This is a genomic window from Streptomyces sp. Root1304, from assembly GCF_001426405.1.
Taxonomy (GTDB): Bacteria; Actinomycetota; Actinomycetes; order Streptomycetales; family Streptomycetaceae; genus Streptomyces.
Genome location: NZ_LMEP01000023.1, coordinates 282,957 through 510,990, shown reverse-complemented (window position 1 = coordinate 510,990; position 228,034 = coordinate 282,957). Strand labels below are relative to the sequence as shown.

Annotated in this window: 188 protein-coding genes and 2 pseudogenes (2 of these 190 only partly in view); 80 read left to right on the top strand and 110 right to left on the bottom strand. The window is 72.8% G+C overall.

The annotated features are described in order from the left end of the window. From ASD33_RS24435 to ASD33_RS24425, 3 genes are all read left to right on the top strand, one after another. On the top strand, positions 1 to 3,611 hold the 3' portion of the coding sequence (locus ASD33_RS24435) for a DUF5682 family protein (protein WP_056564415.1). 175 nt of this gene lie to the left of the window's left edge; the window shows 3,611 of its 3,786 coding nt (coding positions 176-3,786); the start codon falls outside the window, past its left edge; the stop codon is at positions 3,609 to 3,611. Continuing rightward, positions 3,608 to 5,608 (top strand): hypothetical protein, encoded by a 2,001-nt coding sequence (locus ASD33_RS24430; RefSeq protein ID WP_056564412.1) that lies wholly within the window; start codon positions 3,608 to 3,610, stop codon positions 5,606 to 5,608. Before ASD33_RS24435 ends, ASD33_RS24430 begins: the two co-directional genes overlap by 4 nt. Positions 5,609 to 5,808: 200 nt before the next feature. Next, a complete protein-coding gene (locus ASD33_RS24425; RefSeq protein ID WP_056564410.1) occupies positions 5,809 to 6,435 on the top strand; it encodes a maleylpyruvate isomerase family mycothiol-dependent enzyme in 627 nt (208 codons plus the stop codon). Positions 6,436 to 6,573: 138 nt separating this feature from the next. Here the strand turns inward: ASD33_RS24425 and ASD33_RS24420 are convergent, their stop codons facing one another. Beyond that, the gene (locus ASD33_RS24420) at positions 6,574 to 7,434 is read right to left on the bottom strand and encodes an oxidoreductase (protein ID WP_056564407.1); all 861 of its coding nucleotides are present in this window, start codon (positions 7,432 to 7,434) and stop codon (positions 6,574 to 6,576) included. Positions 7,435 to 7,501: 67 nt separating this feature from the next. Here ASD33_RS24420 and ASD33_RS24415 point away from each other — a divergent pair, with 67 nt between their 5' ends. Beyond that, a complete protein-coding gene (locus tag ASD33_RS24415; RefSeq protein WP_056564629.1) occupies positions 7,502 to 8,155 on the top strand; it encodes a response regulator transcription factor in 654 nt (217 codons plus the stop codon). A gap of 29 nt (positions 8,156 to 8,184) precedes the next feature. On the opposite strand, the gene ASD33_RS24410 is transcribed toward ASD33_RS24415, so the two are convergent. The 3 genes from ASD33_RS24410 to ASD33_RS24400 all read right to left on the bottom strand — a co-directional run bounded on the left by ASD33_RS24410 (position 8,185) and on the right by ASD33_RS24400 (position 11,427). Further along, positions 8,185 to 8,616, bottom strand: coding sequence for a VOC family protein (locus ASD33_RS24410; protein WP_056564404.1), 432 nt, complete (start codon positions 8,614 to 8,616; stop codon positions 8,185 to 8,187). A gap of 106 nt (positions 8,617 to 8,722) precedes the next feature. Next, complete coding sequence (locus tag ASD33_RS24405; protein ID WP_056564401.1) at positions 8,723 to 10,018, bottom strand: MFS transporter; 1,296 nt, start codon at positions 10,016 to 10,018, stop codon at positions 8,723 to 8,725. Beyond that, complete coding sequence (locus tag ASD33_RS24400; protein ID WP_056564397.1) at positions 10,015 to 11,427, bottom strand: family 1 glycosylhydrolase; 1,413 nt, start codon at positions 11,425 to 11,427, stop codon at positions 10,015 to 10,017. The genes ASD33_RS24405 and ASD33_RS24400 overlap by 4 nt, the downstream gene beginning before the upstream one ends. Before the next feature lie 262 nt (positions 11,428 to 11,689). Here ASD33_RS24400 and ASD33_RS24395 point away from each other — a divergent pair, with 262 nt between their 5' ends. The 11 genes from ASD33_RS24395 to ASD33_RS24335 all read left to right on the top strand — a co-directional run bounded on the left by ASD33_RS24395 (position 11,690) and on the right by ASD33_RS24335 (position 27,360). Continuing rightward, a complete protein-coding gene (locus tag ASD33_RS24395) occupies positions 11,690 to 14,494 on the top strand; it encodes a hypothetical protein (RefSeq protein WP_056564394.1) in 2,805 nt (934 codons plus the stop codon). A 428-nt stretch (positions 14,495 to 14,922) separates the two neighbouring features. After that, positions 14,923 to 17,295 carry a hypothetical protein gene (locus ASD33_RS34495; RefSeq protein WP_079044982.1) on the top strand — a complete coding sequence of 791 codons (2,373 nt, stop codon included), beginning with the start codon at positions 14,923 to 14,925 and terminating at the stop codon, positions 17,293 to 17,295. Positions 17,296 to 18,567: 1,272 nt separating this feature from the next. Continuing rightward, on the top strand, positions 18,568 to 19,173 hold the full coding sequence (gene ectA, locus ASD33_RS24375; RefSeq protein WP_079044981.1) for a diaminobutyrate acetyltransferase: 606 nt from the start codon (positions 18,568 to 18,570) through the stop codon (positions 19,171 to 19,173). Positions 19,174 to 19,274: 101 nt separating this feature from the next. Then, positions 19,275 to 20,582 carry a diaminobutyrate--2-oxoglutarate transaminase gene (gene ectB, locus ASD33_RS24370; RefSeq protein WP_242427220.1) on the top strand — a complete coding sequence of 436 codons (1,308 nt, stop codon included), beginning with the start codon at positions 19,275 to 19,277 and terminating at the stop codon, positions 20,580 to 20,582. A gap of 143 nt (positions 20,583 to 20,725) precedes the next feature. Next, a complete protein-coding gene (locus tag ASD33_RS24365) occupies positions 20,726 to 21,133 on the top strand; it encodes an ectoine synthase (protein ID WP_056564388.1) in 408 nt (135 codons plus the stop codon). 80 nt (positions 21,134 to 21,213) lie between these two features. After that, complete coding sequence (thpD, locus tag ASD33_RS24360) at positions 21,214 to 22,113, top strand: ectoine hydroxylase (RefSeq protein ID WP_056564385.1); 900 nt, start codon at positions 21,214 to 21,216, stop codon at positions 22,111 to 22,113. Between the two features lie 41 nt (positions 22,114 to 22,154). Then, positions 22,155 to 23,090 carry an ectoine/hydroxyectoine ABC transporter substrate-binding protein EhuB gene (ehuB, locus tag ASD33_RS24355; RefSeq protein WP_056564381.1) on the top strand — a complete coding sequence of 312 codons (936 nt, stop codon included), beginning with the start codon at positions 22,155 to 22,157 and terminating at the stop codon, positions 23,088 to 23,090. A gap of 76 nt (positions 23,091 to 23,166) precedes the next feature. Further along, complete coding sequence (gene ehuC, locus ASD33_RS24350; RefSeq protein WP_056564622.1) at positions 23,167 to 23,820, top strand: ectoine/hydroxyectoine ABC transporter permease subunit EhuC; 654 nt, start codon at positions 23,167 to 23,169, stop codon at positions 23,818 to 23,820. Further along, positions 23,820 to 24,455, top strand: coding sequence for an ectoine/hydroxyectoine ABC transporter permease subunit EhuD (gene ehuD / locus ASD33_RS24345; protein WP_056564378.1), 636 nt, complete (start codon positions 23,820 to 23,822; stop codon positions 24,453 to 24,455). Before ehuC ends, ehuD begins: the two co-directional genes overlap by 1 nt. After that, a complete protein-coding gene (gene ehuA / locus ASD33_RS24340; RefSeq protein WP_079044980.1) occupies positions 24,445 to 25,305 on the top strand; it encodes an ectoine/hydroxyectoine ABC transporter ATP-binding protein EhuA in 861 nt (286 codons plus the stop codon). The genes ehuD and ehuA overlap by 11 nt, the downstream gene beginning before the upstream one ends. 582 nt (positions 25,306 to 25,887) lie before the next feature. After that, entirely contained in the window at positions 25,888 to 27,360 is a 1,473-nt protein-coding gene (locus ASD33_RS24335) for a SulP family inorganic anion transporter (RefSeq protein ID WP_242427248.1), read from the top strand. Between the two features lie 95 nt (positions 27,361 to 27,455). On the opposite strand, the gene ASD33_RS24330 is transcribed toward ASD33_RS24335, so the two are convergent. From ASD33_RS24330 to ASD33_RS24315, 3 genes are all read right to left on the bottom strand, one after another. Further along, positions 27,456 to 28,478, bottom strand: a complete 1,023-nt coding sequence (locus ASD33_RS24330; protein WP_056564371.1) for a DUF4073 domain-containing protein — start codon at positions 28,476 to 28,478, stop codon at positions 27,456 to 27,458. Between the two features lie 696 nt (positions 28,479 to 29,174). Then, entirely contained in the window at positions 29,175 to 30,395 is a 1,221-nt protein-coding gene (locus tag ASD33_RS24320; RefSeq protein ID WP_056564363.1) for a sensor histidine kinase, read from the bottom strand. Positions 30,396 to 30,475: 80 nt separating this feature from the next. After that, complete coding sequence (locus ASD33_RS24315) at positions 30,476 to 31,336, bottom strand: maleylpyruvate isomerase N-terminal domain-containing protein (protein WP_056564360.1); 861 nt, start codon at positions 31,334 to 31,336, stop codon at positions 30,476 to 30,478. A gap of 237 nt (positions 31,337 to 31,573) precedes the next feature. Between ASD33_RS24315 and ASD33_RS24310 the strand changes: the two genes are divergently transcribed. The 4 genes from ASD33_RS24310 to ASD33_RS24295 all read left to right on the top strand — a co-directional run bounded on the left by ASD33_RS24310 (position 31,574) and on the right by ASD33_RS24295 (position 35,128). Then, positions 31,574 to 31,852: a hypothetical protein gene (locus ASD33_RS24310; RefSeq protein ID WP_056564358.1), complete on the top strand. Its 279-nt coding sequence runs from the start codon at positions 31,574 to 31,576 to the stop codon at positions 31,850 to 31,852. Beyond that, on the top strand, positions 31,842 to 32,897 hold the full coding sequence (locus ASD33_RS24305; RefSeq protein WP_056564355.1) for a polyprenyl synthetase family protein: 1,056 nt from the start codon (positions 31,842 to 31,844) through the stop codon (positions 32,895 to 32,897). The genes ASD33_RS24310 and ASD33_RS24305 overlap by 11 nt, the downstream gene beginning before the upstream one ends. A 64-nt stretch (positions 32,898 to 32,961) precedes the next feature. Next, positions 32,962 to 34,125 carry an oxygenase MpaB family protein gene (locus ASD33_RS24300; RefSeq protein ID WP_056564351.1) on the top strand — a complete coding sequence of 388 codons (1,164 nt, stop codon included), beginning with the start codon at positions 32,962 to 32,964 and terminating at the stop codon, positions 34,123 to 34,125. A gap of 202 nt (positions 34,126 to 34,327) precedes the next feature. Further along, on the top strand, positions 34,328 to 35,128 hold the full coding sequence (locus ASD33_RS24295; protein ID WP_056564348.1) for a DUF2071 domain-containing protein: 801 nt from the start codon (positions 34,328 to 34,330) through the stop codon (positions 35,126 to 35,128). A gap of 24 nt (positions 35,129 to 35,152) precedes the next feature. On the opposite strand, the gene ASD33_RS24290 is transcribed toward ASD33_RS24295, so the two are convergent. The 18 genes from ASD33_RS24290 to ASD33_RS24205 all read right to left on the bottom strand — a co-directional run bounded on the left by ASD33_RS24290 (position 35,153) and on the right by ASD33_RS24205 (position 54,410). Then, entirely contained in the window at positions 35,153 to 36,010 is an 858-nt protein-coding gene (locus tag ASD33_RS24290) for an amidohydrolase family protein (RefSeq protein ID WP_199863586.1), read from the bottom strand. Beyond that, positions 36,007 to 36,318 carry an L-rhamnose mutarotase gene (locus ASD33_RS24285; protein ID WP_056564345.1) on the bottom strand — a complete coding sequence of 104 codons (312 nt, stop codon included), beginning with the start codon at positions 36,316 to 36,318 and terminating at the stop codon, positions 36,007 to 36,009. Before ASD33_RS24285 ends, ASD33_RS24290 begins: the two co-directional genes overlap by 4 nt. Beyond that, positions 36,315 to 37,097 (bottom strand): LUD domain-containing protein, encoded by a 783-nt coding sequence (locus ASD33_RS24280; protein ID WP_079044978.1) that lies wholly within the window; start codon positions 37,095 to 37,097, stop codon positions 36,315 to 36,317. The genes ASD33_RS24285 and ASD33_RS24280 overlap by 4 nt, the downstream gene beginning before the upstream one ends. After that, positions 37,094 to 38,551, bottom strand: coding sequence for a LutB/LldF family L-lactate oxidation iron-sulfur protein (locus ASD33_RS24275; RefSeq protein ID WP_056564342.1), 1,458 nt, complete (start codon positions 38,549 to 38,551; stop codon positions 37,094 to 37,096). The genes ASD33_RS24280 and ASD33_RS24275 overlap by 4 nt, the downstream gene beginning before the upstream one ends. A 79-nt stretch (positions 38,552 to 38,630) precedes the next feature. After that, positions 38,631 to 39,368, bottom strand: coding sequence for a (Fe-S)-binding protein (locus ASD33_RS24270; protein WP_056564340.1), 738 nt, complete (start codon positions 39,366 to 39,368; stop codon positions 38,631 to 38,633). A 7-nt stretch (positions 39,369 to 39,375) separates the two neighbouring features. After that, positions 39,376 to 40,419: an aldo/keto reductase gene (locus tag ASD33_RS24265; RefSeq protein ID WP_079044977.1), complete on the bottom strand. Its 1,044-nt coding sequence runs from the start codon at positions 40,417 to 40,419 to the stop codon at positions 39,376 to 39,378. Continuing rightward, positions 40,416 to 41,180: an SDR family oxidoreductase gene (locus ASD33_RS24260; protein ID WP_056564337.1), complete on the bottom strand. Its 765-nt coding sequence runs from the start codon at positions 41,178 to 41,180 to the stop codon at positions 40,416 to 40,418. The genes ASD33_RS24265 and ASD33_RS24260 overlap by 4 nt, the downstream gene beginning before the upstream one ends. Further along, the gene (locus ASD33_RS24255) at positions 41,177 to 42,535 is read right to left on the bottom strand and encodes an enolase C-terminal domain-like protein (protein ID WP_056564604.1); all 1,359 of its coding nucleotides are present in this window, start codon (positions 42,533 to 42,535) and stop codon (positions 41,177 to 41,179) included. The genes ASD33_RS24260 and ASD33_RS24255 overlap by 4 nt, the downstream gene beginning before the upstream one ends. Before the next feature lie 303 nt (positions 42,536 to 42,838). Continuing rightward, positions 42,839 to 43,510: a FadR/GntR family transcriptional regulator gene (locus tag ASD33_RS24250; RefSeq protein WP_056564334.1), complete on the bottom strand. Its 672-nt coding sequence runs from the start codon at positions 43,508 to 43,510 to the stop codon at positions 42,839 to 42,841. 106 nt (positions 43,511 to 43,616) lie between these two features. Continuing rightward, the gene (locus ASD33_RS24245; protein ID WP_107103810.1) at positions 43,617 to 44,528 is read right to left on the bottom strand and encodes a TIM barrel protein; all 912 of its coding nucleotides are present in this window, start codon (positions 44,526 to 44,528) and stop codon (positions 43,617 to 43,619) included. A 105-nt stretch (positions 44,529 to 44,633) separates the two neighbouring features. Then, positions 44,634 to 46,091, bottom strand: coding sequence for a polysaccharide lyase 6 family protein (locus tag ASD33_RS24240; RefSeq protein WP_056564331.1), 1,458 nt, complete (start codon positions 46,089 to 46,091; stop codon positions 44,634 to 44,636). A 50-nt stretch (positions 46,092 to 46,141) separates the two neighbouring features. After that, positions 46,142 to 47,506 carry an alpha-L-fucosidase gene (locus ASD33_RS24235; protein ID WP_079044976.1) on the bottom strand — a complete coding sequence of 455 codons (1,365 nt, stop codon included), beginning with the start codon at positions 47,504 to 47,506 and terminating at the stop codon, positions 46,142 to 46,144. A 44-nt stretch (positions 47,507 to 47,550) separates the two neighbouring features. Further along, on the bottom strand, positions 47,551 to 48,819 hold the full coding sequence (locus tag ASD33_RS24230) for an enolase C-terminal domain-like protein (RefSeq protein ID WP_079044975.1): 1,269 nt from the start codon (positions 48,817 to 48,819) through the stop codon (positions 47,551 to 47,553). Continuing rightward, positions 48,816 to 49,790 carry a 5-dehydro-4-deoxyglucarate dehydratase gene (locus tag ASD33_RS24225; RefSeq protein ID WP_242427221.1) on the bottom strand — a complete coding sequence of 325 codons (975 nt, stop codon included), beginning with the start codon at positions 49,788 to 49,790 and terminating at the stop codon, positions 48,816 to 48,818. Before ASD33_RS24225 ends, ASD33_RS24230 begins: the two co-directional genes overlap by 4 nt. Before the next feature lie 47 nt (positions 49,791 to 49,837). Continuing rightward, positions 49,838 to 50,704 carry a carbohydrate ABC transporter permease gene (locus ASD33_RS24220; protein ID WP_056564321.1) on the bottom strand — a complete coding sequence of 289 codons (867 nt, stop codon included), beginning with the start codon at positions 50,702 to 50,704 and terminating at the stop codon, positions 49,838 to 49,840. Beyond that, complete coding sequence (locus ASD33_RS24215) at positions 50,701 to 51,702, bottom strand: sugar ABC transporter permease (protein WP_056564318.1); 1,002 nt, start codon at positions 51,700 to 51,702, stop codon at positions 50,701 to 50,703. Before ASD33_RS24215 ends, ASD33_RS24220 begins: the two co-directional genes overlap by 4 nt. Beyond that, positions 51,699 to 53,024 (bottom strand): sugar ABC transporter substrate-binding protein, encoded by a 1,326-nt coding sequence (locus ASD33_RS24210; RefSeq protein ID WP_056564314.1) that lies wholly within the window; start codon positions 53,022 to 53,024, stop codon positions 51,699 to 51,701. Before ASD33_RS24210 ends, ASD33_RS24215 begins: the two co-directional genes overlap by 4 nt. Before the next feature lie 375 nt (positions 53,025 to 53,399). Beyond that, a complete protein-coding gene (locus ASD33_RS24205; RefSeq protein ID WP_056564311.1) occupies positions 53,400 to 54,410 on the bottom strand; it encodes a hydroxyacid dehydrogenase in 1,011 nt (336 codons plus the stop codon). 258 nt (positions 54,411 to 54,668) lie between these two features. On the opposite strand from ASD33_RS24205, the gene ASD33_RS24200 reads away from it, so the two are divergent. Both ASD33_RS24200 and ASD33_RS24195 read left to right on the top strand, forming a co-directional pair. Next, on the top strand, positions 54,669 to 55,577 hold the full coding sequence (locus ASD33_RS24200) for a fumarylacetoacetate hydrolase family protein (protein ID WP_056564308.1): 909 nt from the start codon (positions 54,669 to 54,671) through the stop codon (positions 55,575 to 55,577). A 12-nt stretch (positions 55,578 to 55,589) separates the two neighbouring features. After that, positions 55,590 to 56,222: an SGNH/GDSL hydrolase family protein gene (locus tag ASD33_RS24195; RefSeq protein ID WP_056564305.1), complete on the top strand. Its 633-nt coding sequence runs from the start codon at positions 55,590 to 55,592 to the stop codon at positions 56,220 to 56,222. Positions 56,223 to 56,449: 227 nt separating this feature from the next. On the opposite strand, the gene ASD33_RS24190 is transcribed toward ASD33_RS24195, so the two are convergent. Beyond that, positions 56,450 to 58,510 carry a DUF11 domain-containing protein gene (locus ASD33_RS24190; protein ID WP_056564302.1) on the bottom strand — a complete coding sequence of 687 codons (2,061 nt, stop codon included), beginning with the start codon at positions 58,508 to 58,510 and terminating at the stop codon, positions 56,450 to 56,452. A gap of 362 nt (positions 58,511 to 58,872) precedes the next feature. On the opposite strand from ASD33_RS24190, the gene thpR reads away from it, so the two are divergent. From thpR to bla, 3 genes are all read left to right on the top strand, one after another. After that, on the top strand, positions 58,873 to 59,490 hold the full coding sequence (thpR, locus tag ASD33_RS24185; protein WP_056564299.1) for an RNA 2',3'-cyclic phosphodiesterase: 618 nt from the start codon (positions 58,873 to 58,875) through the stop codon (positions 59,488 to 59,490). A gap of 106 nt (positions 59,491 to 59,596) precedes the next feature. Further along, entirely contained in the window at positions 59,597 to 60,151 is a 555-nt protein-coding gene (locus tag ASD33_RS24180; protein ID WP_056564298.1) for a hypothetical protein, read from the top strand. Positions 60,152 to 60,213: 62 nt separating this feature from the next. Further along, positions 60,214 to 61,146, top strand: coding sequence for a class A beta-lactamase (gene bla / locus ASD33_RS24175; protein WP_056564296.1), 933 nt, complete (start codon positions 60,214 to 60,216; stop codon positions 61,144 to 61,146). Positions 61,147 to 61,431: 285 nt separating this feature from the next. Here bla and ASD33_RS24170 read toward each other — a convergent pair whose 3' ends face one another. Genes ASD33_RS24170 through ASD33_RS24160 form a run of 3 tightly spaced genes read right to left on the bottom strand, consistent with a single transcriptional unit; the run spans position 61,432 to position 64,087 of the window. Next, positions 61,432 to 62,262 carry an ABC transporter permease gene (locus ASD33_RS24170; protein ID WP_056564293.1) on the bottom strand — a complete coding sequence of 277 codons (831 nt, stop codon included), beginning with the start codon at positions 62,260 to 62,262 and terminating at the stop codon, positions 61,432 to 61,434. Beyond that, positions 62,259 to 63,284, bottom strand: a complete 1,026-nt coding sequence (locus tag ASD33_RS24165) for an ABC transporter ATP-binding protein (RefSeq protein ID WP_079044974.1) — start codon at positions 63,282 to 63,284, stop codon at positions 62,259 to 62,261. Before ASD33_RS24165 ends, ASD33_RS24170 begins: the two co-directional genes overlap by 4 nt. Next, the gene (locus ASD33_RS24160; RefSeq protein WP_056564290.1) at positions 63,284 to 64,087 is read right to left on the bottom strand and encodes an ABC transporter permease; all 804 of its coding nucleotides are present in this window, start codon (positions 64,085 to 64,087) and stop codon (positions 63,284 to 63,286) included. The genes ASD33_RS24165 and ASD33_RS24160 overlap by 1 nt, the downstream gene beginning before the upstream one ends. A gap of 208 nt (positions 64,088 to 64,295) precedes the next feature. Between ASD33_RS24160 and ASD33_RS24155 the strand changes: the two genes are divergently transcribed. Further along, positions 64,296 to 65,177 (top strand): winged helix-turn-helix transcriptional regulator, encoded by an 882-nt coding sequence (locus ASD33_RS24155; protein ID WP_056564287.1) that lies wholly within the window; start codon positions 64,296 to 64,298, stop codon positions 65,175 to 65,177. Positions 65,178 to 65,241: 64 nt separating this feature from the next. Here ASD33_RS24155 and ASD33_RS24150 read toward each other — a convergent pair whose 3' ends face one another. From ASD33_RS24150 to ASD33_RS36520, 7 genes are all read right to left on the bottom strand, one after another. Further along, positions 65,242 to 66,375 (bottom strand): FAD-dependent monooxygenase, encoded by a 1,134-nt coding sequence (locus ASD33_RS24150; protein WP_056564284.1) that lies wholly within the window; start codon positions 66,373 to 66,375, stop codon positions 65,242 to 65,244. A 69-nt stretch (positions 66,376 to 66,444) separates the two neighbouring features. Continuing rightward, positions 66,445 to 67,011, bottom strand: coding sequence for an ATP/GTP-binding protein (locus tag ASD33_RS24145; protein ID WP_056564280.1), 567 nt, complete (start codon positions 67,009 to 67,011; stop codon positions 66,445 to 66,447). A gap of 6 nt (positions 67,012 to 67,017) precedes the next feature. Further along, the gene (locus ASD33_RS24140) at positions 67,018 to 67,434 is read right to left on the bottom strand and encodes a DUF742 domain-containing protein (RefSeq protein ID WP_242427222.1); all 417 of its coding nucleotides are present in this window, start codon (positions 67,432 to 67,434) and stop codon (positions 67,018 to 67,020) included. Then, positions 67,431 to 67,868, bottom strand: coding sequence for a roadblock/LC7 domain-containing protein (locus ASD33_RS24135; RefSeq protein WP_056564277.1), 438 nt, complete (start codon positions 67,866 to 67,868; stop codon positions 67,431 to 67,433). The genes ASD33_RS24140 and ASD33_RS24135 overlap by 4 nt, the downstream gene beginning before the upstream one ends. Next, a complete protein-coding gene (locus tag ASD33_RS24130; protein WP_063992012.1) occupies positions 67,865 to 70,813 on the bottom strand; it encodes a nitrate- and nitrite sensing domain-containing protein in 2,949 nt (982 codons plus the stop codon). Before ASD33_RS24130 ends, ASD33_RS24135 begins: the two co-directional genes overlap by 4 nt. Positions 70,814 to 71,336: 523 nt before the next feature. After that, positions 71,337 to 71,546: a hypothetical protein gene (locus ASD33_RS35565; protein ID WP_157870076.1), complete on the bottom strand. Its 210-nt coding sequence runs from the start codon at positions 71,544 to 71,546 to the stop codon at positions 71,337 to 71,339. Between the two features lie 72 nt (positions 71,547 to 71,618). Then, positions 71,619 to 71,921, bottom strand: a complete 303-nt coding sequence (locus ASD33_RS36520; protein ID WP_056564276.1) for a hypothetical protein — start codon at positions 71,919 to 71,921, stop codon at positions 71,619 to 71,621. Between the two features lie 67 nt (positions 71,922 to 71,988). Between ASD33_RS36520 and ASD33_RS24120 the strand changes: the two genes are divergently transcribed. Beyond that, complete coding sequence (locus ASD33_RS24120; protein WP_056564274.1) at positions 71,989 to 72,558, top strand: SUKH-4 family immunity protein; 570 nt, start codon at positions 71,989 to 71,991, stop codon at positions 72,556 to 72,558. A gap of 125 nt (positions 72,559 to 72,683) precedes the next feature. Here the strand turns inward: ASD33_RS24120 and ASD33_RS24115 are convergent, their stop codons facing one another. Together ASD33_RS24115 and ASD33_RS24110 are read right to left on the bottom strand one after the other, a co-directional pair. Further along, on the bottom strand, positions 72,684 to 72,908 hold the full coding sequence (locus tag ASD33_RS24115; protein WP_056564272.1) for a hypothetical protein: 225 nt from the start codon (positions 72,906 to 72,908) through the stop codon (positions 72,684 to 72,686). An 89-nt stretch (positions 72,909 to 72,997) separates the two neighbouring features. Next, positions 72,998 to 74,137: a PucR family transcriptional regulator gene (locus ASD33_RS24110; protein ID WP_056564270.1), complete on the bottom strand. Its 1,140-nt coding sequence runs from the start codon at positions 74,135 to 74,137 to the stop codon at positions 72,998 to 73,000. Positions 74,138 to 74,224: 87 nt separating this feature from the next. Here ASD33_RS24110 and ASD33_RS24105 point away from each other — a divergent pair, with 87 nt between their 5' ends. Then, positions 74,225 to 75,280, top strand: a complete 1,056-nt coding sequence (locus ASD33_RS24105; protein ID WP_079044973.1) for a ferredoxin reductase — start codon at positions 74,225 to 74,227, stop codon at positions 75,278 to 75,280. A gap of 7 nt (positions 75,281 to 75,287) precedes the next feature. Then, positions 75,288 to 76,409 carry an acyl-CoA desaturase gene (locus ASD33_RS24100; RefSeq protein WP_056564264.1) on the top strand — a complete coding sequence of 374 codons (1,122 nt, stop codon included), beginning with the start codon at positions 75,288 to 75,290 and terminating at the stop codon, positions 76,407 to 76,409. A 53-nt stretch (positions 76,410 to 76,462) separates the two neighbouring features. On the opposite strand, the gene ASD33_RS33690 is transcribed toward ASD33_RS24100, so the two are convergent. Further along, a complete protein-coding gene (locus ASD33_RS33690) occupies positions 76,463 to 77,203 on the bottom strand; it encodes an IS30 family transposase (RefSeq protein WP_242427247.1) in 741 nt (246 codons plus the stop codon). Between the two features lie 449 nt (positions 77,204 to 77,652). Here ASD33_RS33690 and ASD33_RS24090 point away from each other — a divergent pair, with 449 nt between their 5' ends. From ASD33_RS24090 to ASD33_RS24080, 3 genes and pseudogenes are all read left to right on the top strand, one after another. Then, positions 77,653 to 78,897 carry an MFS transporter gene (locus ASD33_RS24090; protein ID WP_056564258.1) on the top strand — a complete coding sequence of 415 codons (1,245 nt, stop codon included), beginning with the start codon at positions 77,653 to 77,655 and terminating at the stop codon, positions 78,895 to 78,897. Positions 78,898 to 78,979: 82 nt separating this feature from the next. Continuing rightward, complete coding sequence (locus ASD33_RS24085; RefSeq protein WP_056564255.1) at positions 78,980 to 79,402, top strand: heme-binding protein; 423 nt, start codon at positions 78,980 to 78,982, stop codon at positions 79,400 to 79,402. A gap of 201 nt (positions 79,403 to 79,603) precedes the next feature. Further along, positions 79,604 to 80,356: pseudogene (locus ASD33_RS24080) on the top strand (aldo/keto reductase); the annotation flags it as partial. 15 nt (positions 80,357 to 80,371) lie between these two features. Here ASD33_RS24080 and ASD33_RS24075 read toward each other — a convergent pair. The 3 genes from ASD33_RS24075 to ASD33_RS24065 form a co-directional block, all read right to left on the bottom strand. Then, positions 80,372 to 81,544, bottom strand: a complete 1,173-nt coding sequence (locus tag ASD33_RS24075) for an alpha-hydroxy-acid oxidizing protein (RefSeq protein WP_056564252.1) — start codon at positions 81,542 to 81,544, stop codon at positions 80,372 to 80,374. A 153-nt stretch (positions 81,545 to 81,697) separates the two neighbouring features. After that, positions 81,698 to 82,801, bottom strand: coding sequence for a hypothetical protein (locus ASD33_RS24070; protein ID WP_056564246.1), 1,104 nt, complete (start codon positions 82,799 to 82,801; stop codon positions 81,698 to 81,700). Positions 82,802 to 82,909: 108 nt separating this feature from the next. Then, the gene (locus tag ASD33_RS24065; RefSeq protein ID WP_056564243.1) at positions 82,910 to 83,677 is read right to left on the bottom strand and encodes an NPP1 family protein; all 768 of its coding nucleotides are present in this window, start codon (positions 83,675 to 83,677) and stop codon (positions 82,910 to 82,912) included. Between the two features lie 114 nt (positions 83,678 to 83,791). Here ASD33_RS24065 and mgt point away from each other — a divergent pair, with 114 nt between their 5' ends. Next, positions 83,792 to 84,994, top strand: a complete 1,203-nt coding sequence (mgt, locus tag ASD33_RS24060) for a macrolide-inactivating glycosyltransferase (RefSeq protein ID WP_056564241.1) — start codon at positions 83,792 to 83,794, stop codon at positions 84,992 to 84,994. A gap of 97 nt (positions 84,995 to 85,091) precedes the next feature. Then, entirely contained in the window at positions 85,092 to 85,490 is a 399-nt protein-coding gene (locus ASD33_RS24055) for a DUF4440 domain-containing protein (RefSeq protein WP_056564238.1), read from the top strand. A 55-nt stretch (positions 85,491 to 85,545) separates the two neighbouring features. On the opposite strand, the gene secD is transcribed toward ASD33_RS24055, so the two are convergent. Together secD and ASD33_RS35555 are read right to left on the bottom strand one after the other, a co-directional pair. Beyond that, positions 85,546 to 87,939 (bottom strand): protein translocase subunit SecD, encoded by a 2,394-nt coding sequence (gene secD, locus ASD33_RS24050; RefSeq protein ID WP_079044971.1) that lies wholly within the window; start codon positions 87,937 to 87,939, stop codon positions 85,546 to 85,548. Positions 87,940 to 88,092: 153 nt separating this feature from the next. After that, positions 88,093 to 88,581, bottom strand: a complete 489-nt coding sequence (locus ASD33_RS35555; protein WP_157870074.1) for a hypothetical protein — start codon at positions 88,579 to 88,581, stop codon at positions 88,093 to 88,095. Between the two features lie 205 nt (positions 88,582 to 88,786). On the opposite strand from ASD33_RS35555, the gene ASD33_RS24045 reads away from it, so the two are divergent. Next, positions 88,787 to 89,494, top strand: coding sequence for a lysophospholipid acyltransferase family protein (locus tag ASD33_RS24045; RefSeq protein WP_056564229.1), 708 nt, complete (start codon positions 88,787 to 88,789; stop codon positions 89,492 to 89,494). Between the two features lie 122 nt (positions 89,495 to 89,616). On the opposite strand, the gene ASD33_RS24040 is transcribed toward ASD33_RS24045, so the two are convergent. The 7 genes from ASD33_RS24040 to ASD33_RS24010 form a co-directional block, all read right to left on the bottom strand. Beyond that, positions 89,617 to 92,466, bottom strand: coding sequence for an FG-GAP-like repeat-containing protein (locus tag ASD33_RS24040; protein WP_242427241.1), 2,850 nt, complete (start codon positions 92,464 to 92,466; stop codon positions 89,617 to 89,619). 622 nt (positions 92,467 to 93,088) lie between these two features. Beyond that, positions 93,089 to 94,012 (bottom strand): glutaminase, encoded by a 924-nt coding sequence (locus ASD33_RS24035; protein ID WP_056564224.1) that lies wholly within the window; start codon positions 94,010 to 94,012, stop codon positions 93,089 to 93,091. After that, the gene (locus tag ASD33_RS24030) at positions 94,009 to 95,109 is read right to left on the bottom strand and encodes an enoyl-CoA hydratase/isomerase family protein (RefSeq protein WP_056564222.1); all 1,101 of its coding nucleotides are present in this window, start codon (positions 95,107 to 95,109) and stop codon (positions 94,009 to 94,011) included. The genes ASD33_RS24035 and ASD33_RS24030 overlap by 4 nt, the downstream gene beginning before the upstream one ends. 303 nt (positions 95,110 to 95,412) lie before the next feature. Continuing rightward, on the bottom strand, positions 95,413 to 96,096 hold the full coding sequence (locus ASD33_RS24025; protein ID WP_056564219.1) for a GNAT family protein: 684 nt from the start codon (positions 96,094 to 96,096) through the stop codon (positions 95,413 to 95,415). A gap of 286 nt (positions 96,097 to 96,382) precedes the next feature. Beyond that, positions 96,383 to 97,099 (bottom strand): ribonuclease H, encoded by a 717-nt coding sequence (locus tag ASD33_RS24020; RefSeq protein WP_056564215.1) that lies wholly within the window; start codon positions 97,097 to 97,099, stop codon positions 96,383 to 96,385. Positions 97,100 to 97,178: 79 nt separating this feature from the next. Then, complete coding sequence (locus ASD33_RS24015) at positions 97,179 to 98,096, bottom strand: AAA family ATPase (protein WP_079044969.1); 918 nt, start codon at positions 98,094 to 98,096, stop codon at positions 97,179 to 97,181. Positions 98,097 to 98,098: 2 nt separating this feature from the next. Further along, on the bottom strand, positions 98,099 to 99,304 hold the full coding sequence (locus tag ASD33_RS24010) for an RNA ligase (protein ID WP_056564212.1): 1,206 nt from the start codon (positions 99,302 to 99,304) through the stop codon (positions 98,099 to 98,101). 190 nt (positions 99,305 to 99,494) lie between these two features. On the opposite strand from ASD33_RS24010, the gene ASD33_RS24005 reads away from it, so the two are divergent. The 3 genes from ASD33_RS24005 to ASD33_RS23995 all read left to right on the top strand — a co-directional run bounded on the left by ASD33_RS24005 (position 99,495) and on the right by ASD33_RS23995 (position 101,930). Continuing rightward, positions 99,495 to 99,830, top strand: coding sequence for a hypothetical protein (locus tag ASD33_RS24005; protein ID WP_056564210.1), 336 nt, complete (start codon positions 99,495 to 99,497; stop codon positions 99,828 to 99,830). A gap of 153 nt (positions 99,831 to 99,983) precedes the next feature. Continuing rightward, positions 99,984 to 100,565: a dienelactone hydrolase family protein gene (locus ASD33_RS24000; RefSeq protein ID WP_056564207.1), complete on the top strand. Its 582-nt coding sequence runs from the start codon at positions 99,984 to 99,986 to the stop codon at positions 100,563 to 100,565. Between the two features lie 192 nt (positions 100,566 to 100,757). Beyond that, on the top strand, positions 100,758 to 101,930 hold the full coding sequence (locus tag ASD33_RS23995; protein ID WP_056564204.1) for a hypothetical protein: 1,173 nt from the start codon (positions 100,758 to 100,760) through the stop codon (positions 101,928 to 101,930). 75 nt (positions 101,931 to 102,005) lie between these two features. On the opposite strand, the gene ASD33_RS23990 is transcribed toward ASD33_RS23995, so the two are convergent. Continuing rightward, entirely contained in the window at positions 102,006 to 102,575 is a 570-nt protein-coding gene (locus ASD33_RS23990; protein ID WP_056564201.1) for an NADPH-dependent FMN reductase, read from the bottom strand. A gap of 182 nt (positions 102,576 to 102,757) precedes the next feature. Continuing rightward, a complete protein-coding gene (locus ASD33_RS23985) occupies positions 102,758 to 104,338 on the bottom strand; it encodes a TrkA C-terminal domain-containing protein (RefSeq protein WP_056564197.1) in 1,581 nt (526 codons plus the stop codon). A gap of 58 nt (positions 104,339 to 104,396) precedes the next feature. Between ASD33_RS23985 and ASD33_RS23980 the strand changes: the two genes are divergently transcribed. After that, positions 104,397 to 105,776 (top strand): FAD-dependent oxidoreductase, encoded by a 1,380-nt coding sequence (locus ASD33_RS23980; RefSeq protein ID WP_056564194.1) that lies wholly within the window; start codon positions 104,397 to 104,399, stop codon positions 105,774 to 105,776. 86 nt (positions 105,777 to 105,862) lie between these two features. Here the strand turns inward: ASD33_RS23980 and ASD33_RS23975 are convergent, their stop codons facing one another. Continuing rightward, a complete protein-coding gene (locus ASD33_RS23975) occupies positions 105,863 to 106,684 on the bottom strand; it encodes a L,D-transpeptidase family protein (protein ID WP_056564181.1) in 822 nt (273 codons plus the stop codon). 185 nt (positions 106,685 to 106,869) lie between these two features. On the opposite strand from ASD33_RS23975, the gene ASD33_RS23970 reads away from it, so the two are divergent. From ASD33_RS23970 to ASD33_RS23960, 3 genes are all read left to right on the top strand, one after another. Continuing rightward, positions 106,870 to 107,310 (top strand): GNAT family N-acetyltransferase, encoded by a 441-nt coding sequence (locus ASD33_RS23970; protein ID WP_056564179.1) that lies wholly within the window; start codon positions 106,870 to 106,872, stop codon positions 107,308 to 107,310. A 93-nt stretch (positions 107,311 to 107,403) separates the two neighbouring features. Next, entirely contained in the window at positions 107,404 to 108,483 is a 1,080-nt protein-coding gene (locus tag ASD33_RS23965) for a dihydrodipicolinate reductase (protein WP_056564175.1), read from the top strand. Next, positions 108,480 to 108,968 (top strand): carboxymuconolactone decarboxylase family protein, encoded by a 489-nt coding sequence (locus ASD33_RS23960; protein WP_056564174.1) that lies wholly within the window; start codon positions 108,480 to 108,482, stop codon positions 108,966 to 108,968. Before ASD33_RS23965 ends, ASD33_RS23960 begins: the two co-directional genes overlap by 4 nt. Before the next feature lie 80 nt (positions 108,969 to 109,048). Here ASD33_RS23960 and ASD33_RS23955 read toward each other — a convergent pair whose 3' ends face one another. The 3 genes from ASD33_RS23955 to ASD33_RS23945 all read right to left on the bottom strand — a co-directional run bounded on the left by ASD33_RS23955 (position 109,049) and on the right by ASD33_RS23945 (position 113,740). Next, positions 109,049 to 110,692, bottom strand: coding sequence for a GMC oxidoreductase (locus ASD33_RS23955; RefSeq protein WP_056564163.1), 1,644 nt, complete (start codon positions 110,690 to 110,692; stop codon positions 109,049 to 109,051). Positions 110,693 to 110,806: 114 nt separating this feature from the next. Further along, positions 110,807 to 112,240: an aspartate ammonia-lyase gene (locus ASD33_RS23950; RefSeq protein ID WP_056564160.1), complete on the bottom strand. Its 1,434-nt coding sequence runs from the start codon at positions 112,238 to 112,240 to the stop codon at positions 110,807 to 110,809. 399 nt (positions 112,241 to 112,639) lie between these two features. Then, the gene (locus ASD33_RS23945; protein WP_056564157.1) at positions 112,640 to 113,740 is read right to left on the bottom strand and encodes an asparaginase; all 1,101 of its coding nucleotides are present in this window, start codon (positions 113,738 to 113,740) and stop codon (positions 112,640 to 112,642) included. Positions 113,741 to 113,858: 118 nt separating this feature from the next. Between ASD33_RS23945 and ASD33_RS23940 the strand changes: the two genes are divergently transcribed. Both ASD33_RS23940 and ASD33_RS23935 read left to right on the top strand, forming a co-directional pair. After that, positions 113,859 to 114,323 (top strand): Lrp/AsnC family transcriptional regulator, encoded by a 465-nt coding sequence (locus ASD33_RS23940; protein WP_056564155.1) that lies wholly within the window; start codon positions 113,859 to 113,861, stop codon positions 114,321 to 114,323. 200 nt (positions 114,324 to 114,523) lie between these two features. Continuing rightward, the gene (locus tag ASD33_RS23935) at positions 114,524 to 115,330 is read left to right on the top strand and encodes an endonuclease (protein ID WP_056564153.1); all 807 of its coding nucleotides are present in this window, start codon (positions 114,524 to 114,526) and stop codon (positions 115,328 to 115,330) included. Between the two features lie 4 nt (positions 115,331 to 115,334). Here ASD33_RS23935 and ASD33_RS23930 read toward each other — a convergent pair whose 3' ends face one another. Next, a complete protein-coding gene (locus tag ASD33_RS23930) occupies positions 115,335 to 116,894 on the bottom strand; it encodes a SulP family inorganic anion transporter (protein WP_056564150.1) in 1,560 nt (519 codons plus the stop codon). 284 nt (positions 116,895 to 117,178) lie between these two features. Continuing rightward, a complete protein-coding gene (locus tag ASD33_RS23925) occupies positions 117,179 to 117,766 on the bottom strand; it encodes an HPP family protein (RefSeq protein ID WP_056564148.1) in 588 nt (195 codons plus the stop codon). A 348-nt stretch (positions 117,767 to 118,114) separates the two neighbouring features. Between ASD33_RS23925 and ASD33_RS23920 the strand changes: the two genes are divergently transcribed. The 4 genes from ASD33_RS23920 to ASD33_RS23905 all read left to right on the top strand — a co-directional run bounded on the left by ASD33_RS23920 (position 118,115) and on the right by ASD33_RS23905 (position 122,234). After that, positions 118,115 to 118,846, top strand: coding sequence for a flavodoxin family protein (locus ASD33_RS23920; RefSeq protein ID WP_056564146.1), 732 nt, complete (start codon positions 118,115 to 118,117; stop codon positions 118,844 to 118,846). Positions 118,847 to 119,065: 219 nt separating this feature from the next. Beyond that, a complete protein-coding gene (locus ASD33_RS23915) occupies positions 119,066 to 119,569 on the top strand; it encodes a GNAT family N-acetyltransferase (RefSeq protein WP_056564144.1) in 504 nt (167 codons plus the stop codon). Positions 119,570 to 119,977: 408 nt separating this feature from the next. After that, the gene (locus ASD33_RS23910; protein WP_079044968.1) at positions 119,978 to 121,387 is read left to right on the top strand and encodes a glutamate decarboxylase; all 1,410 of its coding nucleotides are present in this window, start codon (positions 119,978 to 119,980) and stop codon (positions 121,385 to 121,387) included. A gap of 202 nt (positions 121,388 to 121,589) precedes the next feature. After that, positions 121,590 to 122,234, top strand: a complete 645-nt coding sequence (locus ASD33_RS23905; RefSeq protein ID WP_056564137.1) for a GAP family protein — start codon at positions 121,590 to 121,592, stop codon at positions 122,232 to 122,234. 91 nt (positions 122,235 to 122,325) lie between these two features. Here the strand turns inward: ASD33_RS23905 and ASD33_RS23900 are convergent, their stop codons facing one another. Further along, positions 122,326 to 123,657, bottom strand: a complete 1,332-nt coding sequence (locus ASD33_RS23900) for a DUF1254 domain-containing protein (protein ID WP_056564133.1) — start codon at positions 123,655 to 123,657, stop codon at positions 122,326 to 122,328. 180 nt (positions 123,658 to 123,837) lie between these two features. Between ASD33_RS23900 and ASD33_RS23895 the strand changes: the two genes are divergently transcribed. Then, the gene (locus ASD33_RS23895; protein WP_056564130.1) at positions 123,838 to 125,112 is read left to right on the top strand and encodes a VWA domain-containing protein; all 1,275 of its coding nucleotides are present in this window, start codon (positions 123,838 to 123,840) and stop codon (positions 125,110 to 125,112) included. Next, on the top strand, positions 125,112 to 125,951 hold the full coding sequence (locus ASD33_RS23890; RefSeq protein ID WP_056564129.1) for a hypothetical protein: 840 nt from the start codon (positions 125,112 to 125,114) through the stop codon (positions 125,949 to 125,951). Before ASD33_RS23895 ends, ASD33_RS23890 begins: the two co-directional genes overlap by 1 nt. A gap of 149 nt (positions 125,952 to 126,100) precedes the next feature. On the opposite strand, the gene ASD33_RS23885 is transcribed toward ASD33_RS23890, so the two are convergent. Continuing rightward, a complete protein-coding gene (locus ASD33_RS23885) occupies positions 126,101 to 127,330 on the bottom strand; it encodes an MFS transporter (protein WP_056564127.1) in 1,230 nt (409 codons plus the stop codon). A 63-nt stretch (positions 127,331 to 127,393) separates the two neighbouring features. Here ASD33_RS23885 and ASD33_RS23880 point away from each other — a divergent pair, with 63 nt between their 5' ends. Continuing rightward, on the top strand, positions 127,394 to 127,768 hold the full coding sequence (locus ASD33_RS23880; protein ID WP_056564124.1) for a MerR family transcriptional regulator: 375 nt from the start codon (positions 127,394 to 127,396) through the stop codon (positions 127,766 to 127,768). Positions 127,769 to 127,904: 136 nt separating this feature from the next. Here ASD33_RS23880 and ASD33_RS23875 read toward each other — a convergent pair whose 3' ends face one another. Both ASD33_RS23875 and ASD33_RS23870 read right to left on the bottom strand, forming a co-directional pair. Then, positions 127,905 to 128,384, bottom strand: a complete 480-nt coding sequence (locus ASD33_RS23875; protein ID WP_056564121.1) for a (2Fe-2S)-binding protein — start codon at positions 128,382 to 128,384, stop codon at positions 127,905 to 127,907. Positions 128,385 to 128,399: 15 nt separating this feature from the next. Then, the gene (locus ASD33_RS23870; protein ID WP_242427226.1) at positions 128,400 to 130,829 is read right to left on the bottom strand and encodes a molybdopterin cofactor-binding domain-containing protein; all 2,430 of its coding nucleotides are present in this window, start codon (positions 130,827 to 130,829) and stop codon (positions 128,400 to 128,402) included. Between the two features lie 219 nt (positions 130,830 to 131,048). Here ASD33_RS23870 and ASD33_RS23865 point away from each other — a divergent pair, with 219 nt between their 5' ends. Further along, on the top strand, positions 131,049 to 131,702 hold the full coding sequence (locus tag ASD33_RS23865) for a class I SAM-dependent methyltransferase (RefSeq protein ID WP_056564118.1): 654 nt from the start codon (positions 131,049 to 131,051) through the stop codon (positions 131,700 to 131,702). 45 nt (positions 131,703 to 131,747) lie between these two features. On the opposite strand, the gene ASD33_RS35855 is transcribed toward ASD33_RS23865, so the two are convergent. Next, entirely contained in the window at positions 131,748 to 132,281 is a 534-nt protein-coding gene (locus ASD33_RS35855; RefSeq protein WP_063992013.1) for a hypothetical protein, read from the bottom strand. A 187-nt stretch (positions 132,282 to 132,468) separates the two neighbouring features. Between ASD33_RS35855 and ASD33_RS23855 the strand changes: the two genes are divergently transcribed. Further along, positions 132,469 to 133,248: a type 1 glutamine amidotransferase gene (locus tag ASD33_RS23855; protein ID WP_242427235.1), complete on the top strand. Its 780-nt coding sequence runs from the start codon at positions 132,469 to 132,471 to the stop codon at positions 133,246 to 133,248. A gap of 158 nt (positions 133,249 to 133,406) precedes the next feature. After that, positions 133,407 to 133,844, top strand: a complete 438-nt coding sequence (locus ASD33_RS23850; RefSeq protein ID WP_056564110.1) for an OsmC family protein — start codon at positions 133,407 to 133,409, stop codon at positions 133,842 to 133,844. Between the two features lie 33 nt (positions 133,845 to 133,877). Here ASD33_RS23850 and ASD33_RS23845 read toward each other — a convergent pair whose 3' ends face one another. The 3 genes from ASD33_RS23845 to ASD33_RS23835 form a co-directional block, all read right to left on the bottom strand. Continuing rightward, positions 133,878 to 134,570, bottom strand: coding sequence for a dimethylmenaquinone methyltransferase (locus ASD33_RS23845; RefSeq protein WP_056564108.1), 693 nt, complete (start codon positions 134,568 to 134,570; stop codon positions 133,878 to 133,880). A gap of 394 nt (positions 134,571 to 134,964) precedes the next feature. Then, entirely contained in the window at positions 134,965 to 136,407 is a 1,443-nt protein-coding gene (locus ASD33_RS23840) for a carboxylesterase family protein (protein ID WP_056564106.1), read from the bottom strand. 40 nt (positions 136,408 to 136,447) lie between these two features. Further along, positions 136,448 to 137,698, bottom strand: coding sequence for an MFS transporter (locus ASD33_RS23835; RefSeq protein WP_056564099.1), 1,251 nt, complete (start codon positions 137,696 to 137,698; stop codon positions 136,448 to 136,450). 136 nt (positions 137,699 to 137,834) lie between these two features. Here ASD33_RS23835 and ASD33_RS23830 point away from each other — a divergent pair, with 136 nt between their 5' ends. Next, on the top strand, positions 137,835 to 138,785 hold the full coding sequence (locus tag ASD33_RS23830) for a LysR family transcriptional regulator (RefSeq protein WP_056564097.1): 951 nt from the start codon (positions 137,835 to 137,837) through the stop codon (positions 138,783 to 138,785). A gap of 147 nt (positions 138,786 to 138,932) precedes the next feature. Beyond that, entirely contained in the window at positions 138,933 to 139,295 is a 363-nt protein-coding gene (locus tag ASD33_RS23825) for a hypothetical protein (RefSeq protein ID WP_056564094.1), read from the top strand. On the opposite strand, the gene ASD33_RS23820 is transcribed toward ASD33_RS23825, so the two are convergent. Then, complete coding sequence (locus ASD33_RS23820; RefSeq protein ID WP_056564587.1) at positions 139,286 to 139,633, bottom strand: DUF4440 domain-containing protein; 348 nt, start codon at positions 139,631 to 139,633, stop codon at positions 139,286 to 139,288. The genes ASD33_RS23825 and ASD33_RS23820 overlap by 10 nt on opposite strands. 218 nt (positions 139,634 to 139,851) lie before the next feature. Then, positions 139,852 to 140,223, bottom strand: coding sequence for a cupin domain-containing protein (locus tag ASD33_RS23815; RefSeq protein ID WP_056564584.1), 372 nt, complete (start codon positions 140,221 to 140,223; stop codon positions 139,852 to 139,854). A gap of 395 nt (positions 140,224 to 140,618) precedes the next feature. Between ASD33_RS23815 and ASD33_RS23810 the strand changes: the two genes are divergently transcribed. From ASD33_RS23810 to ASD33_RS23800, 3 genes and pseudogenes are all read left to right on the top strand, one after another. Beyond that, the gene (locus ASD33_RS23810; RefSeq protein WP_242427237.1) at positions 140,619 to 140,978 is read left to right on the top strand and encodes an SPW repeat protein; all 360 of its coding nucleotides are present in this window, start codon (positions 140,619 to 140,621) and stop codon (positions 140,976 to 140,978) included. 190 nt (positions 140,979 to 141,168) lie between these two features. Beyond that, the gene (locus ASD33_RS23805; protein ID WP_056564091.1) at positions 141,169 to 141,522 is read left to right on the top strand and encodes a DUF805 domain-containing protein; all 354 of its coding nucleotides are present in this window, start codon (positions 141,169 to 141,171) and stop codon (positions 141,520 to 141,522) included. Positions 141,523 to 141,774: 252 nt separating this feature from the next. Continuing rightward, a pseudogene (locus ASD33_RS23800) lies at positions 141,775 to 142,823 on the top strand (bifunctional GNAT family N-acetyltransferase/ATP-binding protein). On the opposite strand, the gene ASD33_RS23795 reads toward ASD33_RS23800, so the two are convergent. Further along, on the bottom strand, positions 142,801 to 143,736 hold the full coding sequence (locus tag ASD33_RS23795; RefSeq protein WP_056564089.1) for a carbohydrate kinase: 936 nt from the start codon (positions 143,734 to 143,736) through the stop codon (positions 142,801 to 142,803). The pseudogene ASD33_RS23800 and the gene ASD33_RS23795 overlap by 23 nt on opposite strands. Before the next feature lie 251 nt (positions 143,737 to 143,987). Continuing rightward, positions 143,988 to 144,584, bottom strand: a complete 597-nt coding sequence (locus tag ASD33_RS23790) for a GNAT family N-acetyltransferase (protein WP_079044998.1) — start codon at positions 144,582 to 144,584, stop codon at positions 143,988 to 143,990. A gap of 173 nt (positions 144,585 to 144,757) precedes the next feature. Between ASD33_RS23790 and ASD33_RS23785 the strand changes: the two genes are divergently transcribed. Next, positions 144,758 to 145,732: an SGNH/GDSL hydrolase family protein gene (locus ASD33_RS23785; RefSeq protein ID WP_056564086.1), complete on the top strand. Its 975-nt coding sequence runs from the start codon at positions 144,758 to 144,760 to the stop codon at positions 145,730 to 145,732. A 117-nt stretch (positions 145,733 to 145,849) separates the two neighbouring features. Next, positions 145,850 to 146,647, top strand: a complete 798-nt coding sequence (locus ASD33_RS23780; protein ID WP_199863581.1) for a HEAT repeat domain-containing protein — start codon at positions 145,850 to 145,852, stop codon at positions 146,645 to 146,647. A gap of 79 nt (positions 146,648 to 146,726) precedes the next feature. On the opposite strand, the gene ASD33_RS23775 is transcribed toward ASD33_RS23780, so the two are convergent. Together ASD33_RS23775 and ASD33_RS23770 are read right to left on the bottom strand one after the other, a co-directional pair. After that, a complete protein-coding gene (locus ASD33_RS23775) occupies positions 146,727 to 147,872 on the bottom strand; it encodes a hypothetical protein (RefSeq protein WP_157870073.1) in 1,146 nt (381 codons plus the stop codon). Between the two features lie 156 nt (positions 147,873 to 148,028). After that, complete coding sequence (locus ASD33_RS23770) at positions 148,029 to 149,126, bottom strand: hypothetical protein (protein ID WP_242427246.1); 1,098 nt, start codon at positions 149,124 to 149,126, stop codon at positions 148,029 to 148,031. Between the two features lie 560 nt (positions 149,127 to 149,686). On the opposite strand from ASD33_RS23770, the gene ASD33_RS23765 reads away from it, so the two are divergent. Beyond that, positions 149,687 to 151,165, top strand: coding sequence for a SpoIIE family protein phosphatase (locus ASD33_RS23765; RefSeq protein WP_056564081.1), 1,479 nt, complete (start codon positions 149,687 to 149,689; stop codon positions 151,163 to 151,165). A 104-nt stretch (positions 151,166 to 151,269) separates the two neighbouring features. On the opposite strand, the gene ASD33_RS23760 is transcribed toward ASD33_RS23765, so the two are convergent. Continuing rightward, positions 151,270 to 152,763 carry a hypothetical protein gene (locus tag ASD33_RS23760; protein WP_056564080.1) on the bottom strand — a complete coding sequence of 498 codons (1,494 nt, stop codon included), beginning with the start codon at positions 152,761 to 152,763 and terminating at the stop codon, positions 151,270 to 151,272. A 233-nt stretch (positions 152,764 to 152,996) separates the two neighbouring features. On the opposite strand from ASD33_RS23760, the gene ASD33_RS23755 reads away from it, so the two are divergent. The 3 genes from ASD33_RS23755 to ASD33_RS23745 all read left to right on the top strand — a co-directional run bounded on the left by ASD33_RS23755 (position 152,997) and on the right by ASD33_RS23745 (position 158,833). Continuing rightward, positions 152,997 to 154,124, top strand: a complete 1,128-nt coding sequence (locus ASD33_RS23755) for an aminoglycoside phosphotransferase family protein (RefSeq protein WP_056564078.1) — start codon at positions 152,997 to 152,999, stop codon at positions 154,122 to 154,124. 395 nt (positions 154,125 to 154,519) lie between these two features. Then, positions 154,520 to 156,472, top strand: a complete 1,953-nt coding sequence (locus ASD33_RS23750; RefSeq protein ID WP_056564073.1) for an N-acetylmuramoyl-L-alanine amidase — start codon at positions 154,520 to 154,522, stop codon at positions 156,470 to 156,472. 162 nt (positions 156,473 to 156,634) lie between these two features. Continuing rightward, a complete protein-coding gene (locus ASD33_RS23745) occupies positions 156,635 to 158,833 on the top strand; it encodes a terpene synthase family protein (RefSeq protein ID WP_056564072.1) in 2,199 nt (732 codons plus the stop codon). A gap of 82 nt (positions 158,834 to 158,915) precedes the next feature. On the opposite strand, the gene ASD33_RS23740 is transcribed toward ASD33_RS23745, so the two are convergent. The 7 genes from ASD33_RS23740 to ASD33_RS23710 form a co-directional block, all read right to left on the bottom strand. Beyond that, positions 158,916 to 159,281 carry an RNA-binding S4 domain-containing protein gene (locus ASD33_RS23740; protein ID WP_056564071.1) on the bottom strand — a complete coding sequence of 122 codons (366 nt, stop codon included), beginning with the start codon at positions 159,279 to 159,281 and terminating at the stop codon, positions 158,916 to 158,918. 17 nt (positions 159,282 to 159,298) lie between these two features. Further along, a complete protein-coding gene (locus ASD33_RS23735) occupies positions 159,299 to 159,799 on the bottom strand; it encodes a hypothetical protein (protein WP_024757478.1) in 501 nt (166 codons plus the stop codon). Between the two features lie 56 nt (positions 159,800 to 159,855). Beyond that, positions 159,856 to 162,630: an AAA family ATPase gene (locus ASD33_RS23730; RefSeq protein ID WP_242427245.1), complete on the bottom strand. Its 2,775-nt coding sequence runs from the start codon at positions 162,628 to 162,630 to the stop codon at positions 159,856 to 159,858. A gap of 493 nt (positions 162,631 to 163,123) precedes the next feature. Next, a complete protein-coding gene (locus tag ASD33_RS23725) occupies positions 163,124 to 164,290 on the bottom strand; it encodes a thiolase domain-containing protein (protein ID WP_056564070.1) in 1,167 nt (388 codons plus the stop codon). After that, complete coding sequence (locus ASD33_RS23720; RefSeq protein WP_056564069.1) at positions 164,283 to 165,341, bottom strand: thiolase domain-containing protein; 1,059 nt, start codon at positions 165,339 to 165,341, stop codon at positions 164,283 to 164,285. The genes ASD33_RS23725 and ASD33_RS23720 overlap by 8 nt, the downstream gene beginning before the upstream one ends. Then, a complete protein-coding gene (locus ASD33_RS23715; RefSeq protein WP_056564067.1) occupies positions 165,338 to 166,300 on the bottom strand; it encodes an OB-fold nucleic acid binding domain-containing protein in 963 nt (320 codons plus the stop codon). Before ASD33_RS23715 ends, ASD33_RS23720 begins: the two co-directional genes overlap by 4 nt. Positions 166,301 to 166,348: 48 nt before the next feature. Beyond that, entirely contained in the window at positions 166,349 to 167,149 is an 801-nt protein-coding gene (locus ASD33_RS23710; RefSeq protein WP_056564065.1) for a crotonase/enoyl-CoA hydratase family protein, read from the bottom strand. A gap of 184 nt (positions 167,150 to 167,333) precedes the next feature. On the opposite strand from ASD33_RS23710, the gene ASD33_RS23705 reads away from it, so the two are divergent. Then, complete coding sequence (locus ASD33_RS23705; RefSeq protein ID WP_056564060.1) at positions 167,334 to 168,974, top strand: acyl-CoA synthetase; 1,641 nt, start codon at positions 167,334 to 167,336, stop codon at positions 168,972 to 168,974. A gap of 19 nt (positions 168,975 to 168,993) precedes the next feature. On the opposite strand, the gene ASD33_RS23700 is transcribed toward ASD33_RS23705, so the two are convergent. After that, on the bottom strand, positions 168,994 to 170,523 hold the full coding sequence (locus ASD33_RS23700; RefSeq protein WP_056564058.1) for an alpha/beta hydrolase: 1,530 nt from the start codon (positions 170,521 to 170,523) through the stop codon (positions 168,994 to 168,996). 102 nt (positions 170,524 to 170,625) lie between these two features. Between ASD33_RS23700 and ASD33_RS23695 the strand changes: the two genes are divergently transcribed. Further along, positions 170,626 to 171,441 (top strand): pentapeptide repeat-containing protein, encoded by an 816-nt coding sequence (locus ASD33_RS23695; protein ID WP_347232303.1) that lies wholly within the window; start codon positions 170,626 to 170,628, stop codon positions 171,439 to 171,441. A gap of 77 nt (positions 171,442 to 171,518) precedes the next feature. On the opposite strand, the gene ASD33_RS23690 is transcribed toward ASD33_RS23695, so the two are convergent. Both ASD33_RS23690 and ASD33_RS23685 read right to left on the bottom strand, forming a co-directional pair. After that, a complete protein-coding gene (locus ASD33_RS23690) occupies positions 171,519 to 173,411 on the bottom strand; it encodes a serine/threonine-protein kinase (protein ID WP_056564046.1) in 1,893 nt (630 codons plus the stop codon). Between the two features lie 105 nt (positions 173,412 to 173,516). After that, entirely contained in the window at positions 173,517 to 174,293 is a 777-nt protein-coding gene (locus ASD33_RS23685) for a GNAT family N-acetyltransferase (RefSeq protein ID WP_056564043.1), read from the bottom strand. A gap of 191 nt (positions 174,294 to 174,484) precedes the next feature. Between ASD33_RS23685 and paaK the strand changes: the two genes are divergently transcribed. Then, positions 174,485 to 175,792, top strand: a complete 1,308-nt coding sequence (paaK, locus tag ASD33_RS23680; RefSeq protein ID WP_056564041.1) for a phenylacetate--CoA ligase PaaK — start codon at positions 174,485 to 174,487, stop codon at positions 175,790 to 175,792. A 239-nt stretch (positions 175,793 to 176,031) separates the two neighbouring features. On the opposite strand, the gene ASD33_RS36840 is transcribed toward paaK, so the two are convergent. Then, on the bottom strand, positions 176,032 to 178,305 hold the full coding sequence (locus ASD33_RS36840) for an LAETG motif-containing sortase-dependent surface protein (protein ID WP_277922099.1): 2,274 nt from the start codon (positions 178,303 to 178,305) through the stop codon (positions 176,032 to 176,034). Between the two features lie 254 nt (positions 178,306 to 178,559). Here ASD33_RS36840 and ASD33_RS23670 point away from each other — a divergent pair, with 254 nt between their 5' ends. Beyond that, complete coding sequence (locus tag ASD33_RS23670) at positions 178,560 to 179,189, top strand: hypothetical protein (protein WP_242427238.1); 630 nt, start codon at positions 178,560 to 178,562, stop codon at positions 179,187 to 179,189. Between the two features lie 7 nt (positions 179,190 to 179,196). On the opposite strand, the gene ASD33_RS23665 is transcribed toward ASD33_RS23670, so the two are convergent. After that, entirely contained in the window at positions 179,197 to 180,705 is a 1,509-nt protein-coding gene (locus ASD33_RS23665) for a fatty acyl-CoA synthetase (RefSeq protein ID WP_056564024.1), read from the bottom strand. 157 nt (positions 180,706 to 180,862) lie between these two features. On the opposite strand from ASD33_RS23665, the gene ASD33_RS23660 reads away from it, so the two are divergent. Then, positions 180,863 to 183,259, top strand: coding sequence for a penicillin acylase family protein (locus ASD33_RS23660; RefSeq protein ID WP_056564022.1), 2,397 nt, complete (start codon positions 180,863 to 180,865; stop codon positions 183,257 to 183,259). A gap of 108 nt (positions 183,260 to 183,367) precedes the next feature. Here the strand turns inward: ASD33_RS23660 and ASD33_RS23655 are convergent, their stop codons facing one another. After that, positions 183,368 to 184,465 carry an ionic transporter y4hA gene (locus ASD33_RS23655; RefSeq protein WP_056564567.1) on the bottom strand — a complete coding sequence of 366 codons (1,098 nt, stop codon included), beginning with the start codon at positions 184,463 to 184,465 and terminating at the stop codon, positions 183,368 to 183,370. A gap of 42 nt (positions 184,466 to 184,507) precedes the next feature. Next, a complete protein-coding gene (locus ASD33_RS23650) occupies positions 184,508 to 184,912 on the bottom strand; it encodes a MarR family winged helix-turn-helix transcriptional regulator (protein WP_056564564.1) in 405 nt (134 codons plus the stop codon). A 198-nt stretch (positions 184,913 to 185,110) separates the two neighbouring features. Between ASD33_RS23650 and ASD33_RS23645 the strand changes: the two genes are divergently transcribed. After that, the gene (locus ASD33_RS23645) at positions 185,111 to 186,115 is read left to right on the top strand and encodes a nitroreductase/quinone reductase family protein (RefSeq protein WP_347232304.1); all 1,005 of its coding nucleotides are present in this window, start codon (positions 185,111 to 185,113) and stop codon (positions 186,113 to 186,115) included. 52 nt (positions 186,116 to 186,167) lie between these two features. Here ASD33_RS23645 and ASD33_RS23640 read toward each other — a convergent pair whose 3' ends face one another. Together ASD33_RS23640 and ASD33_RS23635 are read right to left on the bottom strand one after the other, a co-directional pair. Next, the gene (locus tag ASD33_RS23640; protein WP_056564019.1) at positions 186,168 to 187,739 is read right to left on the bottom strand and encodes an acyl-CoA synthetase; all 1,572 of its coding nucleotides are present in this window, start codon (positions 187,737 to 187,739) and stop codon (positions 186,168 to 186,170) included. Beyond that, on the bottom strand, positions 187,736 to 188,848 hold the full coding sequence (locus ASD33_RS23635; protein WP_056564016.1) for a nitronate monooxygenase family protein: 1,113 nt from the start codon (positions 188,846 to 188,848) through the stop codon (positions 187,736 to 187,738). Before ASD33_RS23635 ends, ASD33_RS23640 begins: the two co-directional genes overlap by 4 nt. 133 nt (positions 188,849 to 188,981) lie before the next feature. Here ASD33_RS23635 and ASD33_RS23630 point away from each other — a divergent pair, with 133 nt between their 5' ends. Further along, complete coding sequence (locus tag ASD33_RS23630) at positions 188,982 to 190,682, top strand: serine hydrolase domain-containing protein (protein WP_056564012.1); 1,701 nt, start codon at positions 188,982 to 188,984, stop codon at positions 190,680 to 190,682. A gap of 101 nt (positions 190,683 to 190,783) precedes the next feature. Here the strand turns inward: ASD33_RS23630 and ASD33_RS23625 are convergent, their stop codons facing one another. Continuing rightward, complete coding sequence (locus tag ASD33_RS23625; RefSeq protein ID WP_056564009.1) at positions 190,784 to 191,734, bottom strand: YafY family protein; 951 nt, start codon at positions 191,732 to 191,734, stop codon at positions 190,784 to 190,786. Between the two features lie 92 nt (positions 191,735 to 191,826). Here ASD33_RS23625 and ASD33_RS23620 point away from each other — a divergent pair, with 92 nt between their 5' ends. Next, complete coding sequence (locus tag ASD33_RS23620; protein WP_056564006.1) at positions 191,827 to 192,816, top strand: NADP-dependent oxidoreductase; 990 nt, start codon at positions 191,827 to 191,829, stop codon at positions 192,814 to 192,816. Next, positions 192,813 to 193,925, top strand: a complete 1,113-nt coding sequence (locus ASD33_RS23615) for a winged helix DNA-binding domain-containing protein (RefSeq protein WP_056564003.1) — start codon at positions 192,813 to 192,815, stop codon at positions 193,923 to 193,925. Before ASD33_RS23620 ends, ASD33_RS23615 begins: the two co-directional genes overlap by 4 nt. Here the strand turns inward: ASD33_RS23615 and ASD33_RS23610 are convergent. The 15 genes from ASD33_RS23610 to ASD33_RS23540 all read right to left on the bottom strand — a co-directional run bounded on the left by ASD33_RS23610 (position 193,895) and on the right by ASD33_RS23540 (position 212,162). Then, positions 193,895 to 194,824, bottom strand: a complete 930-nt coding sequence (locus ASD33_RS23610; protein WP_056564000.1) for a LysR family transcriptional regulator — start codon at positions 194,822 to 194,824, stop codon at positions 193,895 to 193,897. The two genes, ASD33_RS23615 and ASD33_RS23610, sit on opposite strands and share 31 nt — an antisense overlap. A gap of 83 nt (positions 194,825 to 194,907) precedes the next feature. Continuing rightward, on the bottom strand, positions 194,908 to 196,107 hold the full coding sequence (locus tag ASD33_RS23605; RefSeq protein WP_056563997.1) for a glycine C-acetyltransferase: 1,200 nt from the start codon (positions 196,105 to 196,107) through the stop codon (positions 194,908 to 194,910). Between the two features lie 3 nt (positions 196,108 to 196,110). Further along, positions 196,111 to 197,145, bottom strand: coding sequence for an L-threonine 3-dehydrogenase (tdh, locus tag ASD33_RS23600; protein ID WP_056563995.1), 1,035 nt, complete (start codon positions 197,143 to 197,145; stop codon positions 196,111 to 196,113). Positions 197,146 to 197,442: 297 nt separating this feature from the next. Beyond that, positions 197,443 to 199,023, bottom strand: coding sequence for an NAD(P)/FAD-dependent oxidoreductase (locus ASD33_RS23595; RefSeq protein WP_056563992.1), 1,581 nt, complete (start codon positions 199,021 to 199,023; stop codon positions 197,443 to 197,445). A gap of 44 nt (positions 199,024 to 199,067) precedes the next feature. Continuing rightward, positions 199,068 to 201,386: a serine/threonine-protein kinase gene (locus ASD33_RS23590; protein WP_056563989.1), complete on the bottom strand. Its 2,319-nt coding sequence runs from the start codon at positions 201,384 to 201,386 to the stop codon at positions 199,068 to 199,070. A 27-nt stretch (positions 201,387 to 201,413) separates the two neighbouring features. Beyond that, entirely contained in the window at positions 201,414 to 202,283 is an 870-nt protein-coding gene (locus tag ASD33_RS23585; RefSeq protein ID WP_056563986.1) for an oxygenase MpaB family protein, read from the bottom strand. 176 nt (positions 202,284 to 202,459) lie between these two features. Next, on the bottom strand, positions 202,460 to 203,938 hold the full coding sequence (locus tag ASD33_RS23580; RefSeq protein WP_056563983.1) for a non-reducing end alpha-L-arabinofuranosidase family hydrolase: 1,479 nt from the start codon (positions 203,936 to 203,938) through the stop codon (positions 202,460 to 202,462). Then, positions 203,935 to 204,654 (bottom strand): cupin domain-containing protein, encoded by a 720-nt coding sequence (locus ASD33_RS23575; protein WP_056563980.1) that lies wholly within the window; start codon positions 204,652 to 204,654, stop codon positions 203,935 to 203,937. The genes ASD33_RS23580 and ASD33_RS23575 overlap by 4 nt, the downstream gene beginning before the upstream one ends. After that, positions 204,648 to 205,508 carry a PmoA family protein gene (locus ASD33_RS23570; RefSeq protein WP_056563977.1) on the bottom strand — a complete coding sequence of 287 codons (861 nt, stop codon included), beginning with the start codon at positions 205,506 to 205,508 and terminating at the stop codon, positions 204,648 to 204,650. The genes ASD33_RS23575 and ASD33_RS23570 overlap by 7 nt, the downstream gene beginning before the upstream one ends. Continuing rightward, positions 205,505 to 206,551, bottom strand: coding sequence for a Gfo/Idh/MocA family oxidoreductase (locus tag ASD33_RS23565; protein WP_056563973.1), 1,047 nt, complete (start codon positions 206,549 to 206,551; stop codon positions 205,505 to 205,507). Before ASD33_RS23565 ends, ASD33_RS23570 begins: the two co-directional genes overlap by 4 nt. Continuing rightward, on the bottom strand, positions 206,548 to 207,588 hold the full coding sequence (locus ASD33_RS23560; protein WP_056563970.1) for an endo-1,4-beta-xylanase: 1,041 nt from the start codon (positions 207,586 to 207,588) through the stop codon (positions 206,548 to 206,550). Before ASD33_RS23560 ends, ASD33_RS23565 begins: the two co-directional genes overlap by 4 nt. A gap of 26 nt (positions 207,589 to 207,614) precedes the next feature. Then, entirely contained in the window at positions 207,615 to 209,024 is a 1,410-nt protein-coding gene (locus ASD33_RS23555) for a glycoside hydrolase (RefSeq protein WP_056563966.1), read from the bottom strand. A gap of 36 nt (positions 209,025 to 209,060) precedes the next feature. After that, positions 209,061 to 209,891, bottom strand: a complete 831-nt coding sequence (locus ASD33_RS23550; protein ID WP_056563963.1) for a carbohydrate ABC transporter permease — start codon at positions 209,889 to 209,891, stop codon at positions 209,061 to 209,063. After that, a complete protein-coding gene (locus ASD33_RS23545; protein ID WP_242427239.1) occupies positions 209,888 to 210,865 on the bottom strand; it encodes a sugar ABC transporter permease in 978 nt (325 codons plus the stop codon). Before ASD33_RS23545 ends, ASD33_RS23550 begins: the two co-directional genes overlap by 4 nt. Before the next feature lie 4 nt (positions 210,866 to 210,869). Next, positions 210,870 to 212,162 carry an extracellular solute-binding protein gene (locus ASD33_RS23540; RefSeq protein ID WP_056563956.1) on the bottom strand — a complete coding sequence of 431 codons (1,293 nt, stop codon included), beginning with the start codon at positions 212,160 to 212,162 and terminating at the stop codon, positions 210,870 to 210,872. 220 nt (positions 212,163 to 212,382) lie between these two features. Here ASD33_RS23540 and ASD33_RS23535 point away from each other — a divergent pair, with 220 nt between their 5' ends. From ASD33_RS23535 to ASD33_RS23520, 4 genes are all read left to right on the top strand, one after another. Beyond that, positions 212,383 to 213,426 carry a LacI family DNA-binding transcriptional regulator gene (locus ASD33_RS23535; RefSeq protein WP_056563951.1) on the top strand — a complete coding sequence of 348 codons (1,044 nt, stop codon included), beginning with the start codon at positions 212,383 to 212,385 and terminating at the stop codon, positions 213,424 to 213,426. Then, positions 213,407 to 215,626, top strand: coding sequence for a glycoside hydrolase family 3 N-terminal domain-containing protein (locus ASD33_RS23530; protein ID WP_056563947.1), 2,220 nt, complete (start codon positions 213,407 to 213,409; stop codon positions 215,624 to 215,626). The genes ASD33_RS23535 and ASD33_RS23530 overlap by 20 nt, the downstream gene beginning before the upstream one ends. Beyond that, positions 215,623 to 217,095, top strand: a complete 1,473-nt coding sequence (locus ASD33_RS23525) for a glycoside hydrolase family 43 protein (RefSeq protein WP_056563943.1) — start codon at positions 215,623 to 215,625, stop codon at positions 217,093 to 217,095. Before ASD33_RS23530 ends, ASD33_RS23525 begins: the two co-directional genes overlap by 4 nt. A 288-nt stretch (positions 217,096 to 217,383) precedes the next feature. Next, complete coding sequence (locus ASD33_RS23520) at positions 217,384 to 218,823, top strand: endo-1,4-beta-xylanase (protein ID WP_056563940.1); 1,440 nt, start codon at positions 217,384 to 217,386, stop codon at positions 218,821 to 218,823. Positions 218,824 to 218,890: 67 nt separating this feature from the next. On the opposite strand, the gene araD is transcribed toward ASD33_RS23520, so the two are convergent. The 4 genes from araD to ASD33_RS23500 form a co-directional block, all read right to left on the bottom strand. After that, positions 218,891 to 219,604 (bottom strand): L-ribulose-5-phosphate 4-epimerase AraD, encoded by a 714-nt coding sequence (gene araD, locus ASD33_RS23515; protein ID WP_056563938.1) that lies wholly within the window; start codon positions 219,602 to 219,604, stop codon positions 218,891 to 218,893. 44 nt (positions 219,605 to 219,648) lie between these two features. Further along, complete coding sequence (gene araA, locus ASD33_RS23510; RefSeq protein ID WP_056563935.1) at positions 219,649 to 221,157, bottom strand: L-arabinose isomerase; 1,509 nt, start codon at positions 221,155 to 221,157, stop codon at positions 219,649 to 219,651. A gap of 79 nt (positions 221,158 to 221,236) precedes the next feature. Then, positions 221,237 to 222,916 carry a ribulokinase gene (gene araB, locus ASD33_RS23505; protein ID WP_242427236.1) on the bottom strand — a complete coding sequence of 560 codons (1,680 nt, stop codon included), beginning with the start codon at positions 222,914 to 222,916 and terminating at the stop codon, positions 221,237 to 221,239. A gap of 330 nt (positions 222,917 to 223,246) precedes the next feature. Further along, the gene (locus ASD33_RS23500) at positions 223,247 to 224,293 is read right to left on the bottom strand and encodes a LacI family DNA-binding transcriptional regulator (RefSeq protein ID WP_056563929.1); all 1,047 of its coding nucleotides are present in this window, start codon (positions 224,291 to 224,293) and stop codon (positions 223,247 to 223,249) included. Between the two features lie 222 nt (positions 224,294 to 224,515). Here ASD33_RS23500 and chvE point away from each other — a divergent pair, with 222 nt between their 5' ends. The 3 genes from chvE to mmsB all read left to right on the top strand — a co-directional run. Further along, positions 224,516 to 225,625, top strand: a complete 1,110-nt coding sequence (chvE, locus tag ASD33_RS23495) for a multiple monosaccharide ABC transporter substrate-binding protein (RefSeq protein WP_056563926.1) — start codon at positions 224,516 to 224,518, stop codon at positions 225,623 to 225,625. 65 nt (positions 225,626 to 225,690) lie between these two features. Continuing rightward, the gene (gene mmsA / locus ASD33_RS23490; RefSeq protein ID WP_056564563.1) at positions 225,691 to 227,259 is read left to right on the top strand and encodes a multiple monosaccharide ABC transporter ATP-binding protein; all 1,569 of its coding nucleotides are present in this window, start codon (positions 225,691 to 225,693) and stop codon (positions 227,257 to 227,259) included. After that, positions 227,256 to 228,034 carry the 5' portion of a multiple monosaccharide ABC transporter permease gene (gene mmsB, locus ASD33_RS23485; protein ID WP_056563923.1) on the top strand. The gene runs 466 nt beyond the window's last position, so the window shows 779 of its 1,245 coding nt (coding positions 1-779); the start codon lies at positions 227,256 to 227,258; the stop codon falls past the right edge of the window. The genes mmsA and mmsB overlap by 4 nt, the downstream gene beginning before the upstream one ends.

The window sequence follows — 228,034 nt, the reverse complement described above, 5'->3', positions numbered from 1 at the left end:
TGGAGCACCTGGCGGACCCCGAGACCGTCGCCCCGGTCGCCCTGGCCGGGGCGGGCGAGGGCGGACGCCTGTCGTTCTACCCCTTCGCGGACTTCTCCCCGGAGCTGGCGGCGGTGCGATGGGCGCGGGAGCGCGGGGCGGAGGTGGTGTGCTGCGACCTGCCGTTGGGCGATCCGGGCTGGTCACTGGAGGGCACGCCCGCGTCGGGTGGTCGTACGGGATCTGGTGACGACGGGGAATCCGTCGATGCCGCGGGTTTCGGCGGTGACGGGGAAACTGTCGATGTCACGGGTTCGGGTTCCGTTGATGCGGCCGGCAGCGGGGTGGGCGGCGCGGATGCCGAGGAGAGTGTCCGTCCCGACGGTTCGGAGTCGGGCGAGCGGGTGAGCCGCCGGTCCTTCGCGGCGGCGCTCGCGGCCGCCGGCACCGGCCGGGACGGTGAGGACATGTGGGACAGGGCCGTGGAGGTCCTCGCTCCCGGCTGCCCCGCCGAGGCCGTGCGCCGCGCGGCCCTGGGCGTGGGCTGGGCCCTGCGTACGGACTCCGAGGTGCCCGCCACCGATCTGGCGCGCGAGGCCCGGATGCGGCAGGTCGTCGCGGCGGCCTCGGCGGGCGGGCGCCGGGTCGCCGCCGTGGTCGGCGCGTTCCATGCCCCTGCGTTGACGGCCATCCCGGATGCGTACCCGGAGGTGGGTACGGATGAGGACGTGCGTACGGATACGGATGCCGAGCCCCGCACGGTCGCGAGGGCCCGCACCGCCCCCGGCATCGATGCCTCCACCGGCCCTGGCGCCGTCACCGCCGCGGTGACGTCCTTCGTCCCCTACTCGTTCGATCTGCTCGACTCCCGGTCCGGCTACCCCGCCGGCATCCGTGACCCGCTCTGGCAGCAGGCCGTACTCGGCGCCGCCGGTGACGCGGACCGCATCCGCGAGGCGGCCGCCGCCGCGGTGACGGGCGTGTGCCGGGAGATGCGGCGCGCCGGGCACACCGCCGGTACCGGTGAGGCCGCCGAGACGCTGCGGCTCGCCTGCGACCTGGCCACGCTGCGCGGACTGCCCGCACCGGGGCGCGGCGAACTGCTGGAGGCGGTCACCACCGTCCTCGGGCAGGGCGAACCCCTCGGTCGTGGGCGGGCACTGGCCCGGGCCCTGGAGGCCGTGTTCGTCGGCAGCACGCGCGGGCGGGTCACCCCGCGCGCGCCCCGTTCCGGCCTGGGCCCCTCGGTCGAGGACGAACTCGCCGGGCTGCGACTGCCCGGCGCGGGCGAGTCCGAGCCCCGCGAGGTACGCCTCGACCCGCTCCGGTCGCCCCTCGACGGCCGACGGGAGGTACTGCTGCAACGACTGCTGGTCATCGGTGCCTCGTACGGCGAACCCCTCACGGTGGCCGCCACCGGCGACGGCACCGCGCTCGGCACCAAGTGGCGACTGCGGTGGACGCCCTCCGTGTCGGCGCGCCTCGATCTCGCCGGCGTCCGCGGGGTGACCGCGGCGCAGGCCTCGGCCGGCGCGCTGGGCGAGACCGCGCGCCGTGAGGCGGCCGACGGTGGACCGACCCCGGCCCAGATCCTGACCGGGCTCACCGCCGCCGTGCGCTGCGACCTGCCCGACCTGGTCGACGCACGGCTGCACGAGGCCGGCGACGTGCTGCCCGACACCGCCGAGCTGCCCGAACTCCTCGAAGCGCTGGACCTCCTGGAGGGCATCCGGCGCGGACACCATCCCGGCACCACGCAGCACGCCCGTGCCATGGCCGACGCGCTCACGGGCGAGCTCCTCGACGCCGCCGTACGGTCGCTGCCCGGCCTTGCCGGGAGCGACAACGCGGCGGACGCACGGGCGCTGGTGGCACTGGCGGACCGGACGGCCGCCCGGCACCTGGGCCTCCGGCTCGACCGCGCGCTGGACGAACTCGCTTCGGGAGCGGCACCGTTGATGCAGGGCGCCGCCCTCGCCGTACGGGTCGTGCTCGATCTGGATCCGGCCGCGGGGCTCGGCGAGCGTGTCGCGGACTGGCTCGACGGCGCGACGGCTCCCGCCACACGCCGGGCACTCACGAAGCGCGTCGCGGGTCTGCTGACGGCCGCGGGCCCGCTGCTCCAGGCTTCTCCGGACGCGCTGACCCCGTTGCTCGACGGGGTCGAGGCCCTGGTCGACCAGGAGTTCCTGGACCGGCTCCCCGCCCTTCGGGGCGGATTCGACGCCCTGACGCCGGCCGCCCGGGACCGGCTGCTGGCGACCGTGACCGAGCGGCTCGGCGACCGGCTCGACCTGTCGCTCGACGCGCCGCCCGAGCTGCTCGCCCTGTGGGCCGCCGCCGACGCGGCCGGACTGGCCGCGCTGAAGAGCCTGGCGTCAGCCGTACCGGAGGTGTCCGAAGGGCCCCGTGCCGCTACGGACGCCGGTGACGCGGGGGACACCGCAGCCGCTGAGGCGCGTCGCACGGCGATCATCGAAGCGCAGAAGCCGGATGGGGCGTCCGAGCGGTTGCTCGGGCATGCCGACCGGTGGCGGCTCCTGTTGGGACGCCACAAGGAACGGCTCTCGGCGGACGCGCGCCGTTACGCCCATGCCCTGGACGAGCTGTACGGCGGCGGGCGGGGCGAGGGCGCCGACGACGTGGACGGCGGGGCGTCGGGGCAGGGCGGAGGGCAGGACGCCTCCTTCCCCACCGCCCGGGAGTGGTCGCAGGAACTCGAGGCCCTCTTCGGAGCCGACGTACGCGAAGAGGTCCTCGCCGAGGCGGCGGACGCGGGGCGCTCCGACGTCCTCACCCAGCTGGATCCGGCGGCGGTACGCCCGTCCGTCGAACTGCTGAGTTCCGTCCTGTCCCTGGCCGGCGGGATGCCCGAGGCGCAGCTCGCGCGGCTGCGGCCGCTGGTGAAAAGGCTCGTCGACGAACTCGCACGGGAACTGGCCACCCGTCTGCGCCCGGCGCTCTCCGGGCTGGCCACGCCGCGCCCGACGCGGCGGCCCGGCGGCCGGCTCGACCTCGCCCGTACCCTGCGCGCCAACCTCGCCCACGCGCGGCGCACCGGCGACGGCCGCGTCGTGGTCGTGCCCGAGCGCCCCGTCTTCAGCACACGGGCGAGCAAGGAGGCGGACTGGCGGCTGATCCTGGTGGTCGACGTCTCCGGGTCGATGGAGGCGTCGGTGATCTGGTCGGCGCTGACGGCCGCGGTGCTGGGCGGCGTACCGACGCTGTCGACGCACTTCCTGGCGTTCTCCACCCAGGTGGTGGACCTCACCGACCGGGTCGACGACCCCCTGTCCCTGCTGCTCGAGGTCCGGGTCGGTGGCGGGACGCACATCGCGGCGGGGCTCGCGCACGCCCGGTCGCTGATCACCGTTCCGAGCCGCACGCTCGTCGTCGTGGTCAGCGACTTCGAGGAAGGCCAACCGCTCTCCGGGCTGCTGGGCGAGGTGCGCGCCCTCGCCTCCTCCGGAGCGCACCTGTTGGGCTGCGCGGCGCTCGACGACGCCGGCACGCCCCGCTATTCGGTGCCGGTGGCACGTCAGCTCGTCGCCGCCGGAATGCCGGTGGCCGCCCTCAGTCCGCTCGCCCTCGCCCGCTGGGTGGGCGACCGCCTCCGTGGAGAAGCCCGTTGAGCACCGTTGTCCTGCCTCCCGTCGCCCCCGAGATCCTCGCCGAGGCCGTGGAACAGCTCAGCGCGAGGCTGCGCAAGAAACTCGACGCCGCGATCGCGAGCTGCGCGGCGAACATCGGCGCGGCGGCGGACGGTTCCGTGGACGTGCCCTTCGGCGAGGACGCGGTCGTCAGCCTGCGCCCGGGCCCGTCGGGAGCGATCGTCGAGGCCGGGCAGGCGGTCTGTACGTGTCTGCTGGCCCCACGGTGCCTGCACCGGGCGGCGGTCCTGGGGGCGGCGCCGATCGCGGACGCGGGGGTGCTGAGCGGGACGGGGGTTTCTGGCGAGCTGGACGTTTCTGCTGAGCTGGACGGTTCGAGTGAGGTTGACGGTTCGGGAGGGTCAGGCGAGTCCGGCAGGTCAGGAGAGTCCAGCGGGGTGGGTGACTCCAATGGGCCGGGCGCGGCGCGTGGGGCGGCCAAGCTGGGCGTGCCGTCGGGAGGAGACGGCTCGGGGGACTCGAAGGGCTCGGCGGGTTCGGGAGGCTCGGACGCCGGCCACGCCGTCGGTGCCACGACGCCGGACGAGCCGGCTCCCGCACTCACGGCCGCTCAGGTCCGGGCCGCGACCGCCCTGTGGCAGGCGGCGGCCGAGGCGCTCTCCGCAGGTGTCACCGCGGGCGGGGCGGTCGTCCAGGCCGAGGTGCTGTGCGCGGCCCACACCGTACGGCTGGCAGGGCTGCCGCGGGCCGAGGCCGCCGCTCTGCGCGTCGTACGGGGTCTGCGCGCCGCGCGGGACAGCAGTCAGGGCCAGCGGCTCGGGGACCTCACGGGCGCCTTCCGTGACCTTCTCACCGAGGCCGCGCTGCTCGCCTCCGGGTCGCCTGGTGCCGGAGCGACCGGCTCCGTGCGTCGTGCGTACGGGCACGGCGGGAACCTGCGGGTGTACGGCCTGTGCCGGGAGCCGGTGCTGTCCGCCACCGGGTACGGAGGTGTCGCGACCCATCTGATGGACCCCGACGGCGCCTGCTACACGGTGTCCGATGTCCGTCCGGGAGGCCTGGCGCGCGCCAAGGGGGCGGGGACCGCGTCCGTGGCGCTCGGCGGGGCGGTCCTCGACCACGGCGGGCTGGCGCGCGGGGGACTGCGGATCGTCGGCGCGACCGTGTCCCCGGACGGACGGCTCGGGGCGGGCCGGGGGGTGAGCGCGACGCCGCTGCGCGGGGTGGAGTGGTCCGATGAACCGGTCGCCGCGCTGTTCGCGCGCCCGGTGCACGAGGCGATGGCCGCCGCGCTCGACGACGGTCTCCCCGGGGACGGAGGGACCGCGCCGCCGCTGCTGGGCTGTGACGTGGTGGTGGTCGGCGCGGCCGGGGAGTATCTGATGGTCCGCGTCGCCGACGGCGGTCCGCTGCTGCGTCTGCTCCCCGCTCACCCCCATCCGGGGCTTCCGTTTGCCGCGAACCTGCGCAGGATCGCGGAGTACCCGGGGCTCGCGCTGCGTGTGCTGGGCCGCCCCGACCTGGAGCGGGCGGCGACGCTCCGGCCCCTGGCGGTCGGGCCTGTGCCAGGGGCCTCGCACACCCTGCGGCTGCCGGACGAGTGGCTCGGTCGGGCCGACCTGGGATACGACCGTCTCCAGGGCAGCCTCTTCCCGCCCGGGAAGACGGACGCCGCGTCGGCGGAACCGGTGACGGCAGGACTGGACCCACTGGCGGACGCGCCGTTGTGGCGGGTGCGACGCCTTCTGGAGACGGGCGTCGCGGGCGGGAGACGCGCCGTGGCGGAGGCCGGGCGCGGTGCGGAGACGGCCGCCTTCGTCGTACCGCTGCGTCGGGCGGGACTCGGCGGGGCGGCGCATCTGGCGGAGACCGTGATGGCGGAGGCGGACCGGCGGCCCCGCGATGCCTTCGGCCGGCTGACCGACGCCTCGGCTGCCGGGTACGCCCGCGCGTGGCTGGCCTCGGCGGTGCATCTCGCGGCGGCGGAGCGGTCGCTGGTGGCGGCTTCGTGGTCCTGACGGACGCCGTCCGCTCGGTGAGGGGTGCCGTACGGTTGTGGTGATCGTGTCGCCACCCCCTGTACGGCACCCTCGCGCGCGGCGGCTTCTCTCCTGGGGGTCATCGCCCCAGGACGACGCGGTGCTCCTACGGCGATGCGTTCCGGCCCTCTCCGGAGTCGTATCCGACAGACGCTGTGGACCACAGACAAGGAGAGGCCATGTCGGAGGACGATGTCTGGACGTGGGTGCACGCCGAACGGGCGGCGCTGATCGGGGACCTCGTGGACCTCGATGACGAGCAGTGGCAGAAGCCGTCGCTCTGTGACGGCTGGACCGTGCACGACGTGCTCGCGCACCTGGTCGACACCGCCCGTACGACGCGCCTCGGATTCGTGATCGGCCTCGCCCGTGCGCGGTTCGACTTCGACCGCCAGAACACGATCGGGGTGGAGCGTGAGCGGGGGGACACGCCGCAGGAGACCTTGGAACGGTTCCGCCGGGTGGCGTCGCGCAGGTCGACGCCTCCGGCGCCCCTCGACAGCCGTCTCGTCGAGGAGGTCGTTCACGGGGAGGACATCCGCCGGCCGCTGGGGCTGAGCCGCGCCTACCCGACGGAGGTCGTCGTCAGGTCGCTGAGGCTGCAGGCGCGGACGCCTGCGGCGTTCGGCGGGGCGAAGGAACTGGTGGCCCGTGCGCGGCTGACGGCGACGGACGCCGACCTGACGCTCGGCTCAGGTCCCGACGTACGAGGCCCCGCGCTCTCCCTGCTTCTGGCCGCCTCGGGGCGCCGGGTGGCACTGGAGGATCTGGAGGGGCCCGGTGTGGGCGGGCTGGCGGCGGGCTGACCCTGGGATCGGCACGGCCGGTCGCCCTGCTCGGCCCGGCTCGCCTCGGGAACGCGGCTCTGCTACCCGCGTACAGCTGGACGGACAGCGCGATGGGAATGGCCGGCGCGATCCCAACCCACGTCCCTCAGCGGGTGGTCACCCTCGAAGTTCAGCCAAGTCCTCGTCCTGCAGGTCGAGGTCGTTCGTCGCGAGGTTCTCTTCCAGGTGATCGAGAGATCCCGTGCCCGGAATCGCGAGCACCGAAGGCGACGTCGCCAGCAGCGCGGCGATCGAGACCTGCGCGGGCGTCGCGCCGAGGCGTGCGGCGACCTTGGCGAGGCGTTGGGCGCCGAACGGTCCGCTGTCGATTCCGCCGCCGAGCGGGAAGTATGGGACGTACGCGATGCCCGCTCCCTCGCATTCCGCCCGCAGAGCCGCGTCACGGCTGTGCCGGTTCTGCACTGCGGCGACGGGTGCGACGGCCCGGCCCTCGGCGAGTTGGGCGGAGTCGACGTTGCTGAGCCCCAGGTGCCGGATCAGCCCTTCCGCGCGGAGCTCGGCGAGGACGGCGAACCGTTCGGCGATCGACTCGTTCCCCGGGGCGGTCATCCCGCCGACCCGCAGGTAGACGAGGTCGAGCCGGTCGAGGCCCAGGGTGCGAAGGTCCGCTTCGACGAGGCCGCGCAGTTGATCAGCGGTCGCCTGTCCGCTCGGAACACCGTCCGGTCCGGGCAAGGGGCCCACTTTGGTGGCGATCACCAGGTCGTGGCGGTACGGGGTCAGGGCCGTACGGATCAGGTCGTTGGCCCATACGGCGTCCCTGCCGTAGAAGCCGGCCGTGTCGATGTGGTTCACGCCCAGCTCCACGGCCCGGCGGAGCACCGCGACGCCCGTGCCGGGATCGCGCGTCGGACCGGCGAAGGTACCCATGGCCAGGCGCATCGCGCCGAAGCCGAGCCGGTTGACGGTGAGGTCTCCGCCGAGGGAGAAGGTGTTGCTCGTCGTGTCGTTCGTCATGGGGCTCATGGTGTCCGTCGGCGCGAAGGCCGACGAGCCCGTGGCAGCTTGCTGTCAGACTGGCGGGATGCGGAACGAAGCGGTGTTCTCGGTGCGCGGAGACGCGGAGTTGACCGCGCGCGCAGGTCATCTCTTCACGTCCGCGCGGACGGAGTTCCTGTGCGCGGCGCGGGATCTGAGGACCTGGTCGCAACCGGAGTCCAGGGCCGCCGTCCGGCACCGGATGCACGCCGGCTTCACCGTGCGGAAACTGCTCAGCCCGGTGGCACTGGCCGACGAGGAGGCCCGTGCCCACCTGCGGCTGGTACGGAGCAAGGGCGCGCTCGTGAGGATCAGCCCTTCGCCGCTGCCGCACGAGACGATCATCATCGACCGGCGGGTGATGATCCTGGCCGGACAGGAGACTCCCACCGGCCGCGCGTACACGGTGACGACGTCGGAAAACCTGGTGGACGGCGTTCGCTCCCTGTTCCAGGCGGTCTGGGAGGCCGCCGTGGATCTCGAGACGTATCTGCACAGCGACGTCCCTCACCTCGATGCCGACGGCCGTGTGATCCTCAGGGCCCTCGGCTCGGGCCTCACCGACGCGTCGGCGGCCAAACGGCTCGGCGTCTCGCTGCGCACCTACCGGCGACGGGTGGCCGAACTGATGACCACACTCGAGGCGGACTCCCGCTTCCAGGCGGGCTTGAGGGCGGGAGAGCTGGGACTGCCGCGATGAGAGCCGGGGCGGGCGACTCATTCAGGTGATCAGGCGAGGCAGAACTCGTTGCCCTCGATGTCCTGCATCGTGATGCACGACTCGTTGACGTCGTCCGCGCGCTGCGTCAGCACGTGTTGCGCGCCGAGTGCCATCAGCCGTTCGCATTCGGCCTCGAGTGTGGCCAGGCGCTCGTCACCCACGAGTCCGGCGCCGGCCCGCACGCAGAGATGCATCCGGTTCTTGACGACCTTGCCTTCGGGAACTCGCTGGAAGAGCAGGCGCGGGGCCACACCCGAGGGATCCGTACACGCGAAGTAGATCTCGTCCTCGGGCGGCAGCGAGCGGTGGTACTCCCCCCACGTGGCGAAGCCCTCCGGCACCGCCGGTACGACGTACCCCAGCACCTCGCACCAGAAGTCGGCGAGGCGCGCGGGTTCCGCGCAGTCGAAGGTCACTTGGAACTGCTTGATCGTTGACATCGGCGCACAATAACAGGGGCTCTGTTCGTCTCCCCGGGTCGGTCGCGGAATTCGCCGGAGCCGGGCAGGACGGCCCGGCGCATCTCGTTCGGCGGCGATGCGTAGGTCAGAGGACCGAGCGGATGCGGCGTACCAGGACCGACCCCGCGAGCGCCAGGGCGCCCGCGAAGGCGTACAGGGCCGTGTAGCCGCCGAAGTGGGTGACGACCGGGGCGGCGATCACGGGGGCGAGGACCTGCGGCAGCGCGTTGGCGATGTTGATGACGCCCAGGTCCTTGCCCCGGTCCTCCGCCGTCGGCAGCACGTCCGTGAGCAGGGCGAAGTCCACGGCCGTGTACACGCCGAAGCCCAGGCCGAGCACGAGCGAGGCCACGACGGCGCCCGTCCAGGTCTGCCAGACCGCGAGCAGCAGGGTGGCCGCGGAGATGACGACTCCGGACCAGATGACGTAGGACTTCCGCCGGCCGCTGCGGTCCGACCTGATGCCGCTGATCACCACTGTGGAGAGCAGGGTGAGCGCGTTGAGCGCCGTGAGGATCAGCACGCCGTTGTCCGCGTCCCCGTCGTAACGCACGGCGTCGGTCAGGTAGTAGAGCAGGTACATCGTGCTGATGGAGTACGACAGGTTCATCAGGAACCGGGTGAGCCAGGCCCACCCGAAGTCGGGATGGCGGCGCGGGTCGATCCAGAAGCCGCCGAGGAACGTCCGCCATCGGAAGGCCGGCCGGGCGGCCGGGGCGAGCGGAGTGTCGCGCCGCATCACGACGTACGGAACCGCCGCGAGGACCGTGAAGACCGCGCAGGCCAGATAGCCGCCGACCACCCCGCCCGCGACCGTGGCCAGCGCCGTACCCACCAGGATGCCGACGACCTGGGAGACGCCGAGCCAGCCGCCCACCAGACCGCGCTGCCGCGCCGGCACCTGGTCGGGGACGGCGGCGGTGAGCGCGGCGAAGGCCGCGTTGAGCGCGAGCTGGACCAGACACCAGCCCGCGATCACGACCGCGACGCTCTGCGCCGCGGCGAGGACGAGCAGTCCCGCCGCACCGCCCACCACTCCGCCGACCACCCAGGGGATCCGCCGTCCCACGGACGCCGTCGTCCGGTCGGAGAGCGCGCCGAAGACGGGGTTGGCGACCATCGACACCGCCGCGCCGACTCCCGTCACCAGGGCCAGGGTGGACGCCTTGTGGTCGGGTGTGAGCTGCTCGGCCTGGCGGGCCAGGAGCAGCTGGAGCGGGCCGAACCAACCGACCCAGACCCCGAGGTTGGCGAGGGAGAGCGCGCCCACCCATCGCCCACCGGCCGGGGTGCCGGGCTCGGCGGCCGGGCCGACGGCGGTCCCCTCCGCCGCCGTACCCTTCGCCGCCGTCCCTTCCGCCGCCGTACCCTCGGTGGTCATCTGCCGCTCTTGATCAGGTCGCGGTACCAGGCGAACGACTCCTTGGGCGTCCGCGCCAGCGTCTCGTAGTCGACGTGTACGAGCCCGAAGCGCTGCCGGAACCCCTCCGCCCACTCGAAGTTGTCGAGGATCGACCAGATGAAGTAGCCGCGGACGTCGGTGCCCTCGGTCATCGCCTCGTGCAGCGCGCGGACATGGCCGTCGTGGTACGCGATCCGGCGGGCGTCGTCGATCCGGCCCGTCACGGGGTCCGGGCCGTCACCGTACGAGCAGCCGTTCTCGGTGATGTAGACGGGCGGCAGCCGGTCGCCGTACCGCTCCCGCATGGTGCCGAGGAGTTCGCGCAGCCCGTCCGGGACCACCGGCCAGCCGAAGTCGGTGAGTTCGCGTCCCTCGATCTGGCGGATGGCGAAGGGGAGGTCCGGCGGGATCTCGATGCCGCCGAAGGAGGAGCCGGCGGACGCCTCCTCCGCCGCTCCGGATTCGGCGGCCGAGGCGGCCGCGGCCGGTTGCGGGGCGCCGACGAGCATCGGGTTGTAGTAGTTGATCCCGTACCAGTCGAGGGGTTCCGAGATCGTCTTGAGGTCCTCCGCGACCGGGCCGGGCAGCAGCGAGTCGAGGCCCGCCGGGTAGGTGCCGGTCAGGATCGGGTCGGCGAAGAGGCGGTTCGTGAGCGTGTCGTACAGCTCGGCGGCCGCCCGGTCGTCGTCACTGTCGCCGGCGGCCCAGACGGGGCTGTGGGAAGCGGCGATGCCGATCTGGCGGGCGCCGGCGGCGCGCAGCGCCTGCACGCCCAGTCCATGGGCCAGGAGTTGGTGGTGGGCCACGGGCAGGGCGTCGAAGACCATGCGTCTGCCGGGTGCGTGCTCGCCGAGGCCGTAGCCGAGGAGGGTGACCTCGGCCGGTTCGTTGATGGTGATCCACATGGGGACGCGGTCGGCGAGCCGCTCCGCGACCACGGAGGCGTACGCCGCGAAGCGCTCGGCGGTGTCCCGGTCGAGCCAGCCGCCCTCCTTCTCCAGGGCGAGCGGGGTGTCCCAGTGGAAGAGCGTCGGCACCGGCGCGATCCCGGAGGCGCACAGTTCGTCGACGAGCCGGTCGTAGAAGTCCAGCCCCTTGTCGTTGACGCGGCCGTGTCCCTCGGGCAGGACGCGGGACCAGGAGACGGAGAACCGGTAGGCGCCGACGCCGAGTTCGGCCATCAGGGCGACGTCCTCGCGGTAGCGCCGGTAGTGGTCGGTGGCCACGTCCGCGCGCGAGCCGTCCTTGACGCGTCCCTCTTCTCCGGTGAAGGCGTCCCAGCTGGAGGGGCCCCGGCCGTCGGCCGTGAGCGAGCCCTCGATCTGGAAGGCGGAGGCGGAGACGCCCCAGAGGAATCCGGCCGGGAACTCGGGTACGGGCACTGTCATGAGGACTCGCTTCGATCGACGGCGTACGCGGTGCGGCGTACGAGGTGCTCCCGGCACTTTCGGGTCCCCGGGTCCGCCCTGTCAATGGAAAGTGAACACTTCTCATGTTTTGCCATCGCGTCGAGGACGCCACCCCGGTCCGCCCGGGTCCGCCTGGGCCTTCGCACCCCATGAGGCAACCCCCGCCGCCCGGTTGGCATCTCTCCCGTACGAGATCGATCCGACCGTGAGGAAGAACGCTTTGATACGTGTCATACGTGGCATGACCGCCACCACCGCCGGCTTACTCGCCCTGACCCTCGCGTCACCCGGGTCCGCGTACGCCCTGCCCGCCCCCGGCGAGTCGTCCGTCACCGCCCCCGGCGGGCGGTACGGAGAGCTGGAACTTCCCCCCGGCTGGCAGGTCGTCGGTGGCGGTAAGGGCCGGCAGTTGGTCTGGACGGCTCCCGCGCCCGTACCCATGGGCGATGCCCGGGTCGAGTTCCATGCGGGTGACCGGCTGCTCGGCGTTCCCGTGGCCCAGCCCGACGGCCGGTCCTTCCGGTTGCCCCTCGGGGACTTCCGGATCACCGAGGGGACTCTGCTGCGCGTCACTGCGGGCGGGCGCCGGCTCGATGCGCCCGGACCCGCTCGCTCCGCGGGCCTCCGCCCGCCCGCGCCCACCGCCGTGCCGGAGTCCCCGCTTCCCGTGAACCCGGTGGATCCCGGGACACCGGGGCGGTACCGCACCGTCAGCGGCTCCTACGACCTGGCATCCGTACGGCTGCCCGGGTTCCCCGAACCCGTCGAGATGCGCGCCACGGTGGTGGGACCGGCCGACGCGCCGGGCAAGCGGCCGGTGGCCCTCTTCCTGCACGGCCGTCACGGCACCTGCTACACCCCGGGCACCGAGGAGATGAACGGTTCCTGGCCCTGTACGGACGGCACCCGCGCGATACCCAGCCATGAGGGGTACCTGCGCGCCCAGCGGCTCCTGGCCTCTCAGGGTTACGTGACCGTGTCCGTCTCCGCGAACGGCATCAACGGTCAGGACTACCGTGCCGAGGACGGCGGCGCGCAGGCCCGTTCCTCCCTCGTACGACTGCACCTGGCCCGTTGGGCGGCCTGGTCCGCGAACAGGTCGACCGCTCCCGCCGCCGTACGCCGCACCTCCCCCGCCGACCTGTCGCGGGTGCTGCTCGTCGGCCATTCCCGAGGCGGCGAGGGAGTCAACCGGGCCGCCCTCGACAGCCTGAACCCGGCGCCCGCCGACCAGGACGGCTACCGGGGACCGGTCCGGTGGAAGATCCGCGGCACCGTCCTGATCGGTCCCACGATCTTCGGCAACAACCCGGCTCCCGACGTGCCCTCGCTGACCGTCCTGCCGGGCTGCGACGGCGACGTGTCCGACCTCCAGGGACAGAACTACGTCGACGGGACCCGGGGCGTCAGCCGGGGCGCCGCTCTGCACAGCGCCGTCTACGTGGTCGGCGCCAACCACAACTTCTTCAACAGCGAGTGGACCCCCGGCCAGGCCCAGGCACCGGCCAACGACGACTTCTGGTCCGAGGACGGCGTCGACCCGGTCTGCTCGCCCGGGACGCCGACCCGTCTGACGGCCACACAACAGCAGGCCGTCGGCGCCACGTACGTCGCCGCTGCCGCCCGGCTGTTCGTCGGCGGTGACGACCGGGTCCGTCCGCTCCTCGACGGCACGGGCCGCCGCGCGCCCTCCGCCGGCCCGGCCCGTGTCCTCGCGCACGCCGTCGGCGCGAACCGTACGCCGGCCTTCCTGCCCGGCCCCTCGGTGACCGTGTCGGGCGGCGGCAGGCTCTGCGCCCAGGTCGACCCCGACGCCGCCCGTGCCTGCCTGTCCCCGGAGGCGGGTGGCCTGTCGCCGCACTTCGCGTTCTGGGAGACCGCCTCCGAACCGGGCCGTGACGCCGTCGCGATGGAGTGGTCGAGGCCCGGGACGCCCGTCGCGGTGCGCTCGGCCCGGCCCGTCTCCCTGGCGGGTGCCGAGTCCCTGGCCCTGCGGCTGATCGTTCCGCCCGACAGCACGGGCACCGAACTGGACGTGAGCGTCACCGACGCGTCCGGGCGTCGCGCGCACCTGGGCCGTACCCGGATCGACGGGCTTCCCGGCACCGAGCGGACCGCCTCCTACTGGGCGCGCGAGGTACGGGTGCCGCTGTCCGCCGCGGTGCGCTCCCGCCTCGACCTGAAGCGGATCACGACGCTGGAACTGACCCCGCGCGGTGGTCCGGGCCGCGCGTGGCTGATGGACGCGTGGGGCTGGCGCCCCGGCACTCCCGCCGTACGCCCCGCCGCGCTCGCCCGCGTCGACATCGGCCGGCTCAGCGTCGCGGAGGGCGACTCCGGCGTCCGCACCTACCGGGTGCCGGTGCGCGTCTCCGGCCGGGGCAGCGGTCAGGTCCGGCTGTTCGTCCCCCGGCCGGACACGGGCGAGTTCACCTCCCGTGTCGTGACGGTGCGTCCCGGACGCCACGACATCGACATTCCGGTCGAGGTGCGCGGCAACACCCGTTACGGCTACGACGCCCTGCACGACGCCTTCGTCAAGGCCGTGCGCGGGACCGTGGTCGGCGCGCACCGGGGCGGGGTGACCGCGCTCAACGACGACGCCAGGCCGAAGGTGAGCCTCACGCCCGTCGCGGACGACGTGCCCGAGGGCTCCGCCCTCACCTGGCGGGTGACGCTGTCCGAACCCGCCGACGTCGACATCTCGGGCGCCGTCACCTTCCTGCCGCCGACCGCCGGTACGGGACCGTCGCCGGCGGAAGCGCCGGAACTGTCCACGGCGGACGTCGACCGGGCGTGGCTGCTCGACCATCTCGGCGAGGTTCCCGAACCGGCCGTACCGCTCTCGCAGATCGAGAACGGCGGCCTGTACCTCGGCGTCGACATCCCCGCCGGTGCCACGAGCGCGGAGGTGACCGTGCCGACGGTGAAGGACGGAGTCAGCGAACCGGTGGAGTCGCTGCGCGGGGTGCTCACCACGTACGACGGGGCCTGGGAGCCGGTGCCGGGCCCGGAGTTCGTGGGACGGGTACGGGACGAGCCGTGACGCGCGGGGGCGCGTGCGTGCGGGGTGCGGTACGGATGTCGTCGTGATGTACGTTCCCCGCATGCGCCTCCAGTGACGTGTATCCGTCCGTCGTGACGTACGTGCCGGACGGATACACCCGCCGCGAGTGCCCCCCGCGACCCGCCGAGGAGGCGGGCGGCAGGCCCCTTCAGGGGTCCGTCGCCCGCCTTCGCCGCTTCCCTCCTCCCCCACTCCCTCGCCGCGCGAAGCACTGCGGACGGGTGTACGGACGTTCCCCGTGGAGAGTGGTCCGGCGGGCGTCCGCGCCACCCGGCGTACCGCTCGCGCGTTGGGGTTGCCGTGACGCCGATTGCAGTGACGGTTCTGCACGCTGGGCCTGCGGCTTTTCCGCCGTACGGCGAGGCCTCCGAGGTGGCGTCCTCGAAGGAAGCGATGGCACCCAGGTCGTGAAGTACCCCCACGTATGGACGTGCGCCGACGGCTTCGACGACGGGCCCGGCACCCCGTCCGCCCGGGAGGCGGGCGGGCTGCTGGGCCGTGCCGGGGAACTCGCGGAACTGCGCACCGCCCTGTCCGACCAGCGCCAGGTGACCGTGACGGGTCCTGCCGGGGTCGGCAAGAGCCGGCTCGCCGCGGCCGTCGCGGCTCCCTTCGCCGGCGGTCCGTGGCAGGCCACGGTCCGGGTGCGCTGGCACGACGGCGTACCCGTCGCTCCGGGCGCCCTGGCCGCGCGGGTGGCCCGCGCGCTCACCGCCGCCGTCGGAGCGCCGCCGGGCGCGAAGCCCGCCGACGTCACCGTCGCCGCCTGCGCCGCGGCCGCGCACGGGCTCCTGTTGGTCCTGGACGACGTGGACCCCGTGCACGCCGAGTGCGCGGGCCTGGTGCAGCGGCTGCTCATGGCCGTGCCGGCGCTCCGGGTCCTGGTGACCGCGCGCCGCGCGCTCGGACTCGGCGCCGAACGGGTCGTACGGCTGGGGCCGTTGGCCGTCGACGCCTCCTCGGGTTCGTCGGAACCCGCACCTGCCGTCGAGCTCTTCCTCGCACGCGCGCGGGGCGGCCCGCCGGTGGCGGAGGGAGACATGCCGGACGTTCGGCGGGTGTGCCGCATCCTGGAAGGGGTCCCGCTGGCGATCGAGCTGGCGGCCGGACGGCTGGGCGACCGTACGGTACGGGAACTCGCCGACCGCCTGGAGACGGACCAGTGCTGGCTGGCCGGTCCGGGCCCGGTCCTCCGGCGGCACCGGTCCCTGCGGGCGTCCGTCGGCGCGGTGCACGCGCTGTGCGAACCCGCCGTGCGGAAGGTGTGGCACCGCGCCAGCGTGTTCGCGGGGTCGTTCACCGAGGCGGCGGCGGTGCACCTGTGCGCGGGGGGCGATATCGAGCCACAGCACGTGCCCTCCTGCCTCGCGCTGCTCAGCGCGACGGGGGTGCTCCAGGTGATCGGCGAGCCGGGAGCGGCACGCCGTCCGCGCTACCGCATGGTGCGTGCGGCGCGCGACTTCGGCGCCGAACGGCTGCGCGGGGCGGGCGAGTCGCAGCACGCGCTGGCCCGGCACGCGATCCACTTCCGGGGTGTCGCGGCGGTCGCCGAGACCCTGTGGCACACGGGGCTCCAGCGCCAGGCGGTGCAGATCGTCCTCGACGAGCACGACGACCTGATGGCCCTGGCCGAGGGGGCGCTCGCCGTCGCGGCCCGCGCACACCACCTGCCGCGCAGCGAGCATCCGTCCCGCGCCGAACGGGCGGCCGGTGCCGAGCACTCCCCCGGCGCCGAGCACCCGGACGGCGCCGGGGACACGGCCGGCGTCGTGGACACGGCGGACGCGGACACCGGTGCCGTGCACCCGGCCGATGCCGAGAACAGGACCGGCCCCGGCCGTCCGGCAGCCGGGGCCGAGCACGGAGCGGGCTTCGACCGCTCGCCCGGGTTCGAGCACCCGCCCGGCCGGGAGTTGTCGCCCGGGTGGGAGCCCTCACCCGGGTTCGACCGCTCACCCGATTCCGGCCACCCGGCCGATGTCGACCGTACGGCCGAGGCATGTCACGCGGGCTGCGCCGAGCGGGTCGAGGCGGCGGTGGAGACCGTCCTGCACCTCTGGTTCTGGTGGGCGGCGCACGAGCGCGGGCCGGAGGGCGGGCGGCTCCTGCTCGGCCTGCTCCCCCACCTCCCCACCGACAGCCCCCTGACGGCCCGTGGGCGATGGCTGGCGGCCTGGCTGGTCGCGGCGCACGACCCCCGGACGGCGCATCGGCTCCTCGACCTCGCCTGGCCGGCCGCCGTCATGGCCGGGGACGACGCGCTCGTCGGCCGTATCGCCCATGTCCACGGAACGCTCGCCTGGCGGCGGCGCGACCGGGAGGCCGCCTTCCAGCACTACCGGCTGGCCGCCGACACCGTTCCGGAGGAGGCCTACGGCGGGCCGCCGCCCGCCGTGAGCCTGGCGGCCCTGTCCGTCGTCCAGGCCCACGGGGCTCCCGACGACGCCGCGCGCACCGCCGACCGCGCGCTGGCCCGGCCGAGCGGCGGCGACGACCTCTGGGCGGCCGCCCTCGCCCAGTACGCGCGCGCCTTCGCCGACCACCGCGCGGGCCGCACGGGCCGCGCCTGGCACCGTACGCGGCGCGCGCTGGCGCGCCTCGACGACGAACCCGGTGCCGCTCCACAGGCCCACACGGCGCTCCGCCAGCTGCTCGACCACATCGAGAGCGCGACGGACACCTCCCGCGGCCCCTCGGACCGGCACCGGCCGTTCGTACCGGCCCCACGCACCGGAGCGCAGTCGGTGCGCACGGTCCAGGACGGCGCCGGCCGGTGGTGACGCGCTCCTCGTGACCCCCGCCGGAGGGACATCGGGAGGGCGGCACGGCGCAGCGACGCCCCACCCGGGTTCCACGCCGGCGGGGCGTCGGTCCCGAGCAGCAACGAGCAGCCAGCACGCGTGACTAAGGACCCCTCCACGGTAGGACCCGGGTCTGACATTGATACTCGTAGCGGGTTCCGGTGGTCGTGGCTCACGGTCCGGCTGACGTCCTGCTGGGCTGTCCTGCGACTGTTCCGCCCGGCCGCCGGGATCCGTTCTCCGTGGCTCCGGCCAGGTGGAACATGACCTGACAGGAGCTTGGCCAGAGGCCCCCTCAACGTCCCGTCTGCCCCCTGGACACCGCCGCCACCGACAACAACCCCGGCCTGCGCGCCGCGTTCGGCGTCGGCCCCGACACCGCGGCCCAGCGCTTGATCAACGCCGTCGGCAAGGCCGACCTCCTGCGCACGGAGACCTCCTTCGCAGCGCTCTGCGGCGTCGCAACTGTTCCCCGTTCTGAGGCAGCTGCCGATCTCAGCGCCGGGTCAGCGATGCTGACCGCCCTTCTTGAAGGACCGGGGTTGCCGGCGACCATGGGGGTGCAGCGGCCTGCGGCGACTGACGTGGACCACCAGGTGCGTGACGACGGTGGCCGGGACAAGGAGACGGGCGATCCATGACGTGCGCAGTGTGATGTCGACCAAGGACGTGGCCGTCTTCCAGCCGTGAGGGAGACCGAAGAGAAGGGCCGAGACGAGGAGCGAGAGCACCGCCGACGCCAGCACGGCAAAAGCCACCCGGCGCGCAAGCCCTTCCCACCACGCACTTGTGGCATCCCGATCCACCCTGCCCCCTCACCCATCGTGCGGGCATTGTCGCTCACGGCCCATGGCGGTCAACAGAACAGCGTCAAGCAACCAGCAGCACGGAAAGGCCGAGCCGGCGTACACAGCCGCTTGACGATCAAGAGGAGCGTCGATCGACCTCCGCGCAGCCGGTTTCCGCATGGTCGGAAGACCCGCCCCGAACCTCTACACCTGACCCCGCACGTGCCCCTCAAACCCGAAAAGCGGGACTGTCTCACATCGGGTGTGGAGACGAGCACCCCATCGACAATGCGTTACCCAGCCGTTATAAACACAAGATATTCGCCCCTTTGGGGTGATTTTCCTTGGTCTCGAAGGCTCATTGGCGCCGCCGAGCGTCATTGCGCACCTATCACGCGCACCACAGGCGCACAACCCCGTAGCCCCAGGAAGTTCCCCTCTTCTCTCGGTAGCTTCGGCGCACATGACCACCGCCCATGTGACCTCCCCGTTCGCCAGTCCCGACCACTCCGACGGATCCGACCGCGATTCCCGACGCGGCCCCGAAGCCGGGGGTGACCTCGGCGTCAGCGTCGACCGGGCGCGGGTGAGCGATGGGTCCGCGCTGTGGCGGATCGCCCGTGACTCGGGGGAACTGGACGTCAACTCGCCCTACAGCTACCTCCTGTGGTGCCGGGACTTCGCCGACACGACCGCCGTCGCCCGTGACGCCGAGGGGCGCCCGGTCGGCTTCGTCACCGGGTACCTGCGTCCCGACGCCCCCCGCACGCTCTTCGTGTGGCAGGTCGCCGTCGATGGTTCGCACCGCGGAACCGGGGTAGCCGGAGCACTGCTCGACGCCCTGGCCGCCCGTGTGGCGGCCGAGCGCGGGCTCGACCGGATGGAGGCGACCGTCACCCCGGGCAACGCGCCTTCCGACCGGATGTTCCGCTCGTACGCGCGCCGCCACGGCGCGACCGTGACCCAGGAGGTCCTGTTCCCGTCCACGGCCTTCCCCGGCGCTCCCGGCACCGACGGCACCGGACACGAACCCGAAGTGCTCTACCGCATCGGCCCCCTGACGTACTGACGCACCGGCGTCCTGCCGAACCGGCGCGCCGACGGCCGGACACGCCCCCGGCCGTCCCCCTTCCGAGCATTCACCCGCACCCGCACCGATCCTGGAGAGACGTGACCGCCCTCACCGACATCATCGCCGCCCCTTCCGTCTTCGAGACCGTCGAATCCGAGGTCCGCAGCTACTGCCGCGCCTGGCCCGTCGTCTTCGAGCGCGCGAGCGGGAGCCGGCTCTACGACGAGGACGGGCGTCCCTTCCTCGACTTCTTCGCCGGCGCGGGCTCCCTCAACTACGGCCACAACAACCCCGTCCTGAAGCGCGCGCTCCTCGACTACCTCGCGCGCGACGGCGTCACCCACGGCCTGGACATGTCGACGACCGCCAAACGGGACTTCCTCGAAGCGTTCCGTACGACGATCCTGGAGCCGCGCTCCCTGCCCTACAAGGTCATGTTCCCCGGCCCGACCGGCACCAACGCCGTCGAGGCCGCCCTGAAGCTCGCCCGCAAGGTCACCGGGCGCGAGACGGTCGTCTCGTTCACCAACGCCTTCCACGGCATGTCCCTCGGCTCGCTCGCCGTCACCGGCAACGCCGCCAAACGCGCCGGCGCGGGCGTCCCGCTCAACCACGCCACCCAGATGCCGTTCGACCACTACCTCGGCGGACGGATGCCGGACTTCCTCTGGTTCGAGCGGCTCCTGGGCGATCCCGGCTCCGGTCTCGACCACCCCGCCGCCGTCATCGTCGAGACGGTCCAGGGCGAGGGCGGCGTCAACGTCGCCCGGGTCGAGTGGCTGCGGCAGCTCGCCGACCTGTGCCGCCGCCGGGACATGCTGCTCATCGTGGACGACGTCCAGATGGGCTGCGGGCGCACGGGCGACTTCTTCTCCTTCGAGGAGGCGGGGATCGTGCCCGACATCGTCACCCTGTCGAAGTCGATCAGCGGTTACGGCCTTCCCATGGCCCTCTGCCTGTTCCGCCCCGAGCTGGACGTCTGGCAGCCGGGCGAGCACAACGGCACGTTCCGCGGCAACAACCCCGCCTTCGTGACCGCCACCGCGGCCCTGGAGACCTTCTGGGCCGACGGCGCCCTGCGCGAGCGCACCCTGAACCGAGCCGGACGCGTCGAGCACGCCCTCCTCGACCTCTGCGGCGAGGACGGCCGCACGGCGCTCCGGACCCGGGGCCGCGGCCTGGTCTGGGGCCTGGAGTTCGGCGACGGGGAGCGTGCCGAGGCCGTGTGCCGGCGCGCCTTCGAGCTCGGGCTGCTCCTGGAGACGTCGGGGCCGCACGGCGAGGTGGTCAAGCTGCTGCCGCCGCTCACGGCGACGGACGACGAACTCGACGAGGGCCTCGGCATCCTGGCCCGCTCCGTCCGGCACACCGCCGACCTCCGCACGTCCGGCCGCCACGCCGCCTGACCGTCACGCCGCCCGACCGCGCGGCCCGGCACCCCACGTCACGCCCGGCTCGCCATCGCCCGGCCCGGCCCCGCCGTATCGCGCCGGGCCCCGCCGCCCCTTCCCCCCACCTCACCCCACCCCCGACAGAAAGGCGATCCCCCGTGATCGTGCGTTCCTTCGACGAACTCGACGGCACCGAGCGGCATGTGAAGGCCGCCTCCGGCACCTGGGAGAGCAAGCGCATCGTCCTGGCCCGTGAGCGGGTCGGGTTCTCCCTGCACGAGACCGTGCTGTACGCGGGCACCCGTACCTCCATGTGGTACGCGAACCACGTCGAGGCCGTCGTCTGCACCGCCGGCGAGGCCGAGCTCACCGACCACGAGACGGGCCGCACGTACACGATCGTGCCCGGAACCATGTACCTGCTCGACGGGCACGAGCGGCACACCCTCGATGTCAAGCGGGACTTCCGCTGCCTCTGCGTCTTCAACCCGCCCGTCACCGGCCGCGAGGACCACGACGAGAACGGCGTCTACCCCCTGCTCACCGAGCCCGAGCCCACCGCCTGACCCCACCCCGACCCAACCCCGGCACCCCCGCGCCCCCACACCCGACGACCCCGCACGAGACAAGGAAGGCACCGCCTCTCATGACCTCCGCCCCCGCCCGTCCCGTCGACCTCTACCCGACCCGTGGCACCGAGGAGCAGCTGATCGGCCGCAAGGACCCCGTCGTGTGGTCCGCGCCCGGCACCGCCGGGCCCTTCTGGGCGCGGGAGCTGGAGGAGTACGAGCGCGACGGGTTCGTCACCGTCGACGAGCTCGTCACCCCGGAGGAGGTGGAGGCGCTGCGGGACGAGCTCGACCGGCTCGTCACGGACCCGGCGGTCCGACAGGACGAGCGGGCCGTCGTGGAGCCGAACTCGCGGGAGATCCGCTCCGTGTTCGAGGTGCACCGGATCAGCGAGGTGTTCGCCGGGCTCGCGGCGGACCCGCGCGTCGTCGGGCGCGCCCGCCAGATACTCGGTTCCGACGTGTACGTCCACCAGTCGCGCGTCAACGTCAAGCCGGGCTTCGGCGCCAGCGGCTTCTACTGGCACTCCGACTTCGAGACCTGGCACGCGGAGGACGGGCTGCCCCGGATGCGGACGGTCTCCGTGTCGATCGCCCTCACGCCGAACCACAGCACCAACGGCAGCCTGATGATCATGCCGGGTTCGCACCGGACGTTCCTGGGCTGCGCCGGTGAGACCCCGCGCGACAACTACAAGAAGTCGCTCCGCATGCAGGACGCGGGGACGCCGTCGCACGAGGCCCTCACGACGTTCGCCGACGCCTGCGGCATCCGCCAGTTCACCGGCCCGGCGGGCTCGGCGACCTGGTTCGACTGCAACGCCCTGCACGGTTCGGGCGACAACATCACCCCGTACCCGCGCAGCAATGTGTTCCTCGTGTTCAACAGCGTCGAGAACCAGCCGGAGCTGCCGTTCGCCGCGCCGGTGCGGCGGCCGTCGTTCATCGCCGCGCGGGACGTCGTCCCCGTCGGATGACCCCGCCGCCCATCGTCCGTACGACAAGGAAGGGGACGTCCATGTCCCATCAGGATGACGGCCGGGGCCGCTCGCCCCTCGACCGCCGCGGATTCCTCACCAGATCGGCGCTGCTCGGCGCGGCCGCCCTCACCCCGGCGTTCGTGACGGCCTGCAGCCGCACCGAGGCCGGCACGGGGGCTCCGAAGGGCGACGCGGACCTGCTGGCGAAGCTGCGGAAGCAGGGCTTCGTCCGGGTGGGGTTCGCCGGTGAGGCACCGTACGGCTTCCAGGACGGCGGCGATCTCGCGGGCGAGGCCCCGACGCTCCACCGGGAGATCTTCACGGCGCTGGGGGTCCGCGAACTGCGGCCCACGCTCACCGAGTTCGGCACGCTCATCCCGGGTCTCCTCGCGGACCGGTTCGACGTCGTGAGCGCGGGCATGGCGATCACGCCCGAGCGGTGCGCCAAGGTCCTGTTCTCCGAGCCGGAGTTCATCTCCCCGACCTCACTGATGGTCCGTCAGGGCAACCCGAAGGGACTGAGCGACTTCGCGTCCTGTGTGGCACGGGGCGCCACCGTGGGAGTGCTCACGGCGGCCGTGGAGGCCTCGTACGCCAAGGCGGCCGGTGTGTCGGACGGTTCGGTGAAGACGCTGGCCAAGCAGCAGGACGGTCTCGACGCGCTGCTCGCCGGCCGGATCGACGCCTTCGCGCTGACCGGCATCTCGCTGCGCTGGCTCGCCCGGACGAACCGGGGCGCGGCCGTGCAGGTGGGCACGCCGTTCGTGCCCGTGGTGAACGGGGTCAAGCAGTTCAGCGCGGGTGGCGCGGTGTTCCGGCAGGGGGCGGACGGGCTGCGGGACGCCTTCGACCGGGAGCTGGCGAAGATAACCGGCGACCCGGCCCGGTACGTACGGCTCGTCGGACGCTACGGGTTCACCGAGCGCGAGGTGCCGCCCCGCTCGCTGCGCACGGCCGATCTCTGTGCGGCCTGAGCACGTGACCGGGGCACCCTTGCCCGCCGGGCAGGCGGCCGGCACCACCGAGGCCGCTCCCGGGTTCCTCGCCGAGCTGGGGAGCGCCCTGCCCCGGCTCGGCGAGGGCCTGTTGGTCACGGTGGAGGCGACGGTCCTGGGGGCCGTGCTCGCCCTCGTCCTGGCCTACGCGCTGGGGCTCGCGGCCGGCTCCTCGCGCGCGCTCGTGCGCGGCGGGTCACGGCTGGTCGTCGAGTTCTTCCGGGGCACCTCACTGTACGTACAGCTGTTCTGGCTGTTCTTTGCGCTGCCCATGCTCGGCTTCCGGCTGGAGCCGCTGGCGTGCGGCGTCCTCGCGCTCGGGCTCAACTTCGGGGCGTACGGGGCGGAGGTGGTGAGGGGCGCCGTCGCGGCGGTCCCGGCCTCGCAGAGCGAGGCGGCCGTCGCGCTCGGCATGCGACCGGGACTGCGGCTGAGGCGGGTGGTGCTGCCGCAGGCGCAGGCGCTGATGGTCGCGCCGTTCAAGAACCTGCTGGTGCAGCTGCTGAAGGCGACGCCGCTGCTGTCGCTCGTCACCGTGCCCGATCTGACCTTCGAGATCGACCAGCTGCGGTCCGCGACCGGTGACACGGCGGCCGCGTATCTGCTGCTCCTCGCGGTCTACGGCGCCGTGGCCGCCGTACTGAGTCTGCTGATGAACGCCCTGGAGCGGTCGGCGAAGGCCCGTCTCGGGCAGGGAGGTGGTGCGTGATGTGGGACGGTGACGCGGCCCTGACCGCGCTTCCCGTCGTACTCAAGGGCTTCGGTGTGACCCTGGCCGCGACCGTCCTCGGATTCGTCGTCGCGGCCGTCCTCGGCCTGGTCCTCGCCGTCGTGGGGCGGGTGGCTCCCCGGTGGGTGGCGCTGCCGGTGGGCGGTGCGGCGGCGTTCGTCCGCTCGACGCCGCTGCTCGTGCAGTTGTTCGCGGCCTGGGTGCTGATCCCCGCGCTCGATCCGCTGGCGCTGGGCGTGCTCGTCCTGGGCGTGCACTACGCCACGTACCTCTCCGAGGTCTACCGGACCGGCATCGACGCGGTGCCGAAGGGGCAGTGGGAGGCGTGCACGGCGCTCTCGCTGCCGCGCCACCGGACGTGGCGGGCGGTCGTGCTGCCGCAGGCGGTGCGGAACGTCCTGCCGCCGCTCGGGAACTACGCCGTCTCCCTCTTCAAGGAGACTCCGCTGCTGTCCGTGATCACCGTGCACGAGATGGTCCACGAGGCGAACACCTTCGGCAGCACGCACTTCGCCTATCTGGAGAGCTTCACCCTGGCCGCCGCGGTGTTCCTGCTCGCGAGCTGGCCCACGTCCGTGCTCGTACGACGACTGGAGGCACGCCTTGCCCACTGAGCGGCTCTCGAAGACCCCGGAGCCACGGCCGGACCCGCCCGCCGTCGCCGCGGACACGGACACCGGCACGGCCGCGGTCGCCGACGCGGTCCGCTTCGAGCGGGTCACCAAGCGGTACGGGGACCACACCGTGCTCGACGGTCTCGACCTGTCCGTGGGGCGCGGCGAACGCGTGACGCTCATCGGGCCGAGCGGCTCGGGCAAGACGACGATCCTGCGGCTGCTCATGACGCTGGAGCGGGTCACCGAGGGCGTCATCCACGTCGACGGGCTGCCCTACTCCCACACGCCATCGGGTTCCGACGGCGGGAAGCCGGTGCCGGCGAGCGAGCGCGAGCTCGCGACGCGGCGGCGCCGGGTCGGCATGGTCTTCCAGCAGTTCAACCTGTTCCCCCACATGAACGTGCTGGAGAACGTGGTCGAGGCGCCCGTCCACGTGCTCGGCGAGAGTCGGGAGGCGGCGGAGGCCCACGCCCGCGACCTGCTCGGGCTCGTCGGCCTCGACGACAAGATCGACGCCCGGCCCACCCGGCTCTCCGGCGGCCAGCAGCAGCGGGTGGCCATCGCCCGCGCGCTCGCGATGCGGCCCGAGATCCTCCTGCTCGACGAGGTGACGTCCGCACTCGACCCGGAGCTGGTGGCGGAGGTCCTGGACGTGCTGCGGGGCATCGCGCGCGACACCGAGATCACCCTGCTCTGCGTGACGCACGAGATGGGCTTCGCGCGTGACGTGTCGGACCGGATCCTCATGTTCGACCAGGGCCGGATCATCGAGTCGGGCCCGGCGGCCCGCCTGCTCGACGCACCGGAACACGAACGGACGAGGTCGTTCCTGCGGTCGGTGAGGTGAGGACTCGTACCCGGTCCCGTACGGGGTGAGGTCCCGTACGAGGTGACGTCCCGTACGGGGTGAGATCTCGTACGGGGTGACCTCGAGTGACCGGCGTGCCCGGTCGTCCGCGGTCCGGCGTGCCCGGCAGGGGCATGCCGAGAAGCCGTTCCCGGCCGGGTCGGCGGCGGGCCCGACGGCGCCGAGTACTCGTGCTTCCGGCGGGACCCCCCACGCCGCCCACGAACGCGGTGCGCGCCCGCCCGGGTAGAGTCGACGGGCGGCGAGGCCGGCGGACCGCCTCCGCGCCGTTGCCGTGGCCGGGCCGACGACGCTCCTGGCGAAGCCCCGATCCCGCTGGAGAGAAGCGTGCGCGACCCCGTGCCCTCCGGCGACGCCGCCTGCCCGCCCTGAGCGTCCGCCCCCGGCCCTGAGGTCCCGCCCTCGGACCTGAAGCCCGGCCCGCACTCCCCTACGGCTCCTCCCCGCGTTCCCCTCCCGCATCTCCCTGCCTGCCGCACGGGGGTGTGCCCGAGCACGACAGGTTCCCACCCCTTGCCCTCCACCGTCTCCTCCCCCGCCGCCGAGCCGCGTCCCTCGCGTCTGCGGGTTCCCGGGCCCGACTGGCTGTCCGACCCCAAGGTCTGGCGCACCGAGGTGCTGGCCGGTCTGATCGTCGCCCTCGCGCTGATTCCCGAGGCGATCTCGTTCTCGATCATCGCCGGTGTCGACCCGGCGCTGGGTCTCTTCGCCTCCTTCACGATGGCGGTGACCATCTCCGTCGTCGGTGGCCGGCGGGCGATGATCTCCGCCGCGACCGGCGCCGTGGCCCTGGTCATCGCGCCGCTGAACCGTGAGCACGGGCTCGGGTACCTGATCGCCGCCGTCATCCTCGGGGGCGTCTTCCAGGTGGTGCTGGGGCTGCTGGGGGTCGCGAAGCTGGTGCGGTTCGTGCCCCGCTCGGTGATGGTCGGGTTCGTGAACTCGCTCGCGATCCTGGTCTTCATGACCCAGCTCCACGAGCTGGTGGACGTGCCGTGGGCCGTCTACCCGCTGCTCGCCGCCGCCCTGGCGCTGATGGTGTTCCTGCCGAAGGTGAGCACGCTCGTGCCCGCGCCGCTCGTCTCGATCGTGGCCCTCACCGCGCTCACCGTCGCCGCAGGGATCGCGGTCCCGACCGTCGGCGACAAGGGCGCCCTGCCGTCGTCCCTGCCGGTGCCCGGTCTGCCGGACGTGCCGTTCACGACGGCCACGCTGGCGACGATCGCGCCGTACGCCTTCGCGATGGCCCTGGTCGGGCTGATGGAGTCGCTGATGACCGCCAAGCTGGTGGACGACATCACCGACACGCCGTCCGACAAGAAGCGCGAGTCCATCGGCCAGGGCATCGCCAACATCGTCACCGGCTTCTTCGGCGGGATCGGCGGCTGCGCCATGATCGGCCAGACGATGATCAACGTGAAGGTCTCCGGCGCCCGCACCAGGCTCTCGACCTTCCTCGCCGGCGCGTTCCTGATGGTGCTGTGCATCGTGTTCGGTCCGGTCGTCTCCGACATCCCCATGGCCGTCCTGGTCGCCGTCATGATCATGGTGTCGATCGCGACGTTCGACTGGCACTCGATCGCCCCGAAGACGCTCCGCCGGATGCCCGCCGGCGAGATCGTCGTCATGGCCCTCACCGTCGTGGCCGTGATCGCCACCCACAACCTCGCCGTCGGCGTCGTGCTGGGCTCCCTGACCGCCGTGGTGATCTTCGCCCGGCGCGTCGCCCACCAGGCCGAGCTGACCGCCGTCGTCGACCCGGCCGGGACGACCGTGGTCTACCGGATCAGCGGCGAGCTGTTCTTCGCCTCGGCCGGGGAGCTGGTCGGTCGCTTCGACTACGCCACGGACGCCGACAGGATCGTCATCGACCTGTCGGCCGCGCACGTCTGGGACGCCTCGTCCGTCGCCGCCCTCGACATCGTCGAGAGCAAGTACGCCCAGCGCGGGAAGACCGTCGAGATCGTCGGGCTCAACGATCCGAGCGCCCGGCTGCACGGCAGGCTGAGCGGCGAACTCGCGGTCGGTCACTGACCGCCACCCCGTGTGCCGGGTGAACGGGCGCGACCGGCGGCCGGGCCTCGCGCCACCCCCAGCCGGGGCGGCGGTCGCCGGTCGCGCCCGGTGGGTCAGATCCTCGTCGCCAGCGGGACGGTGATCTGCTTCAGCCAGCTGCCGGCCGCGAAGTCGCGGGCCTTCACGACCACCCGGTCCTGGAAGACCTCGACCTGAAGGCCCTGGTTGAAGGTGCCCTCCACGGCGACCTCGCCACCCTTGCCGTCGTCCGTGTACCCGGTCTGCACGGCACCGGTGTTGATCACGGAGAAGCCGTCCAGGTTCGCCGTGCCGGGGACGACCCGGCGGACGTACCAGTCCGAAAGGGCGAGGTCCCAGTGGGTGTGCCCGCAGAAGAGGAACACGTCCCGGTGGCGGCCGAGGATGCCGAGGAGACGGTCCGCCTGGAGGTAGTCCCGGGAGTACAGCCGGTTGTGGCTGCCGGAGACGGTGTTCGGGAGCGGGTGGTGCGTCACGACCATGACCGGCCTGCGACGCCGCGCCCAGTACGCGAGGCGCTGTTCGAGCCAGGTGAGCTGGGCCTCGCTGAGCCACACCTCGTCCCAGAGCTTCGGGTCGTGGTAGTGCATGTACTTCTCGGTGCCGATGCTCAGCACCGGGATGCCGCCGAAGACGTGCTCGGCGTTCACCGCGTTGCGCCCGGCGAACCGGTAGAAGCTGCGGAACAGCGAGTCCTCTGTGGTGCCGTTGGGCCAGCTGTCCTGCGCGAGCGTCGACGGGTCGCGCCACTTGGGGACGTAGAACTCGTGGTTGCCGATCGCCCAGGCGACCGTCTTCGCGTGTCGGTGGCGGGCGAGTTCGGTCGCGACAGCCGCGCACTCGGCGTCGTAGCCGCGCGGCGTGATGTCGCCCGCGACGGCCAGGCCCGCACTCGTCGGGTTGGTCCGGTTCATGTCCTCCAGGGCCACCCCGAAGTCCCCGAGATCGCCCTGGATGTCACTGATGACGTTGAACGTGGCGAAGGGCCGCCGCCCGGGTTCCGCGTGCGTGGGGAGCGCCGCACCCGCCGGTGTCTGGGAGGCGGCGACCGCGCCCACCGCCCCGGTCGCGACGGTGAGCAGAGACCTGCGATCCACTGAGAGTTCCTTTCGGAGGGGCGGGGCCACCGGCGAGCACGCGCGTGGGCGCTCCCCCGCGCCCGAAACCCGCGCGCTCACGTCACGGGGCCCCGCGCTTCGATCTAGACCCGTTATGGATACGCAACTTTTCCGACCCGTTCCCCGCCCGGGGATGTCCACCGCATGAACGTGTTCCGACGGACGGGGTCCCGGAGGGAGCCGGGGCCCTGACGGGCAGTCGGCCGGCACCGGCAGGGACACCGGCCCCTACGTCGTCGCCGGCCGGACGAGCGCCGGAACCGGCTGGGGGGTGTACAAGGAGGTCACGGCCGTCGGGAACGTCGCGGGCGCCGCTGCCGGGGACCTGGTCGCCCGTGACTCCGCCGGTGTCCTCTGGCTGCACCTGGGCAAGGGCGACGGCGCCTTCGCTCCGCGCACGCGATTCGGGCCGGCTGGAACGCGTACACCCGGCTCGTCGGCATCGGCGACGCGGACCGCGACGGACGCCCCGACCTGATCGCGCAGGGCGCGGCCGGCACGTTCCTCCACAAGGGCACCGGGGACTGGAAGGCGCCGTTCGCCGCTCCCGTGCGACGCGACCCGGTGGGCGGCAACGCCCCGTACGACACCGTCGCCCGACCTGACGACCGTAGGGGCGGTACGCGGGGATCCCCGCGTACCGCCCCTGTGTCCTGTTCTCTCCCGCGCCCCCGCTCAGGCCTCCGGTGACGGGGACGGGGACGGGTGGAGCGGGATCGCGGCCGACAGCACCGTGCCTTCTCCCGGCGCGGATTCGATGGTGAGTTCGCCGCCGAGCCGGCCGGCACGGGTCCGGATGGCGGGGAGGCCGTGGCCTCGGGACGGGGCCGGCTCGCCGCGGTCCGGGGCGGCCGGGTCGAAGCCCCGGCCGTTGTCCGAGACGTCGAGGACGACCTGGTCGTCCAGGTAGGTCAGGGACAGGGCCGCGGTGGTGGCGCCGGAGTGTTCGCGGACGTTGGCGAGGGCGCCCTGGGCGATGCGAAGCAGGGCGGACTGGACGCGCTCGGGCAGCGGCGCGGCCGGAGTGCCGTCGACGTGGCAGTGGACGGTGAGCCGGTCGCCGGTCTCGCGTGCGGCGAGGGTGCGCAGGGCCTCGTCGAGGCCGCCGCCGTCGGCGAGGTCTGCGGGAGCGAGGTCGTGGACGAAGCGGCGGGCCTCGGTGAGGTTGTGCTCGGCGATCGACGTGGCGGTGAGCACATGGGTACGGGCCGTCGCGGGGTCCGCCTCCCAGACGCGGTCGGCGGCCTGGAGCAGCATCTGCTGGCTGGACAGGCCCTGGGCGAGGCTGTCGTGGATCTCCATGGAGAGGCGCTGGCGCTCTGCGAGGGTTCCCTCCCGGCGTTCGGTGGCGGCGAGTTCGCGCCGGGTGCGGATCAGGTCGTCGATCAGTTCGCGCTGCCGGCGGGTCTGGCGGTCCATCTGGACGAAGACGGCGATGGCGATGGCCGCGATGGCGGGCGGGGCGAGGAACACGTCGATGTCGAGCCGGCCGGCGAGCCGCAGGTGGGCGGTGACGGAGGCGGCGGTGACCAGCGCGATGAGGGCGATGGCGGCCGGCATGCGCAGGGTGCGCAGTCCGATGAAGAAGAGCGGGACGGAGCACCAGCCGAAGCTGGGCGCCAGGATCACCAGGGCGAGCCAGACGGCCACGATCGCGCCGAGCCAGACGTGGCGCCGGCGGCTCGGCCCCGGCCCCAGGAGCGGTTCGAGTACGTAGAGGAGGGCCAGGGCGGCGGCCAGCGAGACCACCCAGGGGGCGAGGTCCTCGCCCGTGTGGCGGACCAGGAAGCGGGTGAGGGCGGCGCCCAGGAGCAGGAGGAACGCCACGTACAGCAGGGCCCGGAGCCAGCCGTCGCCCTGTGTCGTGGTGTCCTCGGGATAGCCGCCGGTCCGCATGATGTCCTGCCTTCTACGTTCATGGGGTGAATGCACCGAACATCCCATGATGGCGTACGCGGCGGGGCACGGGGCCGGGGTCAGGGGTTGGCGACGAGCCGGCTCAGACGGGCGGCGAGCCACGGCTTCCGGCCGCCGGCCCGCATCTGGCCGCGCGCGACCGCCTTCCAGACCGGGATCCGCCCGAAGGAGACCAGCAGGAACGCGACGGGCGCCACCGTCAGCCGGCAGTCGTACGCGCGCGGCGGGGCGTCGCGGGTGACGGTGAGGGCGCCCTCGTCGACCACGACGGCCAGCCGGGGACCGCCCTTGACCACGAGGTCGAGGGCCAGGCTGACGCCCCGGGCCTCCTCCGCGTCCAGGGCCGGCGGCATCATCGTCGGCATCGACTGGCCGAGCACCAGGCTCGCTTCGTCCGGGGCGATGCGCCAGGGGCGGCGTGCGCCGCGCGCGATGTCGAGGCCGTGCACGAGGGTCTCACTGAGGATCAGGCCGGTGGCCGCCGCGAGGGTGAGCGTCGCCTCCGTCCCGAACCAGGGCGCGTCGACCGGGGTTTCGGGGGCGAGGCCCTCGGTGGCCCGCAGGAACTCCTCGCTCCGTTCGGCGAGGAAGGTTCCCGGCCGGGCGCGTTCGCCGTCGCCGAAGAGGCTGACGGACCGGGCGTTCATGGCCGCGATCCGTGCGGCGAACGGCCCTTCGCCGGACGGCAGGACGCCGTCCCAGTCCATGGATTCCTCGATGAATCCGGTGGAGTACGCGAAGTGGACGGCCGCCAGGTGCGCGGCGGTGTCCCCGACCGTCCAGTCCGGGACTCCCGAGGGCGCTTCCAGGTCCGGGGCCTCGCGCAGCAGGCGGACCAGCCTCGGGACCACGGCGCGCAGCGCGGCGCGGGTCCTCTCGTGCTCGGTGACGGGATCGAATCGCGTGCCCGTGCTGCCCATGCCACTCCCCCGCGTTGCGGACGGTCCGCGCCCCAAGTCGCGGACGGATGCAGCAGATTACCGTCCAGTAGCCCCGTGCGACAGGTCCGGCCGCCGGCCGTTCCGCCGGGAGGTCAGCGGCCGAGCGAAGATCACTCGTTCGTGAGTTCCTCCGTGGCGCGGGCCCGCGTGCCGCCACACTGCCGACGGCGGCGCGTGCCCTGCGCCGTTCCGACGCGCAGTGGGTGGGGAGACGGAATGACGCGGGAAGCGGGGCGCCGCGAGGGGCCCGGCGAGCAGGCGGTACTGCTCGCGGCGGGACTGGCGGACGTGGCGGTGAGCACCCTGGGTTCGGCCCTGGGGCTGGTGCGCGGTCTGGCCCGCCGTTCGGACACGGCGGAGATGGTGGCGGACGCCGAGCAGGACCTGATGGCGCGCGGCCGGCTGGTACGCGACCGCTACGCGGCCGTCCCGCCGGCCCACCTGGAGGTGCTGGCCCGGCACGTGCTCGCCACGCGGGTGCGCGATGGCGACTGAGCGGTGGGAGCCGGCCGCGTTCAAGGCGCGGGTCGACGAGGTGCTGCACCGGTTCGTCGCCGAGGAGGCCGACCTGCTCGCGGCGGTCGATCCGGCCCTGGGGCCGGTGGCCGAGCAGGTCGAGGCGGCGGTGGCGGTCGGCAAGCGGCTGCGGGCGGCGTTCTGCTACTGGGGCTGGCGCGCCGCGCGGCAGCCCGACAGCGAGGCCCTGCTGCGGGCGGCGGCCTCCATGGAGCTGGTGCACGCGGCGGCGGTCGTCCACGACGACCTCATCGACGACAGCCCGTTGCGGCACGGGAGGCCCACCGCGCACATGGCGCTCGGCGCCGCCGTACGGCATCATCCCCGGGCTCCCGACGCGGCCCGGTCGCTCGCCATGCTCGTCGGCGACCTGCTGATGTCGCTGGCCGGGCAGCTCTTCGCGACCAGTGGTCTGCCGGCCGCCTACCTCGGCCGGGCCCGCCCCCTGTGGGCGGCGCTGGCCCGCGATCTGATCGCCGGCGAGTGTCTGGAGATCCTGCACACCGGCGCCGCCCCGGACACGGCGGCCTCGCTGAAGGTCATCCGCTACAAGACCGCCAAGTACACCGTGGAACAGCCCCTGCTGATCGGCGGCGTGCTGGCCGGCGCGGGCGGCCGGCTGCGCGAGGGATTCAGCGCGTACGGGCTTCCGCTGGGCGAGGCCTTCCAGCTGCGGGACGACCTGCTCGGCCTGTTCGGCGACCCGCGGCACACCGGGAAGGCCAACGCCGACGACGTACGCGGTCACCGGCCGACCACTCTCCTCGCCGAGACCTGGCGCGTCGCCGGACCGGAGGAACGCGCGCGGTTGCGTGCCCTGCTGGGCCGGTCCGATCTCGACGAGGACGGTCTGGAGGCCGTACGGGAGGTGATGCGCCGGCTCGGCACGCCCGACCGGGTCGAGGCCATGATCGCCGCCCGCGTCGAGGAGGCGCTCGGCGCGCTGCACGAGCTGGACGTGCCCGTGCCGGCCGCCTCGGCACTGACGGGCCTGGCCCATTCGGCGGCGGTCCGCCTGTCCTGACCGGTCGCCCGTACCGCGCCCCGCCCCACCCGTCCCCCTTCGCCCCCGCCCAAGGAGTCCCGTCATGTCCCCCACCGAGGCGTCGATGAACGCCCTGCGGCAGAGCGGCGACGAACTCGCCGACGCCACCGTCGCCGCGCTGTTCGAACGCGGCGAGTCGGGCACCTTCAACACCCTGATGCGCTTCGTCTCCACCGCCGGCGCTCCGCTGCCGGAGGGGCTGCCCGAGGTCGCGAAGGAGTACCTGCGGGCCACCGAGGCCCCGCCGTCCTGGGTGGACTGGGACGAGATGGAGAAGGCGCGGCTGTTCTTCATAGACAACAACGTGCACATCGCCACCGCCCTGTCCTTCGCGTCCATGCCGGCCTGCTACCTCGTCCCGCACGTGGCGAAGCTGCTGTCGGCGACGCACGGGCTGAACTATCCGTCCACGCGGATGGCGGCGACCGGCCAGTTCACCGTCCAGCTGATGCAGCCCGACGCCTTCGAGGCCGGCAGCCGCTTCATCCCGGCCGCGCAGAAGGTGCGTCTGCTCCACGCCTCCATCCGTCACCATCTGATCCGCGCGAACCGCTGGGACCCGGAGACGGCGGGGGTGCCGATCTGCCAGGAGGACATGATCGGCGGGCAGATGTTCTTCTCGATGCTCGTCCTGGACAGCCTGCACCGGCTCGGCATCCACATGTCCGAGGAGGGCGCGGCGGCCTACTACTACGCGTGGCGGGTGGTCGGCGCCATGCTCGGCGTCGACCAGGAGGCCGTGCCCAAGTCCCTCGACGAGGCACGGGACTTCCTCGACCGGTACATGGTGCGGCACATGGGGCCGTCCCCGGAGGGCGTCCATCTGACCCGGCAGCTGATCGACCTCTACGAGGACATCGTGCCCGGCACCCTGTTCGACCCGGTGGTCCCCGCGCTGGTGCGCTACCTCGTCGGGGACACCTGCGCCGACTGGCTGGAGGTCGCCCGCACGCCCTGGGACACCGCCGTGAAGGCGGTGCCGCACCTCCTGGGCGTGCTGGAGACCATCGAGGACCGTTCGCCGCTGGGCGGCTGGGCCCTGGACCGGCTCGGCCATCTCACGACCCTCTTCGAGCTGTCCTCGCTCACGCGCGGGCGGGTCATGCACTACGCCGTCCCCGAGAACCTCAGGGAGGAATACGGCGTCGCGGGCGCGGCGCCCCGCACCCGCCGCTGGACCCCGCCGGCGGCGACGGTCTCCCCCTGACCCCTCGGCTCGACGACGACCGGGGCGGCGTGGTCCTCCCCGACGGCCCCGGTCGGGGCGGTCGGGGAGGACCTGGCCGGCCGGCGGGACGAGCCGCCGGTGTCGTCTCCCCGTCGTCCGGTCACGGCCGCCGCCGGTGTCGTCCGCCCGTCCGGTCACGGCCCGGGTGACATCGGCGTCGGCCGCACGGGATACTGCTGCGATGCCGCAGTCCCCGCGGGCCGTGCCGCCCGAGCCCGTGTCGGCCGATCCGCCGCACCGCACGGACCTCACCCTGCTCACCCAGTCCTGGCTGGACCTGGCGTTCCTCCACTGGCCCGTGGAGCCCACGGCGGTCGCCCCGCTCCTGCCCGCCGGTACCGTGCCGGACACCTTCGACGGGTTCACGTACGTGGGTCTCGTGGCCTTCCGCATGCACCGGGTGGGCTGGTTCCGGCTTCCCGGGGTGCCCTATCTGGGGTCGTTCCCGGAGACCAACGTCCGGCTGTACTCCGTCGACGCCCACGGGCGCCGGGGCGTCGTCTTCCGCTCCCTCGACGCGTCCCGGCTCCTCCCCGTGGCCGTCGGGCGCTGGGCGTTCCGCCTGCCCTACGTGTGGTCGCGGATGAGCGTCCGGCAGGACGGCCCGACCGTGACGTACACGAGCCGGCGGCGCTGGCCCGGCCCCCGGGGCGCGCACAGCGCGATCAGCGTGTCCGTCGGCGAGCGGGTCGAGGAGCCCACGGATCTCGAACACTTCCTGACCGCCCGCTGGGGCCTGCACAGCTCGTTCCTGGGGCGGTCGCTCTACCTTCCGAACACCCACCCCCGCTGGCCGCTGCACCGCGCCCGCCTCCTCGACTGCGACGAGTCGCTGCTCGCCGCGGCCGGTCTGGAGCGGCCGCTCGGGGCGCCGGTGAGCGTGCTGTACTCCCCGGGCGTCCCGGTCCGCTTCAGCGGTCCGCCCCGGGAGCCCCGGGCGTTCGTGCCGCGACAGCGGGACGGCGGCGTTCCCGGGCGGTGACGCGGACGTCCCGGACGGGGCGCGTCACCCCTCCAGCCGGTACGTCGCCACGGCCGTGCCGCCGAACACCGCCCGGCGCTCGGCGCTGCTCAGGGCGTCCGTGAGTTCCCCGGCGGTCGCGAGCGTCCGCCCGTAGGACGTCGCCAGGGTGCACACCGGCCAGTCCGAGCCGAACATCAGCCGGTGCGGGCCGAAGGCGTCGAGAAGGGTGTCGGCGTACGGGCGCAGGTCCGCCACCGTCCACGTGCGCGGGTCGGCCTCGGTGAGCAGGCCCGACAGCTTGCACACGGTGTTCGGCCGGGCGGCGAAGGCCCGCAGCCGGGCCGCCCAGGGTTCGAGTTCACCGCTCGCGATCGGCGGTTTCGCCGCGTGGTCGAGGACGAAGGTCAGTCCGGGCAGCTCCGTCGCCGCTCCGGTCGCGGCCGGAAGCTGGTGCGGGAGGATCACCAGGTCGTACGCGAGACCGGCGGCGGCCACCGCCCGGAGACCGCGCAGGACGTCGGGGCGCAGCAGCCACTCGGGGTCGGGTTCGGACTGGACCTGGTGGCGGATGCCCACCAGGTGCCGGCCGCCGGGCCCTTCCCGTAGCGCGGCCAGGGTGTCGGCGACGCCGGGTGCCGTGAGGTCCGTCCAGCCCACCACCCCGGCGACGAGGGCGCTGTCGCGGGCGACGAGGAGCATCTCGGGGGTCTCCTCGGCCGCGGTCACCGTCTGTACGAGCACGGTGGCCGTCACCCCCGAGGCAGCGGCCTCCGCCCTCAGGTCGCCCTCCGTGAAGGTGCGGCGCAGCGGGGCGAGCGCGGGCCCGGTGATCCAGTCCTGGTCTCGTACGGAGAGGTCCCAGAGGTGGTGGTGGGCGTCGACGAGCAGGGGGTCGTTCACAGCTGCCACACCACGGGCAGTCCTGCCCCCGCGCCTTCGTCGGAGTAGTCGTGCACGACGTCCAGCAGTTCGGCCATCCGCGCCTGCCAGGCGATGTTGACGGGCAGCTTCTCCAGCTGGGCGAGGAGCCGGGCGTAGTCCTCGCAGTCGATCAGGTGGAAGAGCTCCGTGCCGCTGCGCCAGATCGTCCAGGAGGCGCAGCCGGCCGCGCGGATCGCCTCGGTCAGCTCGGTGGGTACCTCGCGGTGGGCCTCCTCGTAGGCGGCGACGCGGTCCTCGCGGACGCGGGTGTGCAGGGCGATCCTCATCGGCGTGCTCCAGAGGTGTCGGGGAGGTCGAGGGTGTCGGGGGTCTCGGGGGTGACCAGGACGATGTCGAGGGTCCGGGGCCCGTGCACGCCTTCGACGCGGCTCAGTTCGATGTCGCTGGTGGCCGAGGGCCCGGAGACGAGGGTCAGGGGCCGTCGCGGGTCCAGGCGGGCGAGGGCCTCCGGCACGTCGGGGACGATCTGCTCCGGGCGGACCACGCAGAGGTGGTGGTCGGGGACCAGGGTCAGCGCCCTGCGGCCCTGGCCGGGGCCGGCGTCGAGGACGACCGTCCCCGTCTCGGCGATGGCGACGGCCACCGTGGTCAACGTGCAGTCGACGGCGTCGAGTTCTCGTACGGACAGGGGCGGGGCGTCCCTGACGAGGTCGACGTCGGTGCGGGTCAGAAACTCCGGCGGGAAGCCGTCGGGTACGACGACGCGCCGTACGCCCCGGCGTTCGAGGAGGTCGGCCACGGTCCGTGCCACGTCCGCCGGGGCACAGCGCACGACGGTGGCGCGGTAGTCGGAGACGCGTTCGGCGAAGTGGGCGACGATGTCGTCCGGCGGGGTGGTCCGGAGGTGGTCGCGCGGGACGGGGACGTCCGCGGGTGTCTCGTCGGCGGGAACGTCACGGAGGGCGGCCCGGACGCGGCCGAGGACGGCCGCGCGGGCGGTGTCCGTACGGCCGATGTCCGTACGCCGGGTGCCCGTACGCCCGGGACGGTCGTCCTCGGCGGGGTCGTTCGCGGATCGGCGGCGGTCCGTCGTGGGGTCGGTCATCGGCTCTCCCTGTTCTCGCGCCACCAGGCGCGGAAGGTCTGGCGTGCCGGTGGCGAGGTGTCCCTCGTCGCCGACCAGCGGCCGAGGAGACCGGGCAGGCGCCGGATGCGTCCGCCGCGGGCCGTCAGCCGCCCGCCGGCCGCGGCAGCGCGCTGGGCGATGCCGAGGAGCGTGGGCGAGTCGAGGACGGTCGACGCGGCGGCCATGGCCAGGGCCTCCGGTGTCGGCAGGGCGCGGCGCTCCCGTTCCGCCTCGACGACCCGCGCCCGCAGGTGGACCAGTACGTCCGGGATGTCGATCTTCACGGGGCAGGCGTCGTAGCAGGCGCCGCACAGGGTGGAGGCGAACGGCAGGGACGGGGCCTTCTCGACGCCCACGAGCTGCGGGGTGAGCACCGCGCCGATGGGCCCGGGGTACACGGAGCCGTAGGCGTGCCCGCCGGTGCGCTCGTACACGGGGCAGACGTTGAGGCAGGCCGAGCAGCGGATGCAGGCCAGGGTCTGTCGGCCGACGGTGTCCTTGAGGACGTCGGTGCGGCCGTTGTCGAGGAGGACGAGATGGAAGTCCTGGGGGCCGTCGCCCGGGGTCACGCCCGTCCACAGCGAGGTGTACGGGTTCATCCGCTCGCCCGTCGAGCTGCGGGGCAGCAGTTGGAGGAAGACCTCCAGGTCGGCGAAGCGCGGGACGACCTTCTCGATGCCCATGACCGTGATCAGCGTCCTGGGCAGGGTCAGGCACATGCGTCCGTTGCCCTCGGACTCGACGACGGCGACCGTGCCGGTGTCGGCGGCGGCGAAGTTCGCCCCCGAGATCGCCACCTCGGCCGTGAGGAACTTCTCCCGCAGGTGGAGTCTGGCCGCCTCGGCGAGCGCCTTGGGGTCGTCGTCGAGGTCCCGCGGCGCGGGTCTGCCCCACTCCCCCATGCGCGCCTTGAAGACCTCCCGGATCTCGGCGCGGTTGCGGTGGATAGCGGGGACGAGGATGTGCGAGGGCCGGTCCTCGCCGAGCTGCACGATGAGTTCGGCGAGGTCGGTCTCGTACGCCGTGATCCCGGCGGCTCCGAGTGCTTCGTTGAGGCCGATCTCCTGGGTGGCCATCGATTTGACCTTGACGACCTCGCGGGCGCCGGTGGCGGTCACCAGCCGGGCGACGATCTCGTTGGCCTCGGCGGCGTCGCCGGCCCAGTGGACGGTGCCGCCCGCGTCGGTGACGCTGCGTTCCAGCTGTTCGAGGTAGTGGTCGAGGTGGCGTGCGGTACGGCGTTTGATCGCGGCGCCGGCCTCGCGCAGCTCCTCCCAGTGCGGCACCTCGCCGGTCGCGTCGAGCCGCTTCGCGCGGATGGTCGTCGTGGCGTGCCGGAGGTTGTGGCGCAACCGGCCGTCCGCGAGGGCGGCGCGGGCCGCCTCGGGGAAGGCGGGGGTGCCGAGCCAGACCCGGCCGTCACCCTCGTCCACGCCGCCGTTCCTTCCCCGGTTCACCGCGCTCCCCCGTCCCGGCCCGCCGTGCTGTTCCGGCGCACGGCGCGCTTCCGGTTCACCGCGCCCCCTCGGTGGCCGCCAGGATCTCCGCCAGGTGCATGACGCGTACCCCGCTGTTCAGCCGGCCGAGGCCGCCGCCGATGTGCATCAGGCACGAGTTGTCGGCGGCGCACAGCACCTCGGCCCCGGTGCCCAGGACCCGGCTCATCTTGTCGGCGAGCATGGCGGTGGAGGTGTCGGCGTTCTTGAGGGCGAACGTTCCGCCGAAGCCGCAGCAGGAGTCCGCCCCGGGCAGTTCGACCAGGTCGATGCCCTTGACCGCGCGCAGGAGGCGCAGTGGCCGGTCCTCCAGTCGTACGCCGCGCAGCGAGTGACAGGTGGGGTGGTAGGTCACCCGGTGCGGGAACACGGCGCCCACGTCGGTCACGCCGAGCACGTCGACGAGGAACTCGGTCAGTTCGTGCACCGCGGGGACGACGGCGGCCACCGCGTCCCGCAGGGCGGGGCCGCCGAGCTGTGCGGCGAGCACGGGATGGTTGTGCCGGATCATCGCCGCGCAGGAGGCGGAGGGCGTCACGATCGCGTCGTATCCGGCGAAGACGCGGGCGAAGCGCTCCACCAGGGGGAGGGATTCGGGGCGGTATCCGGTGTTGAAGTGCATCTGCGCGCAGCAGGTCTGTTCCTGGGGGAACTCGACGGTGTGGCCGAGCCGTTCGAGGAGGGTCACCACCGCCCTGCCGGTGCCGGGGAACAGGGTGTCGTTGACGCAGGTCACGAAGAGCGCGATCCTCATCGGCGCCTCACCCCCGGACCGGGACGGGGGCCTCGGAGGGCAGGTGGCCCTCCCCGCGCAGCTCGTCCCAGAGCGCCGCCGGGATGTCCAGGGCCAGCAGGTCGGCGGCGTCGGAGGCCTCCGCCTCGCTGCGCAGCCCGAGGAGGACGCCCGCCACGGCGGGGTGGCCGAGCGGGAAGCGGGCGGCCACCGCCCTGAGGGGCACGCCGTGGCGTTCGCAGATCTCGCGCATGCGGACGGCTCGCCGCAGCAGGCCGTCCGGGGCCGTGGCGTAGTCGTACGTCGCCCCCGGGCGGGGGTCCGCGAGCAGGCCCGAGTTGAAGACCCCGCCGGCGACGACCGACACGCCGCGGCTGTGGGCGGCCGGGAGGAGTTCGGCCAGACCGCTCTGGTCGAGCAGGGTGTAGCGGCCGGCGAGGAGGACGACGTCGATGTCCGTCTCGGTGACGAAGCGGGTGGGTACCGCGGTCTGGTTCATGCCGACGCCGACGGCGCGGACGGTTCCCTCGGACCGCAGGCGTTCCAGGGCGGGGTAGGCCTCGTCCAGGGCCTGTGCGGCGTGGTCGTCGGGGTCGTGCAGGAGGACGGTGTCGACGCGGTCGAGTCCCAGCCGTTCGAGGCTCTCCTCCAGGCCGCGGCGGACGCCGTCCGCGCTGAAGTCCCACACCCTGCGGTAAGTGGCGGGCACCGCGAAGCCGTGCGCGAGGTCGTCGCCGGTGGCGTCGGGCGCGGGCACGAGGAAGCGGCCGACCTTGGTCGAGACGGTGTACGAGTCCCGGGGCCGCTCCCTGAGGAAGGCGCCGAGGCGGCGTTCGGACAGTCCGAGGCCGTAGTGGGGTGCCGTGTCGAACGACCGGACGCCCCGGTCCCAGGCGGCCGTCAGGGCGCGCGTCGCGTCCTCGTCGGAGACGGGCCGGTAGAGGTTGCCCAGGCCGGCCGCGCCGAAGGCCAGACGGGTCGTCCAGGCGGTGGACCGGCCGAGGGGGACGCGATCGGGTCGCTCGGCGCCGGTGGGACCGACGGGTTCGGTGTGCTGCGCGCGGGTGCTCATGTGGTGGCCTGCCGCAGCCGGAGTCCCGCCATGCCGCCGTCGACGGCGAGGGCGGTGCCCGTCACCGAGCCGGCGGCCGGGGAGGCGAGGTAGACGACCGCGGCGGCGACCTCCTCGGCGCTGACGAGCCGGCCGGTGGGCTGGCGGGCGCTGAGCGCCGCGCGTTCGGCGGCCGGGTCCTCGGCCGCGTCGAGGAGGCGGGCGACCCAGGGGGTGTCGACCGTGCCGGGGTTGACGCAGTTGACCCGGATGCGCTCCCTGACGTGGTCGGCGGCCATGGCGAGCGTCAGCGAGAGCACCGCGCCCTTGCTCGCGGAGTAGAGGGCGCGCTGCGGAAGGCCCGCGGTCGCCGCGATGGAGCAGATGTTGACGACGGCGGCGTGCTCCGAGCGGCGCAGATGGGGCAGGGCTGCCCGGGTCGTCCGGACGACGCCGAGGAGGTTGACGTCGAGGACGCCGTGCCACTGGTCGTCGGGGTTGTCCTCGACGGTTCCGGCCGCGCCGATGCCGGCGTTGTTGACGAGGATGTCGATGCCGCCGAGGGTGGCGGCGGCCGATGCGACGGCCGTACGCACGGAGGCGTCGTCGGCCACGTCGGCGCGGACGGCGGTGAGCGGGCCGGGGACCGCGTCCGGGTCGAGGTCGAGGACCGCGACGGCGGCGCCCTGGGAGTCCAGCAGGCGGGCGACGGCGAGTCCGATGCCGGAGGCACCGCCGGTGACGACGGCGCGCAGGCCGGCGAGCGGGGACGCGGCGCTCATGCCGTCACCTCCACGACGTCCGCGGCCACGACGTCCTCGACGGCGTCGCCCTCGGCCGCCGTCCGGCGTGCCAGGTCGGCGGCCCAGAAGGGGCCGTCGGGGAAGGCGAACGTGGCGAGCGACTCGGCCCGCATGTCCGCCGAGAAGCCCGGTGCCAGGGGTGCCGTGTAGTGCCCCTCGCGTACGACGGCCGGGTGGGTGAAGTGCTCGTGGAGGTGGTCGACGAACTCGATGACCCGGTCCTCGGTGGTCCCGCTGAGCGCCACGTAGTCGAACATCGCCAGGTGCTGGACGAGTTCGCACAGTCCGACGCCTCCGGCGTGCGGACAGACGGGGACGCCGAACTTGGCGGCGAGGAGCAGTATGGCGAGGTTCTCGTTCACCCCGCCGACCCGGGCCGCGTCCAGCTGGACGATGTCGACGGCGTCCGCCTGGAGGAGTTGCTTGAACACGATGCGGTTCTGCACGTGCTCCCCGGTGGCCACCTTGACGGGCGCGACGGCGGCCCGTACGCGCGCGTGCCCCAGGATGTCGTCGGGGCTGGTGGGCTCCTCGACCCAGTAGGGGTCGAACTCGGCGAGTGCCAGGGTCCAGTCGATCGCCTCGGCCACGTTCCACCGCTGGTTGGCGTCGACGGCGAGCCGTACGTCCGGGCCGACGGCCGCCCGTGCGGCACGGCAGCGGCGTACGTCGTCGGCGAGGTCCGCCCCCACCTTCAGCTTGATCTGGGTGAAGCCGGCGGCGACGGCCTCCTCGGCGAGGCGGGTCAGCTTCTCGTCCGAGTAGCCGAGCCAGCCGGGCGAGGTGGTGTACGCGGGGTAGCCCTGGGCGCGCAGCGTGCGCTCGCGTTCGGCGCGCCCTTCCTTGCCGCGCCGCAGCAGGTCGAGCGCCTCCTCGGGGGTGAGCGCGTCGGTGATGTACCGGAAGTCCACCTGCGAGACGAGCCATTCGGGTTCGGCGTCGGCGAGGAGCTGCCACAGCGGCTTCCGCTGCCTCTTGGCGGCCAGGTCCCACACCGCGTTCACGACGGCGCCGACGGCCATGTGCATGACGCCCTTCTCGGGGCCGAGCCAGCGGAGCTGGCTGTCACCGATCAGCGCGCGGCTGACCAGGCCCGGGTCGGCGCAGAGCTCCTCGACGGAGCGTCCGATGACGTGCGGGCGCAGTGCTTCGATCGCGGCGACCTGGACATCGTTGCCACGTCCGATGGTGAAGGTGAAGCCGTGCCCCTCGGGGCCTCCGGGCTCGTCCGTGCGCAGGACGAGGTAGGCCGCGGAGTAGTCGGGGTCCGGGTTCATCGCGTCGGACCCGTCGAGTTGGCGGGAGGTCGGGAAGCGGATGTCGTAGGTGTCCATCGCGATGACCCGCGTGATGTCAGTGGACAACGGGGTTCCTTTCACACCTGGGCTGCGCGCCCGGCGTTCGGCTTCGTCGTGGACGAGCGACGCGGGGCGGCCCCAACCATCAGCACAGATCGGGTGATTGGCCTGTCAGGCGAGAACGATACGGCGCTCGCGAGAGGTCAGGCAAGTAGACATCGGATGTTTCTTCGGTTCGGTGCGACTCTTCGGCACGACTCTTCAACACCAGGAACGACAAAGGGCGTTCGCCCCCCGAGGAGCGAACGCCCGAGTCTCCGCCGGTGCGCGCGGCCGGCCTCACAGCACGCTGTCGAGCCACCTGACCACGTTGGAGATGTGGATCGTCGCCCAGGCCTCCGCCGTGCGGGCGTCGCGTGCGGCGAGCGCGTCCAGGATCGCCCGGTGTTCCGAGATCGTCCTGGCCACGGCCGTCTCCTCGGTGATGCCGCGCCACAGCCGGGCCCGTACGGTCGCCCCGGAGATACTGTCGAGCAGCGAGCACAGCAGCGGGATCCCGGAGGCCGCGGCGATGCGCCGGTGGAACTCCAGGTCGCCGGCGACGAGTTCGTCCAGGCTGGGCGATTCCCCGAGCCCGTCGAGCAGTTCGCCCAGCTCCCGGATCTCGTCCTCGGCGATGCGGTCCGCCGCGAGGGCCGTCGCCGCCGGCTCCAGGATGCCCCGTACCTTCAGGGCCTGGAGCGCCTGGTCGTCCTGGTGGAAGTCCAGGACGAACGACACCGCTTCGAGCAGCAGGGGCGGCTCCAGGCTGGAGACGTACGTGCCGTCCCCCTGCCGTACGTCCAGGATGTTCAGCAGGGAGAGCGCCTTGACCGCCTCCCGCAGGGAGTTGCGGGAGAGGCCGAGACCGGCGGCGAGGTCGGCCTCCTTGGGCAGCCGGTCCCCCGGGCGCAGCGCACCGGAGACGATCATCTCTTTGATCTTCCCGATCGCCTCGTCGGTCACTGCCAAGGCTTTCCTCCTGTGCGCGGCAAAATACATCGGATGTGTCTGTCGGCCGCCACCCTACTCCAGGGTGGTTCGTCACCGACCGGGAGCGGCGGCACCGGGCCCTCGGTCACGTCGGGCGGCCTTGTCCGTACGCGTCGGCGGGTGCGTCCGTCCGTACGGCAGCCGGTGCGCCCGTCCGTAGGGCAGCCCGTGCCGCCGTGCGCCGTAGCGTCGCCGCCTCCCGGCCCAGGACGGCGGGATCGTCGTCCGGGACGAACTCGAGGAGTGCTTCCCCCGGCCGTGGCCGGCCGGCGAGCAGGGCGAAGGCCCGTGTCCAGAGCTCGTCGCGGACGGCCAGGGGAAGCCGGTGGTTGCCCGGCCACCAGGAGAAGACGTGGACGGCGCTCACGCGGTCGGCCAGCGCGGCCAGGCCCGCGAGCGCCTCGTCGTCGGGGGCGTTCAGGGGCGGCTGCCAGTAGGTGGTGACGTTCTCCACCGCGGCGGCCCGTGGGTCGCGCGGTTCCTCCAGCTCCTCCAGGAGCCGGAGCGTGGAGGCCGCCGAGTCGGTCAGGGTCCTGGTGTGGAATTCGAGGGCGAGTTCCAGGCCGTGGTCCCGTGCGTCCAGCGCGGCTGCCCGCAGCCCCTCGGTGACACGGGCGCGTTCCTCCTCGGTCACGTCGGCCGATCCGGCCCGCCCCGCCCAGACCCGGACGCGCGGTGCCCCGAGGGTCACCGCGGCGCGGGCGACCTCGGGGAACCCGGGCCGTTCGTCCGGGAGTCCGTGGAAGTACGAGCCATAGGAGCAGCACCCCACGCCGTGGCGTTCGCCGGCCTCGCGGGCCGCGCGGAGGGCCTCGGTGTCTCCCGGCGGCGCGTGGACGTCCGCGCCCCACTCGATCACCGTGAGACCCGCGTCCGCGGCACGGCGGACGACCTCCGCGGCGGGCAGCCGGCGGAAGGTGACGGAGCAGATGCCGAGCGGGGGCGCGGGATCGGCGGCGGGCTCGCACGGGAGGTGGTGCGGTGGGTCCTCGGGCACGTGCGGGCCTTCCGGTCGGGGGGAGGGACGGTCGGACGGGGTGAACAGGGGGGAAGGGTGGCCGGTACGCGCGCGCGTACCGGCCGTCCTGCGGCGCGGGACCGGTCAGGGTGCGTGCGGTCCCACGTCGGCCGGTGTCAGCGGCCGGTTCCTCGGCGGCGCGTTCGTGTACTCGTCGGCGCCGACGTCACGACGGCCGCCGCGCGGGTCGCCGTCGATGTCGTGGGTGACGGGCGCCGGGTACAGGGTGGCCGCCCCGATGGCCCGGCTCGTACGGGAGAGGCGGTGGACGCCGTCGGGACCCGCGACGAGCCGGGGGTCGGCGCGCACGAAGCCTCCGGCGGGGATGTTCCCGTCGCCCGCGGCCCCGAACAGGATGTTGCCCTGCCAGGTGAAGCGGACCGTGTTCGCCATCTCGACGAGGTTCCCGCTCCCGCCGACGAGGAGGTTGTCCGCGACGGTGACGTCACGAGGTTCGTGCGGGCGGTGGCTCTCGCCGGAGAGGCCGCCCGCGTTGTCGAGGAGCGTGTTGTGGGCGATGAGGATCCGGTCGGGCGCGTCGTTGCCCCGGCGGTCCGAGGCCGATTCGCCGGGGACGTGGTCGCGTTCCGAACCGCTGCCGATCACCATGGCGCGCCCGGAGAGGCCGGCGAGGTAGTTGTTGACGATGACGTGGTCGTTGCCGTAGATCCGCAGTCCCTCCTCGCCGCCCATCAGGTAGTTGCTGTCGACGAGGGTGCCGTTGCCGTGGCGCAGGACGATCCCGCCGAGGCTGTCGCGGATGGTGTTGTGCCGGATGACGTTGTCGGAGCTCTTCACGGAGATCGCCTCGGGATCGCCGTTCGCCCGCTCGAACAGGTTGTACTCGACGACCGCGTGCGCGCTGGAGAGGGCGCGGGGGCTGACGCCGAGGCGGATCGGTTCGCCGCCGTTGGAGCCGGCGAAGGTGTGGTCGGAGAAGTGGTTGCGGTGGATGTGGACGCGCTGGGCCATGGCCTCGGCGCCGTCGCCCTCGATGCCCAGGTAGATGCCGAGCGTGCTCTTGCCGTGGAAGTGGTTGCGGTCGACGACGGTGTCGTCGGCGCGCACCATGACCCAGTGCAGGCCCTCGATGTCGGCGAGCTGGAGGTCGTTGCGGGTCAGCCGGATGTGCGCACAGCTCGGCGGGAGGTCCAGGGTGGTGCTCTGGCGGAAGGAGAAACCGCTGAGGGTGATGTGGCTGGAGTTCTCGAGGACGAAGCTCCGCTCCCCGCGGAGCACGACGCCGCCCCGGGACGCGGCGAAGATCGTGACCGGCGCGCCGCGGGAGCCGTGCCTGTCCCGGACGGTGAGGGGCCGGTCGGCGGGGACGGTGTAGTCGCCGTCCGCGACGACGATGCGGGTTCCCGGTCCGGCGGCGTCGATCGCCTTCTGGAGCGCGTCGAGGGAGCGGACCTCGACGGCACGGCCCCGGTGGCGGGCGGGCGTGGCCGACGTGGTGTCCGCGTGCGCGGTGCCGGCGAGGGGCAGGGCGGCCGCGGCCGCCCCCACCGCGGTGCCGGTGAGGAACGTGCGTCGTTGCATGGTGCCTCCGTGATCGGTCGGAAGGGGCTACGGGTCCGTCGCGAGGAGCTCTACGAGGGGTCCGTGAGGAAGAGTTCGATGACCGGAACTGGGGTGTCGGGCCGCCGTACCGGGAGCTGGAGGGTGAGGGTGCCGGCCGGCTGCCCGCCCATCTGGGTATTCATCGCGGGGCGGTCCGGGGCCGGCGGGAGCCGCACGATCTCGGAGGCGTCGTTGAGGAGCTGGGCGTGGCGCACCCGGCCTTCGAGTCCGGGCAGGTGCAGGTGGCGCAGCGGCCAGGCGAAGAGGTGGACGTAGAGGCGGTCGCCGCGCTGGGTGTACCGGCAGTCGGCGGGCGGGGTGAACGCGGAGGGGCCGCAGCCGCGTACGGACCGTTCGTGCAGGTCCGTCCAGCGCCCGATCTCCTCCAGGGCTGCGGTGTCGCGGGGGTCGAGGTCGCCCCGGCCGGTGGGGCCGACGTTCAGGAGGAGGTTGCCGCCCTTGGAGACGCCGTCGACGAGCATCCGGACGAGCAGGTCGGGGCTCTTGTGGTCGAGGTTGTCGCGGTCGTAGCCCCAGCTCCCGTTGAGCGTCTGGCAGGCCTCCCAGAGCACCGGCCGGCCGTCGGCGGTCATCGGCCCGGACGGCTGGTACTGCTCGGGGGTGACGAAGTCCCCGGGGAGACCGGCGCGGTCGTTGACGAGGATGTGCGGCTGGAGTTCGCGGACCAGGGCGAGGAGCCGGGCGGAGTCCCAGTCGTCGGGGCCCTTGCCGCCCCACCACTCGGGGCGGCCCGCGTAGGAGAAGTCGAAGAAGAGGTAGTCGATCCGCCCGTAGTCGGTGAGGAGTTCGCGGACCTGGCCGTGCAGGTAGCGCTGGTAGTCGCGGATGTCGCGGTCGGCCGCCGCGGCCTTGAACTCCTCGTCGTCGCGCTGCGGGTGCGTGCCGTCGACGGGGAAGGAGGGGTGGTGCCAGTCGATCAGCGAGTGGTAGAAGCCGACCTTCAGGCCTTCGGCCCGGCACGCGTCGACGAACGGTCCGACGAGGTCGCGGCCGTGCGGGGTCCTCGTCACCTTGTATTCGGTGAGGGTGCTGTCCCAGAGGCAGAAGCCGTCGTGGTGCTTCGTGGTCAGCACGACGTACCGCATTCCGGCGGCCTTGGCCGTCCTGGCCCATCGGACGGGGTCGTAGCGGTCGGGCTCGAAGTGGTCGAAGTACACCTGGTACTGCTCGTCCGTCAGCCTCTCCCGGTTCTTCACCCACTCGTGGCGGGCGGCGAGGGAGTACAGGCCCCAGTGGACGAACATGCCGAAGCGGTCGTGGGTGAACCAGGTCGTGTCCGGCGCCGCGCCCCCGGCGGGCGCGGGCGCGAGTGGGGCTGCGCCTTCGGCTGTCGAGGGCGCGGTCGACGCGTCTTCGGCGCTGGTGGTGGTCATCGGGCATCGTTCCTGTGCGGTCGGAGGCGGGCGGGACGCGGGAGTCAGCGGGGTTCGTGGACGTCCTCGCGGAGCCGTACGGAGGGGGCCACGCGCGCGAGGTAGCCGGTGTCGTCCCGGCGGGTCAGCCCGCAGGCCAGGTACTGCTCGTGCAGCCGGGCGAGCGCCTCGCGGTCGAGTTCCACGCCGAGGCCGGGGGTCCGGGGGACGGTGACGGCGCCGTCGACGAACTGCCAGGGCACGGTGACGACGTCGTCCTCGGGCCGCTTCCAGGGCCAGTGGGTGTCGAGGTCGTGGCCGATGGCGGGGGTGGCGGCGGCCAGGTGGACCATCGCGGCCAGGCTGATGCCCAGGTGGGAGTTGGAGTGCATGGACATCTCGATGCCGAAGTTCCGGCAGCAGGTGGCCAGGTGCTGCGAGGCCTTGAGGCCGCCCCAGAAGTGGTGGTCGCCGAGCAGGACGCCGATCGCGTGGACCGGGACGGCCCGGGTCAGCTGCTCCCAGGTGACCACGCACATGTTGGTGGCGAGCGGCATCGGGGCGACGCGGGCGAGGTCGGCCATCGCGGGAATGCCCGCGACCGGGTCCTCCAGGTACTCCAGTACGCCCGCGAGTTCCTCGGCGACCCCGGCGGCGGTCTCCGGGTCCCAGCTCGCGTTGGGGTCGAGGCGCAGCGGATGGTCGGGAAACGCCTCGCGGAGCGCCCGGATCGCGGCGACCTCCTCCTCCGGGGGGAGGACGCCGCCCTTGAGCTTGAAGGAGCGGAAGCCGAACCGGTCCGCCATGGCGCGGGCCTGGGCCACCAGTCCCGGGGCGTCCAGGGCCGGCCCCCACCCGTCGGGTGCCTGCCCGGGGTGCGCGGCCCACTTCGCGAACAGGTAGCCGCAGAAGTCGATCCGGTCGCGGGTGGCTCCGCCGAGGAGGTCGGATACGGGCCGGCCCAGGTGCTTGCCCTGGAGGTCGTGGCAGGCGACCTCGAACGGTGAGGTGACGCTCGCGACGGTCTTGTCGGCGCCGCCTCCGCCGATGAGGCCGTGCGCGTCCTGGGCGACCCGGCCGCCGACGACCGCGCCGACCCGCCGGGACAGTTCGTTGAGGTCGAAGGGGTCGAGGCCGGTCAGTTCGTCGGCCGCGGCGCGGAGAAGGTCGAGGTGGGCGGCGTCGCCGTAGCTCTCGCCGAGCCCGTACGCGCCGGTGTCGGTCCGTACTTCGATCACGGCGCGGAGCGCGTACGGCTCGTGGACGCCGACGGCGTTGAGGAGCGGCGGGTCGACGAAGGCGACGGGGGTGACGACGACGGTGGTGATCTTCACGAGGCCACCGCCACGGATCCGGCGGAGGTGGCGGAGGCGGAGCCCGCGGGGCCGACCGTCCCGGCCGCCGCACGGCGTCCTTCGGCGAGCAGCTCGCGGAGCCGTTCGACGTCGTCCGGGGCGGCGTCCACCAGGGGCGCTCTGACGTGTCCGACATCCAGCGAGCGCAGTCGCGCTCCGGCCTTGACGAGGGCGACGGCGTAGCCCGGGACCTTGTCGCGGAGTTCGGTCAGCGGCAGGTAGAAGCGGGCGAGGAGGCGTTCGGTCGTGGCGGTGTCGCCTGCCGTCAGGGCCGTGTGGAAGGCGCGGGCGATGTCGGGGGCGAAGCAGAGGACGGCCGAGGAGTAGTCGCGGATGCCGATGGCCCGGCAGGCCGCGGCGCTCACCTCCGCGGTGGGGAGGCCGTTGAGGAAGGCGAACGACTCGGCCCGGGGGTGGCCGCTGGTGCGGACCGCGGTGACCATGCGGGCCATCATGTCCAGGTCGCCGTTGCCGTCCTTGATCCCGGCGATCCCGGGGACGGAGAGGAGCCGCAGGGCCGTGGACACGCCGAACCGGGCCAGGCCCCGGCGGTAGACGACGACGGGCAGCCCGCCGGCGCGGGCGACGGACTCGGCGTAGGCGAGGTAGCCGTCCTCGGTGCCGCCGACGAGGTACGGCGGGAGCAGCAGGATCCCCTCGGCGCCGGCGTCCGCGGCGGCGGAGGCCGCGGCCTTCGCGTTGCCGAGGCCGCCCCCGGCTCCGGCGTACACGGGTACCCGCCCGGCGACGACCTCGACGGCGTGCCGGACGACGCGGGTGTACTCGGGTCCGCTGAGCGAGGAGTACTCCCCCGTGCCGCAGGCGACGAAGACCGCGGCCGGTCCGTGGGCGAGCTGGTCCTCCAGGTGGTCGGCGAACACGGTCGTGTCCACCTCGTCGGCCGGGGTGAACGGCGTGAGCGGGAACGACATCAGGCCGGACGGCATCACGGCGGGTGGTCCTTTCGTGGGTGCGGCGGTACGGGAGGAGGCGTGGGTCAGCCCTTGAGGGCGCCGCTGGACAGACCGTGGACGAAGGAGCGCTGGAAGAAGAGGAAGACGATCACCGAGGGCAGCAGGGCGAGCAGGGACGCCGCCATGACCACGCCGGGGGTGACGAGGGGGTCGACCCGGAGGGTGCGCAGGGCCAGCGGGAGCGTGTACGAGGACGAGTCGGTGGCCACCAGGAGGGGCAGCAGGTACTGGTCCCAGATCATGGTGAAGCCGAAGACGCCGATGACGCCGAGCGCGGGCTTGCACATCGGGAGGATGATCTGCGCGAAGATCCGCAGGTCTCCGGCGCCGTCGATGCGTGCCGCCTCCTCCAGTTCCCGGGGCACCTCCTTCATGAACTCGGTCATGACGAGGATGGAGAACGCCCAGGCGCCGACGGGGACGATCATGCCGGCCAGGGTGCCGATCAGATTGAAGTGGACGACCGGCAGGTCGGCGAGGATCACGGACAGCGGGATGGCCAGGATCTCTTCCGGCAGCATCAGCGTGGCCAGGATCGCGACGAAGACCAGACTCATCCCGCGGAACCGCTTCCGGGCGAGGGCGTAGCCCGCCAGGACGGAGACGGCCACCTGGAGGAGGAGTCCGAACCCGACGACGAAGAACGAGTTGAGCAGGTACTTCAGGACTCCCTGGTCGAACGCGACCGTGAAGTTGTCCGTGGTGGGGTCGGAGGGGATGACGCTGAGCTGGGTCGGGTCCTTCACGTGGTTGAAGGCGCTGACCAGGAGGGCCAGGAGCGGGCCCGCGAAGAGCAGCAGGACCATGAGGTAGGTGACGGCCTTGAGGACGCGGCCGCCGACGCTCCGGCTCTCGGTGAGACCCAGCGCGGTCTCGGTCGGCGCGCTCATTCGTTACCCCTCCGTCGGAACAGGTGGACGCCGACCGTCAGGAGCAGCGTCGCGAGGAACAGCAGCACCGCTCCGGCGGCGCCGACGCCGAGCCGGTTCTGTTCGAGGCCCAGCTTGTAGATGACGGTCATGACGACCTCGGTCGAGCCGTCGGGTCCGCCGTTGGTGAGCAGGAAGACCTCGGTGAAGACGCGCAGGCCGCGGATGGCCGCCAGGATGAAGAGGATGGTGAGGACGGCCCGCAGGCCGGGGACCGTCACGTGGCGGATGCGCTGGAACCTCGACGCGCCGTCGACCTTGGCCGCCTCGTAGAGACCGCGGTCGACGCCGGCCAGTCCCGCGAGGAAGATCATCATGTCGTAGGGCGCGCCGCGCCAGATGCCGGTGACCATGATGGAAACCATCGAGCTGTCGGGGTCGTTGATGAATCCCGACGGGCCGAACCCCACCAGGCCGAGGAGGGAGTTGAGCATGCCGTCCTCGGTGGGGTGGTACATGATCCGCCAGAGTTCGGCGACGACCGCGATCGGCACGACGACCGGCAGGAAGGCCGCCGAGCGCACGAAGCCGAGCTTGCGGCCCTGTCCCTCCATGAGCAGGGCGAGGGTGAGGCCGAGCAGCATCGACCCGAGGGTCTGGCCGACCGCGAGGACGACGGTGTGCCAGGCGGCCTCGCGGAAACCGTCGGAGGTCAGGACGGTGGCGTAGTTCTCGCCGCCGACCCACCGGTTGCCCAGGTAGGGCTGGACGTCCTGGAACGACATGGCCAGCGCGCTGGCCATGGGGATGAACTTGAAGTACAGGAAGAGGATCAGGGCCGGGGCCAGGAAGAGCCACGGCGTCCACCACCGGCCGCCGCGGCGGCTGCGCACCCGGCGGGAGACGGGCCGCCCGCCGGGGGCCGCGGTCGCGGACCCCGACTCCGGCCGTCCGTCCGCCGGGGTGGTGGAGCCGGCCGCCGTCGTGGCGGCCGACTTCACCTGGTCGACGCTCGTCATCCGGCGATTCCCTGCTCCTGGAGGATGTCGGCGAGCTTCTTGTCGAGCTCGCGCAGCTTGGCGCCGGCGTCGAGGGAGCAGTCGGCCATCAGCGCGTTGACGGTCTCGGCGGTGACCTGTCGTACCGGGGTCCAGTTGGGGATGGACGGGGCGTAGCGCCCGGAGGTGCGGTAGACCTCGGCGTAGGTCTTCCAGCGCGGGTCGGGACGGACCTCGGTGACGTCCACCGTCTTGTTCACGGGGAGCTGGACGGTGGAGCCGTCCTCGCCCTGCATGCCGAGCTTCTGGCCCTCGGCGGAGATGGCGTATCCGGCGAAGGCGTCCTGTCCGGCCATGTTCTCCGAGCCGGCCATCAGGTAGACGGAGCCGCCCTCCGCGAGCACGGTGGCGTCCTTGGGTCCCTTGGGCATGGGGACGACCTCGTACTTGTCCTTGCCGAGCGACTTGTCGAAGCGGGGCATCAGGTACGGGCCGACGACGAACATGCCGGTCCTGCCCGCCTCGAAGGTCTCGTTCGTCGGCGGGGTGTCCATGGTGACGGCGCCGGGCTGGATCGCCTTGCTGTCGCAGCCGAGGGCGCGGAACCAGCTCACCGCCTCCATGGACTCCTTGCTGGTCATGGACGGCTTGTACTTCCCCTTGCCGCTCTCGGTGATGAAGTCACCGCCGGCGGCCCAGAGGAAGTTGGAGAAGTACCAGGAGGCGTAGCCGCGCTTGGTGGAGAGCGGGGCGGCGAGTCCGTAGGTGTCCTGCTTGCCGTTGCCGTCGGGGTCCCGGGTGGTGAAGGCCTTCGCCATCGCGGCGAGGTCGTCCCAGCTCTGCGGGGCCCCGAGCTTCAGCTTCTCGCGCCAGTCCTTGCGGATGAGGAGGGCTCCGGCCTGGGCGGAGTACGGGATGCCGTACTGCTTCCCGTCGACGCTCTTGCCGGAGTCGAGGCCCTGCTCGACGAGGTCCCCGCTGCTCTTGATCCTGGTCAGGTCGATCTCCCTGAGCAGCCCCTGGCTGTGCATGGAGCCGAGCTGGGTGACGTCGTTCATGACGATGTCGGGCAGGTTCCGCTGGGCGGCCCGCTGCTGGAGCTTTGTCTCGAAGTCGTCGAAGATCGCCGTGACCTTCACCTTGTGGCCGGTGGCCTTCTCGAATCCGGCCACGAGCCGCAGCGTGGCCTTCTCACCGGGACCGCCGGGGGTGGTCCTGGTCCACAGTTCCAGTTCCGCCTTGGAGTCCTGCTTGGCGTCCGTGCCGGCGGGGCCGGACGTACAGCTCGTGAGGGCCAACGCCGAGGCGAGAATACCCGCGCCGATCCATCGCGTTCTCTGCATCACCACTCCTGTTCGCCGCCCTCGGCAGCTGGCCTGTAAGCGCTTGCCGGGACGCTAACGCGCGGCCGATCGGGGGTCAATAGTCCGATGACTGAAAAGAGTTGAGGGTGCGGAATTCGTATCGCCCCGAAGGTCCGGAGGGGGACCTTCGGGGCGCCAATCACCCACTTGAGCAGTCATGGAGCGGGATCGAGGGTGAGGGCACCCCGCGACGGGGGCGGGACGACGGCAGGGCTACCGCCACTGAAGCGTGGATCAAAGATCCGATGTATGCCCGGGGCAGGAAGTCCCGGGCCTCGACATTCAAGCCAGCAGGGGATGAGAGCCCAGGTCGGGGCGTCTCCGCGTCCGTCACGCGGCCCTGCGCTCCGCCTCCTACGCCCTCGTCGCGGCCCGGGCCGGTTCCACGGCATGCCGCAGCGGTTCGCCGTTCACCAGTCGGCGCAGTTCGTCACGGACCAGCTCACCGAGTCGGGCACGCTCCCCGCCCATGGCGCCGGCGAGATGCGGCGTGAGGACGACGTTCGGCAGGGTGAAGAGCGCCGAGCCCAGGTCGGGCGGCTCGGGCCAGGTCACGTCGAGCACGGCGGTGAGGTCGGGGCGGTCCCAGAGGACCCCGATCACCTCCGGCTCGTTCAGGACGGCGCCGCGGGCCGTGTTGACGAGGGTGGCGCCCTCGGGGAGGAGGGACATCAGCCGCTTGCCGACGAGGCCTTCGGTCTCGGGGAGCAGCGGGGCGTGCACGCTCACGACGTCGCACGACGAGAACAGCTCCTCGACTCCGGTGAGCCGGACGCCCAGCGCGCCGGCGGCGGCCGGGTCGATCACGGGGTCGCAGGCCAGCACCTCGACGTCGAAGCGCCGCAGATGCTCCGCGACCAGCCGGCCGATCTCCCCCAGACCGAGGAGCCCCACCCGGGAGCCGTATCCGCCGGCGACCCGGGGATCGTGCGGGAACTTCCCGCGGGCCACCACCTCGCGGCCCAGCCGGTGGACCTGTTTCAGGCCCAGCAGGATCTGGGCCAGGCTGAACTCGGCGACCGGGACCGCGTTGGCCGCGGCCGCGGTGACGATGGGGACGCCCCGGGCCCAGAACTCCGGTGTGGTCAGATGGCGCACCGAGCCGGCGGCGACCATCACGGCCCTCAACCGTGGTGCACGGGAGAGGAGTTCCGCGTCGAGGACCGGCGCGCCCCAGCCGGTGAGCAGCACGTCGACCTCCTCCAGTACGCCGGGATCGCGGCGGAGGGCGTCACGGGTGAGGGCGGGGGTGCGGAGGTTCACCAGGTTCCCGATGTCCTCCAGGACCGACGCCGGGTAGACATCGGCCCTGCGCCCTTCTTCCATGACCAGTAGGGCGTTGAGCATCCTCGTCGTGTCTGCCATCGGCTCGGCCTCCTGGGGCGTGGCGGTCTGGACGCCGGCCGGCCGCTCCCCGGGGCGGAAGCGCCGCGAGGCGCGGCGACGCGGTACGGAAGCGGGTGCCGGGAGCGGCCGTCGGCGCGCCACACGATACATCGGATGATACCTCGGGGCGATGGGTGGCCCGCTCCCCCGCCATCAACTTCCTCTGGACAAAACGCCAGTTGGTTGGTTGCATTCCCGGGTCGATACATCCGATGTATAACGTGAAGGGTGGCTGGCATGCGCGTGCTGAGAGTCGGAGAGGCGGGGGCCGAGCGCCCCGCGGTCCTGAGCGGGTCCGGTGAACTCCTCGACGCGTCCGGCGTCCTCGACGACATCGACCACCGCTCCCTCGCCGACGGCGCCCTCGACCGCCTCGCCCGCGCGGTGGCCGCCGGGGAACTGCCCGTACTGGCCCCCGGGAAGCTGCCCGGCCCCGCGGCCGGGGAACTGTCGGCTCCGGGTGCCGGGGCCGACGGCATACGGATCGGGGCGCCGGTCGCGCGTCCGGGGAAGGTGGTGTGCATCGGCCTCAACTACCGGGACCACGCGGCGGAGACGGGCGCCGCGATCCCGGCCGAGCCGGTCGTGTTCATGAAGGACCCCTGGACGGTCTCGGGGCCGTACGACGACGTGCTGATCCCCCGCGGCAGCGTCAAGACCGACTACGAGGTCGAGCTCGCGGTGGTGATCGGCAGGACCGCGCGCTACCTCGAGACCGACGAGGAGGCCCTCGCCTGCGTCGCCGGGTACGCCGTCTCCCACGACGTCTCCGAGCGCGCCTTCCAGTTGGAGCGCGGCGGCCAGTGGGACAAGGGCAAGAGCTGCGAGACCTTCAACCCGCTCGGTCCGTGGCTCGTCACCCCCGACGAGGTTCCCGACCCGGGGAAGCTCGCCCTCGGGCTGTCGGTGAACGGGGTCGAGCGCCAGAACGGCACGACGGCCGACATGGTGTTCCCCGTCGCCGGGATCATCCGCTATCTGAGCCGGTTCATGGTGCTGTACCCCGGTGACGTCATCAACACCGGGACCCCGGCCGGGGTCGCCCTCGGGCGTCCCGAGCCGCGCCCGTACCTGCGTGACGGGGATTCCGTCGAGTGCGGGATCGACGGGCTCGGTACCATGCGGCACACCTTCCGACAGGCCTGAGAGGACACCGCCGTGCAGTTCACCCCGTCCGACCGGCTGCTGTTCGCCGGCGACTCCGTCACGGACACCGGGCGCGACCGCGAGGACCCCTCGTCCCTCGGCGACGGCTACGTACGGCTGGTCTCCGAGGCGCTTCACCCCTCCGTGACGGTCCTCAACCGAGGGGTCAACGGGAACCGCGTCCGGGACCTGGAGGCGCGTTGGGCCACCGACGTCCTCGCCCTCGATCCGACGGTGGTCACCGTGCTGATCGGCATCAACGACACCTGGCGCCGCTACGACCAGGGCCTTCCCAGCCCGGTCCCGGAGTTCGAGGCCGCCCTCGGTCGCGTCCTGGCCCTCGCCGAGGAGAAGTGCGCCGCCCGGCTCCTCGTGATGACGCCGTTCCTGCTCCCCGCCACCCCCGAGCAGGAGGCCTGGTTCGAGGACCTCGGTCCGCGCACCGACGCCGTCCTGCGGGCCGCCGCCTCCCGCGGGGCGACGGTGGTACGCACGGACCTGGCGCTGCGGCGGGCCGCAGAGGAGCACGGGGCGGCGGCCCTCGCCCCGGACGGCGTCCACCCGAGCCCGCTCGGCCACCGCGTGGTCGCGGAGGCATGGCTGACGGCGGCGGGTGCGGGGACCGGAGTGGGCTCGGGGGTCTGACGGGGCGCGGCTCGGACGTCGAGCCCGACCTCCCTCACCTCGCGACGACTTCTCTCCGAGGGTCAGCCCCCGCGCTCCGCGCTCTCCTTGCTCTGTTTGAGCCAGGCGTCCCAGTCGGCCGGCGGGTAGGTCACCTCAGGGGCGGCGAGCACCGTGTGGTCCACCACGCCCGCATCTCGACCGGGAGGTCCGAGCGTGACCGCCCCGAAGGGACGGTCACGGGGACGTCACGGGCAGCTGACGCGGATGTCGCCCGGGTCGGTGGTGCAGGTGTCCGTGCCCATGCCTCCGTTGGCGGTGTCATTGCCCGCGACGCCGTCGGTGGTGGTGAGCCGGTCGTTGCCGTAGGAGCCGGTCAGGAGGTCGTTCCCCGGACCGCCGTTGAGGGTGTCGTCACCGAAGCCGCCGTCCGTGTCGTCGTTCCCGTAACCGCCGTGGACGGTGTCGTTGCCGTAGCCCGCACGGACGGTGTCGTTGCCCCCGAGGCCACAGATCACGTCGTTGCCGAAGGTGCCGTTCAGGGTGTCCGGGCCGCTGGTGCCGATGAGCGTGCAGCCGCGTGCGTTGTTCACGGAAGTCGTCGCGGTGGCGGTGTTGTTCGAGGTCGTCGGGTCCTGCGGCGAGCCGGCGGCGGTGGCCCTGTCGGTGAGGGTTCCGACGGCCCGGGGCTCGGCCGTCACCGTGACCGTCGCGCTCGCGCCGACGGCCAGCGAGCCGAGGGAACAGGTGGCCGCCGTGGTGGTGGTCGTGCAACCGCCCTGCGAGGCGACGGCCGAGACGAGGGTCGCGCCGGTGCCCGAGAGCGTGTCCGTCAGGGTGACGCCGGTCGCGGGGGCCGTGGACGCGGCGGAGTTGGTGACCGTCACCGTGTAGGTGGCGCGGTCACCGATGCTCACCGCGGTCGTACCGGTCTTCGTCACCACCAGGTCCGCGAGCGGCGGGGGCGTGCCGTCGCCGCCCTGGTAGCGGGCCACGGCGAAGGCGAAGCCGGCCCCGTAACCCGCCGCGACGACCTTGCCGTCGGGCTGTACGAGCACGCCGCGGGCCTCGTCGAAGTCTCCGAAACCGGTCACGACGAAGCCGTCGCCGCCGAAGCCGGTGTCCACCGTGCCGTTGGGGTTGAGGCGGGCCAGGCCGAAGTCGTTCGCTTCGGAGCTGTTCGGGTCGTCCGCGCGTCCGGCGAGGACGATCTTGCCGTTCTGCTGGAGCGCCAGGGCGTACGCGGTGCCGCCGTCGCCGGGGGCGTTGACAGAGGTGCGGCCACCGGATCCGAAGCCGGCGTCGGGGGTGCCGTCGGCGTTGTAGCGGAGGGCGGCGAAGCCCGCGCCACCGGAACCCGCGGCGACGATCCTGCCGTCCGGCTGTACGGCCACGGCATTGCCGAACTCGGTGCCGCCGAAGTCCGCGGTGACCATGCCGTCGCCGCCGAACGTGGTGTCGAGGGTGCCGTCGGGGTTGTAGCGGGCGACGCCGATGTCGAAGGCCGTGTTGCCCACGTAGCCGACCGAGACGATCTTTCCGTCCGGCTGGAGGGCCGCGCCGCGCGCGATGCCGCCCGCGTCCTGGGGAGAGCCCGGGGTGAAGCCCGCGACGACCGCCCCGTCTCCGCCGAGGCTCGGGTCGAGGCTTCCGTCGGCGGTGAGGCGGACGAGCGCGAAGCCTCCACCGCCGCCCTTGCCCACGGCGACGATCCTGCCGTCGGGCTGCACGGCCACGTCGGCGCCGTCGGCGGAGCCGCCGAACTCCTCGACACGGACCAGGCCGCCGTCACCGAAGGCCGCGTCCGGGCTGCCGTCGGGGTTGTAGCGGGCCACGGAGAAGAAACAGCAGCCGCCGCCCTCCTCCGCCAGGACCTCGGTGGTGCCCGCCACGACGATCTTGCCGTCCGACGGCTGGACCGCGACCGCGTTGGCCGAGTGCGCGCCGCCGCCGAAATCGCTGGTCACGATGCCGTCGCCGCCGAAGGTGGGGTCGAGGGCGCCGTTGGTGCCGTAGCGCGCGAGCGCGAACCCGGCCTCGCTCGTCCCCACCACGACCAGTTTGCCGTCGGACTGCCGGGCGATGTCGTGGCCTTCCGCGTACCCGGTGATCGGGGTCGTCACCCGGCCGTCCGGGCCGAAGGTCGGATCGAGGTCACCGGGGGCGGCGAGTGCGGCACCGGGGAGGGCGACGACCAGTGCCGCGGCGAGCGCGACGGCCGCCCATGCGGTCCGGAGGGTACGGACCTTGCGGGCGGGGTGGCCGGGGCGGTGGCGCCGGTCCGCCGGTCTCAGCAGTACGTGGGGCATGCGTACGAACCTCCGATTGCGTGGGGGTACGGGGTGGCAGCGCACAGCTTCGTGGTGACGGGTGCGCCGCTCGTGTCGGCCGTGCCGGACTACGCCCACCGGACCCCGGGAACCACCCCCGCGAGGGAGCGTGCGGGGCGCGTTCCGACAGGCCGCTCGTCATACGGTCGGAGGCGGGGTGGCCGAAACAGTGCGACGGCCTACGGGTCCGCGCCGCGATGGCCCACCGGGCCGAGGCCGGGGCCGGTGTCCCGGGCGGCTGACCGGCCGGGACACCGCGTACCCTCACATCGGAACGGCCAGGGGCCCGCCTGGCGGCGACACGGCACGGGGTACGGGGTACGGGGTACGGGGAACGGATGATGACTCAGGTACACGGGCGGGCGACGGAGTCCGGCGGGGACGGCCGGGACCGGGCCGCCACCGTCCGCGTGTTCGTCGCCCTCGCCCCGCCCGACGAGGCCAAGGACGAACTGGCGCGGGAGCTGGGGCCGGCGTACGAGGCGTACCCCCGCATGCGGTGGAACCGGATCGAGGACTGGCACATCACGCTGGCGTTCCTCGGCGAGCTGCCGGCGGCGACCGTTCCGGCGCTCCGGGCGCCGCTCGCGGAGCTCGCGGCCTCGCACCGGCCGGTCGAGCTGGCGCTGCGGGGCGGCGGGCACTTCGACGAGCGGGTCCTGTGGAGCGGGATCGACGGGGACCTGGACGGGCTGCACCGGCTGGCCGCGGACGTCCGCGCGGTGGTCAGGGAGTGCGGTGTCCCCTTCGAGGACCGGCCGCTGCGGCCCCACCTGACCCTGGCGCGGGCGCGGCGCGACGATCCGTCCAGGGTGGTGACGGTCGCCGCCGACCTCGCCGGGTTCAGGGGCCGCGGCTGGCGGGCCGAGCGACTGCATCTGGTCGGCAGCGACTTCGGGCGCGGTCCGGGACCGATCCGGTACCGCGACATCGAGGCGTGGAGATTCGAAGGGCCCTGAAGCCCTCGGGTGGCGTCGATGAGGGGCGTCGACCGGACGTCGGTGGGGCCCGGCGGCCGGGAGCCTCCGGGAACGAGGGAACGACGGAACGGGAGGGTGAGTAATCGTGGCGGTACGCACACCGGTGGACGGCGAGGTGAGCATCTCGTACGGACAGATCTACGTCGTGAGCGGCAGCGGGGACATGCCGGACGACCTGGGCGTGGCCTTCGCCGGACAGACGTCCGGGCTCTGCGGGGCGGCCGTGCCCGGATTCCTCTGGCTGCTCACCGGGAGCAGCGACGGTCGCGTCGGCTTCACCGTCGAGGTGCACGATCACGCGCCGGCCCTGGACTCCCGGTGGGAGGAGGTCGTGGAGGTCTCCTACCGCCCGGTCTCGGCGCACACGGAACTCGTACAGTGGGCCTGGGAGGCCCGGTGGGGGCTGGACCTGGAGGAGACCGGATACCGGGTGCGCTACTGCGCCCTGGGCATGGACCCGCAGCACCCGGTCCCGGACCGCGAAGGGGCGGCGCGGGAGGAGAGGTACCTGCTTCAGCTGTGGCCCGCGCCGCCGGAGCCGGACCGCATCGTGCGGCAGTCGTCGCGACGGGCCGCGTACTGGCACGGGTTCGCCCGTGCGCTGCCCGCTCCGCCGTCGGCCGACGAGCCGGTCCGGTGAAACCGGGTGGGGGGTCCTTCGCGTGGTTGCCTGTGCAGTGATCGCTCTGGAAGGGAAACAGCTTGTCCACCTCGTCCAGCACAGGTTTCGGCTCGTCCCGTCGTACGGCTCTCGCTCTCGGAGCCGGTGCGGCCTTGTCCCTGGCTCTGCCCCTCGGCGGCTCCGCCTACGCCTCCGCCCCGGGAGGTGACGGCATCGGCGCCCGGCTGCGGGAGCTCGAACAACGGCACTCCGCGCGCCTCGGGGTGTACGCGCACGACGTCCGCACGGGCCGCACGATCGCGTACCGGGCCGGGGAGCGGTTCCCGATGTGCTCGGTCTTCAAGACGCTCGCCGTCGCGGCGGTGCTGCGCGACCTCGACCACGACGGTACGTTCCTGGCGCGGCGCATCCGGTACACGGCGGCCGAAGTCCGGCGGGCGGGCTGGTCCCCGGTGACCGGGGAGCCCGAGAACCTCGCCTGCGGGATGACGGTCTCCGAGCTCTGCGACGCCACGCTCAGGTTCAGCGACAACACCGCCGCCAACCTCCTGCTGCGCGAGCTGGGCGGTCCGACGGCCGTCACACGGTTCGCGCGCTCGGTCGGCGACCCCACGACCCGCCTCGACCGCTGGGAGCCCGAGCTGAACTCGGCCGAGCCGTGGCGGGAGACCGACACGACCACCCCTCGGGCCATCGGCCGGACCTACGGACGCCTCCTGCTCGGCGGCGCCCTCGCACCCCGGGACCGGGAACGCCTCACCGGCTGGATGCTCGGCAACACGACGAGCGTCGAGCGCTTCCGCAAGGGGCTCCCCGCCGACTGGGCGCTCGCCGACAAGACCGGCGGCGGGCGGTACGGCTCCAACAACGACGCCGGCGTCACCTGGCCGCCGGACGGCGGGCCGATCGTGCTGGCTGTGCTGACCACCCGGGACGCGGAGGACGCGGCTCCCGTCGACGCGCTCGTCGCCGAGACGGCCTCGGTGCTGGCCGCGGAGCTGCGGTCCCGGTAGCCCGGAAAGAGCGCGCGAATAAATGGGTTGAGCGTCGCTCCGGGCTTTCCTAGGCTGTGGTCACACGCTGAAAGGAGGTGATCCGAGAACATGGTTTCTTTTCGGATTCGTGAGGTGACTGCGGGCTAACGGCCTGCCGTCGCACTCTGTGCACCTCGGCAGGTCACCTGCCGAAAACCACGCAGTCACCCGACCCGTGGGCCGCCGGTAATCCGGCCGGCTCCCGTCCGAACTCGAGCGGACGGGACCAAGGCCCACGGGTCGTCCGCGTTCCCGGTCTGTGTCTCACGCCAGGCTCAGTGCGCCCGTCCTGCGGGCCCTGTTCTCACCGACGCGGAGGATCACCGAGGCCGCGGCCAGCAGGAGGGCGCTCAGGGCGCCGAGGCCGAGGAGGGTGGGGGCCAGTTCGGCCGCCGTGCGGTGTTCGAGGAGGGCCCCGCGGACCGCGAGCAGGCTGCCGGTGAGCGGGAAGACCGCGCCGACGACCTGGACGGCTGCCGGGAGCGCGAAGTGCGGGAGCCGGACACCCGACACGAACCACAGCGGCTCGTCGAGGATCGTGTACAGGAAGGCCGAGTCCCGGGAGAACACCAGCAGGCTGTTGAGGAACGCTCCCCACGCCACCGCCGGGACCAGCAGGGCCAGGAGGACGACGCCGTACATCCACCAGGCCGAGACCGAGAGCGTCCCGAAGCCGGTCAGGGCGGCGACGGTGAAGCAGGTGAGCAGCCAGGCGTTCTGCAGGAGTGCGCCGGCGCCGTTGGCGATCATCAGGGTGAGGCGCCCCGCCGGGGAGAGGAAGAGCAGCTCCAGGGTGCCCGTGGTCCGCTCGAAGGACAGGTGCCAGGCGCTCTGGACCAGCGAGAAGAAGAAGGCGTACGCGAGCGTGCCGGTGGCCAGGAAGGCGAGGAGCCGTTCGGGATCGGCGGCGAGCGGCCAGTTCTCGGCGGCCCGGGAGGCCGTGGCGACGGGGCGCAGGGTGTAGTAGGTGGTGGCCAGCTGGAGGACCGGCCAGACCAGCATCGAGAAGACGACGAGCGGCTGGCCGAAGAGCCGCCGGTGCTGCTTGAGCGATTCCGCGGCGAAGACCCGCAGGGCGTGGCGGAGGTGGTTCACCGGTGGTGGCCCCCGCTCCCGGTGAGCGCCGCGGTGCCGGCGGTGACCAGGCCCGCTTCCCCCGTCTCGGCCAGGCGGAGGATCGCGTCCTCCAGGCTGGCCTCGGCGATCTCCAGGCCGCCGATCGAGCCGCCCGCGCCGACGACCGCCGCCGTCAGGGGTCCGGCGATGTCGTCGGGGTGGCGCAGGGTGATGAGTTCGCTGCCGTCGGGGAGGGTCTCGCGGGTGGCGCCGAAGGCCTCGGCGACGGCCCCGGTGCGTTCGGTCGGGTCGGTCACGGTCAGCCGGACCGTGCGGTGGCTGCCGGTCGCGGCCTTCAGCTCGGCCGGGCTGCCCTGGGCGAGGTGGCGGCCGGCGGAGATCACGTACACATGGCGGCAGAGTTCCTCGACCTCGGCCAGGTAGTGGGAGGTGAGCAGGACTCCGGTGCCGTGGTGCGCGGCGAGGTCGGCGACGACGCGGCGCAGGTCGCGGGCGATCGGGGCGTCGAGGCCGAGGGTCGGTTCGTCGAGGAGGAGGTAGTCGGGGCGGTTGATCAGGCCGCGGGCGATGGCGAGTCGCTGGGTCATGCCGCGCGAGTACCGCTCGACCATGGTGTCGGCGGCGTCGGACAGGCCGACGAGGTCGAGGAGTTCGGCGGTCCTGCGGCGCAGTTCGGCCTTCGGGACGTCGTAGAGCTGGCCGAAGTACCAGAGGTTCTCGCGGCCGGTCATACGGGTGTAGACCATGCGTTCGCCGCCGGCGATGAGGTTGATGCGGCGGCGTACGGCGCGGGCGTCCGCGACGGCGTCGAGGCCGTCGACGCGCACGGTGCCGGCGCTGGGGCGCAGGAGGGTGGCGAGGATCTTGATGGTGGTGGTCTTGCCGGCGCCGTTGAGCCCGAGGAGGCCGGTGACACGGCCGCGCGGGATGTCCAGGTCGAGTCCGTCGACCGCGCGCTTGAGGGTGCGGGGGCCGAAGAGGCCCTTCTCGCGTACGGGGAAGTCCTTGCGGAGGCCGCGGACTTCGATCGCCGTGGTCATCAGTACGTCCTTTCGACGGCGCGGGCCTCGGCCCGCGGCAGGTACCTGAGGCCCAGGAGGAGGTAGAGGCAGGTGAGTACGGCGCAGACGGCGAGTCTCGGCAGGAGTTCGGGCAGGGACTGGCCGCCGGTGAAGCTGCCGTGCAGGACGTCCATCGCCGAGGTGGTGGGGAGCAGTTCGGCGAACCACGTGACCGGCTCCGGCAGGTAGTCGCGCGGGAAGGTGAAGCCGCCGACCAGGCCGAGCACGATGAAGACGGTGTTCTGCGAGATGTGGGCCTCGCCCGCCGCGATCATCAGTCCGCCGAGGCCGACGGAGAGCGCGAAGACCGCGCCGACGAGGGCGAGCGCGCCGAGCAGGGCGCCCGGCACGGAGGAGACGGGCACGCTGATGCCGAGGACGGTGACGACCAGGCCCAGGGCGAGGAACTCGACGAGGCTGCTGAGCACCGCGAAGGCCGTGAAGCCGAGCAGATAGGGCAGCCGGCCGGCGGGGGCGATGAGCAGGGCGCCGAGGGTGCCCTGCCGCTGCTCGGTGATGAGGGCCTTGGCGGACCAGAGGATGAGGCGGACGGCGAAGTGGAAGGCGGTCGTGCCGACGACGATGTAGGCGAGGTAGGCGGTGGTGCCGCTGCCGGCGGCGAAGTCCGCGCCGACCTCGCCGCCGCCGATGGCGTGGAAGCCGAAGAAGGCGAGCGCGATGGTGAGCGCGGCGGGCAGGACGGTGCCGACGGCGTACGTCCATGGATAGGCGCGGCGGGTCATCTGCCAGGTGCGCCAGGCGGTTGCCCGGGCTGTGGGCATGAAACGGTTCCTCCCCCGGATCGGTCGAACCACGGGTTCACGGCGGTTCCCGCCCCGGGTTCGAGCGAGTTCCCATCAGGAACTCACAATGAGTTTCTATCGGGAACTCACTCGATGGCGCAAGATGGACCCGTCACACCCGCCCCACCCGCGACCCGTACGACCCCCCGCACGGACACCGAACGAGACCGAACGAAGAGGACACGTCATGGCACGAGCCGTGCCCGACCGCGACGCCGCGTGCGCCGTCGCCCACGCCGCGGCCGTCGTCGGCGACTGGTGGAGCCTGCTGATCGTCCGCGAGACCGCACGGGGACGGCACCGCTTCGACGAGCTCCAGCGCGAGCTGGACATCTCCCGCAAGGTGCTCACCGAGCGGCTGAACCACCTCGTCGACAGCGGCGTGCTCGACAAGGTGCCGTACCAGGAGGGGCCGGTCCGCTTCGAGTACCGGCTCAGCGACGCCGGCCGCGCCCTGCTGCCCGTGCTGGTGTCGATGCAGGACTGGGCCGACCGCTGGCTGCTCGGTGACGGCTCGCTCACCGGTTCCGCGGACGAGCGGAGCGCAGAGGCCCACCGCGTCCACGAGCTGCCCGGCACCCGGCTGCCCCGCCTCGCCCTGCCCGCGCACACGGGCCCCGCGCTCGACCCGGTGGACGCCGGCGCGGGCGCCACGGTCCTGTTCTGCTACCCCGCGACCGCGCGGCCCGGCCCACTGCCGGACGACTGGAACGACATCCCCGGCACCGCGGGGTGCACCCTGGAGAACCGGCTGTTCCGGGAGGCGTACGAACGGTTCACGGCCGCGGGTGTCGCGGTGCGCGGCGTCAGCACGCAACGACCCGCCGAGCAAAGGGCGTTCGCCGAGGCGGAGGACATCCCCTTCCCGCTGCTCTCCGACATGGACAACGGGCTCTCGGCGGCGTTTCGGCTGCCGACCTTCCGCGCGGGCCAGGCCCTCCGGCTGAAGCGCGCGATCCTCGTCGTCGACCGCGAACGGACCGTACGGCACGTGCAGTTCCCGGTGACGGACATCCCGGCCGCCGTGGAGACGGCGTGGCGCGAGGGGTCCGCCACCGCCGCGGGCTGACGCCCGGGAGACACCCCACGAGGGTTCAGCGGGGCCGCGCCGGGGCCGAAACGCCTCGGTGTTCCTAGTAGGGCTTCGCCAGGACGTGCGCGGCGCCCGGGATGCCGACCTCCAGGAGCGCGTCCTCCTCGGCCGTGGTCGGCGCGCCCATCTCCTGCTTGAGGATCGCGCGCGACATCGCCTGCACCCACATCGCACGCGGACGGCGCCGGGCCTCCCAGGCCTCCAGCGCCGCCGGCACGGTGTCCGCCGCGTCCAGGGACTCCGCGAGCACGAGGGCGTCCTCGACGGCCATCGCCGCGCCCTGGGCGAGGTGCGGGGTGGACGCGTGGGCGGCGTCGCCCGCGAGGACCACCCGGCCCACGTGCCAGGGCTCCTCGACGGTCACCTGGGAGATGCGGGAGTAGACGACGGCCGAGGGGTCGGTGACCGCGGCGAGCGCCTCGCCGACCGGGCCGGAGAACATGGCGAGCCGCTTCGCGAGTTCCTCGTGCGCGTGCCCGGGGTCCGGGCGGAAGTCCTCGGCCTCGGCGAACACGGCGCCCAGGTACATGAGTTCGTCCGTGATCGGGGTGAGCAGGGCCTTGGCCTCCTGGCCGGCCGTGGCCATCACGACGCCCTGGACGTCGGGGTGGCGGGGCAGGGTGACCCGCCAGTTGGCGAAGCCGGTGTACTCGGGAGCGTAACGGTCGCCGTAGAGACGGGTGCGCAGCGGCGAGCCGATGCCGTCGAAGCCGACGACGAGGTCCCAGCGGCCGGTGGAGCCGTCGGAGAGCGTCACGGTGACGCCCGTGCCGTCGTCGTCGAGCTCGCTGATCGTCGCGGCGAACCGGACCGTGGCGCCGGCGGCGACGGCGGCGTCACCGAGGACCCTGGCGAGGGCGGGGCGCGGTATGCCGTTGCTCGCCGGAACGTCGTCCATGCGCGGCTGCGGGATGCGGGCGAGGGTGTTCCCCGCCGGGTCGGCGATCGTCAGGGTGTCCCAGGCGAAGCCCGCGTCGACACAGGCGTCGAGCACGCCGATCTCGCGCATGACGTGGAGGGCGTTCGACGGCTGGATGATGCCGACGCCGAGCGCGTCGAGTTCGTCGCGGAGTTCGACGACCTCCACGGTGTGGCCGCGCCGGGCGAGGGCGGTGGCGAGCGCGAGGCCGCCGATGCCTCCGCCGTGGATCAGGACGCGCAGGGGTGATGCCATCTCGGATGTCTCCAGAACGTGACGGTGAAGGGGAGGGTGCGGGGGACGGAGGGGCGGGGGCCGGGTCGGTCAGGCCGGCGCCGGGAGCCTCATCAGGTGGTCGACCAGGGCCAGGAGCACGTCCTTGTCGAAGGAGCGCTGCCGGACGTCGCCGATGAGGAGCGGGACGTGCGGGTCGAGGTCGAGCGCGGTCCTGATCTCCTCGGCCGAGCGGGTGTTGTGGCCGTCGAAGCAGTTGATGGCGACCACGAAGGGGATCGCCCGGCTCTCGAAGAAGTCGATGGACGCGAAGCTGGTGTCGAGGCGCCGGGTGTCGGCGATGACGACGCCGCCGAGGGCGCCGTTGACCAGGTCGTTCCACATGAACCAGAAGCGTTCCTGGCCGGGCGTGCCGAAGAGGTACACGACGAGTTCGTCGCTGACCGTGATGCGCCCGAAGTCCAGGGCGACGGTCGTCGTCTCCTTGGCTCCGACACCGGCCAGGTCGTCCACGCCGACGCTGGCGGTGGTGAGGTACTCCTCGGTGCGCAGCGGTGCGACCTCGCTGACCGCGCCGACCAGGGTGGTCTTGCCGACGCCGAATCCGCCGGCGACGAGGATCTTGACGGCGGCAGGGGCCGCCTGGGTGCTGATCATGGGGTTTCAGAGTCTCCGGAGTCCGTCACGGACGGCGGCCAGCAGGCCGCCGTCGGCGCCCCCCGCCGCCCGCGCCACGACGAGTGGCGCCCGAGCGGACAGCAGGCGCTGGCCGACGAGGTCGGCCAGCAGGATCTTGGTCACCGACACGGGAAGGTCGAGACCCGCCGCGACCTCCGCGACCGCGGCGGGCCGGCGGCAGAGTTCGAGGATCAGCCGGTGTTCCGGCTGGAGGCGCGCCGGGCGCAGCGGCCTGCCGCGCTCGTCGAGGGGCTGCTCCACCGTCGTGAGGACCGTGATGAGGGTGAAGTCGTCCCGCTCGGGGGCGGTCCGGCCGCGGGTGATGGTGTACGGGCGCACCATCGTGCCCGAGCCGTCCTCCTCGGCGTCATCGGCGTACTCGTACTCCCAGCCGGTGTTCACACGCCCTGCCCGGCCCCGGTGCCGAAGGCGTCGAACTCGGAGCGCACGGGGGTGCCGAGCTTCTGGCCGACCTGCTGGACGAGGTTGTGCATGGCGAGCGACATGACCTCGGCGTCCACCTCCTGCGAGGCGACGACGGCCAGGTGGGTGCCCTGCCCCGCCGAGATGATGAAGAGCCAGAGGTCGGCCAGCTCCACGATCACCTGGTGGACCACGCCGCCGTGGAAGAGCTGTCCGACACCACGGGCGAGGCTCTGCTGACCGGTACAGATCGCGGCGAGGCGCTCGGCGTCGGCCCGGTCGATGGTCCGCGAGTGGCTGACGACCAGGCCGTCGTCGGAGAGCAGGACGGCGTTGCGGGTCTCGGCCACGGAGTCCACCAGGCCGTCGAGCAGCCAGTCCAGGTCCTGGTGGGTGGCGGTTGTGCGAGTCATGACCGTTCTTCTTCTCTCGTGGTGTGGGTGGGTGCGGAGGGCTCGGGCGCGGATCCGGGTGCCGGGAGCTGACCCGTGTCCTGGTCCGTGGGCGTACGGGTGGCGCGCGACCGGCGCTGGAAGGCCCCGATCGTGGCGCTCGCGCGGCGCGGGACGGGCCTGAGCAGCGGGTCGTCCTGCCAGTTCAGGGGCGGTGCCGGGGTGGCCGCGGGAGCGGGGGTGGGAGCGATGCGGAGCTCGTCCACCAGGCTCGCCTGGCGCACCCGGCGCGGAAGCGGCGCCTCCTGGGCCGGCGGATGCTGCTCGGGTGCCCCGTAGGGGTGGTTCCCGGCGTACGTGGGGGGCGTGGGCGGCGCGTACACCGGCACGCCCTGTGAGCCGTACGGCGAGCCGGGCTGCGGGCCGGGCTGCGGGCCGGGCTGCGGGCCGTGCTGCTGGCCGAGCGGAGCACCCGGCTGGGCACCGAACTGCGCACCGGGCTGACCGGTGTGCGACGGGCCCTGCGGTACGGCCTGCGGCGAGGGTGCGGCGTGGCGCGGCGCGGGCCGCGACGACGGGAAGGGCTGCGGCACGGAAGGCTGCTCCGGGGACGGGTGGGACCGGGGCTGGGACTGGGCCTGGGGCGGGAACTGCGCCAGTGGCTGGTGCTGAACCTGGGACGCGGGCGGCGCCGGCGGCTGGACCTCGGCCTGGTTCCCGGCCTCGGCCGGCACCTGGCTCTGGTTCTGGTCCTGGGGCTGGGTCTGCCGGTAGGGCCTGTTCAGGGCCGTCACATCGGCCAGCGCCCGTCCCTGTACGCGGGTGGGGAGGGCGCCGTCCTCCGTGCCCACGGACTGCGTGGGCAGCAGCGGCGTGATCACGGGAGCGGGTTCGGGCGTGGGCCCGGGCGTGTTCATGGGCATCGGCTCGGGCACCGGCTGTCCGGGCAGCGGGGTGACGACCGCCCGGTGACCGGATGCCGGCACCGAGGCCTCGTCGGGGACGGCCACCGGGCCGACGCCGGCCGTGTGACCGGCTCCGGATCCGGTTTCCGCTCCGGGTCCCGTGACCACGTACTCCTGGGGCACCAGGACGACGACCCGGGTGCCCCCGTAGGCCGAGGTCCGGAACTCGATCCGCAGCCCGTACTGGTGCGCGAGCCGCGCGACGACGTGCAGTCCGAGCCGGATGTCGTCACCGTGGGCGAGCAGGTCCATCCGGGGCGGCCGGACCATCAGGTCGTTGGCCTCGGCCAGCTGCTCCGCGTCCATGCCCAGGCCGCGGTCCTCGACCTCGATGGCCAGTCCGTGGCTGACCTGCGCCACCCTGATCTCGACGGGGCTGGGCGGGCGGGAGAAGACGAGCGCGTTCTCGGCCAGTTCGGCGAGGACGTGCGCGACGGGTCCGACGGCACGCGCCGCGAGCCAGGGGCTGCCGTCGCGGTCCACCACGACACGGCGGTAGTCCTGCACCTCACCCTGGGCGGAGCGCAGCACGTCGAGCAGCGGGACCGGCTTGCGCCAGCGCCGGTGCGGTGCGCCGCCCGCGAGGATCACGAGGTTCTCCTCGTAGCGGCGCAGGCGCGCGGTGAGATGGTCGAGGTCGAAGAGGCCGTCGAGGATCTCGGGGTCCTCGTGCCGGCGCTCCAGCTCGTCCAGCTTCTTGAGCTGCTGCCCGATGAGCTGCTGGGTGCGGCGGGCGATGCGCTGGAGGAGCCGTTCGAAGCCGCGGTGCTGGTCGGCCTGCCGGACGGCGGCCTCGATGGCGCTGGTGCGGGCGAGGTTGAACGCCTCGCCGAGGCGGGTCAGTTCGTCGGACGCGCGGTCGCCCGCGTCCTGCCGGACGACCTGCGCCTCGGCCTCGATGTCGATGCGTTCGCCCCTGCCGAGCCGTTCGACGACGTCGGGCAGGGCCTTCTCCAGGGCTTCGGCCTGCTCCTGGAGCCGGCCGATGCGCAGGCGCAGGGTGCGGGTGAGGCGCCAGGTGGTCCAGATGACGGCGATGACGGCGAGCAGGCCGATGATCGTGGTGAGCGCCATCCGGGTGAGCAGCGAGACGACGCTGCCCTTGCCCTCCTCGACGACGAGGGCGGTGCGGTGCTGGAGGAGCTTCTCGATCTCGGGCGTGAGGGAGTCCATGGCGCCGCGCCAGCGCTGCGCCCCCGCGGGGAGGGCGACCGAGCCGTCCTCCGTCGGAGCTGTCGGGCGCAGGACGGTGTTCTCGATGTCCGTCTTGGTCTTCCACGCGGGGCTCTCGACGATCGCGCTCCACATGGCCTTCTCCTCGGCCGGGAGGAGGGGTACGACGTGGGTGGAGGACAGGAACGTCTGGCCGGAGACCGCCTGCCGGAACTCCATGAGTTCCTCGGGGCTCAGCTTCCGGTCGCGCCAGCCGCGGGCGAGGAGGGCGTCCGAGCGGGACACCATCTCCTTGACCCAGAAGAGGTCGACGAGGGGCTGCGAGAGGGTGGTGATGCGGCCGTTGTCGACCCGGCTGAGCGCGGCGAAGAGTTCGAGGTCGACGGCGATCAGGTCGGTGTAGTAGTCGTACACGGCCTTCTGCTGGTCGCCGTCGCCCCCGTCCACGAGGGAGCGCTGCACCGGCAGCTGTCCGATCGCCTCGCGTGCGGTGGCGACGGCGGCCAGGACCTCGGCGGGGGCGTCGCCCTCGCCGACGTCGGACAGCTCGCGGAACCGTTCGGCCGCCTCGTCGGTCCGTACCCGCTGCCTGGCCAGCGCGTCGGCGGCGCCGGGGGTGCGGGCGAGGACCTCGGCGCTGAGCCGCCGCTCCTCCTGGAGGCTGAAGTACACGAGGTTGGAGGGCTGGCCGGCCTTCTCGGCCAACAGTCCTTGGCCCGCCTGCCTTTGGAAGTCGAGGAAGGTCTGGCCGCTGGTGACGCCCCAGAGGGCGACCAGTGCGATGCCGGGGACGAAGGCGAGGATGAGCAGGGCGGTCCCCAGCGACATCGCTGATGTCGTACGGGTCCGCCGTGACGCGCGCGTGCGCAGGGCATGCTCCTTGGGGTGGAGCAGTCTGACGACTACTCAGGTACTCGGGTGCTCGTGCTCGAAGAGTCGGTGATCGGGCGTGGAGGCACTCGGCCGACGTCGATGTCCTGACAGATGCCACGCCCCAACGCGTGCATATTAATCACGCCTTGATTACACGTGGTCCCCGGGTCCACCACAAGCGATCACGAGTCGACCCACTTCGACGCATGTTCACTCGCCCGTCATGCGCTCGACGGCACAGTTCCCCCCACGTTCCGGCACGTCACACACGGTCCGCCCCGCGCGATCACAGTCGATCCCGCGCGATCACCGCCCATCGGGGGCACGGCCGCCACCTCATACCCATGCACTCACCCTCATCCCCACTCCACGGATTACCTGCGTTTGCACTTATGGCGCGCATGCAAGTGGCGGAGGCGGTGGCTGTCTGTACGGGGCGGGGACCTGCCGGGCCCCGCGGTGCTGGACAGGTGTCACGTCACCCGATGGCGAGCTTGTTCTTCCAGCCCACGCCGTCGCTGTTGCCGACGACCTCGACTCCGCTGCCCGTCATCTCCCCGCGGCTGCCGGCGTAGAAGCGCACCGCTCGGTCCACCCGCAGGGTCCAGATGTCGGGGATGCCGTCGCCGTTGGCGTCCGGGGTGCCGTTTGCCCAGACACAACCTTCTGCAACACGCTTTAGGGTCACCTCGACGAAGATCGATCCGGGTAGCACGGCCCTGTCCCGGGCAACAGAGATCGCACGCTACGCCAAACAGGACTACACCGGTTCCAACTTCGCCGCCGGTCGGTACATCGCCCCCAAGACCGGCAAAGAGATGATCCTCGTCGGCGACAGCGAAGGCCCCACTCCGAACGCACCCTCGGCTACCCACTGCTCAGGCATGGCAAGGAGGCAAACCTCGCCGCCGTCTGCACCGAGCGCAAGCCATGCCAGCTCTCCCTCAAGTGCGACCAGTGGATAGACCTCCACTTCAAATCGAAGAACCCTGACCTGGAAGTCACACACGCCAACACCTACGACCAGTCGGAGAAGAACCTCTACAAGCGCGACAAGGAGCATCGCGACTACATGTCAGACTTGGAGAAACGCCACAAATCCCAAGGCCACCCATAGGAAAGGCTGAACCGTGCTGATCGACGTCCAGGCCGGCCAGGTTCTGAGCACGTTCGGGCTCACCGGCGTCACCTACTTCCCCCGCCCCACCAGCAGCCACATGCACCCCGGCACAGCCCGGTTCCTGGCCACCGTGGGGCTGCCGTCGAGCAACCTGTTCTCCACCAAGCTCGACCTCGACTCCCCCGACCAGCTCGAGTGCCAGCCCTCCTTGAAGGCCGCCTTCGATGCCGACGGCGCCGTCCTCCCCGAGGGAGCCGAGCAGTGGGAGAGCCTCGGGGAGTTCCAATACGCCACCGTCGCCCTCGATCCCCAGACCGGCCAGATCTACTCGTTCGCCGAAGGCGAGGAGTTCTACGTCCCCATGCACCAGGACGTCTCCTCGCTCGTCCACACCCTCACCGTGGCCGAGGCCGGTCTCGCCGAACTCAAGAAGCTCCCCCGCAACGACGACCAAGCACGCGCCGAAGCAGTTGAGAATCTCCGCGAGAGCATCACCCAGGTCGACCAAACACCGTTTGCCAGCGAAGACGGCGAATGGAGCAGATTCTTCGAGGAGATCTCCCTCGGCATGTGGGGCTGACGCGCGCGCTGACAGACCGCTGCCCTTCCGGTGTGATCAGCACCAGAAGCTGCACGGGGCACAGGTGATCGGGAAAGGGGTGGTGACCGGAAATCGGTCACCACCCCTTCGACGTGCTCAGCCTGTCACCATGCGGTGGTCAGCTCCTTCGCGGTGCGGTGGTCGGCGGGGTCGGGGGCGAGGCACGCGGTGATGGCGTCTTCGAACTCGGAGAACGGCCACAGCCAGACGTCGCGCAGCGCTGTGATGGTGCCCTTGGCGATGACTGCCGGCTTCTCCAGCCGGTCGAGGCCGTCGTCGTAGGCGTCGGGGCGGTGGCCGGTCCGGCAACAGAACAGGGAGGCACCCAAGGCTCCAGATGTCAGCGGCGCGGCGGACATCGACGGCGACGGCGCGGGCGGTGCCGGTGAGCAGCAGGGCAATCTGGTCGACGTACGTGTCAGCTGACCCGAGAACCGAGCGCGATCGTCAGTTCAAGGACCCGGTGTGGCGATGCGAGATCCGGAAACAGCTCCCGCAGCTGCGTCATCCGGTATCGGACTGTCTGGGGATGGACGAACAACGCCGCCGCCACCTCGTCCCGCCTGCCTTGGTGCAGCAGCCACTCCCGCAGCGTCTCCTCCAGCCGCCGTGCGGTCGCGGCAGGCAAGGTCCGCAACGGTGCGAGGGCTCGGGCACGCAGGTCTGAGAACGCGTCCATATCGGCACTCAGCACCAGCTCGGGTAGGTGGTCCTCGGTGTCGCGGATATCGCTGGAGAGGGAGCGTGCGCGTACGGCTCGTGCGTACGAGGCGGACGCACGAGTCCATGGGCGGGCCGGGCCTACCACGACGGTGCGGTCGGTGAGCTGCCGCAAGAGATGTGATCGGTCGGCATCGGGGACGAGCAGCACACCGGTGGCGCCTGGCAGATCGTCGAGGACGAGGGTGCTCGGGTCGAGCGCGCGGTAGGCAGGCCGGGTCTGGGCGGCGGGCAGCAGGACGGCGGTCAGCGAAAGCGGGGGCTGCCACCCGGCCTGTTGAGCAGAGGCCAGAAGCACGTCCGGGCTCGCGCCGGCGAGGAGGTCGCGGGCCAGGTGTTCCAGGTGGCGCTCGTGGGCTCTGCCCCGGGCGGCCAGTTCGTCGGCGTGGCCCGCGGCGCTCGCAGCGGAGAGCTCGTCGATGTAGGCGAAGGTCAGCTCGGCGAACTTGGCGACCTGGGCGGCGGGCAGACCTGCGGGTACGGCACCGGCTGCCAGGCATCGCCAGGCCACGCGGGCGCCGACGCGGTAGGCGCTGAGCAGGGCGTCCATCGAACGGCCGTCGCGGACCTCGCCACGGCCCAGCTCGTAGGCTGCGTCACCGGCGTCGCCGCCTGTGGCGTTCCCGCTCGCGAGGTCCAGGTAGTGCCCCAGGGCGGTGCGGACGGCTCGGCGGATGGTGGCGCCCATGTGGCCCGAGAGGGCGTTGGCGTAGGGAGGGACCTCGTCGATGATCGCCTGGACGACCTCGTTGGCGGTGGTCTTCAGCGCGGCCCGGAGTGCGGTGACCGTCGTCTCGTCCAGGGCCAGTTCGCTGGCCCTCCGAATTGCATGGCTCACGGTTTTGTTCCCTGCGAACAATTCAGTCGATTAATTTTACGTCTTGCGGTCAGGACTTTACGCCTTGAGGCGCATCAAGCTGGAGTCATGACGAGTGCAGCCCTCCGCAGCAGGGCGTGGAAGCTGTTGGAGATGGCGACGACGCCGCTGCTGCCGTCGGACTATCTCGACCTGGTCAGCCCGCTGCGTGCGGGTGCTGACCTGCGTGGGCGTATCGAGGCCGTCCAGCCCGAGACGGGTGACGCCGCGACTGTCGTGATCAGGCCGGGGCGGGGCTGGCGCGGCCACACAGCCGGTCAGTACGTGCGGCTCGGGGTCGACGTCGACGGGGTGCGCCTGTGGCGTGCCTACTCCCTCACCTCACCGACGAACCGCCAGGACGGCCGCGTCACGATCACCGTGAAGGCGATCCCGGGCGGCAAGGTCAGCAACCACCTGGTCCGCAGGGCGAAACCGGGCACGCTGATCCAGCTCGACCAGCCGACTGGTGACTTCGTGCTGCCGCAGGTCAAGCCCGCCAAGGTGCTCTGCCTGACGGCCGGCAGCGGCATCACTCCCGTGATGGGCATGCTGCGCGACACCGAGTTCGACGACGTCGTCATGGTCCACTGCGCGCCACAGCCGCAAGATGTGATCTTCCGCAAGGAACTGCACGACCTGGTCGCGGCCGGGAAGCTGCGGCTCACCGAGGTGCACACCGACACGGACGGCATGCTCGACATCGCCCGGCTCGACGAACTCGTGCCCGACTGGGCCGAGCGCGAGACCTGGGCGTGCGGGCCCGCGGGCCTGCTCGACGCCGCCGAAGAGCACTGGAGCGGGCACGGCGTACCAGAGCGCCTGCACACCGAACGCTTCCGCCCCGGCATCGTCGTCGCGGGCGACGGCGGCGAGGTCACATTCAGCGCCAGCGGCAAGACCATAGACGCGGATGGCGCCACGCCGTTGCTGGACGTCGGCGAGGAGGCCGGCGTGCTCATGCCGTCCGGGTGCCGCATGGGCATCTGCTTCGGCTGCGTCACGCCGCTCAAAGCCGGCGCCGTCCGCGACCTGCGCACCGGCGAGATCACCGAGGCCGAGCCGGGCGTCCTCATCCAGACCTGCGTGTCCGCCGCGGCGGGCCCCTGCGACATCGAACGGTAGGAGCACCTTGACCGCTATCGACCCCACCGCCCACCTGACCGCGGAGCAGATCGAGGAGCTTGGCCGCGAACTGGACGCGATCCGCAATGAGGTGCTCGCCGGCCGCGGCGAGAAGGACGCCGCCTACATCCGTAAGGTCATCTCGGCCCAGCGCAAGCTCGAGCTGGTCAGCAGGGGCGTGCTGCTGTTCTCGATCTTCCCGCCCGCGTGGCTGCTCGGCACCGCCGGTCTGTCCGTGGCAAAGATCATGGACAACATGGAGATCGGCCACAACATCCTGCACGGCCAGTGGGACTGGATGCGGGACCCGAAGATCCACTCCACCACCTGGGAGTGGGATCACGTCTCGCCGTCCGAGCAGTGGAAGCACTCGCACAACGAGCTGCACCACACGTACACCAACGTGATCGGCAAGGACAACGACCTCGGCTACGGCATCATGCGCGTCGACGAGGACCAAAGGTGGCACCCGTTCCACCTCGGCCAGCCGCTGTGGAACTTCATCAACGCCTGTTTCTTCGAGTACGGCATCGCAGCGTACGACCTGGAGCTCGGCAAGAACCTGCACAAGCGCCGCCGCAAGAACCCGGAGTTCCGCGCGCGGGCCAAGGCCGTGGGCCGCAAGATCCGCAAGCAGGTGCTCAAGGACTACGTGATCCACCCGCTGCTGTCGGGCCCGTCGTTCCTCACCACACTCGCCGCCACGTTCACCGCGAACCTGGTCCGCAACATCTGGTCCCACTCGGTGATCATGTGCGGGCACTTCCCCGAGGGCGTGCAGGTCTTCGAGCGCCGGTCGATCAAGGGCGAGACTCGCGGCCAGTGGTACCTGCGCCAGATGATGGGCTCGGCGAACATCAGCGGCAGCAGGGCCATGCACTTCATGACCGGCAACCTGTCGCACCAGATCGAGCACCACCTGTTCCCGGATCTGCCGAGCAACCGGTACGCCGAGGTCGCGGTGAAGGTGCGCGCGCTGTTCGAAAAGTACGAGCTGGAGTACGTCACCGGGCCGCTGCCCAAGCAGGTGTTCTCCGCGTGGCGCAAGGTCTTCCGGCTCTCGCTGCCGAACAAGAAGCCCAAGGTCAACACGTCGGATCGCCGCAAGCAGGAGCTCGTCGCGGCCTGATTCCCGGTACTGTTTCAGACTTTCCGGCCGGACCGGCGGCACCGCCGGTCCGGTCAGCTGCGGTGGAACAGGTCTGCGCCTGCCGACCGGTGCCTTCGTGTTGGCTGCCGATCGAGGGTCTTGCGGGGGCGGTCATTGGGCTCCGCTGCGACGGCGACGAGGTCGGCCGCGGAGTGGATCGACAGATCTGTGCCCTTCGGGAAGTACTGGCGGAGAAGGCCGTTCGTGTTCTCGTTCGTCGGCCGCTGCCAAGGGCTGCCGGGATCGCAGAAGAACACCGGAATGTTCGTGGCGCGGGTGGACTCGTCGTGGCGGCCCATCTCGCTTCCCTGATCCCACGTGAGCGAGCGCGCAAGCGAGACGGGAAGGTCTGCGAAGGCGCGGACGAGTGCGTCCCGGGCGTGCTCGGCGCCGCGACCGTGGGGAAGGTGGACAAGCTTGACGTAGCGGGTGCTGCGGTCGACCAGGGTGCCGATGGCGGACCGGTTGTCCTTGCCGACGATCAGGTCACCCTCCCAGTGCCCGGAGGCCGTCCGGCCGGCAGCTTCGGCGGGCCGTTCGTTGATGGTCAGGCCGGTGACCCTGCACCGGGTGAGGCGCTGGTCGGGGCGACGGCGTTTGCGCCGGTGCTTCCGACGGGTCCGCAGCTGGCCCGGAGCACGTTCCAGACCACCGCGGTGAGGCAGGTAGATCGCCTGGTAGATGGTCTCCGTGGACAGATGCCGTTCGGGCTGCCCGGGGAATGCGGCCGGCCGCGCGCGGCTGGTCTGTTCCGGGCTCCAGCGTTCGCCCAGGTGCAGCTCGACGAACTACTTCAGCTCCGGATCACGCCGGAGCTTTCCCTCCTTCGACCTGGCTCGTCGAGCCACGGCCCGGCGCTGGGCCCGGAAGGGCTGGTAGGCGCCGGTGACGGGGTTGCTGTTGCGGTGCAGCTCGCGGCTGATCGTGGACGGGTCCCTGCCCGGCCGGCGGGCCAAAACACACCGTTGAAAACATCCATTCCTGCTGATCAGACGGACACCCTGCCTGTACCGCCAGCAGACGAGGAAGCTGTCGAGCCAGCTGAGCCCTGCCCCAGCCATAGCAGTACCAAGCAGCCTGCGTCGCCCCCACGGTCGACTTCACCCGCGAACACCGCCACCCAGACCCCACCGACTATCCGCGCTTGCACTTATCACGCGCATGCAACTATTGTGAGGGCATGCAAAGGGATCGTTCAAGCAATTCCGCAAGGGGGCGAGCCATGCCGCTCGCTCTGCTCGCTCTGACCGTCGGGGCCTTCGGTATCGGTACGACTGAGTTCGTGATCATGGGTCTGCTGCCCCAGATCGCCGCCGACTACGGGGTCACCATCCCCACCGCCGGCCTGCTGGTCACCGGCTACGCACTCGGCGTCGTCATCGGCGCTCCGCTTCTCACCGCGTTCGGGACCAAGGTCAGCCGCAAGCGGATGCTGATGCTGCTGATGGGCCTGTTCGTGCTCGGCAACCTGCTCTCCGCACTCGCCCCTAGCTTCGGGCTGATGCTGACCGGCCGGATCGTCGCCTCGCTCGCCCACGGGTCGTTCTTCGGCATCGGGTCGGTCGTGGCTGCCGAGCTGGTCGCGCCGGACAAGAAGGCCGGCGCGATCGCCACCATGTTCACCGGCCTGACCGTCGCCAACATCGTCGGCGTCCCGCTCGGCACCTTCATCGGGCAGGCCGTGGGCTGGCGCATCACCTTCGCCATCGTCGCCGCGCTCGGTGTGATCGGATTCCTCGGCATCGCCAAGCTCGTCCCCGCCATGCCCCGCCCCGAAGGCGCTCGGCTGCGCGGCGAGCTCAAGGCCTTCCGCAACCCGCAGGTCCTGCTCGCGATGGCGATGACCGTGCTCGGCTTCGGCGGCGTCTTCGCCGCGATCACCTACATCGCACCGATGATGACCCACGTCGCCGGATACGCGGACGGCTCCGTCACCTGGCTGCTCGTCCTCTTCGGCATCGGCATGTTCCTCGGCAATCTCCTCGGCGGCCGGTTCGCCGACCGCGCGCTGATGCCCATGCTGTACACGGCGCTCGGCGGCCTGGCCGTCGTGCTCGCCCTGTTCACCGTGACTGCCCACAACAAGATCCTCGCCGCGATCACCATCCTCCTCGTCGGCGCTCTGGGCTTCGCCACCGTGCCCCCGCTGCAGAAGCGCGTCCTCGACCAGGCCCACGGTGCTCCGACGCTCGCCTCCGCCGTGAACATCGGCGCCTTCAACCTGGGCAACGCGCTCGCCGCCTGGCTCGGCGGGCTCGTGATCGCCGCCGGCCTCGGCTACACCGCCCCGAACTGGGTGGGCGCCGCCCTCGCCGCCGCGGCGCTGGGCCTCGCCTTCTGGTCCGCGGCCCTGGAACGCCGTACCCGCGCCGCCGGGACCGACGCTCCCGCCGTCGAGACCGGATCTCCCGCCGGGGCCGCCGGTACGTCCGTCGGTACGTCGGCCGGCACGCCCGTGCACCACTGATCCCCGGCTCCCCTCACGTCCCTCCGTCCCCTTCCTCCTTCCCTTCCCCTCCCCTCCCTCCGCCCCCTCAAGGAGCAGCGCCATGAGCACCACCGCCGTCATCCCGCTCAGCACCACCGACGCCGAGACCCTGATCAGCGCCGCCCGGAACGCCGCCGAGGCCGCCGGGGTCACCGTCAGCGTCACCGTCCTGGACGCGGGCGGGCAACTGCTGGCCTTCCGCCGGGACGACCGGGCGGTGCTGATCTCGGGCGAGACCAGCACCCGCAAGGCGTACACCGCGCTCCAGCTGAACGCCCCGACCGCCGACCTGGTCGACCTGGTCAAGCCCGAAGGACCGTTCCACTCGCTGCCCACCGCGCTCGACCGGCCGCTGCTGTTCATCGCCGGCGGCGTGCCCGTCCACCGCGACGGCCGTCTGATAGGCGCGATCGGCGTGGGCGGCGGCGCGCCCGAGCAGGACCACGGCTTCGCCACCACCGCGGTCGAGGAACTCTCCCGATGACCCGCACCCCGCAGGAGATCTTCGCCGACCACGGCGCCCGCCTCGGCACCGGCGACCTCGACGCGATCAGCCGGAACTACACCGAGGACGCCGTCTTCCTCACCCCCGACGGCGTCCTGACCGGACGCGAGGGCGTCAAGGAGGGCATCGGCCGGCTGCTCGCCGACCTGCCCGACGCCGACTGGCGGCTCACCCCGCAGTGTCCCCGACGACGAGACCGCCGCCGCCGTCTCCACCGCCCTCGAAACCGGCTACCGCAGCATCGACACCGCCGCGATCTACGGAAACGAGGCCGGCGTCGGCCGCGCGCTGGCCGCCTCCGGGCTGCCCCGCGAGGAGCTGTTCGTCACCACCAAGCTGTGGAACGCCGACCAGGGGCACGACGCCACCCTGCGCGCCTTCGACGCCAGTCTCGCCAAGCTCGGCCTCGACCACGTCGACCTGTACCTCATCCACTGGCCGACGCCCGCCCGCGACCTATACCGCGACTCCTGGCGCGCCCTGGAGCGCCTCGCGGAGGAAGGGCGCGCCCGCGCCGTCGGCGTCTCCAACTTCGAGCCCGACCACCTGCGGCGCCTGATGGCCGGTACGACGCTGGTCCCGGCCGTCAACCAGGTCGAGCTGCACCCCGGCCTGCAGCAGAGCGCGCTGCGCGCCTTCCACGCCGAGCACGGCATCGCCACCGAGGCCTGGAGCCCGCTCGCGCAGGGCGCCGTCCTCGACGACCCCGCCGTGAAGGCCATCGCCGCCCGTCACGACAGGTCCCCGGCCCAGGTCGTCATCCGCTGGCACCTGCAGCTCGGCAACATCGTCATCCCCAAGTCGGTCACCCCGGCCCGGATCCGCGAGAACTTCGACGTGTTCGGCTTCACTCTCGCCGACGAGGAGATGCGGGCGGTGGCCGCGCTCGACCGCGACCTGCGCACCGGCCCGCACCCCGACGAACTCAACTGATCCCGTAGGGATCCCCTAAGGGCGGACGGCGCGCAGTGCGCCGTCCGCCCTCAGCGATTCCAGGGTCGGGTAGCCGTCGACCGCCATGATCAGGTCCGCCTCCGCGAGCAGGGAGCGCAGGACGTGGACGATGCCGTCCGTCCCGCCGAGCGCCAGCCCGTACGCGTACGGGCGGCCCACGCCCACCGCCGTGGCGCCGAGCGCGAGGGCCTTGACGACGTCGGCGCCGGTGCGGACGCCGGAGTCGAAGAGCACGGGCAGTCCGTCGGCGGCGGCGACCACCCCGGGCAGGGCGTCGAGGGCGGGCAGCCCGCCGTTGGCCTGGCGGCCGCCGTGGTTGGAGCAGTAGATCCCGTCGACGCCGCCGTCCCTGGCCCGGCGGACGTCCTCGGGGTGGCAGACGCCCTTCAGGACGATCGGCAGGTCGGTGAGCGACCGCAGCCAGGTCAGGTCGTCCCAGACCAGCGGGTTGCCGAAGACGCCCGCCCATTCCAGGACGGCGGCGCGCGGGTCCTCCTCCGGCGGCTTCGCGAGGCGGGCCCTGAAGACGGGGTCGGAGGTGTAGTTGGCGAGCGCGTGGCCGCGCAGCTGGGGGAAGTTGGCGGTGGCCAGGTCGCGCGGGCGCCAGCCGGTGATCCAGGTGTCGAGGGTGACGACGACACCCCGGAAGCCGGCCGCTTCGGCGCGGTGCACGAGGCTTTCCGCGAGAGCGCGGTCGGTGGGGGTGTACAGCTGGAAGAGGCCCGGGGTGTCGCCGAACTCGGCGGCGACCTGCTCCATCGGGTCGACGCCGAGCGTGGAGGCGATCATCGGTACGCCCGTGCGGGCGGCGGCGCGGGCGGTCGCCAGGTCACCGTGCCGGTCCTGGGCGCAGAGCCCGATCACGCCGACGGGCGCCATGAAGAGCGGGGACGGCAGCGTGAGCCCGAACAGGTCGACGGAGAGGTCGCGTTCGGAGGCGCCGACCATCATGCGGGGGACGAGCCCCCACTGCCGGAAGGCCCGGACGTTGGCCTCCTGCGTGTACTCGTCGCCCGCGCCGCCGGCGACGTAGGACCAGAGCGAGGGCGGGAGCGCCGCCCTCGCCCGGCTCTCCAGTTCGGCGAAGGTCATGGGCAGTTCGGGGAGGACGCCGAAGAGCCCGTCGAAGTAGATCTCGTGCTGGTAGTCGCCGTACTTCTGGGGCATGGAGGAGTGTCGTCCCTTCGGGTCCTGCCGGCGCACTCGGGTCACCGGACGGTGAGGGGGCCCATCGTGCCCGTCCCGCGCGCGCGTGACCATGGATCGGTCGTGGGCGGCCGGCCCCGGCGGGCCGCGCACCTCCTACGGCGGTCGGGGTCGCTACGTACGCGACGCCGTCCCGCATCCGCCGTCAGCGGCTCCGGTCAGCTCGTCCATCGGCCGGACGCGGTCGTAGGGGTCGACGGTCCCGTTCTCCGTCGCGCCCTCGCCCTGCCGGTCCGCGTCGAACTCGGGGGCGAAGTAGCCGGTGTGGCCGTCGCAGCCGCCGTTGGTCATATGGGTCTTGTAAGAGACGAGGGAGAGGGTCCCCGGCTCGGTGATGATCTTCGACGGGTCGTCCCAGTTCAGCACGATCTCCCGGCGGACGATCGTGCGCGCGATCTCGTCGCCGCCCGTCGTCCCGCGCGTGACCGGATAGACGTAGGTGACGTCGGTGGTCACCTGGAGGGCGCCGTGTTCGCCCTCGCCGTACGAGATCCGGCCCCGGGTCTTCACCACGTCGCCGGCCACGCGCGCGCGTGCCGGGTCGAAGCGGCTGAAGAGCAGGAGCGGATCGTTCTCCTCGGTCGGGGCCTCGAAGGAGGCCTTCAGGTAGTCCTGGACGTCCCGCTGGTGCGGATTGAGCAGGGCGGTCGCCCGCGTGGGCCGCCCGCCCCGCCACACCGCCGGGTCCAGACTGGAGGCGACGAGGAAGTCCCGGGAGCGTCGCAGGGCCTGCGCCACCTGCGCCTCGCTCATCCATCCGGTCGCCCGGGCGGCGGGGACGGTGATGCCCGCGGCGCCGTTCGCCCAGCGCGCCGCGGGCGACCCGCGGAAGGGTTCGCCGAGCGTGGGCCGGAGGGCCGGTTCGACGGGCGGGGCCTCGGTCGGGCGCTCCGACTCCTGGGCGAGCGGTGGCCCGGCCGGAGCGCCGTCGCCGGACGTTCCGATCACCCGCCAGGGGTCGAACGCCACGACCAGGAGGGCCACGGCGGCCAGGAACCCGACCACGTACCAGCCCTTGCCCCGTCGGCGCGGGGGCGGTGTGTACGCACGCCAGGCGTGCGGGTCCGCGGGCCGCTCGGGCGGTCGTCCGGTCACGCTCCGGGCCCGCGCCGAGGGCTCCTCGGGCGCGTCCGGCGCTCCCTCCACGGAGTCCCGCAGGAACTTGTCCCAGACGTCGTCGGGTACGGACGAACCGTCCCGCTCGCCACTCGCGCCCACACCGAACTCCCCGCCCCGAAGCGTCGAACACCCCTTCGCCCCATGTCGGGGCACCGCATGATCGCACAGCGGCCGTCCGGGCGGGGGCCGGCCGCACGGCCCGGGCCGTCAGGCGTACGGGTCGAAGGGGATGCCCGCGGGCTGGGCCTTGGCCAGGTGGGCGGCGAGGTTGGCGTCCTTGAGGCCGAAGACGGCGCTGCCGAAGTCGGCCTGGCTGAGCTTGTCGCGCAGGCCCGGCGGGTAGCCGTTCCAGCCGACCAGGGTCGGGAACTGCCAGGTGTGCTGGTGGTTCTCGGGCGGCTCGTCGTTGGTGTTCGCGGGCCGGAAGCAGTGCGTGCCGATGCCGTCCTTGTGGTAGACGACCTTGGGGTGGGTGCCGTCCCAGCGGATCGCGTCCCGGCCGTAGATGTTGAAGTTGCCGTGGGCGGAGGTGGAGACGTACCGCGCCTGGTCGTTCTGCACCCAGACCACGACGTGCTCCCAGTCGTGGCGGTGCCCGCCGAGGCTGCTTCCCCACACCGCCTGGTCCTTCTCGAAGTACAGGCCGTAGATGATCGCGCACCAGCCGTTGTTGCACTTCGCGCGGGAGTAGCCGTTGGTCTGGGTGAGGTCCCAGGAGTCGCGGCACTGGCTGTTGACGGTCCCGGAGGGGTTGAGGCCGCCGTTGAGCGTGCCGTCGGGGCCGATGGCGGGCGTGGGGTAGCAGCCGTCCGTGTCGTAGTCGAAGGCGGGCTGGAAGGTCCGCTCCATCACGTCGGCGTGGCCGGGCAGGGCGGCCGGCGGTGCGGCGAACGCGCTGCCCGGGAGGGCGATGAGCAGAGTGAGGGCGCCGGCGAGGGCGAGGGCGCCCCTGGCGGCGTACGCCTGTGTCTTCACGGTGTCCCCTAAGTCGGACGGCTTGGCACGACGGGCGCCATATTGGCATGGACAGAACACTGCCGACAGGGGAATTCATTAGACGATACGTATCGTCTCGCTTAAGGTGGCGGCATGACCCACACCACGGCCCCCTCCCCCGCCCACATCGCCATGTTCTCCATCGCCGCCCACGGCCATGTGAACCCCAGCCTGGAGGTCGTCCGGGAGCTCGTCGCCCGCGGACACCGCGTCAGCTACGCCGTCCCCGCCTCCTTCGCCGAGAAGGTCGCGGCAACCGGGGCGACCCCCGTCGTCTACCGCTCCACCCTGCCGACCGACGAGGACCCCGAAGCCTGGGGCACCGAACTCATCGACCACCTCGAACCGTTCCTCGCCGACGCCGTCCAGGCGCTGCCGCAGCTCACCGAGGCCTTCGCACAGGACCGACCCGACCTGGTCCTCCACGACATCACCTCGTACCCGGCCCCCGTCCTCGCCCACACCTGGGGCGTCCCGGCCCTCTCCCTCTGGCCGAACCTCGTGCCGTGGGAGGGATACGAGGAGGAGGTCGCCGAGCCGATGTTCGCCGAGCTCAAGGCCTCACCCCGCGGCAAGGCCTACTACGCGCGCTTCGAGGCCTGGCTCGCCGAGCACGGCATCGACACCCACCCGGACAGGTTCGTCGCCCGCCCGCGCCGCGCGCTCGTCCTCATCCCCGAGGCACTCCAGCCGCACGCCGACCGGGTCGACACGACCGTCTACACCTTCGTCGGCGCCTGCCAGGGCACGCGCGCCGAACAGGGCGGATGGCAGCGCCCCGCGCACGCGGAGAAGGTGGTCCTGGCCTCCCTGGGCTCCGCCTTCACCAAGCAGCCCGGCTTCTACCGGGACTGCGTCGAGGCGTTCGCGGAGCTCCCCTCCTGGCACCTCGTCCTGCAGATCGGGAAGTTCGTCGACCCGGCCGAACTCGGCGCGCTTCCTCGGAACGTCGAAGTGCACTCCTGGGTCCCCCAGTTGGCGATCCTGCGGCAGGCGGACGCGTTCATCACCCACGCGGGCGCCGGAGGCAGCCAGGAGGGCCTGGCCACGGCCACCCCCATGGTCGCCGTCCCACAGGCCACCGACCAGTTCGGGAACGCCGACATGCTCCAGTCGCTGGGCGTGGCACGGCACCTGCCGATGGAGGAGGTCACCCCGGAGCGGCTGCGCGAGGCGGTGCTCGCCCTCGCCGGTGATCCCGAAGTGGCCCGCCGCGCGCGGGAGGTCCAGGAAGCGATGCGGCGCGAAGGCGGCACGCTCCGGGCGGCCGACCTGATCGAGGCCGAACTGGGCTGACGGCCGGCCAGGGGGCCGGTCGGGCCGGGCGGGCCGGCCTCAAGCAGGGCGGGCCGGCCCTCGGCGAAGAGGCTCGGACACCCCGTAGGGTCCTGTCATGTCCAAGACTCAGATAGACGCGGTGACCGCCGAGTTCTACGGCGCGTTCGACAATCGGGGCGGCAAGGCCCCCGACGTGGACCGGATCCGCCGGCTGGTGCTGCCCCGGGGCGTGATCGTCTGCACGGCGCCCACGTTCACGGCGTACTCCGTGGAGGAGTTCGTCGTCCCGCGCGAGCGGCTGCTGACCGACGGGCGGCTCGTCGACTTCTCCGAGTGGGAGACCTCGGAGGAGACCCGGATCGAGGGTGACATCGCCTCGCGCTTCGGCACGTACCGCAAGTCCGGGGTCCTGGACGGGCAGCCCTACGAGGGCGAGGGCACGAAGACCATGCAGTTCGTCCGGACCCCGGACGGCTGGCGGATCGCCGCGCTGTCCTGGTTCGACCGGCCCTGACCGGGGCGGCGGCCCGTCCCCCGGCGCACGGGGAGCGGGCCGCCGCCGTGCGCGGTCAGACCACGGCGCCCACGCCCCGGCGGGGTGCCGGAGCCGGGGCGGGAGCCGGATGGCGTGCCTCCAGCGCCACCGCCAGCGGCATCGCCGTGAACACCGTCGACGCCATACCGAGGACGACACCCGCGAGCAGCGCCACCGAGAAGTCGGTGAGCGAGTCGCCGCCCAGGACGGCGAGCGCCGCCAGGACGAAGAGCGCGCCCATGCCGGTGTTGACGGTACGGGGCAGGGTCTGGGCGACGGCCCGGTCGGCGAGGTCGGGCAGCGGAATCCGCCCGCCGCGACGGCGCAGTTCGCGCAGCCGGTCGAGGACCACCACCGAGTCGTTGACCGAGTAGCCGACGACCGTCAGGAGCGCGGCCAGGAAGACGCTGTCCACCGGCTTGCCGAGCCAGGCGAACAGGCCCACGACCAGCAGCACGTCCTGGGTCATCGCCGCCACGGCGGCCGTCGCGTACGTCCAGCGGAAGCGCACCGTCAGATAGAGGAGCTGCGCCGCCACCGCCAGGCCGAGGGCGATCATCGCGTGGGTGCGCAGCTCCCCGCCCAGGCTCGGGCCGATCAGGTCGTCGCGCTCCACCTCCACGGGGCCCGCCACCCGGGTGAGGGCCTCCCGGATCTCGCGCTGTTCCTCGTCCCCGGTCTCCCGGACGCGCACGGACACCTCGCCGCGCGCCGTCCCTCCGCCGCCGTCGGCGGTCTCGCCGCCGCCCGTCGTCTGCACCACGGCGTCGGGGAAGCCCGCGTCGGCGACGGCCGCGCGCGCCCGGTCGGCGTCCACCGGGCGTTCGGCCGTGTACTGGACGACCCGGCCGCCGGTGAACTCGACGCCGAACTCCAGGCCCCGCACCCCGATGCCCGCCAGGGCCACCAGCAGCAGCGCCCCGCAGGAGAGCAGCCAGCGGCGCCGGTGGGCCATCAGGCGCGGAACCCGGCGGGTCAGCCGGGTCCGCAGCCGGCCGAGTGCGGCGATGCCGGTGACCGAGGGCCGTCGGCGGACGGCCGGCAGGCGCAGTGTGAGGTCGGCGAGGAGCCGGGTGATGACCATCGCGCTGAGGAGCGAGGTGATGACGCCGATCGCGAGGGTCACGCCGAAGCCCTTGACCGGGCCGGAGGCGAAGACGAACAGCAGCCCGGCCGCGAGGAGGGTGGTGATGTGGGAGTCCGCGACCGCGCTCCACACCTTGCCGAACGCCGTCTCCAGCGGCCGCCGGGGATCGCGTGCGGCGGTCCGGCCGAGGGCCGCGTACTCCTCCCTGGCCCGTTCGAAGACGAGGACGTTCGCGTCGACGGCGATGCCGATGGCCAGGACGAAGCCGGCGAGGCCGGGCAGCGTGAGGGTGGCCCCCAGGGCGACCACGGCGGCGTAGGAGATCAGCCCGTACAGGAGCAGGGCGACGGTCGCCAGGAAACCGAGGAGCCGGTAGAGCAGCATGACGAACAGGCCCGTGCAGGCGAGGCCGATCACGGCGGCGAGGGCGCTGGCCCTGATCGCCTCGGCGCCGAGCGTCGGTCCCACGGTGCTCTGCTCGACGGTCGTCACGGGGACGGGCAGCGCGCCGCCCTGGACGAGCGCCGCGAGGTCGCGGGCCTCCTGGCCGGAGAATCCGCCGGTGATCTGCGCGGAGCCGCCGCCGATGCCCGCGCCGCACGGGACGCCCTGCTGCATGGCGGGCGCCGAGACGACGCGGTCGTCGAGCACGATCGCGACCCGGCGCGCCGGGTCGCCGGGCGCCGCGCAGGCCGCGTCGCCGGTGAGCCGTGCCCAGGTGCCGGCGGCGGAGTCGCGGAAGGAGAGGTCGACGGTCCAGCCCCGGCCGTTGGTGGCGTCGAGCACGGCCTCGGCGCTCTTGACGCCGTCCCCGGTGAGCGCGGGGGCGCCCAGGGCGAGGAAGGCGCCCGGCGCGTCGGGGTCGGCGAGGACCCTCGTCCCGTCCTTGGCGGCCGGCGCCCCGGGCCCCTGGGCGGTGCCGGTGACGGTGTGGAAGGTGAGCTGCGCGGTACGGCCGATGACGTCGGCGGCCTCGCGCGGATCACGCAGTCCGGGGAGTTCGACGACGATGCGCCGTTCGCCGGAGCGGGCGAGCGAGGGTTCGGCGACGCCGAGGCCGTCGACGCGTTTGCGGAGCACCTCCAGGGCGCGGTCGGTGGCCGCCGCGTCGGCGCGGACGGTGGGGCCGTCCTCGGTCTGCAGGACGATCCGGGTGCCGCCCCTCAGGTCGAGGCCGAGCCGGGGCGGGGTGGTCAGGGTGACCCAGAGGGAGACGGCCACGACGGCGAGCGCGAGGAGCGCGCGCCAGACGACGGACCGGGAGCGGCGCGCCGGTCGAGAGGGACGTGCGGGACGGGAACTACGGGCGGGGCGAGAGGGATGAGTTGTACGTGGGGACACGGGTGCTCCACAGGCAGCGCACGGCGGCGGCGCCCGCCCACGCACGCGCGTGGGGGCGCCCGCCGACCGTGCCGGGCGTACGGTCGGACACGCGTCGTGGACCGGTCCGGTACGCGGACATGCCGAGGACCCGGACGGCGACGCGGAGGAACGTCAGCTGTGCCGGGCGGCGGGGGGACCTCGGGGGACGCGGGGGCCCCGGGGAGCGGTGGGCGGGGCGCGCTCGCGCCGGGGGTCCCCGGCCAGGACGCCGCGCGCGGGCGGCCGGAGGTCGGCGGGAACGGCGGCCGTGGCCACAGGTGTTCCCGGGAACCGCACGGGGTTCTCGACGGCTGCCGCGAGGCGTGCGACCGAGGTCGTCGCGAGCTGCGGGTCCGGGGGCGCGATGTGGTGAGTGGCGGCGGGGGCCGACGGGACGGCGGGAGCCGGGGCGCCCGGGGCCGTACCCGGTGCCGCGCTCTGAGCCGTGCCAGGAGCCGTTCCCGCGGGCACGGCCGGTGCGGGTGCCGATCCCGCCGACGCCACCGCTCCCGTCAGGGGTGCCCCCTGTGCCTGGGGCGCCGGGAGCAGCAGGAGCGACCAGATCGCGCAGAGGATCGCGGGCAGCAGCGTCGCGAGCCGTCGCGTGGAACGTCCCTTCACCCCGCCCCTCCCCTCGTGCCCGTGCGTCCCGTGTGTCGGGTCGGCCGGGCCCAGCGTAGACCGGACGGAGAACGGCCCGGCCACCGAGCCCCGCCCGGTGGGCCGTCGAGTACGTCGACTGAGTACGGGTGCTCATGCGGGGCGCGGCCGCCCCTCGCACGATGGACGGGTCCGCGCCTCGTCCTCGGAGCCAGGGGGCCCTTCCGTGCTCAGCCGCATCGCCGCCCATGTCGTCCCGTTCTTCGGGCGGCTGACCGTCACCGCCGACCCCGGGGCCCGTCTGGAACCCGGCAGCATCCTGGTGGTGAACCACACCTCGACCGCCGACTCGGCGCTGGTGCTCGCCGCGCTCCGCCGCCGGCTGGCCGTGGAGCCCGTCCTGCTGGCCACCGCCGGGCTCTGGCGGGTCCCGCTGCTCGGCCGGGCGCTGACCCGCGAGGGGTACGTGCCGGTCCACCGCAACACGTCACGGGCGGCCGTCGCCCTGGACCACGCGGCGGTCGCGCTCGCCTCGGGGCGGCACGTGATGCTGTACGCGGAGGGGCGCATCCCGCCGCGACGGGACGCCGGCGAGTGCCCGCCCGAGTCGTTCCGTACCGGGCTCGCCCGGCTCGCCGGGGCCACGGGGGCGCCGGTCGTGCCGATCGGTCAGGCGGGTGCCCGGCGGATCACGTCCGGCGGGCGGACGAAGCAGATCGCGGGGGTGCTCACGGCGCCGCTCCGCAGGCCGGGACTGCATGTGCACATCGGGACGCCGCTGCGGCTGCCCGCCGACGTGGCCGCCGCGACGGCGCTGGCCCACGGAGCGGTCACGGAGGCGTGGCGGACGGCGGCGGGCGCGCTGGGGGAACCGGCGGCACGGGAGGGTGCCTGGTCCGCGGTGGATCGTGCACGCGACAGGGGGACCGGATGACAGCGGCGCTGACGGACGCGGCACGGGACCACTCGCCGCGTCCGCCTTGTCCGTCATGGTCCAGGCGTGCCGTCCCCGGCGTCACATCGGCCGGGGACGGCACGCGCTCCTGAGCGTCTCCGTCAGATGTGGATCTGGGAGGCCGTCCAGCCCGAGGCTCCGGTGGCGATGGTGCCTTGATCCGCCCAGCCGTTCCGGTTGAGGTAGGCGCGGAGGCTGCCGTTGGTGCCGACGATCAGGTAGTCCGCCTTGCCGTCGGCGTCGAGGTCGGACATCCGGATCTGCGAGCCCGTCCAGGAGGACGAACCCGTCGCGACGACGCCGAGGTCGGCCCAGCCGCCGTAGCCGTCGCCGCCCTTGTTCAGCAGCACCCGCGCGCTGCCTTCGGCGCCGATCACGACGTAGTCGGCCTTGCGGTCCCCGTCGTAGTCGGCGAAACGGATCTGGGAGTCGGTCCAGCCGGATGAACCGGCGGCGATGAAGCCGAGGTCCTCCCACGTCACGGTCGTTCCGGTGCCCGAGTTGCGGTAGGCGTGGACGTTGCCGTTCGCCCCGACSACGAGGTAGTCRCTSCGACCGTCCCCGTCGACATCCGCGAAACGCACCTGCCCACCGGTCCACCCGGCCGAACCGCTCGCGACGTAACCGAGATCGGACCAGGCGATCGCCCCGTTCGCACCCACCTTGTTGAGCAGAGCCCGGACATTGCCGTTCGCCCCGACCACGAGGTAGTCGCTCCGACCGTCCCCGTCGAGGTCGACATCGGCGTCGGCCACCGTGGTCGGCTCGGGCAGCGCGGGCTTGACGACGACGTTCTCGGTGATCCAGCCCTTCCCCGCGGCGCGGGCGATGGCGTCGTAGAACGCGGTCGCGATCTTGGCGTAGCCGGCGTTGTTGGGGTGCAGGCCGTCACCCAGTTCGGCGACGGTCACCGCGGAGGTGTCGGCGAGCTCGACGTGTGCCCCCTGGGCCTGGTAGCCCGACACCAGGGCGCGGACCGCGTTGTTGTAGGTGACGACGCGGGCCTGCGCGGCACTGTCGGCGTTCGGGACGATGGTGGCGACCGCCACGGTGATCCCGGGGGCGGAGGCGCGGATCCGGTCGATGAGCTGCTTCAGCCGGGTCGGCGCGTTCGCCACATCGATGTTCTTGTTGATGTCGTTGGTGCCGATCTTCAGCGTCACCACGTTGGGCCGGGCCCGGTACAGCCAGGATCCGATGTTGTCGTGGATACCGCCGATGAACCAGCCCGAGTGGCCCTCGTGGTCGGTGTCCGGGAGGGTGCCGCTGTTCATCGAGCCGACGAAGTCGACGGTGCTGCCGTGCCCCTGGAGCTTGCTCCACAGGCCAGGACGGTAGCCGTCGCCGGTGCTGCTGCCGACTCCCAGGGTGATCGAGTCGCCCAGCGGCATGACCGCCAGCCGCTGGACCTTCCACTGCGGGTCACCCGGCACCGGCGGAGGCAGCGGCGTGGGGCCGGGCGGCGGCGTGGGGCTCGGGGCGGCGACGGGTTCGCCGCGGTAGGTGTACGTGTTGAGGGCGGTGACGGCCGCCATCGGGTCGCCGTCGCGGTACTGGTCGACCGTCAGGAAATTGGGCTTCTTCCGGGCGGCCGGCATGCAGAACCGCTCCGCCCGGTTCTGCAGCTTCTCGTTGTCGTTCCTGTACGTCGGGCTCATGGGCACGTCACGGAAGTGGTTCATGACGAACAGCGGCCGAAACGCCGTCGGCTCACCGGTCACGCCCGTGGCGTAGGCCTGAGTGCTCAGCGGGATGGAGCCCCAGCGGGTTCGGCACGTCCAGTCGGACGAACCGAGCCCGGGCCCCATGGACCAGTAGTTCTCGACGGTCCAGTCCTGGTCGTGCATGACTCCCAGGGACTCCTTGTCGTCGCCCTGGCTGAACATCACCAGCCGCTTGTTCGCGTTGATCATGTCCTGGACCTTGGGCCAGCCGCGGGTCCGCACGTTCCACTCTCGGGGGTCGAAGACGAGGTCCGAGAGAGTGCCGGCCGTCTTGACGGTGCCGTTGTCGTTCCGCTCCCCGAACAGACCGGCGAGCGCCGTGCGGAGCTGGGCTCCGCTGACATGGTCCTCCATGAAGATCGTCACGATCTCACCGGGACGGCTCCGCAGGAACGAGCCGATCTCCCCCATCGGCACCGTCATGGCCTGCCGGGTCGCGGTGGCGCAGTCGGGCTTGTGGCAGAGGACGATCCGCCCCTCCTGGTCGTAGACGTCGACCATCAGCCCCCGAACGCCGTCGTTCAGCTGGGTGAGGATGCTGTGCGGCTGATTGGGGGCGATGATGTGCCCCGCGTCCTGCTCGGTGTTGCTCATGGAGTTGTGCGTCGTCAGATACGTCATCTGGTCGAACGTCCGCTCCGACGCCGCCGGCATCGGGCTCCGCCCCGGGTCGACCGGAGTGAGGTACCAGACGGTGTCGGTGGCGGCGCTGGCCGTGACGGTGATGTCCTGGTAGAGGGCGTCGGCGTTCACGGTCAGGCGCCGGCCGTCCGAGGGACGGTAGATCACATGGCGTTCGCCGCCGACGTTCGCCACGGACCACTGGGTGTCCGCGCCGCCGCAGCCCAGCAGACGTACGAAGTCGCCGTCGCGTCCGACGCACGCCCCGCCACCGGCCAGCGCGATCTCGTAACCGCCACCGGAGAGCGCTCGGAACTCCCACTGCTGGTTGTCCTCGTCGCCCTTCGGGGGACGGGTGGTCAGCGGGTCGTCCAGCGGCACCTCGATGGGGTAGATCGCGGACCCGGACATGTTGTTGCCGGTGACGATGCTCTGTACGTAGTAGCGCACCGCAGGCGCGGGCGCGGCCGACGCGGGTGCCGCCTCGACGACGACAGAGAAGGCGCCAAGCGCTCCGACGGCCATGACAGCGGCGAGGAGCCGGGTGATCCGTTCACGGAACCCGGCCCTTCTGGGTGTCCGCCGGGGGGCGGAGGAGTGTCTCAAGGGGTGTCCTTCCTGAGATGGGACATGTGCGGGCGGAGGATGCCGTTCCGGGGACGGCGGGCGACCGAGGGCTCCCCGGACGATCGCGACCGGGTACGTCGAGGCCCGCACGGCAGGTCGGGCGGGCGGTGCCCCACCCCCGTGCCGTCCGTCGCGCTCAGACCCGGCGAATCGACGGCGGGACCGACTTGGAGAGGGGCGGGCCTGGTCGAGCGACGTGCGGAAGGCATGTCGGTTCCCTTGGGAAGCATGGAAGTCCGTGACGGCCGGTCGGTGCCGCATTGATACTCCGCCCCGGCACTCACGCACCGCTTACGTCCCACTAACGCCCCGCCGCCGGGCGCGGCGGTGCTCAGCTCAGGGACGACGTGCACGAGTGGCGGCCGCGCCCGCGCACCCGGCAGACCGTGCAGGTACGGCACCGACCCGTAAGCCAGGCAGGGCCGTTGTCCACGCGGCCGGGGATGGGCAGCGTCGGCATACCGGCCCGGCCCCCGCCTGAACTGCGGACGAACGGCGGGGTTCTCCGTACGCGACCCAGCCCCTGCGTGCGGCGGGGACTTCCGGACCCGGCCGGGGGCTCAGACGACGGACAGGCCGGTGATGGTCGTGAACCGGGGTCTCAGAAGACGGACAGTCCGGTGATGGTCGTGAAGCGGTCGAGCGCCGTCACGCCCGCGACCGAGTTGCCCCGGCGGTCCAGGCCGGGGCTCCACACGCACAGGGTGCAGCGGCCCGGGACCACGGCGACGACGGCCCCGCCGACGCCGCTCTTGCCGGGGAGTCCCACGCGGTAGGCGAAGTCGCCCGCGGCGTCGTAGGTGCCGCAGGTGAGCATGACGGCGTTGACCTGTTTGGCCTGGCTGCGGGTCAGCAGCCGGGTGCCGTCGGCGCGCAGGCCGTGGCGGGCGAGGAAGCCGGTGGCCAGGGCGAGGTCGGCGCAGGAGGCTTCGAGGGAGCACTGCCGGAAGTACTCGCGCAGCAGGTCGGGGACGGGGCCGGTGATGTTGCCGTACGAGGCCATGAAGTGGGCGAGGGCCGCGTTGCGGTCGCCGTGGGCGGCTTCGGAGGTGGCCACGTCGGTGTCGAAGCCGAGGTCCGGGTTGCCGCTCTCGGCGCGCAGGAAGTCGAGCAGGTGGCCCGAGGCGTCGCCGGTCAGCCGGTGCAGGCGGTCGGTGACGACGAGGGCGCCGGCGTTGATGAACGGGTTGCGCGGGATGCCGTGCTCGTACTCCAGCTGGACGAGGGAGTTGAACGGGTCGCCGGAGGGTTCCCTGCCGACGTGGGCCCAGAGCGCGTCGCCCTCTCCGGCGAGGGCGAGCGCGAGGGTGAAGACCTTGGTGACGGACTGGGTGGAGAAGGGGCGCCGCCAGTCGCCCACCCCGTAGACGGTGCCGTCGAGTTCGGCGACGGCCATGCCGAAGTCGGCGGGGTCGCCGGCCGCGAGGGCGGGGATGTAGTCGGCGGGGGTGCCCCGCTCGGTGAGTGCGGCGATCTCCTCGGCGATGAGGTCGAGTACGGGCCGGAAGGAGGTGTCCGCGGTCACGCGCGGTCCTGAGGGCCTCGGTCCCCGGCGGCACCGCGCACGCGGGCGGCTTCGAGGCCGAGGTCGCCCTCGGCGGGCTCGGTGAAGTAGCGGGCGACGTCCTCGTCCGTGACCTCGGCGAGGGTGGCCGGGGTCCAGTGGGGGTCGCGGTCCTTGTCGACGACCTGCGCGCGGATGCCCTCGACGAGGTCGGGGGTGGCGAGGGCGGCGCAGGAGACCCGGTACTCCAGGTCGAGGACCTCTTCGAGGGTGGTGAGGGCGCGGGACCTGCGGAGGGTCGCCAGGGAGGCCTTGAGCGCGGTCGGGGACTTGGTGAGGAGGGTGGTGGCCGCCTCCTTGGCGGCGGGGGCGCCGGTGTCGAAGAGGCGCTCGACCACCTCCTCGACGGTGTCGGCCGGGTAGCAGGCGTCGATCCACTCCCGCTGTTCGGCGAGCACGCCGGCCGGGGCCGTGGCGGTGTGCCGGGCGACGGCCTCCTCGGCGGGGAGGAGGGTCAGGTCCCGGGCCAGGGCGGGCAGTCCGGCGGCGGGGACGAAGTGGTCGGCGAGGCCGGTGAGGATCGCGTCGGCGGCGCCGACGTGGCCGCCTGTGAGGGCGAGATGGGTGCCGAGTTGGCCGGGGGCGCGGCCGAGGAGGTGGGTGCCGCCGACGTCGGGGACGAAGCCGATGCCGGTCTCGGGCATGGCGACCCGGGAGCGTTCGGTGACGACGCGGACGGAGCCGTGCGCGGAGACGCCGACGCCGCCGCCCATGACGATGCCGTCCATGAGGGCGACGTAGGGCTTGGGGTAGCGGGCGATACGGGCGTTGAGCCGGTACTCGTCGCGCCAGAAGGCCCGGGAGGCGGAGCCGCCGGCGCGGGCGTCGTCGTGGATGGCGCGGATGTCGCCGCCGGCGCAGAGGCCGCGTTCCCCGGCGCCCTCGATGACCACGGTGTGGATGTCCGGGTCGTGTTCCCATCCGGTCAGGGCCGCGTCGACGGCGAGGACCATCGGGTGGGTGAGCGCGTTGATGGCGCGGGGGCGGTTCAGGGTGATGAATCCGGCCCGGCCCTCCGTCCGGAGGAGTACGTCGGCGGTTCCGGTCGGCACGATCACTCGGTCCCTTCGGTGGCGCGGTTCGCTGGTGCGATCACCGTACCGGGCGGGCCGGGGCGGTCCTCCGGTGGAGCGGGTGACCAGTGCCGGCCGGTGCCGAAGGGGGACGGCGGCGGGCGGGAGGGACTCGTCGGGCAAGGGGGCGGGAAGGACTCATCCGCTTCTCGCGGATCCTGATTGCACGGTGCGCGGTCGGTGACGGCCGCTACCCCGCGTCCTCACTGTCGAGTCCTTCCCGTCCCCTCCATGGAACCACCGCTCCGGTGGGGGCGCGAGTGCCCGCCGGAGCGGTGGTGGAGGGGGTCAGGCCGGGAGCAGGTCCTGCGGGACGCGCACCTGGCGGGGGGTGGACAGACGGAGTTCGATGATGTCCCTGACCGTGGGCCATTCCTCGTCGAGGATCGAGTAGAAGGCCGTGTCGCGGACGGCTCCGTCGAGCCCTCGGGAGTGGGCACGGCGGACGCCTTCGCAGCTGGCTCCGAGCCGTTCGATCGCGATTCTGGAGCGGGTGTTGCGGGCGTCGGCGCGCAGGGTGATGCGGCGGACGCCCCAGGCTTCGAAGGCGTGCCGGAGCATGAGGTACTTGGCCTCGGTGTTGATGCCGGTGCCCCGGGCGTCGCCGGCGATCCAGGTGTTGCCGATCTCGGCGGCGTCCGGCACGGCGGTCAGGGGATCGCCGTGGGGCAGGCCGGGGACGGGCGGCCAGACCAGCGGGCCCCTCCAGTAGTCGAGTTCGAGGAACCGGGTCGAGCCGATGACTCGTTCGTCGGCCGTACTGATCAGGGCGAAGGGCAGGGAACGTCCTGCCGCCTGATCCGCGAGGGCGCGGCCGATGTAGTCGAGGGCCGATGGGAAGCCGTCGGGCACGGGGGTGAAGGCGTAGGCCGATCGGTCCGCCCCGCCGGCCCGGGCGAGGGCTTCGGCGTGCCGCATCGCCAGCGGCTCCAGGCGCACGGAGCGCCCGGTCAGGAGAACAGGTACTGGCACGGAACCTCGGGTCTTTCACGGGCAGGGAGAGCTTCCGCCGTGGGGAGACCGCGGCGGCTGCAAGGGGGAGGTTCTCGCCGGCCCCGATCACGTCGTGAGAACGACAAATGAGCAGGTAAAACGGTTCGTCACCGGTGGCGAGGAGGACAGTATGCAGCCACAAGCGCTCGGAGAACAGAACCCCGGACGAACCCGGGTACACGCCTGGGTGAAGGCTCGCGTGCGCCCGGGTCGACCGGTCTCAAGCAACGGACTCGGCCGCCCGCCAGTCGGACGGCGGGTGGGTTCAGACGCAGGTGGGATGGCCCCAGCCGTCGGGGTTCTTCGCGATGGTCTCGCCCTTGTCGTAGGCCTTGCCGCAGCGGCAGCGGCCCGCGAACCGGGCCTTGAGCGTGGCCCCCGACGGGCGTGTCCGACGGGCGGACGAGGCACCGGAGGAACCGGCGGAGGAGAAGCCCGCCGAGCCGGAGAGCGCGGAGGAGCGCGCGCGGGGCGCGGAGGCGCGTGTCGATGCCTCCGGGGGCGGCAGCGCGGCCCCCGCGTCGGAGCTCGTGCCCTCCTGGGTACGGGCGGAGTGACTGGCCGCGCGGTCGGCGGCGTCGTTGAGGGGGTCGCCGTCGACCTGGTGCGCGGGGACGTAGACGAAGTCGACGTTCCGGCCGGTGAGGAGGGCGTCGATGCGGACGACCAGGTCCTTGTTGGCGACGGGGCTGCCGGAGGAGGTCTTCCAGCCCTTGCGGCGCCAGCCGGGGAGCCAGGTCGTGACGGCCTTCATGGCGTACTGGGAGTCCATGCGGACCTCGACGGGGACCGCCGGGTCGAGTACTTCGAGCAGCCGTTCCAGGGCCGTGAGTTCGGCCACGTTGTTGGTCGCCCGGCCGAGCGGGCCCGCCTCCCAGCGGTCGATCGCTCCGTCGGCCCGGCCGATGACCCATGCCCAGGCCGCGGGGCCGGGGTTTCCCTTCGACGCGCCGTCGCACGCCGCGATGATCTTTTCCACCATCCCACGATCCTGACACGGCGGCGGGGGCGGCCGGACCGCCCCCGCCGGTCCCGCCCCCGCCGCTCCCGCCGTCGCGCGGTCAGAAGGCCCCGTAGTTGACCTGCCAGGTGGGCAGGCCCATCCGGCGCCAGAGGGCGACGACCCGGTCGCGGTCGTCGAGCGAGACGCGGATGGCGTACCGGTGGCGGACATGGGCCTCGAAGAGCTCGGCCTTCACGAGGTCGTCGCCGCGGCCGTCGCCGGAGGCGCGCATCCACAGCTCGTCGTACGGCACCTCGTGGTGGGCGAGCCAGCCCTCGGTGATGGCCCGGTGGTCCTCGCTCCGGCCGGAGAGCAGGACGATCCGGTCCCGCTCGGTGTGCCGGAAGGCGCGCAGGGCGTCGCGCACGGAGACGTTGAGCAGGTCGCGGTCGCAGCGCGCGAAGTCGTACGGGCCGCGGTCGACGCGCAGGGCGAGGGTGCCGTCGATGTCGCACATGACGGCGGTGGGGAGGCTCGGGTCGGGGACGTAGGTCTCGCCGACGGCGGGGCGGTCGTTGAGCCAGTCCGCGGTGAGCCGCCAGCCGTTCCGGGTGGCCTTGGCGTGCTTGTCGGCCAGGATCCGGATGATGTCCTCGCCGACGGACCGCTCGCGGGCGGCGTCGCGGCGGACGCACTCGTCGACGGGCACGTCGGTGAAGTCGTGGACGGCGAAGGTGGCGAGGCCGCCCACGGCGGCCTTCAGACGCTTCGGGACGTGCGGGGTGAGGTGGGTGTTGTCGACGACGACGTCGAAGCCGTCGTCGACGGCGGCTCGGACGGCGGCGTCCTGGATGCCGAGCACGGTCTGCTCGTGCTTGTGGGACCGGCCGCGGTCCGGCGCGGGGATGTCGAGCATGGCGCGGAGGTCGTCGAGGTTGACGCGCCGGACGCGCCCCTCGGCGGCTGCCTGCAGGGCGCGGGCGGCCGTGGTCTTCCCGGAGGCGGGGAGGCCGGTCATGAGGTGGACGACGGGCACGGTCAGTTCTCCTGGTGGGCGAAGGGGTCGGTGGCCTCGGGGCGCAGGTGGCGCCAGACGAGGAGGTCGACGGGGCGGTCGTCGAGGCGCAGGAAGACGGCGGCGCGCAGGCCCCGGTCGGGCAGGGCCGCGGCGGCGCGGGCGAAGGCGCCCCGGTCGGCGGCGAGGTGGGCGAGACGCGCGAACGCCTCGTCGACGGCCCGCACGCGGTCGTCGGCGGCCGCTTCGAGGCGGGCGATCACCTCGCGCACCCAGGCGTCGAACTCGTCGGGCACCTGCTCCAGGAGGGCGTCGAGGGGCTTTCCTCCGTCGGCCTCGACCTCGCTGACGGCGCAGCCGATGCCCTTGGCCACCTCGCCGGCGGGCAGGCCGGCGAAGCGCTGGATGCCGTGGCAGCGCCAGACGTCCCGCTCGGTGACACCGGTGAGCACCTTGTGGAGGCGCACGTACTCGGCGAGCTTGGCCTTGGCGCGCAGGCCGGAGGCGAAGCGCAGCACGTAGCCCTCGGCGTCGGTCCCGGTGGCCCGCCGGCCGTCGGGGAGGGTGTTGGACTCGGTGAGGGCGACGAGCTCGGCGACGCTCGTGGCCGGCCAGGTGCGCACGACGGAGCCGAGCGGGTCCCAGCCGGCGGTGGCCTCCGTGAGGGGGACCTCGGTGCCGTCGGCGGCGTGGGCGGCGAGCAGGACGAGGTCCCGGCGGTCGCCGTAGTTCACGACGATGCGGTTGCCCGGGTGGACGATCTCCGCGAGGTACGTCACACCGGGGGTGAGGCCCGTGGTGTCGGCGGCGTCGAGACGGCGCTGCGCCCAGGTCGCCTGGACGCTGGTGAAGGAGCCCTTGGAGGCGGCGCGCCAGCGGCCGTCGTAGTGGAAGACCACGGCGAGGCTGCCGTCGACCTTGTCGTAGACCTCGAAGGGCTCGTCGGGCAGCGGGGGCGCGTAGGGGCGGCCGCCGGAGTGTTCGGAGACGTTGAAGAACTTGGGGAGGGGGAGCGCGACGATCCGGCCGGTGGCGTCGTCGGCGACGAGGCCGCGGCAGCGCGTGGTCGCCCGGTTCCAGTGCTGGGCGTACTGGCAGGCGCGCGTGTACGTGTAGATCGACAGCGGCAGCTCGGGGTGCCGCTTGCGCGTGACGTGCCCGTCGGCGAGTGCGGCGGAGAGCTCGTCGGACGGCATCAGGTCGTGCAGAGTCAGGGTCGCCTGGCTCATGGGGTCCCTCCCGTGGGTTCGTTGATCCATTCTCGGTCGGCGGGCCCCGGGAGCCCAGTGATTTTCCGGGTCGGGGCGGCGTGGCGGGGTGGTGCGCGGGCTCCCGATCCCGGGCGTGTCGGTGGTGCCCCGTAGACTCGCCGTCTGCCCGCCGGTGATGTCACCGGCACAGTCGAAGGAAGCGAGCCCCATGAACCACGCGGACGGCACGGCACCGATCTACGCCGAGCTCATACGGGAGCGGGGGGATGTTCCGGGTGACGTCCGCCAGGTCGCCGAGGAGGTTCTGCGGGACCTGAGCCGGGTCATCCAGGTGCCGCCGCAGGGGGTTCCCGGGCCGCAGGGTGCCGTCGCGCACGCGGGTGCCGGGGCGCAGCACCCCGGCACCGGGGTTCACCCGGGCGCGCACAGCGGCGCCGTGGCGCACGTCGGTGCGCAGGCGCACGGGAACCCGGGCGGGGCGATGGGCGTCGGTGGCCCCGTGGGCCAGGCGGGCGCCGTCCTGCCGCACCGCCCGATGCGCTGACCCCCTGACCTCCCTCCCCCACGGTTCCCCGCGCCGGACCGCCGCGTCCGCACCGGTTTCCGGGGCGGTTGTCAGTGCCGTGCGCGATGCTGTCCGGCGAACGGCCCGTGCCCCGGCGGCACGGGCGCGCGACCGCGACCAGGGGATGACGACATGGCTGAGGTTCTGCTCTTCCACCACGCGCTCGGGCTGACGGAGGGCGTGCGTTCCTTCGCCGACGAGCTGCGCCGGGGCGGGCACACGGTGCACGTGCCCGACCTGTACGAGGGGCGGACCTTCACCGACCTGGAGGCCGGCCTCGGCCACGCCCGGGAGACCGGCTTCGACACGCTCCTGGCTCGGGGCGAGCGCGCCGCCGAGGGGCTGCCGGAGGCGCTCGTCCTCGCCGGGCTCTCGCTGGGCGCGCTGCCCGCACAGAAGCTGGCCCAGACCCGGTCCGGGTCCCTCGGCGCCGTGCTGATCTCCGCCTGCGTCCCGGTGGACGAGTTCGGCCCCGCATGGCCGGCGGGCGTGCCCGTCCAGGTGCACGCCATGGACGCGGACCCGTTCTTCGTCGACGACGGCGATCTGGCGGCGGCCCGCGCGCTGGTCGCGGACGCTCCGGACCGGAAGCTGTTCCTGTACCCGGGGAGCCGGCACCTGTTCACGGAGGCCGGCACGCCCTCGCACGCACCGGAGGCGACCGCGCTCTGTGTCGAGCGCGTGCTGTGCTTCCTGGACGGCGTACGGGGCTGAGCCCGCGGAGCCTGCCGGACGGGGTGCGCGACCGGGGTCAGCCGTTCGGCTGACCCCGGTGTCGTCCGTCCCGCTCTCGGCCGGGGGCCGGCTGTCGGACCGTACGGGGCCGTGCGCGGGCGGAGGATCGGGGCAGGACGCGGCCCGTCCCCGGACGGGGCCGCCCGTGCCCGCCGTTCCGAGGAGTCCGACATGACGAAGTTCCGCCGTGCGTCCCGCGCCGCCCGGGTGCTCGTGCCCGCCGCGGTGTCCGTCGCCCTGTTGGCCGGCTGCGCGCAGGCCTCCGAAGGGGCCCCGGCGGGTGCGACGTCACCGGCCGGAGGCTCCCCCAGCACGCCGCCGTCCCCCACCGGGTCCTCCGTGACGGTGACGCCCGCCCCGGCCGGCAGGCCCGCGCCGGGCTCGCTCCTGGTCTCCGACTTCGGCTCCGACACGGTCACCTTCGTCGATCCCGCGAAGGGTGCCACGGGGTCCGTGAAGGTCGGCACCGCTCCCTATGGTCTGGTCGTCGGCGAGGACGGCCGGGCCTGGGTGGCGACCGCCGAAGGGGTCGCGGTGGTGGACACGGCGACCCGGCAGCGCCTCGCGCTCGTCCCGTACCGGACCGACGCCGGGCCGACGGACACCGGTGAGTACCGGGGCGGCGGCATGGGCATCGCGCTCTCCCCGGACGGCCGCAGGGTGTACGTCGGCGTCAACGTGCCCGGCGGGAACGGCACCCTGGAGGTCATCGACACGGCGACCCAGCGGGTCACCGACACCGTGCCGGTGGGCAGGCGCCCCTTCGACGTGGACGTGTCGAAGGACGGCGCGGAGGTGTACGTGACGAACCACGACTCCTTCGACGTCACCGTCGTCACGGCGGGGACCCTGGCACCGCGCCGCATCGAGGTCGCCCCGTACGGCACGGAGGGCGGGCTCGGTTCCTGGCTCAAGCCCCACTACACCGCGGTGCGGCCCTCGGACGGGAAGCTGCTGCTGCCCTTCGAGGGCGAGCGGCTCGCCGTGGTCGACCCCCGGACTGGCCGGACCGCCATCGAGCCGATGACCGCGAACACCCACCAGCACGGCGCCGCCGTCACCCCCGACGGGACGCTGTTCACGGTGGGCACGGGACCGATCGACCCGGACGAGGACGCGGGCCCGTCGCTGACGGTGCGGACGCCCGGCGGGGCCGAGCGGGTCTACCCTCTGGACGGGCCGCACGAGGACGTGGCCGTGTCGAAGGACGGGCGCACCGCCTATGTGACCGGCGGCTTCACGAGGGACGGCTACTGGGACGGGCTGAGCGTCGTCGACCTCGACTCGGGTGACACGCGCCGACTGGCCGCGGGCTCCCGGCCGCTGGGGGTCGTCGTCTTCTGACGGCGAATCGCCGCCCCGTCGGCCCGGCGATTCGCCGGGCCGACAACGGCCGGTCACCGGCCCCGTGACCCCCGCTCAGCGCTGCGGAAGGACCGTCAGCACCCGCTCGACGAAGACCTTGAAGTCCTCCATGAAGTCGCTGAGGAACTGCTGGGTCGTCGGATCGGTGACCTCGCCGTCGTCGCCGAACAGCCCCGGGGTGAACTGGATGTACCCCTCCGGGGCGTTCATCTGCGGGGAGTTGCAGAAGCTCAGCACCGAACGGAGGCTCTGCTGGGCGACGGCCGTGCCGATCTTGCCGGGCGAGGTGCCGATGACGGCGGACGGCTTGTGGGTGAAGGAGTTGGTGCCCCAGGGGCGGCTGGCCCAGTCGATGGCGTTCTTGAGGCCGCCGGGGATGGACCGGTTGTACTCGGGGGTGACGAAGAGGACGGCGTCGACGGCCGCGATGGCGTCCTTGAGGGCCCGGCCCTCGGGCGGGTAGTCGGCGTCGAAGTCGTGGTTGTAGAGCGGGAGGTCCTTGATGGGGATCTCCCGGAACTCCAGCTCGGGGGGGGCGACGCGGATCAAAGCCCGGGAGAGGATCCGGTTGATGGACTTCGTCGAGAGGCTGCCGACGAAGTAGCCGACCTGGTACGTGGCCATGCGGGCTGTCCTGCCTTCCGGGGACGGTGCGGGGCTGGGGCGGCCCCGGCACGCCGCGGCGGCCGGGGTCGCCGAGGCACCGTAACCCGGCCGTCACGGCCCGGCGACCGCAGGACACGACCGGCCCCGAGGCGTACGGCGGACCCGGACGCGCACGCCGGGCCGAAGGCGCGAGGCCAGGCTCAGAGGCCCACGATCAGCTGGATGCAGACGATCTTCACCAGGATGGCGAGGGCGAACAGCGTCGCGTACCCGGTGTTGACCCGGCTGTCCGAGACCCGGCTGTTGGCGTACGCGGTGATGGCCGGATTGCCCACGTACCCGGCGAGCAGCCCCATGGTGCGCGGCCTGCTCTGGCCGAGGAGCCGGGCGACGAGGACCATCAGGGCGTAGCTGAGCACGGCGCTGATGAGGAGCACGGTCAGGAGCCTGAGACCGAAGAGCGAGAAGGCGTCGCGGCGGAAGGCGTAGCCCGAGGTGAGTCCGACACAGGCGAGGAAGATCAGCAGGCCGATCTGGCGGAGCGTGAGGTTGGCGCGGGTCGGCAGCACCCAGACGAGCGGGCCGGTGCGGCGCAGCCGGCCGAGGACCATCGCCATGACGAGCGGTCCGGCGGCGGTGCCGAGGGAGAGGACCGTGGAGCCGATGGTGAGCTTCGGGATGCCGATGAGGAATCCGGCGGCGAGGCCCAGGCCCATGCTGACGGCGCTCACCTCGCTGACCTTGGCCTCGGTGTCGCCGAGGAACGCGGTCACCTCGGCGGTGCGTTCGCGCGGCATCGCGACGCGGACCCGGTCGTCGAGCTGGAGGAGCAGGTCGTCGTGGGCCAGCAGGTCCTGGTCGCCGCGCCGGACGCGGGTGGCCTTGGCCCCGTAGCCCTCGCCGAGGCGGAGTTCGGCGACGGTCCGGCCGGCGAGGTCCGGGTTGGTGAGCAGGATGCGCCGGTAGTCGACGACGTCGCGCCGGTCGAGGAGGTGGGCGGGGGCCCGGGTGCCGAGCGCCTCGGTCCCGGCGGCGACGGCCTCCGGGCCGCCGACCAGGACGACCTGGTCGCCGGGGGTGAGGGCGTCGGGGGCGAGGGCCACCCGGGGAGTGCCGTCGCCGCCGCGCTGGGCGCTGGCGAGGAGTTGCCCTTCGGCGGCGCCGGGGACGTCGGCCCAGCGGCAGGTCCGGGTGACGTCGACGGTTTGGGTGACGAGTTCCCTCGGGAGTCCGGTGCCGGGGTCCCGGCGGCCGGTCCAGTTCCGGACGGCGGCGATGCCCGCGACGAAAAGAATGGTGAGAACGACGGCGAGGGGGTAGCCGATCGCGTAGCCGGTGGCGGGCTGGGACGGGACGGAGGACGAGGCCTGGGCCGCGGCGAGGCCCGGGGTGGTGGTGCCGATGCCGGCGTAGCCGCCCGCGAGGTAGGGGCCCTCGATGCCGAAGACGGTGCTGCCGAGGAAGCCGACGGCGAGGGCGGTGACGACGAGGGCGGCGACGGCTCCGGTCATCACGGCCAGCTGGGGACGGAGTTCGCGGAAGAAGGCCGGGCCCGCTTCGAGGCCGACGGTGTACACGTACAGGGCGAGGCCGAGCACCGCGAGGCCCGCGGGCACGGCGGGACCGATGTCCGGGTCGAGCGCGCCGAGCAGCAGCCCCACGAAGAGGACACCGGCGGCACCGAGCTTCACGGGACCGAAGCGGACCATGCCGAAGAGCGATCCCGCCGCAATGACGATAAAAAGGGTGAACCACGGATAGTCAGCGAAAAATTGCCACATGGGCTTACTCAGTCATATCCGATGGCTTCTTGCACGCTCATACGGAAGGGCGGACAGCGTGACGCGACCGAGGATTCTCGTGGTGGGCGCCGGATTCGCCGGAGTGGCCTGCGTACGGAGGCTCGAACGGCGGCTCGCGGAGCGGGAGGCGCAGCTCGCGCTGCTCTCCCCGTTCTCGTACCAGCTGTACCTGCCGTTGCTCCCCCAGGTGGCGGCGGGGGTGCTGACCCCGCAGTCGGTCGCGCTCTCGCTGCGGCGCAGTGAACGGCACCGGACCAGGATCGTGCCGGGCGGTGTGGTCGGCGTGGACACGGCGGCCAAGGTCTGTGTGGTGCGCACGATCTCCGGCGAGTACGTGACGGAGCCGTACGACCATCTCGTGCTGTCGCCCGGCAGCGTGACCCGCAGCTTCGACATCCCCGGTCTCGCCGAGTATGCGCGCGGGATGAAGACGCTGGCGGAGGCGGTGTACATCCGCGACCACGTCATCGCCCAGCTCGATCTGGCGGACGCCAGCACCGACGAGGAGGAGCGGGCCGCGCGGCTGCGGTTCGTCGTGGTCGGCGGCGGCTACGCGGGTACGGAGACGGCGGCCTGTCTCCAGCTGCTCACCCACAACGCGGTGAAGCGGTATCCGCGCATCGATCCGAAGCTGATCAAGTGGCACCTGGTGGACATCGCGCCGAAGCTGATGCCGGAGCTGGGCGACAAGCTCGGCGCCGCCGCGATGGACATCCTGACCCGGCGGGGCATCGAGGTCTCGCTCGGGGTGTCGGTGGCCTCGGTGGACGCGGAGACGGTGACGCTCACCGACGGGCGGGTGCTGCCCAGCAGGACGCTGATCTGGACGGCCGGAGTGGCGGCCAGTCCGCTGATCGGCACGCTCGGCGCGGACACCTTCCGGGGGCGGCTCGTCGTCTCGGCCGAGATGGCGGTCCCCGGGCTCGACGGGGTGTGGGCGCTCGGCGACGCGGCGGCGGTGCCCGACCTCGCCAAGGGCGAGGAGGGGGCGATCTGCCCGCCGACGGCGCAGCACGCGATGCGCCAGGGCAAGGCGCTGGCCGACAACCTGGTGGCGACCCTGCGCGGGGAAGCGACCCGTCCGTACACGCACAAGGACCTGGGGCTCGTGGTGGACCTCGGCGGGATGGACGGGGTGTCGAAGCCGCTCGGGGTCGAGCTGCACGGGATGCCGGCGCAGGCCGTCGCCCGCGCGTACCACTGGGCGGCGCTGCGGACGAACGTGGCGAAGACCCGGGTGATGACGAACTGGCTGCTCAACGCGGTCGCCGGTGACGACTTCGTCCGGACGGGCTTCCTGGCCACGAAGGCGGGGACGCTGCGGGACTTCGAGTACACGGACGCGTATCTGACGCAGGAGCAGGTCCGGAGCCATACGGCCGCGTTCCGCGGGGCGGTGGGGGCGGGCGGGAACTAGGGCCTGTCGTCAGGGCGCGGGAGGGCCGCGCCCGGACTCGGGAGGCGGGTGGGACCGGCGGTGGCCCGGTCCCGCCCGCCGCTTCGTCAGCGGGCGAGTTCCGGGGCCGGGCCCATGACCACGACGGGTTCCGCGGCCGGGTCGAGGGCGCGCAGCAGTGCGCGCAGCACCTCGCGCTCCAGGGCGACGCAGGCCTGGGTGGGGCCGCCGTGGTCGACGTGGATCCAGACGCCGCCGCCCTTGTCGGCGCCGAGCGGGCGTTCCTTGTCGAGCGGGGTGCGGCCGGGGACCCGGTTGTAGTCGATGGCGATCACATGGTCGAAGGAGCCTTCGAGGGGTTCGCCGGAGAATCCGGTGCCGCTGATGGCGAACTCCTCGTCCTGGTCGTACGGGAGGCGGGCGCCGGGGTCGGGCAGCCGGCCGCCCGCGTCGCCGATCCGGAAGACCCCGATGGGGGTGCGCAGATCGCCGGCGGTGTGGTCGGAGGTCCAGCCCTGGAGGGCGTTGTGGGCGGGCCAGGGGCCGGCCTTCGGCGTCCAGCGGCCGCCGGGGTCCCGTGCGTAGAGCGTCGCGGTGGAGGTGGAGGAGTCGGCGGTGGCTCCGGTGACGACGAGGGCCTGGGTGGTGCCGTCGGGCACGAGGGCCTGCGTCACCGGGCCGACGCCGGGGAGGCGTGGGGCGGGGAGGCGCGTGGCGGTGAGGCTGTTGGCGGCCTCGGCCGGGCCTCCCGCCTCCCCCGCCGTTCCGGCCGGCGGGCCCTCGGGGCGGGAGTCGCCGCCGGGCGGAGCGGCGGCGGCCGACCCGGCGGGAGGTGCGGGGGGAGCGGTGTTCGCGCAGCCGGTGAGCAACAGGGCCGCGCACAGTGTGCCGGCGCTCAACAGCGCGGGGGCGCCCTTGCGGACGGACATGGACGGTTCCTCCTGGCCGGGGGCAATGCAGCGATCCGTACCCGTTCGACGGGCGGCGCTGCCGTGGTCCCGGCGCCCTCACCCGTACGGCGGCGCGCCCGTGCGCGGGCCGTCCCGGTCCGCCGCGCTCCTTCACGGACCGAATCCGGTTGCCTCTTTCTGCCGCGGCGCGGTTTCCTGATCCGATGAACGATCTTCGTATCGAGCGGGCCCTGGGCGAGGCGCGGCTCGCGGACTGGCGGGCCGTCCACAACGCGATCATCCCCACGGCCGTCCTCTCCCCCGACGAGGTGCGCGAGCGGGCCGGGCGGAACCGGCTGGACGTCGCCTACCTCGGGGACGTCGTGGTGGGCTGCTCCACGGTGCGCCCGCCGGACGAGGAGACTCCGGCGGCGACCGTGATCGCCCGGATCCTGCCCGGTTTCCGGGGGCGGGGCCTCGGGACGGCGCTGTACGAGCGGGGCCTGGCGCACGCGCGGACGCTGAGCGAGGAGGGTGTGGAGACGGTCGTCCTCGCCTCCAACGAGGAGGGGCTGCGGTTCGCGCTCGCCCGGGGCTTCGTCGAGGTGGAGCGGTACGTCCTGCCGGGCGACACGGTGCCGTTCGTGGCGCTGCGCCTGGCCTGACGCGCCCTCACCGCGACCGGATGATCTGACGATTCGTCAGATCGTCCGGTCGCGGGTCTGGGAACCTTCGGGGCCCGGCGCTACCCTCCGCGCATGATTCGGACGGTGGTGTGGGGTACCGGAAATGTCGGGCGCGCGGCGATCCGCGCCGTGGACGCCCATCCAGGCCTGGAGCTCGCGGCCGTACTGGTCTCCGATCCGGCGAAGGTCGGCCGGGACGCGGGCCGGCTCGCGGGGCTCGGCCGTGATCTCGGGGTGGCGGCCGTCGACGAGGTCGGCGCGGTCCTCGACGGGCGGCCGGGGGCGGTGGTGTACGCGGCCTCCGGCGACACCCGGCCCGACGGGGCGATCGAGGACGTGGCGCGGGCGGTACGGTCGGGCGCGGTGGTGGTCACTCCCGCGCTGTATCCGCTGTACGACCAGCGCAACGCGCCACCGGAGTTCAGGGACCCGATGGTCGCGGCGGTCGCCGAGGGCGGTGGTTCGCTGTTCGTGTCGGGGGTGGACCCGGGCTGGGGCAACGACGTGCTGCCCCTCCTCGTGAGCGGCCTGGCCGCGACGGTGGACGTGATCCGCTGCCAGGAGATCTTCGACTACTCGACGTACGAGCAGGAGGATTCGGTCCGCGAGCTGGTGGGGATGGGCCGGCCGCTGGAGTACGAACCGCCCATGCTGTGGCCCTCGGTGCCGACCATGATCTGGGGCGGCCAGGTGCGGCTGATGGCGCGCGCGCTCGGGGCCGAGCTCGACGAGATCCGCGAGACGATGGAGCGGCGCCCGCTGGAGTCCACCGTGAAGACGCGGACGATGGGCGTCTTCGAGGCGGGGACGCAGGGTGCGGTCCGCTTCGAGGTGCAGGGGATCGTCGGCGGGGAGCCCCGGATCGTGATCGAGCACGTCACCCGCATCCATCCCTCCTGCGCGCCGGACTGGCCGGTGCCGCCGGACGGGGCGGGGGCGCACCGGGTGATCGTCGAGGGCAGCCCCCGGATCGAGGTCACGGTGGCGGCGACCGACGAGGGCGAGAACCGGTCGGCGGGCGGGAACGCGACGGCGGTGGGCCGGCTCGTCGGGGCGATCGACTGGCTGGTGGCGGCGGAACCGGGACTGTACGACGCGCTGGACGTGCCGTTGCGGCCGGCGGTCGGGAAGCTGGGGAGGAGACCACGATGATCATCGACATTCCCGAGGGCCAGGAGCCGATCGGATACGTGTGGGGCGACATGGTCCCGGAGATCGGGACGGCGGCGGCGAACTTCTCGCTGTCGGTGTACGCCCATACGACGCTGGGGCTGCGCGAGTTCGAGGCGGCGCGGCTGCGGATCGCGCAGATCAACGGCTGCGGGTTCTGTCTGGACTGGCGTACCGACCGGGACGGCGTGAAGGTCGAGGAGGGCTTCGACGAGGTCGTCGCGGCCTGGCGGGAGACGGAGGTCTCGGAGTCCTTCGACGAGCGGACGCGGCTCGCCGCCGAGTACGCGGAGCGGTACGCGCTGGACCACCACGGTCTGGACGAGGAGTTCTGGGCGCGGATGACGGCCCGGTACAGCCAGGCGGAGATCGTGGAGCTGACGATGAGCCTGGGCTCGTGGCTGGCGTTCGGGCGGCTCAACCGGGTGCTGGGGCTCGACACGGTGTGCGTGCTGCCGACGCACTGAGGCCTTGCGGAGAGGGGCCGGCCGGTGTTCCGGCCGACCCCTCTCCCCCGTTCTGTCCCCGCGTTCCCCCGTGCGGCTCGTCAGAAGTCCTCGGCGACGATCCGCTCGATGTTGCGTTCGGCGAGGGCCGTGATGGTGACGAACGGGTTGACGCTGGTGTTGCCGGGGATCAGGGAGCCGTCGATGGCGTAGAGGCCGGAGTAGCCGTGGAGCCGGCCGTAGTTGTCGGTCGCCTGCCCCAGGACCGCGCCGCCGAGCGGGTGGTAGGTGAGGTGGTCGCCCCAGATCTTGTACGCGCCGAAGAGGTCGGTGCGGTAGATCGTGCCCTCCTTGGCGTTGATCTTGTCGAAGATGGTCTTCGCCGCGTCGATGGAGGTCTGCTTCCAGGACCGGTCCCAGTTCAGGTCGACCTTGCCGGTGGCCGGGTTCCAGCTGAACTCCGCGCGGTGCGGGGTCTTGGTGATGGAGAGGTAGAAGGAGGCGTAGGTCTCGATGCCGGTGGGCAGCGGGGCGACCTCGGCGAACGCGCCGCCCGCGTCCCAGTTGTCGATGCCCGCCGTGGGCATGGCCGACTGGAGCTTGCCGGTCGGGTCCCACATGTGGTTGGCGCGGCCGCACATGACGTTGCCGTTGTCGCCCCAGCCCTTGCCGATCCGGTCGTTGAGGGCGGGGAGGGCACCCGTGGCCTTGAGCCGGGTGAGCAGCTTGCTCGTGCCGACGCTCCCGGCGGCGAAGAAGACCTTGTCGGCGGTGACGGTCTTGCTCGCCAGGGTGACGCCGGTGGTGTCGATCTGGTCGATGGAGACGGTGTAGCCGCCGCCGGCCGCCGGGGTGACGGAGGTGACCTTGTGCAGGGCGGAGACGGTGACCCGGCCGGTGGCGGCGGCCTGGGCGAGATAGGTCTTCTGGAGGTTCTTCTTGCCGGCGTTGTTGCCGTAGATGACCTCGCCGTCGAGCGCCGACTTCGGCACGTTGCCCGCGAGTTCCTGCTTCATGTACTCCCAGTCGTAGACGTTCGGGACGAACACGAAGGGGAAGCCGGAGCGCTCGGCGTGCTTGCGGCCGACTCGGGCGTACTGGTAGCAGGAGGCGTTCTCCCACCAGCTCTGGTCGACCTCGGTGACGCCGAGGCCGGCGTTGGCGCGCGGGTAGTAGGTGGAGTACATCTCGGCCACGTCGACCGTGGGGAGGATGGCGGCGAAGTTCTCGCGACGCGGGGTGACGGCCATGCCGCCGTTGACGAGGGAGCCGCCGCCGACCCCTCGGCCCTGGTAGACGGTGATGCCGGCGAAGTCCTCGGCGTCGAGGATGCCGGTGTGACAGGGCACGTCCTTGTCGAGGGGGAAGCCGAGGAAGTTGCTCAGGGGCTGCTTGGTACGGGAGCGCAGCCAGAAGGAGCGGTAGTCGGGCCGGGTGGTGTTGGCGAAGATCTTGCCGTCGGATCCCGGGGTGTCCCAGGCCATGCCCATCTCGACCATGTGCACGTCGAAGCCGGCGCGGGCGAGGCGGAGCGCGGCGACGGAGCCGCCGTACCCGGTGCCGACGATGAGGGCGGGGACGTGCGCGCCGCTCGGGATGGGGGTGGAGGCGAGGCCGGTGACGGCGTGTGCCGGAGTGGTGTGGGCGGCCAGGGCGGCGGCGCCGAGAAGAGAACCTGTTCCCGCGAGGAACCGGCGACGACTGACGCCGCCGGTCCCCTTTCCGGACATGGGGTGTTCACTCATGTGATGTCCCTCACTGGCGAGCGAATGGGAACATGTTCTACTGTCACCCGTCGGGGAAGTCACGAGAAACCGACGGGTAACTTATGTCCGGATGCGGATGCGCGTACGAAGGCGTCAAACGAGGCTGGAGCCCGGGGCGCCGGTGAGCCGCTCGGGGGTGAGCAGCTCGGCCAGCCGGTCGGCGGGGATCAGCCCCTTCTCCAGGGTGAGTTCGACGACGCCGCGCCCGGTGGCGAGCGCCTCCTGCGCGATGGCGGTGGCCGCGGTGTAGCCGAGGTGCGGGTTGAGCGCGGTGGCGAGCCCGATCGAGTTCTCGACGGCCGCGCGGAGCGCCTCGGTGTTGGCGGAGATGCCGTCGACGCAGCGCTCGGCCAGGGTCAGGCAGGCGGCGCGCAGCGAGAGCAGGCTCTTCGAGAGGGCGTGGAAGATGACCGGCTCGAAGGCGTTGAGCTGGAGCTGTCCGCCCTCGGCGGCCATGGTGATGGTGATGTCGTTGCCGATGACCTCGAAGGCGACCTGGTTGACGACCTCGGGGATGACCGGGTTGACCTTGCCCGGCATGATGCTGGAACCGGCCTGCACCGGCGGCAGGTTGATCTCGTTGAGGCCGGCGCGCGGGCCGGAGGAGAGCAGCCGGAGGTCGTTGCAGGTCTTGGAGAGCTTGACCGCGATGCGCTTGAGGACGCCCGACAGCTGGACGAAGGCGCCGCAGTCCTGGGTGGCCTCGATCAGGTTGGCGGAGGTCACCAGCGGCAGCCCGGTCAGCTCGGCGAGCCTGCGGCGGGCGGTCTCCGCGTAGCCGGGGGCGGCGTTGAGGCCGGTGCCGATGGCGGTGGCCCCGAGGTTGATCTCGTGGATGAGCTCGATCGCCTCGGCGAGCCGGCCGCGGTCCTCCTCCAGCATGACGGCGTACGTCGAGAACTCCTGGCCCAGCGTCATGGGCACCGCGTCCTGGAGCTGCGTGCGGCCCATCTTCACGACCTCGCGGAACTCCAGGGCCTTGGCGGCGAAGGCGTCCTGGAGCACGGCCATGGCGAGGAGGAGTTCGCGGGCCGCGCCGATCGCGGCGATGCGGATGGCCGTCGGGTAGACGTCGTTGGTGGACTGGCCGAGGTTGACGTCCTCGTTGGGGTGGAGCCGGTCGTAGTCGCCCTTGGCGTGACCGAGGAGTTCGAGGGCGCGGTTGGCGACGACCTCGTTGGCGTTCATGTTGGTGGAGGTCCCGGCTCCGCCCTGGATGACGTCCACGACGAACTGGTCGTGGAGCCGTCCGTCGCGGATCTCCCGGCAGGCGCCGGCGATGGCCGCGGCCTTGTCGGCGGGGAGCAGCCCCAGTTCCTCGTTGGCGCGGGCGGCGGCCTCCTTGACGGCGGCGAGCGCGTCGATCAGCAGCGGGTACGCGGAGATCGGGGTGCCGGTGATGGCGAAGTTCTCGGTGGCGCGCAGGGTGTGGACACCCCAGTAGGCCTCGGCGGGCACGTCCCGGTCACCGAGCAGATCGTGCTCGCGTCGGACGGGAGCGGGGTGCGGGGCCGGTGCGGGGAGCATGGGTGCCGATCTCCTGGGGGTACGGGGAGGGAGGGGGTGCGGATGTGGGGCGCGGGGCCTCGCGGAGGGGGCCGGGGAGCAGGGCCGTGCGACGCGGGAGCCGAGGCTGTACGACGCCGGGTGCCGGGGTCGTGGGACGCCGTGGTCCGGGGCGTACGGCATCGGGCGCCGGCACCAGGGCGTACGACGGCGGGGGCCGGAGGGCGTACGGCACCCGGACCCCGGCCGTACGGCACCGTGATCCCGAGCGGCGTGCAACGCCCGTGCCCGGTCCGTACGCCGCCGGGATTCCTGGCGTACGGCTCCGGCGGCGCGGCGGCGTTCGCGGCGAGGTTGGCTCCGGCTCGCGGGCGGGGGGTGCGCCGCCCACGAGCCGGGGTTCTGGGGGTGTCGGCCGCGTCAGGCGCGGACGGCGACGGCCGAGGCCGAGCGGGAGCCGCCGGTGGCCAGGGCCGGTTCCGCGCGGACCGGTCCGTCGAGGAGCCGGCGCAGCAGGACCGTGCCACGGGCGGGGTCGCCCTCGGCGAGGAGCGTGGAGAGCAGGGCGATCCGCGCCTGGGCCGCCCGGAGGGTCCCGGTGAGCAGCGCTCCGGCGGCGACGAGGTCGACGGCTCCGCCGCCGGTGTAGATCTCGGCGAGCGGTCCGGCGGGGACGCGGGTGGTCACCGCGACGAGGACGCCCTGGGCGACGGCGTCGGCGACGGCCTCGGCGATCTCGGGGGTGGCGTTGCCGGCTCCGGTCGCGACCAGGACGATGCCCCGGGAGCCGGCAGCGACGGCGGCGTTCAGCAGGAACGGGTCGCCGTCGGAGTGGTGGGTGATGATGTCGACCCGGGGCAGCGGCGCGGCGGCGGGGTCGGCCGGGTCCGCCGTGTGCGCGGCGGCGGGCAGCGGCAGGGGCGTCGGGCGCTCCGGCTGCCGTTCGATGTCGACGCGGGAGAACCCGACCCGGCCGAGCCGCTCGGCGGAGGGGTCGGAGAAGGCGTCGGCGGCGAGGGTCTGGGTCTTGACCGTGCCCCGGGCGGCGTGGACGCGTCCGTCGAAGACGACGAGGACACCGAGGTCACTGACGGTGGAGGCGACCTGGAGCGCGTCGTAGAGGTTGCCGGGGCCGTCCCCGTCGCCGGTGCCGAAGGGGCGCTGGGCCCCGGTGAGGACGACCGGCCGGGAGTCCGTGTGGTGGAGGTCCAGGAGGAAGGCCGTCTCCTCCAGCGTGTCGGTGCCGTGGGTGATCACGATGCCGTCGACGCCGGGGTCGGCCAGGGTCTCGTGGACGGTGCGCAGGAGGGCCAGCTGATGGGCGGCCGTCATGCGGGAGCTGTTGACGTTGAACAGGTCGACGACCTCGACGGTGACGCCTTCGGGGAGGGGCGCGGTGGCCAGGACGTCGTCTCCGGAGGCGTCGGCGGCGTAGCCGGTGCCCTGCCAGCGGCTGGCGATGGTGCCGCCGGTGCTGATGACGACGATCCGGCGCGCTCCCCCGTCGTTCGTCCGCTTCATGGCTGCCGTCCTTGCTTCGTACCGATGTCTCCGTGCTCCGCAACGATAGGTCAGAGGGCGCGCAAGACGATTGCGAAATTGCCCGGTGAATGGTTTCGGCGTGGTAGATAATTGCGCCATGGACCGAATCGATCTCCACATCTTGCGCGAGCTCCAGGACGACGGCCGGCTGAGCAACCAGGAGCTGGCCCAGCGGGTGGGGCTCAGCCCGTCCCCCTGTCTGCGCCGGGTGCGCCAGCTGGAGCAGGACGGGGTGATCCGGGGCTACCGGGCGATCATCGATCCGGAGGCGGTGGGGCGGGGCTTCGAGGTCCTCGTCTCCGTGGAGGTGCGCCGGGACCGCGAGACGGTCGAGGCCTTCGAGGAGGCGCTCCAGGACGTGCCGGACGTCATCGAGGCGTACCGGCTGTTCGGCAGCCCCGGCTGTCTGCTGCGGATCGCGGTGGCCGACCTCGCGGCGTACGAGCGGCTGTGGATCGAGCGGCTGACGACGCTGACCGGGGTCACCGAGGTCAACTCGCAGATCATCATGAAGCGGATCAAGGAGCCGAAGGGGATGCCGGTGGACGTCCGGGGCGGCTGAGCGCGCCAGGACGCGGGCACCCGGGGGCCGTTCGGTCGCGTCGTGTACGAGAACGTCATGGAACAGCCTCCTCCTCGTTACATGACAGGTACCTGACGTGTGCCACTCTCCCGATGACACCAAGTCAACACGCGTAGAACGGCGGGACCGTTGACCCGGCGCCCGCCGTCCCCGCGTGTCGTCCTCGGGAAAGGGCCCCCATGTCCGTTGTGCGGATCGGCAGTTGGAAGGTGTGGGCGACGACCCTCGCCGCCACTCTCGTCGGCATCACGCTCCCCGCGGTCACCGCGACTCCCGCGAGCGCCACGACCACCGCGTACGACAGCACGTACTACAAGGACGCGATAGGCAAGACCGGCACCGGCCTCAAGTCCTCGCTGCACACCATCATCAGCGGCCAGACGACCAAGATCTCCTACGACGCCGTCTGGAACGCGCTCAAGACCACGGACCAGGACCCCGCCAACACCAGCAACGTCATCCTGCTGTACAGCGGCACCTCACGGTCCAAGAGCCTCAACGGCGGGTCCGTCGGCAACTGGAACCGCGAGCACACCTGGGCCCAGTCCCACGGCAACTTCGGCACCTCGGCCGGCCCCGGCACCGACCTCCACCACCTGCGCGCGGCGGACGTCCAGGTCAACAGCACCCGGGGCAACAAGGACTTCGACAACGGCGGCAGCCCGGTCAGCGGCGCCCCCGGCAGCTACACGGACAGCGACTCCTTCGAGCCGCGCGACGCCGACAAGGGCGACGTGGCCCGGATGATCCTCTACATGGCCGTCCGCTACGAGGGCGGCGACGGCTGGCCCGACCTGGAGCCCAACGACTCGACGAGCAACGGCAGCGTCCCCTTCCACGGCCGCCTCTCGGTCCTGAAGCAGTGGAACGAGCAGGACCCGCCGAGCGCCTTCGAGGAGCGCCGCAACGACGTCATCTACACCACCTACCAGCACAACCGGAACCCCTTCATCGACCACCCGGAGTGGGTCGAGGCGATCTGGTAGCGGCTCAGGGCGCCGCCCCGACCTCCTCGCCGTCGGCGGGCCGGGCGGGGCGGCGCTCCGGCAGCGCGTGCAGGCGTACGGCCTCCGGGCCCGCCGTGCAGTGACGCGCGGCCCAGCCCTCCAGCGCCGCCCGGCAGGCGTGGTCCAGGTGGTGGAGCCCGGAGAGGTCCAGGTCGACCGGCCGGTCCCGGGGCAGTGCTTCGAGCACGTCGAGCATCTTCGGCAGCCGCAGGAAGTTCGCGTTCCCCGACAGGGTCACCCGCGCCGGGCCGAGGCCGTCGTCGGTACGGTCCACCCGGAGGTGCGAGGCGTCCCAGGCCGCCTTGCCCACGGAGAGGGCCAGCCCGATCAGCACCCCTTCGAGCATGCTCACGCCGACGATCGCCCCGGCCGTGACCACCAGGACGAGCGCCTCGCCGCGGTGACCGCGCCACAGCGCGACCACCGCCCTGAAGGGGATCAGCTTCCAGCCGGCGTGGACGAGGATGCCCGCGAGAGCCGCCAGCGGCACGTACTCCAGGGTGCCGGGCAGCAGCACCGCGAACAGCAGCAGCCACAGCCCGTGCAGCACCCGGGACGCCCTGGTCCTCGCGCCCGCCCGGACGTTGGCCGCGCTGCGCACGACCACCGCCGTCATCGGCAGCGCGCCGAGCAGGCCGCAGACCGTGTTGCCGAGGCCCTGGGCCAGCAGTTCCCTGTCGTAGTCGGTGCGTGGTCCGTCGTGCAGCCGGTCCACGGCCGCCGCGCCGAACAGCGACTCCGCCGAGGCGATCAGCGCGAAGGCGAGGGCCGTGCCGAGCAGCGCGACGTCCCCGATCGCGGCGAACGCCTCCGCCCCGGGCAGCCGGACGGCGGCCGGCACCCCGTCCACCCGCACCGTCGCGACCGGCAGACCGAACAGCGCGGTCGCGAGGGCCGCGAGCAGGACGGCGGCCAGCGCGCCCGGCACGACGCGGACGCGCGGCGGCACGTACCGCCACCCCACGATGACCAGGACCGTGCCGGCGGCGACGGCGAGCGGAGCCGGGGTGACGGCGCCGCCGGCCACCCGCCACAGGGCGGCCGGGAGCCCGGCGAGCCGGGCCGGGCCCGAGGCGGGGGCGGCGACGCCGGCCGCCGCGTACAGCTGGCCGGCGACGATGACGAGCCCGATGCCGGCGAGCATGCCCTCGACGACCGAGAGCGAGATGGCCCGGAACCAGCGGCCCCATCGCAGCAGGCCCAGGGCGACCTGGAGGAGACCGGCGAGGAGGACGGCGACGCCGAGCCCGGGGAGGCCCAGGGTCCGCACCGCCTCGAAGACGAGCACGGTCAGACCGGCGGCCGGCCCGGAGACCTGGAGGCTGCTGCCGCGCATGAGCCCGGTGACGAGGCCGCCGACGATGCCGGTGATCAGTCCGAGTTCGGCGGGGACACCGGACGCGACGGCGACGCCGATGCAGAGGGGCAGGGCCACCAGGAACACGACGAAGGACGCCGCGACGTCGTGGCGGAGGTGCTGTCGGGGTCCGTGAGTGAGCCGCTGTCGGAGGTCGTGCCGGAGACGGGGCAAGGAGGACGGCATACGGTTCTCTCCCCTTCAGTTCACGCGTGTCACCGAGCGAGGGCGAGCGACGGCCCGTGCACGGTAGTACGGCGGCACGGCTCCGGTTTCGGGCACTCGGCCCACGGTCGGGCCTTCCGGCCTGAACCCGCCGGAACGTGACCCGATCACCCACGCGGAAGGCGCTCGGGGGTGCGGCGCCCCGGGGGCGCATCCGCCGCTGGCGCCCGCTCACCCGCGCCGGACGGGGCGTACGGCCGCCGCACCGGGGCGCACGACGGCGGGCCGGGCGGGCCCGGGGCGCGTCACCACCAGTAGGCGGGGTACCTCGGGGCTCCGCGCCGGACGCGGGAGGCGGCGAACGCGGTGAGCACGAGCAGGACCGTGGAGCCGAACAGCAGGGGGACGAACCGGCCCGGCGCGGGCGCCTGGAGCACCACGATGACGGCGGTGGCACAGGCGGCCGCGTGCGGGGTCCTGGCGAGGGTCGTCAGGGCGAGGGTGATGCCGGCGGCCAGGGCGGCGGCCCAGGCGCTGCCCTGCGCGACGGCCGCCATCCCGTAGCCGGCGGCGGCACCGAGGAGGTGCCCGACGATCACGCTGCGGGGCTGGGCGAGGGGCAGCGCGGGGGCGCAGTGCACCAGGGTGGCGCTGGCGGCGAGCGGCGGTATCAGGACCGGCTCGTGGAGCGCGGCGCCGAGCGCGACGAGCCCCAGCAGGGCGGTCGTGACGGCACCTATGTTGTGCGCGGCGGCGGCGGGCGCGGGGCTCGCCGGGGCCCGGCCGGCGATCCGTGCCAGCGGGGAGCGTCGGCTCGCGGGGGCGGCGACGGTCTCATCGGGTGCGGTGGCGGCCGGGGCGGGTTCCGGGCGCAGGGCGGTGTCGGTACGCATGGGGGCTGTGTTTCCGGGGCAGGCGGCCATCGGCCGGACGAGACGGGGGCGGGTGGTCGTACGGGACCCTGTGGTCGACAGTCGGCCCGGTCTCGCGCCTGGCCTTGGTGCGGCGGCGCAACCTCGCACCACTCTAACCAGCGGGTTTTCGGCGGTGGGGGCCGGGGCGGGGTGGGTCCGGCCCCCACCGCCGGGCGGCGTTCGGCCGCGCGATCACGAGCGGGTGGCCGGCGGACCGGAGGGCGGACGGTCAGGCAACCGGCCCAGCTCCGCGAGCGCCCGGGGCGTAGGCCTGGTGAGCTGTCCTGGGAGATCTCCGGTGCCCTCACGTCCGGAACCCCGGAGCGTATGGAGGAGGATTCCGTGCCGGACTCAACGACGTCGTACGCCGACCTGCGCGCCCTGGTGATCAACTGCACCCTGAAACGTTCCCCGGAGCGCAGCCATACACAGGGGCTGATCGACATCAGCACCGGCATCATGGAGCGCCAGGGCGTGCGGGTCGAGGTGCTCAGGGCGGTGGACATCGACATCGCGACCGGTGTCTGGCCGGACATGACGGAGCACGGGTGGGAGACGGACGAGTGGCCGGTGATCTACTCACAGGTGATGGCCGCCGACATCCTCACCCTGGCGGGGCCTGTGTGGCTGGGCGACAACTCCTCGGTCATGAAGAGGGTCATCGAGCGGTTGTACGCCTGCTCGTCGATCCTGAACGAGCAGGGCCAGTACGCGTACTACGGTCGCGTGGGCGGCTGTCTGATCACCGGCAACGAGGACGGCGCCAAGCACTGCGCGATGAACGTCCTCTACAGCCTCCAGCACCTGGGATACGTGCTCCCGCCGCAGGCTGACGCGGGCTGGGTCGGCCCGGCCGGACCGGGCCCGTCGTACCTGGACGAGGGCTCGGGTGGCCCGGAGAACGACTTCACCAACCGCAACACCACCTTCATGACGTGGAACCAGCTCCACCTCGCCCGCATGCTCAAGGACGCCGGCGGCATCCCGGCGCACGGCAACCAGCGCTCGGAATGGGACGCGGGCTGCCGCTTCGACTTCGAGAACCCCGAACACCGCTGAGCACGGGTCCGGAACGGTCGGAGGTCCGGTGGAAGTCCACTCTGGATCAAGCAAGTCCATCGAATGAGAAGCCGTTGCCATACCGATCATGGAGTCTGTCGATCGACGGGAGTCCGGATCGGATGATCGCGGGCCCTGCCCGCGATGAGCGCAGGGCCTGGCGGTATGCGGGGAAAATCCGGGGGAGCTCACGGCCGTGCGCTGCTACGGTCGGGCGACATGAGCTGGCTTCCCGATGACTTCGTCCATCCCGTCCTGGTACCGCTGCCTGGCGGTGGCCATCACCTGCGGCCGATCCGGGAGGCGGACGCCCCGCTCGACTATCCGGCTGTGATGGGTTCGCGCGAGCGGCTGTGGACCATCTTCGGCCCGGCCTGGGGCTGGCCTGCGGCCACCATGACCTACGAGGCCGACCGGGCCGACCTGTTGCGGCACGAGAAGGAGATCGCCGCACACCAGTCCTTCAACTACGCGCTGCTCGACGCGGCGGAGACAGCGCTGCTCGGCTGTGTCTACATCGACCCACCGGAGAGGGCCGGCGCGGACGGCGAGATCTCCTGGTGGGTGGTGGACGAGCTGGTGGGCAGCAAGGTCGAGCAGGCCTTCGACGCGCTGGTGCCGCAGTGGATCGCCGCCGACTGGCCGTTCGAGCAGCCGCGCTTCCTCGGCCGCGAGATCTCCTGGTCGGACTGGCTCGCCCTGCCGGAGCATCCCGGCTCGTAAGTGTTGTTGCCCGTAGCGATCCGTCCGGCCGGGACCATGAGAACCTGCCCGCCACCAGCGAGGCGGTGAGCCGGCGTCCGGGACGGCCGCGGTCCGCCGGACGGCACTGAACACCCCAACGTCTCCAGGAGCAGCCACCCGCGCTCCGCCGGGCGCCGGGCTCTCGACCGCAGCCCCTCGGCCTTCGCCGGCGTCGCGTCAGAAGCGGTCCGTGCCCCCTCGGTCTCGGCCTCGGCAGCCGACGCTGCCGAGGCCTGGGCGCGTGCCCCGTTCGCGCGCTGTACGCGAACGCGCGGCGCCCCGGACCGGCATTGACCCTGCCGTCTCCCCCGCGCGTACCCCAGGTGGACGACTCCCGCTGTCGGACCCCGGTGCCCGCCCATAGCCTCCGAGGGACACGGTAGGACGATGCGAGAGGTGCCCACAGTGGCTCTGCACAACGCCAGGGAGTCGGCCGCAGACTCGGCTGCCGACATCTTCACGTCGCCGCTCAGTGAGAAGCCCCTGTCCAAGCGAGCCATGCCGGATCTGCCGGCGCCCCCCAAGGTGGTCTACCAGTTGCTGCGCAACGAGCTGCTGCTCGACGGCAACGCGGCACAGAACCTCGCCACGTTCTGCACCACGTGGACCGACGACGAGGTCCGCCGTCTGATGGACCTGTGCCTCGACAAGAACATCGTCGACAAGGACGAATACCCGCAGACCGCGGAGATCGAAGCCCGGTGCGTCAACATCCTCGCCCACCTGTGGCACGCCCCCGTCACCTCCGACAGGCCCGAACCCGCCGTCGGCTGCTCCACCACCGGATCCAGTGAAGCCGCCATGCTGTGCGGCCTCGCCCTGAAGTGGCGGTGGCGCGACCGCAGGCGCGCCGCAGGACAGCCGACGGACCGGCCGAACCTGGTGTGCGGGCCGGTACAGGTGTGCTGGGAGAAGTTCGCCCGCTACTTCGACGTCGAACTGCGCCAAGTGCCGGTGGAGCAGGGCGCGACCGGACTGCAGGCCCATCAGGTGCGCGACTACGTGGACGAGAACACCATCGGCGTCGTGGCGATCCTCGGGGTGACCTACACCTGCACCTACGAGCCGGTGGCGGAGATCGCGGCCGAACTCGACCGCATCCAGGCGGAGACCGGTCTCGATGTCCCCCTGCACGTCGACGCGGCCTCGGGCGGGTTCATCGCGCCCTTCCTCCACCCCGACCTTCCGTGGGACTTCCGCCTGCCCCGGGTCGCTTCGATCAACGCCTCCGGCCACAAGTACGGCATGGCCCCCCTCGGCGTGGGCTGGGCCCTGTGGCGCGACGAGGCGGCGTTGCCGAAGGACCTGGTCTTCCACGTCGACTACCTCGGCGGCGACATGCCCACCCTCGCCCTGAACTTCTCCCGCCCCGGCGGGCAGGTGGTCGCCCAGTACTTCATGTTCCTGCGCCTGGGCCGCGAGGGATACCGGCGCGTCTACCAGGCATGCGCCGACACCGCTCAGCATCTGGCGCGGCAGGTCGAGGAGATGGGCCCCTTCACCCTGCTCTACGACGGCCTCGGAGCGCTTCCCGCCGTCTCCTGGACACTGACCGACCCGAGCTCGGTCGGCTGGACCCTGTACGACTTGTCCGACCAGCTCCGCATGCGCGGCTGGCAGGTCCCGTCCTACCCGCTCCCGCCGGACCGCCAGGAGACCGTGATCCAGCGCGTACTCGTGCGGCACGGCGTCGACCGGGACGCGATCGAACTCCTCGCCGAAGACATGCGCCGGGCGATCAAGCACCTCGACGGCAAGCGCCCGCACGACTCGGACCGCGTCAGCTTCCACCACTGACGGCGGAGTCGGGGCGACGGCCGGAGCCGATTCCCGCCGTGAACGGACCGGCAGGGCTTCATGGGCGTGGCCTCCTTGACCCGTCGGGCCCTGGCCTGCACAGTCTGGATGCGGCGCCGTAGCGGCGCCGCGTCCCCTCGCCGACCGGTGCCCAGTCCCTGGGTGGCGGACAGCCCTGACGCTCACGGGAGCGACTGGTCCGATGGTCCTCGACCTGGTGGTGATCGGTACGGCCATCACCCTGGGGCCTTTGCACAACAGCGCCTTCATCCTGCTGCTCTCCTCGCGGCGCGGCGTCCGTCAGGGCCTGGCGTTCCTGTTGTCGTGGCTGGCCAACCTGATCGCCGTGATCGCCGTCGTGGTGCTGCTGACCGGTGGACAGCCCCCGGCCCGCCACAGCACGCCCTCGACCGCCGCGATCGCCGCGAAACTCGCCATCGGCCTGGCGCTGGTGCTGTACGGTGCGCACCGGCAGCGCAGGCCGCCCCGCCCGCACGGCCCACCGCGCTGGGCCGCCCGGATCGACAACGCCTCCTGGGTCACGGCTGCCGGCCTGGCGTGGCTGCTGCAGCCCTGGGGACTGGTCGGCGCCGGTGCCGCGACGGCGCTCGGGGCGAACCTCTCCACCTCCGGCGACTGGCTCGCGCTGACCGGCTACTGTCTGCTGGCCACCCTCAGCCTCATCGTCATGGAGATGTACGTGGTCTGGGCACCCGCGGCCGCCCAAGCCCGGCTGAACGCCCTGCGGAACTGGCTGTCACAGCACCAGGAGCAGCTGATCGTCACGCTCTCCCTGCTCGCCGGCCTGTGGGTGACGGGCGCGAGCATCTACCAACTGGTCACCTGACGCAGGCGGCCCCGGCCGCCGCGATCGGCATCCTCGTCCGGCTCGACAGTGACCGACGAGGAACCCTTCGGGGGGCCAGGGCCTGCGGGATTCAGTCGGTGCGCCGCACCGCCGAGGGGGTCCACTCGCCGGTGAGGGCGGGCTGCTGGGGCCAGTACAGGCGCAGGAAGACGTTGAAGGTGCCCGCGGGGGCGGGGAGCCAGTTGCTCTCGCGGTCGGGGCCGGGGTTGTCGTGCTGGACGTGGATGTCCAGGGAACCGTCGGGGTTGGTCCGCATGCCGCTGCGGTCGCCGATCGCGTAGCGGTTCAGCGGGTTGTCGGCGAAGAGCTGGTGCTCGTTCATCATCGTGAGGGACCAGAAGCCGTCGACGGGCGGGATCCGACCGGCGTCGAAGTGGAGTACGTAGGTGTGGGCACCGTCGAGGGGCCGGCCGTCGGCGTCGGTGGTGGCGTGCGGGTACAGGGCGTCGGCGTCGAGGTTGGCTCCGTACCCGAACCGGGTGATCACCGCGCGCTTGGTGTAGTCGGTTCCGTAGTCGCCCAGGCCGCGGTGCACGGTCCACCCACCGGCGTTCGCGGACTCCGCCTGGGCGAACAGATCGCGCAGGGTCTCCGGGCCGCGCCGCGCGCCCGCGTCCAGGGCGGCGATCTCCTCGGCGGACAGGTCGTCCAGGCTCGCACCGGGTGCGACGCCGAGTTTGGCGATGCGGCCCAGGAACGGGGCGTCGGCAGGGTCGGGAGGGTTGTCCACCATCATCTGGTTGAGGAGGGTGAAGTACTCGCGGCCGCTGAGCGCGTGGACCTGGTCGACGGGAGGCGTCGCGGTGTCGGCGTCGGCGGGAACGGGGACGCCGGTGGGAGGGGTGTAGTCATCGGGGTCGCCGGTCCACTCCGACAGCGGAATCAGCCGGGTGCCGTCCTGGAGCCGGTTGACGGCCGGGAAGTCCGACGGGCCGCTCGTCGCGTACCGGGCGATGATCCAGTTCACGGCGGTGGGCGACTTCAGCAGCGTCAGGCCCGGCGGGGTCGCCCCCGACCAGGACGGCCCGGCGATCAGGAACGGCCCTGCGGACGGGCCGTTCTTGCGCCGGCCGACGACGTTGCAGACATTGGACCAGGCGTCCAGGATGGGGACCATCCAGAATCGGTCGCCGAACTCGGGCAGGGTCAGCACCAGGGGCTGGTCGGACAGATCGAGCCAGGCACTGGAGTACAGGGTGTCGGCGTTCGGTGAGACGACCTCGGTGAAGTCGGCGTCCGGAGTGGCGCGCATGTAGCAGAACTGGTTGGCGGGGGCCTTCCGGCGCGCGTCGTCCCGGGCCGGGACCGCCGTCATGGCGCACTTCGTCACGGCCGCCGTGACCAGCGGATACCCGTACAGCCATGCCTCCGTGGCCAGCTTCTCCATCGACTCGTCCGTCATCGGTTTCTCCCAGGTTCTAACGGGCGGATCTCATCCCGGCCGACGCTACGAGCGCCACCCGCCTGCCGCGCGGCGAGTCCGCCGAACGAGTGGACAGGACGGAAGGGTGCGGACCCGGCCCGCAGGCCCTTGTCCCACCCCGGTTTTGGTTTGTCGGACGATCATCAATACGATCCGGCGATGATCACGAGAAAACGGCTGGCGACCGGGGCCTGCGCGCTGCTCGCCGCCCTGAGCGTCGCGCTCCTGCCGACGAGCGCGACCGCCGACGAGCCGGCGGCGAAGGAATCCCCCAAGGTCGAGCTGGTCCTCGACGTGAGCGGCTCCATGCGGGCCAAGGACATCGACGGCAAGTCCCGGATGGCCGCGGCCAAGCAGGCCTTCAACGAGGTCCTCGACGCGGTGCCCGAGGAGGTGCAGCTCGGCATCCGCACGCTGGGCGCCGACTACCCGGGGCAGGACCGCAAGCGGGGCTGCAAGGACACCCGTCAGCTGTACCCGGTGGGTCCGCTGGACCGCACCGAGGCCAAGACCGCCGTCGCGACCCTGGCCCCCACGGGCTGGACCCCGATCGGTCCGGCGCTGCTGGGCGCGGCGGAGGACCTGGACGGCGGTGACGCCACCCGCCGGATCGTGCTCATCACGGACGGCGAGGACACCTGCGCGCCCCTCGACCCCTGCCAGGTGGCGCGGGAGATCGCGGCGAAGGGCATCCACCTCGTCATCGACACCCTGGGCCTGGTGCCGGACGCCAAGACCCGGGCGCAGCTCACCTGCATCGCGGAGGCGACCGGAGGCACGTACACCTCGGTCCACCGCACCGAGGACCTGTCGCGCCGAGTGCGTCAGCTCGTCGACCGCGCCGCCGACCCGGTCGTCACCCCGGTGGCCACCGACGGTGCGGCGCGGTGTGTGGACGCGCCGCAGCTCAAGCCCGGTCTGTACACCGACCGCGAGTCCTTCGGCCAGCACCGCTGGTACCGGGTGGACCTGCTGCCCGGCCAGGAACTGCGCGCCTCCGTCAGCGTCTCCGCCGACCGTGCCGTCAACAACGACTACGGGGTGCTGCTGCGCGCGGTCACCCTGCACGGGCGGGAGATCGTCCGCGGCTCCGAGGCCGGTGACGGGCGCACCGACGTGATATCGACGGGCCTTCGCTATCCGAAGCCGGACCTCGACGACGGCCCGGGGGACGCCAAGCCCGCGGCGGAGACCGTCTGTCTCCAGGTCAGCAACTCGTTCTCCGCGCCCGCGTCGGTCAAGACGACGCCGGGCATGCCGATCGAGCTGACGGTGGACGTCGTCGACGGGCCGTCGGCCGCGTCGGACGTGGCCTCGTTCGGTCTCGGCCGCGGCTGGTGGCTGCTCGGCGCACTCGTCCTGGTCGGCTTCCTCGCCGGTCTGATCTGGGGCTGGCTGTCCCGCTGGCGCCTCGCGGTCTGGAGGACCCACTGATGCGTACCGTACGCACCCTCGCCACGGTCGCGCTCGCGGGCGCGGCCCTGCTCGGCCTCGCCGCTCCGGCGGCCCTGGCCGACTCCCCCTCCGCCACGGCGGACCCGAGCGCGGACACCGCCTCGACGTCCGGGCCGACCGAGGCCGGCACCACCTTCCGTACCGCCGCGCGGTTCCTCCCGGGCCAGCAGGCCACGGCGCAGGCGGCCACGGGTGACTACCTGTACTGGGTGTTCCCCGCGGACACCGGGCAGCGGCCGACGGTCAGCGCGACCGTCACGCTGCCGGACGCGGCGCTGCGGCACGGGTCCGCGACCTGGCGGGTCGACGTGTACGACGGGCTCCGGCGGCGCCAGCCGTGCATGTACGGCACCCAGTCGCGTACGGCCGCCAAGGACGCCGCGACCGTGGAACTCGCCTGTGTGCTGCGGCCGGTGCGCGCCTCGGCCGACGCCTGGGCCAACGACCCGCTGCCCGGCAGCTACTACGTGCGGCTGACCGTGAGCACGCTGCCGGACGACGACCTCGGGCAGCCGTTCACGGCGAGGGTCGGCGTGAGCACCCTCGACAAGGGCGGCGCCTACGCCACGGACGGGTCGCTCGCGGCGCCGCTCGTGCCCGGGGCGACCACCGCCGAACTGGCGGACGCCGAGACCGGGGCCGGCCGGAAGACGGCCGTCGAGGCGGCGGCCCCGGAGGACGGCTGGTCCTCCGGCTGGTGGTCGGACCGCTGGCTGTGGACCGCCGCGGGCGGTGTGCTCGCGGCGCTCGCGGGCATCGGCGGGTACGCGCTGACGCGGGGCGCGGGACGGCCGTCCCGGGTGCCGCCGGCGGTCTGACCCGTACGACCACCGAGCCGGGACCGGCACCGGCCGCGGCTCGGCACCCGCACTCCTCGTCCGTCCCGGCCCCGGCCCTCGGACGACGGAAGGCCCCCACCGCCTCGGCGCGGTGGGGGCCTTCGTGCGCTCCGGACACGGTCCGGGGCTCACCGCCGGGCGGGGAAGCCGTGGGCGCGGGCGCCCGCCACGAGCACGACGACCGGTACCAGGAGGAGGAGCACGCTCCAGGGCAGGGCGCCGGCGCCGAGGCCGTCGAGCAGGACGCCGCCGGCGATGCCGCCCGCCGCCATCGCCGCGTTCCAGAGGCTGACCAGCATCGTCTGGGCGGTGTCGGCGTGGTCGCCGCCCGCCTCGGCGACGGCCGTCTGGAGCAGGGTGGGCGCGCCGCCCCAGCCGAAGCCCCAGAGGGCGGCGGCGGTCAGGACGAGTGCGGTGCTCCCGGCCGGGACGGCGAGCACGGCGGCGCCCACGGCGACGAGGATGGTCCCGGCCAGGGTCAGGGTCCGGAGCCTGCGGTCGATGTGCCGGCCGGTGAACCAGATCCCGGCGAGCGAGGCGGCGCCGAAGACCAGCAGGACGAGGCCGGTGGACCCGGCCAGGCCCAGGTGCGCCAGGTAGGCGGCGACGTAGGTGTAGAGCACGGTGTGGGCCAGGACGAGGGTGAAGGTGACGGCCAGCACGGGAAGGACGCCGGGCACCTTGAGGGTCCGGGCGACGGGGGCGCGCCCGCCGCGCGCCTCGCCGGGGAGGTCGGGGACGGCGAGGGTGATCCAGCCGAGCAGCCCGACGGCGATCACGGTCATGGCGGTGAAGGCGACGCGCCAGCCCACGGCCTCGGCGAGGAAGGTGCCGGCCGGGACGCCGAGCGAGAGCGCGAGCGGGATGCCGGTCATGGCGACGGCGACGGCCCGGCCCTGGAGGTGCGGCGGGGCGATGCGGCGGGCGTAGCCGGCGAGCAGGGCCCAGGCGACGCCCGCGGCGACGCCGGCGAGGAACCGGGCGCCCATGGTGAGGGCGTACGAGGTGGAGACGGCGGTGACGGTGTTGGCGGCGGCGAATCCGGCGACCGAGGCGAGCAGCAGCCGCTTGCGGCGCCAGCCCGCGGTGCGGGCGGCCAGTGGGACGGCGGTGAGGGCGGTGCCGAGGGCGTAGACGGTGACGGCCTGGCCCGCGGCGGCCTCGCCGACGCCGAGGTCGGCGCTCAGGGCGGGCAGGACGCCGGCGGGGAGGGTCTCCGTCAGGCTGGTGACGAAGACGGCGGTGGCGAGGGCGAGCAGGGCGGCGAGCGGAAGCCGGCCGGAGGAGTGGGGGGTGCCGGAGGCAGGGGATGCGGAGGTGACGTCGGAACGGGCCGACGCCGTCGTGTGGTTGGCCATGGCCCTATGCTCGAACCCTCACATCGATGTGAAGGTCAAGCGAGTCCCGGGAGGGGGCGTCCCATGCGGATCGGGGAACTGTCGGAGCGCACCGGAACACCACGCCGACTGCTGCGCTACTACGAGGAGCAGGGCCTCATCGTCGCGGACCGGCAGCCGAACGGCTACCGGGTCTACGACGGGTCGAACGTGGACCGGGTGATGCAGATCCGGGGTCTGCTGGACGCGGGCCTGCCGACCCGGATCATCAAACAGATCCTGCCCTGTCTGAACAAGCCAAGGATCATCCACTTCCCGGACGCCACACCGGAGATGCTGGCCACGCTGGAGGACGAACGGGACCGGATGACCGAACGCATCCGCTGCCTCACCCGCAACAGGGACGCGGTGGCGGAGTACCTGGACACGGTACGGGAGAAGCTGACGTCACCGGCCTGAGGACCCGTCGGGCCCGAGGTCCCCGACGGGACCTCCCCGGGCCGGGGTCCCCGACCGGGCCTCCCGGGCCGGGGTGCCCGGACCGACGTCCCTGGCCGGGGTCCCCGACCTGACGTCCCCGGCCCGAGCCGCCCGCTCAGGTCATGCGCCGGGCGCCCTCCACCACCGCCTGGCGGATGCGGTCGTAGGTGCCGCAGCGGCAGATGTTGCGGATGGTGTCGAGGTCGGCCTCGGTGATCTCACGGCCGGCCTCCCGGGCCCGGCGGACCTCGGCCACCGCCGTCATGATCTGGCCCGGCTGGCAGTAGCCGCACTGGGCGACGTCGAGGTCGAGCCAGGCCTCCTGCATCGGGTGGAGCTCGCTGCCCACGGTGTCCGGGAGGCCCTCGATGGTGGTGATCTCGTCGGTCGGGGCGAGCTGTTCGACCGGGACGGCGCAGGGCGTGAACGCCTTGCCGTTGAGGTGGCTGGTGCAGGCCCGGCAGACGCCGACCCCGCAGCCGTACTTGGGGCCGGTGACGCCGAGGACGTCCCGGAGGACCCAGAGCAGCCGGACGTCGCCCTCGACGTCGGCGGTGACGGCCTTGCCGTTCAGGATGAAGGTGTGCTGCGGCACGGGAACTCCAGGTCTCTACAGCGCGCGGTCGCGGCCGTCGGTGGGCGAGGCGGGGACGGGCGGGACCGTCGGCAGGGGGGTGAAGGCGAGCGGCTCGGCGTGGTTGACGGGGAAGACCGTCGGCATCGTCCCGGTGGCCCGGCCGTAGGCGCAGGCGACGGCGGCCATGGCGCCGGCCACCGCGAGTTCGCCCGCGCCGCCCGGCTTGTCGCCGGTCGGCGGCATGACGACGATCTCCAGCTCGGGCGGGGTGTTCCACTGCCGGGTGTAGAAGTACTGGTCCCAGCTGCCTTCGAGGAAGTGCCCGTCCTTCAGGTGGAGTCCGGACGTCAGCGTGATCGCGATGCCGTCGGCGATACCGCCCATCATCTGGGCCTCCAGGCCGCGCGGGTTGACGGCGAGGCCGACGTCGACGGCGCAGACCACCTTGGTGACGCGCGGACCCGTGTACGCGCCGGGGATCTTCCGCCCTGTGGTCTCCGGGCGGCAGTCGATCTCGGCCAGGATCGCGACGGCGGAGTGGTACTCGGTGTGGACCGCGATGCCCTGCGCGGTCCCGGCCGGCATGCTGCGGCCCCACTCCCCCACCTCGGCGACCTTGTCCAGGACGGCGCGGGCCCGGGCGTCCTTGAGGAGCCTGCGCCGCATCGCGTAACGGTCCTGGCCCATCCGCTGGGCGAGTTCGTCGAGCACGAGCTCCTGCGCGCAACGGACGTTGGGCGAGTAGATGTTGCGCATGGACCCGGTGTTGAAGCCCTTGTCCGTCTCGGCGAGCAGCTGGGTGGTGACGCCGAGGTGGTAGGGGCTGATCTGGGTGAGCTGGAACATCGTCTCGGAGAAGGTGAGGTCCGCGACGGGCAGCCGGGCCGCCTCCGCCGTGAGGACCTCGCCGATGCCGTGCCCGAAGTCGGTGGCCACGGAGGTGTGGCGCTGCTCGTACGTCAGGACCTCGCCGAGCGAGTACGTGGCACGGACCCGGGAGGTGGACATCGGGTGCGTGCGGCCCTGGCGGAAGTCGTCGGTGCGGTGCCACATGAGCTTCACCGGCTTGCCCATGGCCCGGGAGATCTCGGCGGCCTCGTGGGCCGCGTCGTGGAAGAGCTTGCGCCCGAAGGAGCCGCCGCCCTCGGTGACGTGCACGCGCACGGCCGGGACCGGCAGGCCGAGCTTCAGGGCGATCTCCTCCTGGGCGACGATCGGCGCCTTGAGCGAGGCCCAGATCTCCGCGGAGTCCGCCCGGACGTCCGCGACGGCGCAGTTGGTCTCCAGGGCCGCGTTGCTGGCGAAGTGGAAGGTGAAGCGGGCGTCGACCGCCTTGGTGAGGAGCGGCAGCGGCGGCACCACCAGGGGGAGTTCGGCGCGCCGGAGCTTCTCCAGGACGGTGGCGTCGGAGGCTCCCTCGGCGGTTCCCGGGCCCCAGTCGACCCGGAGGGCGCGCACGGCGTCGACGCACTGGCCGAAGGTGCGGCCGCGCACGGCGACGCCGGTGGAGACGGTGACGACGTCGGTGACGCCGGGCAGCGCCCGGACCTCGGCGAGGTTGGCGACGGAGCGGACGGTGCCGTTGATGGTCGGCGGGCGGCAGACCATGGTGGGCAGGGCGTCCGGGACCTGGAGGTCCATGGCGAACTTCTTGCGGCCGGTGACCGCTTCGAGGGCGTCGACCCGGCGCTGACCGGTTCCGATGACCCGGAAGTCGGCGCGGTCCTTCAGCTCCACGTGCACCGCCGTGTCGGTGAGGGCGGCCGCCTTCGCGGCGAGTTCGCCGTAGCCGAGCAGCGCCCCGGCCGGGGAGACGACCGCGCCCGCCTTGGTGGTGAGCGTCCCGACGGCCTCCCCGAGCACCAGCGAGGCGGCCTGGAGGAGCCGGCCGCGGGCGACGGCCGCGGCGACCCGGATGGGGGTGTACGTGGAGTACGTGGTGTTGGAGCCGCCGGTCAGCTGGTTGAAGAGCAGCTCGGGCCGGGCGTCGGCGAGGGTGACCTTCACCTTGTCGAGGGGCAGGTCGAGTTCCTCGGCGACGATCATCGCGCTGGAGGTGGTGACGCCCTGGCCGACCTCGGCACGCGGCAGCGCGAAGTGGGCCGTGCCGTCGGCGTCGAGACGGATGGTGATCAGGTTGCTGGTGGGGAGTGCGGCGAGGGTGAGCAGCTCGTTGAGGTCGAGGAGTTCGGCCGGTCCCGGCAGCGAGGGGATGAGCGCCGGGGCCGCCGCGGCGGCCTCCCGGGGCGCGAGGGCCTCGGCGCCGAGCTGGGCGGCGACGGTGAGGGTGGGGGCGGCGAGGACGTAGCCGAGGAAGCGGCGGCGGCCGATTCCGCGAGCGCCGCCGCTCTCCGCGCCGTCGGTGCCGTCGGCGACGCCGTTCGGGTGCGCGCGGTGTGACGCGCCCGCGTCCCCGGTGCCGCTCGTGGGGTGGTCGTCCCGCGCGGGGTGCCGCCTCGCCATTCGGTGCCCTTCGTCATGGCCCCCGGGGCTGCGCGCCGGGGGCCTCATCGGATGCGCTGATCATCGCTCATGTGGGTGACCTCGCGGGACTGTTCGGGGGTGCTTGATTGTCAGGGCAGCGTCAAACGATCGGCTGGAGTCGGGGTCTCGGGGCTTGACCCGGGGTCGTGGGGGTCCGGCCGCCGCCGTGACGTCCGGCCGCCGCCGTAGTGTGCCGCCATGACCGAATCCGCGCACGTCACCGCCACCCGCCGCTCGTACGACACCGTCGCCGTCGCCTATCAGCGGCTGCTGGGCGACCAGTTGGACGAGACCCCGCTCGACCGGGCGGTGCTCGAAGGATTCGTGGCGGAGGTGGAGGCCGCCGGAGGCCCCCGTACGGTGGGGGACCTCGGCTGTGGCACCGGCCGGGTGACCTCCCACCTGCGGGAACTCGGCGCGGACGTGTTCGGCGTGGACCTGTCGCCGGGCATGGTCGAGGTGGCCCGGGAGACGTATCCGGGGCTGCGTTTCGAGGTGGGGTCGATGACCGCCCTCGACCTCCCTGACGCCTCCCTCGGCGGGGTGCTCTCCTGGTACTCGACGGTGCACATGCCGGAGGCCGAACTCACGTCCTCCTTCGCCGAGTTCCGCAGGGTGCTCGCACCCGGCGGGCTCGCCCTGGTCGCCTTCAAGGTGGGGAACGAGCGGGTGCGCCTGGAGCGGGCCTACGGCCACGAGGTCGCGCTCGACGTGTACCGCTGGTCCCCGGACCGGGTGGCGGGACTCCTCGCCGACGCGGGCCTCGTCGAGTCGGCCCGCCTGGTGCGCGCCCCGCACCCCGAGGAGAAGACGCCGCAGGCCTTCCTCCTGGTGCGCAGGCCGCGCGACTGAGTACGGGATTCCCGGGCTCCGCCGCCGCGAGCGGCAGGCGGACCGCTACGGCCTGGCCTGCGACGAACGCCGCAGGGGCTCCGTGACGGTCACCATCCAGCGCGGGACGGGGACGACCGCCGCACGCCTCCCGGCGGAGGGCCGGTACGCCGGGAGCCCCGGCCGCGTGGAGATCCCGGACGCCGCCCCGGCACCCGCCGACCGCTGGGGGAGGAACCCCGGGCGCGGCCGGAGGCGGGGGCGGCTCGGGAGGCCGGTACGCGGCTGGGCGCCGGGGTACGGCCGGGCCTCCGGGTGCGGCCGGGTGCCGGGCCGGAGCCGGACGGCGCGGAGCCGGACGCCCGGGATCCGCCGCCCGCCGGCCGACCGCAGCCGCGCGCCCGAGCGGAGCTGGGCGCGGGAGATCCTGGCGCGCTGGCCGCCGCCCGCGATCAGGGCGTTGACGGAGGCCATCGGGTCCCCGCCCGCCGACCGGACGAGCAGGGCGCCGAGCACCAGCGGGCCGACGGCCACGGCGAGGGCCGTGCCTGCGGCGGTGACGTGCTGGAGCGGGCGGATGCGCCGGGCGTCGGAGGTCATGGTGACAGTCCAGCAGCACGCGGCGGGCCGTCGTATCGGTCGCCGTACTCAGCCGTGCGCACCCCCGTACTCAGGTGTGATCACCGAGGGGCCCCGTAAGGGTTCCCGCCGGGCCGCCCGTCGGCGATCCTCGGGGCGGCGGGCACGACGAGGTGTCCCCGGGACGGGAGTGGGAGGCGGGACGACCGTGACGACGGGAATCCGGGTGGCCGCGGACAGCGGGACCGACGTTCTGGTGGTGCAGCACGAGGAGGAGGCCGGGCCCGGTCTCGTCGGCGAGCGCCTCACGGGCACGGGCCTGCGGCTCGACGTGGTGCGTGCCTGGCGGGGCGAGGCCCTGCCGCCCGACCTGAGCGGCCACGCGGGGCTGCTGGTGCTCGGAGGCTCCGTCAACTGCGAGGACGAGGGGGCCGCCCCGTGGTTGCCCTCGGTCCGCGCGCTCGTCCGCGAGGCGGTGGCCGGCGGGACGCCGCTGCTGGGGATATGCCTGGGCGGGCAGCTGATCGCCCACGCCCTGGGCGGCTCGGTCACGACCCGTCCCCGGGGCCCCGAGGTGGGCGCCGTCCCGCTGCGGAGGCTGCCCGCCGCCGAGCGGGACACGGTCCTCGGCGGCGTGCCGGACGGCGCGCTCGCCGCCCAGTGGCACTGGGACGAGGTCGACCGGCTGCCGGAGGGCGCCGTGCCGCTCCTGACCGGCGACGACTGCCCCCACCAGGCGTTCCGGGTCGGGAGCGTGGGATGGGCGGTGCAGTTCCATCCCGAGGTCGGCGCGGACGCGGTCGCGGCCTGGGCCGCCGAGGACGGCGCGCGCCTCCGTGCGGTCGGCGGTGACCCGAATGCGGCGGTGCGGACCGTACGGGAGGCGGAACCCGAACTGCGCACGGTCTGGGGCGCGGTGTCGGAAGCGTGGGGCGCGGTGGTACGGGCGCACGCGGACGGGTCCGGTGCCGGGACGCCGGAGCGCTGACGCCTGGGCGTGCCAGGCATCGCGGGGCAGCCGGGCGTGTGACGGCAGGCCCTGGCCGTGGTCGGCGCGTCCGCTTGGCCGGGCGGGGGCGGTGGGGTTGCGTGGGCGGGCGCCCGTACCGTACGGGGACGCACTTCCAGAACGAAGGAGACCGCTCCATGGCCGACTACCGGATCGAGACCGTCCGCACCGGGTACCGGAACTGGACCGCCCGCAACGACCGGGGCGCGGAGGTCCGGATGGCCGCCGCCGACGACGCGGACGCGCAGCCCTCCTTCACCCCGGTCGAGTTGCTGCTCGCGGCGATGGGCGGCTGCGGCGGGCTCGTCGTGGACCGGACCGCGCGGGCCGTGGACCACGACGACCTGCGGATCGTCGTGGAGTCCGTCTCGGGCCCCGAGGACGACGGCCGGGTGGGGCGGATCCGCGTCAGCTACGAGTTCGAGCTGCCGGACAACAACCCCAAGGCGGCGGAGGTGTTCGCCCGCGGGGTGCGGCTCACGCACGAGAAGTTCTGCACCGTGAGCCGGACCGTGGAGCACGGCGCGCGCGTGGAGGCGATCCTGCCGGACGGCACGGTCGGCTTCGAGGGCTGAACCGGGCCCGTTCCGGTGCGCGCGGCGCCGGGCTCACTCCTCGATCGCGCCGCCGATCCGGCGCAGATGCTGCCGGAAGGTGTACGAGGGGTCCTCTGCCCGGCCCGCCAGATAGGCGTCGAACCGGGTCTGGGCGCGCAGGGTCTCCCCCGCCCTGATGCGGCGGGCCTGCTCGCGTTCGGTACGGAAGAGGGCGCGGGCGGCGTCCAGGACGTCGTCCGCGCGGGCGGCGGGCACGAAGAGCACGCCGTCGTCGTCCGCGAACACGACGTCGTCGCCGGTCACCTCGTGCCCGCCGAAGCGCGCGGTGCGCAGCGCGTCGGGCTCCCGGGGGTCGAGCCGGACGGGGCCGGGCGCGTGGCGGCCGTACGAGAAGACGGGCAGCCCGATCCCGACGAGGTCGGGGGTGTCGCGGTGCAGGCCCCACACGACGACTCCGGCGACGCCCGCAGCCTCGGCTTCCAGGACCGCGAGGTCGCCGATGCAGGCCTCGTCGCGTCGTCCGGCGTTGTCGATGACGAGGACGTCGCCGGGTTCGGCGCGGGTGAACGCCTCCAGGAAGACGTCGACGCTCCCGTGGTGCCGTACGGGCAGCGCCCGGCCGGCGACGCGCGTGCCGTCGACGACGGGCATGATCCCGGCGGGCGCGGCCCGCAGGGGTTCCCCGAGCCGCACGCAGGCGTCCGCGACGAGGGGCGTGGAGAGCTCGGCGAAGTCCTTCAGCATCGGGCGTTCCGTTCCGTGACGGGTGCGGGACCGGGCTGCGCGATGCTATCGGGCGAAGGGGCGGGCGGGCTCCCGTCGGGCCTTCGGTCCTCCGCCGCACCGGGCGCCCGTCCCCACAGGCGCCCGGTCACGGACGGACGTGCCCCGCCGGGCGCATCCCCCCTCGGGGTGCGTCCGGCGGGGCACCGACAGGCGGTCCCGGGCCACCTGTCCGAGGAGGCCGGGGCAGGGGCCGCAGGGTCGGAACCGCCGGTCCCGCGCCGCCGAGGCACCGGCCGTCCTTCCCCGCCCCACCCCTGGTTTGCCCCTGCCCCGCCTCCCCGACGGCCGCTCCCCGGCGGCCGTCGTCGGGACGCGCCTCCGGCCCGGTCGAGCCGGAGGGCGCGTACCCGGCTCAGTCGAGCCAGAGGGCGCGTACCCGGCTCAGTGCGTCCGGGGCGACGCCGGGCTCGGTGTCCCAGATCTTCGTGGCGCGGTCCTTCGAGGTGTAGCGGGGCCAGTCGGCGCCCGGGTCCTGGTGCGTGACGAAGGCGACCCAGGCCCGGTGCAGGGCGTCGGCCAGCTCGCGCGGCGGCGCCTCGCCCGCGATGTCCGCGACGCCCTCGGCGTCCAGGAGGTCGAAGGCGAAGGGCAGGTCGAGGCAGTGGAAGGAGAGGCCGAGGACCGGCGAGCGCCAGGTGAACTCGTACAGCCAGGTGGGCCGTTCCCGCGCGGCGCGGGCGTCGGCGACGGCGAGCGCCGGGGCGCGGAACATGGAGTCGGTGAGCGCCTGGCCGAAGAGCAGCTCCGGGCCGCCCTCCGCGTACGCCTCGGTGAGGGCCTCGGCCCTGGCGGGGTCGAGTCCGAGGCCGCCGAGGAGGACGGGCAGCGGCGGGCCGTCCGGTCCGGGTGCGGGGATCATCGCGAACTCCTGCTCGGTGAATCCGAGCATCAGCGGCACGTCCGCACCGGCCTCGCCCGTCGTCAGCGCCTCCTGCGCGGGGACCGGGATCAGCTCGCCGTCGGCGAAGGGCGCGAGGCACAGCATCGGCGGGAGTTCGCCGCGGTCCGGGCCCGGCTCCGCCATGAGGTCCTGGATGTCGAGGATCTGGTCGTCGCTCAGGTCCCGGAGGGCGGCGGCGGTGGCCGGCAGGCCGGTCCGGGAGGTGAGGAGCCGGGAGGCCGCGCGGGCGATCTCGGGGCCGTCGGGGCGCGGGATCGCGCCCGAGACGGAGAGGGCGCCGCGGAACAGGCCGCGGGCGCTGGGGACGGCGAGCAGCGTCTGTACGGCGCCGCCGCCGGCCGACTGCCCGGCGATGGTCACCTTGGCGGGGTCGCCGCCGAAGGCCGAGATGTTGTCCCGCACCCACTCCAGGGCGGCGATCCAGTCCCGTACGCCCCGGTTGTCGGGGGCGTCCTCCAGGTGCAGGAAGCCCTCGATGCCGAGCCGGTAGCCGAGGGAGACGAGGATGACGCCGTCCCGGTTGAAGGCGGCGCCGTCGTACCAGGGGCTGGCGGCCGAGCCGGCGACGTAGCCGCCGCCGTGGATCCAGACGAGGACCGGCAGGGCGGCCGCCGGGTCGGTGTCGGGGGTGAAGACGTTGAGGTTGAGGACTCCGGCGCCCGGGATCGAGGGCTCGGGGATGGTGGTGACCTCGGAGAAGGGGCGGCGCTGCGCCGTCGGCCCGTAGGCGGTGGCGTCGAGCGGCTCCGACCACGGCTCGGGCGGTACGGGAGCGGCGAAGCGCAGGTCACCCACGGGCGGCTGTGCGTAGGGAATGCCCAGGAACCGGTGGCTGCCGTCGGCGCGGCGCTCGCCGCGGACGGGCCCACGGGTGGTGGTGACGGTGGTGCTCATGGGGTGCTGCTCCTTCTGCGCGGGGCACAGGGCCGGACGATCAGCCTGCCACCGAGGATTTACACGTGTCAATACCCGCTCGTGGCGCTCCGGCGGCCCAGGGCAGCAGCAGCGGGGTGGCGAGCAGCAGGATGCCCGCCACGCCGAGGGCCGCCCGGGGGCCGGTGACGGTGGCGAGGGCTCCGCCCAGCGCGGTCATGGCCGCGATGGAGGTCTTCGTGCTCACCGACCAGGCGGTCAGGGTGCGGGCGACGCGTCCGGTGTCCGTCACTTCGAGGCGGTGGGCGGAGAGCACCGGGGTGAACACGGCCGCGCAGCCGATCAGCGCGAACTCGACGCCGATCACGAGCAGCAGCCCCGTCACGCCGGGGTGGATGAGGACGAGCCCGATGGGCCAGCAGGCCCGCAGTGTGCCCGAGACGAGCAGGACCCGGCGCTGCCCGAAGCGCAGGACGAGGGGCCGGGCGAGCCGGGAGCCGATGAGTCCGGCGGCGCAGGGGATCGCGAAGGCGAGGCCGTACTGCCAGGGGCTGAAGCCGAGGGGACCCAGCATGAGGACGGCGAGGAGCGGGGCGGTCGCCATGATCAGGCCGTTGACCACGACGGTGTTGAGGAACAGGGGGCGAAGTACGGGATGGGCGAGGATGTGCCGCCATCCTTCGAGGAGGTCGCCCGCGCTCAGCCGGGCGCGCGTCCCGCCCGGGGGCCGCTCCTCCCGCTTCCCGATCGCCCGGATGCCGGCCGCCGAGAGCAGATAGCTCAGGGCGTCGGCCACCACCGTCGCCACCGGGCCGAGCACCGCGAAGAGCGCGCCGCCGAGCGGCGGTCCGATCACGGTCGCGGTCCAGGTCGTCGATTCGAAGCGGGCCTGGGCGACGAGCAGTCCCTCGGGGCGGACGAGCGACTTGAGGAAGGCTCCGGAGGCCGCGCCGAAGGTGATGTCGGCCGCGGCGACGAGGACGGAGACCACCATGAGCTGGGCGAAGCCGAGCCGCCCGAACGCGTACGCGACGGCCACGCTCAGCATGGCGGCGCAGCGCACCAGGTCCATGCCGATCATGACCGGGCGCTTGCGGCGGAACTCCACCCAGGGGCCGAGCGGTACGGCGACGGCGGCGCCGACGGCCGCGCCGACCGCGGCGAGGGCGGCCACCGCGGCGGTGCCCTCGTGGAGGACGGTGATCGCGAGCAGGGGGAAGGCGTTGAAGGCGACCCAGGTACCCATCGTGCTTCCCGCGTAGGCCGCCCACAGCCACCCGTAGTCCCGGCCCAGGGACACCCCTCGCCACATGCCCGTACTCCTCTCGCCGGCCCGCCGCGCGACCGCGCCGGGACCGCCGCCATCCAAGCGAGCGGCGGGCGTCCGGATCAAACAACCGGGTGTCGCGCGCACCACAACCGGCGGTTGTCGGCCTACGCTGCGCGCCGTGGATCTCGAAGCCGTACGCACCTTCCTCGCCGTCGTCGACTCGGGCCGGTTCCGGCGGGCCGCCGACGACCTGTCCGTCACCCAGCAGGCCGTCTCGAAGCGGGTCGCCGCCCTGGAGAAGGAGCTGGGGGTACGACTCTTCACCCGCACGGGGCGGGGCGCGGAGGTGACGGTCGACGGGCAGGCGTTCCTGCCGCACGCGCGCGCCCTGCTCGACGCCGAGGCGCGGGCGCTCGCCTCCGTGCGTCCGGGGCGGCGGGCGCTGCGGGTGGACGTGATCGGCCGCCGGCTGGCACCGGCGGCGCTGCTGCGCGACTTCCACCGGGCCCATCCGGAGGTGGAGCTGGACGTGGTGACGCTCTTCGACGCCGACGCGGCCGTCGCGGCGCTCAGGGCGGGCACGGTCGACGCGTCGTTCCGGGCGGTCACGATGCCGGGCCGGCGGCTTCCCGAGGGGATCGGGGCGCTTCCGGTCCTGGACGAGCCGATGCAGCTCCTGACGGGTCCGGAGCACGTCTTCGCGGAGGCGGGCCGGGTGACCCCGGCGGAGCTGGTGGGGCACCGGATCTGGGTGCCCGGGGTGGTCGGCGGAACCGAGTGGGCCGCCTACTACGCCGACCTCGCCGCCGCGTTCGGGCTCACCATCGAGGTGACGGGTCCTGACTTCGGCACCGATCCGCTGTTCGACAAGGTGGCGAACTCCCCCGGCCTGGCGACCTTCGTCGGCGAGCTGACCCGCCTGGTCTGGCCCGAGGGCCACCGCCTGCGCCGCGTCGGCGTGCACGGCCCGACCCCGGTCTACCCGCATTCACTGCTCTGGGCCGTGGACAATCCCCATCCCGCGCTGCTCGCCCTCCGCGACCGCCTCGGCGCCTCCCCCGAGGCCCCGGACCTCACGCGCCCGGACCCCGAGATCTGGGCGCCTTCCTGGTCACGACCCCGGAGGTGACGGTTCCGGCCCCGGCGGGGACGGCGCGGCCCCGGCGGGGACGGCTCCCGTGGGTCGCGTGGCGAGCTCGGCCTGCCGGGAAGGACGGGCCCTAGACTCGGAGGGCTGGTGCGGAGCGGCGGGTGCAGGGGGAGGTGGCGGCCGGCGATGGGGTGGGGCGGGATCCTGATGGGGGCGTTCATCGGGCTGTCGGGTGTGGGACTCATGACGGCCGGGGTGGTCTGGAAGGGGCGCGCGGCGCGGCCGTTCGCCGCTTCGCGGGCGCGGACCATGGCGCGGCGGGAGTACGTCCGTCATCTGCGGCGGGCGGCGGACCAGGTCATCTCGGAGGCCCGCCGGTCCGCCGGTGAGGGCGAACCGGCGATCGTCACCGTCGAGGCCGTGGTGCGGATGACGCGGGAGCGCTACGGCTACGACGAGGTGGAGCGGCGGCACGCGGCCGCGGTGCTGCGGCTCCGGTTCGAGCACGGCCGGTGCGCGGTCGACTGCGTCACGGACGCCTACGGCTGAACGTCTGCTCCGGGTACGGGCGTTCCCTGGTGGTAGTACATCCGCAGTCCCGCGCCGGGCGGCCCGGCGGGGTCGCGGCGCCAGAGGGAGCTGCGCCGGACGCGCAGGCCGTCGCGGACGGTCTCGTAGGTGAGGTGGACGATGCCGGGCGCGAGCAGCACCCCGCGGAAGCCGGTGGGTTCGTAGCGCGGTCCGTCCTCGGCGCTGTCGGCCATGTCGGGCAGGTCGGCGAGCATCTCCTCGTGGTTCCAGCGGTTGCCGGAGGCGCCGACCTCGACGAACTCCGGGTCGAGCAGTTCCGTGGCGCGCGCCCTGGAGAGGCGTACGGCCGGGTCCATGAGGTGCAGTTCGCCTGCGATGGCCTCGGCGATGTCGGCGTCGTCGGGGGTTCCGGGGGAGTACACGCGCGTCACTCCCCCGCCGTGGCGGCGGTCGCGGTGCGCGTGGCCGCCGTGTGCTGGTCCTGGTGGGTCATACGCGCATTGTGCCGTCGGCGACGGCGGGTGGCCCGGGCTTTTCCCCCGGCCACCCGTGCGCGGAGGTGGCCCGTGGAGCGTCAGGAGCCCTGCGTCTTGGCGTAGTCGCCGAAGCCCGTCCAGTCGAGGGCCACGCAGGCCTCGTCGCCCAGTACCCAGGCGTCGTGTCCGGGAGTGACCTCCATGTAGTCGCCGGCGCCGAACTCGGCCGACTCGCCGTCGTCCATGACGACCTTCATCCGGCCACTGACGACGTATCCGACGTGGGAGGCCTGGCAGCTGTCGGTGCCCGCGAGGGGTTTGACGTGCTGGGACCACTTCCAGCCGGGTTCGAACACGGCGCGGCCGACCGGGCCGCGTCCGCTGGTGAGCAGGTCGAGCCTGCCCTTGCCGTCCTCGAAGGGGCGGGTCTCGTCCGCTGCGTCGAAGCTTCTTCGTACGATGCCGGCCATCATCCGCTCCCGGCGGTGGAGAGTCGGGCCCCGAGTCCACTTCCAGGCTACGCCGGAGCCGCGCCGTGCACCCGGCCCGCACCGGACCTGCCGATCTCCCCGCACACCGAAACGACAGATGGTTCGCGTTTGAATTGAACTTTTGTTGAACGGAACCCCTCTTTGGCAGTTCCCTGCATATGCGCAGCTCAAATTCTGTGCGGTTCCCTTATCGGGCAGATCTACACATAAAGACCAGATAAGCGCACAATGAAGCAGCGGCCCCATTCGCCGCAAGTGCGGTCAGACGTGCACGACGCCAGAAGGAGGCGAGTCGTATGGCCGACGTCTCTCACCGTCCTGGTGATATCGCGGGACACCCCGATGCGCCGGAAATGCGGGACCGATATGCCCGTATGCTCCAGACCCGAGGTGTCGCGGCGGTCGAGGAACTCGTGATCCTCGCCGGCATCTACGCCGCGATCTCCGCGTGGACGGTTCACTTCTCTGCCGCCCGCCCCGAACTCGCCATCACCAACCTGGTCGTCGGCATCGCTCTCGCGGCCCTCGGCCTGTGCATGTCGATGGCTCCGGAGCGGTCGCAGGACCTGAACTTCGTCGTACTGCTCCTGGGCGCCTGGCTGATCGTCGCTCCGTGGGTGGTCTCGCGGAACCCCGACACGGGCACGATCCTCAGCAATGTGATCACCGGCGCGTGCGTCTGCCTGTTCTCCCTCACGGCCGGCGGACTGCTGATGACCAAGAGAAGGACGTGACGTTCTGATCCTCTCCCCGAACGGCGGCGCCTCCCTCACCGGAGGCGCCGCCCTTCACTTTTCCGCGCGCCGGAACGGCCACTACCCGGTAACGAATTGACCCATGTGGTTTCAGCCACCTAAGTTCTGCGTAAAGCTTGCTCCACAGGGACAGGCTCCCGCTCGCATACCCAGTCCTTGGGGGGACAAAGTGAACTGGTACATCGACGTTCTCAAGAAGTACGCCGTGTTCAGCGGCCGCGCCCGTCGCCAGGAATTCTGGATGTTCGAGCTGATCAACTTCATCATCGCGATCGTCATCGGCGTCATCGGCACGGCGCTCGACTTCTCGCTGCTGAGCGTCCTCTACTCGCTCGCCATCTTCCTGCCGTCCCTCGCCGTGACGGTCCGTCGGCTCCACGACACCGGCCGCTCGGGCTGGTGGGTGCTGATCGCCCTCGTGCCGCTCGTCGGCTTCATCGTGCTCATCGTGTTCGCCGCCACCGAGGGCGACCAGCACCAGAACGCGCACGGCCCGAACCCGAAGCTGGCCCCGGCCTACTGACGGTCCCGTCGTCGCCCCGGCTTCCCCGCCGGCCCCGTCGGCACGCAGGCCTCCGGAAGGAACTCCTTCCGGAGGCCTTTTCGCGTGCCGGGACGGGATCGGGCCACGACCGACGGCGTCGGACCGCTCCACGCCGCATAGAGCCGGTACGGCGCGTTCGCCCGTACCGCCTTGTGCAGGATGGAGCACGACCGGCCTCCGGGACCCCGCCCAGCCTCGCCGCAACGGCACCAACGAGGGGCGGTACCACCGGTGAACTGGCACATCCACGACTACCGCGAGAGCGATCTCGCGGCCGTCGTCCATCTGATCGACACCACGGCCGAGCTGGGCCAGGAGTCCGTGTTCTCGCTCGCCGAGTGCATCGGTGCCCTCACCACCCGTCAGCCCGCCGTCGTCGCCGTCCACCAGGGCGCGCCGATCGGGGCCGCGCTCGCCTGCGTCTCCGGCGAGCGGGCCTGGGTGATGCGGATCGCGATCTCCTCGGCGTGGCGCGGCCGGGGTCTCGCCAGCGCGCTCCTGGTGGAGTTGGAGCGGCGGGTGGTGCTGCCGCTGGCCGAGCCGGAGCGGGCCGGCCGGCACGGGGTGCGGCCGCCCCGCGCGGTCTGCCTGTTCGGCCCGCCGGGCACCGGCAAGACGACCTTCGCTCGCGGGATCGCCTCACGGCTGGGCCGGCCGTTCGTGGAGATCCTCCCGTCGCGGCCGGCGGACGAGGGGAACCTCGCCGCCGCCCTGCGCTCCGCGTTCGCGCGGATCGCCGAACTGGAGCGGGTCCTGGTCTTCATCGACGAGGTCGAGGAGATCGCCCCGGTCCGCTCGGAGCCCGCGCAGCCCGGCGGATGCACGGGGTGACCAACGAACTCCTCAAGCTGATACCGGGGTTCAGGGAGCGGGACGAGCGGCTGCTCGTCTGCGCGACCAACTCGAACCGCTCCCTCGACCCGGCGTTCCTGCGCCCGGGCCGCTTCGACTACCTCATCCCGATCGGTACGCCGGACAAGGCGGCGTGGGCGGCGATCTGGGCCCGGTACACGGAGGGCCGGGCGGACGTCGACATCGACGAACTCGTCCTGGCGAGCGAGCTGTTCACCCCGGCCGACATCGAGCACGCGGCCCGGGTCGCCGCTCAGGCCTCCTTCGAGCGGGACCTGCTCTCCGTCGGCGTGCGCGCCGGTGACGGCTCGGCCCCCGGGGCGAGCACGGTGGACTACCTGGAGGCCATCGCCGAGTGCCGGCCGACGGTGACGCCGGAGATGGTCGAGCAGTTCGCCTCGGACATCACGACGCACGCCCGGACCTGACGGGGAACTCCCGCCCGGCCGCGTCCAGTTCGGACTGGTCGGGCGGGAGGGCGCCCGCCCGTGAGACGGTGACGGCCGCCGCCGCGCCCGCTCTCCGCAGCAGTTCCGCGAGGTCCCCGGCGTCGAGGCCGCCGAGGGATTCCCGCCCCCGGCCGGCGAGGGTGTCCAGGACGGCGGACATGAAGGAGTCGCCCGCCCCGACGGTGTCGACGACGGTGACCGGGGGCGCCCCGGCGGCGACCGTGTGGTGCCGGGTGAGGGCGACGGAGCCGGCCGCACCCCGGGTGACCAGGACGACGGCCGGGCCGAGGGCCAGCCAGCGGGCGGCGACCGCGTACGGGTCCTCGCCCGGATACAGCCAGGCCAGGTCCTCGTCGCTCGCCTTGACGAGGTCGGCGAGGGCGACACAGCGCTCGACGCGGGCGACGGCCGCTGCCCGCTCCCCCATCAGCGCGGGCCGCACGTTGGGGTCGTAGCTGACGGTGGCCCCGTGCCTGAGCCGCTCGGCCTCGGCGAGGACGGTGTCCGCGCCGGGAGCGACGACGGCGGCGATCGAGCCGATGTGCACATGGGCGGGCGCGGGCCCGGCCGTCCCCGCCGACAGGGTCCAGGCGATGTCGAAGGTGTACGCGGCCCCGCCGTGCGCGTCGAGGCCGACGACCGCCGACGGGGTGCGGGCGGGAACACCGCCGACCTCCACCTTCACGCCCGCGCCCGTGAGGTGGTCGCCGATCAGCCGTCCGTGGGGATCGTCCGCCAGCTGGGTGAGCAGGGTGACGTCCCGGCCGAGGCGGGCGAGGCCGTAGGCGACGTTTGCGGGACTGCCGCCCGGGTGGACCCGGTCGGCCGCGCCGGAGCCCGCCGGGGCCGGCACGATGTCGGCGACGCACTCGCCGATCACCAGGAAGGACATGGGTCGGGGCTCCTTGGCGTAGGTGTCCCGGCGGCCGGCCCGGCCCCCGCGGACGTACGGTCCGACACGGCCTCGGCGCGGGTGGCCGCCGTGTCGGTGCGGTCGACGACCGGGTTCCCACCGAGGAGGACCTCGACGCGGGCGCCCCGGTGGACGATCCGCAGAGCGTACGCGGATCGGTGCCGGGGCGGGGCGGCGCGTGGGACTTCAGGTGGCGCGGCGGATGCGGCGGGCGGCGCGGGTCGGCCGGGTCAGCGTCGGCGCCGGTAGAGGACCTGGTGGGCCTCGTACTCGACGAAGGACGAGACGTGGCTCATGCCGACGTCCTCCAGGAGCCGCCGCGAACGGTGGTTCGCCTGCTGGGTCAGCGCGACGACACTCGGGGTCCCGCGGAGCGTGACGTCGAGGACGGCGGCGACGGCCTCCCGCGCGTAGCCCCGGCCCCAGTGCTCGGGCAGGAACTGGTACGAGATCTCCGTCTCCCCGTCCCGCGCCGCGGGCTCCACCGTCACGATCCCGAGCAGGACGCCGTCGGCGGCCCGCAGGACCGCGCGCACGCCCGGCGCCCCCACCACACGCCGCTGCCGGATCCGTACGACCTGCTCCGTGACCGGCCCGCCCAGATGCCGTCTGACCCCGGGATCCGTCCACAGCCGGGTGACCTCGGGAACGTCGCTCGCACGCACGGGCCGCAGGAGCAGCCGCTCGGTGGTGAGGGGGACGGCCGGGGACGGCACGGAGGCCGGCGCCGCATCGGGGGCCGAGACCGGAGCGGAGGCCGGGGCCGAAGCGGAGGCGGGGGTCGGGGCCGGCTTCGTGGTCGCGGCCGGGGTCGAGGAGGCGGGCATGGGTCCGATCATCTCAGCCCGGCCGGGGTTCCGGGGGCCACGGGGGCGGGTCGCGTCCCACGCCCCCGAACAGGCACGCCCTGACCCGATCACACCCCAACTAGCCTCCGCGGACACGGGAGAGTGAATGATCATCCGCGAACTGGCAAGTCACTCACCGCAACTGCTTGAGTGTGCAGCGTAATGATCCACTGCTCGACCTGGGAGACCCGAGCCCCGCGCTCGGCGACGCGAACCGGGACGGTTGCGACCGTACGACCGGCTCGTACCCGAACCTGGTCGCGGCCCGGCTCGCCGCCGCGCCGCCGGCCGGCCGTTCGGTGAAGCTGACCGACGTCAGCTGCGGCGGGGCCGTCATCAACGAGATCGCCTCGGCCCGGCAGACGCCGATCAGCCCGGTGGAGGCTCCGGAGGACGGCTGGCCCGACGTGGCGACCCAGGTCGAGCGGGCCGGGCTGAACGCGGACACCGACGTGGTGACGATCGGCGTCGGCGGGAACAGCATGCCGTTCGGGAAGATGCTCTCCGCCTGCCTGATCTCCGGCGTCGGTCAGCCCGACGAGGCCACCCCCTGCCGGGACGCCTACGAGGGCGGAGGCCCGTTCCTGGACCCGGAGTCCATCTACGACAAGTACGACCGGGTCACCCGCGAATACGCCGGCATGGTGCGCGCCGTACAGACGAAGGCGCCCGACGCCAGGATCATCACGGTGGGCTACCCGACGATCTTCCCCGAGGACGCCACCAGCTGTGACCGCCAGGACACCACGGAGCTGGCCGCCTCGATCCAGGGCCTCGGGACGGTCTCGCTGACCCACGGGGACATCGCCTGGATGCACGGGGTGAACGCCCACCTCAACGCGATCATCGAGGCCATCACCGAGTTGTCCGGCGGCGAGTACGTCGACACCGCCGCCTCCAGCGTCGGACACGACGCCTGCCAGGCTCGGGACGTGAAGTGGGTCGAGGGCGTCTGCGGGACGGCGGGCTCGTACTGGCCGACCGAGGTGGCCCTCGGTCCGATCACGCTGGAGTGCGCCGACGGCAACCGGGCCACGCTCGTGCACCCCAACGCCGCCGGTCACACCAACGCCGCCACCCACGTCGAGGCAGCCGTCCGCACCGCTCTGGCATCCTCAACCCAGTAGTCCTGACCGGCACTTCAGCCGGGGGCCCGGGTTTCGACCCGGGCCCCCGGCCGCCGTACATCCACTTCCCCGACGCCGACACCGACGCCGAGGAACGGGTCACCTACGATCCGTGCCATGGCGATGTTCGTGCACATGACCTCAGCGGCGAACGCGCCGCGCATCCGACGGTCGGGTATCAGGGCGGCCGCCCACGGGCAGGGCGGCGCGCGCGGCGTCTACTGCTTCCCGGTCCTTCCGTCGTACGCCCTGACCCACCAATGGCTGCGCGAGCTGGCCCGCTTCGGCAGCCGGGGCGGGCTCGTGGCCGTCCATGTGCGCCTCGACGACGCCCAGGAGGTCCTGGTCGGACGCTATGCCGACCGCGTGCGGGATGCCCAGGCCACCGTTCCCGCGGCGGAGGCGGTGCGGCGGATCTCGGCGCTGGAGGACCCGCGCGGGTGGGAGGTGTTCGTCCCCCGGGCGATCCGGCCGCGTGAGGTGCACCGGGTCCGCGCCGCGCCGCAGGTGGCGGGCTGGCGGTACTTCCCGGACGCGCACACGACGCGCCCCTGCACCTGTGTCGGGTGCCGTGTGCGCGGCGGCTACGGGGCCCGGCGGCTGCGCGAACGGCTGCCGCACCCGCTGGACGGCCCGCCGCCGCCCGTCAGGGTGCTGCTCGACCGGGTGGCGGCCGCTGATCCCGGGGACCCCGCCGCGCTGCGGGACGCGCTGTACTGGTTCGGCATGCGTCGCCGCGGCCCGCTCCCCGCGTTGAGCCGTCTCGCCGCCCACCCCGACCCCCGGGTGCGGGCGGATCTGGTGTCGGCGGTCGCCCGTTGGTCCACCCCGGGGGTCGCCGAACTCCTCGACGGCCTCGCCGACGACCCGCACCCGGACGTCCGGGAGGCGGTGGAAGACGCCCGCGACTGCTGACGCGGGCCGTAGAGGTCGGCGCGTCCCTCCGGTCAGCCGGCCGCCGGTGCCGGCGGGCGTCCCGGTGCACCGCGCCCGTTCACTTCCACTCGACGCCCTTCACGGACATCTTCGTCGGTTTGTACGCGTTCGAGGAGAGGACCGTGGCGGGCCCGCCGCCCTTCGGCAGCTCGACCACCGCCGTCACGCTCCACACCTCCTCGATGGTGCTCCACTTCCGGCCGGCCCTGCCCAGCAGGACCTCCGTGTCGCTGCCCGCGTTCGTCGAGATCCAGTCCGCCGGAGTGCGGCCCCGGTCGTGGAAGGTCCCTTCGAGGGTGCAGGTGACCAGCGAACCGCCGTTCTTCAGACGGAACACCGGCAGCGCCTGCCCCACCGGCCGGTACGTGAAGTCCCGTACGAGCTGCTTCTCGTGCCAGCCGTTCAAGAAGCCGACCAGCTTGCCGGTGAACTCGCCCTTCACGAAGTACGGGCTGTCGGGCTTCCCTCCCGGCACGGTGAAGCTGAGGAACTCCCCGTACTTCCCGCACACAGCGCCGTCCGCCACGCCCGTCGGTGACAGTTCGGTCCGCCCCGAGGCGTCACGGGCCGGGGACGGGAGCACCTCCGGCCGCAGCGCGATGACGCCCTTCTCCGGCGACGCTTCCGGTTCCGGTGGGCTCGGCGTGCCCGCCGCCGGCTCGGTCACCACCCAGGTGGCCACGACGGCCCGCCACCCCCCGCCGTCCCCTTCGCGCACGAAGTAGTGCAGGACGGAGGAACGGTCGGACTCCTGCCCCTGTCGCTTGCTCAGCACGGCGAAGCTCTGCGGAGCGGACCCCGCTGTCCCGGCCCCTGCCCCCGTTCCTGCTCCGGGGATCAGGAACACCGGCTTCACATAGCGGACCGCCTCGTCCTTCTCCCCCTTCGCCGCGCGCAGCCGGGCCTCGGCCCGGCTCTCCTCCAGGAGCCGGCCGCCCTCGATGCGGGCCGTCGCCGCGAGATCCCCCTTGGCGTCGGCCGCGGCGTTCTCCCGGACGTACTTCTCGAAGACCTGCCGCGCCACGGCTTCCGTCAGCGCCGGTTCCGCACCGGTCGGCGTGCTGCCCGTGCTTCCGGGAGCGCTGCCCGAAGGGCCTCCCGGGGCGCCGTCGGATCCGCCTCCCGAGGTGCAGCCGACGAGGACCGCCCCCAGGACGGCCAGCGCCCCCAGCACACCCGGTGTCCGTACGCGTCCGACACTCATCGACAACTCCCCCGTCACGGCCTCACGTCGAGACGATCATAGAGAGGTACGGGTGCGCGGGCGCGCAGGTGGAAGGCGACGGCGGGCGACGCTTCCGGGGGGGTGAAGACGGCGAAGGGCAACCCCGCGCAGGCGGCGCCCGCCGCGCCGTGGCTGTCAGGTCATGCGGCGCGTGAGGGCCGCCAGTGCTCCCGGTCGGCGGCCCGGGACCCTTCGGCGCACGTCGACGAGCGTGGGGCCGAGGTCGCGGGCGCGCTCCGGGTCGTCGATCTGTTCCCACTGGTGGTGCGCCCGGTCCACGGCCCCTTCGACGTCCGGGTCGTCCGTCGCCTGCCGCAGGGCGAGCCGGGCCTCGGCGGCGACGAGCCACAGTTCGCAGCTGCGCGCGGGTTCCCCGGCGAGGCGGGCGAGGTCGGCGCGCACCTCCGTCCAGTGGACGGCCTCCATGGAGCGGGGCCCGTGGTGACGCAGGGCCTCGCGCTCCCAGGCGGAGGCCACCGCCGCGGCCTCGCCGTGCCGGCCGGCCATGGCGGCGGCCAGGATCGCGGGGTGCGGATCCTGTTCCGCGCCCGGCGCGGGAGCGGGAGCGGGTACGGGAGTCGGCGCGGGCACGGAAGCCGGAAAAGGCACGGGAGCGGGAGCGAGTACGGAAGCGGGGGCAGGTACGGGTGCGGCCGCGGCCGGGTCCAGGAGCAGCCGGGCCGGGGCGGGTGCGGCGGTCCGCGCGGCGGACTCCGCGTGGAGCGTGGCGTACGGCAGTCGGGCGCCGGAGCGCCGGAGTTCCGCCCAGGAACGCAGGTAGTCGGGCATCGCCCGCTCGCCCCGTCGCGGGGGCGCCGTCACCCTCCCGTAGAGGGCCGGGCCGGGTCCGAGGTGCAGCAGGTCCGGTGCGGCGGTGAGGCGCTCCCACGCGTCGGGGTCCGCCGCGAGGTCCGCGACGACGGTCGTGGTGCCGGGGGACCGTACGCTCAGCTCGCCGACGAGCCAGTGCCAGGGCAGCGCGGTGTAGCGGAGGGTCGCGGGCGTGGTGCGGGCGAGCGCGAGGTGGAGCAGCCGCTGCCGCCGGTCGAGGTGGAGCTGCCCGGCGAGGCAGACGAGGAGGGGACCCGGGCTCGCGGCGGCGGCGCGGAGCCGGGTGAGCACGGTCTGCGGGTCGAGGGGGTCGGCGAGTTCGACGACCGTCGCGGTGGCGGTGCCGGTGAGGGCTCCCGGCGGCACGGCGGCGAGGGCCGGAAGCACGGAAGCGGCGTCCATGACCCGTCCGCGCCCGGCGGGCGCGGCGGCGAGCAGGAGGGCGGTGCCGACGGGGACGGGAGCCACGGGGGTCGGGACCACGGGCGACGGCCCGAGGATCGCGTCGGCCGGCACAGTCGGCCGACCCCCCGTCCCGGCCCCCGCCGCCCCCGCCGGAGACTCGCCCCGATCCGTACGCGGAGTCACCGTCGGAGCCGCGTGCGACACGTCGTCGGGTACCCCGTACACCCGTCCCGCCCCCGCCCTGCGTACCTCATCCGTCACACCCGTCACCGCCGTAACCGCCGCCCCCACCGGGCCTCTTGTCCCGCCGGCGCTCGCCGTGTCCCTGGCCGCCGTGCGGGTGCCCACCGTGTCGATTCCGTCGTCGTTCACCACCCCCGCACCGTAACCCGTCGTGGCCTGGCCGATATTCGCCGGGCCTTTGGCATATGCCACAAGCACCACCGGATCGAGTGTTGCCAAAGCCCTTACGGGTCGTCCCGGGCTGTGCAACAGTCGTATGCGGGCCTCCCTTTCCCCCTTGGCCTGGCCGTGCCGCGCCTGTATCGGAGTACGACATGCCGTCCCCTCTGTTCGCGGACCGCCCCGCCCAGCAGCCGGAGCCGGGTGCGGTCGACGCGCTCATCTCGCAGACCCGCCGCCTCCGCGGCGAGCTGGTCGCCGTCCGCCAGGACGCCGTGGCGAACGACGACGATCCCCGGCGGCGGTGGCAGCGCGCCCTCTGTGACCTCGCGGTTCATCAGCTCGACGACCTCGGCGCCCACTTGGGCCAGCTCCGGGCCGGTGCGCCCGAGGGGCCGGACACGGTGTCGGACGCCGATTCCGCGACCGACACCGCTCCGGCCGTCCCGCACGTGGCCGAGCCCGGCACCGCCTACGGCGAACCCGCCCCGGCCCGTACCGGCTCGCTGCTCTCCCGCGTCGGCAGCGCCGAGTGGAACCTGCTCACGGACGAGGTCAGCTGGTCCGAAGAGTTGTTCCAGATCTTCGGACGCGCGCGCGAGAACGGCCCCATGTCGCTGGACGAGATGCCGACGATGGTGTTCGTCGACGACCAGCCGCTGCTGCAGAGCATGGTGACGGACTGCCTGATCGACGGAAGGCCGATCGACGGCGAGTTCCGGATCGTCCGGACCGACGGAACGGTCCGCACCGTCCACATGACGGGCGAGCCCGTCCTCGACGCCGACGGCTGCACCGCGTCCATGTGGGCCGTCCTCCGCGACGTCAGCGAACTCCGGCGCAGCCAGCGCGCCGTCCGGGAGACCCGGGACACCCTGGAGCGCAGCCGCCACATCGAGCAGACCGAGCGGCGGGTCGCCGTCGAGCTCCAGGAGGCCGTGCTGCCGCCCTGGCGCGGCTCGCTCCGCTTCGCGCACGACGGCCCCGCACCCCTGGACGTCGCCGCCCACTACCTCCCGGCCGCCAGCACCGGTCTGATCGGTGGCGACTGGTACGACGCGCTGGCACTGCCCGACGGGGACGCGCTGCTCACCGTCGGTGACCTGACGGGCCACGGCGTCGCCGCGACCTCCTCGATGGCGATGCTCCTGGGCGCGCTGCGCGGCATGGCCGTCGCCGGGATCCGCCCCGCCGCGCTCATGGGGCATCTGAACCAGCTCCTGGAGACCTCCGTGCAGCCCGCGCTCGGGAGCGCGATGTGCTGCCGCTACGACCCGGTGGCCCAGACCCTCACCTGGTCGCAGGCCGGCCACCCCGCCCCGCTGCTGTTCCGCGACGGGACGGGCCACCTCCTCCGGCGCCCCGAGGGCGTCCTCCTCGGAGCGACGACCGGGGCCGTGTACGCCGAGGCCGAGACCCGGCTGCTCCCCGGGGACGTCCTCGTCCTGCACACCGACGGACTGACCCGCGGCGGCGGAACGGACGACGACACCGGCGCACGGCGCCTGCTCGCCCTCGGACACCGGCTCGCCGACGCACGGGACGCCCAGGACGGGGTCCGCGCGGTGGTCGAGGAGTTCGGCGAGGAGGAACGCGAGGACGACGCCTGCGTGATGGTGGTACGCGTGGGGTGACGGCGGCCTCGCCCGTACGCCACGCATGCCCGTCGCCGAACGACGACCCGCACGATGACCCGGGGGACGCTCCCTCGAACTGAAAACCCTCGATGCCGGGACCCTCAGGCCTCGCCCGTCCTCGGCCGGTTGACCGGCGACCTCGGCAGGGCCTCCTCGATCTCCTCGCGCAGACCGTCGATCCTCGTGTATCCGGCGTACTGCCCGGTGAGGCGGTACATCTCCCGGAGACGGTCCCAGGTGCGGTGCGACGAGGTCTGTCCCATCGAGATCAGGGCCAGCCTGGCGTAGCGGTCCGCCTGCTCCGGATCGTCGGCGATGAAGCAGGCCGAGGCCATCGAGATGTGGTCGAAGAGCTTCGACCGTTCATGGCCGCCGCGCCGCAACTCCAGCGCCAGCTTGGCATGGTGCTGGGCCGGCACCGCGGCGGTCGCGTCGTGATCCGCGAGGGTGCGGTAGGCGAGGGCCTGCATGCCGTGCATGTCCGCCTCGTCGAAGGTCTGCATCCAGCTCGGCGTCTTCTCGTCGCGCCGGTCGGACACGAACAGCTCCTCGGCCTCGCCCAGGGTGCGGCGCATGGCCTGCCCGCGGCCCATCGAGGCCTGCGCCCAGGCCTCGATCGTGTGGAACATGGCCTGGGTCCGGGGCAGCACCCGCTCGCCCGAGCCGTCCTTCGCGAGCTTCATGAGGTCGAGGGCGTCGTCGGGACGGCCCAGGTGCACCATCTGCCGTGCGGCCCTGGAGAGCGCCTCGCCGGCCCGGGGCCGGTCGCCGCCCTCACGGGCCGCGTGGGCGGCGATCACGAAGTACTTCTGCGCCGTGGGTTCGAGGCCCACGTCGTGGGACATCCAGCCCGCGAGGACCGCCAGGTTGGCGGCGACGCCCCACAGGCGCCGCTGGAGGTGGTCGGCGTGGCGGTAGGCGAGCATGCCGCCCACCTCGTTGAGCTGGCCCACCACGGCCTTGCGCTGGAGACCGCCGCCCCGGGAGGCGTCCCAGGCGCGGAACACCTCCACCGAGTGCTCCAGGGCCTCGATCTCCTGCGACCCGATGGGGGCCGCTTCGTAACGGTCGAAGCCGGCGGGGTCGGCGTGCAGGGGATCGGTGGCCCGCTGGGGGGTGGACTGGCGTGCGGGGTCGTTCTGCAGCCAGTCGTGCATGGCGTTGCTGAGTACGGAGCCGGCGGCAAGCGCGGCACCCGCGCCCACCAGGCCGCGTCGGTTGAGCATGAGGTCCATTCCCGTGAATTCGGTGAGGACCGCCGCCGTACGATCGGGTGCCCAGGGCAGCCCGTCAGGGTTCTCCGTCTTCCTGACGTCCTGCTGCTTTCCGCTGCGCCCGTGTCGTACGAACCCGAGGTCCTCGATGGTCACGACACGGCCGAGTCGCTCGGTGAACAGTGCTGCCAGCACCCGGGGAACGGGATCGCGCGGGGTCTCGCCCCGGTCGATCCACCGCCGCACCCGCGAGGTGTCCGTCGCCAGCTGGGGGTGGCCCATGGCCGCCGCCTGCCGGTTGACGAGCCTCGCGAGTTCGCCCTTGGACCATCCGGCCAGGCCGAACAGGTCTGCAAGGCGGGTGTTGGTTTGTCCGGTCACGTCTAAGCCCCCAGGTTCTCGGCTGAGTTGACAGTAGCCCTCTGTCATAGGCCTGGCGACAATTCGCCAGGGTTCGCCAGGGTGCGCTGGATGTTCCGCCACCCGCGCCCGGGTGTCAGGTAGGAACGCGCCACCCCGCCCCGCCGACCGGCCCTCATTCCCCAGGGTGCGGACCGGGGGCGGGCGGGGCGACGCACGCAACTCGTCGGCACACGAAGGGATCTGTCACCTCCATGTACACAGCATCGTCCTCCGTGTCCGCCCCGCCCCGGCCGCAGCACCGCATCGTCCCCGCCGGCGCCGGCCCGTACCTCGCCCCCGCCCCGCAGGCCGTCCGGCCGCGGCGCTGGACCGGTGGCACGGGCACGCAGCCGATCAGCGGAAGACTCGACCTGTCCGGCCCCCAGGGGGCGCAGCTGAAGATGGCCATCGCCTCGGTCCACCGGATCTGCCCGGAGTTCAATCCGGTGCAGGTGCTGCGGCGCAGCGGGCGTTCCGTACTCATCGTCGGGACGACCGGGCGGACCACGGCGGTCGCGAAGTGTTTACTGGACCACTCCCCCGCGTGGGTCGAGCGGTTCCGGCACGAAATAGCTTCCTACCGCTCCTTCGTCCGCCATCGTCCGCCGGTGCGGGCGCCGCGGCTGATCGCGGCGGACCCGGAGAACTGCACGCTGGTGATCGAGCGGATGCCCGGACGGGCGGCGGCCCTCTCGCGCCACCCCGTCGAGGCGCCGCCCCGGGCCGATGTGCGGGCCGCGCTCGGCGCCATCGCCCGGCTGAACGCCTGGCGCCCGCCGGCCGGGACCTTCGACGCGCCGCTCGACTACGGCACGCGGATCGCGCGCTTCCACGAGCAGGGACTCTTCACGGACCGTGACCGGGACGACCTGCAGAAGCTGCTGCACGGCCTGGCGCAGGCGGGCGGCCGCCAGGGCATGGGCCAGTTCTGTCACGGTGACGCCCTGCTCTCCAACATCCTCCTCTCCCCCGCCGGACCCGTCCTCGTCGACTGGGAGCACGCGGGCTGGTACCTGCCCGGCTACGACCTGGCGACGCTGTGGGCGGTGCTCGGTGACGCGCCGCTGGCCCGCCGTCAGATCAGCCAGCTCGCCCAGCAGGCGGGTCCCGCCTCCCGGGACGCCTTCCTGGTGAACCTGATGATCGTGCTGACGCGGGAGATCCGCACCTACGAGACGGCGGTGCAGCGCACCATGAAGGAGGCTCCGCCGGCGGGTTCCGTACCGGTGCCGACGGGGGCGCTCGCGCCCGGTGAGGAACAGCGGCTGCTCCTGAGGCGGCTGCACGACGACTGCGCCATGGCACGGCGGGCCGTGCGCGCGGCGGTCGGGACGCGCTGAGGCGCGGGACCGACCGACGACACGGGGGTGGGTGCGCCGTGCGCCCGGTGCCGACACACCGGGACGCGGCGCATCGTCATGTCCGCCGCCGGGCCGCCGCCGGTGCCGGTTCACCCCGACCCCCGGACCGGCTCCGCCACGGAACCAATGGTCCACTCCACTGACGCGTCCCAGGCCCGGGACCCGTCTCCGCGAAACTCCGCCGGATGGCCTCCATTCCCGCTCTGACGTGGGAACTTCCATGATTGCAGGCGTGATTGACGGATCGTTCGGGAGCCGATACCCCTGTACGGGTTCGGTCCCGCACGCCCCCGTGTCACCCCCTGCCTCTGGAGGCTGCCTTGCTCCGTCCCTCGTCCACGAGACGTACGCCGCCACCCCGAGTCCCGAGGGCGGTGGGCGTGCTCGCGTCCGCCGCCCTGCTGCTCCCGCTGCTCTCCGCCGCGCCGCCGGCCGGTGCCGAGGTCCCCGAGGCGGGTGTCCTCCAGGGGCAGTTCGCGCGGGCGGCCGCGCGCCACGGCGTCCCCGAGAGCGTGCTGCTCGCCGTCTCGTACCTCCAGTCCCGCTGGGACACCCACGGCGGTGCGCCGAGCGTGACCGGCGGCTACGGGCCGATGCATCTGACGGACGCGGTGACGGCGCTGGCCTCGGCCGCACCGCACCACTCGGAGGGCGAGGAGGACGCCCGCGGCGACGAGTCCCGTGCCCTCCGCCCTGCGGGCTCCACCGACCGGACCGCTTCGGCGCCCTCGGGTTCGTCGCCCGCCCCTGACCCGGCGTCGCTGCCCCCGCGGCTGCGGACCCTGGAGCGGGCGTCCGAGCTGTCCGGCATTCCGGCCGAGGAGCTGCGCACCGGCACCGAGGCCAACATCGAGGGCGGGGCTGCGCTGCTCGCGGCCGCGCAGCGCGATGCCGGGCTCCCGGCGAGCGCGGACCCGGCCGACTGGTACGGGGCGGTGGCCCGCTACTCCGGCGCGGACGACTCGGCGACGGCGGCCACGTACGCGAACGACGTCTTCGACGTGATCAGGACCGGGGAGTCCCGGACGACGGACAGCGGACAGGTGGTGACGCTGCCGGCCGCGCCCGCGGTCGCGCCCGACACGGAGCAGATGACCTCCCTCGGGCTGCGGCGGCCGGCCGGCGGTCCGGTGGAGTGCCCGCCCACGGTGGCGTGCGAGTGGGTCCCGGCGCCGTACGAGGAGTTCGGCGACGGCGACTACGGCAACCACGACAAGGCGGACCGGCCGGCCTCGCAGTCGATCGACTACATCGTCATCCATGACACGGAGGCCGACTGGGCCACCACCCTGAAACTGGTGCAGGACCCGACGTACGTCTCGTGGCAGTACTCCCTGCGTTCCTCCGACGGGCACGTCGCCCAGCACCTGTCGCTGAAGGACGTCGGCTGGCACGCGGGCAACTGGTTCGTGAACGCCAAGTCGGTGGGACTGGAGCACGAGGGCTTCCTGACCTCGCCGGACTCCTGGTACACGGAGGCGATGTACCGGTCGTCGGCGCGGCTGGTGCGGTACATCGCCGCCCGGTACGGCATCCCGCTGGACCGGCAGCACGTCCTCGGCCACGACAACGTCCCGGGCACGGTGTCGTCCACGATCAAGGGCATGCACACGGACCCGGGGCCGTACTGGGACTGGGCGCACTACTTCCGGCTGCTCGGCCGGCCGATCACGCCCAGCGCGGGCCCGAACGCCGGCGTGGTGACGATCCGGCCGGAGTACAGCGGCCACCAGCCGGTCTACACGGGCTGTGCGACGACCGGCACGGCGTGCGTGCCGCACGGCAGCGGGGCGGTGCGCCTCTACACCGCGCCGAGCGCGGACGCGCCCCTGGTGAAGGACATCGGTCTGCGGCCGGGCGGGCAGGACTCCACCACCGGGGTCAACGACACCGGGGCGCGTGCCTCGACGGGGCAGAGCTACGCGGTGGCGGAGCGCCGGGGCGACTGGACGGCGGTCTGGTACCTCGGGCAGAAGGCCTGGTTCCACAACCCGGCGGAGGAGCCGACCGCGGTGAACGCGCGCGGTCTGGTCCTGACGCCCCGGGAGGGGCTCGCGGAGGTGCCGGTGTACGGGCGGGCGTATCCGGAGGCCTCGGCGTACCCGGCGGGAGTGCCGGTGCAGTCGGTGTCGCCGCTGTCGTACAAGCTGCTCGCCGGGCAGCGGTACGTGGTGGGCGACCGGACCCCGGGCGAGTACTTCTTCGCGCCGGTGTTCGATACCAGCGGGCACCGGGTGGTGCGCGGCCAGGAGGAGTACTACCAGATCCAGTTCGGCCATCGCGTGGCCTTTGTGAAGGCCGCTGACGTGCGGGTTTCCCGGGCCTGACGGGGGCTGGCCGAAAGGCGCGGGGTGGTGCCGGACTCAGGGTCCGGCACCACCCCTTCGGCGTTCATAGGACTATTCAGGAGATCGCGTGCGCCGTACGGGCGACGGGTAAAGGTGGGCCGGAAGACCAGCGTTCTTGCTCACCGGAAGGCCCCTCAGCACATGCCTCAGCCCTTCGTTATGCCGGATTTCTATGTTCCGTATCCGGCGCGGCTCAATCCCCATGTGGAGACCGCCCGCACCCACACCCGGGAGTGGGCACGGGAGATGGGGATGCTGGAGGGCTCGGGCGTCTGGGAGCAGGAGGACCTCGACTCCCACGACTACGCCCTGCTGTGCTCCTACACCCACCCGGACTGCGACGCGGAGGCCCTGGACCTCGTCACGGACTGGTACACGTGGGTGTTCTTCTTCGACGACCACTTCCTGGAGGTCTTCAAGCGCACCCAGGACCGGGCGGGCAGCAAGGCCTATCTGGACCGGCTGCCGATGTTCATGCCGGCGGACCCGGCGGCGGGCATGCCCGAGCCCACCAACCCGGTCGAGGCGGGTCTCGCCGACCTCTGGCGCCGCACGGTCCCCTCGATGTCGGAGGGCTGGCGGGTGCGGTTCGCGGAGGCGACCGAGCACCTGCTCAACGAGTCGCTCTGGGAACTCGACAACATCAACGAGGGGCGCGTCGCCAACCCCGTCGAGTACATCGAGATGCGGCGCAAGGTCGGCGGCGCACCCTGGTCGGCTGGGCTCGTCGAGTACGCGGCGGGCGCGGAGGTCCCCGAAAAGGTCGCCCACTCCCGGCCGTTGAGGGTCCTCAGGGACGCCTTCTCGGACGCCGTGCACCTGCGCAACGACCTCTTCTCCTACCAGCGGGAGGTCGAGGACGAGGGCGAGAACAGCAACGGCGTGCTGGTCCTGGAGCGCTTCCTCGGCTGTACGACGCAGCAGGCGGCCGACGCCGTCAACGACCTGCTGACCTCGCGGCTCCACCAGTTCGAGAACACCGCCCTGACCGAGGTGCCGCCGCTCGCCGTCGAGAAGGGCCTCCGCCCGGACGAGGTGGCGGCCGTCGCGGCGTACGCCAAGGGGCTCCAGGACTGGCAGTCCGGCGGCCACGAGTGGCACATGCGCTCCAGCCGGTACATGAACGAGGGGATGCTCTCCGGGCCCTCGCGGCTCGACGGGGTCATCGGCACCTCCGCACTCGACATCCGCACCCTCTTCGGCCGCTCCGCCGCGTCCCGGCTGCGGACGCTCACCCACGTGCCGCACCGGCACGTCGGGCCGTCCCTGCTGCCGGAGTTCGACCTGCCGTACCCGCTGACGCTCAGCCCCCACCACCAGGACGCGCTGCGGCGCTCCCTGGACTGGGCCGAGCACTGGGGCCTCCTGGACGACATCTGGGACCGGCCGACGGCGGAGGGCTTCGACCTCGCGCTCTGCTCGGCGGGGCTCGACCCGGACGCCACGCCGGAGGAGCTGGAGCTCAACGCCGAGTGGCTGACCTGGGGGACGTACGGGGACGACTACTACCCCTTCGTCTTCGGACGCTCGCGCGACCTCCGGGGGGCGAAGCAGCAGACCGAACGCTTCAAGGCCTGCATGCCGCTGGAGGACGTGACCGCGGGCGCGGCGCTCGCCGTGAACCCGATGGAGCGGTCCCTGGCCGACCTCTGGGCCCGCACCGCCGCTCCCATGGCGCCCGAGGCCCGTGCCCAGCTGCGCACGGCGCTCGACGCCATGCTGGACAGCTGGCTGTGGGAGCTGCACAACCAGGCGCAGCACCGGGTGCCCGACCCCGTCGACTACATCGAGATGCGCCGGACCACCTTCGGTTCGGAGCTGACGATGCTGCTGTGCCGGCTGCGGCACACCGAGGAGCTGCCGCCCGCGCTCTACCTCAGCGGCACCGTCCGGGCCATCGAGCACTCGGTCATGGACTACGCGACGCTCCTCAACGACCTCTTCTCGTACCAGAAGGAGATCGAGGTCGAGGGCGAGGTGCACAACGGCGTGCTGGTGCTGCAGAAGTTCTTCGACTGCGACTACCCGACGGCGGTGGCGATGGTCGACGACCTGATGCGGGGCCGGCTGCGCCAGTTCGAGCACCTCAAGAAGCACGAAGTCCCGCTGCTGTACGAGGACTTCGGTCTGGACCGGGCGGGCCGGGCGGCCTTCGAGGAATATCTGCGGGAGCTGGAGGACTGGCTCGCCGGCATCCTCAACTGGCACCGGAGCGTACGGCGTTACGGCGCCGACGACGTCCGCGCGGGCAGTGGGAGCGCGCTGCTGCGACGCGGTCCGACGGGGCTGGGCACCTCGGCCGCGCGGCTGTCCGGGCTGATCGGCGCCGGGGCGCGCTGACACGGCGGAGGGCCGCCGCCGGGAGGTCCCGGGCAGCGGCCCTCGTACCCGCGAGGACGGGCTCCAGGGCCTGTCCCAGGCGTCAGGCGCGGCGGCCGCGCAGGCCGTCGAGTTCGCGCCGGTCGCGCTTGGTGGGGCGGCCGGCACCCCGGTCGCGCACGGCGGCGACGGCGACGTGCTCGCGCGGCGGCGGGGGCGGACTGTTGTCCACATAGGCCTCGGCGGCGACGGGCGGGCCGACCCGCTTGCTGTGGAGTTCCTTGACCTCGACGATCCGCTCCCGGCCGCCGTGGAAGAGCCTGACCTCGTCGCCGGGCTTCACCGGCTGGGCGGGCTTGGCCCGCTCGCCGTTGACCTTGACGTGTCCGGCGCGGCAGGCCGCGGCGGACTGGGATCGGGTCTTGGTGAGACGGACCGCCCAGATCCAGCTGTCGACGCGCGCGCTCATCGGCCCCCGCCCCTCCCTCAGCCCTGCTGGAACAGCTCGGCGGGCAGCGGCTTGAGCAGCGCGTACAGGTCGTCGGTGATCGGCCGGTCCCAACTGGCGATCGTCACGAGGACGTTGTCGCTGCGGTCGAACTGGACGCAGGAGATCCGGCTCTCGGAGAGCTTCAGACGCCGGACGATGAGGAGGTTGTCGCCCTGCATGACGGGGACGTCCTCGGTGTCGAGGACCTCGACCGGCTCGTCGTTCTCCAGGGCGGCGAGGAGCTGGGCCACCTCGAAGGGGATCTGGCCGTCCGCGAGCTCGCGCGCCGGGGAGCCCTCCGGCAGATTGCCGATGATCATCGCGGGTCCGCGTCCGCCGAAGAGGTCGTACCGGAGGAAGACGCCCTGGCAGGAGCCGTCGGGCGCGGGCAGCAGACCGGCGCCGAGGTTGCCGGGCCAGTCCCCCGGATCCATGGCCAGGACGTCGAAGTCCGGGCCCGCGGGTGTGGCGGCGCTGCGGCGGCGGAGGAAGGACATACGGCCATGGTACGTGGCCCGGCGCGCGGTGTGACGCGCCGGGCGGCTCCGGCCGGTCAGTCCCTCCGGTCGGGCTCGTCGGAGCCCTGTCCCGTGTTCCGCAGGGCCTGGGCGAGGCCCGTGCGGTCGGTGCCGAGCTTGCGGTAGACGGCCGAGAGGAGCCGGCCGACGGCGCCGGCGTCGACACCGAGGACGGCCGCCGCGTCCTGGTCGCGGACGGTGAGATCGGCGGCCGCGCGCTCACGGGCGGTGAGCGTGTCCGTGCCCGCCGGGTGGAGGGCGCGGGGCCGCAGCCCGGCCGCCGCGAGCTCGGCCCGCGCGACCTCGGCGAGGGCGTCCGCCCCGCAGTCCTGGGCGGCCTCGAGGCCCCGGTAGAGGTGCTCGGCGGCCTCCCCGGCGCGCTCGGTGCGGCGCAGTGCCACACCGAGGGCGACGAGGGAGCGGGCCAGCTCGTACGCGGCGGGTGACTGGTCGAGCCAGTCGACGGACTCCTCCAGGAGCTTCACCCGCTCGGAGGGCTCCGAGACCTCGGCGGTCACGCGGAGCGCCTGTCCGATCGCGGAGGGCGCACCGTACTGACGGGCACGGGCGACCGCCTCGTGGGCGGTGGCGACGGCCTTCGCCGGGGAGGTCGCCGCCTCGGCGAGCGCGAGGTTGAGCTGCCAGGGGCAGCAGGAGGGGTTCCGCTTGCCGCGCGGGTCCAGGCGCCTCCCGACGGCGGCCAGCTTCTCGGCGGCCTCCTCGGTGCGGCCGGTGGCGAGCAGCAGTTCGGCGTGGACGGTCTCGCAGTCCGGGATGGTGACGGCGGCCGGGAAGGGTTCGCCGAAGTCGTGCTCGCGGGCGACGCGTTCGGCCTCGTCCGTACGGCCGCGGGCGATGAGGACCTCGATCATCACGCCGGTGGCGTACCAGAGGGCCGGGGTGCGGGCGCCGACGCGCTCGGCGAGCCGGAGTCCGGAGCGGGCGAAGTCCTCGGCCTCCATCAGACGTCCGCGACGGAATCGTATGTAGCCGATGAGCGTGTACGCGAAGGCGAGGTGCGCCCCGCGCCAGCCCTGCTTCTCGAACTCGGCGGTTCCGGCGGCGAAGAGTTCCTCGGCACGGCCGGGCCGGTCGGCGTAGAGGTGGAGGAGGGCGACGAGGACCGGCACCTCGAAGCCACGGCTCTCGTCGGCCCAGGTCAGACCGCCTTCGAGGGCGCGTTCGGCGTGTTTGAGGGCGACGGAGGCGGGTTCGGCGCGCAGGGTGGCGTCCCAGGCACGGAGTCCGATGATGTACCGCTCGGTGACGTCGCGGCCGGTGAGCCGGTCCGCGAGGGCGGCGAGGCGCCGGGAGCGGGCGGGCGATTCGGGCTCGTCGGCGCGCAGGACGTCCCACATGAACTTCTCGGCCTGCATCCGCAGCCTGCTGCGGGCGTCGGTGGCCTGCCGGGCCTCGTGGCCGAGGAGTTCGGAGGCCTCGACGAGCCGGTCGCTGTGGGCGAGGACCTGGGCGAGGCGATAGACGATGCCGTGGCGCAGCGCGGGGTCGGCGACGGGCTCCTCGAGGGCGGCCCGCAGATGGTTGACGGTGGTGGCGGGCTCGGTGAGGAGCGAGGAGCAGCCGAGTTCGTAGAGGACGGCGGCCCGGTCGTCGGCGGCGGGCGGTTCGCGCAGGGCGCGGGCGAGGAAGCGGCGGGCCGCGTCCGGGGCTCCGGCACGGAGGTTCTCGGAGGCGGCGGCGCGCAGCTGGTGCACGACCCAGGGGTCGCCCTCGGGGTGCGTCTCCAGGAGGTGGCGGGCCGCTGCGGTGGGTCCGAGGCCGGCGTCGACGACGCACCAGGCGGCCTGGCCGTGCAGGGCGACGCGGGTGGCGGCCGGGATGGAGCGGTAGACGGTGGTGGCGATGAGGGGGTGGACGAACTGGAGGGGAGCGTCGGGATCCTCGGTCTCGGCCAGGACGCGGGCCTCGCGGAGCCGGGCGGCGCATTCGGCGACCGCCTCGCCGCCGTGTCCGGCGACGGCCCCGGCGAGCTGGGGCGAGATCTCGGTGCCGAGGACGGCGCAGGCCCAGGCGAGACGGACGGTGGCGGAGCCGAGGCGTTCCAGCCGGGTGACGAGCCCGGTGCCCTTGAGGGCGGCCGCGAGGTCGCGGAGTTCGTGGGCGCCGTCGGCGGTGGGTTCGAGCCCCTGGTCGCGGACCTTGGCGGCGAGTTCGACCGCCTCGAAGGGGTTGCCGGAGGTGACGGTCCAGAAGTCGTGGCAGAAGGTGTCGTCGGCTTCGGTGCCGACCCGGTCGCGGACGAGCCGGGCGACGGCGTCGGAGGTGAGCGGGGCCAGTCCGTGGGGGCGGTGGCCGGACCGGTGGCCGGTGAACTCGGCGCCTTCGTCGGGGAGTTCGTCGGGCCGGTAGGCGACGACGAGGAGCATGGGCAGTTCCTCGGCGCGCGGGGCGAACGCGGCGAGCCAGCCGAGCGATTCGGGGTCGGCCCAGTGGGCGTCGTCGAGGACGACGACCAGGGGCGCGCGGCGTACGGCGAGATGGGTGAGGACCCAGTCGAGTCCGTCGCGCAGGCCCTGCGGGTCGGGCGGCGAGCCCTCGGCGGAGGCGCGCAGGCCGAGGGCGGGGCCGACGATGTCGTACCAGGAGCCCAGGCGTTCGCGGAGTTCGGTGTCGGTGGCGTGCGCCAGCTGGGGCTGGAGGAGCTGGCGGGCGACGTGGAAGGCGATCCGCTGTTCCTGGTCGCCGCCGCGTGCGGAGAGCACGGTGCAGCCGCGGGCGACGGCGCGGCGGCGGATCTCGGCGAGCAGTGTGGTCTTGCCGAGCCCGGCGGGAGCGGCGTAGGCGAGGATGCCGCCGCGCGGGGCGACCGGGGACCGGTCGTCGGTGTCGGCCGCGGCGCCCGGACCGCCGTCGACGGCGACGCCGAGGTGTCCTCCGCCGGGGAAGGGGCTCCGGACGGAGGGCGGGTCCTCGGCGGGCCGCGCGGTGTCCGCGCCGCCCTGCCCGGGGACCACGACGAGGCGGGGGCCGGGCCGCTCGCGGGGTGCGGAGGCACGGTCGGGCCACGGCGGGTCGTCGGCGAGGCCCGTCAGGAGGTCGAGGGCCTCCTCGGCCGCGCCGATGGCCGCCTCGCGTTCGAAGAGGCCGAATCCCTGACGTGCCGTCCGGCCGTCGTGCTGTGCCACTCTCCACCCCCACACCGGGGGCGCACGCCGGGCGCATGATCAGAGCGTCCGGCGGGAGGCCCCGCGAAAGCCCCAGCGTACGCCCGATGGAGTGAGGTGCGCCGGGCAAAACGTACACCTGGCCTCAGCGTGTCTCCGTACCCCCGCGGCTGCCGGTTCACGCCGTCGGCGCGGTGTCCCCCACGAGCCACATGGAGAAGAACTGCGCGCCGCCCCCGTAGGCGTGTCCGAGCGCCCGGCGGGCGCCGTCGACCTGGTGCTCCCCGGCCTCTCCCCGCACCTGGAGGGCCGCTTCGGCGAAGCGGATCATTCCGGAGGCGCCGATGGGGTTGGTGGAGAGCACTCCGCCGGAGGGGTTCACGGGCAGGTCCCCGTCGAGTTCGGTCACGCCGGCCTCGGTGAGCTTCCAGCCCTCGCCCTCCTCGGCGAAGCCCAGGTTCTCCAGCCACATGGGTTCGTACCAGGAGAACGGCACGTACATCTCGACGGCGTCGATCTCCCGCCGGGGGTCGGTGATGCCGGCCTGCCGGTAGACGTCGGCGGCGCAGTCGCGGCCGGCGCGGGGGGAGACGAAGTCCTTGCCGGCGAAGAGGGTGGGTTCGCTGCGCATCGCCCCGCCGTGCACCCAGGCGGGCGGGCGGGGTGAACGGGCCGCGCCCGCGCGGTCGGTGAGGACCATGGCGCAGGCGCCGTCCGAGGACGGGCAGGTCTCGGAGTAGCGGATCGGGTCCCAGAGCATCGGGGAGGCCTGCACCTTCTCCAGGGTGAGGTCGTGCTCGTGGAGATGGGCGTACGGGTTCTTGAGCGCGTTGCGCCGGTCCTTGTACGCGACGAGGGATCCGATGGTGTCGGGGGCGCCGGTGCGGTGCATGTAGGCGCGGACGTGGGGGGCGAAGAAGCCTCCGGCGCCGGCGAGCAGCGGCTGCTGGAAGGGGACGGGCAGCGAGAGCCCCCACATGGCGTTGGACTCGGACTGCTTCTCGAAGGCGAGGGTGAGGACGGTGCCGTGGACGCGCGCGGCGACCAGGTTGGCGGCGACGAGGGCGGTGGAGCCGCCGACGGAGCCGGCCGTGTGCACCCGGATCATGGGTTTGCCGACCGCGCCGAGCGCGTCGGCGAGGTACAGCTCCGGCATCATCACGCCCTCGAAGAAGTCGGGGGCCTTGCCGATGACGACGGCGTCGATGTCCGCCCAGGTCAGTTCCGCGTCCTCCAGGGCGCGGACGGCGGCCTCGCGGACGAGTCCGGCGATCGAGACGTCCCTGCGGGCGGCGACGTGTTTGGTCTGGCCGATGCCGACGACGGCGACGGGCTCCTTAGGCACGGGGCTCCCCTTCCAGGACGGCGACGAGGTTCTGCTGCAGGCAGGGACCGGAGGTGGCGTGGGCGAGGGCCCGGTCGGAGTCCCCGCGGTGGATGCGGGCGGCGGCCTCGCCGAGCCGGATGAGGCCGGCGGCCATGACGGGGTTGGCGGCGAGCGCTCCGCCGGACGGGTTGACCCGCACGCTCCCGTCGAGGTCGAGGGCCTTGCGCAGGACGACCTCCTGGGAGCTGAAGGGCGCGTGGAGCTCGGCGGTGTCCACCGGCCGTTCGAAGGCTCCGGCGCGTTCGGCGGCGAGGCGGGTGGAGGGCGAGTCGGTGAGGTCGCGGACGCCGAGGGAGTGGGCCTCGATGCGGTGGTCCATGCCGCGGATCCAGGCGGGGCGGGCGCAGAGTTCGCGGGCCCTGTCCCCGGCGGCGAGGATCACGGCGGCGGCGCCGTCGCCGACGGGCGGGCAGTCGCCGGTGCGGAGCGGCCGGACGACGTAGTCGCCCTGGGCGCGGGCGCCGGGCAGCTGGGCGTGCGGGTTCGCGGCGGCGTCCTCGCGGCTGCGGGTGGCGATGGCGGCGAGGGCGGGTTCGTCGGTGGCCCCGGTGTCGACGAGGGCCTGTGCCTGGAGGGCGGCGAGGGCCACGGAGTCGGGCCAGAGCGGGGCGAGGTAGTAGGGGTCGAGCTGGCGGGTGAGGACGTCGCGGACGGAGCCGGGCGAGGACTTGCCGTACGCGTAGACGAGGGCGGTGTCGGCCTCGCCGGTGAGGAGCTTCACCCAGGCCTCGTACAGGGCCCAGGCGCCGTCGGTCTCGACGTGGGACTCGGAGATCGGCGGCCAGGCGCCGACGCCGTCGAGGGCCATCGTGAAGGAGAAGGCGCGCCCGGCCAGGTAGTCGGACGAGCCGGAGCAGGTGAAGCCGATGTCGGCGGCCCTGAGTCCGGTCTGCCGGAGGACGTCGTGGAGGACGGGCATGACCATCTCGACCTCGGAGAGGTCGTCGGTGTGCCGTCGGTGGTCGCTCTGGGCGAAGGCGACGATCGCCACCTCTCGGTCGGGCCTCACAGCAGCTCCTTGAAGGTGTCGTGGTCGGCGTCGGGTTCGCCGGTGGGCCGGTAGTGGTCGGGGTACCGGCCGCCCTCGGTCCACACGGGTTCGACCCGCAGGCCCATCCGGACCTCGTCGTACGGGATGCCCGCGATGCGGCCGTGCAGGGCGAGTCCGGCGCCGTCGAGGGCGATGTGGGCGTAGACGTACGGAACCTCGATCTCGGCGTTCCGGGCCTTGATGTTGACGATGCAGAAGGTGGTGACGGTGCCCTTGGGGCCGACCTCGACCCGGTCGGTGGTGGCGACGCCGCAGGTGGGGCAGGCGCCGCGGGGCGGCACGTACACCTTGGTGCAGGAGGGGCAGCGTTCGCCGACGGTCCGGCGCTCGGCGAGTGCCTGGAGGTAGCGGGTCTGGGCGCGGCCGGGGCTGTAGGTGTAGTCGAGACGGGCGGGGGCGACGATGCCGGTCACGGGTTCGTCGAAGCGGCCGTCGTGCGGGGCGGGGCCGCGCTCCGCGGTGCCCTCGTACGGTTCGAAGCAGGCGATGTCCGTGATGGCGCCGGAGCGTTCGGCGGCCCAGCGGATGCGGACCCGCAGTCCGGTGCGGACGGCTTCGGGGCCGGGGGCGTCCAGGGCGTGCAGGAGGGCGGTGTCGGCGCCGTCGAGGCGGACGAGCACCCAGGCGAAGGGGGTGTCGAGGGGCTGGCCGGGGCGGGGCTCGGGGTTCCAGGCCCAGGTGGTGACGGTGCCGGTGGGGGCGACCTCGACGAGGTCGCTCAGCTCGGCGGCGGTGACGGGGTCGTACTCGACGGGCGGGACGAGGACGCCGCCGGCTTCGGTGCGGACGCCGAGCACGGTGCGGTCGCGGAGTCCGGTGAGGAAGGCGGACTGGACGGGGCCGAGGGAGCGGGTGAAGGGGAATTCCACGATCAGGGGGGCGCGGAGGGCCTCCGGCGGGGGTGCGGCGGCGGTCATGGGACGGCTCCTTCGTGGTGGGTGAGCGGGGGGCGGGATGGGGAAGGGTCACTCCCTGCGGTACACCGCCGGCCGCTTCTCCGCGAACGCCCGCGCCCCCTCCTTCGCGTCGGCCGTGTCGAAGATCGGCCAGCCGCGCTTGAGTTCGGCGGCCAGCCCCTCCGTCTCGGTCAGTTCGGCCGTCTCGTAGACGGAGGCCTTGACGGCCTCGACGGCGAGGGGGCCGCAGGCGTTGACGCGTTCGGCGAGGTCGAGGGCGGCGTCGAGGGCGGTGCCGTCGGGGACGACCCGGCCGACGAGTCCGATGCGGGCGGCTTCCTCGGCGGTATACGGGCGGCCGGTGAGGAGCATTTCGAGGGCGTGGGTGCGGGCGATCTGGCGGGGCAGCCGGACGGTGGAGCCGCCGATGGGGAAGAGCCCGCGCCGGACCTCGAAGAGGCCGAAGGTGGCGGAGGCGGCCGCGACCCGGATGTCCGTGCCCTGGAGGATCTCCGTACCGCCGGCGACGCAGTAGCCCTCGACGGCGGCGATGACGGGTTTGCGCGGGCGGTGGTGGCGCAGCATGGCCTTCCAGTGCAGGTCGGGGTCGGCCTTGAGCCGGTCCCGGTACTGCTCGCCCTCCATGCCCTTTCCGGCCAGGGCCTTCAGGTCCATGCCGGCGCAGAAGGATCCTCCCGCGCCGGTGAGGACGACGGAGCGGACGCTGTCGTCCGCGTCGGCCTCCAGCCAGCCGTCGTAGAGGCCGACGAGCATCGGCAGCGAGAGGGCGTTCTTGGCCTCGGGCCGGTTCAAGGTGAGGACGAGCGTGGCGCCTTCGCGCCGCACGCTGAGGTGTTCGGTGCCGCCCATGGGGGTCTCCCGTCTCCAGTTCTGGAACAGGTTGCAGGAGTGGGGGGTCCAGTTCAATAGTTTTCTGACACTCAGTCAGATTCTTCTGCGCATCCCCTTCCCCCTGTCGGCGGACGGCGCTCTAATGACCGCCGAGCCAGTGCGCAGCCGTACGAGTCGGAACCAGCCGGGATCAGGAGGAACGGTGGAGTACAACCTTGCCGACCTGTTCGAATCGGTCGTCGACGTGGTCCCCGACCGCGAGGCGCTGGTGTACGTCGACCATCCGGGGACGGGCGAGGAACGCCGGCTCACCTACGCCGAACTCGACGAGGCGGCCAACCGCATCGCGCACCACCTCGTCGACTCGGGCCTCCGGCCCGGCGAACACCTCGGACTCCACCTGTACAACGGGGTCGAGTACCTGCAGACCGTCCTCGCCTGCCTCAAGGCGCGGCTCGTACCGGTGAACGTCAACTACCGTTACGTCGAGGAGGAGTTGGTCTACCTCTACCGTGACGCCGACCTGGCCGCGCTCGTCTTCGACGCCGAGTTCACCGACCGGGTCGCGGCGGCGCTGCCGCAGACGGAGAAGCTGCGGCACCTCGTGCGGGTGGGGACCCCGCCCGAGGGAGCGGTCGCCCTGGACTGCGTACCGTACGCCGAGGCGGAGGCCGCCGGATCACCCGAGCGCGGCTTCGGTCCCCGGTCCGCCGACGACCTCTTCATCATCTACACCGGCGGCACGACCGGGATGCCCAAGGGCGTCCTGTGGCGCCAGGAGGACCTGTTCTTCGCCGGGCTCTTCGGCGGCGCCCCCTCGGGCGAGCCGGTGAAACGCCCCGAGGAACTGGCCGAACGGGTCGCCGCCGGCGGCGCCGGGCTCACCTTCTTCCCCGCGCCGCCCCTCATGCACGGCACGTCCACGCTCACCGCCTTCATCGCCTTCGACTACGGCCAGCGGGTCGTCCTGCACCGCAAGTACGTGCCCGAGGAGGTGCTGCGCACCCTGGAGAAGGAGAAGGTCTCCAGCATCTCCCTCGTCGGGGACGCGATGCTCCGCCCGTTGGTGGACGCGCTGCGCGGGCCGCAGAAGGACACGGACCTCTCCGCCCTGTTCAGCCTGTCCTCGTCCGGGGCGATCATGTCCGAGACCGTACGGGCCCAGCTCCAGGAGCTGATGCCGAACGTGCTGCTGCTCAACAACTTCGGTTCCACCGAGTCCGGTTCCAACGGCCGCGCCACCGAGGACTCCGGCCCGGCCAGGGGCTTCCGGCTGCACGTCAACGAACGCACCCAGGTCGTCGATCCGGCGACCCTCTCCCCCGTCACCCCGGGCGAGATCGGCCGGCTCGCCCAGCGCGGACACGTTCCGCTCGGCTACTACAACGACCCCGCCAAGACCGCCGAGACCTTCTTCGAGCGCGACGGCGTGCGGTGGGTGCTCCTCGGCGACATGGCGACCGTGGACGAGTCCGGGGTGGTCACCGTCCTCGGGCGCGGCTCCCAGTGCATCAACACCGGCGGCGAGAAGGTCTATCCGGAGGAGGTGGAACAGGCCCTGAAGTCGCACCCCGACGTCTACGACGCCCTCGTCGCGGGAGTCCCCGACGCCCGCTGGGGCAACCACGTCGCCGCGGTCGTCCAGCTCCGCGCGGACGCCCCGCCGCTGGACCTGGACGCCCTCCAGACCCACTGCCGCCCCCGTCTGGCGGGCTACAAGGTCCCCCGCCAGCTGGTCCTCACCGACCGCATCCAGCGCTCCCCCAGCGGCAAGGCGGACTACCGCTGGGCCCGCTCGGTGGCGGTGGAGGCGGACGCGCGGGAGGCGGGCGAGCCGGCCTGAAGGGCCCGGAACGCCGGCCCTAGCCCGACAGGCCGAACTCCCGTACCGACCTGAGGAAGGCGTCCCGCCGTGTGGTGTGGACGAGGTGTCCGGCGTCCTCGATCGTGACCAGGCGGCCGTCGGCGACATGCTCGGCCAGCCACGTCAGGTGCTCCTGGGGGACATGGCTGGCCGGACCGCCCGCGAGGACCAGGGTGGGGGCCTTGATCATCGGGACCTCCGCGCGCCAGGCGGGGTCCGGGGCGTTCAGCTGGGCGTCGGTGGCCGGGACGATCTCCCAGTCGAAGCCGAGGCGGCCCTCGGGACGCGCGACCCTCGGGCGCGGCGGGTCGAGCGGGAAGAAGACCGGGGGCTCTTCGAGGACCAGCCGGCCGATCAGTTCCGGTTCGCGCTGGGCGAGGAGGTACGCGGCGGCGGCGCCCATCGAGTGGGCGACGACGGTGGCGCCGGTGAGCCCGAGGGCCCTGAGGAAGCCGCCGAGTTCGTCGCGGAAGGCGTCGAAGCCGTAGCGGCCGGGCCGGTCGCTGAGTCCGTGGCCGCGCAGGTCGAGGGCGTACACCCGGTGGTCGGCGGCGAGTTCCCGCGCGATCTCCGCCCAGGTCGTGCTGTTCTCGCCGCGCCCGTGGACCAGGACGACGGGCGGGGCGTCCTCGGAGCCCCGTACCCGATGGGCGAGGCGTACGCCGTCCACCGTGACCGTCCGCACCTCGGGGTCGAGGAAGGCGGCGACGGGGCGGACGAAGGCGTCCGCGTCGTCCACCCACGGGAAGTGCCCGGCGCCCGGCTGGACGACGAGTTCGGCGCCCGGGAAACAGGCGGCGGCCTCGGCCGCCTTCGCCGGGGTGGGACCGGCGTCGTACTCCCCCGCCAGGATCAGCACGGGCGCGGTGAGCGCGGTGAGCGCGCGACGGGTCCGCTCCGGGTCGTACGCGCCCTCGCCGTGGTACGCGGCGGCGGCCGCCCAGTGGCTCTGCCCGTTCTCGGCGGAGGCGTGCTCCCGGGCGGCGGCGTCCCACCGCCCGTAGCCGAAGGGTGCGACGATCTCGCGGACGCGCGGCGCCGGGGTGTCCGGGCCGATGCCGTCGAGCGCCGCCCGTGCCTCCGGGTACCAGGGCCGGTCCGCGAACACCTCCACCGCCGCGTCCCACTCCTCGTCGGTGGTGCCGACGCCGAGCGCGCGGCCCAGGGAGGTGACGAGGACGAGCGAGCGGATGCGCTCGGGGTACGCGGCGGCGTACAGGGTGGCGAGGTTCCCGCCGGCCGAGTGACCGAGGAGATCGAGGCGCTCCAGACCGAGGTGGGCGCGCAGCGCCTCGACGTCGTCGACCTGCCGGTCGCAGCGGTACGTCCCCGGGTCGGCCGGTTCGGCGCTCGCGCCGGTGCCGCGGGCGTCGAGCAGGACCAGAGCGCGGTGCGCGGAGAGTCCGCCGAGGTCACCGAGGTAGTCGGCGTCGCGCAGGGGGCCGCCCGCCAGACACACCAGCGGTTCGCCCTCCCCGGTGATCCGGTAGGCGAGTTCGGTTCCGTCGTACGTCGTGAAGTGCGGCATGGCACCGATCCTCACCGGCCCGCGACGATCTCCGCAATCGGTTTCGGCGGGAGGCGGTACGGTGAGCGGACCGTCCCCGATCTGCGAAGGAACCGTTCCACCGTGCCCGAGACCCGGGAAGCCGCGCTGCGCGGCGATTGCGCGAACTGCTTCGGCCTGTGCTGTGTGGCCCTGCCCTTCGCGAAGTCGGCCGACTTCGCCGTGAACAAGGCCTCCGGCGAGCCCTGCCGGAACCTGCGGGACGACTTCCGTTGCGGCATCCACACCCGGCTGCGCCCGAGCGGATTCCAGGGCTGCACGGTGTACGACTGCTTCGGCGCCGGCCAGCAGGTGTCCCAGGTGACCTTCGGCGGGGTGTCCTGGCGGGAGGCGCCGGAGACCGCGAGCCGTATGTACGACGTGTTCCATGTGATGCGGCAGCTGCACGAGCTGCTGCGCTACCTGACCGAGGCGGTGGCCCGCCCGGCGGCCCGACCGGTCCACGCCGAGCTGCGGACGGCACTCGCCCGTGTCGAGGAGCTGACCGCGGGCCCGGCGGACGCGCTGGAGAAGCTGAGCGTGCCCGAGGTGCGCGCCGAGGTGAACCGGCTGCTGCTGAGGACGAGCGAGCTGGTCCGCGCGACGGCCGGCGGGAAGCCGAAGAGCCGGCGCGGGGCGGATCTGGTCGGGAAGCGACTGCGCGGGGCGAAGCTGCGGGGCACCGACCTGCGCGGGGCTCTGTTGATCGCCGCCGATCTGTCCGGGGCCGACCTGTCGCTCACGGACCTGATCGGCGCCGACCTGCGGGACGCCGATCTGTCGGGAGCGGACCTCACCGGTGCCCTCTTCCTGACCCAGCCGCAGCTGAACGCGGCCCGCGGGGACGCCGCGACCCGCCTCCCGGAGGGTTTCGAGCGCCCCGCGCACTGGACGTCCTGACGGCGTCGGCGCACTGGACGTCCTGACGGCGTCGGCGGTCAGGACGTCCTGACCGCCGACGCGGCTTCCCCGTACGGCTACGAGGAGGGGGCCGCGTTGCGCCAGACCGTCACGTCGATCGCCAGATAGGTGCTGGGCGACTCCTCCGGGGAGATGCCCTTGATGGTGACGAGGCCCATGTGGCCCGTGCCGGTGGTGACGCAGAGCTGGCGGCCCTGGGACAGCTTGTTGATGTAGACGTTCTGCGTGAACCGGGTCTCCGCGCGGCAGACGGCGAGGGAGCCCTGCTGCCCCGGGTCGAGGAGCACCAGGTTGCCGCCGACGCTCTCGGCGTCGAGGTAGCCGCCGGTGTCGTAGGACAGTTCGTACTCGCCGTCCTCGCCGTCCTGGGGACGGACGACCTCGTCGCCGAGGGTCAGGTGGTAGCCGGCGGTGAGGTTGATGTTGCGGAAGTCGGCGGGCGTCGGCTCGGGCCGGGCGGTGGGCTTCTTGCTCGGGGTGCCGCCGGTGGCTCCGGTCCCGCCGGTGGTGCCGGAGGTGGTGGCGCCTCCCGTGCCGCTCGGCTTGTCGTTGTCCGAGGCGGTCGGCTCCCCCTTGTCCTTCAGCAGGGCGTAGGCGGTCACGCCGCCGACGACGCCGAAGGCGAGTACGGCGGCGACGGCGACGAGCAGACCGCGCTTGGCGGAGCTCCGCGGGGCGCCGGGGGGCATGGGCATCGGGCGGCCGGGACCGCCGGGGTACTGCTGGTGCGCAACGGGGACCGGGCCCTGGGTCGGCGCGTACGCGTGGGACGGCGCGGGGTGGGGCTGTCCGGGGTACGGCTGTCCCGGGGGCGGCGTCGCCGGACCGTAGGGTCCCGGCTGGTGTGCGGCGGCGGGCGGACCGTATCCGCCGGGCGGGGCGGTCGGCGCGGCGACGGGCGGGGTCGGGCCCGCCGGGGCGGTCGGGGCGTAGGCCACGCCGGGGGCGACCGGTCCGGCCGGAGCGGTGGGCGTGTAGCCGGCCCCCGGGGCGGTCTGCGGGGGCGGCGGCGTCTGGACGGGCGCGGGGGCCGCAGCGCGCGCGGTGATGTCGGCGGAGACGGCGCCGGGCAGCCAGTCCTCGGGCCTGCGGAGCACCGTCGCCGCGTTCGCCTGCTGGCAGAGCGCGATGACCTCGGGGATCGACGGCCGCGCCTCGGGGTCCTTGGCGAGGCACCGGGTGACCAGCTCGCTGAGCCGCTCGGGCACGGCGCTGAGGTCGGGCTCCTCGTGGACGATCCGGTACAGCACGCCGTGCGAGGTTCCCTCACCGAACGCCGGGACGCCGGTCGCCGCGTAGGCCGCGACCTGACCGAGGGCGAAGATGTCCGTCGCCGGGGTCACCTTGCGTCCGGCGGCCTGCTCGGGGGCCATGAAGGACGGGGTGCCGATGGTGACGCCGCTGCCGGTGAGCGAGGTGGCGTCGGCCGCGTGGGCGATGCCGAAGTCGATGACGCGGGGTCCGTCGGCGGCCAGGAGGACGTTGGACGGCTTGAGGTCGCGGTGGACGATCCCGGCGCCGTGGATCACGTGCAGGGCCTCGGCCATCCCGGCGACGAGCAGCAGCACCGTCTCGACGGGCAGCGCTCCATGGGTGACGACCGCGTCGGCGAGCGAGGGGCCCGGGACGTAGGCGGTGGCCAGCCAGGGCTGCGCGCCCTCGGGGTCGGCGTCGATCACGGGGGCCGTGAACAGCCCCTGCACGCGCTGCGCGGAGCGCACCTCCTGGGCGAACCGGCGGCGGAACTCGGCGTCCTCACCGAACTCGGGCCGGATCAGCTTGATCGCGACGGGCCGTCCGCCGGGTGTGTACGACAGGTACACCTTCCCCATGCCGCCGGCCCCGAGCCTGGCGGCCAGCCGGTAGCCGGCGACCGTGGTGGGATCGTCCGCCGCGAGTGCCTGGAAGACCTCGCCCACGCCGCCCCGACCCGACTGCTGATCACTCATGAACCCGTGTCTCCCCACGCAGACCTCGATTACCGGACGGCACCCTACCGTTCCCGGACGGCCTGCCGGCCCCGCGGTCGAAGGGCCTCCTCCCGGCCCGCCGGCCTAACCGCCGTACGTATGGGGGGTGGTGGTCGTGAGGGTGAGGAAGCCGAGGCGGTGGAGGATGGGCCGGCTGGTGTCGGCGGCGTCGACCTGGACGTAGCGGTGGCCGCGTTCGGCCGCGATGCGCGCCCGGTGGGAGACGAGGGCGCGGTAGAGGCCGCGGCCGCGCCAGCCCTCGACGGTGCCGCCGCCCCACAGTCCGGCGAAGTCGGTGCCGGGGCAGAGTTCGAGGCGGGCCGCGCTGACGGGTTCCCCGGCGGCGAGGGCGACGACGGCGGTGACGGTGTCGGGGTCGGCCGCGAGCCGGTCGAGGAGCTGCCGTCCGATGTGGGCACTGTCGGTGCCGAAGGCGCGCTCGTGGACCTCGACCACCTGGCGCACGCCGGACTCGTCGGTGACGGCGCGCAGTTCGACGTCCTCGGGCAGCGGGACGTCGCCGGGCAGCGCGGCGGCCTCGGCGACCATCACGGTCTCCGGGTCCTCGGCGGTGAACCCGGCGGCGAGGAGCCGGTCGCCGAGGTCGGCGGGGGTGTCGTGGGCGTACAGCTTCCACTCGAAGGACAGCCCGGCCGCCCGGTAGTGGTCGATCTGGTCGGCGACGGTGCGGTCCGCGTCGCCGTCGCCGAGGCCGGACCAGAGCACGCCGTTCCAGGCGTGCGCGGGTCCGGTCTGGCGGACGACGTCGCCGACGCGCTCGATCCGGCAGCCGGGGCCGTCGGGGCGGGCCTCGCGGCGCAGCTGCCGGTCGAACAGGTCGCGGAGGTGCTGGGTTTCCATGTGGGTCACTCCAGCACCGGGGGCGGGGGCCGGGCAACGCGATTATGCGTGCCGGTGCGGTCCGTCCGGGTTCCGGACCGACATTCGGCGCACGACCCCTTGCCAACCCCCGGGTACCTCCGGATTTACTGATCCCGAACGGGCTACCGAATGATCGGTCGTCCGTTTTACGACCGTGGAGGAGTGGCGCGATGACGGAACTGCTGGACAGCGGCGAACGGCTCGGACGCGAGGAGCTCGCGGTCCTCCAGCTGGAGCGGCTGCGCGCGACCCTGCGGCACGCGTACGAGAACGTGGACTTCTACCGGCGGTCCTTCGACGCGGCCGGGGTGACCCCGGACGACTGCCGTACGCTCGCGGACCTGGCCCGCTTCCCCTTCACCGCGAAGGCGGACCTCCGCGACCAGTACCCCTTCGGGATGTTCGCCGTCGACCAGTCCCGGGTCCGGCGCATCCACGCCTCCAGCGGCACCACCGGACGGCCGACCGTCGTCGGCTACACCGAGGGCGACCTCGACATGTGGGCCGACATGGTGGCCCGGTCCCTGCGCGCCGCCGGGGCCCGACCCGGACACAAGGTCCATGTGGCGTACGGATACGGCCTGTTCACCGGTGGACTCGGCGCGCACTACGGCGCGGAGCGCCTGGGCTGCACGGTCATCCCCGCCTCGGGCGGCATGACGGCCCGGCAGGTGCAGCTCATCCAGGACTTCCGGCCCGAGGTCATCATGGTGACGCCCTCGTACATGCTGACCCTGCTCGACGAGTTCGAGCGGCAGGGCGTGGACCCCCGGTCGACCTCCCTGAAGGTGGGCGTCTTCGGCGCCGAGCCGTGGACGGAGGCGATGCGGAAGGAGATCGAGGAGGCGTTCGCGATCGACGCGGTCGACATCTACGGCCTGTCGGAGGTGATCGGCCCCGGCGTGGCGCAGGAGTGCGTGGAGACCAAGGACGGCCTGCACATCTGGGAGGACCACTTCTACCCGGAGGTCGTGGACCCGTTCACCGGCGAGGTCCTCCCGGACGGCGAGGAGGGCGAGCTCGTCTTCACCTCCCTCACCAAGGAGGCCATGCCGGTCGTCCGCTACCGGACCCGCGACCTCACCCGGCTGCTGCCGGGCACGGCGCGGGTGTTCCGGCGGATGGAGAAGGTCACGGGACGCAGCGACGACATGATCATCCTGCGCGGGGTGAACCTCTTCCCCACCCAGATCGAGGAGATCGTGCTCCGCACGCCGGCGGTGGCCCCGCACTTCCAGCTGCGGCTGACCCGCGAGGGCCGCCTCGACGCCCTGACCGTCCGCGCCGAGGCCCGCCCGGGGGCGGCGGACGAGGACCGCGCGCGGGCGGCCCGGACGATCGCGGAGGCCGTCAAGGACGGCATCGGGGTGTCGGTCGGGGTCGAGGTGGTCGACCCCGAGACGCTGGAGCGGTCGGTGGGCAAGATCAAGCGCATCGTGGACCTCAGGGACCGCGGCCCCGAGGAGACGTCCGCCTAGGACGCGCTCGCGCCGGTCGCCCGCCGGCGGGCCGGTCAGGTGGTGCGGCTCTCCTCGCGGAGCCCCCACGGCGAGCCGTACGCGCCGAGCAGGTCGAGGAACGGGCGGGGCGGCAGGGGGCGTCGCGAGGTGAGGGGCCCTTCCCGGGTGCGGGTCGGGGTCCACGTACGGGTCGGGTCCGGGTCCGGGTTCCGTACGGGAAGGGCCCCTCATGCTCTACGAGTGCCGTGCCGTGCCTGTCAGTTCCTGGTGCTCGCCTTGCGACGGCGCCACCAGACCAGTGCCCCACCCGCGACGATCGCGACCGCCGCGATGCCGCCGATCAGGCCGAACGGCGTGCTGCTGCCGGTCTCGGCGAGGTCACCGTCGGGGTCCTTCGGGCCGGGCGGCGTCGTGACCTGCGGGGACTCGCTGCCCGTGGGCGCCGGATCCGTCGGTGCCGTGGTCGGCTTCCCCGGACCCGTCGGGCTCGGGGTCGGCTCACCCGTGGGGGTCGGCGTGGGGGTGGGGGTGCCGCTCTCGGAGTGTCCGGCGCTGTTGCCGCCGAACATCAGATAGCCCGCCTTGTTCGGGTCGTCGGCGATGGTGTCGACCGCGAAGCCGACCGTACGGGGCTTGTAGCGCTGCTCGGTGCGGAAGCGCAGCGGGTTCATGTTGGTCTTGGGCTGCTTGGAGAAGTCGACTCCGCCCACGGTGTAGACGGAGACGTCCTCGCCGTTGGACCACTTGTACGTGAACGTGCCCTCGGTGAAGGCCTTGTAGTAGCGGTCCCAGACCTGCTTGCCGGTCCAGTCCTGGTGGGGAGCGCGCAGCGGCCAGCGCTTCACGTCGTTGCTGTTGATGATCTTCCGGTACTCGGCGGGCATGTCGGCGGCGTTCTGCCGGACCCACTCGGCGGCGACCCGGGCGGTGTAGACCCGGCGCAGGTCGGCGTAGGAGGCGTCGTCGTTGACCTTCTTCGCGACCAGCGGGGTGATGTACCGGTCGAGCACGCGGTCGGACTGCTGCGTCTCCGCCTCGGTGAGGTCACAGCCCTTCCCGCCGGGCGGCCGCGTGGTGGTCTCCTGCGGCACCGTGGACAGCTTCAGCGGGGTGTCGAGGATGTGGATGCCGCCGTCCTGCTCGCGCACGACCGCGGTCTCCGGCTCTATCCAGTAGCGGAATCCGGCCCAGCAGGGGAAGCCGTCGCGCTTGGGCAGGGCGTTCATGAAGTCACGGCCGGCGTCCGTCTCCGGGTCCATGGCCTTGAAGATGTCGTGCTTCAGCTCCAGGTCCGCCTCCAGGAGCACCCGCCCGGCGTCGGTCCTGCCGAAGTCCGCGTCGATGATGCGGTTCGGCTCGTCCGGGTTGAGGTTCACCCAGAACGTGGACGGGTCGAGGGCGAGCCAGGTGAAGAACGCGTCGGAGATCAGGCCGCCCTTCTCCTGCCCGCCCCACCCGGCCGCGTACTCGTCCTCCACCGACTTGGCGGAGAAGGCGTAGTCCAGGCCCTTGCCGCTCTTGCTCTTCCCGATGTACCGCAGGTCGAGCGTGGTGAAGTCGATGCCGCCGAGGCCGCGGTTCATCAAGGACCGCTCCCCGGTCCTGCCCAGCCGGTCGAGCTGTTCCTTGAGGGTCTGCGGGTTCGGCGGGGACTGCCTGATCACCTGGTTGCCGGAGCCCCGGGAGCCGGTGGACGTGCCGTTGCCCGGCGACATCGTCGTGCTGTTGGCGCGGTAGGGACCGTTCTCGGTGCCCTTGGGCGGCACTCCCTTGTGGTGCGACTGGTAGTCGTACGAGCGGACCCGGTCACGGCCGAGGGTGTCCTTGCCCGCGCTGTCCTTCAGTTCCTTCATGAAGTTCTTGGCGTCACGGGTCTGGTTCTCCGCGAACACGTAGGTGTACTTGTACGAGCGCCAGCCGCTGTTCCTGGCCCATGCCCGGTCCGCGGGCTTCTCCCGGCCGTCGGGGCTGCCGTTGGACTTGACCTCCACGATCTCCCGGGAGCGCTTGTTGTACGCGTCGAGCCGGCGCAGATGGCGTTCGCCGGTGTCGGGGTCCGTGAAGTAGAACTCCTTCTCGCAGATCCAGTCCGGGCCGGTCAGACCCATCTCGCGGACGACCTTCGCCATGAAGGCCTTGCCGCGGGCGTCGTAGCCCTGGTTCGGGATGTAGACCTTCGACAGGTAGTCGCCGAAGCTCGTCCACCGCTTCTGCGCGTTGAACCGGGCATAGATGCGCCGCGGATCGCTGTGGTCGTACTTCTTGTAGTCGGTCCCCGCCGCGTTCAGTTCGGCCGGGGTGGGATCGAGGCCGTCGAACTGGAGACCGGGATTGGTGTAGTCGTACGTGTCCCAGCGGTCCACCGCACGGGAGGCGTCCCCCTGGGGCAGGCCGCCGGTGGGGACGTTCTTCACCCCGTACATCTGGTCGCAGCGCTTGCCCGGCTTCAGCTTCGGCGCCGGCGCGGCCTCGGCCACCCCGGTGACCGGCTGCCCCGTGACGGTGACGACGACGGCACAGGCGAGCGCCATCAGGCTGTTCCTGAGCGCACGCCGGCGGCGCGCTATTCGTGCTGGCTTCACAGTGCTTTCCCCCGGGAGCCCCACGGGTCGGATTTCCGGCTGTGTGACGCCAGGGCCCCCGAAGCTCATGTGGGCGCCGCACAAGCGCTCCGATCCTAGGGCGCAGCTTTGCCACCGCAACCTGGATTCTTCGGCGCGTCGTGTGTCAACTCCGTGCAGATTCGCGATCCTTACGGCCACATCGAGGACTAGGATTAGCTGCTGTGAGCGATGAAATCCGGGACCCCGAGGACAAGAGCGCGGACACGTACGCGTACGCGGCGGAGGACGCGTACGAGGGAGGGGACGAGGGCGACGCGTACGAGGACGAGGACGAGCACGCCGTCACCCGGCGTATCGACGAGGCGCACGCCGACAACCCCCGGCTGACGGCGTGGCTCTCCGAGCAGCGGGGCCGCTTCGACGGCTGGAGCCGCGACCACGGCGGCGGATGGGACTTCGGCGAGCGTACGCTCGACCGCGTCGAAGCCCTCGTCCGCGAACACGTGACCTCGGCCGAGGACCTGTTCGCCCGCGAACACACCCCGCTGGTCCAGGTCGCCTGCTGGTACGTCGGCGAGGTCCACAACCACACCCGTGGCACCGAGTGGCGCATGGACCCCGATCCCGTCGCCACCCACCCGTGGTCCGCACGCCCCTATGTGATCGTGCCCTTCGCGCGCCTGGACGCGTACCGGGACCCGGAGGGCATCGAGTACGACGCCCGCCCCCGGCACCACCCCCTGAGCAGCTTCCTCACCCTCCTCAGGGAGGGACCCGCGGCCGGACCGGGCTCCCTGCGCGGTGAACTGGACGACCACGAGCCCGGCGCCGAGGAGCAGGGCGGGGAGTGACGTCGTGTCAGGCCTCCGCCAGGCGGTCGCGGAGCTCCCGCTTGAGGATCTTGCCGCTCGCGTTGCGCGGCAGTTCCGGGACGAAGTGGACCCGCTTCGGGGCCTTGAAGTGCGGCAGGTTCTCGCGCGCGTGGGCGAGGAGTTCCGCCTCGGTGACGTCTCCGCGCGCGACGACCACCGCCGTGACCGCCTCGATCCAGCGCTCGTCGGGGAGGCCGATCACGGCCACCTCGGCGACGCCCGGGTGGGTGTAGAGCGCGTCCTCGACCTGGCGGGAGGCGACCAGGACTCCCCCGGAGTTGATGACGTCCTTCACCCGGTCGACGATCGTGAGGTAGCCCTCGGCGTCGCGGACGGCGAGGTCGCCCGAGTGGAACCAGCCGTCCCGGAAGGCCTCCTTCGTCTCCTCGGGCTTGCGCCAGTAGCCGTCGCACAGCTGCGGTGAGCGGTACACGATCTCGCCGGGCGTGCCGTCGGGCACGTCCTCCCCGTCCTCGCCGACGACCCGCGCCTCGACGTGCCGGACGGGACGGCCGCAGGAGTCCATCCGGCCCTCGTGCTCGTCGGGGCCGAGGACGGTGGCGAGCGGGCCGATCTCCGACTGGCCGAAGCAGTTGTAGAAGGCGAGTGCGGGGAGGCGGGCGCGCAGCCGTTCCAGGACGGGGACGGGCATGATCGAGGCCCCGTAGTAGGCCTTGCGGAGCGCCGACAGGTCGCGGCTCGCGAAGCCGGGGTGGTTGGCGAGGCCGATCCAGACGGTCGGCGGGGCGAAGAGGCTGTCGGCGCGCCCCGCCTCGATCAGGTCGAAGAGGACGGCGGGGTCGGGTCCGTCGACGATGGTGTTCTCGGCGCCGACGGCGAGGTAGGGCAGCAGGAAGACGTGCATCTGCGCCGAGTGGTAGAGCGGCAGCGCGTGGACCGGCCGGTCGTCCTCGCTCAGATCGAGGGCCTCGATCGCGCTCGCGTACTCGTGGACGAGCGCCCGGTGGGTCATCGTCGCGCCCTTGGGCAGGGCGGTGGTGCCCGAGGTGTAGAGCAGCTGGACGTACTCGCGGGCGTCGCGGTCGGTGTCGTACGCCTCCGGTGCGGCGAGCGCGTCGAGGAGCGAACCGGGCGCGTCGCGCAGCGCCCTGACCGGGAAGCCCTCGGGGACGCGGTCCGCCAGGGCGGGATCGGCGAGGACGAGCGCGCTGTCCGACTGCTCCAGGAGGTACGCGAGGTCGTCGCCGGTCAGGTGGTGGTTGACCGGGACGTGGATCAGTCCGGCCCGGGAGCAGGCCAGGAACGCGATCAGGTACGCGTCCGAGTTGTGGCCGTAGGTCGCGACCCGGGCCGCGTCCGGCAGGGCGTGGCCGTGGTGCGCCTCCCGCAGGACGGCGGCGGCGGTGGAGACGGCGGCGTCCAGCTCCGCGTACGTCCAGGTCCGGTCGGCGTACCGGACGGCGATCCGGTCGGGTACCCGCTGGGCGGTCGTGCGCAGGACACCGTCGACGGCGCGGCTGAGGAGTCGATCCATGCGGTGATCCTCGGCTCGCACCGTGCGGGAGGTCAAGTACCTTGCGGCGCGCCGCACATGCCCGGACCTCGGATACCGAACGGCATGTTGACAAGCGGGGGGCGCGGCTGCGTGCATGGTCCGACTCGCAGGAATCATCCTTCCGTTGGGAGGCACGTTGCACCTCCGCACCCGCCTGAAACACCTCGCGCTCGCCGGGGCCGCCCTCGCCGTGGTCACCGCCACGCTGCCCGGCGCCGCCGTCGCCGACTCCGGGGGCCGGGACCACCACCCGTCCGACCGGGGCCTTTCGGCCGTCATCCGGTACACCGAGTACGGCATCCCGCACATCGTGGCCAAGGACTACGCGAACCTCGGTTTCGGCACGGGCTGGGCCCAGGCCGCCGACCAGGTGTGCACCCTCGCGGACGGCTTCCTCACCGTGAACGGCGAGCGCTCCGGTGCCTTCGGCCCGGACGCCGCCCCGGACGGCTCGCTCTCCTCCGCCACCACGAACCTCTCCAGCGACCTGTACTTCCGCGGCGTCAGGGACGCCGGGACGGTCGAGGAGCTGCTGCGGACCCCGGCTCCGGCCGGGCCGAGCCGCGACCTCAAGGAACTCATGCGGGGCTGGGCGGCCGGCTACAACGCCTGGCTGCGGAAGAACCGGATCACTGACCCGGCCTGTGCGGGGGCCGACTGGGTCCGTCCGGTGACCGCGCTCGACGTGGCCCGGCGCGGCTTCGCCGTGTCCGTGCTCGGCGGCCAGGGCCGGGCCGTCGACGGCATCACCGCCGCCCGGCCGCCGGCCGCCCCCGCCGCGCGTGCGGGCGCCGCGCAGGAGATCCCCGACCCGGACCGGGCGGCCGAGGCCGCCCGCGCGCTGTTCGCGCCCGAGAACGCCACCATGGGCTCCAACGCCGTCGCGTTCTCCGGCGCCACGACCGCGAACGGACACGGTCTCCTCCTGGGCAACCCGCACTACCCCTGGCAGGGCGGCCGCCGTTTCTGGCAGTCGCAGCAGACCATCCCGGGCGAGCTGAACGTCTCCGGCGCCTCGCTCCTCGGCACGACCGTCGTCAACATCGGCTTCAACGACAAGGTGGCCTGGAGCCACACCGTCGCCACCGGCGTCCCGCTCAACCTGCACCAGCTGACGCTCGCCCCGGGCGACCCGACCTCGTACCTGGTGGACGGCCGGCCGGAGCGGATGACCGCGCGTCAGGTGACGGTGCCGGTCAAGGGCGGCGCGCCCGTCTCCCGTACGCAGTGGTGGACCCGGTACGGCCCGGTCGTCGGCGGACTCGGCCCCCAGCTCCCGCTGCCGTGGACCGCGACCACGGCGTACGCGCTCAACGACCCCAACGCGGCCAACCTGCGCGGCTCCGACACCGCGCTCGGCTTCGGCAGGGCGCGGTCCACGCAGGACATCGCCGACACCCTGAAGCGCACCCAGGGGCTCCCCTGGGTCAACACGATCGCGGCGGACTCGGCGGGCCACTCCCTCTTCACCCAGTCGCAGGTGCTCCCCCGGATCACCGACGAGCTCGCCGCGCGCTGCTCCACGCCGCTCGGCCGGGCCACGTATCCGGCCTCGGGCGTCGCGGTGCTCGACGGTTCCCGGTCGGACTGCGCGCCGGGCTCCGACCCGGACGCGGTGCAGCCGGGCGTCTTCGGCCCGGCGAAGATGCCGCTGCTGCGGGACACCCCGTACGTGGAGAACTCCAACGACAGCGCCTGGCTCGCCAACGCGGAGCGGCCGCTGACCGGCTACGAGCGGATCTTCGGGGCGGTCGCGACACCGCGTTCGCTGCGTACCCGGGGCGGCGTCGAGGACGTGTCGGCGATGGCGGCGCGCGGCGGTCTGACGGTCGCCGACCTCCAGCGGCAGCAGTTCGCCAACCGGGCGCCTGCCGGTGACCTGGCGGCGGCGGACGTGGCGCGGGCCTGCCCCGAGGCGCTGCCGGACGACACCGAGGCCTGCCGGGTGATCGGTGCCTGGGACCGCACGGTGAACACCGACAGCCGGGGGGCGCTGCTCTTCGACCGGTTCTGGCGGAAGTTCACGGCGACGGTGCCGCCGGCGCAGCAGTGGCTGGTGCCGTTCTCGCCCGCCGACCCGGTCCGTACCCCGCACACCGTGAACACCGCGGCCCCGGGCTTCGCGAAGGCGCTCGCCGACGCGGTGGCGGAGCTGCGGACGGCGGGCATCGCGCTGGACGCGCCGCTCGGCGCCCACCAGTTCGTCGTACGGAACGGGGAACGGATCCCAGTGAGCGGCGGCACCGAGTCGCTGGGCATCTGGAACAAGGCCGAGCCCGTGTGGAACGCGGCGGGCGGCGGCTACGTGGAGGTCGCGCACGGCACCAGCCATGTGCAGGCGGTGGGCTGGGACGGCGGGCGGTGCCCGGTGGCCCGCACCCTGCTCTCGTACTCCCAGTCGTCGAACCCGGCGTCGCCGCACTACAGCGACCAGACCCGGCTGTACGGGGCCGAGCGCTGGGTGACCTCCCGGTTCTGCGAGAAGGACATCCTGCGCTCGCCGGCCCTGCGGGTGGTGGTCGTCAGGGGCTGAAAGGTCGGGCAGAGGCCTGACGGATCCGTCGCCGGCAGGACGGATCCGTCACGGGCTGAGCGGATCCGTCGCCGGCTGAGGGGGTCCGTCACGGGCTGAGCTGATCCGTCACGGGCTGAACGACAGGAAGACGAAGGCGGCGAAGATCGCGAGATGGACGCCGCCCTGGAGGAGGGTGGCCCGTCCGGGCACCACGGTCAGGGCGCTCACCACACCGGTGAGGACGAGCAGGACCATGTGGAGCGGGCCGAGGCCCAGCACCAGGGGCCCGGAGAGCCAGATCGAGGCGAGCGCGATGGCCGGGATCGTCAGTCCGATGCTGGCGATGGCGGAGCCGTAGGCGAGGTTGAGGCTGGTCTGGACGCGGTCCCTGCGGGCCGCGCGGACGGCGGCGAGGGTCTCGGGGAGCAGCACGAGCAGGGCGATCACGACACCGACGACCGCCTTGGGCAGGCCCGCCGACTGCACGCCGTCCTCGATCGTCGGGGAGATCAGCTTGGCGTTGCCGACGACGGCGACGAGGGCGACCACGAGGAGACCGAGGCTGGTCCAGGCGTCACGCCGGGTCGGCGGGTCCGCGTGGTCGTCCTCCGACTCGTGGCCGGGACGCGGCACGGGGAGGAAGTAGTCCCGGTGCCGGACGGTCTGGACTCCGACGAACACGCCGTACAGGCAGATGGAGGCGACGGCGGCGAAGGCGAGCTGGACGCCGGAGAACTCGGGGCCCTGGTGGCTGGTGGTGAAGGTCGGCAGGACCAGCGTCATCGTGGCCAGGGTGCAGACGGTGGCGAGCGCGCCGCCGGAGCCCTCCGCGTTGAAGACGGCGACGCGGTTGCGGAGCGCGCCGACGAGGAGGGAGAGACCGACGATGCCGTTGCAGGTGATCATGACGGCGGCGAAGACGGTGTCACGGGCGTAGGTCGAGGTCTTCTCGCCGCCTCCCACCATCAGCGAGACGATGAGTCCGACCTCGATGACGGTGACGGCCACGGCGAGGACGAGCGAGCCGTACGGTTCGCCCACCCGGTGGGCGATGACCTCGGCGTGGTGGACGGCGGCGAGAACGGCGGCGATCAGACAGAGCGCGATGAGCCCGACGGCGAAGCCGGGGAGGTCGCGCCCCCAGGCCGCGACAAGTGCAAGCGCCGCCACCACCGGCCCCCAGGTGGTCCACTCGCGTGTGATTGACGCCGTGCTCGAACTCATGATCCGCATCCTGCCACAAAGAGGGCTTTCGCCCGTTTCCGTTCAGTCGTCGTGGTCGGCGAGACCGTGCTCGTACGCGGCGAGGGTCTCGACGAACATCCTGCGTTCGGCCGGGCCGAGGGGCGCGAGGGCCGCCCGCCAGGCGCCGGCGCTGCGACCGAGCCAGCCGTCGATCGCGGGGCGGTGGACCTCGGCGATCGAGACGATCTTCCGCCGCCGGTCGGCGGGGTCCTCGGTCCGCTCCAGGACTCCCTGCTTGGCGAGATCGCCGACCATCAGGCTGACGGTGGTCGGGGCGACCTCCAACCGGGCCGCGAGCTCGTTGACGCCGAGCGGCCCGTCGAAGAGCAGGTAGGCGAGGAGGGAGAGATGGCGCGGCGCGAGGGTGAGGGACTGCAGCTCGTCGGGGATCCTGATGCGCTTGACCCGCCCGACCATCCGGGGCATGAGCAGCAGCAGCGTACGGACGGCGTCGTCGAGGCCGGGCCCTTCGATGCCCGACCCTTCCGCATCCGGCCCTCCGGTGTCCGGCCCTCCGGCACGCCGGTCCCCCTCGTGTGCGGTTGACACCCTGCACCCTCCGATTTAGCTTTGCTTTCAAAGCAAATAGATCTGTCGTGATCGATGCTACCGAAGGGCACCGTCATGTCCGATTTCAATCAGCGGGTCATCGAGGAGTTCCGCGCCGACGGCGGTCGCGTCGGCGGGATGTTCGAGGGGGCCTCCCTGCTTCTCCTCACCACGACCGGCGCCCGCAGCGGACGGCCCCACACCCATCCCGCCGTCTTCGTACGGGACGGAGCCCGGCTCCTGGTCTTCGCGTCGAACGCCGGCGGACCGAAGCACCCGGCCTGGTTCCACAACCTCCGCGCCGACGCGCACGTGACCGTCGAACTCGGCACCCCGGAAGGGACCGTCGAGCGCTTCGCGGCGAGGGCCGCGGTGACGGAGGGCGAGGAACGGGACCGGCTGTACGAGGAACAGTGCGGCCGGGATCCGGCGTTCGCCGCCTATCAGGCCGGCACCGACCGGGTCATCCCCGTCGTCGCCCTCCACCGCCTGGACCTCACGGACCCCGCGCGACACCGGGCCGTCGCCGCCCACCTGGTCACGGTGCACGACGAACTCCGCGCCGAACTCGCCGCGCTCCGCGAGGGCCTGGGCTCCCCGGCGCCCGCCCTCGGGCGGCAGCTGGCCCGCCACTGCCTCACGTTCTGCGGCGCGCTCCACGCCCACCACCACAACGAGGACGGCGTCTTCGACCTCCTGGAGCGGCAGTTCCCGGAACTCGCCGACTCCCTGGACCGGATGCGCCGGGAGCACCGGGTGGTCGCCCGCACGGTCGACGAACTGGAAGCCCTGCTGACCTCCGGCGCCGCCCCGGAGACCCTGCGCACCGAGGTCGACCGCCTGGCGACGGCCCTGGAGGACCACTTCGCCTACGAGGAGTCCCAGCTCCTTCGGCCCTGGCCCCGGAGCCGCGCTAGGGCCTGTCGTCAAACTCCCGTCTGCCCCACGACGCCTGGCACGCACTCTCGCCGCACCGGGCGAAAGCCCAAGTACGGTCCAGTACGAGGGCTTCCACCCGGCACACCGAGAGCACGCACCAGACGCCGCGGGGCCGCCCTTCGGGCAACGACAGGAGTTTGACGACAGGCCCTAGCCGGGAGGCGACGGCGTGCGCGTCACCGGTACCTGCGCGCTACAGCGGACGCTCGTGGCCCTCCCAGTACGGGTCGCGCAGGCGTCGCTTGTACAGCTTGCCGTTCGGGTCGCGGGGCATCAGATCCACGAAGTCGACCGACTTGGGGCGCTTGAAGCCGGCGAGGCGGTCCGCGCAGTGGGCCAGGATCCCGGCGGCGAGCGCGGGGCCGGGCTCGTACCCCTCGGCCGCCTCGACGACCGCCTTGACCTCCTCGCCCCAGTCGGCGTGCGGAATGCCGAAGGCGGCGGCGTCCGCGACCGCGGGGTGGGCGAGCAGCGCGGCCTCGATCTCGGCCGGGTAGATGTTGACCCCACCGGAGATGATCATGTCGATCTTGCGGTCGCGGAGGAAGAGGTAGCCGTCCTCGTCGAGGACTCCGAGGTCCCCCACGGTGAAGAAGTCGCCGATGCGGTTCTTCGCCGTCTTGGCCTCGTCCTTGTGGTACTGGAAGCCGCCGGTGTTCATCTTCAGGTAGACGGTGCCGAGTTCGCCCGGCGGCAGCCGTACGCCCTCGTCGTCGAAGACCGCGAGTTCGCTGATCGGCCAGGCCCGGCCGACCGTGCCGGGCTTCTTCAGCCACTCCTCGGCGGTGGCGAAGGCGCCGCCGCCCTCGCTGGCCGCGTAGTACTCCTCGACGCACCGGCCCCACCAGTCGATCATCGCCCGCTTGACGTGCTCGGGGCACGGCGCGGCGCCGTGGATGGCATGGCGCATCGACGACACGTCGTACCGCTCCCGTACCTCCTGCGGGAGCGCGAGCAGGCGGTGGAACTGGGTGGGGACCATGTGCGTGTGGGTGCAGTCGTACCGGTCGATCAGCCGCAGCATCTCCTCCGGCGCCCACCGGTCCATCAGGACGAGGGGGTGCCCGATGTGCAGGGCGGCGGCGGCGAACTGGAGCACGGCCGTGTGGTAGAGCGGCGAGCAGACCAGATGGACGTTGCCGTCTCCCGGCCGGATGCCGAAGATGCCGAGGAATCCGCCGAGATGGGTCTCCTCCGGGAGCTTCCCCGGGAGCGGGCGGCGGATGCCCCGGGGGCGGCCGGTGGTGCCGGAGGTGTAGTTCATGACCCAGCCGAGGGTGCGTTCGGCCGGCGGGCCGGCGTCCTGCCCTTCGAGCAGTTCCGCATACGGGCGGAAACCGGCGATCGTACCGACGGCGTACCGGCGGTCCGCGGCGAGCCCGGCCTCGTCGGCGGCGACGGTCACCGTCTCGGCGAACCGCTCGTGGGCGATCAGGGCCTTGGCGCCGGAGTCGGCGACGATCCAGGCGATCTCGGGACCGACGAAGTGGTGGTTGACGGGGACCAGGTAGAACCCGGCCTGGGTGGCGGCGAGGTGGGCGGTGAAGAACTCGGGGCCGTTGGGGAGGACGACGGCGAAGGCGTCCCCGCGTCGCAGACCGGCGGCGCGCAGCCCGTGGACCAGCCGGTTCGCCTCGGCGTGCAGCCGGCCCGCGGTCCATTCCTCGCCGTCGGGAGCGACCAGCACCGTACGGCCGGGGTCCGCGGCGGCCTGCGCCCAGAACCCGCCGGGCGCCGGGCGCCCGGCCGCGGTGCCCGCGCTCATGACCCGCTCCGTCCGGCGATCCGGTTGATGCGGTCGACGGCCTTCTCGAAGCCCCGGGTCAGCTCGTCCACGACCTGCTGGACGCTGCGCTCGGAGTTCATCCGGCCGACGATCTGGCCGACGGGGGTACCGAGGAGCGGTTCGACCTCGTACCGCTGGATACGGGAGACGGCCTCGGCGACCAGGAGACCCTGGAGCGGCATGGGCAGCGGGCCGGGGCCGGCCGGGTCGTCCCAGGCGTCCGTCCACTCGGTGCGGAGCTGGCGGGCGGGCTTGCCCGTGAGCGCGCGGGAGCGGACCGTGTCACCGGAACCGGCGGCGAGCAGCTTGGTGGTCAGGGCCCGGGAGTGCAGCTCGGCCTCGGTGGTGGTGAGCCAGATCGAGCCCAGCCACACGCCCTGGGCGCCGAGGGCGAGTCCGGCGGCGATCTGCTCGCCGCTGCCGATGCCGCCGGCGGCGAGCACGGGCAGCGGGGACACGGCGTCGACGACCTCGGGGGTGAGGACCATGGAGGCGATCTCGCCGGTGTGGCCGCCGGCCTCGTACCCCTGGGCGACGACGACGTCGATCCCGGCCTCGGCGTGGTGCCGGGCGTGGCGTGCGCTGCCGGCCAGGGCGGCGACGAGGACGCCGTGGTCGTGGGCGCGGGCGACGACGTCCGGCGGCGGGGAGCCGAGGGCGTTGGCGAGGAGTTTGATCGGGTAGTCGAAGGCCACGTCGAGCTGGTTGCGGGCGACCTGCTCCATCCAGCCGGTGATCCGCCAGCCGGAGGCCTCGCCCTCGGCGAGCTCGGGCACGCCGTGCTTGGCGAGGGTGGCGCGGACGAAAGCCCGGTGTTCCTCGGGGATCATCGCCTCGATCTCGGCCTCGCCGACCCCTTCGACGGCCTTCTTGGCGGGCATCACGACGTCGAGGCCGTAGGGCAGGCCGTCGGTGTGCTCCTGCATCCAGTCGAGGTCGCGGGCGAGGTCCTCGGGCGCGGTGTAGCGGACCGCGCCGAGGACTCCGAACCCGCCCGCTCTGGTGAGTGCGGCGGCGACCGCGGGGAAGGGCGTGAAGCCGAAGATGGCGTGCTCGATCCCCAGTGTGCGACTCAGCTCCGTCTCCATGGGCGGCAGGATGCCGCAGTGGCGCGCCGGAGGGAAGAGGTTTTCTGATGCATCGTCAGATTCTTTGCGGAGGAGGCACGCCCGCCTGTCGCGGTTCCGGGGGCGCAGGGAGTGAGGGAGGGTGGGGGAAGGCATGTCGTGGGAGGAGGTGGGGTGGGTGGTGATCGGGGCCGGCGCCGAGCCTCGGCGGACCACGCTGCGGCGGGGGTCCGCCCGTGAGGCCGGGCTGCTGTCCGCTCCCCTCGACCTGTTGGTCGCGGAGGCCGAGCGCTATCTCGGCTCCTCCCCCGACCACCCCTGGTACGCGGGCGCCGTCCTGCTCGCCGGGCGCGGCGGCACCGTCGCCCTGCACCGGGCGATCGGCTCGGCCGTGCGGTACGCGGCGTACGACGAGGGGACCGACACCGGTGTCGAGCTGCCGTCGGAGCGACGGATCCCGGTGACCGAGGACACCGTCTTCGATCTGGCGTCGGTCTCCAAGCTCTTCACCTCCCTCCTCGCCGTGCAGCAGCTCGAACGGGGGGCGCTCGGCCTGGAGGAGAGGGTCACCGACCGCCTGCCGGAGTTCGGCGGCGGCGGGAAGCGGGACGTGACGGTCCGGCAGCTGCTCACCCACACCTCCGGGCTCCGGCCCGAGATCCCGCTGTACCGGGAGCCGACACGGGAGGGGAAGCTGCGGCTGCTGTGGGACGAGAGGCCGGTGCACGCGCCGGGATCCACGTACCTCTACTCGGACCTGAACCTGATCTCGCTCCAGCTGATCCTGGAGGAGATCACCGGTCTCGGTCTGGACACCCTGCTCCACGACGAGATCACTGCTCCGCTCGGGATGCACCGCACTCGGTTCGGACCACCGCTCTCGTGGCGGCCGGAGATCGCCGCCACCGAGGACGCCCGGCCACCGTGGTCCGGTCTCGACCGGGGCATGGTGTGGGGCGAGGTCCACGACGAGAACGCCTACGCCCTGGGCGGGGTCGCGGGCCACGCCGGAATCTTCTCCCGCGCCTGGGACCTCGCGGTCCTCGCCCGCACCCTCCTCAACGGCGGGGCGTACGGCCCGGCCCGCATCCTCTCCCCCGCCTCCGTGGAGCTGATGTTCACCGACTTCAACACCGCCTTCCCCGGCGACGCGCACGGACTCGGCTTCGAGCTCCAGCAGTACTGGTACATGGGCGCGATGGCCACGCCCCGGACGGCCGGACACACCGGCTTCACCGGCACCGGTCTCGTCCTCGACCCGACGACCGACACGTTCCTGGTCGTCCTCGGCAACTCCGTGCACCCGGTGCGTTCCTGGCGTTCCGGTTCCGCGCCCCGCGTCGCCGCCGCGAACCACCTGGCCAGGGCCGTCCCCGTACGACCGGCCGGGGGCGGCACGGCCTGGTTCTCGGGCATGACGCCCGGCGCCACCGGGACGCTCACCCTGCCCCCGGTGCCGGGCGCGGCGCGCTGGGAGTGCGCGCTGTGGTGGGACACGGTGCCGGGCGCCGACGCCGTCCTCCTGGAAGCGTCCCGGGACGGAGGGACGACCTGGGAGCCGCTGCCGTTCGAGACCGTACGTCCGGGAGGGGAGCCGGAGTCGCATCCGTCCGGGGCGGTCGGCGGCTGGTCGGGGCGGGTCTGGCACCGGCTGACGGCCGAGGTGCCGAGGCCGCTCGCCCCTCCCGTACGGCTCCGCTTGCGGTACGCGACGGTCGGGCGGTACGTCGGCCGAGGGGTGTACGTGGACGGGATGCGGCTCCTGGACGCGGAGGGGCGCGTGCGCTTCGACGAGGCCCGCCCGGCGGACGGCGCGCGGGTCGAGGCGGTGGGATGGGTCCGCTCGGCGGACTGACGCGGCGGCGGGGCGAGGGAGGGTGCGGGCGGACCGGACGCCTTCCGCCGGGCGAGGTCGGGGCGGGGCCCGCGCGGCCTCGGTTCGTGCGGGGCGCGAGGTCAGGCCCCCGCGCCCCGCACGAACCGCGCGCCCCACTCCCGTACGTGCGCGGCGAACTCCGGCGGCCCCAGCACCTCGAACTCCGCGCCCAGGTTCCCCAGCGCCTGCGTCGGCCAGTCGAGGCTCGTCGAGGTCATGGTCAGCCGGCAGTCCCCCTGACCGAGTTCCTCGACCGTGCCCCAGTGGCCGACGACCTGCCGTACCCGGGCGGCGGGCCCGTGGACGAGGACCTCGACCGTGTACGGAGCCGGGGCGCCGCTCGCGGTCCGGACGAAGGCCACGGCGTCCTCGGCCGGGAGCGCGCGGGGACGGAACCGCGCTCCGGTCGCCCTCGGACCGGTCAGCCGGTCGAGCCGGAAGCTGCGCCAGTCGTGCCGCCCCAGGTCGTAGGCGACCAGGTACCAGCGTCCGCCGAGGGCGACGACGCGGTGCGGTTCGACCTCGCGCTCGGCGGGTGCGGCACCCCGGGCGGTGTAGCCGAACCGCAGCCGCTCCTCGTCGCGGCAGGCCTGGGCGACGGCGGTGAGCACCTCCGCGCCGACGACCGGCCCGGACGTGCGGGCGGAGAGGGTCACGGCCCGCAGGGCGTCCACCCTGGCCCTCAGCCGGGGCGGCAGGACCCGCACCAGTTTGGTGAGCGCCCGCAGCGACGCCTCCTCCATCCCCGCGATCCCGCTCTGCGCCGCGTCGCCGACCCCCACCGCGAGGGCGACCGCCTCCTCGTCGTCGAGCAGCAGCGGCGGCAGGACGGCACCGGGCGCGAGCTGGTAGCCGCCGTCGGTGCCCCGTGCGCCACCGACGGGATAGCCGAGTTCGCGCAGCCGCTCGACGTCACGCCGCAGCGTCCGCTCGGAGACCCCGAGCCGGTCGGCCAGTTCCGGTCCCGACCAGTGCCGGTGGGTCTGCAGCAGCGAGAGCAGTCCGAGGGTCCGTGAGCTGGTGTTCGCCATGCCGACATCCTGCCCGGACTTCCGGCCGGAAACTGACCGGAAGCCTCCCTAGAGTCGATCCCGACGGACGCAACCGAGGCAAGGACCGACACATGATCACCCGTGAGATCCAGCTGACCGCCCGGATCGCGGGCACCCCCGCGCCCGAGGACTTCACCGTCGCGACGACCGAGGTCGACGGCGAGGTCCTGGTGCGGACCGACCGCGTCGGGCTCGCCGCGACCTACCTGGAGCTGATGCGGGCCGACTGCACCCTCCCGGTCCCGGCCTGGCAGCCGGGGCAGCGGGTGGGGTTCGCGGCGATCGGGACCGTGGTGCGGTCCGACAGCCCCCACCTGGAGGCCGGGGACCTGGTCCATTCGATGACCGGGTGGAGCGAGTACTCGGCGGGCCCGGCAGGCGCGTACCGCAGGCTCGACCCCGGTCTCTTCCCCGACCCCGGCCACCACCTCGCGCAGGGCCCGACCGCGTACTACGGAATGGCCGAGGTGGCGTGCGTCGGCGAGGGTGACGTGGTCTTCGTCTCCGGTGCGGCGGGCGGGGTCGGCTCGCTGGCCGGGCAGATCGCGAGGTGCCTGGGCGCGGCACGGGTGATCGGCAGCGCGGGCAGCCCGGCGAAGGCCGCGTACCTGGTGGACGAGCTCGGCTACGACGCCGCGTTCGACTACCACGACGGTTCCACGGCCGACCGGCTCGCGGAACTCGCGCCCGACGGCATCACGGTCTTCTTCGACCTGGTCGGCGGCGAGCAGTACCGGGGCGCGCTGAGCGCGGCCCGGCCCGGAGCGCGGTTCGCCCTGTGCGGATCGCTGTCGAGTCAGCCGGGCGGTGCGGCGCAGCGCTTCCCGCGGCCCGACCGCGGAGAGGCGGAGGCCCGGGGCGTCGAGCTGCTGCCGTTCTCCTGTCACCACACGCCGGAGCAGGTCGCGGCCTGGAGCGAGCACTTCGGCCGCTGGCTGGGCGAGGGCCGTTTCGTCTACCCGGAGACCGTGGTCGACGGGGGCATCGAGGACGTGCCGCAGGCGTTCCTCTCACTGCTCGACGGTGCCTACCGGGGCAACGTCTCGGTGCGGCTGTCGTGACCGCGCTCTCCGGCCGGGCCCTGAACCGGGCCCTGCTGGAACGACAGTTCCTGCTGGGGCGCACCGGTCGCACGCCCCTGGAGGTGATCGGGCGGCTGGTCGCGCTACAGGCGCAGGAGCCCAACTGGCCGTACGTCGGGCTGTGGAGCAGGATCGACGGTTTCACGCCGTCCGGGCTCACCGCGCTCCTCGACGAGCGGCGGGTGGTCCGCTCCGGTCTGCTCCGCAGTACCCAGCACCTGACGGCGTCCGAGGACTTCCGCCGGCTGCGTCCCCTGCTCCAGCCCGTGCTGGACCGTACGGCGGGCTCGACGCACTTCACCCGGAACAGGACGGACCCGGACCCGGCGGCCCTGGTGGCCGAGGGGCTCGGGTGGTTCGCGGGAGGGACGCTGTCGCGGAAGGAGCTGGCCCGGCGGCTCGCGGAGCGCCATCCGGGCCGCGACGGCCGGATCCTGGCCGGGGAGGTGGAGCTGCGCACCCCGCTCGTCCACGACGTGCCGACCGGAGCCTGGGGTTCGTGGGGCAACCGGTCGGCGGTGTCGGTGACGCCCGCCGAGGTCTGGCTGGGGCGGCCCATGGTCCCGCCGTCCTCTCCGAAGGACGCCGCGGCGGGGTTGATCCGCCGCTATCTGGCCGCGTTCGGCCCGGCCGGGGTGATGGACGTCCAGGCCTGGTGCGGGTTGACCCGACTGGGTGAGGTCGTCTCGGGGATGGGGGCCGCACTGCGCCGGTACGCCGGTCCCGACGGCGGGGAGCTGTTCGATCTGGCCGACGCCGAGCTGCCCGATCCCGAGGCACCCGCTCCCGTACGGCTGCTGCCCGCCTTCGACAACGTCCTGCTCGGTCACGCCGACCGCACGCGGATCATCGGCGACGAGGGCCGGCGGAGGGTGATGCCGGGCCGGGCAAGGGTGCTGCCCACGTTCCTGGTGGACGGGCGGGTGCACGGCACGTGGTCCCTGGCCGCGGGAACGCTCCGGCTGACTCCGTTCCGCCCGCTCGGCGCGGCCGACCGGACGGCGCTGGAGCAGGAGGCCGACGCACTGCTGCGGTTCGTGGGAGGGCGGACGGTGGTCTACGGGGACATCGGCGGGACGACCGGCTGAGGGGCCGCCGCCGTCCGCAGTTCCGCGAGGAAGGGGCTGATCAGGGGGTGTTCCTCGGCCCCTCGTCGTACCGCAGCGAACACCCGCCGGGTGGGTGCCACCCCGTCCACCGGGCGGATCTCCACCTCGCTGAGGTCGGTCCCTCGCAGTGCCGAGCGCGGCACCAGGGCCACTCCGGCGGCGGCCGACGCGAGGGCGACGACGGCGCGGAAGTCGTCGGAGACATGCGCGAACCGAGGGGCGAAGCCCGCGTACTCGCAGGCCAGGACGGTGACGTCGTGGCAGGGGTTGCCTGCGGACTGTCCGATCCAGGTGTCCTTGGCGAGGTCCGCGAGTGCGACGCGCTCGTCCCGGGCGAGCGGGTGGCCGGGCGGCAGGACCGCGTCGAACGGTTCCGCGTAGAGCGGGAGGCGGGTGAGCCGGGCGTCGTCCTCGCCGGGCGCGCCCCGGTACTCGACGGCGACGGCCACGTCCACCTGCCGGTCCAGGACCATCAGCAGGCTCTCGTCGCCCTCGGCGTCCCGGACCCGGACCCGGATGCCGGGCGCGGTGCGGGCCAGGGCCCGGAGGGCGGGCGCCACCACGAGGCCGATGCCGGTGGCGAAGGCGGCGACCGTGACCGTACCGGCGTCGCCGGAGCTGTAGGCGGCGAGTTCGGACTCGGCGCGCTCCAGCTGGGCGAGGACCGCGTTGGCGTGGCTGAGCAGGATCTCGCCGGCCGGAGTGAGGCGCACGCCGCGCGCGCTGCGGTCCACCAGGCGGTGGCCGGTCTCCTGCTCCAGGGCGGTGAGCTGCTGGGAGACGGCCGAGGGGGTGAGGTACAGCGCGGCGGCCGCCGCCGTGACCGTGCGGTGGTCGGCCACCGCACGGAGGATGTGCAACCGCCGTGCTTCGATCATCCCCCCATTTTCGCAGGCCGTGGGGCCTGCCTCGGCCGAGGCAGGCCCCACGGGCGCGATCGGAGGCTCGGGGCCTCGGTTGCTCAGGCGCTCAGCGCGGCGCGGGCCGCGACGAACGCGTCCACGGCCCGGTTCACGTCCTCCGTGGAGTGGGCGGCGGAGAGCTGGACGCGGATGCGGGCCTGGCCCTGCGGCACGACCGGGTACGAGAAGCCGATCACGTACACGCCGCGCTCCAGGAGCAGCTCGGCCATGCGGCCGGCCTCGGACGCGTCGCCGATCATCACGGGGGCGATGGCGTGGTCGCCGGGAAGGATGTCGAAGCCCTCCGCCGTCATCCGGGTCCGGAACAGCTCGGTGTTGGCGCGCAGCCGGTCGCGCAGGTCGCCGGCGGACTCCAGGAGGTCGAGGACCTTGAGGGAGGCGGCGGCGATCACCGGGGCGAGGGTGTTCGAGAAGAGGTACGGGCGGGAGCGCTGGCGCAGCAGGGCGACGATCTCGGCGCGGGCGGCGACATAGCCGCCGGAGGCGCCGCCGAGGGCCTTGCCGAGGGTGCCGGTGATGATGTCGACGCGGTCCATCACACCGTGCAGCTCGGGCGTGCCGCGCCCGCCGGGGCCGACGAAGCCGACCGCGTGCGAGTCGTCGACCATGACCATGGCGTCGTAGCGCTCGGCCAGGTCGCAGATCTCGTCGAGCGGGGCGACGTAGCCGTCCATGGAGAAGACGCCGTCGGTGACGATGAGCTTGCGCCGGGCGCCGCCCTCCGCGGCCTCCTTCAGCTGCTGCTCCAGGTCGGCCATGTCGCGGTTGGCGTAGCGGAAGCGGCGGGCCTTGGAGAGGCGGATGCCGTCGATGATCGAGGCGTGGTTGAGGGCGTCGGAGATGACGGCGTCCTCGGGGCCGAGGATCGTCTCGAAGACACCGCCGTTGGCGTCGAAGCAGGAGGAGTAGAGGATCGTGTCCTCCTGGCCGAGGAAGGAGGACAGCCGCGCCTCCAGCTCCTTGTGCACCTCCTGGGTCCCGCAGATGAAGCGGACGGACGCCATGCCGTAGCCCCAGCGGTCGAGCGCCTCGTGGGCGGCGGCGACCACGTCGGGGTGGTCGGCGAGGCCCAGGTAGTTGTTGGCGCAGAAGTTCAGCACCTCGCCGGGGCGGCCGCCCGACGTGACCTCGACCGTGGCGGACTGGGGGGTGCCGATGACCCGCTCGGGCTTGTGCAGCCCGGCCTGCCGGATCTCTTCGAGGGCGGCACGGATGTCGTCGCGTACGGAATCGAACATGGGTCAGGCTCCCGTGGTCCAGTCGAGGATGATCTTGCCGCTCTTGCCGGAGGCGGCGTCGTCGAACGCGGCCTCGAAGTCGGTGTGGGCGTACCGTCCGGTGATCACGGGGGCGAGGTCGAGGCCGCCCTCCAGGAGCACGGACATCGCGTACCAGGTCTCGAACATCTCACGGCCGTAGATGCCCTTGACCGTGATCATGGAGGTGACGATCTTCGCCCAGTCGACGGCGAAGTCCTCGCTGGGCAGGCCCAGCATGGCGATCTTGCCGCCGTTGGTCATGTTGGCGACCATGTCGCGCATCGCGTGCGGGTTGCCGGACATCTCCAGGCCGACGTCGAAGCCCTCCTTGAGCCCGAGGGTGCGCTGGCCGTCGGCGATGGTCTGCTCGGCGACGTTGAGGGCGAGCGTGACGCCCGTCTTGCGCGCCAGGGCGAGACGCTCCTCGCTGACGTCGGTGATCATGACGCTGCGGGCGCCGGCGTGCTTGGCGACGGCGGCGGCCATGATGCCGATCGGGCCCGCGCCGGTGACGAGGACGTCCTCGCCGACGAGCGGGAAGGAGAGCGCCGTGTGCACGGCGTTGCCGAACGGGTCGAAGATCGCGGCGACGTCGAGGTCGACGGGGACGCGGTGCACCCACACGTTGGACGCGGGCAGCGCCACGTACTCGGCGAAGGCGCCGTCGCGGCCGACGCCGAGGCCGATCGTGGCGCGGCAGAGGTGGCGGCGGCCGGCCAGGCAGTTGCGGCACTTGCCGCAGACGAGGTGGCCCTCGCCGCTGACCAGGTCGCCGATGGCGATGTCGCTGACGTCACGGCCGACGGAGACGACCTCGCCGACGAACTCGTGGCCGACGGTCATCGGCGTCGTGATCGTCTTCTGGGCCCAGCCGTCCCAGGAGCGGATGTGGAGGTCGGTCCCGCAGATACCGGTCCGCTTGACCTTGATCAGTACGTCCCCGGGGCCGGTCTCCGGCTCGGGCACGTCCGTGAGCCAGAGTCCCGGCTCCGCCTTCAGCTTGACCAGCGCCTTCAATGCAACGGCTCCCGACGTGCGTGTCCTGTGATGTGGGGGTGCGGGCACGACTGTGCGCCCAAGATCCCTGGAAGAGAATCTCCCGTACGGAGCGCTCGCGGTCCATCGAGGATTTCTTAAGCGCGCTCGTAGATCAGCTTCACACCCCAGGCGGGGGCGCGGCGACGTCAACGCGTCCGCACGGGGAGCCGCCCTGCCGGCGGGGCGCGCGCCGCCGGTGGCCTCCTGGCCGGCCGGGGGCTGCGTCGTCCTGTCGGCCAGGGGCTGCGTCCGTCCTGCCTGCCGGGCTGCGTCGTCCTACCGGCCGAGGGCCGCCATCGCCGCGTTGTGGCCGGGGATGCCGCTCACTCCCCCGCCCCGGACGGCGCCCGCGCCGCACAGCAGGACGTTGGCGTGGCCGGTCTCGACGCCCCACCGGCCCGTGCCCTCCTCCGCGTACGGGAAGGAGAGGTCCCGGTGGAAGATGTGGCCGCCGGGGAGGCGGAGTTCGCGTGCGAGGTCGAGCGGGGTCTTCGCCTCGATGCAGGGGCGCCCGTCGGTGTCGAGGGCGAGGCAGTCGGTGATCGGCTCGTCCAGATGGGCGTCGAGCTGGTCGAGGGTCGCCTTCAGGAGCGCGGCTCGGGTGCCGTCGTTGTCGGCGGCGAACAGCCGCGCGGGGGTGTGCAGACCGAACAGGGTGAGCGTGTGGTGTCCCGTGGCGGCCAGGTCGGGGCCGAGGATCGTGGGGTCCGTCAGGGAGTGGCAGTAGATCTCGGAGGGCGGCGCGGAGGGCAGCCGTCCCGCCGCGGCCTCGGCGTGGGCGGCGGCGAGCTGCCCGTACCCCTCCGCGATGTGGAAGGTTCCGGCGAAGGCCTCGTGCGGGTCGACGCTCCGGTCCCGCAGTTTCGGCAGCCGGGTCAGCAGCATGTTGACCTTGAGCTGGGCGCCTTCCGGGGCGGGCGGGGGCGTCTCGCCGAGGAGGGCGGCGAGGTCGGTCGGGGAGGCGTTGACGAGGACGTGGCCGGCGTCGACGGTGCCCTCTCCGTCGGCGGTGCGGTAGCTGACCGCGGCGCGGTGCCCGTCGGTCTCGATCCGGGTGACCTCGTGGCCGGTGCGGAGGTGGGCGCCTGCGGTGCGGGCCGCCCCGGCGAGGGCGTCGGTGAGGGCGCCCATGCCGCCGACGGGCACGTCCCAGTCGCCGGTGCCGCCGCCGATCACGTGGTAGAGGAAGCAGCGGTTCTGGAGGAGCGTCGGGTCGTGGGCGTCGGCGAAGGTGCCGATGAGGGCGTCGGTGAGGACGACGCCCCGCACGAGGTCGTCGGCGAACTCCCGCTCGACGGCGACCCCGAGGGGTTCTTCGAAGAGCATCCGCCAGGTGTCGGCGTCGTCCACCCTGGCGCGGAGCGCGTCACGGGTGGGCAGCGGCTCGGTGAGGGTGGGGAAGACACGGCGGGCGACCCGGCCGGTCCGGGCGTAGAACGCCTGCCAGGCCTCGTACGCGCGGTCGGATCCGGTGAGCGCGGCGAAGGAGGCGCGGGTGCGGTCGGGACCGCCGCCGACGAGGAGGCCGCCGTCGCCGTGCGGGGTGTACGAGGAGACGGACCGCTTCCGTACGGCGAAGCGCAGCCCCAGCTCGCGCACGATCTTCTCCGGGAGGAGCGAGACGAGGTACGAGTACCGGGAGAGCCGGGCGTCGACCCCGGCGAAGGGGCGGGTGGACACGGCCGCGCCGCCGGTCGATCCGAGCCGCTCCAGAACGAGCACGCTCCACCCGGCCCGCGCCAGATAGGCGGCGGCGACGAGCCCGTTGTGGCCGCCGCCGACGACGACCGCGTCGTAGGAGGAAGCGGCGGCGGAGGTGGAGACGGACGGTCCGGGGACGGGCGCGGGGTCGGTCATGGCTCATGCTCACACGGGGCCGCCGGACGGGGAAGCCCCTCGGCTCAGGGTTCGACCGACATCGCCGCCTTCAGATGGAGGGCAGCCGCCTCGGTCGGCCTGCCGAGGCGCTCCAGGCAGTGGGCCTCGTCGTCGAGGGCGGCGAGGGTGTCGGGATGGGCCGGGCCGAGGACACGCGTGCGGGCCTCGGCGATCGCGCGGTGGGCCTCCAGGGCCTCTTCCTCACGGCCGAGCCGCGCCAGGGCGACGGCCGTCTCCCGGCGGCTCAGGAGGGTGTCCGGGTGGTCCTGCCCGAGGACCCGCGTCCGGTCGGCGTGGACGCCCTCGGACTCGGCGTGCGCCTCCGCCCAGCGGCCCAGCCGGCCGAGGTTGACGGCGAGGGCGTGGCGGGCGCGCAGGGTCTCGGGCCCGTCGGCGCCCTGGGCGCGGGTCCGGGCGGCGACGAGGTCCCGGCAGACGTCGAGGGCGTCCGCGGCCTGGCCGATCCTGCCGAGGCAGACTCCGGTCTCGTAGCGGGCGGCGAGAGTGTCCGGGTGGTCGGGTCCCAGGGTCGCGGCGCGCGCGTCGGCCAGGGCGCGGTACCGGTCGAGCGCCTCCTGTCCGCGCCCGAGCCGCGCGAGGGTGTACGCCACCTCGTGCAGGGTCAGGAGGGTGTCGGGATGGTCCGCGCCGAGCAGCCGGGCCCGCGCCTCCGCGACCTCCTGGGCCGTGCGGTACGACTCCTCCAGGCGGCCGAGGCGTCCGAGCGTGAACGCCAGGTTGTGGCGGCAGCGCAGGGTGTCGGGGTGGTCGGGCCCGACGGTCCGCTCACGGGCGGCGAGCACCGTGACGTACCCCTCGTACGCCTCGGGGTGCCGGCCGAGGCGCCCGAGCGCGTACGCCTGTTCCTGCCGGGCGGCCAGCGTGTCGGGGTGGTCCTCGCCCAGGACGCGGGAGCGGGTGGCGGCGACGCGGTCGAAGACGCTCAGCGCGTCGGCGGCGCGGTCGAGGCGGGCGAGGGCGAACCCGACCTCGTAGTGGCTGGCCAGGGTGTCGGGGTGGTCCTCGCCCAGGGCGGCGGTGCGGTGCTCGGCGACGGACCGGTGCACGGACTCGGCCTCGTCCCAGCGGCCGAGGCGTCCGAGGCCCATCCCCGCGCGGTACCGGCCGGCGAGCACCGCGACCAGTTCGGCGGAGGGCGGGCCGGAGGGGGCGGGGGTGGAGCCGGGGGTCCGGTCGGGGGCGGGGGTCGACGCGGTCCCCGTGGCGACGGCCGCCCCGGTCCCGGCGGTAGTTCCGGTCCCGGCGGTCACCCCCGTTCCGGTGGCCGCTCCCGTTCCGGTGGTCGACGGGGCCGCGGTGGTCCATTCGGTCGTGAGCACGGCCGCGGTCGGGTCGTGGGCGACCGGGCGCGTCACGGCCCCGGCGTCCGTGGGCCGGTGTCCGCCGGTGATCCCCCGGGCCCAGGCGGGCGCGGGTGGGGGCGCGAGGGGGCCGGGCCCGGGGACGACCATGGGCGCGAGGGGCGTCGGGGAGACCCGGCCGGAGACGATGCGGCGGCGCAGGTCGCCCGCGTCGGCGGGCCGCTCCTCGGGCATCTTGGCGAGCAGATCGACGACGATCCGGTCGAAGTAGTCGGGGAGTTCGGCGCGGTGGGCACGCGGCGGACTGGGCACCGTGTCCCGGTGCCCGATGAGGATCGCCCAGGAGTCGCCGAGGTCGAACGGCGGGGCGCCGGTGGCCAGCTCGTACAGGACGCAGCCCAGCGAGTAGAGGTCGCTGCGGTGGTCGACCTCGCCGCCGCCGATCTGCTCGGGCGACATGTAGTGGGGCGTGCCCATGGCGATGCCCGTCCCGGTGAGCTTGGACGTGAACCCCATGTCGGTGCCGAGGCGCGCTATCCCGAAGTCACAGATCTTCACCGTCCCGTCCCGGAGCCGCATGATGTTCGCGGGCTTCAGGTCGCGGTGCACGATGCCCTGGTGGTGCGTGTAGGCGAGGGCGTCGGCCACCTGGTCGGCGATCTCGACGAGGTCGTGGACGGGCAGCGGGTGCTGGGCGTTGGCGGTGAGGAGCTGGCTGAGGTTGCGCCCCTCGAGGAGTTCCATGACGAGGAACAGCACCCCGTCGTACTCGCCGAAGTCGTGGACCACGGTGATGCCCCGGTGCTGGAGCGCGGCGGCCACCCGGGCCTCGCGCCGGAAGCGCTCACGGACCACGGTGAGGACCTGGGGGTCCTGCTGCGGTCCGATCGGCTTGAGGCACTTCACGGCGACGCCCCGCCCGAGTGCCTCGTCGGTGGCGCGCCACACCTCGCCCATACCGCCGCGGCCGATGACCTCGTGCAGGCGGTACCGGCCCTGAATGAGTCTGGAGTCCCCCATCGTGTGCTGTCGCCCCCGTCGAATTCCCTATGCCTTCCCCGGCCCCTCCAGTATGGACGCCCGCTCGGACAGTGGGTACGGGGCGGGGTACGCGTAGGGGTCGGGCCGGGTCTCCGGGCCGAGCCGGTCCATGGCGCGGAGGATGTGCCGGGGCGGCAGCCGCCAGCGCAGCCGGGCGGGGACGCAGCGGAGGAGGTTGGCGGTGGCGACGAGCCGGTGGGTGACGGCCTCGGGCGGCGGGGCGGGCCGGCCGTAGAGGGCGTGGGCGTAGGGAGGCAGAGTGTCGTACGCGAGTGCCGTCACGCGCCGCCAGATCACCTCGCGCGCCGGTACGAGCGCGGGTTCGACGGGCGGGCGGCGCAGGAAGTCCTCGACGGTACGGGCGTCGGGGCCCGCGGCGAGCTGGGGGCGCACGGAGTCGAAGTAGGCGGCGAGTTCGGCGACGGACCCGGGAACGTCCGCCGGGTCGAGCCCGACGAGCCGGGCCGAGGTCCGGTGCTCGTCGACGTACCGGTCGGCCCGGTCGTCGCTCAGCGGGATGCCGGAGCGCCGTGCGACGGCGAGGTAGGAGTCGGTCTCGGCGCAGTGCACCCAGAGGAGCAGCGCGGGATCGTCCACGCCCAGCCGCCGGTGGATCCCCCGCACCCGCGCGCCGGCCGCCTCCGCGGCTTCGGTGGTCCCGTAGCTCAGGGTCCCGACGAAGTTCGCGGTCCGCATGAGCCGCCCCCAGGGGTCGGCGCGGAAACTGCTGTTGATCATGACTCCGCGCACGGCGACGGGGTGCAGCGCCTGCAGCCAGAGGGCCCGCACGCCCGCGATCCACATGACGGGATCGCTGTGCAGCTGCCAGGTCACGGAACGGGGCCCGAAGAGCCCGGGATCGACGTCCTGCCTCATGACGATTCCTCCCTCGCGACGTTCAGGCTACGCCGGGGGCGGCCGACGCGACATGGTCCCGTCCAGGGCCGTGGCGGGAGCGAGGCCGGACTGCGGGCGCCCGCCGGGCCCGACTGAAACCCGGCCCCGGCCCGCGCACCCCGGCGGGCTCGGGTGTCACCGAGCCCGCCGGGCCGTCAGCGCTGGAGCGTCAGCAGACCCGGGCGGTAGGCCCACTGGCCGTAGTCACCGCCGGAGTCGGGATCACGACCCTGGTAGAGGAACCTCAGGTCGCAGGGGTCGATCGTGAAGGTCTGGTCGGCGCCGGCGCGGATCAGTTCGCCGTGGCTGATGTCGTCGGTCCAGGTGGCGCCGCTGTTGGCCTTCCCCGCGAAGGGGTTGCTCTCGGTCGCGGCCTGCGGCGTCCACGAGCCGTTGAGGCTGGTGGCCGTGAACGAGCGGAAGTAGCGCTGCTCGTTCGCGCCCCGGGCCTCGACGATCATGAGGTACTGGTTCCGGTCCTTGACCTTGTAGACCTGGGGGGCCTCGAAGAGGTTCTTCTCCGTGTCGCTCATGACCGTCGTGTACGACGAGCCGAAGCTGCCCGGGAAGTTCCCGATCGGCATGCTCGCCCGGTAGATCTTGCCGTTGTCACCGGCGAAGAACAGGTACATGTTCGTCCCGTCGCCGATGAGTGTTTGGTCGATGGGGCCCGTTCCCGAGCCGGCGATGCTTCCGGAGAAGAGCTCCTGCTCCGCCGACCAGCCGTTCGGGTTGGTGGGGTCGGTCGACGTCCGGTAGGAGAAGGCGGTCCTGCCCCACTGGTGGGCGAGCACCCAGATGTTCTTCGGCGCGAAGTAGAAGAGCGTGGGCGCGACGACGGAGTTCGTCATGGCGTTCTGGCCGGTGGAGGCCATCTGCGACCAGTCGGTGAAGGGGGTGAAGTTCATCGAGCCCCAGCCCGCTCCCGATGCCGTGGTGCCGTGCGTGGTCGCGTAGACGAGGTGCTTGCCGTTGTACGGGGCGACGGTGAAGTCCTTGAGCGACGCCCATCCCGCCTTGGGCTGCGCCAGGGGGCCCGATGACGACCAGCGGTACGTCGAGGGCAGGGCGCAGGTGCCGGGGGTGCCGCCGCCGGCGACCTTGACGAGCTGCCACTGCTGGTTGGCGCCGCCCCAGTCGTCGTACTGGACGACGTTCGCGCCGTCGGCGGTGGAGGCGCCCTGGACTTCGAGGGCCTTGCCGCTGTGGCGGGCGACGAGCCTGACGTGGCCGTCCGCGCTGTCGGCCAGGCGCCACTGCTGGTTGGTGCCGTTCACGTCGGCCCACTGGACGATCGCGCCGCCGTTGGCGGTGGAGCTGTTCTGGACGTCCAGGACCTTGCCGGAGTGGCGGGACTTGACGCGGTAGTAGCCGTCGCCGGAGGCGACGAACTGCCATTGCTGCTGGTTCTGGTCGTTCCTCGTCCACTGGGTGATCCGGGCGCCGTCGCCGGTCGCCAGGTTGTAGACGTCCAGGGCCTTGCCGCTGTTGCGGTTGACGAGTACGTACCAGGCGCTGGTGTCGACGGTGGCCGCGGCGGCCGGCGGGGCCGTCGCCAGCGTGGCCCCGAACAGCAGGGACGACAGGACGGCCAGGACGAGACTCAGGACCAGGGGTGGGCGGCGCAATCTCATCGGAACGACTCCTTCGGGGGAGAGGGGTGGGGGTGAGCGGGGACGGTGTACGGCTGGAGGAGGCCGCACATGCCGAAGAGCGGTTCCTCCGGGCGTTCCAGCCGCACCACGGCGCCGTGGTCGAGGTGGGAGAGGTCTCCGGCCTTCAGCCGGTCGAGCTGTCTGCCGGTCTCCTCGGCCGCCGCCAGGGCGCCGGCGCGCCAGCGCGCCTCCCACTCGTCGAGGAGTTCGCGTTTCAGTCGGTGGGCCGCGACGTGGAACTCCCGCAGCTGCCCCTCGTCGCGCAGGGTCAGGAACCCCTTGAGCGCCAGGTCGAGGCGGCGGAGCGCCGCCGCGGCGTGGTCGCCGGTCAGGCTCGCCGCCGCCCGGTAGGCGTCGGGATCGGCCAGGACGGCGGCGGGAAAGGTGAAGACGGCGTCGCCGGCTTCGGGGAGGCCGCTGTTCTGCATGAGGACCACGAGACGCAGGCCGCCGCCGTTGACGAGGCGGTGGATCGTCCCCGGGGTGAAGCGGACGACGTCGCCGGGGCGCAGCGGTGTGTCGGCGTATCCGGAGGTGGTGAGGGTCTGGACGCTGCCCCGGCCGCCGAGGACGACGTACGCCTCGGAACAGACGAGGTGCATGTGGGGGGTTCCGCCGCACAGGCCGTCGGCGGCCTCCTGGTCGTACACCCTCAGCCCGGAGATTCCCACGCCGCCGGGGAGCGGGGTCACCATGGGTGTTCCCCGACGTGCCGGGTCAGGCGCGCGAGGTCCCACGCGCCGTCGGCCACGACGATCCGGTACCGGCGCGACAGGGTGTCGCCCGGGGCCAGCGGCAGTTCCTCGTCGAACGCCAGGGACGGGTTGACCGCGGGGAGGGGCTCGCTGCGGACGAACCAGTGGCAGGGGTTGTCCGGGTCGTCCAGGAACAGCAGGGTGGAGGCGTGGTCGACCTCGTCGTGGGTGCCGATGAAGGCGAGCCAGTCGCCCTGCTCGCCCATGCCGGGGCCGATCACGTCGCCGCCGGTGAACGCGCGCGGGCCGCGCCAGAACAGGCCGGAGTATCCGGCGAGTTCCCTGCCCTGGGTGCCCGGGCTGCCGAACACCAGCTCGGTGTCGTGGACGTTGGTCAGTTCGGTGGTGACCTCCAGGGTCCAGGAGTCGGCCTCGATGTCGCGCGCGGTCAGCGTGCGGCGTTCGTCGATCCAGCGCTCCCCCGCCGCCGTGTGCCAGGCGAGGTCCTCGGTGACGACGGCCCGGTCGTGAGCCGTCTCGGCGGATACGGCGAGGCTGCGCATCGTGCCGAGGTTCGGCAGGTCGACGTAGCCCCGGCCGCGCAGATAGGTGCCGCCGCCCCAGAAGTTCTGGCCGGACAGCCAGGACGCCGTGAACTGGACGCCCTTGTGCCAGCGGTGGTCGTGCGGCCGGTATCCGGTGACCACCCGGCCGGCGAGCGTGCGCACCGGGTGCAGGTACGGCTTGGGCGCCTCGAAGGGGTCCATGACCGGCCGGTGCACGTACCGGAAGAGGTCGGTGCCCCGCGCCCGTACGGTCAGCGCGTCCTCGTCGCGGAGGAGTCGGAACGTCATCGGAACACCTCCGGTCGCCCTCCGTGGAGCGAGGCGTGGAACGGGTCGGCGGCGTCGATCTCTCCGCGCAGAACGGGCCGGCCGGTGATCGCGGCCTTGTACAGGGCGGTGACCAACTCCGTGGTGGGTCGGCCGAGATCGGGCCCGATGCCGGCCTCGTACCCGTCCAGGAACGCGGCGAGCTGGGCGGTGTGCGAGCTGGGCAGGTCGTCCGGCGGCTCCCACTTCACGGCGGGCGTCCTGCCGGTGAACGTCCAGTCCGCGTTGGAGTAGCCGTACAGGTGCCGCAGTTCGACGGTGGCGTCGGTGAGGTCGAACCGCAGGTAGCTCTCCTCGCGCGGGGAGAGCACACTGTTGACGACCGTGGCGAGGGCTCCGTTCTCGAAGCGGACGAGAGCCGTGGAGACGTCCTCGGTCTCGACGTCGCGTGCGAGGCGGCCCGCCATCGCCCGGACCTCGGCCCAGGGGCCGAGCACCGCGAGCATCAGGTCCATCTGGTGGATGCCGTGGCCGAGGGTCGGGCCGCCGCCCTCGCTGCGCCAGGTGCCGCGCCACGGCACGTCGTAGTACGCGTCGTCGCGGAACCAGGCCGTGACGCACTGCGCGACGAGCGGGCGGCCCAGGGTCCCGGCGGCGATCAGCTCGCGGAGATACCGGGCTCCCGAGCCGTACCGGTGCTGGAACACCGCGCCCACGGCCGCGGCGCCCTCGGCGGCGTGGATCCGGTCGAGCTCGGCCAGCGACAGGGCCACCGGCTTCTCGCACCACACCCACGCCCCCGACTCCAGGCAGGCCACGGCCTGTTCGACATGCAGGAAGGGCGGCGTGCACAGGTGCACGACGTCCGGGCGCTGCTCGCCGAGCATCGTGCCCAGGTCGGTGTAGACGGCGGGGATGCCGTGCTCGGCCGCGAAGGCCTCGGCGCGCACGGCGTCCACGTCGACGGCCGCCACGATCTCGGCGCGGTGCGCCTGCGCCCGGAGGGCGGGGACGTGGCAGATGCCCGCGATCCCGCCCGTCCCGACGATCGCCGTCCTGATCATCCGCCGAGCACCTTCCTGAGCGCGCGGTAGGCGGGCTTGGGCTGAAGGTTCTCGTCGTAGGGCAGCGCGGCGCCCTCCTTCGGGAAGACCCCGGGGATCCACGAGTACTTGTCCGTGTAGTCCCAGACGGTGACGCCGACGCACCTCTTGACGTCCAGACAGGCCTTGACGTAGTCGGCGTACCAAGTGGCCTGGGTGGCGAGCTTCGCCGGGGTCGCGGGGAGTTCCATCCGGATGTCGAGTTCGGTGACCGCGACGTCGACCCCGAGGCCGGCGAAGCGCTGGATGTTCTCCTTGATGCCGGCGGGGTAGCCGTACTGGAGCGCCAGGTGGCCCTGGAGGCCGAAGCCCTCGACGGGGACGCCGTCGGCCTTCAGCTGCTTGATGAGCGTGTAGTAGGCGTCGCTCTTGGCGTTGATGCCGTCGACGTTGTAGTCGTTGAGGTACAGCTTGGCGTGCGGGTCGATCTCGTGGGCCCAGCGGAGGGCGTCGGCGATGTAGCCGGGGCCGAGCGTCCTGTAGAAGACCGACTCGCGGTAGGTGCCGTCCTCGTTGAGGGCCTCGTTGACGACGTCCCAGTGGATGACCTTGCCCTTGTAGTGCCGGGCCACCGTCTGGATGTGGTTCTTGAGGACGGCGCGCAGCTCTTCGGCGGTCCAGCTGCGCTCGGTGAGCCAGGCGGGGAGCTGGCTGTGCCAGACGAGGGTGTGGCCGCGGACCTTCTGGTGGTGGGCCGTGGCGAGGGCCATGACCTCGTCGCCGGCGGTGAAGTCGAAGACGCCGGGCTCGGGCTCGGTGGCGTACCACTTCATGGCGTTGCCGGGGGTGGTCTGCCCGAACTCGCTGCCGAGGAGCTTCAGGTAGGCGGCGTCGGTGAACTCGGGGTTGTCGGTGGCCGAGCCGAAGTACTTGTGGTGCTTCTCGGCGAGTTCGGCGAGCGTCCTGGGGCGGGGCGCGGCGGTCGCCGGGGCGGCGGCGAGACCGGCCGCGACGCAGACGGCAGCCGACAGGGCGACGAGGTGCCGGTACAGGGGCATGGGTGACTCCTCGGGTGGGTGACGGCTCAGTCGAGGACGATGGTGGTCAGCGCGCGGGGGGCGAGCGTGGTCGTGAGGGTGGTTCCGTGGACGGAGCCGACGTCGGACGGGGTGATCGAGCGGGTCCGATCGGTGACGTAGGCGTCGGGGTGCCGGTCGTGGCCGCCGCGCAGGGTGAAGGCGGCGGAGGTCTCGGTGGTCCCTGTGTTGAGGATCTCGATGACGCGGCTGCCGTCGGCGTTGCGGAAGGCCGTGACCCGGAGTGCCGGATCGGCGTTCGTGACCGGCACACGGACGGCGCCCGGCCGGATGAAACGGCTGAAGGCGGCCAGCGCCCAGTACCGCTTGGACACCCGGTAGTCGTCGCCGGGGTCGGCGAGCCGGATGAGCCCCCGGGTCGCGCCGATGGACGCGCCGGTCCAGTAGACGTAGGCGTTGGCGTTGCCGACGGTCAGGGTGTTCTGGATGTCGGCCGCGACGGAGAGGCCGTCGTAACCGCTGCCGTCGTCCCAGTTCTCGTTCCAGGTGGTGCCGTCCGGCGACCATTCCGACATCCACACGTGCTTGTCGGTCGGCTGCGGGACCGCGGCCGGACCGCTGTAGCGGTGGCCGGTGACGGTCCCCACGGCCCTGTCGGCCTCCGGGTCCTCCTCGATGGCCTCGGTGAAGGCGACCTGCCGGTCCCAGCCCGCCGCGTCGCAGCAGACCACCCCGGTCTTCAGGCCCGAGGCGCGGACGGTCGGCCCGAGCACCTTCAGGAAGTCGACGGCCTGCTGGGGGGTGAAGCGCATCGAGGCGTAGCTCGCCGTCCAGTCGGGTTCGTTGGTGAACCCGAGGTCGGTGATGCCGATGCCTTCCCGCTCGTAGAACTTCGCGTACTGGACGAGGTAGTTCGCGTAGGCCCGTCGCCATGCGGGCAGGAGCTCGCCGCCGTTGTTCTCGCTGCCGTTGCTCTTCATGAAGGCCGGCGCGCTCCAGGCGTCGGCGTAGAACCGCTGGACGCCGTAGGCCTTCGCCTCCTTGGCCAGCCAGACCTGCCCGCCGTCCCAGCCGTCCCAGACGTACGTCGGCGGCGCGTCCGGCCCACCCGGGTCGGCGGGCAGGATCGTCGGCATGTGGTCGTAGACCCGGTCGGTCGAGGAGCCGATGCCCAGGCGCAGGATCGAGAGACCCGCGCCCTTCTCCTTGCTGAGCAGCAGGTCGAGGACTTCGCGCCGCTTGGCGGGGCCGAGGCCGCGCGCCCCGTGCAGCAGGTCGGCCCGCTGGAAGGCCATGGAGAAGCCGAATCCGTCGATGGACTGGAGCGAGCCCCGGAAGTCGATGGCGGGGCCGGCGGTGGAGGACGCGGGGGCGGTGGAAGGCGCGGGGCCGGCAGCGGCGACTTGCGTTGTTAGCGCTAACAATATTGCGGCTGTCAGCACGGTCAGGCGTTTCACAGGGACTCCTCTGGGTGGAGGTCACGCGGCGCGGGATCAGCCCTTGGTGGCGCCGGCGGTCAGGCCGCCGATCAGCTGGCGCTCGGCGACGGCGTAGAAGGCGAGGGCCGGGACCATGGCGAGCACGATGTACGCGAGGACGAGCGCGAAGTCGGTCGAGTACTGCCCCTGGAACTGCTGGACGCCGACCGGGATCGTCTGCCATTTCGGATCACTGAACACCAGCAGCGGCAGGAAGAAGTTGTTCCAGCTCGCGACGACCGCGAGCACGGAGACCGTGCCGAGCGCGGGTCGCGCCATCGGCAGGAGGATCTGCCAGAAGAACCGGAACTTTCCGCAGCCGTCCACGGTGGCGGCCTCCTCGATCTCCGCCGGAATGGTCCGGAAGAAGCCGCGCAGGATCACGATCGTCATGGGGAGCCCGAAAGCCGCCTGGGGGAGGATCACGCCGAGCGGGTTGTCGAGCAGGCCGAAGGTGCGCAGCATCAGGAAGAGCGGCAGGACGGCGACCGCGAACGGGAACATCAGCCCGATGGTGAAAAGCGTATAGAACAACTCCCGGCCGCGGAAGGCGTATCGGGCCAGCACGAAAGCCGCCATCGCGGAGGCCGCCACGGTGCAGACCGTCGTACCGATGGCGATGCCGGCGCTGTTGGCGATCTGTCGCCAGAACATTCCGTCGCCGAGGATTCCGGTGTAGTTGGCGATTTTCCACTGCTCGGGCAGTCCGAACGGGTTGTTCGTCAGTTCCGCGGTGCTCTTGAAGCCGGATATCACCGCGTAGAGCAGCGGTACGGCGACGAACGCGGCGATCAACCAGACCACGGCGTGCAGCGACAGGCCGCGTACCGTCCGGCGGGCGGTCATCGGCCCTCTCCCGAGGTGACGGCCCCGGTGAGATCGCGGCGGAGCACGTACCGCTGGTAGAAGAGGGAGAAGACGAGGCTGATCATGAACAGCACCACGCTGACCGCGCCGGCGTAGCCGACCTGGTACCGCTTGAACCCGAACTGGAACATCGCGATCGCCATCGTCTCGGAGGAGTGGTTGGGCCCGCCGGTGGTCATGACCCAGACCAGGTCGAAGAGCTGGATGGACCCGATGATCGACAGGAAGACGCTGATCCGGATCGTCGGGCCGAGCAGCGGCAGTGTCACGTGCCGGAAGCGCTGCCAGGCGCCGGCGCCGTCGATCGCGGCGGCTTCGAGGATCTCGGACGGGATGCTCTGCAGCCCGGCGAGGAACAGCATCATGTGGAAGCCGAAGTACTTCCAGACCATGACGACGAACAGGGTCGGCATGACCGTCGAGGGATCGGCGAGCCACGTGCCCTGGAGACCCTCCAGGGCGAAGAGTCCCGCGAGATGGTCGGCCATGCCCGCGCCGGGCAGGAAGATCATCGTGAAGAGGACCGCGGTGACGACCTCGGAGAGGATGTACGGGGCGAAGAACAGCATCCGGTAGACGGCCCGGCCGCGGAGCTTCTGGTTGAGCAGGACGGCGGTGAAGAGGGCGAACGGCAGCTGCACCGTGATCGAGAGGACGATCAGGTACAGGCCGCGCCCCAGGTCGCCGAGGAAGACCTGGTCGTCGAAGAGCCTGGTGTAGTTCGCGAGGCCGACGAAGTCGTCCATGGGGCCGATCCCGCCCCATTTGAAGAAGCCGGTCCAGACGGCGACGACGATCGGGGCGAGGACGAAGACGAGGAAGAGGACGAGGGCCGGGACGAGGAACCAGGCGACCGACGCCCAGGCCGCCCAACGGCGCGGGCCCGTCCGGGGTGGGACCGGCGGGTGCGCGGGCTCGGGCCTCTCCGTCCGCTCCTTCGTCAGGGTGGACACGGGACTAGGCACTCTTCGCAGCCTCGGTGATCGACGCGGTGACCTGCTCGGGCGTCTTCTTGCCGGCCAGGAGGTCGGCGACGCTGTCGTTGACCTCCTGGCCGACCGCCGGCGGGTAGGCCTGGTCGAGGAAGAGCTGGAAGCCCGTCGCCTTGACCAGGCTCTCGGCCACGACCTTCCTGTTGGCGTCCGTGAGCCGGCTCTCCGCGCCCTTGACCACCGGCAGGTAGCCGTTGGAGGCGAGGAGTGCGGACTCGTTCTCCAGGACGAAGAACTTCAGGAAGTCCAGCGCCTCCTTCGGGGCGCCCTTGCGCAGCGCGAAGCCGCCGCCTCCGCCGAACACCTCGGTCGCCCGTCCCACCCCGCCGTCGACCGTCGGGAAGGGGAAGAAACCGAGGTCCGCTCCGAGGTCGGCGCCCGCGTCCTTCTGCACGGACGGCCCCCACTGCCCCATCAGCTCCATGGCGGCCCTGCCGTTGCCCATGGTCGCGGCCTGGCCGCCCGGGGTGGCGTACCCGGCGCCGAGGAAGCCCGGCTGGAACGGCTGGAGGTCGACGAGTTCCTTGAGGCGGGCGCCCGCCTGGACGAAGCCGTCACCGGTGAAGTCCTTGGTGGTCGCGGCCTTCTGCAGGGCGGGGAGGCCCGCGACGCGCATCGCGAGGTAGGCCCAGTAGTAGTGGCCCGGCCACTTCTCCTTGCCCGCGAGCGCGATCGGGGTGATGCCCGCGGCCTTGAGCTTCCCGACGTCGTCGAGGAACGCGGCCCAGGTGGCCGGCGGGGTGGTGATCCCGGCCTTGGCGAAGAGCTTCTTGTTGTACCAGAAGCCGACCATGCCGATGTCGTACGGGACTCCGTAGGTCCGGCCCCCGAACTGGTAGGCCTGGAGCGAGACCGGGGTGAGCCGGGACGACCAGTCGAGGAGGTCGGTGAGGTCCTCGACGAGCCCCGCCTCGACCTGCTGCTGGAGCACGCCGCCGCCCCAGGTCTGGTAGACGTCGGGGAGCCTGCCCGAGGAGGTGGTGGCGGTCAGCTTGGACTTGAACGCCTCGTTCTCCAGCGAGGTCGTGTTGATCGCGATCTTCGGGTGCGTCTTCGTGAACGCCGCGGAGATCTGCGGGAAGAGCGACTTGCCCGGTTCCGTCGTGGCGATGTTCCACCAGTCGAACGTGACCTTGCCGTTCGCCGACGCCCCGCCGCCCGGTTCGCCGGCCCCGCAGGCCGCCGTCATGGAGACGGACAGTGCGGTCAAGCCCGCGAGCGCCAGAACACTGCGTCGGCTCGGGGTGGTGCTGGCCATGGGACCTCCGTGAGGGGATGCGCTCGAAAACTTTTCGAAACACTCTCGGATTGCGTGGTGCCATAAACTAGGAACGCCGGACACCCCGGTCAAGACTTCTCACCGATTTACCTCGGAAACCCGGCGGCAACATGGTCTTGACAAGCCATCACGCCAGCCAGAAACTCTTCGAAAGTTTGCGAAACATGTCGTCGAACGACGGCGTCGAAGAGGAGAGAAGTTGAGTGAGCAGCGTGCGACTCTGGCCGTCATCGCCGCGGAGGCGGGGGTCTCCCAGGCCACCGTCTCCAAGGTGATCAACGGCCGCTCCGACGTCGCGCCCGCGACCCGCGAACGGATCGAGGGCCTGCTGCGGTCGCACAACTACCTCCAGCCCGGCCGGCAGAACAGGGCGCGCAGATCGGGCCTCGTCGACCTGATCATCGGCGGTCTGGACAGCGCCTGGGCGGTCGAGATCCTGCGCGGCGTCGAGGCCGAGTGCGCCCAGCGGGGCGTCGGCACGGTCGTGTCGCTCGTCCCGCCCGGCGAGGCCACTCCGTCGAGCTGGTCGGCGCTGCCGGTGCTGCACCACAGCGACGGCGTCATCCTCGTCACCGCCTCGGTCACCCAGGCGCAGCGCGCCCAGGTCGAGCGGGGCGGGGCGGCGCTGGTCGTCATCGACCCGATCGACCTGCCGGACAACGGTGTCCCGAGCATCGGCGCGACCAACTGGGCCGGCGGCCTCGCCGCCACCGAGCACCTGCTCGAACTGGGGCACCGCCGGATCGCGGCGATCGGCGGGCGCAAGGAGATGCTCTGCAGCCAGGCCCGCATCGACGGCTACCGTGCCGCTCTGGAACGGGCCGGGATCGAGGTCGACCGCGGCCTGATCCGGTTCGGCGACTTCCAGCACGAGGGCGGATTCCGGTGCGCTCAGGAGCTGCTGGCCCTGCCGGAGCCGCCGACCGCCATCTTCGCGGGCAGCGACCAGCAGGCGATGGGTGTCTACGAGGCCGCCCGGCAGAGCGGGCTGAGCATCCCGCACGACCTCAGTGTGGTCGGTTTCGACGACCTGCCGATGTGCGACTGGCTGTCGCCGCCGCTGACGACGGTGCGTCAGCCGCTGGAGGAGATGGGCCGGCTCGCCGCCCGCGCCCTGTTCCAGCTCCTGGAGGACCAGCCCCTGGTCAGCCCCCGGATGGAGCTCTCGACCGAACTCAAGGTCAGGGTCTCCACCGCCCCTCCCCGTCTTGAGGAGAACCCCCGTGACCGAGCCCTGGCGTGACCCCCTCCTGCCCGCTTCCGTGCGGGTCGCCGATCTGCTGAGCCGGATGACGCTGGAGGAGAAGGCGGGGCAACTCGCCGGCTTCTGGGCCCTGGCCTCCGATCCCGGGGCGCCCGTCGCGCCGATGGAGGACGACTCCGGAGAGCCGGCGCCGGGCCTCGACGACATCATCGGGCACGGTCTCGGCCAGCTCACCCGTGTGTACGGCACGGCGCCGATCACGGCGGAAGCAGGGATGGAGCGGCTCGCCGCGCTCCAGCGGCAGGTGACCGAGGCGGGGCGGTTCGGCATCCCGGCCCTCGCTCACGAGGAGTGCCTGACCGGTTTCATGACCCTGGGGGCCACGGTCTTCCCCGGGCCGCTCGCCTGGGGCGCGTCCTTCGATCCCGTGCTCGTACGGGAGATGGCGGCCGCCATCGGCGACGGGATGCGGCGGGTCGGCGTCCACCAGGGCCTGGCCCCGGTGCTCGACGTGGTCCGCGACTACCGGTGGGGCAGGACCGAGGAGTGCGTGGGCGAGGACCCCTATCTCGTCGGCGCGATCGGCACCGCCTACGTCCAGGGTCTGGAAGGCGCCGGCGTCGTGGCGACGCTCAAGCACTTCGCCGGGTACTCCTCCTCCCGCGGCGGCCGGAACATGGCCCCCGTCGCCGTGGGGCCGCGCGAGTTCGCCGACGTGCTGGTCGAGCCCTTCGTACGGGCGCTGCGCGAGGGCGGCGCCCGGTCGGTGATGAACAGTTACACCGACGTGGACGGCGTCCCGGTCGCCGCCGACGAGCGGCTGCTCACCGGCCTGCTGAGGGAGGAGCTCGGCTTCGACGGTGTCGTGGTCGCCGACTACTACTCCGTCTCCTTCCTGGAGTCCCGGCACGGCGTCTCCGGATCGCGCGGGGCGGCCGGCGCGCTGGCACTGGCCGCCGGAATCGACGTCGAGCTGCCGACGGCCCGCTGCTACGGCGAGCCGCTGACCGCGCTCGTACGGTCCGGGGACGTACCCGAGGAGCTCGTCGACCGGGCTGCGGAGCGCGTACTGCTGCAGAAGGCAGGGCTCGGCCTGCTCGACCCCGGCTGGGAGCCCGTCAAGCCCGAGCCGGTCGACCTCGACCCGCCGGAGAACCGGGAGCTGGCCAGGCTCCTCGCCGAGCGGTCCACCGTGCTGCTCGCCAACGACGGCGTCCTGCCGCTGCGTCCGTGCCGGGTCGCGGTCAGCGGGCCGTACGCGCACGACCCCCACGCCTTCCTCGGCTGCTACTCCTTCCCCAACCACGTGGCGCTGCCCGGCGATCCCGGGCTGGAGATACCGACGCTCGGCGAGGCGCTCACCGCCGCCGGGTTCACGGTCACCGCGGAGGATCCGGAGGTTCGGGTGCTGGTGCTGGGGGACCGGGCCGGCATGTTCGGCCGGGGCACCTCGGGAGAGGGCTGCGACGCCGAGACCCTCGACCTGCCCGGCGACCAGGCCGCGCTGGCCTCCGAGGTCCTCGACTCCGGGGTGCCGACGGTCCTGGTCCTCGTCTCCGGCCGCCCGTACGCGCTCGGTTCGCTCGCCGACCGCGCGGCGGCCGTCGTCCAGGTCTTCTTCCCCGGCGAGGAGGGCGGGACGGCGCTGGCCCGGATCATCAGCGGAGCCGCGGAACCGTCCGGGCGGCTCCCCGTCTCCCTCCCCCGCCGGGCCGGCGGACAGCCCGGCACGTATCTGCACTCCACCCTGGGCGGTCGCACCGACTGGAGTTCGGTGGACCCGACTCCCCTGTTCCCGTTCGGCCACGGGCTGAGCTGGACGAGCTTCGCGTACACGGATCTCTCGGTGACCCCCTCGGCAGCGACCGACGGAGCCGTCTCCGTGGCGGTGACCGTGCGCAACGTCGGCGAGGTGGCCGGGACCGAGGTGGCGCAGCTGTACCTCTCGGACCCCGAGGCGTCCGTCGTCCGGCCGCGCCGGTGGCTCGCCGGATTCGGCCGGGTCGAGCTGGCGCCGGGCGAGGCCGCCCGGATCACCTTCTCCGTACACGCCGACCGGACCTCCTTCACCGGGGTGGACCTGCGCAGGAGAGTGGAGCCCGGGGAGATCGGCGTGGCCGTCGGACGGTCCAGCGGCGATCTTCCCCTCCAGGGGTCCTTCACCCTGCACGGCCCCGTGCGCCACCCGGGCGCGGACCGTGTTCTGTCCGTGCCGGTCGACATCGTCCCGGTGCCATGACGGAGCCGTTCACCGATCCCGTACCGGGGGCGTTCGGCGATCCCGTCCTCCCCGGGTTCCGGCCCGACCCGTCCGTCTGCCGGGTGGAGGACGACTACTACCTGGTGACGTCCAGCTTCGAATGGTTCCCGGGGCTTCCCGTGTTCCACAGCCGCGATCTCGTGAACTGGCGGCGTCTCGGTTCGGCCCTCGACCGGCCGTCGCAGCTCGACCTCGACGGATGCGGGCCCTCACGCGGCCTGTTCGCGCCGACGATCCGGCACCACGACGGCCTCTTCCACCTCGTCTGCACGCTGATGGACGGCGGGGGCCACTTCGTCGTCACGGCGACCGACCCGGCCGGGCCGTGGTCGGAGCCGTCCTGGCTGGAGGGCGAGGGCTTCGACCCGTCGCTGTTCTTCGACGACGGGCCGGACGGCGACGGCGGCGCCTGGTTCACGGCCGCCCGCGTACGGGACGAGGCCGCCGGCCGTACCGAGATCTGGATGCGCGCGTACGTGCCCGGCGAGCGAAGACTCACGGGACCCGAGTACGTCCTGTGGTCGGGGAGCCGTCCGGAGGCCCGATGGTCGGAGGCCCCGCACCTCTACAAGGTCGACGGCGGCTATCTGCTGCTCACCGCCGAGGGCGGCACCGACGTGGACCACAGCGTGGTGGCCGCCCGCGCGGACAGCGTGACCGGCCCCTACGAGGGCGCCCCCGGCAACCCGGTGCTGCCTCCCGCCCCGAGGGGCGCGGTGACCTGCACCGGGCACGCGGACCTCGTGCAGACCCCGGACGGGGACTGGCGGGCCGTCCTCCTGGGCGTCCGGCCGGGCTCCGCCCTGGGCCGTGAGACCTTCCTCAGCCGGATCAGCTGGCGGAACGGCCTGCCGCTCTTCTCCCCCGTCGCCCACACCTGTTCTCCCCGCCCGCTGTACGACGACTTCGCCGTCCTCGCCGCCGACTGGAACTCCCTGCGCACCCCCCGGGAGCCGTTCCGGACCGTCGGCGACGGGCTCCGTCTCCGGCTCCGCCCCGAACGCCTGGGCGAACGCACCGTCCCGTCCCTCCTCGTCCGGCCCCAGGAACAGCCCGACTGCGACGTGTCCACCGAGATGCGCTTCACCCCGGCCGGACCGGGCGAGGAAGCCGGCCTCGCCGTGGTCGTCGACGACGACACGCACCTGCTGCTCCTCCGTACCGCGGAGGGACTCCACCTCCGCCGGGGCCCCGACCTCCTGGCCCGCACCGCCCTCCCTCCCGGCCCCGTCCGCCTGGGGGTCAGCATCCGCGGCTTCGCCCACACCTTCGTCCACGCGGCACCCGAGGGCCCCTGGCAGGACCTGGCCACCGTCGAGGCCACTTTCCTCACGCCGCTTTTCACCAGCGTCCAACTCGGCCTGTACGCGACGTCCCAGGGCCATCCGTCGACGAACGAGGCCCATTTCCCGTGGTTCGCCCTCTCGTACCCCCAGCGGGAAAGGTGAACCGAGGCACGCATTCTTCCCTCAGGCGAGCGGTCCCCGTCGAAACTCTTTCGGCGGGGACCTCCTTTGCGCTCGCTTCGGCGACCTTTTCCAGCGCTCCCATGACGGGCCATTTTCCGAAACAACTTCGAAACTGTTGACATGCACATGCCGCATTTTCACACTGATTCACGAGGCGTCACCGCCGTATTCCGCAGCCCCGTTCCGTGGACGCGGTCCTCGTCGCCGCGGACTCTCTCCGCTGCGCGCTCTCCCCCCGTCCGCGATTTCCGTACCGGAGGTCCCCCCATGCATTCCCCCGCCGTTTCCCCGCCCCCGGCCCGCCGGAGGACACGCGGCCTGTGGGCGGCGCTGATCGTCGGAGCGCTCGGCTCCGCCACCGTGCTCGCGGCACCCGCCTCCGGGGCCGCCGAGAGCACACTCGGCGCCGCCGCGGCGCAGAGCGGCCGCTACTTCGGCACCGCCATCGCCTCGGGGCGGCTCGGCGATCCGGCGTACACGACGATCGCGTCCCGCGAGTTCACCTCGGTGACGGCCGAGAACGAGATGAAGATCGACGCCACCGAGCCCCAGCAGGGCAGGTTCGACTTCACCGCCGGCGACCGCGTCTACAACTGGGCGGTGCAGAACGGCAAGCAGGTCCGCGGCCACACCCTCGCCTGGCACTCCCAGCAGCCCTCCTGGATGCAGAGCCTCAGCGGCGGCGCGCTGCGCCAGGCCATGAACAACCACATCAACGGCGTGATGGCCCACTACAAGGGCAGGATCGGCCAGTGGGACGTCGTGAACGAGGCCTTCGCCGACGGCACTTCGGGAGCCCGCCGCGACTCCAACCTCCAGCGCACCGGCAACGACTGGATCGAGGCCGCCTTCCGCACCGCGCGCGCCGCCGACCCGGCCGCCAAGCTCTGCTACAACGACTACAACGTCGAGAACTGGACCTGGGCGAAGACCCAGGCCATGTACGCCATGGTCAAGGACTTCAAGCAGCGCGGCGTCCCCATCGACTGCGTCGGCTTCCAGTCCCACTTCAACAGCGGCAGCCCGTACCACAGCAACTTCCGCACCACCCTCCAGAGTTTCGCGGCCCTCGGCGTCGACGTGGCCGTGACCGAACTCGACATCCAGGGCGCCTCGGGCGCGACCTACGCCCAGGTGACCGACGACTGTCTGGCCGTCCCGCGCTGTCTCGGCGTCACCGTGTGGGGCGTGCGGGACACCGACTCCTGGCGAGCCGGGGACACTCCGCTGCTCTTCAACGGCGACGGCAGCAAGAAGCCCGCCTACACCTCCGTGCTCAACGCCCTCAACGCCGGCTCCCCCGATCCGAACCCCACTCCGACCCCGGCGCCCGGCTCCGGACCCGTCAAGGGGGTCGCCTCGGGCCGCTGCGTGGACGTACCGTCCTCCGCCACCACCGACGGCGCCCAGGTCCAGCTGTGGGACTGCAACAACCGCACCAACCAGCAGTGGACCCTCACCTCCGCCGGTGAGCTCAGGGTCTACGGCGACAAGTGCCTCGACGCCGCCGGCACGGCCAACGGCGCCAAGGTGCAGATCTACGGCTGCTGGGGCGGCGACAACCAGAAGTGGCGCCTGAACTCCGACGGAACCGTCGTCGGCGTGCAGTCGGGCCTCTGCCTCGACGCCGCCGACACCGCCAACGGCGCACCGATCCAGCTGTACGCGTGCTGGAACGGCGCCAACCAGCGCTGGACCCGAGCCTGACCGACGCCCGACCCGCCGCGCCGCGGCGAAGGGGAGCCAGGTCCGTCCTGGCTCCCCCTCCGTGCGGTCAGGCGCTGGGACGGTTGCCGTAGTAGGCACCGGGGCCGTGCTTGCGCGTGAAGTGGCGGTCGAGGACGTGCTGCGGAGGTTCGACCGTGCCCAGGGCGATGGTGTGGAGCGCCATCTCGGCCACCGCCTCGCAGATGACGGCGTGTTCCAGGGAGGCGGTGGCGTCGGCGCCCCAGGTGAACGGGCCGTGGTGGGCGACCAGGGCGCCGGGGACTTCCCGGGCCCGGGTGTCGTCCCGGTCGAGGAGGTCCACGATGACCTGGCCGGTGTGGAACTCGTAGTCCTTCGCGCACTGCTCGGGGGTGAGGGACGCGGTGACCGGGACGGGGCCGTTGAAGGTGTCCGCGTGGGTCGTGCCGAGCACCGGTATCGGACGCCGGGCCTGGGCGAAGGCGACGGCGTGGGCGGAGTGCGTGTGGGTCACGCCCCCGATGGAGGGGAAGGCCAGGTAGAGGCTCCGGTGGGTCTCCGTGTCGGTGGACGGCCGCAGGTGGCCTTCCACGACGCTCCCGTCAGCCAGGGAGACGACCACCAGGTCCTCTTCGCCGAGCACGTCGTAGGCCACGCCCGAGGGCTTGATGACGAAGACGCCGGCTTCCCGGTCCACGCCGCTCACGTTGCCCCACGTGAGGGTGGCCAGACCGGCCCGGGGGATGCGGAGGTTGGCCTCCAGCACCTCCCGGCGCAGTTCCTCGGAAACGGCGGTGCTCACGGAGGGCTCCGTCCTCGCGGGGGCTGGTGGGAAGGCCGAGGGGCTCACAGGCTCTGGGCCAGACGGTGGTACGCCTGGTTCCAGCGCAGCTCGCGCGTGAACCGCCGTACGGTCGTGTCCTCGTCGATGACGGCGAGTTCGGTCCGCAGCATCTCGGCGAGGTCGTCGAGCTCCTCGCCGACGAGGGCCGTGGTCAGGACGGTGTGGTGCGGAGCTCCGGCCGTCAGCCAGGCCTCGGTGGAGGTCCGCAGGTCGGGGCGGGGGCGCCAGACGGCCCGGGCGACGGGGAGCTTCGGCAGCGGCTCGGGCGGGGCGACGACGTCGATGTGGTTGGCGACGAGGCGGAAGCGGTCGCCCATGTCGGCGAGTCCGACGACGACGGCCGGACCGGGATCCGCGTCGAAGACGAGGCGGACCGGGTCCTCGCGTCCGCCGATGCCGAGCGGGTGGATCTCGCAGGCGGGCGTGGCCGTGGTGAGCGAGGGGCAGACCTCGAGCATGTGGGCGCCGAGGATGAGTTCCCGGCCCGGCGTGAGGTCGTAGGTGTAGTCCTCCATGAAGGAGGTGCCGCCGGGCAGACCGTGGGCCATCGCCTTCAGCGCGCGCAGCAGGGTGGAGGTCTTCCAGTCGCCTTCGCCGCCGAAGCCGTACCCGTCCGCCATCAGACGCTGCACGGCGAGCCCGGGCAGCTGGCGCAGGCCGCCGAGGTCCTCGAAGTTGGTGGTGAAGGCGCGGAACCCGCCTTCCGTGAGGAAGGCCCGCAGGCCGGCTTCGACGCGGGCGGCGTACCTCAGCGACTCGTGGCGCTCGCCGCCGGGACGCAGCTCGGGCGCGAGGGCGTACAGGTCCTCGTACTCCTTGACGAGGGCGGAGACGGAGTCCTCGGGGGCGGCGTCGACCACGGCGACGAGGTCGTTGACGCCGTATGTGTTGACCGAGACGCCGAACCGCAGCTGCGCCTCGACCTTGTCGCCCTCGGTGACGGCGACGTCCCGCATGTTGTCGCCGAACCTGGCGAGCCGGAGGGTGGTGAGCTCGGCGCGGCCCACGGCGGCGCGGGCCCATCCGGCGATGCGGTCGACGACCTCGGGGGTGGAGACGTGACCGGCCACGGTCTTGCGCGGGACGCCGAGGCGGGTCTGCACGTAGCCGAACTCCCGGTCGCCGTGGGCGGCCTGGTTCAGGTTCATGAAGTCCATGTCGATGGTGGACCACGGCAGCCGGCGGTTGGCCTGGGTGTGCAGGTGCAACAGGGGCTTGGTCAGGGCGTCGAGGCCGGCGATCCACATCTTGGCCGGGGAGAAGGTGTGCATCCAGGCGATCAGGCCGATGCAGCGGTCGTCGGCGTTGGCCTCCAGACAGAGCGCGCGGATGGCGGCCGCGTCGGTGAGGACGGGCTTCCACACCAGGCGGACGGTCATCCGGGGCTGCCCGGCGAGGGTCTCGCAAATGGTGCGGGACTGCTCGGCGACCTGGGCCAGGGTCTCGTCGCCGTAGAGTGCCTGGCTGCCGGTGAGGAACCAGATCTCGCGGTCGGGCGGGGAGAGCGTCATGTCGGGTGTGCTCCTCGGAGGTACGGTGGCGGAGAAGTCGGGCGGGAGACGGGAAGCGTCGGGACCGGGGCCGCGTCGGTCAGCCGGTCGTGGCGGCGCGTGCCGTGTTGCGGATGCGTCGCAGGCGGTGCAGGAGGAGGTCCGTGCCGGTGCCGAAGTACTCGTGCAGGGCGCGGTATTCGCCGAACAGCGCGTCGTAGGCGTCCGCGCGGGCCGGGTCGGGCAGGTAGGCGTGGCGCCGGACGCTGCCCATGACGGCGGCGGCGGAGCGGACGTCGGGGTGGGCGCCCGCGGCGACGGCGGCGTGGATCGCCGAGCCGAGCGCCGGCCCCTGCTCGGAGGTGCCGAGGGAGACGGGGCGGCGGAGCACGTCGGCGTAGATCTGCATGAGCAGCGCGTTCTTCCGCAGGCCTCCGGTGACGATGAACTCCTCGACGGGGATCCCGCCGTCCTCGAAGGCCTCGACGATCATCCGGGTGCCGTACGCGGTGGATTCCAGCAGGGCCCGGTAGACGTCCTCGGGCCGGGTGTCGAGGGTGAGTCCGGCGACGACTCCCGAGAGGTGGTGGTCGACCAGGGGGGAACGGTTGCCGTTCATCCAGTCGAGGGCGACGAGGCCGTGCGCGCCGACCGGCCGGCCGGCGGCCTTGCGGGTCAGGAGCTCGTGCAGGTCCTCGCCCGACGCCTCGGCCTCGGCGCGGTAGTGGTCCGGGACGCCCTGCCGGAGCCACCAGGCGAAGATGTCGCCGACGGCGCTCTGGCCTGCCTCGTATCCGTAGGCGCCCTCGACGATGCCGCCGTCGACGACCCCGCAGATGCCGGGGACTTCGGCGAGGGCGGCGCCGTTGAGCACGTGGCAGGTGGACGTGCCCATGATGGCGAGCATCCGGCCGTTCTCCACGGCGCCCGCGGCGGGGGCGGCCACGTGGGCGTCGACGTTGCCGACCGCGACGGCGATGCCCTCGGGGAGCCCGGTCCAGCGCGCCGCCTCTCCGCTCAGACCGCCGGCCCGGGAGCCCAGGGGAGACAGCGGGTGCTCCAGGCGCGTGGCGGGGAAGTCGGCGAAGCCGGGGTGGAGCCCGGCGAGGAAGTCCGGCGAGGGGTAGGCGCCGTCCTGGTGGATGCCCTTGTAGCCGGCGGTGCAGGTGTTGCGGGACTCGGCGCCGGTCAGCTGCCAGACGATCCAGTCGGCCGCCTCGATCCAGCGGGCGCAGGCGGCGTAGACGGCCGGGTCCTCCTCCAGGACCTGGAGGGCCTTGGCGTACTGCCACTCGGAGGAGATCCTGCCGCCGTACCGTGCGATCCACTTCTCGCCGCGGGCGTGCGCGAGGGCGTTGATGCGGTCGGCCTGCTCCTGGGCGGCGTGGTGCTTCCAGAGTTTGGGCCAGGCGTGCGGGCGGGAGGCCCACTCGGGGGTCAGGGCGAGCGGGGTGCCGTCGGGGGTGGTCGGCAGGACCGTGCAGGCGGTGAAGTCGGTGGCGATGCCGATGACGCGGTCCGCGTCGACCCCGGCGACGGCGAGCGCCGCCGGGACGGCGGTGCGCAGGACGTCGCGCCAGTCCTCGGGGTGCTGGAGCGCCCAGTCGGGGGGCAGCGGGGCCCCGGTCGGGGGGAGGCGGTCCTCGATTACGGCGTGGCGGTACTCGTGGACCGCCGAACCTAGTTCGGCGCCGTCCCGGACCCTGACGACGACGGCGCGCCCGGAGAGGGTGCCGAAGTCGACTCCGACGGTGCAGGCCTCGGGGTGGTGTGGGGTCACGATGCGTCTCTCTCGTCATGAGCGGGGCCGGGGACACCCTGATTGTTAACGCTCACAATCGTGTGCGACAAGAGCTGGACGCAGTTCTGTCGAACATTCGACGAGAAGATCGGGCCTCGGAAGTGAGCGCTCACTTCCTGACTGGCAGACGGTGCCGGACACCGCGGAACGGCGCGCGGAGGTGCGTACGGACGGGGCTCGCCGGCGCGCGGGAGCGGGTACGGACCGGGCACGCGGGCGCGCCGGCGTACGTACGGACCGGCGCGCGGCAGCGCGTGCACACCCGCGCCCCCACGGCCCGGGACCCGTCGGCGAAGGCCTCCCGCCGCTTCAGCCCTCGACCGAGGGCCGCGTGCTCGCGCGCATGATGAGCTGCGGCTGCACGAGGAGGTGTTCGGCCTTCTTCGCGCGGCCCTCGATGTGGTCCACCAGGAGCCCGATGCTGCGGCGTCCGATCGCGGCGAAGTCCTGGCGGACCGTCGTCAGCGGCGGCGGGAAGTACTCGGCCTCCGGGATGTCGTCGAAGCCGGCGACGGCGACCTGCGCGGGAGTGCGGATCCCGCCCTCCCGCAGCGCCCGCAGGACGCCGAGCGCCATCTGGTCGTTGGCGACGAAGACGGCCGTGACCGGCGTCGCCCCGCGCCGGGCCAGGGCGAGTCCCGCGAGCTCCTGTCCCGCCCGGTAGCCGGACAGCGGGCTCCAGTCCCCCGCCAGCACGCGCGGCGGGCGGATGCCGTTCTCCTCCAGGACCGCGCGCCATCCCGCGGTGCGGGCCTCGCTCTCCAGCCAGTCGCCGGGGCCCGCCACGTGCCAGACGGTGCGGTGCCCGGCGGCGAGCAGGTGCTCGGTGACCATGCGGGCGCCGAGTTCCTGGTCGAGGGAGACGCCGGGCAGGTCGAGCTGGTGACCACCCTCCACGGTGACCACGGGGAAGGGTGCCTCCAGTTCGGCGAGCGCCCTCACGTGGGAGCGCTGCGGCGTGATGGCGACGACTCCCTCCACCCCCCAGGCCGCGAGGTGGTCGATGGCGTCCTTGAGCCCCTGCCCCTCTCCGGTGCGCAGGCTGACGGTCGAGACGAGGTAGCCCTCTTCCCGGGCCGCTTCCTCCAAGCCTGTCAGCGTGCTGGCGGGGCCGTACAGGGCGGTGTTGACGGCGATGACACCGAGCGTCCGCGTCCGGCGTGTCACCAGGGCGCGCGCGGCAGAGTTGCGGCGGTAGCCGAGCCGCTCGATGGCCTCGGTGACCTGGTCGCGGGTGGCCGGGCGCACGTTGGGGTGGCCGCTCAGGACCCGGGAGACGGTCTGGTGGGAGACCCCGGCCTCTCGTGCGACGTCGGCCATCGTCGGCGGGCGGACGTCTTCCGCGGGCTGCGCCACGTTCGCCTCCCTTCTCCGTGATCTCGGCTGTGCATCGATGCGAGAAAAACCTTATCGCCTCTTGTATCACGGCGTTGTGAGCGCTAACAATCTAGCTCGTCCGGGGTGCCGACGCCCTGGACCCCCCAACCGGAACGGTGCCGTCACGGTGGTGCGAGGACACGCGCCGCCCTCGGGCCCGCCCGGTCGGAGCCGCCCTCGAAGACGGGATGGGTACCCCCCATGAAGAAGTTCCGGTCCGCGTCCGCCCTCCTCGCCGTGACCACCGGCTGTGCCCTGCTGCTGACCGCATGCGGGCAGAACGCCGAGGGCGGCAGCCAGGAGGCGAAGGACAAGGAGGACCTCACCATCGGCATCGCGATGCCCACCAAGTCCTCCGAGAGGTGGATCGCCGACGGCAAGAACATGACGGAGAGCCTGAAGAAGGCCGGATTCGCCACGACCCTGCAGTACGGCGAGGACGATCCCGACCAGCAGGTCGCCCAGATCGAGAACATGATCACCCAGGGCGTCGACGCCCTCGTCGTGGCCGCCATCAACGGCGAGGCCCTCTCCAACGTCCTCCAGCAGGCGGCCGACGCCCACATCCCGGTGATCTCCTACGACCGGCTCATCCTCGGCTCCCCGCACATCGACTACTACGCCTCCTTCGACAACGAGAAGGTCGGCGAGCTCCAGGCCACGTACATCGTCGAGAAGCTGGGACTGAAGGCCGGGGCGAAGAAGGGCCCGTTCAACATCGAGCTGTTCGCCGGCTCCAACGACGACAACAACACCAAGTACTTCTTCAACGGCGCCATGAAGGTGCTGAAGCCCTACCTCGACAAGAAGCAGCTGGTCGTGCGCTCCCAGCAGACCCGGCTCAACCAGGTCACCACGCTGCGGTGGGACGGCGGTACGGCCCAGAAGCGCATGGACGACCTGCTGACCTCCGCGTACGCCTCCGCCCGGGTCGACGCCGTCCTCTCCCCCTACGACGGCATCTCCATCGGCATCCTGTCCGCCCTGAAGTCCGACGACTACGGGAGCGCCGCCAAGCCGCTGCCGGTCGTCACCGGCCAGGACGCGGAGGTCGCCTCCGTGAAGTCGATCATCGCGGGCGAACAGACCCAGACCGTCTACAAGGACACCCGCGCGCTCGCGCAGGTCGCCGCCGACATGGTGACCGCCGTCCTCCACGGCAAGAAGCCGGAGGTCAACGACGACTCCACGTACGACAACGGCAAGAAGGTGGTTCCGGCCTTCCTGCTCGACCCGGTCAGCGTCGACAGGACGAACTACCGGAAGGTCCTGGTGGACTCCGGCTACATCGACGCCGGCGCCCTGCGGTGACCCCCGCCCCCACCCCCGGCCTCGTCCCGGCCCCCGCTCCGCCCCAGGCCGGCCCCGTCCTCGCGATGCGGTCCATCGTCAAGACCTTCCCCGGCGTCAGGGCGCTCTCCGACGTGACCCTGTCCGTGGCGCGCGGCGAGGTGCACGCCCTGTGCGGGGAGAACGGCGCCGGGAAGTCGACCCTCATGAAGGTCCTCTCGGGCGTCCATCCGCACGGCACCTACGAGGGCGAGATCCTCTTCGACGGCGAGCCCTGCCGCTTCAAGGACATCCGGGCCAGCGAGCAGCGCGGCATCGTCATCATCCACCAGGAGCTCGCCCTCGTCCCCTACCTGTCGATCGCCGAGAACATCTTCCTCGGCAACGAACCGTCCCGGCGCGGAATCATCGACTGGCGCGAGACGCTGCGCCGCGCGTCGGAACTGCTCGCACGGGTCGGCCTCGACGAACACCCCGAGACCCGGGTCGCGGACATCGGCGTCGGCAAGCAGCAGCTCGTGGAGATCGCGAAGGCGCTGGCGAAGGACGTCCGTCTGCTGATCCTCGACGAGCCCACGGCGGCGCTCAACGACGAGGACAGCGCGAAGCTGCTGCGCCTCGTGCGGGAGCTCAAGAGCCAGGGCATCACCTCGATCATCATCTCGCACAAGCTGAACGAGATCGCCGCCATCGCCGACTCCGTCACGATCCTGCGCGACGGGCGCTCCGTCGAGACCCTCGACGTCAGGGACCCGGCCACCACGGAGGAGCGCATCATCCGGGGCATGGTGGGGCGGGATCTCGACAGCCGCTTCCCCGCACGCACGCCGTACGAGGGTCCGGCCGGATCCGCACCCGTCCTGGAGATCCGGGACTGGACCGTGCGCCACCCGCTCGACCGCGCGCGCAGGGTGGTCGACGGGGTCTCGCTCCAGGTCGGCCGCGGCGAGATCGTCGGGGTCGCGGGTCTCATGGGGGCCGGCCGGACCGAGCTCGCCATGAGCGTCTTCGGCCGGTCGTACGGCCGCTACGAGCGGGGCACGGTGCTCAGGGACGGCCGCACGGTACGGACGCGCACCGTCCCCGAGGCGGTGGCCCACGGCATCGCGTACGTCACCGAGGACCGCAAGCACTACGGTCTCGACCTCGGGGACTCCGTGAGCCGGAACATCTCGCTCGCGTCCCTCGGCTCCCTCGCCCGCCGCGGGATCGTCGACGGGCACGAGGAGCGCAAGGTCGCCGAACGGTTCCGGCGGACCATGAACATCAAGGCGCCGAACGTCCTCGAACCGGTCGGCCGTCTCTCCGGCGGCAACCAGCAGAAGGTCGTCCTCAGCAAGTGGATCCTCGCGGAACCCGACGTCCTCATCCTCGACGAGCCCACCCGCGGGGTCGACGTGGGAGCCAAGTACGAGATCTACACGGTGATCGACCGGCTCGCCGCCGAGGGCAAGGCCATCCTCTTCATCTCCTCCGAGCTGCCCGAACTGCTCGGCATGTGCGACCGCGTCTACACCATGGCCGCCGGACGGCTGACCGGTGAGGTCGGCCGCGCGGACGCCACCCAGGAAGTCCTGATGCGGCACATGACGCAGGACTCCCCCGCACCGACGGCGTTCCCCACCGGCGCCGCCTCCAACGAAGGACAGGCATGAGCACCGATGTCAGCACGGACACGACCACCCCCGCGCCCCCGGGCGGCGGATCCCCGTCCACCGGGACACCGGTGGCCCGGGTGCTCCTGGACGGCGTCCGGCGGAACATGCGTCAGTACGGGATGCTCTTCGCGCTCGGCCTGATCGTGCTCCTCTTCCAGATCTGGACGGGCGGCGATCTGCTGCTGCCGCGGAACGTCTCCAACCTGGTGCTGCAGAACAGCTACATCCTCATCCTGGCCATCGGCATGATGATCGTCATCATCTCCGGGCACATCGACCTGTCGGTGGGCTCCCTGATGGCACTGGTCGGCGGCCTCGGAGCCGTACTCATGGTCGAGCACCAGGTCTCCTGGCCCGTGGCGGTGCTCCTCGCCCTCCTGCTCGGAGCCGTCGCCGGCGCGCTCCAGGGGTTCTTCATCGCGTACGTCGGCATACCGTCGTTCATCGTGACGCTCGCCGGCATGCTGCTGTTCCGCGGGCTCACGGAGATCTTCCTCAAGGGGCAGACCATCGGCCCGTTCCCGGACGGACTTCAGAAGGTCGCCAACGGCTTCCTGCCCGAGGTGGGGCCGCGGACGAACTACCACAACCTGACACTGCTGCTCGGCCTGGGCCTGGTCGCCCACGTGGTCTTCCAGGAGGTGCGGGACCGGCGCCGGCAGCGGGAATTCACCCTGGAGACGCTCCCCGCGGGCCTGTTCGCGCTCAAGGTGACGGCGCTCGTCGCCGCTGTCCTGGTCACCACGATGCTGCTCGCCAGCTACAAGGGCGC

What these genes read in the sequence shown, in the direction of transcription:
- ASD33_RS24105 (WP_079044973.1), top strand. Translation starts at nt 74,225, where the DNA reads ATGACGAGTGCAGCCCTCCGCAGCAGGGCGTGGAAGCTGTTGGAGATG.
- ASD33_RS23645 (WP_347232304.1), top strand. Translation starts at nt 185,111, where the DNA reads ATGTCCGATTTCAATCAGCGGGTCATCGAGGAGTTCCGCGCCGACGGC.
- ASD33_RS24155 (WP_056564287.1), top strand. Translation starts at nt 64,296, where the DNA reads ATGGCACGAGCCGTGCCCGACCGCGACGCCGCGTGCGCCGTCGCCCAC.
- ASD33_RS23895 (WP_056564130.1), top strand. Translation starts at nt 123,838, where the DNA reads ATGATCACGAGAAAACGGCTGGCGACCGGGGCCTGCGCGCTGCTCGCC.
- ASD33_RS23780 (WP_199863581.1), top strand. Translation starts at nt 145,850, where the DNA reads ATGGCGATGTTCGTGCACATGACCTCAGCGGCGAACGCGCCGCGCATC.
- ASD33_RS23635 (WP_056564016.1), bottom strand. Translation starts at nt 188,848, where the DNA reads ATGGAGACGGAGCTGAGTCGCACACTGGGGATCGAGCACGCCATCTTC.
- ASD33_RS23525 (WP_056563943.1), top strand. Translation starts at nt 215,623, where the DNA reads ATGACGGAGCCGTTCACCGATCCCGTACCGGGGGCGTTCGGCGATCCC.
- ASD33_RS23920 (WP_056564146.1), top strand. Translation starts at nt 118,115, where the DNA reads ATGGAGGAGGATTCCGTGCCGGACTCAACGACGTCGTACGCCGACCTG.
- ASD33_RS23605 (WP_056563997.1), bottom strand. Translation starts at nt 196,107, where the DNA reads ATGTTCGATTCCGTACGCGACGACATCCGTGCCGCCCTCGAAGAGATC.
- ASD33_RS24420 (WP_056564407.1), bottom strand. Translation starts at nt 7,434, where the DNA reads ATGACGAACGACACGACGAGCAACACCTTCTCCCTCGGCGGAGACCTC.
- ASD33_RS23775 (WP_157870073.1), bottom strand. Translation starts at nt 147,872, where the DNA reads ATGAGTGTCGGACGCGTACGGACACCGGGTGTGCTGGGGGCGCTGGCC.
- ASD33_RS23930 (WP_056564150.1), bottom strand. Translation starts at nt 116,894, where the DNA reads ATGCCGTCCTCCTTGCCCCGTCTCCGGCACGACCTCCGACAGCGGCTC.
- ASD33_RS23745 (WP_056564072.1), top strand. Translation starts at nt 156,635, where the DNA reads ATGCCTCAGCCCTTCGTTATGCCGGATTTCTATGTTCCGTATCCGGCG.
- ASD33_RS24395 (WP_056564394.1), top strand. Translation starts at nt 11,690, where the DNA reads ATGACCGCCACCACCGCCGGCTTACTCGCCCTGACCCTCGCGTCACCC.
- chvE (WP_056563926.1), top strand. Translation starts at nt 224,516, where the DNA reads ATGAAGAAGTTCCGGTCCGCGTCCGCCCTCCTCGCCGTGACCACCGGC.
- ASD33_RS35855 (WP_063992013.1), bottom strand. Translation starts at nt 132,281, where the DNA reads ATGACCTCCGACGCCCGGCGCATCCGCCCGCTCCAGCACGTCACCGCC.
- ASD33_RS24205 (WP_056564311.1), bottom strand. Translation starts at nt 54,410, where the DNA reads ATGGCAGACACGACGAGGATGCTCAACGCCCTACTGGTCATGGAAGAA.
- ASD33_RS23665 (WP_056564024.1), bottom strand. Translation starts at nt 180,705, where the DNA reads ATGGATCGACTCCTCAGCCGCGCCGTCGACGGTGTCCTGCGCACGACC.
- ASD33_RS23810 (WP_242427237.1), top strand. Translation starts at nt 140,619, where the DNA reads ATGCTCCAGACCCGAGGTGTCGCGGCGGTCGAGGAACTCGTGATCCTC.
- ASD33_RS24145 (WP_056564280.1), bottom strand. Translation starts at nt 67,011, where the DNA reads ATGATCAGCACCCAGGCGGCCCCTGCCGCCGTCAAGATCCTCGTCGCC.
- ASD33_RS24215 (WP_056564318.1), bottom strand. Translation starts at nt 51,702, where the DNA reads ATGACGAGCGTCGACCAGGTGAAGTCGGCCGCCACGACGGCGGCCGGC.
- ASD33_RS23870 (WP_242427226.1), bottom strand. Translation starts at nt 130,829, where the DNA reads ATGGCGAGGCGGCACCCCGCGCGGGACGACCACCCCACGAGCGGCACC.
- ASD33_RS23740 (WP_056564071.1), bottom strand. Translation starts at nt 159,281, where the DNA reads ATGAGCGCGCGCGTCGACAGCTGGATCTGGGCGGTCCGTCTCACCAAG.
- ASD33_RS24280 (WP_079044978.1), bottom strand. Translation starts at nt 37,097, where the DNA reads ATGACCGACCCCACGACGGACCGCCGCCGATCCGCGAACGACCCCGCC.
- ASD33_RS36520 (WP_056564276.1), bottom strand. Translation starts at nt 71,921, where the DNA reads ATGCTCCTTGTCGCGCTTGTAGAGGTTCTTCTCCGACTGGTCGTAGGT.
- ASD33_RS24270 (WP_056564340.1), bottom strand. Translation starts at nt 39,368, where the DNA reads ATGAGGATCGCGCTCTTCGTGACCTGCGTCAACGACACCCTGTTCCCC.
- ASD33_RS23640 (WP_056564019.1), bottom strand. Translation starts at nt 187,739, where the DNA reads ATGAGCGCGGGCACCGCGGCCGGGCGCCCGGCGCCCGGCGGGTTCTGG.
- ASD33_RS23955 (WP_056564163.1), bottom strand. Translation starts at nt 110,692, where the DNA reads ATGAGTGAACACCCCATGTCCGGAAAGGGGACCGGCGGCGTCAGTCGT.
- ASD33_RS24295 (WP_056564348.1), top strand. Translation starts at nt 34,328, where the DNA reads ATGCCGCAGTCCCCGCGGGCCGTGCCGCCCGAGCCCGTGTCGGCCGAT.
- paaK (WP_056564041.1), top strand. Translation starts at nt 174,485, where the DNA reads ATGACGGAACTGCTGGACAGCGGCGAACGGCTCGGACGCGAGGAGCTC.
- ehuD (WP_056564378.1), top strand. Translation starts at nt 23,820, where the DNA reads ATGTGGGACGGTGACGCGGCCCTGACCGCGCTTCCCGTCGTACTCAAG.
- ASD33_RS24085 (WP_056564255.1), top strand. Translation starts at nt 78,980, where the DNA reads ATGAGCACCACCGCCGTCATCCCGCTCAGCACCACCGACGCCGAGACC.
- ASD33_RS23685 (WP_056564043.1), bottom strand. Translation starts at nt 174,293, where the DNA reads ATGGAAACCCAGCACCTCCGCGACCTGTTCGACCGGCAGCTGCGCCGC.
- ASD33_RS23865 (WP_056564118.1), top strand. Translation starts at nt 131,049, where the DNA reads ATGACCGAATCCGCGCACGTCACCGCCACCCGCCGCTCGTACGACACC.
- ASD33_RS24320 (WP_056564363.1), bottom strand. Translation starts at nt 30,395, where the DNA reads ATGCGGACCGGCGGCTATCCCGAGGACACCACGACACAGGGCGACGGC.
- mmsA (WP_056564563.1), top strand. Translation starts at nt 225,691, where the DNA reads ATGCGGTCCATCGTCAAGACCTTCCCCGGCGTCAGGGCGCTCTCCGAC.
- ASD33_RS23950 (WP_056564160.1), bottom strand. Translation starts at nt 112,240, where the DNA reads ATGCTCCCCGCACCGGCCCCGCACCCCGCTCCCGTCCGACGCGAGCAC.
- ASD33_RS23715 (WP_056564067.1), bottom strand. Translation starts at nt 166,300, where the DNA reads ATGACCGCCGCCGCACCCCCGCCGGAGGCCCTCCGCGCCCCCCTGATC.
- ASD33_RS24020 (WP_056564215.1), bottom strand. Translation starts at nt 97,099, where the DNA reads ATGGTGGAAAAGATCATCGCGGCGTGCGACGGCGCGTCGAAGGGAAAC.
- ASD33_RS24255 (WP_056564604.1), bottom strand. Translation starts at nt 42,535, where the DNA reads ATGGACACCTACGACATCCGCTTCCCGACCTCCCGCCAACTCGACGGG.
- ASD33_RS23890 (WP_056564129.1), top strand. Translation starts at nt 125,112, where the DNA reads ATGCGTACCGTACGCACCCTCGCCACGGTCGCGCTCGCGGGCGCGGCC.
- ASD33_RS24405 (WP_056564401.1), bottom strand. Translation starts at nt 10,018, where the DNA reads ATGACCACCGAGGGTACGGCGGCGGAAGGGACGGCGGCGAAGGGTACG.
- ASD33_RS24235 (WP_079044976.1), bottom strand. Translation starts at nt 47,506, where the DNA reads ATGACCACCACCAGCGCCGAAGACGCGTCGACCGCGCCCTCGACAGCC.
- ASD33_RS23690 (WP_056564046.1), bottom strand. Translation starts at nt 173,411, where the DNA reads ATGAGTGATCAGCAGTCGGGTCGGGGCGGCGTGGGCGAGGTCTTCCAG.
- ASD33_RS23565 (WP_056563973.1), bottom strand. Translation starts at nt 206,551, where the DNA reads ATGATCAGGACGGCGATCGTCGGGACGGGCGGGATCGCGGGCATCTGC.
- ASD33_RS24315 (WP_056564360.1), bottom strand. Translation starts at nt 31,336, where the DNA reads ATGGGCAGCACGGGCACGCGATTCGATCCCGTCACCGAGCACGAGAGG.
- ASD33_RS24300 (WP_056564351.1), top strand. Translation starts at nt 32,962, where the DNA reads ATGTCCCCCACCGAGGCGTCGATGAACGCCCTGCGGCAGAGCGGCGAC.
- ASD33_RS23630 (WP_056564012.1), top strand. Translation starts at nt 188,982, where the DNA reads ATGTCGTGGGAGGAGGTGGGGTGGGTGGTGATCGGGGCCGGCGCCGAG.
- ASD33_RS24415 (WP_056564629.1), top strand. Translation starts at nt 7,502, where the DNA reads ATGCGGAACGAAGCGGTGTTCTCGGTGCGCGGAGACGCGGAGTTGACC.
- ASD33_RS24410 (WP_056564404.1), bottom strand. Translation starts at nt 8,616, where the DNA reads ATGTCAACGATCAAGCAGTTCCAAGTGACCTTCGACTGCGCGGAACCC.
- ASD33_RS23815 (WP_056564584.1), bottom strand. Translation starts at nt 140,223, where the DNA reads ATGGCCGGCATCGTACGAAGAAGCTTCGACGCAGCGGACGAGACCCGC.
- ASD33_RS23995 (WP_056564204.1), top strand. Translation starts at nt 100,758, where the DNA reads ATGACGAAGTTCCGCCGTGCGTCCCGCGCCGCCCGGGTGCTCGTGCCC.
- ASD33_RS23655 (WP_056564567.1), bottom strand. Translation starts at nt 184,465, where the DNA reads ATGAGTTCGAGCACGGCGTCAATCACACGCGAGTGGACCACCTGGGGG.
- ASD33_RS23795 (WP_056564089.1), bottom strand. Translation starts at nt 143,736, where the DNA reads ATGTCCTTCCTGGTGATCGGCGAGTGCGTCGCCGACATCGTGCCGGCC.
- ASD33_RS24090 (WP_056564258.1), top strand. Translation starts at nt 77,653, where the DNA reads ATGCCGCTCGCTCTGCTCGCTCTGACCGTCGGGGCCTTCGGTATCGGT.
- ASD33_RS24075 (WP_056564252.1), bottom strand. Translation starts at nt 81,544, where the DNA reads ATGCCCCAGAAGTACGGCGACTACCAGCACGAGATCTACTTCGACGGG.
- ASD33_RS24285 (WP_056564345.1), bottom strand. Translation starts at nt 36,318, where the DNA reads ATGAGGATCGCCCTGCACACCCGCGTCCGCGAGGACCGCGTCGCCGCC.
- ASD33_RS23905 (WP_056564137.1), top strand. Translation starts at nt 121,590, where the DNA reads ATGGTCCTCGACCTGGTGGTGATCGGTACGGCCATCACCCTGGGGCCT.
- ASD33_RS24200 (WP_056564308.1), top strand. Translation starts at nt 54,669, where the DNA reads ATGCGCGTGCTGAGAGTCGGAGAGGCGGGGGCCGAGCGCCCCGCGGTC.
- ASD33_RS24000 (WP_056564207.1), top strand. Translation starts at nt 99,984, where the DNA reads ATGGCTGAGGTTCTGCTCTTCCACCACGCGCTCGGGCTGACGGAGGGC.
- ASD33_RS23550 (WP_056563963.1), bottom strand. Translation starts at nt 209,891, where the DNA reads ATGACCGCCCGCCGGACGGTACGCGGCCTGTCGCTGCACGCCGTGGTC.
- ASD33_RS23610 (WP_056564000.1), bottom strand. Translation starts at nt 194,824, where the DNA reads ATGATCGAAGCACGGCGGTTGCACATCCTCCGTGCGGTGGCCGACCAC.
- ASD33_RS23770 (WP_242427246.1), bottom strand. Translation starts at nt 149,126, where the DNA reads ATGGACGCCGCTTCCGTGCTTCCGGCCCTCGCCGCCGTGCCGCCGGGA.
- ASD33_RS23540 (WP_056563956.1), bottom strand. Translation starts at nt 212,162, where the DNA reads ATGGCCAGCACCACCCCGAGCCGACGCAGTGTTCTGGCGCTCGCGGGC.
- ASD33_RS23585 (WP_056563986.1), bottom strand. Translation starts at nt 202,283, where the DNA reads ATGAGGCAGGACGTCGATCCCGGGCTCTTCGGGCCCCGTTCCGTGACC.
- ASD33_RS23650 (WP_056564564.1), bottom strand. Translation starts at nt 184,912, where the DNA reads ATGCCCCGGATGGTCGGGCGGGTCAAGCGCATCAGGATCCCCGACGAG.
- ASD33_RS23945 (WP_056564157.1), bottom strand. Translation starts at nt 113,740, where the DNA reads ATGAAGCGGACGAACGACGGGGGAGCGCGCCGGATCGTCGTCATCAGC.
- ASD33_RS23580 (WP_056563983.1), bottom strand. Translation starts at nt 203,938, where the DNA reads ATGAGATTGCGCCGCCCACCCCTGGTCCTGAGTCTCGTCCTGGCCGTC.
- ASD33_RS24210 (WP_056564314.1), bottom strand. Translation starts at nt 53,024, where the DNA reads ATGCAGAGAACGCGATGGATCGGCGCGGGTATTCTCGCCTCGGCGTTG.
- ASD33_RS24130 (WP_063992012.1), bottom strand. Translation starts at nt 70,813, where the DNA reads ATGTCGCTGGGGACCGCCCTGCTCATCCTCGCCTTCGTCCCCGGCATC.
- ASD33_RS24425 (WP_056564410.1), top strand. Translation starts at nt 5,809, where the DNA reads ATGTCGGAGGACGATGTCTGGACGTGGGTGCACGCCGAACGGGCGGCG.
- ASD33_RS24055 (WP_056564238.1), top strand. Translation starts at nt 85,092, where the DNA reads ATGTCCAAGACTCAGATAGACGCGGTGACCGCCGAGTTCTACGGCGCG.
- ASD33_RS23625 (WP_056564009.1), bottom strand. Translation starts at nt 191,734, where the DNA reads ATGGCGAACACCAGCTCACGGACCCTCGGACTGCTCTCGCTGCTGCAG.
- ASD33_RS23825 (WP_056564094.1), top strand. Translation starts at nt 138,933, where the DNA reads ATGGGGTGGGGCGGGATCCTGATGGGGGCGTTCATCGGGCTGTCGGGT.
- ASD33_RS23790 (WP_079044998.1), bottom strand. Translation starts at nt 144,584, where the DNA reads ATGCCCGCCTCCTCGACCCCGGCCGCGACCACGAAGCCGGCCCCGACC.
- ASD33_RS23985 (WP_056564197.1), bottom strand. Translation starts at nt 104,338, where the DNA reads ATGTGGCAATTTTTCGCTGACTATCCGTGGTTCACCCTTTTTATCGTC.
- thpD (WP_056564385.1), top strand. Translation starts at nt 21,214, where the DNA reads ATGACCTCCGCCCCCGCCCGTCCCGTCGACCTCTACCCGACCCGTGGC.
- ASD33_RS23575 (WP_056563980.1), bottom strand. Translation starts at nt 204,654, where the DNA reads ATGGTGACCCCGCTCCCCGGCGGCGTGGGAATCTCCGGGCTGAGGGTG.
- ASD33_RS24010 (WP_056564212.1), bottom strand. Translation starts at nt 99,304, where the DNA reads ATGAGCCAGGCGACCCTGACTCTGCACGACCTGATGCCGTCCGACGAG.
- ASD33_RS24265 (WP_079044977.1), bottom strand. Translation starts at nt 40,419, where the DNA reads ATGAGCACCCGCGCGCAGCACACCGAACCCGTCGGTCCCACCGGCGCC.
- ASD33_RS24135 (WP_056564277.1), bottom strand. Translation starts at nt 67,868, where the DNA reads ATGACTCGCACAACCGCCACCCACCAGGACCTGGACTGGCTGCTCGAC.
- ASD33_RS23735 (WP_024757478.1), bottom strand. Translation starts at nt 159,799, where the DNA reads ATGTCCTTCCTCCGCCGCCGCAGCGCCGCCACACCCGCGGGCCCGGAC.
- ehuB (WP_056564381.1), top strand. Translation starts at nt 22,155, where the DNA reads ATGTCCCATCAGGATGACGGCCGGGGCCGCTCGCCCCTCGACCGCCGC.
- ASD33_RS24260 (WP_056564337.1), bottom strand. Translation starts at nt 41,180, where the DNA reads ATGAGCGCCGCGTCCCCGCTCGCCGGCCTGCGCGCCGTCGTCACCGGC.
- ASD33_RS23960 (WP_056564174.1), top strand. Translation starts at nt 108,480, where the DNA reads ATGATCATCGACATTCCCGAGGGCCAGGAGCCGATCGGATACGTGTGG.
- ASD33_RS23940 (WP_056564155.1), top strand. Translation starts at nt 113,859, where the DNA reads ATGGACCGAATCGATCTCCACATCTTGCGCGAGCTCCAGGACGACGGC.
- ASD33_RS36840 (WP_277922099.1), bottom strand. Translation starts at nt 178,305, where the DNA reads ATGGCGCTCGCCTGTGCCGTCGTCGTCACCGTCACGGGGCAGCCGGTC.
- mgt (WP_056564241.1), top strand. Translation starts at nt 83,792, where the DNA reads ATGACCCACACCACGGCCCCCTCCCCCGCCCACATCGCCATGTTCTCC.
- ASD33_RS24305 (WP_056564355.1), top strand. Translation starts at nt 31,842, where the DNA reads ATGGCGACTGAGCGGTGGGAGCCGGCCGCGTTCAAGGCGCGGGTCGAC.
- ASD33_RS23990 (WP_056564201.1), bottom strand. Translation starts at nt 102,575, where the DNA reads ATGGCCACGTACCAGGTCGGCTACTTCGTCGGCAGCCTCTCGACGAAG.
- ASD33_RS23560 (WP_056563970.1), bottom strand. Translation starts at nt 207,588, where the DNA reads ATGCCCCTGTACCGGCACCTCGTCGCCCTGTCGGCTGCCGTCTGCGTC.
- ASD33_RS23835 (WP_056564099.1), bottom strand. Translation starts at nt 137,698, where the DNA reads ATGTGGCGAGGGGTGTCCCTGGGCCGGGACTACGGGTGGCTGTGGGCG.
- ASD33_RS24160 (WP_056564290.1), bottom strand. Translation starts at nt 64,087, where the DNA reads ATGCCCACAGCCCGGGCAACCGCCTGGCGCACCTGGCAGATGACCCGC.
- ASD33_RS23765 (WP_056564081.1), top strand. Translation starts at nt 149,687, where the DNA reads ATGCCGTCCCCTCTGTTCGCGGACCGCCCCGCCCAGCAGCCGGAGCCG.
- ASD33_RS23710 (WP_056564065.1), bottom strand. Translation starts at nt 167,149, where the DNA reads ATGGGCGGCACCGAACACCTCAGCGTGCGGCGCGAAGGCGCCACGCTC.
- thpR (WP_056564299.1), top strand. Translation starts at nt 58,873, where the DNA reads ATGACTCAGGTACACGGGCGGGCGACGGAGTCCGGCGGGGACGGCCGG.
- ASD33_RS23850 (WP_056564110.1), top strand. Translation starts at nt 133,407, where the DNA reads ATGGCCGACTACCGGATCGAGACCGTCCGCACCGGGTACCGGAACTGG.
- ASD33_RS24150 (WP_056564284.1), bottom strand. Translation starts at nt 66,375, where the DNA reads ATGGCATCACCCCTGCGCGTCCTGATCCACGGCGGAGGCATCGGCGGC.
- ASD33_RS24190 (WP_056564302.1), bottom strand. Translation starts at nt 58,510, where the DNA reads ATGCCCCACGTACTGCTGAGACCGGCGGACCGGCGCCACCGCCCCGGC.
- ASD33_RS23885 (WP_056564127.1), bottom strand. Translation starts at nt 127,330, where the DNA reads ATGGCCAACCACACGACGGCGTCGGCCCGTTCCGACGTCACCTCCGCA.
- ASD33_RS23820 (WP_056564587.1), bottom strand. Translation starts at nt 139,633, where the DNA reads ATGGACCCGGCCGTACGCCTCTCCAGGGCGCGCGCCACGGAACTGCTC.
- ASD33_RS23910 (WP_079044968.1), top strand. Translation starts at nt 119,978, where the DNA reads ATGCGAGAGGTGCCCACAGTGGCTCTGCACAACGCCAGGGAGTCGGCC.
- ASD33_RS23965 (WP_056564175.1), top strand. Translation starts at nt 107,404, where the DNA reads ATGATTCGGACGGTGGTGTGGGGTACCGGAAATGTCGGGCGCGCGGCG.
- ASD33_RS23590 (WP_056563989.1), bottom strand. Translation starts at nt 201,386, where the DNA reads ATGGGGGACTCCAGACTCATTCAGGGCCGGTACCGCCTGCACGAGGTC.
- ASD33_RS23840 (WP_056564106.1), bottom strand. Translation starts at nt 136,407, where the DNA reads ATGAGCACCACCGTCACCACCACCCGTGGGCCCGTCCGCGGCGAGCGC.
- ASD33_RS24005 (WP_056564210.1), top strand. Translation starts at nt 99,495, where the DNA reads ATGAACCACGCGGACGGCACGGCACCGATCTACGCCGAGCTCATACGG.
- ASD33_RS23570 (WP_056563977.1), bottom strand. Translation starts at nt 205,508, where the DNA reads ATGACGTTCCGACTCCTCCGCGACGAGGACGCGCTGACCGTACGGGCG.
- ASD33_RS23845 (WP_056564108.1), bottom strand. Translation starts at nt 134,570, where the DNA reads ATGCTGAAGGACTTCGCCGAGCTCTCCACGCCCCTCGTCGCGGACGCC.
- ASD33_RS23900 (WP_056564133.1), bottom strand. Translation starts at nt 123,657, where the DNA reads ATGACGGACGAGTCGATGGAGAAGCTGGCCACGGAGGCATGGCTGTAC.
- ASD33_RS23915 (WP_056564144.1), top strand. Translation starts at nt 119,066, where the DNA reads ATGAGCTGGCTTCCCGATGACTTCGTCCATCCCGTCCTGGTACCGCTG.
- ASD33_RS23925 (WP_056564148.1), bottom strand. Translation starts at nt 117,766, where the DNA reads ATGCGTACCGACACCGCCCTGCGCCCGGAACCCGCCCCGGCCGCCACC.
- ASD33_RS24165 (WP_079044974.1), bottom strand. Translation starts at nt 63,284, where the DNA reads ATGACCACGGCGATCGAAGTCCGCGGCCTCCGCAAGGACTTCCCCGTA.
- ASD33_RS23935 (WP_056564153.1), top strand. Translation starts at nt 114,524, where the DNA reads ATGTCCGTTGTGCGGATCGGCAGTTGGAAGGTGTGGGCGACGACCCTC.
- ASD33_RS24240 (WP_056564331.1), bottom strand. Translation starts at nt 46,091, where the DNA reads ATGCAACGACGCACGTTCCTCACCGGCACCGCGGTGGGGGCGGCCGCG.
- ASD33_RS23755 (WP_056564078.1), top strand. Translation starts at nt 152,997, where the DNA reads ATGTACACAGCATCGTCCTCCGTGTCCGCCCCGCCCCGGCCGCAGCAC.
- araA (WP_056563935.1), bottom strand. Translation starts at nt 221,157, where the DNA reads ATGACGCTCTCCCCGCCCGACCGCGAGATCTGGTTCCTCACCGGCAGC.
- ASD33_RS23970 (WP_056564179.1), top strand. Translation starts at nt 106,870, where the DNA reads ATGAACGATCTTCGTATCGAGCGGGCCCTGGGCGAGGCGCGGCTCGCG.
- ASD33_RS23700 (WP_056564058.1), bottom strand. Translation starts at nt 170,523, where the DNA reads ATGCCGCACTTCACGACGTACGACGGAACCGAACTCGCCTACCGGATC.
- ectA (WP_079044981.1), top strand. Translation starts at nt 18,568, where the DNA reads ATGACCACCGCCCATGTGACCTCCCCGTTCGCCAGTCCCGACCACTCC.
- ASD33_RS23975 (WP_056564181.1), bottom strand. Translation starts at nt 106,684, where the DNA reads ATGTCCGTCCGCAAGGGCGCCCCCGCGCTGTTGAGCGCCGGCACACTG.
- ASD33_RS23880 (WP_056564124.1), top strand. Translation starts at nt 127,394, where the DNA reads ATGCGGATCGGGGAACTGTCGGAGCGCACCGGAACACCACGCCGACTG.
- ASD33_RS24310 (WP_056564358.1), top strand. Translation starts at nt 31,574, where the DNA reads ATGACGCGGGAAGCGGGGCGCCGCGAGGGGCCCGGCGAGCAGGCGGTA.
- ASD33_RS23620 (WP_056564006.1), top strand. Translation starts at nt 191,827, where the DNA reads ATGATCACCCGTGAGATCCAGCTGACCGCCCGGATCGCGGGCACCCCC.
- ASD33_RS23595 (WP_056563992.1), bottom strand. Translation starts at nt 199,023, where the DNA reads ATGACCGACCCCGCGCCCGTCCCCGGACCGTCCGTCTCCACCTCCGCC.
- ASD33_RS23520 (WP_056563940.1), top strand. Translation starts at nt 217,384, where the DNA reads ATGCATTCCCCCGCCGTTTCCCCGCCCCCGGCCCGCCGGAGGACACGC.
- ASD33_RS24400 (WP_056564397.1), bottom strand. Translation starts at nt 11,427, where the DNA reads ATGACAGTGCCCGTACCCGAGTTCCCGGCCGGATTCCTCTGGGGCGTC.
- ASD33_RS24220 (WP_056564321.1), bottom strand. Translation starts at nt 50,704, where the DNA reads ATGAGCGCGCCGACCGAGACCGCGCTGGGTCTCACCGAGAGCCGGAGC.